Origin of the sequence: Klebsiella planticola (assembly GCF_000783935.2) — a bacterium.
GTDB lineage: Bacteria > Pseudomonadota > Gammaproteobacteria > Enterobacterales > Enterobacteriaceae > Klebsiella > Klebsiella planticola.
On the sequence record NZ_CP026047.1, the window covers coordinates 3966345 to 4197030 of the forward strand.

198 protein-coding genes, 5 pseudogenes and 1 other annotated feature (1 of these 204 running past the window's edge) are annotated in these 230686 nt (G+C 54.7%); of the genes and pseudogenes, 103 read left to right on the plus strand and 100 right to left on the minus strand.

Annotated features, from left to right (window positions below; genetic code table 11):
• Positions 1–63 precede the first annotated feature (63 nt).
• The gene (locus MC50_RS19135) at positions 64–966 is read left to right on the plus strand and encodes a LysR family transcriptional regulator (protein WP_102990893.1); all 903 of its coding nucleotides are present in this window, start codon (positions 64–66) and stop codon (positions 964–966) included.
• Between the two features lie 162 nt (positions 967–1128).
• Here the strand turns inward: MC50_RS19135 and MC50_RS19140 are convergent, their stop codons facing one another.
• Positions 1129–2076: a quinone oxidoreductase family protein gene (locus MC50_RS19140; protein WP_047664730.1), complete on the minus strand. Its 948-nt coding sequence runs from the start codon at positions 2074–2076 to the stop codon at positions 1129–1131.
• 75 nt (positions 2077–2151) lie between these two features.
• Here MC50_RS19140 and MC50_RS19145 point away from each other — a divergent pair, with 75 nt between their 5' ends.
• The 5 genes from MC50_RS19145 to MC50_RS19165 all read left to right on the plus strand — a co-directional run bounded on the left by MC50_RS19145 (position 2152) and on the right by MC50_RS19165 (position 11711).
• Complete coding sequence (locus MC50_RS19145) at positions 2152–2607, plus strand: MarR family winged helix-turn-helix transcriptional regulator (RefSeq protein ID WP_047664732.1); 456 nt, start codon at positions 2152–2154, stop codon at positions 2605–2607.
• A gap of 534 nt (positions 2608–3141) precedes the next feature.
• On the plus strand, positions 3142–3768 hold the full coding sequence (locus MC50_RS19150) for a hypothetical protein (protein ID WP_047664734.1): 627 nt from the start codon (positions 3142–3144) through the stop codon (positions 3766–3768).
• Between the two features lie 252 nt (positions 3769–4020).
• Positions 4021–8271 (plus strand): calcium-binding protein, encoded by a 4251-nt coding sequence (locus tag MC50_RS19155; protein ID WP_047664735.1) that lies wholly within the window; start codon positions 4021–4023, stop codon positions 8269–8271.
• Between the two features lie 12 nt (positions 8272–8283).
• On the plus strand, positions 8284–10389 hold the full coding sequence (locus tag MC50_RS19160; RefSeq protein WP_052135793.1) for a type I secretion system permease/ATPase: 2106 nt from the start codon (positions 8284–8286) through the stop codon (positions 10387–10389).
• Complete coding sequence (locus MC50_RS19165) at positions 10386–11711, plus strand: HlyD family type I secretion periplasmic adaptor subunit (protein ID WP_047664736.1); 1326 nt, start codon at positions 10386–10388, stop codon at positions 11709–11711. Before MC50_RS19160 ends, MC50_RS19165 begins: the two co-directional genes overlap by 4 nt.
• A gap of 43 nt (positions 11712–11754) precedes the next feature.
• Here MC50_RS19165 and trpA read toward each other — a convergent pair whose 3' ends face one another.
• From trpA to MC50_RS19190, 5 genes are read right to left on the minus strand one after another with little or no spacing between them, the layout of a single operon-like run.
• Entirely contained in the window at positions 11755–12558 is an 804-nt protein-coding gene (trpA, locus tag MC50_RS19170; protein ID WP_047664738.1) for a tryptophan synthase subunit alpha, read from the minus strand.
• Positions 12558–13751 (minus strand): tryptophan synthase subunit beta, encoded by a 1194-nt coding sequence (gene trpB / locus MC50_RS19175; RefSeq protein ID WP_004860995.1) that lies wholly within the window; start codon positions 13749–13751, stop codon positions 12558–12560. Before trpB ends, trpA begins: the two co-directional genes overlap by 1 nt.
• 9 nt (positions 13752–13760) lie before the next feature.
• A complete protein-coding gene (trpCF, locus tag MC50_RS19180) occupies positions 13761–15119 on the minus strand; it encodes a bifunctional indole-3-glycerol-phosphate synthase TrpC/phosphoribosylanthranilate isomerase TrpF (RefSeq protein ID WP_047664740.1) in 1359 nt (452 codons plus the stop codon).
• Between the two features lie 3 nt (positions 15120–15122).
• Positions 15123–16718 carry a bifunctional anthranilate synthase glutamate amidotransferase component TrpG/anthranilate phosphoribosyltransferase TrpD gene (gene trpD / locus MC50_RS19185; RefSeq protein ID WP_032688128.1) on the minus strand — a complete coding sequence of 532 codons (1596 nt, stop codon included), beginning with the start codon at positions 16716–16718 and terminating at the stop codon, positions 15123–15125.
• Positions 16718–18280: an anthranilate synthase component 1 gene (locus tag MC50_RS19190; RefSeq protein WP_032688127.1), complete on the minus strand. Its 1563-nt coding sequence runs from the start codon at positions 18278–18280 to the stop codon at positions 16718–16720. Before MC50_RS19190 ends, trpD begins: the two co-directional genes overlap by 1 nt.
• 34 nt (positions 18281–18314) lie before the next feature.
• Positions 18315–18410: a sequence feature (Trp leader region), on the minus strand.
• 159 nt (positions 18411–18569) lie between these two features.
• On the opposite strand from MC50_RS19190, the gene rnm reads away from it, so the two are divergent.
• Together rnm and MC50_RS19200 are read left to right on the plus strand one after the other, a co-directional pair.
• Positions 18570–19433, plus strand: coding sequence for an RNase RNM (rnm, locus tag MC50_RS19195; RefSeq protein WP_032695872.1), 864 nt, complete (start codon positions 18570–18572; stop codon positions 19431–19433).
• Positions 19434–19448: 15 nt separating this feature from the next.
• The gene (locus MC50_RS19200) at positions 19449–20069 is read left to right on the plus strand and encodes an L-threonylcarbamoyladenylate synthase (protein ID WP_032695873.1); all 621 of its coding nucleotides are present in this window, start codon (positions 19449–19451) and stop codon (positions 20067–20069) included.
• A gap of 86 nt (positions 20070–20155) precedes the next feature.
• Here the strand turns inward: MC50_RS19200 and MC50_RS19205 are convergent, their stop codons facing one another.
• The 3 genes from MC50_RS19205 to MC50_RS19215 form a co-directional block, all read right to left on the minus strand.
• Complete coding sequence (locus MC50_RS19205; RefSeq protein WP_047664741.1) at positions 20156–21037, minus strand: ABC transporter permease; 882 nt, start codon at positions 21035–21037, stop codon at positions 20156–20158.
• The gene (locus MC50_RS19210; protein ID WP_223306618.1) at positions 21034–21777 is read right to left on the minus strand and encodes an ATP-binding cassette domain-containing protein; all 744 of its coding nucleotides are present in this window, start codon (positions 21775–21777) and stop codon (positions 21034–21036) included. Before MC50_RS19210 ends, MC50_RS19205 begins: the two co-directional genes overlap by 4 nt.
• Positions 21778–21983: 206 nt before the next feature.
• The gene (locus MC50_RS19215) at positions 21984–22916 is read right to left on the minus strand and encodes a LysR substrate-binding domain-containing protein (protein ID WP_046852694.1); all 933 of its coding nucleotides are present in this window, start codon (positions 22914–22916) and stop codon (positions 21984–21986) included.
• A 106-nt stretch (positions 22917–23022) separates the two neighbouring features.
• On the opposite strand from MC50_RS19215, the gene betC reads away from it, so the two are divergent.
• From betC to MC50_RS19250, 7 genes are all read left to right on the plus strand, one after another.
• Positions 23023–24558: a choline-sulfatase gene (betC, locus tag MC50_RS19220; protein ID WP_032695876.1), complete on the plus strand. Its 1536-nt coding sequence runs from the start codon at positions 23023–23025 to the stop codon at positions 24556–24558.
• A gap of 2 nt (positions 24559–24560) precedes the next feature.
• Entirely contained in the window at positions 24561–25508 is a 948-nt protein-coding gene (gene choX, locus MC50_RS19225) for a choline ABC transporter substrate-binding protein (protein WP_223306619.1), read from the plus strand.
• The gene (locus tag MC50_RS19230; protein ID WP_047664743.1) at positions 25505–26743 is read left to right on the plus strand and encodes an anaerobic sulfatase maturase; all 1239 of its coding nucleotides are present in this window, start codon (positions 25505–25507) and stop codon (positions 26741–26743) included. Before choX ends, MC50_RS19230 begins: the two co-directional genes overlap by 4 nt.
• Positions 26744–27161: 418 nt before the next feature.
• Positions 27162–28043 (plus strand): 23S rRNA pseudouridine(2605) synthase RluB, encoded by an 882-nt coding sequence (gene rluB / locus MC50_RS19235; protein WP_004861010.1) that lies wholly within the window; start codon positions 27162–27164, stop codon positions 28041–28043.
• Positions 28044–28223: 180 nt separating this feature from the next.
• Complete coding sequence (locus MC50_RS19240; protein ID WP_032695878.1) at positions 28224–29585, plus strand: MFS transporter; 1362 nt, start codon at positions 28224–28226, stop codon at positions 29583–29585.
• Between the two features lie 16 nt (positions 29586–29601).
• Positions 29602–31953, plus strand: a complete 2352-nt coding sequence (locus MC50_RS19245; protein ID WP_047664745.1) for a beta-glucosidase — start codon at positions 29602–29604, stop codon at positions 31951–31953.
• A gap of 24 nt (positions 31954–31977) precedes the next feature.
• Positions 31978–32952 carry a helix-turn-helix transcriptional regulator gene (locus MC50_RS19250; RefSeq protein WP_032688114.1) on the plus strand — a complete coding sequence of 325 codons (975 nt, stop codon included), beginning with the start codon at positions 31978–31980 and terminating at the stop codon, positions 32950–32952.
• On the opposite strand, the gene cobO is transcribed toward MC50_RS19250, so the two are convergent.
• Both cobO and MC50_RS19260 read right to left on the minus strand, forming a co-directional pair.
• Positions 32924–33514 carry a cob(I)yrinic acid a,c-diamide adenosyltransferase gene (gene cobO, locus MC50_RS19255; RefSeq protein WP_032688113.1) on the minus strand — a complete coding sequence of 197 codons (591 nt, stop codon included), beginning with the start codon at positions 33512–33514 and terminating at the stop codon, positions 32924–32926. The genes MC50_RS19250 and cobO overlap by 29 nt on opposite strands.
• Positions 33511–34272: a YciK family oxidoreductase gene (locus MC50_RS19260; protein ID WP_032688112.1), complete on the minus strand. Its 762-nt coding sequence runs from the start codon at positions 34270–34272 to the stop codon at positions 33511–33513. The genes cobO and MC50_RS19260 overlap by 4 nt, the downstream gene beginning before the upstream one ends.
• Before the next feature lie 254 nt (positions 34273–34526).
• On the opposite strand from MC50_RS19260, the gene sohB reads away from it, so the two are divergent.
• A complete protein-coding gene (gene sohB, locus MC50_RS19270) occupies positions 34527–35573 on the plus strand; it encodes a protease SohB (RefSeq protein WP_047664746.1) in 1047 nt (348 codons plus the stop codon).
• Positions 35574–35648: 75 nt separating this feature from the next.
• Here sohB and MC50_RS19275 read toward each other — a convergent pair whose 3' ends face one another.
• On the minus strand, positions 35649–35900 hold the full coding sequence (locus MC50_RS19275) for a YciN family protein (RefSeq protein ID WP_004861030.1): 252 nt from the start codon (positions 35898–35900) through the stop codon (positions 35649–35651).
• 413 nt (positions 35901–36313) lie between these two features.
• Here MC50_RS19275 and topA point away from each other — a divergent pair, with 413 nt between their 5' ends.
• The 4 genes from topA (at position 36314) to acnA (ending at position 43689) form a co-directional block, all read left to right on the plus strand.
• A complete protein-coding gene (gene topA / locus MC50_RS19285; protein ID WP_032688111.1) occupies positions 36314–38911 on the plus strand; it encodes a type I DNA topoisomerase in 2598 nt (865 codons plus the stop codon).
• A gap of 327 nt (positions 38912–39238) precedes the next feature.
• Positions 39239–40213: an HTH-type transcriptional regulator CysB gene (gene cysB, locus MC50_RS19290; protein ID WP_004861036.1), complete on the plus strand. Its 975-nt coding sequence runs from the start codon at positions 39239–39241 to the stop codon at positions 40211–40213.
• Positions 40214–40457: 244 nt separating this feature from the next.
• Positions 40458–40625: a YmiA family putative membrane protein gene (locus MC50_RS19295; RefSeq protein ID WP_071999999.1), complete on the plus strand. Its 168-nt coding sequence runs from the start codon at positions 40458–40460 to the stop codon at positions 40623–40625.
• A 391-nt stretch (positions 40626–41016) separates the two neighbouring features.
• Positions 41017–43689, plus strand: coding sequence for an aconitate hydratase AcnA (gene acnA, locus MC50_RS19305; protein ID WP_032700165.1), 2673 nt, complete (start codon positions 41017–41019; stop codon positions 43687–43689).
• A 43-nt stretch (positions 43690–43732) separates the two neighbouring features.
• On the opposite strand, the gene ribA is transcribed toward acnA, so the two are convergent.
• Positions 43733–44323, minus strand: a complete 591-nt coding sequence (gene ribA, locus MC50_RS19310; RefSeq protein ID WP_004861045.1) for a GTP cyclohydrolase II — start codon at positions 44321–44323, stop codon at positions 43733–43735.
• Positions 44324–44486: 163 nt separating this feature from the next.
• Here ribA and pgpB point away from each other — a divergent pair, with 163 nt between their 5' ends.
• From pgpB to yciH, 5 genes are all read left to right on the plus strand, one after another.
• Complete coding sequence (gene pgpB / locus MC50_RS19315; RefSeq protein WP_047664750.1) at positions 44487–45254, plus strand: phosphatidylglycerophosphatase B; 768 nt, start codon at positions 44487–44489, stop codon at positions 45252–45254.
• 135 nt (positions 45255–45389) lie between these two features.
• Entirely contained in the window at positions 45390–45698 is a 309-nt protein-coding gene (locus MC50_RS19320) for a LapA family protein (protein ID WP_032688107.1), read from the plus strand.
• Positions 45699–45704: 6 nt separating this feature from the next.
• Complete coding sequence (gene lapB, locus MC50_RS19325) at positions 45705–46874, plus strand: lipopolysaccharide assembly protein LapB (protein WP_032688106.1); 1170 nt, start codon at positions 45705–45707, stop codon at positions 46872–46874.
• Between the two features lie 192 nt (positions 46875–47066).
• A complete protein-coding gene (gene pyrF / locus MC50_RS19330) occupies positions 47067–47804 on the plus strand; it encodes an orotidine-5'-phosphate decarboxylase (RefSeq protein WP_032695883.1) in 738 nt (245 codons plus the stop codon).
• Complete coding sequence (yciH, locus tag MC50_RS19335; RefSeq protein ID WP_032688103.1) at positions 47804–48130, plus strand: stress response translation initiation inhibitor YciH; 327 nt, start codon at positions 47804–47806, stop codon at positions 48128–48130. Before pyrF ends, yciH begins: the two co-directional genes overlap by 1 nt.
• Positions 48131–48236: 106 nt before the next feature.
• Here the strand turns inward: yciH and osmB are convergent, their stop codons facing one another.
• From osmB to MC50_RS19370, 7 genes are all read right to left on the minus strand, one after another.
• Complete coding sequence (osmB, locus tag MC50_RS19340) at positions 48237–48455, minus strand: osmotically-inducible lipoprotein OsmB (RefSeq protein WP_032688354.1); 219 nt, start codon at positions 48453–48455, stop codon at positions 48237–48239.
• A 304-nt stretch (positions 48456–48759) separates the two neighbouring features.
• Complete coding sequence (gene yciT, locus MC50_RS19345; protein ID WP_032688102.1) at positions 48760–49509, minus strand: DNA-binding transcriptional regulator YciT; 750 nt, start codon at positions 49507–49509, stop codon at positions 48760–48762.
• 72 nt (positions 49510–49581) lie between these two features.
• Positions 49582–49764 carry a YciZ family protein gene (locus tag MC50_RS19350; RefSeq protein ID WP_004861074.1) on the minus strand — a complete coding sequence of 61 codons (183 nt, stop codon included), beginning with the start codon at positions 49762–49764 and terminating at the stop codon, positions 49582–49584.
• A gap of 192 nt (positions 49765–49956) precedes the next feature.
• Positions 49957–51891: an exoribonuclease II gene (locus tag MC50_RS19355; protein WP_047664755.1), complete on the minus strand. Its 1935-nt coding sequence runs from the start codon at positions 51889–51891 to the stop codon at positions 49957–49959.
• An 80-nt stretch (positions 51892–51971) separates the two neighbouring features.
• Positions 51972–53129 carry a carboxymuconolactone decarboxylase family protein gene (locus MC50_RS19360; protein ID WP_047664756.1) on the minus strand — a complete coding sequence of 386 codons (1158 nt, stop codon included), beginning with the start codon at positions 53127–53129 and terminating at the stop codon, positions 51972–51974.
• A gap of 258 nt (positions 53130–53387) precedes the next feature.
• Complete coding sequence (gene fabI, locus MC50_RS19365) at positions 53388–54176, minus strand: enoyl-ACP reductase FabI (protein ID WP_004861084.1); 789 nt, start codon at positions 54174–54176, stop codon at positions 53388–53390.
• Between the two features lie 220 nt (positions 54177–54396).
• On the minus strand, positions 54397–54945 hold the full coding sequence (locus tag MC50_RS19370) for a HutD/Ves family protein (RefSeq protein ID WP_032688100.1): 549 nt from the start codon (positions 54943–54945) through the stop codon (positions 54397–54399).
• Positions 54946–55161: 216 nt separating this feature from the next.
• Here MC50_RS19370 and MC50_RS19375 point away from each other — a divergent pair, with 216 nt between their 5' ends.
• The 6 genes from MC50_RS19375 to MC50_RS19400 all read left to right on the plus strand — a co-directional run bounded on the left by MC50_RS19375 (position 55162) and on the right by MC50_RS19400 (position 61288).
• Positions 55162–56019, plus strand: a complete 858-nt coding sequence (locus tag MC50_RS19375; RefSeq protein ID WP_032700162.1) for a transporter substrate-binding domain-containing protein — start codon at positions 55162–55164, stop codon at positions 56017–56019.
• 12 nt (positions 56020–56031) lie between these two features.
• A complete protein-coding gene (locus MC50_RS19380; RefSeq protein ID WP_032695885.1) occupies positions 56032–56751 on the plus strand; it encodes an ABC transporter permease in 720 nt (239 codons plus the stop codon).
• Between the two features lie 9 nt (positions 56752–56760).
• On the plus strand, positions 56761–57492 hold the full coding sequence (locus MC50_RS19385; RefSeq protein ID WP_032688096.1) for an ABC transporter permease: 732 nt from the start codon (positions 56761–56763) through the stop codon (positions 57490–57492).
• Position 57493: 1 nt separating this feature from the next.
• Positions 57494–58288 (plus strand): ABC transporter ATP-binding protein, encoded by a 795-nt coding sequence (locus MC50_RS19390; protein ID WP_032688094.1) that lies wholly within the window; start codon positions 57494–57496, stop codon positions 58286–58288.
• Positions 58285–59787 (plus strand): HAL/PAL/TAL family ammonia-lyase, encoded by a 1503-nt coding sequence (locus MC50_RS19395; protein WP_032700161.1) that lies wholly within the window; start codon positions 58285–58287, stop codon positions 59785–59787. Before MC50_RS19390 ends, MC50_RS19395 begins: the two co-directional genes overlap by 4 nt.
• A 124-nt stretch (positions 59788–59911) precedes the next feature.
• Complete coding sequence (locus tag MC50_RS19400; protein ID WP_047665524.1) at positions 59912–61288, plus strand: purine-cytosine permease family protein; 1377 nt, start codon at positions 59912–59914, stop codon at positions 61286–61288.
• A 30-nt stretch (positions 61289–61318) separates the two neighbouring features.
• Here the strand turns inward: MC50_RS19400 and sapF are convergent, their stop codons facing one another.
• The 8 genes from sapF to MC50_RS19440 all read right to left on the minus strand — a co-directional run bounded on the left by sapF (position 61319) and on the right by MC50_RS19440 (position 68825).
• A complete protein-coding gene (gene sapF, locus MC50_RS19405; protein WP_032688092.1) occupies positions 61319–62128 on the minus strand; it encodes a peptide ABC transporter ATP-binding protein SapF in 810 nt (269 codons plus the stop codon).
• A gap of 1 nt (position 62129) precedes the next feature.
• Entirely contained in the window at positions 62130–63122 is a 993-nt protein-coding gene (gene sapD / locus MC50_RS19410) for a putrescine export ABC transporter ATP-binding protein SapD (protein WP_004861115.1), read from the minus strand.
• Positions 63122–64012, minus strand: a complete 891-nt coding sequence (gene sapC, locus MC50_RS19415; protein WP_004861118.1) for a putrescine export ABC transporter permease SapC — start codon at positions 64010–64012, stop codon at positions 63122–63124. The genes sapD and sapC overlap by 1 nt, the downstream gene beginning before the upstream one ends.
• Positions 63999–64964: a putrescine export ABC transporter permease SapB gene (sapB, locus tag MC50_RS19420; protein ID WP_004861121.1), complete on the minus strand. Its 966-nt coding sequence runs from the start codon at positions 64962–64964 to the stop codon at positions 63999–64001. Before sapB ends, sapC begins: the two co-directional genes overlap by 14 nt.
• Positions 64961–66604, minus strand: a complete 1644-nt coding sequence (gene sapA / locus MC50_RS19425; protein ID WP_032700159.1) for an ABC transporter substrate-binding protein SapA — start codon at positions 66602–66604, stop codon at positions 64961–64963. The genes sapB and sapA overlap by 4 nt, the downstream gene beginning before the upstream one ends.
• A 399-nt stretch (positions 66605–67003) precedes the next feature.
• Positions 67004–67288: a hypothetical protein gene (locus MC50_RS19430; protein ID WP_032688090.1), complete on the minus strand. Its 285-nt coding sequence runs from the start codon at positions 67286–67288 to the stop codon at positions 67004–67006.
• Positions 67289–67460: 172 nt separating this feature from the next.
• Entirely contained in the window at positions 67461–67775 is a 315-nt protein-coding gene (locus MC50_RS19435; protein ID WP_032695995.1) for a PTS sugar transporter subunit IIB, read from the minus strand.
• 159 nt (positions 67776–67934) lie between these two features.
• A complete protein-coding gene (locus MC50_RS19440) occupies positions 67935–68825 on the minus strand; it encodes an SDR family oxidoreductase (RefSeq protein WP_047664758.1) in 891 nt (296 codons plus the stop codon).
• Between the two features lie 97 nt (positions 68826–68922).
• Between MC50_RS19440 and MC50_RS19445 the strand changes: the two genes are divergently transcribed.
• Entirely contained in the window at positions 68923–69786 is an 864-nt protein-coding gene (locus tag MC50_RS19445) for a helix-turn-helix transcriptional regulator (RefSeq protein WP_047664760.1), read from the plus strand.
• On the opposite strand, the gene MC50_RS19450 is transcribed toward MC50_RS19445, so the two are convergent.
• Complete coding sequence (locus tag MC50_RS19450) at positions 69767–72073, minus strand: helix-turn-helix domain-containing protein (RefSeq protein ID WP_047664761.1); 2307 nt, start codon at positions 72071–72073, stop codon at positions 69767–69769. The genes MC50_RS19445 and MC50_RS19450 overlap by 20 nt on opposite strands.
• Positions 72074–72245: 172 nt before the next feature.
• Here MC50_RS19450 and MC50_RS19455 point away from each other — a divergent pair, with 172 nt between their 5' ends.
• Together MC50_RS19455 and MC50_RS19460 are read left to right on the plus strand one after the other, a co-directional pair.
• Positions 72246–73415 (plus strand): M20 aminoacylase family protein, encoded by a 1170-nt coding sequence (locus MC50_RS19455; RefSeq protein ID WP_047664762.1) that lies wholly within the window; start codon positions 72246–72248, stop codon positions 73413–73415.
• Positions 73416–73441: 26 nt separating this feature from the next.
• A complete protein-coding gene (locus tag MC50_RS19460; protein ID WP_032695892.1) occupies positions 73442–74833 on the plus strand; it encodes an MFS transporter in 1392 nt (463 codons plus the stop codon).
• Here MC50_RS19460 and pspF read toward each other — a convergent pair.
• Complete coding sequence (pspF, locus tag MC50_RS19465; protein ID WP_164887143.1) at positions 74824–75822, minus strand: phage shock protein operon transcriptional activator; 999 nt, start codon at positions 75820–75822, stop codon at positions 74824–74826. The two genes, MC50_RS19460 and pspF, sit on opposite strands and share 10 nt — an antisense overlap.
• A gap of 162 nt (positions 75823–75984) precedes the next feature.
• On the opposite strand from pspF, the gene pspA reads away from it, so the two are divergent.
• From pspA to MC50_RS19505, 8 genes are all read left to right on the plus strand, one after another.
• A complete protein-coding gene (gene pspA, locus MC50_RS19470) occupies positions 75985–76650 on the plus strand; it encodes a phage shock protein PspA (RefSeq protein ID WP_004861156.1) in 666 nt (221 codons plus the stop codon).
• Positions 76651–76796: 146 nt separating this feature from the next.
• The gene (gene pspB, locus MC50_RS19475) at positions 76797–77021 is read left to right on the plus strand and encodes an envelope stress response membrane protein PspB (protein ID WP_004861160.1); all 225 of its coding nucleotides are present in this window, start codon (positions 76797–76799) and stop codon (positions 77019–77021) included.
• A complete protein-coding gene (gene pspC, locus MC50_RS19480) occupies positions 77021–77380 on the plus strand; it encodes an envelope stress response membrane protein PspC (protein ID WP_004861164.1) in 360 nt (119 codons plus the stop codon). Before pspB ends, pspC begins: the two co-directional genes overlap by 1 nt.
• A gap of 19 nt (positions 77381–77399) precedes the next feature.
• The gene (pspD, locus tag MC50_RS19485; protein ID WP_004861166.1) at positions 77400–77618 is read left to right on the plus strand and encodes a phage shock protein PspD; all 219 of its coding nucleotides are present in this window, start codon (positions 77400–77402) and stop codon (positions 77616–77618) included.
• 214 nt (positions 77619–77832) lie between these two features.
• Entirely contained in the window at positions 77833–79230 is a 1398-nt protein-coding gene (locus MC50_RS19490) for a YcjX family GTP-binding protein (RefSeq protein WP_015584552.1), read from the plus strand.
• Positions 79227–80288: a YcjF family protein gene (locus MC50_RS19495; RefSeq protein WP_032688072.1), complete on the plus strand. Its 1062-nt coding sequence runs from the start codon at positions 79227–79229 to the stop codon at positions 80286–80288. The genes MC50_RS19490 and MC50_RS19495 overlap by 4 nt, the downstream gene beginning before the upstream one ends.
• 197 nt (positions 80289–80485) lie before the next feature.
• Entirely contained in the window at positions 80486–82027 is a 1542-nt protein-coding gene (gene tyrR / locus MC50_RS19500; RefSeq protein ID WP_032688071.1) for a transcriptional regulator TyrR, read from the plus strand.
• Positions 82028–82140: 113 nt separating this feature from the next.
• On the plus strand, positions 82141–83196 hold the full coding sequence (locus tag MC50_RS19505) for an AbrB family transcriptional regulator (RefSeq protein WP_032688070.1): 1056 nt from the start codon (positions 82141–82143) through the stop codon (positions 83194–83196).
• Between the two features lie 77 nt (positions 83197–83273).
• On the opposite strand, the gene tpx is transcribed toward MC50_RS19505, so the two are convergent.
• Complete coding sequence (gene tpx, locus MC50_RS19510) at positions 83274–83780, minus strand: thiol peroxidase (RefSeq protein ID WP_032688069.1); 507 nt, start codon at positions 83778–83780, stop codon at positions 83274–83276.
• Between the two features lie 103 nt (positions 83781–83883).
• Between tpx and ycjG the strand changes: the two genes are divergently transcribed.
• Positions 83884–84849, plus strand: a complete 966-nt coding sequence (ycjG, locus tag MC50_RS19515; RefSeq protein WP_032688068.1) for an L-Ala-D/L-Glu epimerase — start codon at positions 83884–83886, stop codon at positions 84847–84849.
• Here ycjG and mpaA read toward each other — a convergent pair.
• Positions 84840–85553 carry a murein tripeptide amidase MpaA gene (mpaA, locus tag MC50_RS19520; RefSeq protein WP_032688064.1) on the minus strand — a complete coding sequence of 238 codons (714 nt, stop codon included), beginning with the start codon at positions 85551–85553 and terminating at the stop codon, positions 84840–84842. The genes ycjG and mpaA overlap by 10 nt on opposite strands.
• Before the next feature lie 96 nt (positions 85554–85649).
• On the opposite strand from mpaA, the gene MC50_RS28680 reads away from it, so the two are divergent.
• Both MC50_RS28680 and MC50_RS19525 read left to right on the plus strand, forming a co-directional pair.
• Positions 85650–85745, plus strand: a complete 96-nt coding sequence (locus MC50_RS28680) for a hypothetical protein (protein ID WP_163922497.1) — start codon at positions 85650–85652, stop codon at positions 85743–85745.
• On the plus strand, positions 85742–87361 hold the full coding sequence (locus MC50_RS19525) for a peptide ABC transporter substrate-binding protein (RefSeq protein WP_032695894.1): 1620 nt from the start codon (positions 85742–85744) through the stop codon (positions 87359–87361). Before MC50_RS28680 ends, MC50_RS19525 begins: the two co-directional genes overlap by 4 nt.
• A 310-nt stretch (positions 87362–87671) precedes the next feature.
• Here MC50_RS19525 and MC50_RS19530 read toward each other — a convergent pair whose 3' ends face one another.
• The 3 genes from MC50_RS19530 to MC50_RS19535 form a co-directional block, all read right to left on the minus strand.
• Complete coding sequence (locus MC50_RS19530; protein ID WP_180888554.1) at positions 87672–88220, minus strand: helix-turn-helix transcriptional regulator; 549 nt, start codon at positions 88218–88220, stop codon at positions 87672–87674.
• A gap of 1105 nt (positions 88221–89325) precedes the next feature.
• Positions 89326–89445 carry a small membrane protein gene (locus tag MC50_RS28560; protein ID WP_137056547.1) on the minus strand — a complete coding sequence of 40 codons (120 nt, stop codon included), beginning with the start codon at positions 89443–89445 and terminating at the stop codon, positions 89326–89328.
• A gap of 522 nt (positions 89446–89967) precedes the next feature.
• Entirely contained in the window at positions 89968–90162 is a 195-nt protein-coding gene (locus MC50_RS19535) for a hypothetical protein (RefSeq protein WP_015584548.1), read from the minus strand.
• A gap of 423 nt (positions 90163–90585) precedes the next feature.
• On the opposite strand from MC50_RS19535, the gene MC50_RS19540 reads away from it, so the two are divergent.
• Complete coding sequence (locus MC50_RS19540; RefSeq protein ID WP_032688060.1) at positions 90586–91005, plus strand: translesion error-prone DNA polymerase V autoproteolytic subunit; 420 nt, start codon at positions 90586–90588, stop codon at positions 91003–91005.
• 2 nt (positions 91006–91007) lie between these two features.
• Positions 91008–92273 carry a Y-family DNA polymerase gene (locus MC50_RS19545; protein WP_032688059.1) on the plus strand — a complete coding sequence of 422 codons (1266 nt, stop codon included), beginning with the start codon at positions 91008–91010 and terminating at the stop codon, positions 92271–92273.
• Between the two features lie 112 nt (positions 92274–92385).
• On the opposite strand, the gene MC50_RS19550 is transcribed toward MC50_RS19545, so the two are convergent.
• Both MC50_RS19550 and MC50_RS19555 read right to left on the minus strand, forming a co-directional pair.
• Positions 92386–92697, minus strand: coding sequence for a hypothetical protein (locus MC50_RS19550; RefSeq protein WP_047665530.1), 312 nt, complete (start codon positions 92695–92697; stop codon positions 92386–92388).
• A 217-nt stretch (positions 92698–92914) separates the two neighbouring features.
• A complete protein-coding gene (locus tag MC50_RS19555) occupies positions 92915–93898 on the minus strand; it encodes an NAD-dependent epimerase/dehydratase family protein (protein WP_032695897.1) in 984 nt (327 codons plus the stop codon).
• 94 nt (positions 93899–93992) lie between these two features.
• Here MC50_RS19555 and MC50_RS19560 point away from each other — a divergent pair, with 94 nt between their 5' ends.
• The gene (locus MC50_RS19560; protein WP_032688056.1) at positions 93993–94901 is read left to right on the plus strand and encodes a LysR family transcriptional regulator; all 909 of its coding nucleotides are present in this window, start codon (positions 93993–93995) and stop codon (positions 94899–94901) included.
• A 342-nt stretch (positions 94902–95243) separates the two neighbouring features.
• Here the strand turns inward: MC50_RS19560 and MC50_RS19565 are convergent, their stop codons facing one another.
• The 3 genes from MC50_RS19565 to MC50_RS19575 all read right to left on the minus strand — a co-directional run bounded on the left by MC50_RS19565 (position 95244) and on the right by MC50_RS19575 (position 96805).
• Positions 95244–95579: a helix-turn-helix domain-containing protein gene (locus MC50_RS19565; RefSeq protein ID WP_032688054.1), complete on the minus strand. Its 336-nt coding sequence runs from the start codon at positions 95577–95579 to the stop codon at positions 95244–95246.
• A gap of 56 nt (positions 95580–95635) precedes the next feature.
• Positions 95636–95887 (minus strand): YdgH/BhsA/McbA family protein, encoded by a 252-nt coding sequence (locus MC50_RS19570; RefSeq protein WP_032688052.1) that lies wholly within the window; start codon positions 95885–95887, stop codon positions 95636–95638.
• A 138-nt stretch (positions 95888–96025) separates the two neighbouring features.
• Entirely contained in the window at positions 96026–96805 is a 780-nt protein-coding gene (locus MC50_RS19575) for an SDR family oxidoreductase (protein WP_032688050.1), read from the minus strand.
• Between the two features lie 148 nt (positions 96806–96953).
• Between MC50_RS19575 and MC50_RS19580 the strand changes: the two genes are divergently transcribed.
• The gene (locus tag MC50_RS19580) at positions 96954–97847 is read left to right on the plus strand and encodes a LysR family transcriptional regulator (protein WP_032688049.1); all 894 of its coding nucleotides are present in this window, start codon (positions 96954–96956) and stop codon (positions 97845–97847) included.
• A gap of 24 nt (positions 97848–97871) precedes the next feature.
• Here the strand turns inward: MC50_RS19580 and MC50_RS19585 are convergent, their stop codons facing one another.
• The 4 genes from MC50_RS19585 to MC50_RS19600 all read right to left on the minus strand — a co-directional run bounded on the left by MC50_RS19585 (position 97872) and on the right by MC50_RS19600 (position 101252).
• Positions 97872–98861, minus strand: coding sequence for an aldo/keto reductase (locus MC50_RS19585; RefSeq protein WP_047664767.1), 990 nt, complete (start codon positions 98859–98861; stop codon positions 97872–97874).
• Positions 98862–98888: 27 nt separating this feature from the next.
• The gene (locus MC50_RS19590) at positions 98889–99740 is read right to left on the minus strand and encodes an aldo/keto reductase (protein WP_032695902.1); all 852 of its coding nucleotides are present in this window, start codon (positions 99738–99740) and stop codon (positions 98889–98891) included.
• 371 nt (positions 99741–100111) lie between these two features.
• Positions 100112–100573 (minus strand): GNAT family N-acetyltransferase, encoded by a 462-nt coding sequence (locus MC50_RS19595; RefSeq protein WP_047664769.1) that lies wholly within the window; start codon positions 100571–100573, stop codon positions 100112–100114.
• Between the two features lie 76 nt (positions 100574–100649).
• Positions 100650–101252, minus strand: a complete 603-nt coding sequence (locus MC50_RS19600) for a helix-turn-helix domain-containing protein (protein WP_032688045.1) — start codon at positions 101250–101252, stop codon at positions 100650–100652.
• A 43-nt stretch (positions 101253–101295) separates the two neighbouring features.
• On the opposite strand from MC50_RS19600, the gene MC50_RS19605 reads away from it, so the two are divergent.
• Positions 101296–101991, plus strand: a complete 696-nt coding sequence (locus MC50_RS19605; protein ID WP_032688044.1) for a B3/B4 domain-containing protein — start codon at positions 101296–101298, stop codon at positions 101989–101991.
• Between the two features lie 20 nt (positions 101992–102011).
• On the plus strand, positions 102012–102905 hold the full coding sequence (locus MC50_RS19610; protein ID WP_047664771.1) for a dihydrodipicolinate synthase family protein: 894 nt from the start codon (positions 102012–102014) through the stop codon (positions 102903–102905).
• Positions 102906–103159: 254 nt separating this feature from the next.
• On the opposite strand, the gene MC50_RS19615 is transcribed toward MC50_RS19610, so the two are convergent.
• The gene (locus MC50_RS19615) at positions 103160–104062 is read right to left on the minus strand and encodes a LysR family transcriptional regulator (protein ID WP_032700147.1); all 903 of its coding nucleotides are present in this window, start codon (positions 104060–104062) and stop codon (positions 103160–103162) included.
• Between the two features lie 137 nt (positions 104063–104199).
• On the opposite strand from MC50_RS19615, the gene MC50_RS19620 reads away from it, so the two are divergent.
• Together MC50_RS19620 and MC50_RS19625 are read left to right on the plus strand one after the other, a co-directional pair.
• Positions 104200–104946: an SDR family oxidoreductase gene (locus MC50_RS19620; protein ID WP_032700146.1), complete on the plus strand. Its 747-nt coding sequence runs from the start codon at positions 104200–104202 to the stop codon at positions 104944–104946.
• Between the two features lie 161 nt (positions 104947–105107).
• Positions 105108–105629, plus strand: coding sequence for a glutathione S-transferase family protein (locus MC50_RS19625; RefSeq protein WP_064385421.1), 522 nt, complete (start codon positions 105108–105110; stop codon positions 105627–105629).
• 51 nt (positions 105630–105680) lie between these two features.
• Here the strand turns inward: MC50_RS19625 and MC50_RS19630 are convergent, their stop codons facing one another.
• Positions 105681–106592: a LysR family transcriptional regulator gene (locus tag MC50_RS19630; protein ID WP_046852817.1), complete on the minus strand. Its 912-nt coding sequence runs from the start codon at positions 106590–106592 to the stop codon at positions 105681–105683.
• A 147-nt stretch (positions 106593–106739) separates the two neighbouring features.
• Between MC50_RS19630 and MC50_RS19635 the strand changes: the two genes are divergently transcribed.
• Positions 106740–107489, plus strand: coding sequence for an SDR family NAD(P)-dependent oxidoreductase (locus tag MC50_RS19635; RefSeq protein ID WP_032700145.1), 750 nt, complete (start codon positions 106740–106742; stop codon positions 107487–107489).
• A gap of 299 nt (positions 107490–107788) precedes the next feature.
• On the opposite strand, the gene MC50_RS19640 is transcribed toward MC50_RS19635, so the two are convergent.
• Positions 107789–108337, minus strand: coding sequence for a TetR/AcrR family transcriptional regulator (locus MC50_RS19640; RefSeq protein ID WP_032700143.1), 549 nt, complete (start codon positions 108335–108337; stop codon positions 107789–107791).
• A 133-nt stretch (positions 108338–108470) separates the two neighbouring features.
• On the opposite strand from MC50_RS19640, the gene MC50_RS19645 reads away from it, so the two are divergent.
• From MC50_RS19645 to MC50_RS19665, 5 genes are all read left to right on the plus strand, one after another.
• Complete coding sequence (locus tag MC50_RS19645; protein WP_047664773.1) at positions 108471–109556, plus strand: alkene reductase; 1086 nt, start codon at positions 108471–108473, stop codon at positions 109554–109556.
• 72 nt (positions 109557–109628) lie between these two features.
• Entirely contained in the window at positions 109629–110411 is a 783-nt protein-coding gene (locus tag MC50_RS19650) for an SDR family NAD(P)-dependent oxidoreductase (protein WP_032700139.1), read from the plus strand.
• A gap of 132 nt (positions 110412–110543) precedes the next feature.
• Positions 110544–111362 carry an oxidoreductase gene (locus MC50_RS19655; RefSeq protein WP_046852816.1) on the plus strand — a complete coding sequence of 273 codons (819 nt, stop codon included), beginning with the start codon at positions 110544–110546 and terminating at the stop codon, positions 111360–111362.
• A gap of 2 nt (positions 111363–111364) precedes the next feature.
• Positions 111365–111775, plus strand: coding sequence for a hypothetical protein (locus MC50_RS19660; protein ID WP_032700137.1), 411 nt, complete (start codon positions 111365–111367; stop codon positions 111773–111775).
• Positions 111772–112791, plus strand: coding sequence for an NADP-dependent oxidoreductase (locus MC50_RS19665; RefSeq protein ID WP_032700136.1), 1020 nt, complete (start codon positions 111772–111774; stop codon positions 112789–112791). The genes MC50_RS19660 and MC50_RS19665 overlap by 4 nt, the downstream gene beginning before the upstream one ends.
• A gap of 196 nt (positions 112792–112987) precedes the next feature.
• Here the strand turns inward: MC50_RS19665 and MC50_RS19670 are convergent, their stop codons facing one another.
• Positions 112988–113782 (minus strand): AraC family transcriptional regulator, encoded by a 795-nt coding sequence (locus tag MC50_RS19670; protein WP_032688040.1) that lies wholly within the window; start codon positions 113780–113782, stop codon positions 112988–112990.
• 77 nt (positions 113783–113859) lie between these two features.
• On the opposite strand from MC50_RS19670, the gene MC50_RS19675 reads away from it, so the two are divergent.
• From MC50_RS19675 to MC50_RS19690, 4 genes are all read left to right on the plus strand, one after another.
• On the plus strand, positions 113860–115899 hold the full coding sequence (locus tag MC50_RS19675) for an FUSC family protein (protein WP_047664775.1): 2040 nt from the start codon (positions 113860–113862) through the stop codon (positions 115897–115899).
• On the plus strand, positions 115889–116104 hold the full coding sequence (locus MC50_RS19680; RefSeq protein WP_004850424.1) for a DUF1656 domain-containing protein: 216 nt from the start codon (positions 115889–115891) through the stop codon (positions 116102–116104). Before MC50_RS19675 ends, MC50_RS19680 begins: the two co-directional genes overlap by 11 nt.
• Positions 116101–116964, plus strand: coding sequence for an efflux RND transporter periplasmic adaptor subunit (locus MC50_RS19685; protein ID WP_047664777.1), 864 nt, complete (start codon positions 116101–116103; stop codon positions 116962–116964). The genes MC50_RS19680 and MC50_RS19685 overlap by 4 nt, the downstream gene beginning before the upstream one ends.
• Positions 116965–117206: 242 nt before the next feature.
• Complete coding sequence (locus tag MC50_RS19690; protein WP_032688037.1) at positions 117207–118034, plus strand: aminoglycoside phosphotransferase family protein; 828 nt, start codon at positions 117207–117209, stop codon at positions 118032–118034.
• Between the two features lie 189 nt (positions 118035–118223).
• On the opposite strand, the gene MC50_RS19695 is transcribed toward MC50_RS19690, so the two are convergent.
• From MC50_RS19695 to MC50_RS19735, 9 genes are all read right to left on the minus strand, one after another.
• Positions 118224–119288, minus strand: a complete 1065-nt coding sequence (locus MC50_RS19695) for an alpha/beta hydrolase (RefSeq protein WP_032688034.1) — start codon at positions 119286–119288, stop codon at positions 118224–118226.
• Positions 119289–119395: 107 nt separating this feature from the next.
• A complete protein-coding gene (locus MC50_RS19700; RefSeq protein ID WP_047664778.1) occupies positions 119396–119980 on the minus strand; it encodes a flavodoxin in 585 nt (194 codons plus the stop codon).
• Positions 119981–119989: 9 nt separating this feature from the next.
• Positions 119990–120751, minus strand: coding sequence for a carboxymuconolactone decarboxylase family protein (locus MC50_RS19705; RefSeq protein ID WP_032688031.1), 762 nt, complete (start codon positions 120749–120751; stop codon positions 119990–119992).
• Positions 120729–121208: a (R)-mandelonitrile lyase gene (locus MC50_RS19710; protein WP_032688029.1), complete on the minus strand. Its 480-nt coding sequence runs from the start codon at positions 121206–121208 to the stop codon at positions 120729–120731. Before MC50_RS19710 ends, MC50_RS19705 begins: the two co-directional genes overlap by 23 nt.
• Before the next feature lie 107 nt (positions 121209–121315).
• Positions 121316–121963 (minus strand): DUF4405 domain-containing protein, encoded by a 648-nt coding sequence (locus MC50_RS19715; RefSeq protein WP_052135820.1) that lies wholly within the window; start codon positions 121961–121963, stop codon positions 121316–121318.
• Positions 121964–122014: 51 nt separating this feature from the next.
• On the minus strand, positions 122015–122671 hold the full coding sequence (locus tag MC50_RS19720) for a flavodoxin (protein ID WP_080748449.1): 657 nt from the start codon (positions 122669–122671) through the stop codon (positions 122015–122017).
• A 64-nt stretch (positions 122672–122735) separates the two neighbouring features.
• Positions 122736–124205 carry a heavy metal sensor histidine kinase gene (locus MC50_RS19725; RefSeq protein ID WP_032695914.1) on the minus strand — a complete coding sequence of 490 codons (1470 nt, stop codon included), beginning with the start codon at positions 124203–124205 and terminating at the stop codon, positions 122736–122738.
• Between the two features lie 15 nt (positions 124206–124220).
• Positions 124221–124901 (minus strand): heavy metal response regulator transcription factor, encoded by a 681-nt coding sequence (locus tag MC50_RS19730; RefSeq protein WP_032695915.1) that lies wholly within the window; start codon positions 124899–124901, stop codon positions 124221–124223.
• A gap of 14 nt (positions 124902–124915) precedes the next feature.
• Entirely contained in the window at positions 124916–126082 is a 1167-nt protein-coding gene (locus tag MC50_RS19735) for an aldo/keto reductase (protein WP_190306308.1), read from the minus strand.
• Positions 126083–126355: 273 nt separating this feature from the next.
• On the opposite strand from MC50_RS19735, the gene MC50_RS19740 reads away from it, so the two are divergent.
• Positions 126356–127381 carry an alpha/beta hydrolase gene (locus MC50_RS19740; RefSeq protein WP_223306670.1) on the plus strand — a complete coding sequence of 342 codons (1026 nt, stop codon included), beginning with the start codon at positions 126356–126358 and terminating at the stop codon, positions 127379–127381.
• 579 nt (positions 127382–127960) lie between these two features.
• The gene (locus MC50_RS19745) at positions 127961–129016 is read left to right on the plus strand and encodes an NAD(P)-dependent alcohol dehydrogenase (protein WP_047664782.1); all 1056 of its coding nucleotides are present in this window, start codon (positions 127961–127963) and stop codon (positions 129014–129016) included.
• Between the two features lie 48 nt (positions 129017–129064).
• Here the strand turns inward: MC50_RS19745 and MC50_RS19750 are convergent, their stop codons facing one another.
• A complete protein-coding gene (locus MC50_RS19750; protein WP_032695918.1) occupies positions 129065–130015 on the minus strand; it encodes an AraC family transcriptional regulator in 951 nt (316 codons plus the stop codon).
• Positions 130016–130223: 208 nt separating this feature from the next.
• Here MC50_RS19750 and MC50_RS29260 point away from each other — a divergent pair, with 208 nt between their 5' ends.
• Entirely contained in the window at positions 130224–130400 is a 177-nt protein-coding gene (locus MC50_RS29260) for a hypothetical protein (RefSeq protein WP_164673304.1), read from the plus strand.
• Positions 130401–130494: 94 nt separating this feature from the next.
• Here the strand turns inward: MC50_RS29260 and fabF are convergent, their stop codons facing one another.
• The 5 genes from fabF to MC50_RS19775 all read right to left on the minus strand — a co-directional run bounded on the left by fabF (position 130495) and on the right by MC50_RS19775 (position 136587).
• Positions 130495–131769 carry a beta-ketoacyl-ACP synthase II gene (gene fabF, locus MC50_RS19755; RefSeq protein ID WP_047664784.1) on the minus strand — a complete coding sequence of 425 codons (1275 nt, stop codon included), beginning with the start codon at positions 131767–131769 and terminating at the stop codon, positions 130495–130497.
• Positions 131770–131788: 19 nt separating this feature from the next.
• Entirely contained in the window at positions 131789–133351 is a 1563-nt protein-coding gene (locus MC50_RS19760; RefSeq protein WP_047664786.1) for a DHA2 family efflux MFS transporter permease subunit, read from the minus strand.
• Positions 133348–134391 (minus strand): HlyD family secretion protein, encoded by a 1044-nt coding sequence (locus tag MC50_RS19765; RefSeq protein WP_047664788.1) that lies wholly within the window; start codon positions 134389–134391, stop codon positions 133348–133350. Before MC50_RS19765 ends, MC50_RS19760 begins: the two co-directional genes overlap by 4 nt.
• Entirely contained in the window at positions 134375–134932 is a 558-nt protein-coding gene (locus tag MC50_RS19770) for a winged helix-turn-helix transcriptional regulator (protein WP_047664790.1), read from the minus strand. The genes MC50_RS19765 and MC50_RS19770 overlap by 17 nt, the downstream gene beginning before the upstream one ends.
• A gap of 446 nt (positions 134933–135378) precedes the next feature.
• Positions 135379–136587 (minus strand): MFS transporter, encoded by a 1209-nt coding sequence (locus tag MC50_RS19775; protein WP_047664791.1) that lies wholly within the window; start codon positions 136585–136587, stop codon positions 135379–135381.
• Positions 136588–136690: 103 nt separating this feature from the next.
• Between MC50_RS19775 and MC50_RS19780 the strand changes: the two genes are divergently transcribed.
• A complete protein-coding gene (locus tag MC50_RS19780) occupies positions 136691–137608 on the plus strand; it encodes a LysR family transcriptional regulator (RefSeq protein ID WP_047664792.1) in 918 nt (305 codons plus the stop codon).
• 285 nt (positions 137609–137893) lie between these two features.
• A complete protein-coding gene (locus MC50_RS19785; protein WP_032695925.1) occupies positions 137894–138511 on the plus strand; it encodes a LysE family translocator in 618 nt (205 codons plus the stop codon).
• A 417-nt stretch (positions 138512–138928) separates the two neighbouring features.
• Here the strand turns inward: MC50_RS19785 and MC50_RS19790 are convergent, their stop codons facing one another.
• The 3 genes from MC50_RS19790 to MC50_RS19800 form a co-directional block, all read right to left on the minus strand.
• Positions 138929–139984, minus strand: a complete 1056-nt coding sequence (locus tag MC50_RS19790) for an alkene reductase (RefSeq protein WP_032695926.1) — start codon at positions 139982–139984, stop codon at positions 138929–138931.
• Between the two features lie 278 nt (positions 139985–140262).
• Positions 140263–141015, minus strand: a complete 753-nt coding sequence (locus tag MC50_RS19795; protein ID WP_046852655.1) for a pirin family protein — start codon at positions 141013–141015, stop codon at positions 140263–140265.
• An 80-nt stretch (positions 141016–141095) separates the two neighbouring features.
• The gene (locus tag MC50_RS19800; protein ID WP_047664793.1) at positions 141096–141677 is read right to left on the minus strand and encodes an isochorismatase family protein; all 582 of its coding nucleotides are present in this window, start codon (positions 141675–141677) and stop codon (positions 141096–141098) included.
• A gap of 159 nt (positions 141678–141836) precedes the next feature.
• Here MC50_RS19800 and MC50_RS19805 point away from each other — a divergent pair, with 159 nt between their 5' ends.
• From MC50_RS19805 to MC50_RS19825, 3 genes are all read left to right on the plus strand, one after another.
• Positions 141837–142724 carry a LysR family transcriptional regulator gene (locus tag MC50_RS19805; protein ID WP_047664794.1) on the plus strand — a complete coding sequence of 296 codons (888 nt, stop codon included), beginning with the start codon at positions 141837–141839 and terminating at the stop codon, positions 142722–142724.
• 660 nt (positions 142725–143384) lie between these two features.
• Entirely contained in the window at positions 143385–143726 is a 342-nt protein-coding gene (locus MC50_RS19820; RefSeq protein WP_047664795.1) for a TonB family protein, read from the plus strand.
• A 247-nt stretch (positions 143727–143973) separates the two neighbouring features.
• Entirely contained in the window at positions 143974–145029 is a 1056-nt protein-coding gene (locus tag MC50_RS19825) for an alpha/beta hydrolase family protein (RefSeq protein ID WP_072025006.1), read from the plus strand.
• Here the strand turns inward: MC50_RS19825 and MC50_RS19830 are convergent.
• Together MC50_RS19830 and MC50_RS19835 are read right to left on the minus strand one after the other, a co-directional pair.
• The gene (locus tag MC50_RS19830; RefSeq protein WP_223306620.1) at positions 144971–146062 is read right to left on the minus strand and encodes a helix-turn-helix domain-containing protein; all 1092 of its coding nucleotides are present in this window, start codon (positions 146060–146062) and stop codon (positions 144971–144973) included. The genes MC50_RS19825 and MC50_RS19830 overlap by 59 nt on opposite strands.
• Positions 146063–146099: 37 nt before the next feature.
• Entirely contained in the window at positions 146100–146552 is a 453-nt protein-coding gene (locus MC50_RS19835) for a GNAT family N-acetyltransferase (protein ID WP_102047545.1), read from the minus strand.
• Positions 146553–146928: 376 nt separating this feature from the next.
• On the opposite strand from MC50_RS19835, the gene MC50_RS19840 reads away from it, so the two are divergent.
• The 4 genes from MC50_RS19840 (at position 146929) to brnQ (ending at position 150007) form a co-directional block, all read left to right on the plus strand.
• Entirely contained in the window at positions 146929–147291 is a 363-nt protein-coding gene (locus tag MC50_RS19840) for a RidA family protein (RefSeq protein WP_032700102.1), read from the plus strand.
• Between the two features lie 13 nt (positions 147292–147304).
• On the plus strand, positions 147305–147961 hold the full coding sequence (locus MC50_RS19845) for a helix-turn-helix transcriptional regulator (RefSeq protein ID WP_032695935.1): 657 nt from the start codon (positions 147305–147307) through the stop codon (positions 147959–147961).
• Positions 147948–148754: a PhzF family phenazine biosynthesis protein gene (locus MC50_RS19850; protein ID WP_047664797.1), complete on the plus strand. Its 807-nt coding sequence runs from the start codon at positions 147948–147950 to the stop codon at positions 148752–148754. Before MC50_RS19845 ends, MC50_RS19850 begins: the two co-directional genes overlap by 14 nt.
• A gap of 83 nt (positions 148755–148837) precedes the next feature.
• Positions 148838–150007: a branched-chain amino acid transport system II carrier protein gene (gene brnQ / locus MC50_RS19855; RefSeq protein WP_032695937.1), complete on the plus strand. Its 1170-nt coding sequence runs from the start codon at positions 148838–148840 to the stop codon at positions 150005–150007.
• Between the two features lie 156 nt (positions 150008–150163).
• Here brnQ and MC50_RS19860 read toward each other — a convergent pair whose 3' ends face one another.
• Positions 150164–151075: a LysR family transcriptional regulator gene (locus MC50_RS19860; RefSeq protein ID WP_032695938.1), complete on the minus strand. Its 912-nt coding sequence runs from the start codon at positions 151073–151075 to the stop codon at positions 150164–150166.
• A gap of 100 nt (positions 151076–151175) precedes the next feature.
• Here MC50_RS19860 and MC50_RS19865 point away from each other — a divergent pair, with 100 nt between their 5' ends.
• From MC50_RS19865 to MC50_RS19875, 3 genes are all read left to right on the plus strand, one after another.
• Entirely contained in the window at positions 151176–152285 is a 1110-nt protein-coding gene (locus MC50_RS19865) for an alkene reductase (RefSeq protein WP_047664798.1), read from the plus strand.
• A 4-nt stretch (positions 152286–152289) separates the two neighbouring features.
• Positions 152290–153009 (plus strand): SDR family oxidoreductase, encoded by a 720-nt coding sequence (locus MC50_RS19870; protein WP_047664799.1) that lies wholly within the window; start codon positions 152290–152292, stop codon positions 153007–153009.
• Positions 153010–153085: 76 nt separating this feature from the next.
• The gene (locus tag MC50_RS19875; RefSeq protein ID WP_047664800.1) at positions 153086–153625 is read left to right on the plus strand and encodes an ester cyclase; all 540 of its coding nucleotides are present in this window, start codon (positions 153086–153088) and stop codon (positions 153623–153625) included.
• Between the two features lie 145 nt (positions 153626–153770).
• Here MC50_RS19875 and MC50_RS29125 read toward each other — a convergent pair.
• Together MC50_RS29125 and MC50_RS19885 are read right to left on the minus strand one after the other, a co-directional pair.
• Positions 153771–153947: pseudogene (locus tag MC50_RS29125) on the minus strand (LysR substrate-binding domain-containing protein); the annotation flags it as partial.
• A gap of 23 nt (positions 153948–153970) precedes the next feature.
• Positions 153971–154429, minus strand: coding sequence for a winged helix-turn-helix transcriptional regulator (locus tag MC50_RS19885; RefSeq protein WP_032695942.1), 459 nt, complete (start codon positions 154427–154429; stop codon positions 153971–153973).
• Between the two features lie 61 nt (positions 154430–154490).
• Here MC50_RS19885 and MC50_RS19890 point away from each other — a divergent pair, with 61 nt between their 5' ends.
• The 8 genes and pseudogenes from MC50_RS19890 (at position 154491) to MC50_RS19925 (ending at position 165918) form a co-directional block, all read left to right on the plus strand.
• The gene (locus tag MC50_RS19890; RefSeq protein WP_032695943.1) at positions 154491–154727 is read left to right on the plus strand and encodes a tautomerase family protein; all 237 of its coding nucleotides are present in this window, start codon (positions 154491–154493) and stop codon (positions 154725–154727) included.
• A 234-nt stretch (positions 154728–154961) separates the two neighbouring features.
• Positions 154962–155266 (plus strand): annotated as a pseudogene (gene tnpA, locus MC50_RS29265) (IS200/IS605 family transposase); the annotation flags it as partial.
• Positions 155267–155858: 592 nt separating this feature from the next.
• The gene (glgB, locus tag MC50_RS19900; protein WP_047664801.1) at positions 155859–158051 is read left to right on the plus strand and encodes a 1,4-alpha-glucan branching enzyme; all 2193 of its coding nucleotides are present in this window, start codon (positions 155859–155861) and stop codon (positions 158049–158051) included.
• A 129-nt stretch (positions 158052–158180) separates the two neighbouring features.
• Complete coding sequence (gene glgC / locus MC50_RS19905) at positions 158181–159464, plus strand: glucose-1-phosphate adenylyltransferase (protein ID WP_032690514.1); 1284 nt, start codon at positions 158181–158183, stop codon at positions 159462–159464.
• Between the two features lie 89 nt (positions 159465–159553).
• A complete protein-coding gene (glgA, locus tag MC50_RS19910) occupies positions 159554–160987 on the plus strand; it encodes a glycogen synthase GlgA (protein WP_004197677.1) in 1434 nt (477 codons plus the stop codon).
• An 18-nt stretch (positions 160988–161005) separates the two neighbouring features.
• On the plus strand, positions 161006–163453 hold the full coding sequence (gene glgP, locus MC50_RS19915; RefSeq protein WP_032690516.1) for a glycogen phosphorylase: 2448 nt from the start codon (positions 161006–161008) through the stop codon (positions 163451–163453).
• Positions 163454–163558: 105 nt separating this feature from the next.
• Complete coding sequence (gene pgm / locus MC50_RS19920) at positions 163559–165202, plus strand: phosphoglucomutase (alpha-D-glucose-1,6-bisphosphate-dependent) (protein WP_047664802.1); 1644 nt, start codon at positions 163559–163561, stop codon at positions 165200–165202.
• Positions 165203–165348: 146 nt separating this feature from the next.
• A complete protein-coding gene (locus tag MC50_RS19925) occupies positions 165349–165918 on the plus strand; it encodes a helix-turn-helix domain-containing protein (RefSeq protein WP_032690518.1) in 570 nt (189 codons plus the stop codon).
• Between the two features lie 83 nt (positions 165919–166001).
• On the opposite strand, the gene MC50_RS19930 is transcribed toward MC50_RS19925, so the two are convergent.
• The 8 genes and pseudogenes from MC50_RS19930 to MC50_RS19965 all read right to left on the minus strand — a co-directional run.
• Positions 166002–167252 (minus strand): oligosaccharide MFS transporter, encoded by a 1251-nt coding sequence (locus MC50_RS19930; RefSeq protein WP_047664803.1) that lies wholly within the window; start codon positions 167250–167252, stop codon positions 166002–166004.
• A gap of 745 nt (positions 167253–167997) precedes the next feature.
• A complete protein-coding gene (locus MC50_RS19935) occupies positions 167998–168978 on the minus strand; it encodes a DUF4238 domain-containing protein (RefSeq protein ID WP_047664804.1) in 981 nt (326 codons plus the stop codon).
• Between the two features lie 464 nt (positions 168979–169442).
• Positions 169443–170189: an SDR family NAD(P)-dependent oxidoreductase gene (locus MC50_RS19940; RefSeq protein ID WP_032695949.1), complete on the minus strand. Its 747-nt coding sequence runs from the start codon at positions 170187–170189 to the stop codon at positions 169443–169445.
• A 70-nt stretch (positions 170190–170259) separates the two neighbouring features.
• A complete protein-coding gene (locus MC50_RS19945; protein WP_046852642.1) occupies positions 170260–170949 on the minus strand; it encodes a helix-turn-helix transcriptional regulator in 690 nt (229 codons plus the stop codon).
• A 710-nt stretch (positions 170950–171659) separates the two neighbouring features.
• Positions 171660–172205, minus strand: coding sequence for a cysteine hydrolase family protein (locus tag MC50_RS19950; RefSeq protein ID WP_047664805.1), 546 nt, complete (start codon positions 172203–172205; stop codon positions 171660–171662).
• A 778-nt stretch (positions 172206–172983) separates the two neighbouring features.
• Entirely contained in the window at positions 172984–173568 is a 585-nt protein-coding gene (locus MC50_RS19955) for a dihydrofolate reductase family protein (protein ID WP_046852641.1), read from the minus strand.
• An 865-nt stretch (positions 173569–174433) separates the two neighbouring features.
• The gene (locus MC50_RS28890) at positions 174434–175090 is read right to left on the minus strand and encodes a hypothetical protein (RefSeq protein WP_047665541.1); all 657 of its coding nucleotides are present in this window, start codon (positions 175088–175090) and stop codon (positions 174434–174436) included.
• A 3-nt stretch (positions 175091–175093) separates the two neighbouring features.
• Positions 175094–178529 (minus strand): annotated as a pseudogene (locus tag MC50_RS19965) (hemagglutinin repeat-containing protein); the annotation flags it as partial.
• A gap of 386 nt (positions 178530–178915) precedes the next feature.
• Here MC50_RS19965 and MC50_RS19970 point away from each other — a divergent pair.
• A complete protein-coding gene (locus tag MC50_RS19970) occupies positions 178916–179812 on the plus strand; it encodes an alpha/beta hydrolase (RefSeq protein ID WP_072025007.1) in 897 nt (298 codons plus the stop codon).
• Between the two features lie 130 nt (positions 179813–179942).
• Here the strand turns inward: MC50_RS19970 and MC50_RS19975 are convergent, their stop codons facing one another.
• The 4 genes and pseudogenes from MC50_RS19975 to MC50_RS19990 form a co-directional block, all read right to left on the minus strand.
• A complete protein-coding gene (locus MC50_RS19975; protein ID WP_047664807.1) occupies positions 179943–180242 on the minus strand; it encodes a putative quinol monooxygenase in 300 nt (99 codons plus the stop codon).
• Between the two features lie 139 nt (positions 180243–180381).
• On the minus strand, positions 180382–180555 hold the full coding sequence (locus MC50_RS29270; protein ID WP_165457294.1) for a hypothetical protein: 174 nt from the start codon (positions 180553–180555) through the stop codon (positions 180382–180384).
• Between the two features lie 72 nt (positions 180556–180627).
• Positions 180628–180702 (minus strand): annotated as a pseudogene (locus MC50_RS29275) (hypothetical protein); the annotation flags it as partial.
• A gap of 379 nt (positions 180703–181081) precedes the next feature.
• Positions 181082–185146: pseudogene (locus MC50_RS19990) on the minus strand (hemagglutinin repeat-containing protein); the annotation flags it as partial.
• A 636-nt stretch (positions 185147–185782) separates the two neighbouring features.
• Between MC50_RS19990 and MC50_RS19995 the strand changes: the two are divergent.
• The 3 genes from MC50_RS19995 to MC50_RS20005 are packed head-to-tail and all read left to right on the plus strand — an operon-like array spanning position 185783 to position 188575.
• A complete protein-coding gene (locus MC50_RS19995) occupies positions 185783–186034 on the plus strand; it encodes a hypothetical protein (protein ID WP_223306621.1) in 252 nt (83 codons plus the stop codon).
• On the plus strand, positions 186015–187730 hold the full coding sequence (locus tag MC50_RS20000) for an AAA family ATPase (RefSeq protein ID WP_052135796.1): 1716 nt from the start codon (positions 186015–186017) through the stop codon (positions 187728–187730). Before MC50_RS19995 ends, MC50_RS20000 begins: the two co-directional genes overlap by 20 nt.
• A gap of 2 nt (positions 187731–187732) precedes the next feature.
• Positions 187733–188575, plus strand: coding sequence for a hypothetical protein (locus MC50_RS20005; protein WP_052135797.1), 843 nt, complete (start codon positions 187733–187735; stop codon positions 188573–188575).
• Between the two features lie 490 nt (positions 188576–189065).
• Here the strand turns inward: MC50_RS20005 and MC50_RS20010 are convergent, their stop codons facing one another.
• The 6 genes from MC50_RS20010 to MC50_RS20035 all read right to left on the minus strand — a co-directional run bounded on the left by MC50_RS20010 (position 189066) and on the right by MC50_RS20035 (position 202205).
• Positions 189066–189284, minus strand: a complete 219-nt coding sequence (locus MC50_RS20010; RefSeq protein ID WP_072025008.1) for a hypothetical protein — start codon at positions 189282–189284, stop codon at positions 189066–189068.
• The gene (locus tag MC50_RS20015; protein WP_052135798.1) at positions 189281–197701 is read right to left on the minus strand and encodes a hemagglutinin repeat-containing protein; all 8421 of its coding nucleotides are present in this window, start codon (positions 197699–197701) and stop codon (positions 189281–189283) included. Before MC50_RS20015 ends, MC50_RS20010 begins: the two co-directional genes overlap by 4 nt.
• Positions 197694–198242, minus strand: coding sequence for a toxin-activating lysine-acyltransferase (locus MC50_RS20020; RefSeq protein ID WP_047664810.1), 549 nt, complete (start codon positions 198240–198242; stop codon positions 197694–197696). Before MC50_RS20020 ends, MC50_RS20015 begins: the two co-directional genes overlap by 8 nt.
• Positions 198242–199921, minus strand: coding sequence for a ShlB/FhaC/HecB family hemolysin secretion/activation protein (locus tag MC50_RS20025; protein WP_080748452.1), 1680 nt, complete (start codon positions 199919–199921; stop codon positions 198242–198244). The genes MC50_RS20020 and MC50_RS20025 overlap by 1 nt, the downstream gene beginning before the upstream one ends.
• Before the next feature lie 441 nt (positions 199922–200362).
• Positions 200363–201445, minus strand: coding sequence for an oxidoreductase (locus tag MC50_RS20030; RefSeq protein WP_047664811.1), 1083 nt, complete (start codon positions 201443–201445; stop codon positions 200363–200365).
• Positions 201446–201458: 13 nt separating this feature from the next.
• Positions 201459–202205, minus strand: coding sequence for a DeoR/GlpR family DNA-binding transcription regulator (locus MC50_RS20035; protein ID WP_047664812.1), 747 nt, complete (start codon positions 202203–202205; stop codon positions 201459–201461).
• Between MC50_RS20035 and MC50_RS20040 the strand changes: the two genes are divergently transcribed.
• The 4 genes from MC50_RS20040 (at position 202200) to dbpA (ending at position 205518) form a co-directional block, all read left to right on the plus strand.
• Complete coding sequence (locus MC50_RS20040) at positions 202200–202499, plus strand: hypothetical protein (RefSeq protein WP_047664813.1); 300 nt, start codon at positions 202200–202202, stop codon at positions 202497–202499. The genes MC50_RS20035 and MC50_RS20040 overlap by 6 nt on opposite strands.
• Positions 202500–202681: 182 nt before the next feature.
• On the plus strand, positions 202682–203665 hold the full coding sequence (zntB, locus tag MC50_RS20045; RefSeq protein WP_032688003.1) for a zinc transporter ZntB: 984 nt from the start codon (positions 202682–202684) through the stop codon (positions 203663–203665).
• Positions 203666–203944: 279 nt separating this feature from the next.
• Entirely contained in the window at positions 203945–204130 is a 186-nt protein-coding gene (gene ynaL, locus MC50_RS29130; RefSeq protein ID WP_071824622.1) for a proline-rich small protein YnaL, read from the plus strand.
• Positions 204131–204144: 14 nt separating this feature from the next.
• Positions 204145–205518 carry an ATP-dependent RNA helicase DbpA gene (gene dbpA, locus MC50_RS20055; protein ID WP_047665558.1) on the plus strand — a complete coding sequence of 458 codons (1374 nt, stop codon included), beginning with the start codon at positions 204145–204147 and terminating at the stop codon, positions 205516–205518.
• Positions 205519–205562: 44 nt separating this feature from the next.
• Here the strand turns inward: dbpA and ttcA are convergent, their stop codons facing one another.
• The 4 genes from ttcA to nifJ form a co-directional block, all read right to left on the minus strand.
• The gene (gene ttcA / locus MC50_RS20060) at positions 205563–206498 is read right to left on the minus strand and encodes a tRNA 2-thiocytidine(32) synthetase TtcA (RefSeq protein ID WP_004861225.1); all 936 of its coding nucleotides are present in this window, start codon (positions 206496–206498) and stop codon (positions 205563–205565) included.
• Positions 206499–206703: 205 nt separating this feature from the next.
• Positions 206704–207138, minus strand: a complete 435-nt coding sequence (gene uspF, locus MC50_RS20065) for a universal stress protein UspF (protein ID WP_032687993.1) — start codon at positions 207136–207138, stop codon at positions 206704–206706.
• Between the two features lie 73 nt (positions 207139–207211).
• Entirely contained in the window at positions 207212–207430 is a 219-nt protein-coding gene (locus tag MC50_RS20070) for a KTSC domain-containing protein (protein ID WP_047664814.1), read from the minus strand.
• Between the two features lie 724 nt (positions 207431–208154).
• Positions 208155–211682: a pyruvate:ferredoxin (flavodoxin) oxidoreductase gene (gene nifJ / locus MC50_RS20075; protein WP_047664815.1), complete on the minus strand. Its 3528-nt coding sequence runs from the start codon at positions 211680–211682 to the stop codon at positions 208155–208157.
• 1369 nt (positions 211683–213051) lie between these two features.
• Between nifJ and MC50_RS20080 the strand changes: the two genes are divergently transcribed.
• On the plus strand, positions 213052–213318 hold the full coding sequence (locus MC50_RS20080) for a putative hemolysin (RefSeq protein ID WP_004861238.1): 267 nt from the start codon (positions 213052–213054) through the stop codon (positions 213316–213318).
• On the opposite strand, the gene hslJ is transcribed toward MC50_RS20080, so the two are convergent.
• The 3 genes from hslJ to MC50_RS20095 form a co-directional block, all read right to left on the minus strand.
• The gene (gene hslJ / locus MC50_RS20085; protein ID WP_032687989.1) at positions 213315–213737 is read right to left on the minus strand and encodes a heat shock protein HslJ; all 423 of its coding nucleotides are present in this window, start codon (positions 213735–213737) and stop codon (positions 213315–213317) included. The genes MC50_RS20080 and hslJ overlap by 4 nt on opposite strands.
• Positions 213738–213862: 125 nt before the next feature.
• On the minus strand, positions 213863–214852 hold the full coding sequence (locus MC50_RS20090) for a 2-hydroxyacid dehydrogenase (RefSeq protein ID WP_032687988.1): 990 nt from the start codon (positions 214850–214852) through the stop codon (positions 213863–213865).
• A 146-nt stretch (positions 214853–214998) separates the two neighbouring features.
• Positions 214999–215499, minus strand: a complete 501-nt coding sequence (locus MC50_RS20095; RefSeq protein ID WP_032687987.1) for a DedA family protein — start codon at positions 215497–215499, stop codon at positions 214999–215001.
• 416 nt (positions 215500–215915) lie between these two features.
• Here MC50_RS20095 and MC50_RS20100 point away from each other — a divergent pair, with 416 nt between their 5' ends.
• Genes MC50_RS20100 through MC50_RS20110 form a run of 3 tightly spaced genes read left to right on the plus strand, consistent with a single transcriptional unit; the run spans position 215916 to position 219068 of the window.
• Positions 215916–218555 (plus strand): YdbH family protein, encoded by a 2640-nt coding sequence (locus MC50_RS20100; RefSeq protein ID WP_047664816.1) that lies wholly within the window; start codon positions 215916–215918, stop codon positions 218553–218555.
• Positions 218552–218737, plus strand: a complete 186-nt coding sequence (locus MC50_RS20105; RefSeq protein ID WP_102047547.1) for a YnbE family lipoprotein — start codon at positions 218552–218554, stop codon at positions 218735–218737. The genes MC50_RS20100 and MC50_RS20105 overlap by 4 nt, the downstream gene beginning before the upstream one ends.
• A 7-nt stretch (positions 218738–218744) precedes the next feature.
• Positions 218745–219068: a YdbL family protein gene (locus tag MC50_RS20110; RefSeq protein ID WP_032687984.1), complete on the plus strand. Its 324-nt coding sequence runs from the start codon at positions 218745–218747 to the stop codon at positions 219066–219068.
• 88 nt (positions 219069–219156) lie between these two features.
• On the opposite strand, the gene MC50_RS20115 is transcribed toward MC50_RS20110, so the two are convergent.
• The 3 genes from MC50_RS20115 to feaR form a co-directional block, all read right to left on the minus strand.
• The gene (locus MC50_RS20115) at positions 219157–219591 is read right to left on the minus strand and encodes a PTS sugar transporter subunit IIA (protein WP_032687982.1); all 435 of its coding nucleotides are present in this window, start codon (positions 219589–219591) and stop codon (positions 219157–219159) included.
• Positions 219581–221026, minus strand: coding sequence for a sugar porter family MFS transporter (locus MC50_RS20120; protein ID WP_032688017.1), 1446 nt, complete (start codon positions 221024–221026; stop codon positions 219581–219583). The genes MC50_RS20115 and MC50_RS20120 overlap by 11 nt, the downstream gene beginning before the upstream one ends.
• A gap of 1010 nt (positions 221027–222036) precedes the next feature.
• Positions 222037–222945 carry a transcriptional regulator FeaR gene (gene feaR / locus MC50_RS20125; protein ID WP_032687981.1) on the minus strand — a complete coding sequence of 303 codons (909 nt, stop codon included), beginning with the start codon at positions 222943–222945 and terminating at the stop codon, positions 222037–222039.
• Between the two features lie 234 nt (positions 222946–223179).
• Between feaR and MC50_RS20130 the strand changes: the two genes are divergently transcribed.
• Positions 223180–224679, plus strand: coding sequence for an aldehyde dehydrogenase family protein (locus MC50_RS20130; protein ID WP_047664817.1), 1500 nt, complete (start codon positions 223180–223182; stop codon positions 224677–224679).
• A gap of 8 nt (positions 224680–224687) precedes the next feature.
• Here the strand turns inward: MC50_RS20130 and MC50_RS20135 are convergent, their stop codons facing one another.
• Complete coding sequence (locus tag MC50_RS20135; protein ID WP_047664818.1) at positions 224688–225338, minus strand: SLATT domain-containing protein; 651 nt, start codon at positions 225336–225338, stop codon at positions 224688–224690.
• A 187-nt stretch (positions 225339–225525) separates the two neighbouring features.
• Here MC50_RS20135 and MC50_RS20140 point away from each other — a divergent pair, with 187 nt between their 5' ends.
• From MC50_RS20140 to MC50_RS20155, 4 genes are all read left to right on the plus strand, one after another.
• Entirely contained in the window at positions 225526–227055 is a 1530-nt protein-coding gene (locus tag MC50_RS20140) for a DUF2235 domain-containing protein (protein ID WP_047664819.1), read from the plus strand.
• A 122-nt stretch (positions 227056–227177) separates the two neighbouring features.
• Positions 227178–228068: an oxidoreductase gene (locus tag MC50_RS20145; protein ID WP_047665564.1), complete on the plus strand. Its 891-nt coding sequence runs from the start codon at positions 227178–227180 to the stop codon at positions 228066–228068.
• A gap of 596 nt (positions 228069–228664) precedes the next feature.
• A complete protein-coding gene (locus tag MC50_RS20150) occupies positions 228665–229444 on the plus strand; it encodes an NlpC/P60 family protein (protein ID WP_052135799.1) in 780 nt (259 codons plus the stop codon).
• Positions 229445–229472: 28 nt separating this feature from the next.
• Positions 229473–230686 carry the 5' portion of an esterase/lipase family protein gene (locus MC50_RS20155; protein WP_047664820.1) on the plus strand. The gene runs 418 nt beyond the window's last position, so the window shows 1214 of its 1632 coding nt (coding positions 1–1214); the start codon lies at positions 229473–229475; its stop codon lies beyond the right edge, outside the window.

Below are 230686 nucleotides of genomic sequence, written 5' to 3' on the forward strand. Positions count from 1 at the left end.
GGAAGGCGCAGCATTTGCAGTAATAAGATGCAGCAGACGCCATGACTGAACCCAGGAACGCAAATGACCGATCCCGATTTTAATTTACTTGTGGCGCTGGATATTTTACTGGCGGAAGAGAGCGTGGCGGGGGCGGCGCGACGCGCAGGGCTTAGCGCCTCGGCGATGAGCCGCACCCTGACCCGTCTACGTGAGGTCACCGGTGACCCGTTACTGGTGAGAGCCGGGCGCAAAATGGTCTTAACGCCGCATGCGCAAAACTTAAAAGCGCGAACGCAAAACGTAGTTTCTGAGATGCGTTCGGTGCTCAACAACTCCGCTGCGCCGCTTCATCTTCCGACGCTGGAGCAAACCTTTACTCTGCGTACCAACGAGGGGTTTGTCGAAGCTTTTGGCCCGGCATTAATTTGTGCCTGTGCGGCGCAGGCGCCGGGAGTGAAGCTTAATTTCGTCGCCAAAAGTGAAAAAGGACCGCAGTTTCTGCGCGACGGGAGCGTGGATCTGGAGATTGGGGTGCTGAAAAATATGGGGCCGGAAATTCGGCTGCAGGCACTGTTTCGCGATCGTTTTGTTGGCGTACTGGCTCCAACACATCCCCTGGCGCAGGGCGGACAAATTACTCCCGAGCGCTATGCCGCCTGCGAGCATGTGATTGTTTCCCGCCATGGGATGGTCCGTGGGCCCGTGGATGACGCGCTGGCGGAATTGGGTCTGAGCCGCAAAATTGCGGCGGTGGTGCCGGGGTTTACCGCTGCGCTGGCGGTTGCCCGAGACTCGCAGCTGGTGGCGCTGGTCCCGGCTTCTTGTCTGTGTCATGGCATGCAGGAGGGCATCGTCGCGTTTGAACTGCCGGTCAGCACACCGGAGATTACCGTCTCGCAGATGTGGCATCCGCGTCAGGAGCTTGCCCCCGGTCATGGCTGGCTGCGCCAGCAGGTGTTGAGCGTTTGTCGGCAGGTGGCATGATGGCAAAAAAAAGCCCGCACAAGTGCGGGCGAAAAATACTGGAAGCAATGTGAGCAATGTCGTACCGAATACCTGAGTGTTTTTCTCAACTATTCGGTAATGAGAAAGATAATAGTTCTCATCTAAGATATCAACCCCATCTTTTGTGCGGAAGCGATTTTTTTAATTAATCACAAAAACGGTACGTTTCTGGCTGTTGTCGCGCGGCCATGCGTTCGCCACTTCGCTGAGCGCAAGCGGGGTGGTGGCGATGGTAAAACCGCCAGCAACGGCGGCCTGCAGCATTTCGCCGGTCGCCGCCAGGAGCTGCGGCATCGACAGGCTACCGATACCACTGCCCATCAGTTGTAGCGGGGCCGCTCTCAGCACCGCGCCGTTGAGCGCAATTTCCGCGCCGGAAAGCGACCCCACCTGCACGTAGCGCACCGGTGCGTTGCCTGGACTGTGTTTCGCCAGCGCGGGCAGCATCAGTTCGGCGCTGCGGCCCCATAGATAATCCACCACCACATCAACCTGCTGTGCCGCCTGCTCGCTGAATTGTGCCTGTAGCGTTGGATCGTCTGCCGTTAAGTCGATACAGACGTCGGCACCGAGGGCGGCCAGCATCTGCGTATTCCGACCGGTGGCGATGATCTTTCTTGCGCCGAGGAAGCGGGCAATCTGCACAGCAAGCTGACCGGCGCTGCCGGTTGCGCCGTTGATCAGTACGCTCTCTCCGGCGGCCAGTCCGGCACGCTTTACGAGCGCGGCCCAGGCGGACATTCCGGGATTTGCCATCGCGGCGGCGGTGATATCATCCAGGTCATCTGGTAAAGGCAGGCAGTTTTCGACGGCGACCGGCGCCCACTGCGCCATACTGCCCCAGGGCGCAGTGGGAAAGGCAAAATAGACCCGCTGCCCATCGGCCAGCGTTCCGACGCCATCAATGCCGACCACAAACGGCAGCCGGCCGTCGAAACTGTAATGCTTACCGGAGGCGCGAGCTTTCACCACATGGCTGATGGCGGCGGCATTCACTTTTACCAGGGGGTGATGGGCATCGGCCTGCGGATCGGTAAAATCGGCCCAGACAGGGCCCTGCTGCAGATCGAAAACTACGGCTGCTTTCATAATGTTATCTCCTGAAGGCAATTATGTGTAAAATGCACATAATAGATAACGGCACTATACCCGGTTAAAAAATATATGCAAGATGCACATAATAATTACGACATTACCGATTTCCACGGCGCGTTGCTCGATATCATTAGCGTGATGAACCAGTCCGTTCGTGATGAGCAGCTGCTTCAGGCCGCAGATGTCCAAATCGATCAAATTCTGTTTCCGCTGCTGGTGGCCATCGGACGTTACGGGCCGGTAGGGGTCGTGGAACTGGCGGATAGCCTGGGGCGCGATTACACCACCGTCAGTCGTCAGGTAAAAAAACTGGAGGTGCAGGGACTGGCGCTCAAACAACCTAATGCCCAGGATCGGCGGATCAGCGAAGTCACCTTGAGCGAGCAGGGAAAAACTGTGATTGAACGCATCGCGGTAGCGAGGACACGGCTGATGAATCAGGTACTGGCAGAGTGGGCTGAGGAAGAGGTAGAGGCGCTGTTTCGCCTGACGCGCAAATACGCTGACAGCTTGCAGAGGAAGTAGTCCTCTGGTGTCGATATTGACGGCAGAGAAGATTCTGCCGTCAGATGGCCGCTTGCAACATCTGGACAAATGTCTGTAACCGATCTGCGGTTTTGTAGATTGTTGGCATTGCAGTCCCCATCTTGTTGCGGCGTATTCCTCAGCCGTAATAATAATCCGTTGGTGAAAAAACAGCGGGGATTGTGGCTGAGCATTTTGTCGGATTAGATGATAAAGGCAAGGCTTGTGATGAAATCCAGAAACAGAGGTTTTGATTTATCAAGGTGGCGAATGGAAAAGATAAAAACATAAGGTTTTTATATTATTTATGATGAAATAAAAGCGTGGTTTTCGTTCATTGGTTTATTTAGTGAATGCCATTCTTTATTTTATAGATGTAATGAATGGATATATTCTCGTCGTTGTATTGCGTCAGTGATTTAATATCTTGAATTTTATAGAAATAAAATTATCGTCTAATTTTGTTTGATCTCATTGAAGATCTGGAGTAAATAAAACCCATTAAATTAACATTGGCAAACATAAGGGTTTTATATGCAGCACCCGCTCTTTTTCATCTCTCTGCAAAGGCCGTTTGATTATCACCAGAAAATATTTCCCACAAAACAATGCTGGCGTATTGTTGCTGTTCTGGCCGGATTATTTCTCCTGGCCATATCGCCATATACCCGCGCGGATCAATCCAGTGCGGCAGTGGCGCAATCCACAGCAGAGGGGGACGCTGGTAACAAGCCATTAAGAAAACTGTCTCCTAATCAGCTTTATGTTACGGTGGAAAAGTCTGGGGATTATATCGTGGGGATTTACTTTGATACAGGTAGTCCACGGAAAAGAAGAACTAAGTTTACGTTGGAGGACGTCAAGGTAGTAGATGTTGTTTTTAATAGGGCCTTTAAGAGGATCAGATCTTACTTAGAAAATGAATTGACTGGGACGATCCGTATTTATGACGCTCATACCGGGGAACTCTTGCATGAAATATTGGTACCGAAGGTTGATGCTTATCCCGACATTGAGCCATTATTAGAGAATAGCGGTGTAGGTTATGATTACTTACGCAAGATGGACACTGGGTCCTACATTATAATTCCGGAGCTTTATAGTTCTGGCGCGGATTTTTCCAGCTATACGTTACTTTTTAGACGTCATTATGGTAAGTAATAAAATTAGGATGATTTTATGTCATACACTGTAACTATTAAAAATGACTCCCTGTTTACTAATGGGCAGGGTGCGGTTCATACATGGCTGGAACTCAGTGATGGAAGTAGTAAAGTGGTTTATTTTGGATTTACGCCTACTGATCTTGGTTATTTCAATAACAAAGGTTCGTTGGATGGCGATGATTATCTTAAACAAAGAGTTTCCTCTGAACAGTTAACTATTGGAATAACGGCAGAGCAATACGGCAGTATGGCCGAAGCTATCAGCAAGTTTAAAACATCCCCTCCGCTCTACGATCTTATTCCGGACGGTGATGGTAGTGATTTTAACTGTACTACTGCTGCCAGTTTTATCCTTAAAAGCGCGGGCATTGATTTTCTGGATTCAGTTCAGTCGCCTTTCGGCGTCGCTGCAAAAATTAATGGCAATAATGATTACACGATGAATGACCTGGTGGAAGATGTCCTCGATGCAAAAGACGTGATTGATAATGCCGTCAGCCATACCTATAACAGCATCCGCGACAAAATCACAGAGCTCTTCGGGAGCACAGCTGAATCAATACCTGGAGAACAGGCCGCGCTGGCGAACGAATTACTTAATCTTACGGAAAGCTGGTTGAATACCACCCGTGAATCGGTTTATTCGCTCTTTGGTGAGGTCGCCGGGAGCGATAATTATCCGGGGAGCTATTTTGGCGAGATCATCGGGCATTATAAAAGTTTGCTGGATACGCTGATGAGCAGTATCGAACAGCTACTTCAGGGCTGCCCTGTCCCCATCAATATCGGTGGGGTGAATTTATTTACGCCAGGTTTTATGGATCCGGTGATGGGGCCTGGCCTGGTTTGTGCGGAAAACCAGGCCAGTCCCATTATTATTGACCTCGACGGCGATGGCATCGAAACCTTATCCGTCAGCAGCGGTGTTTTCTTCGATCATGATGGCAACCAGTTTGCGGAAAACACCGGCTGGGTGGCTCCGGACGATGGGTTGCTGATATTCGATCGTGATGGCAACGGGCAGATTGATAGCGGCAGTGAACTCTTTGGCAATAATACGCTGCTAAAAAGTGGCAAACTGGCGGCCAATGGCTATCAGGCTTTGCAGGAGCTGGATGAAAATAAAGACGGGCAGTTGAACAGTGATGACGCTATCTGGGCGTCATTGCGCATCTGGCAGGATGGGAACAGTAACGGCCGGGTTGACGAAGGAGAGTTACTTTCCCTTGAAGAGGCCGGTGTGGCCGCCATTGGCACCGGCTACAGCACGTCACAATATGTTGATGAACAGGGGAATGCCCACCGGCAAACCAGCACCATTACGCGTTCAGATGGCGCTGTCGGCCAATCGGCGGACGTCTGGTTTGCGGCCAACAAAGGATACTCACGCTACACAGGCGATGTGACCCTGTCCGCTGAAATTCAGGCTCTACCGTATATCCGCGGGTTTGGCAATATGGCCGACCTGCATACGGCAATGAGTCTTAATCCGCAACTTATCGCACTGGTTCAGCAGTTTGTGGCCGATCCCATGGCCGCTAAAGCGTCTGGCCTCATCGAAAAGCTCCTTTTTACCTGGGCAGGCGTAGCGGATATCGCTGAAAACAGTCGCGGGAGCTATATCGATGCCCGACAGCTTGCGGTTCTCGAAACCGCTGCTGGTAGGGGATACCGGAACACGGTTAACGGTACGGTTAACCCTCTGAGCAGCGCTGCGGCCTTATTACAGGATGAATACCGCCGTTTTGCTGCCTATACCGAAGCCTGCCTGTTGGCCACAACAGTATATGCCAGCGATTTTGATTTTATTCATCTGCAGCTAAGCCCCGATCTCAGCGGTCTGACGCTGAACTTTGAGGCATTTGAGGCGCATCTGAATACTCTGATGCAGACGGACATGGGGCGCTATCTGCAGGTGAGTAATGTCCTGTATGCCTGGATGGAATACCTGCCATCCTTTGCAGATGTCCGGGTGAGATTAGGTATTCCTGAGGCGTTGACATTTACCGGCAGTGACAATGCGGATGTCGTAACGGGCAAAAACACGAACGATGTGCTGTGGGGAGGAAAAGGAAATGACCAGCTGAAGGGCGGATACGGGGATGACACCTACCTCTTTAACGCCGGAGACGGGCAGGACACGATTATTGAGAGCAGCGGAGCGGACACGCTGCGGCTCGGGGAGGGGCTGATGGCGGAGCAGGCGGTACTTTCCCGGCAGCGGGTGCAGGGCTATGACAGCCTGGTGCTCGGCTTCCGCGACCGGGCGGACAGCGTAATCATCCAGGGGTACTTCAGTCTGGACAGCTATCAGGTGGAGCAGATTGTCTTCGCCGACGGCACGGTATGGGATGTGGCCGCCGTGAAGGCGATGCTGCTGGCGGGAACGGAGGCGGCGCAGAGCCTGCAGGCCTACCGGGAGGGGAGCGAGATCCACGCCGGGGGCGGAAATGACGTGCTGACCGGGGACAACGGCAATGATGCGCTGTACGGCGAGGCGGGGGATGACACCCTTGACGGCAGCTTCGGCAACGACCTGCTGAGCGGCGGCACGGGGAACGATCTGCTGAAGGGCGGATACGGGGATGACACCTACCTCTTTAACGCCGGAGACGGGCAGGACACGATTATTGAGAGCAGCGGAGCGGACACGCTGCGGCTCGGGGAGGGGCTGATGGCGGAGCAGGCGGTACTTTCCCGGCAGCGGGTGCAGGGCTATGACAGCCTGGTGCTCGGCTTCCGCGACCGGGCGGACAGCGTAATCATCCAGGGATACTTCAGTCTGGACAGCTATCAGGTGGAGCAGATTGTCTTCGCCGACGGCACGGTATGGGACGTGGCCACCGTGAAGGCGATGCTGCTGGCGGGAACGGAGGCGGCGCAGAGCCTGCAGGCCTACCGGGAGGGGAGCGAGATCCACGCCGGGGGCGGAAATGACGTGCTGACCGGAGACAGCGGCAACGATGCGCTGTACGGCGAGGCGGGGGACGACACCCTTGACGGCAGCTTCGGCAACGACCTGCTGAGCGGCGGCACGGGGAACGATCTGCTGAAGGGCGGATACGGGGATGACACCTACCTCTTTAACGCCGGAGACGGGCAGGACACGATTATTGAGAGCAGCGGGACGGACACGCTGCGGCTCGGGGAGGGGCTGCTGGCGGAGCAGGCGGTGCTCTCCCGGCAGCGGGTGCAGGGCTATGACAGCCTGGTGCTCGGCTTCCGCGACCGGGCGGACAGCGTGATTATCCAGGGGTACTTCAGCCTGGACAGCTATCAGGTGGAGCAGATTGTCTTTGCCGACGGCACGGTATGGGATGTGGCCGCCGTGAAGGCGATGCTGCTGGCGGGAACGGCGGCGGCGCAGAGCCTGCAGGCCTACCGGGAGGGGAGCGAGATCCACGCCGGGGGCGGGAATGACGTGCTGACCGGAGACAGCGGCAACGATGCGCTGTACGGCGAGGCGGGGGACGACACCCTTGACGGCAGCTTCGGCAACGACCTGCTGAGCGGCGGCACGGGGAACGATCTGCTGAAGGGCGGATACGGGGATGACACCTACCTCTTTAACGCCGGAGACGGGCAGGACACGATTATTGAGAGCAGCGGAGCGGACACGTTGCGGATGGGAGAAGGGCTGCTGGCGGAGCAGGCGGTGCTCTCCCGGCAGCGGGTGCAGGGCTATGACAGCCTGGTGCTCGGTTTCCGCGACCGGGCGGACAGCGTGATTATCCAGGGGTACTTCAGCCTGGACAGCTATCAGGTGGAGCAGATCGCCTTCGCCGACGGTACGGTATGGGACGTGGCCGCCGTGAAGGCGATGCTGCTGGCGGGAACGGAGGCGGCGCAGAGCCTGCAGGCCTACCGGGAGGGGAGCGAGATCCACGCCGGGGGCGGAAATGACATGCTGACCGGGGACAACGGCAATGATGCGCTGTACGGCGAGGCCGGGGACGACACCCTTGACGGCAGCTTCGGCAACGACCTGCTGAGCGGCGGCACGGGGAATGACACCCTGAAAGGCGGCAGCGGTAACGATATTTACCTCTTTAACGCCGGAGACGGGCAGGACACGATTATCGAGAGCAGCGGGACGGACACGCTGCGGCTCGGGGAGGGGCTGCTGTCGGAGCAGGCGGTGCTCTCCCGGCAGCGGGTACAGGGCTATGACAGTCTGGTGCTCAACTTCCGCGACCGGGCGGACAGCGTGATTATCCGGGGTTACTTCAGTCTGGACTACTATCAGGTGGAGCAGATTGTCTTCGCCGACGACACGCTATGGCTGCCGGAGGATGTGCTGAATTATATCGAACACAATATTCCTTTACCGGTCATGGACACCGCGGAAAGCACGGCAGACATCGCGCTGTTGAAGCAGGAGATCTGCCAGTTTCTGGCCTCGGGCGACGTTGATGATGCGGACGATGCCGGGGTGGCTATACCGCTGGCTACCGCGCAAACGACGGCGGAAAACTGGCGAACAGCCGTTGGCTATTAGTGGAGCTGCGTTATGTCATCGGATGATAATCTATGGCAGGGGCTGCGGCTGATTGCCCGCTACCACGGTACGGCGGTGAATATCCGCGCCCTGCGTGAGCAATTTTTTGTCGATGCGGAACATCACATCACCCTGCAACTGGTGCGTGCGGCCCGCCATTGTGGCTTTCGTTGTCGCTACTATCCCCGCCTGCACGTCACCTCTCGCTTACCTCTGCCGGCGCTGGTTCATTTACCCGATCGGGGATATAGCGTGTTGTTGGCGGTTAAGGACGGGCAATGGCTGGTTCAGGAGATCGATCGGCCGCAATCCTCCGTGTACTCGCCTGTGGAGGGGGCCAGGGTCGGCGGTTTTTTATTTAGCCAACGCTTCTCTGTGGAAAAGCTGGCCAACGAGTTCAATCTGCGCTGGTTCTGGCAGGCATTTATGCAGTATCGCAGGCTGGTTGGTGAAGTCTTGCTGGCTTCATTTTTTATTCAATTGCTGGCATTAATCACCCCCCTTTTTTTCCAGGTTGTGGTCGACAAGGTTTTGGCCCATCAGAGTCTGACGACGCTGGACGTCCTGGCGCTGGGAATGCTCTGTATTACCGTTGCTGAAGTCGTGCTGGATGGACTCCGAACTTACCAGCTGGCACATACCGCGCAAAGAATTGATGTCACCTTGAGCTCATTGCTCTTTCGTCATCTTCTGGCGCTGCCGCTGGCGTGGTTTAAGGAACGGCAGGCAGGCGTTACCGTAGCACGGGTTCACGAACTCAAAACGGTACGGGAATTTCTCACCGGCAGCGCTCTGACGCTTTGTACCGATCTGCTCTTTATGGTGATTTTTTTCGTCGTCATGGCGTTCTACAGTATCCCATTGACTCTTATCGTCATCATTTCGCTGGTTTTTTACGCCATTTTATCGGCGGTTATCACGCCATCTCTGCGCCGTCGTCTCAACGAACAGTTTCGTCAGGGAGCGCAGAATCAGGCTTTTCTGGTGGAGAGCATCACGGCGATTGAGCCGCTGAAAGCGATGGCGGTTGAGCATCATATGGTCCGTCGCTGGGATACCCGAATCGCCGCTTTTGTCAGTAGCAGCTTCAGAACGCAGAATTTGGGGAATATAGCCGGGCAGATTTCCCGCTTTATTAGCCGGGCAACCAGCGTGGCGATCCTGTGGTACGGCGCGCAGCAGGTTATTCAGGGCGACATGACGGTCGGCGCGCTGATTGCCTTTAACATGTTTGCCGGCCAGGTTACCGCGCCGGTGCTGCGCTTCGTACAGCTATGGCAGGACATACAGCAGGTCTCGGTTTCCATCAAACGGCTGGGGGATATTCTGAATATGCCTACCGAGCAACAGCCTGCGAGCGGCATCGCTCTCGCCCAAATGCAGGGGGCGGTAAGGTTCGCCGGGATCAGCTTTGCCTACCATCCCGGCGGCGCTCAGGTGCTGAACAGCGTGACGCTATCCGTGCGGCCAGGCGAGGTTATTGGCATCGTAGGGCGCTCGGGCTCGGGTAAGAGTACGCTGGCGAGACTGATGCAAAGGCTGTATTTACCCTCGGTAGGCCAGATATTTATCGATGGCACGGATATCGCTCATACCGATCCGCAATGGTTGCGCCGTCAGGTTGGCGTCGTGTTACAGGAAACTCAGCTTTTCTCCGGCACCCTGCGGGAAAATATCGCCCTTGCCGTACCCGATGCCTCGCAGGAGCAGGTGATGGCCGCTGCCGCGCTGGCCGGCGCCCATGAGTTTATCAGTGAACTGCCGATGGGCTATGACACACCGGTTGGCGAACACGGCGGGCAACTTTCCGGCGGGCAGAAACAACGTATCGGCCTTGCCCGTGCGCTGATAACTGACCCGAAAGTATTGATTCTCGATGAAGCCACCAGCGCGCTGGACTACGAATCTGAACGGATTATTCACCACAATATGGCGGAAATCTGTCGGGGGAGGACGGTATTTATTATCGCCCACCGCTTGTCCACCGTGCGGCTGGCCGACCGTATTATCGTGATGGAAAGGGGCGGTATCGGCGAGCAGGGAACGCATGCTGCGCTGCTTGCCGGGAATGGTCTGTACGCGCGTTTATATGCGCTACAGCAGGGGATGACCGGATGAAGCGTTACCGGGAATTTCTCCCCGCGGTGCTGGAGGTTCAGGATTCGCCGCCTTCGCCTGCGGGCAGGGGCATCATCTGGTGCGTGATGTTGACGATGTCAGCGGCGCTCTTATGGGCAGCCTGGGGTAAGGTTGATATTGTTGCCGTGACGCAGGGGAAAATCGTGGTGAGCGAACTGTCGCGCCCGGTGAATGCCGCGGTCACCGCTGAAGTCGCGGCGGTGATGGTGCGGGAGGGGATGCACGTGGCCCAGGGCCAGCCGCTGATCAAATTTAACGACGGTCATTTGCAGGCGCAAATCAAAGAGAACCGGCTGCGCCAGCGTATTAACCGGTATCATATTGCGCGTCTGACATTGCTTAACCGTTATTATCATCAGGGGAGCGTTACCGCCCAGCTTCCTCCCGCCTATCTACAAGAGGATGTTGCGCTGGCTGAACAGGCGGCGTTACGGCTAACGGCGGAAATCGAGGCGGATCGCCGTGAAAAAGCAGTGTTTGACAGCCGAAGAGCGGTTCTGCTGGCGCAGCTGGCCGAGGGACAGGTGGAAAAAGCGCTGGCTGAAAATTTGCTGCCGCTTTTCAGAGAACAATATCAGGCGCTGGAAGCGCTGTATCAGAAGAAGCTCACCAGTCGGGACAGCCTGCTGGAGAGCGGGAAAAAATATACCGAGTCCCGCCATCGGGTGGTGGCCGCAGAAACCCGCGCACAGGAGGTGCGTGACAGCCTCCATCAGATAGATGAAGAAGCGCAGGCCAGAACGGCCGATAAAACCCATGCCCTTGCCAAAGAGAGCGCGGAGCGCAGCGATGAAAACCGGGTGCTGGAAACCCAGCTCAATCAGCTCCAGTCCCTGAGCGCACAATACCTGTTGCGCGCGCCGGTTAGCGGAACGGTGGAGTCTTTGGTCTTCAGGGATGCCGGCGGCGCCGTGGAGCCGGCGCAGGAGCTGCTGAAGATCGTTCCCGATAGCGGTGAACGGGTAGCGGAAGTCATGGTCAGGAACCAGGACGTCGGTTTTCTACGGCCCGGGCAAAAGGCGGCGGTGAAAATCAGTACCTTTGACTTCACCCGCTATGGGTGGGTGACGGGTGAACTTCGGCAGGTCTCGGCCGATGCCGTTGAAGATCGGGAGCTGGGGTTGGTTTATCGGGCGGTGATTTCCCTGAAACAGCGAACGTTGATGGTGGAGGGAGAGGAAAAACTTCTTGAACCGGGGATGCAGGTTACCGGTGAAATAAAAACGGGACGCAGAACAATCCTGAGTTACCTGCTGAGTCCCGTGATGGAAGCGCTGAATGGAGTGGGTAAACAGCGCTAGTAACGGCTTTTCGCTTAAAGCCGTTACCGTATGCCGCGTTCGATTAGCGTGTCGCCGCCTTCAGGCTCTGCACGAATGCTTTGAGCTCAGCCAGCATGGTCTGCGGATCGTTAACGTTGCGCTCGATAATTTTCACGATCGCCGAACCGGAAATCGCCCCGGCCGCACCGGCTTCAAGCGCGGCGGTCACCTGTTCCGGCGCGGAGATGCCAAAGCCCTGCAGCGGCGGAGCGGCGTTATATTCGGCCAGTTTTTCCACCAGGTGGTGCAGCGGCAGCGCGGCGCGGTTTTCCGCTCCGGTAACGCCAGCGCGTGACAGCAGGTAGGTATAGCCGCGGCCCCAGGAGGCAATCTGGCGCAGCAGGTCATCATCGGCGTTCGGCGGGCAGATGAAGATCGGCGCGATATTATGGCGCAGCGCCGCCTGACGGAACGGGGCGGACTCTTCAATCGGGACATCGGCGACCAGCACCGAATCGACGCCGACGCGTGCGCACTCGGCATAGAACTCGTCAATACCCGGGCTGAATACCAGGTTGGCATACATCAGCAGGCCAATCGGGATAGTCGGGTGCTTGTGGCGAATCGCCGCCAGCATTTCAAAGCATTGCGCCGGGTTAACGCCAGCGGCAAAGGCGCGCAGGGTTGCGCCCTGAATCGTCGGGCCATCCGCCAGCGGATCGGAGAACGGAATCCCCAGCTCCAGGGCGTCGGCGCCGGCTTCAATCAGCGTATCGATGATCTTTAGCGACAGCTCAGGGTTCGGATCGCCGAGGGTGACGAAGGGAACAAACGCGCCTTCCCGGCGGGTTTTCAGTTGTGCAAACAGCGTCTCATAACGTTCCATCAGATTTCCCCTCGCGCTTTCAGAATATCGTGTACGGTGAAGATGTCTTTGTCGCCGCGACCGGACAGATTAACCACCAGCAGCTGCTCTTTTTCCGGGTTTTCGCGCATCATTTTCAGCGCATGCGCCAGAGCGTGAGAGGACTCCAGAGCCGGAATAATCCCTTCATGGCGGGAGAGCGCTTTAAAAGCCTCCAGGGCCTCGTTATCGGTAATCGACACGTAATCCGCGCGGCCGGTGCTGTTGAGGAAAGCGTGCTGCGGGCCAACGGACGGGAAATCCAGACCGGCGGAAATGGAGTAGGACTCTTCAATCTGGCCGTCTGCGGTTTGCATCATCGGTGACTTCATACCGAAGTAGATGCCAACGCGACCATGCTTCAGCGGCGCGCCGTGTTCACCGGTTTCAATCCCGTGACCCGCAGGTTCGACGCCGATCAGACCGACGTTGGTTTCATCGATAAAGTCAGCAAACATCCCGATAGCGTTGGATCCGCCGCCGACGCAGGCGATAACCGCATCCGGCAGACGACCTTCTTTTTCGAGAATTTGCGCTTTGGTCTCTTCGCCAATCATGCGCTGGAATTCACGCACGATGGTCGGGAACGGATGCGGGCCCGCCGCGGTACCGAGCATATAGTGCGCGGTCTCGTAGCTACCAGACCAGTCGCGCAGCGCTTCGTTACAGGCATCTTTCAGCGTGGCGGAACCGCTGTGCACCGGAATCACTTCGGCACCCATTAAACGCATGCGGAACACGTTTGGCGACTGGCGTTCGACGTCTTTTGCGCCCATATAGATGCGGCACTTCAGACCGAGCAGAGCGCTGGCGAGTGCGGATGCTACGCCGTGCTGGCCGGCGCCGGTTTCGGCGATAATTTCGGTTTTACCCATTCGTTTAGCCAGCAGCGCCTGACCCAGCACCTGGTTGGTTTTGTGCGCGCCGCCGTGCAGCAGATCTTCGCGCTTCAGATACAGCGTGGTGCGGGTCCCTTCGGTCAGGTTACGGCATTTAGTCAGCGCCGTGGGACGACCGGCGTAGTTTTTCAGCAGATCGGTAAATTCCGCCTGAAACGCCGGATCTTTCTGCGCGCTGACGAACGCTTCTTCCAGCTGGCGCAGGGCAGGCATCAGAATCTGCGGGACATACATACCGCCAAATTCGCCAAAATAGGGATTAAGTAAAGTGCTCATTATTGCTCCTTAATATGCGCGCAGTGTTTGAAACGCCGAAGCCAGTTTGCTGGGATCTTTAATACCCGGCTGCGACTCTACGCCTGAATTGAAATCGAGTCCGGCACAGCCGCTTTTCGCAGCTTCTACACAGTTATCGGCACCCAGGCCGCCTGCCAGAATGACATTACGCAGGTCCTGGCCCTGCAGCAGCGTCCAGTCGAAACGCTGGCCGCTACCGCCCTGGCCATTATCGAAAACATACTTATCGACATGGGTGAAGTGACGTGAGGGTAGCGTGTCGCTGACGCTGAGGGCTTTCCAGATTTGCACCGACTCCGGAAGGGCCGCACGCAGCGCGTCAATATAGGTCTGATCTTCGCTACCGTGCAGTTGAATCGCCGCCAGCGGAAGCTGTTCTGCCCGGGCGGCGACCACCTCGATGGGCGCGTCACGGAAGACGCCAACGTAGCGCAGCGGAGCGGACTGAATAATCTCTTTCGCCTGGGCATCGTTCACGGCACGCGGCGAGGAGGGAACAAAAATCAGCCCGCCATAAATTGCGCCGGATTCACAGGCGATCTGTGCATCCTGAGGCCGGGTCAGGCCGCAGACTTTATTCTCGCCGAGCAGCACGCGCTTCACGGCGGCATCGAGATCCGCCTGTTCCATCAAGGCGGAACCGATCAGGAAACCGTTGGCAAAATGGCTGAGTTCACGCACTTCGGCGTAAGTATGAATACCGGATTCGCTGATAACCGTCACATCATGATCCAGGCGCGGCGCCAGCTGGCGGGTGCGGTTCAGATCAATCGACATATCGCGCAGGTCGCGGTTGTTAATCCCGACCACTTTGGCCTTCAGCGCAATGGCGCGCTCCAGCTCCTCTTCATTGCTGACCTCGGTCAGCACGCCCATGTTCAGGCTATGGGCCACGGCGGCAAGCTGGCGATACTGGTCGTCGTCAAGCACCGACAGCATCAGCAGGCAGGCGTCGGCCTGGTAGTAGCGCGCCAGGTAGATCTGGTAAGGATCGATGGTGAAATCCTTGCACAGAATCGGCTGCGGCGCGATGGCGCTGACGATCGGCAGAAAGTCGAAGCTGCCCTGGAAATATTTCTCGTCGCACAGGACGGAGATGGCCGAGGCATAATTTTTATAGACGCCGGCGATGGTCGCCGGGTCAAAATCCTGGCGAATCAGTCCTTTCGACGGAGACGCTTTTTTGCATTCCAGAATAAACGCGGTGCGTGTACCGGCGAGCGCATCGTAAAAATTACGCTGAGTCGGGACGACGTCATTCTGAAAACTGGCTAACGGTTGCTGTTGTTTGCGGTCTTCTACCCAAATCGCTTTGTCGGCAACGATTTTTGCTAAAACGGTCTGCATTATTTACCCTCTTGCCGCTAATGCGGTCACTCTGTCATAGGCCGCTCCGCTGCGCAGCACGTCGATCACCTGCTGAGCGTTGGCCTTCAGGTCTTCGTGCCCGTACAGGCGCATCAGCATAGCGACGTTGGCGGCGACGGCGGCTTCGTGAGCGGCTTCACCTTTACCTTGTAGCAAGCGCGTAAGAATGTCACGGTTTTCTTCCGGCGTGCCGCCAGCCAGCTGTTCCTGATGGTAAGGTGTGAGACCGAAGTCATTGGCCGTCAGCTGATAGCTTTTGATTTCCCCGTTATTCAACTCAGCGACCACCGTCGGCGCATGCAGCGACACTTCATCCATACCGCCGCTGTGGACTACCGCAGCCCGCTGGTAGCCCAACACGCGCAGGGTTTCGGCAATCGGCAGCACCAGTTCCGGGCTGTAGACGCCAATCAGCGCCAGCGGCGGATGTGCCGGGTTAATCAGCGGCCCGAGCACGTTGAACAGCGTGCGGGTTTTCAGCTGCTGGCGAACCGGCATCGCATGGCGGAAACCGGTGTGATACTTCGGCGCAAACAGGAAGCAGACGCCCAGTTCATCCAGCGCGGTGCGGGACTTGTCGGCATTCATATCCAGGTTGATACCGAACGCGGCCAGCAGATCGGAAGAGCCCGACTTGCTCGATACGCTGCGGTTGCCGTGTTTGGCGACTTTCAGGCCGCAGGCCGCCGCCACAAAGGCGCTGGCGGTTGAAATATTGATACTGTTGCTGCCGTCGCCGCCGGTACCGACGATATCGGCGAACAGGTAGTCCGGACGCGGGAACGGCGCGGCGTTTTCCAGCAGGGCGGTGGCGGCGCCGGCAATCTCTTGCGGCTGTTCACCGCGCACCTTCATGCTCACCAGCGCGGCAGCCAGCTGCTCGGGTTTCACTTCTCCCCGCACCACCGCAGAGAACAGCAGGTGACTTTCCTGCTGGCTCAGGGTTTCGGCCTGATACAGCTTCTCGAGGATCGGCTGAATCACGTTGGTCTGCTCGAGTTTCTGCAGCGCCCATGCCAGGGTCTGCTCCAGCAGACGTGCGCCCTGGGTGGTGAGAATCGACTCAGGATGGAACTGGAAGCCGCAGACGCGGTCGGCATCATGACGCACCGCCATGACCATCCCGTTAAAGTTGGCGTTAATGGTCAGCCCGGCCGGAATATTGCTGCCCACCAGCGAGTGATAACGCGCTACCGGCAGCGGATTGGTCAGCCCGGCAAACATCGCCTGGCCGTCATGTTCGATGCTGGAGGCTTTGCCGTGCAGGATTTCGCCAGCCTGGCCGACGTAGCCGCCGTAAGCTTCAACAATGGCCTGATGACCGAGGCAGATACCGATGATCGGCAGTTTGCCGCGCATCCGGGTCAGCAGCTCCGGCATGCAGCCCGCTTCGCTGGGGGTCCCCGGGCCCGGAGAGAGCATCAGCACCGGATTATCCATGGTACCAATGCGCTCAATTAAGGTCTGCGCCGGCACCGAGTTACGGTAAATCACCACGTTATGGCCGTTCGCGCGCAGCTGGTCTGCGAGGTTATAGGTAAAAGAGTCGATATTATCGAGCAGCAGGATGTCGGCCATCAGAAAGTCTCCTTAGCGTGGTGGGCCTGAGCGATTGCGCGCAGCACCGCGCGAGCTTTATTGCGGGTTTCATCCGCTTCGGACTGAGGCACTGAATCCAGAACGATACCGGCGCCAGCCTGGACGGTGGCGATGCCGTCCTGCACATAGGCAGAACGAATCACGATGCAGGTATCGAGGTCGCCGTGGGCGGTAAAGTAGCCCACCGCGCCGCCGTAGCTGCCGCGGCGTTTGCCTTCGGCGGCGGCGATAAGCTGCATGGCGCGAACCTTCGGCGCGCCGCTCAGGGTGCCCATGTTCATACAGGCGCGGTAGGCATGCAGGACGTCGAGGTCGCTACGCAGTTCGCCAACCACGCGGGACACCAGGTGCATCACAAAGGAGTAGCGGTCAACTTTGGTCAGGTCGGCGACGTAGCGGCTGCCCGGCGTACAGATTCGCGCGAGGTCGTTACGCGCCAGGTCAACCAGCATCAGATGCTCGGAAAGCTCTTTATGGTCAGTGCGCATTTCCAGTTCGATACGGCTGTCGAGGTCGCGATCCAGCGATCCGTCGGCGCGGCGGCCGCGTGGGCGGGTACCGGCAATCGGGTAGATCTCAATCTGGCGGCTGAGGGCGTCATATTTCAGCGAGCTCTCTGGCGATGCGCCAAATAAAGAGAAGTCGTTATCCTGCATAAAGAACATGTACGGGCTTGGGTTGCTCTTTTTCAGGACGTCGTAGGCCGCCAGCGCCGACGGGCAGGGCAGAGAGAAGCGGCGGGACGGCACCACCTGGAAGATTTCACCGGCGCGAATGGCGCGCTGCATTTTGCGTACCACCGCGCCGTACTCTTCATCACTCTGATCGCAGTCGCAGGTCATCGATTCAACTTTAGTCACCGGCAGCGGCGCAGGCGGCTCGTTAAGCTGCTGGCGAAGCTGGGCGATACGCTGGGTCAGACGCTGTTTTTCACTCTCCAGCGGGGTGAACAGGCTCGACTGGATACGGGTATTTTTGGTCTGGTGGTCGATAACCAGCAGGGTTTCGGCCAGGTAGAAACAGTAGTCCGGGCAGGCGGTGTCGCTTTCCAGCGGCGGCAGATTTTCAAAACCGGCTACCAGGTCATAGGCAAACAGGCCGCCAAAGAACATCGCTTCGCGCTCGTCCGGCGGAACGGTGACCAGTTCCTGCAGCAGACGGAAGGCGTCAAAGACGGATAAAGAGCACAGGCGGGCATCTTCATCCAGCAGCGCGCTGACAGGCGGGAAGGTCAGGATCCGGCTATTGGGCTGGCGCTGATTGTCGATGCCCGAAGGCAGAGTATTATCCAGTAAATCCAGCAGGGCCGCGCCGTTAGCAGAAAGCGCCTGCAGAGTGACAGTGTCACCTAGCGCGGTGATGCGCAGCGCGCTGTCTACCAGCAGCAGGCTTTTTAAATCGTCTTTGCTGTCGATATCCGCCGATTCCAGCAGCAGCGTGGCCGGGCGAGCGCCGCACAGCTGGTGAAACAGCGCCGTGGGGTTTTCGCGATAGATGGCGTCGCTGGTGAGAAGCTCGAGTGCCGGTTTTGATGTTTGCATTATTGTTCTCGCCTTTCGGTATAATAATTTGTCCAATAAAAAGCCCGCTCATTGGCGGGCCGGGTATCTGTATGCTGAGTGCAAAACGCGATCACGCCGCCCGATATCAGGAGGTGCGCCACCAGCCGTGCAGAGTGATAAATTGCGTTTTCATCGTGATACCCCTTCATGTGAACTTGCGTACTAGTTAACTAGTCCAGAGGAATAAAGTCAACCCCTGTTTGCAGATTTTCTCCGCGAGTCGTTATGATAATGCGCTAATTTAAGTCCATGTCCAGCAGGAGTCTCTTTGAGCGACACCCATTACGCAGTGATTTACGATCTGCACAGCCACACCACCGCCTCTGACGGGCGGCTGACTCCGCAAGAACTGGTTCATCGCGCTCACCAGATGCGCGTCGGGACCCTGGCGATTACCGACCACGATACCGTTGCGGCGATTCCCGCCGCGCGTGCCGAAATCGCCCGCGCCGGTTTACCGCTCACGCTGGTGACCGGGGTGGAAATTTCAACATTGTGGGAAAACCACGAGATTCATATTGTCGGTTTGAATATTGATATTGCGCACCCGGCACTGAGCGCGCTTCTGGAAGAGCAGAAGGCGCGTCGCCAGCTGCGCGCACAGATGATCGCCGAGCGGCTGGAGAAAGCGCGGATTCCAGGCGCCTGGGAGGGGGCCATGAAGCTTGCTGACGGCGGCGCGGTAACCCGCGGACACTTCGCGCGCTTCCTGGTGGAAGCCGGTTATGCCAGCAATATTGCCGATGTTTTTAAAAAATATCTCGCCCGCGGGAAAACCGGATACGTTCCGCCGCAGTGGTGTACAATAAAACAAGCGATTGATGTCATTCATCATTCTGGCGGCAAAGCGGTTATCGCCCATCCCGGGCGTTACGACCTCTCCGCCAAGTGGCTGAAACGGCTGTTGGCCCACTTCAGCGAGCAGGGTGGCGATGCGATGGAACTGGCGCAATGCCAGCAGGCGCCCCATGAACGTACGCAGCTTGCCGCGTACGCCGTGCAGTTTGGTCTTCTGGGTTCACAAGGATCTGATTTTCATCAGCCTTGTCCGTGGATCGAACTGGGCCGCAAACTTTGGCTACCCGCTGGCGTAGAAGGGATCTGGCACAGCTGGGAAACGGCCGCAGAATAAAATTGAGAGGGAAGTATGAGCCAGTTTTTTTATATCCATCCGGACAACCCGCAGGCACGGTTGATTAACCAGGCGGTGGAGATTGTGCGTAAGGGTGGGGTGATCGTTTATCCCACCGATTCCGGTTACGCGCTGGGCTGTAAGATTGAAGATAAAGGCGCGATGGAGCGTATTTGCCGCATTCGTCAGTTGCCTGATGGCCACAACTTTACGCTGATGTGCCGCGACCTGTCTGAGCTGTCGACCTACGCGTTTGTCGATAACGTGGCGTTTCGCCTGATAAAAAATAACACCCCGGGTAACTACACCTTTATCCTCAAGGGGACCAAAGAGGTACCGCGTCGCCTGCTGCAGGAGAAGCGTAAGACCATCGGGATGCGCGTGCCGTCGAACCCGATAGCCCAGGCGCTGCTGGAGACGCTCGGCGAACCGATGCTGTCGACCTCGTTGATGCTGCCCGGTAGCGAATTCACCGAATCCGACCCGGAAGAGATCAAAGACCGGCTGGAGAAGCTGGTGGATTTGATTATCCACGGCGGCTATCTTGGCCAGCAGCCTACCACCGTCATCGACCTGACCGAAGACGCGCCGGTCGTGCTGCGTGAAGGCGTCGGCGACGTTAAACCGTTCCAGTAACGGACTACGTATTCCCCGGCAGCATCGCGACCCCGGCTGCCGGGGTCGCGATGAGCTTGCCCCATTCCTGATGCAGGACTGCCGCGCTATTTCGCTCTGAGTCGAAACAGCCCGTGAAGCATCGTCTTTCTGGCGCCAGGGGGGCCGTCGCGTCTTGCAAAGCTTGCCGACAGCCGATCCAGCAGGATGGCAATCAGCACCACCACGAAACCACTCTGTAGGCCAGTGCCAATTTCCAGCTGTTGGATACTGCTCAAAATATCGTTACCCAGCCCGCCGGCCCCGACCATCGACGCGATAATCACCATCGACATAGCCATCATGATCGATTGGTTTATGCCGGCCATAATCGAGGGCTGCGCAGCGGGCAACTGCACTTTCCACAGCAACTGCCACGGCGTGCAGCCAAAGGCGATGCCCGCTTCGATGCGCGAAGCGTTGACCTGGCGAATACCTAAATCGGTCAGACGCACCACCGGCGGCATAGAAAACAGAATCGTCGCGAAGATCCCTGGCGGGCGGCCAAGCCCGAACAAAATCGTCGCGGGTATCAGGTACACAAAGGCGGGCATGGTCTGCATAAAATCAAGCACCGTGCGAATGATCCTGCCGGTAGCCGCGCGTCGCGCGCTGCAGATCCCGAGTGGAATGCCGATCAGCAGGCTGAAAAACGTTGATGACAGGGTCAGCGCCAGCGTCACCGCAGCGTGCTCGCTGTAGCCGCTGTAAATGATATACAGCGAAGCAAGCAGGGCAAACAGCGCAAAACCTTTGCCAATCCGCCATGCGCCCAGCCAGACCGCGATGATCACCAGCCCCCACGGCGAAAGCGCATTTATCACGCTCTCAAGGCCCCCGGCAAAGCGGTCGATAGCCCCGGCAAAACCGTCAAATCCGCCGCCGGCGTGTGCCAGCAGGCGTTGTACTGCATCGTCAATCTGACGACTAAAATCGAGGGGGTAGCTCATGATGGCTCCTGACGCGTTGTCCAGATATCGGCATAGCTTTCGGCCAGCTGCCAGCGCGAAACGTCGACCCCGGAGAAAAAGTGTTGCACATACGCGGTCGCCGGCGCGTTTATCAGCTCTTCCGCGGTGCCAACCTGCACCAGCCTGCCTTTTTCCATAATCGCAATCCGCGTTCCGAGGCGCAGCGCCTCTTCCATATCGTGGGTGACAAAGACGATGGTGCGCCGGGAATGTGCCTGTAGCGACAGCAGCAGCGTCTGCATTTCACGGCGAATAATCGGATCGAGCGCGGAAAATGCTTCATCCATTAACAGCACGGTGGGGTCCATGACCAGCGCGCGCGCAAGCCCGACCCGCTGTTGCATGCCACCGGAGAGCTGAGGCGGGTACTGTTCGGCAACGTCGGCAAGCCCGACTTTTGCCAGCATCTCGTTCGCTTTTCGGTAGCGCAGATCCCGGGATTCGCCGGCTACTTCAAGGCCGAACGCGACGTTATCCAGTACGCTGCGTTCATCAAACAGCGCGAACGACTGGAAAACCATGGCGATATGGCGGCGGCGCAGGGCGATCAGCTCGGATTCCCGCAGCGCGGAAAGCGTTTTACCCTGGAAAATCACCGAGCCGGAACTGGCCGGGAGCAGGTGGTTAAGCGTGCGCAGCAATGTCGACTTACCGGAGCCGGAAAGACCGACAATGACAAAAATCTCTCCGCGATATATTTCTAAATTGATATCGCTCAAGGCATTAATCGCCGCGCTTTTTGGCGCTGTTAAGAAAAAACGTGTATTATCGCTGGAATAATAATTTTTATTAACGGATTGTAACTCAAATATAGGTTGTAACATGGCATCGTGTTTATTTTAGGGTGGCGTTAAAAAACTAACATATAAAACCGTCGAGCGCGCTAATCTATTTCGTCAAATCAATATGCCTTTTCTGTCTTAGCTTATTTATTTTCTGGTATTAGATGACCGGAAGCGTGAAAACTCCAGGCTTCATCCAATAACCATGCTTTGACTTTTTCCTGCTGCGCCGAGACCGGTTTAGCATTGGCGGAAATCAGATAATATCCCCGTTCGGTACGGTGCATCGGCCCGCATTGCACCAGCTGTTTACTGGCAAGAAACGGCGCGATCAGCGGCTGCCAGCCGAGGGCGATCCCCTGGCCTTCCAGCGCCGCCTGGATCACCAGGGAATAGGCGTTGAAGGTCCGGGAGGCGGCATGATTTTGCCCGGATACCTGATGCTGGCGGAACCAGTCGTCCCACGTCATCCAGCGCTGGGGCCGGGATTCCGGCAGCTTCAGCAGGGGATAATCCAGCAGAGATTCGGGGGTGGAGACCGGCGCCATTTCTTGCTTAATCTTTTGATTGCAAACAGGAATGACAATCTCAGGGAACAGCCGCTGGCTCTGCGTTCCGGCCCAGTTTCCGTGGCCAAAATAGATCGCCAGATCCGCGTTACTATCGCGAAAGTTATAGTCGTTGGGCGAAGTGGTTATCTGTACCTCCACCCCCGGAATTAACGCTTGCAGCCTCTCCATGCGGGGTAAGAGCCAGTAGCTGGCAAACCCCATATCGGTGTCGATACGCAGGACATTACGCTGCAGACGCGTGCGTTCGAACTGCTCGCTGATTTCCAGCAGGCTATTGCGGACGATCAGATACAGACTATTGCCGGATTCGGTGAGCTGGACGCCGCGATGACGGCGTTCAAATAGCGGTGAATTAATCAGATTCTCCAGCATCTGAATACGCTGACTGACCGCCGGCTGCGATAGTCCGAGTTCATTTCCGGCGGCGGTAAAATTACCTAAACGCGCCGCCGCTTCAAATACCACTAGCGCCTGTAAAGGCGGAAGCTGTAATTTTCCTGCCATAAATTCACCTTATGTCATGATAAAAAAATAGCCCCTTCACAGGGCCTGTTGATACATGAGATAAGGCTAACACGTTTTATTAATTATTTTACTGTGCGGAAAGGTCATGCTTATAAATAAACCGAATATCGTTATTCTGATGGCCGATCAGTTAACGGCCAGCGCCTTAAGAGCGTATGGCAATAACGTTAGTCTGACGCCAAATATAGATAAATTAGCTCGCGAAGGGGTGGTATTTGATTCCGCCTATTGCAACAGTCCGCTGTGCGCGCCATCGCGTGCATCGTTGATGACCGGGCAGTATATTTCCCGTAATCAGGTGTATGACAACGCCGCCGAGTTCCATGCCGACTCGCCAACCTTTTGCCACTATCTGCGCGAACAGGGCTACCGCACCTGGCTGTCGGGGAAAATGCACTTTTGCGGCCCCGATCAGCTGCACGGTTTTGACGAACGGCTGACGACGGACATTTACCCCGCCGATTTTGGCTGGACGCCGGACTGGAAACATCCTGAACGCCGACTCGACTGGTATCACAACATGAGTTCGGTGCTGGAAGCAGGCGAGTGCGTGCGTACCAACCAGCTTGATTTTGATGATGAGGCCTTATTCCTCGCCCGCCAGCGCTTGTATGACGCCGCCCGTCGCCCCGATGAACAGCCGTTTATGCTGCTCCTGTCGCTCACGCATCCCCACGATCCTTTCGCGATCCCCAAACGCTACCTCGATCGTTTTTCGCCAGATGACATCGATATGCCGGTTACGCGCGGCAACGATATTGCAGACGATGCGCATTCGGCGCGGATGCGCGCCATGTATCAGCTGGAACCGGGCTTAATCCACGATGAGCATATTCGGCGCGCCCGTCATGCCTACTACGGCGCTCTGGCCTACGTTGATGATTGCTTTGGCGAAATGGTGCGCACCCTCGAAGAAACGGGGCTGGCCGAAAATACCGTGGTTATGGTGATTGCCGACCATGGCGAAATGCTCGGCGAACGTGACCTGTGGTACAAGATGAACTTCTTCGAGAACGCCGTACGCGTGCCGTTTATCGTGCATAACCCCACGCGCTTCGCGCCCCGTCGGGTCAGCGAAAGCGTCTCGCTGGTGGATCTGTTGCCTACGCTTGTCGAGCTTGCCAGCGGCGAAGATCGCAAAGCGCAGGCTATCGCTCCGCTGGATGGCAACAGTCTGGTGCCGCATTTACAGGGGCTACCCGGGCCGGACGGGGCGGTGAGCGAATACCTGGCCGAAGGCGCGCTTGGGCCGATGCTGATGTTTCGCCGGGGGGAGTGGAAATATATTCATTCAGTCAGTGAGACGCCGCAGCTGTTCAATTTACGCGACGATCCCCACGAGCGGGTGAATCTGGCGACGAATAACAATTATCAAGCGGTCGCGCAGGCGTTCGTCGATGAAATCGCGGCGCGCTGGGATCTTGATGCCCTCTATCACCAGGTGCTCGCCAGTCAGCAAAAACGCCTGTTTTTAACCCAGGTCGCCGGACGGGATGCCATTCCAGACTGGGACTATCAGCCGTTTCAGCGCGCATCGACACGCTATATCCGTAACCATCAAACGCTGGATGAACAAGAGGCGTTCGCTCGCTATCCTTCTCCCGCGAAACACCAGGAATGATAATGAAAATGAAACGCATGACTCGACTGATGCTGTTGGCGGCCGCCGGCTGGTTGCCGCTGAGTGGCTTCGCCGCCGATGACGCGCGTTGCGCCACCGTCACACAGTCCGATCCGGGCTGGACCGATATTGCGGCGACCAATGCCCTTTCCGGGACGATACTGAATGCGCTGGGCTATCGGCAAAAAGTACAAAACCTGTCGGTGGCGCTGGCGTTTCAGGGGCTGAAAACCGGCCAGGTTGACGTATTCCTCGGCAACTGGATGCCCGCGCAGGCGCCGGTGATCGGTAAGTTCACCGCCGATGGCGCGATTAAGGTGCTCGGCAGCAATCTCCCGGCCGCGCGCTTCACGCTCGCCGTACCGGATTACGTCGCCGCCGCAGGGGTAAAAGACTTCTCCGACCTGCAAAAATTTGCTGATAAGTTCGGCCATAAAATTTACGGCATTGCCCCCGGGGCGCCGGCTAACCTCAGTCTGAAGAAGATGATCGACGCGCATGATTTCGCCCTGCAAAACTGGACGTTGGTGGAGTCCAGCGAAAGCGGCATGCTGGCGCAGGTGGCGCGCGCGGTGGAACGTCAACAGTGGATCGCGTTCCTGGGCTGGGAGCCGCACGCTATGAATACACGCTTCAGGCTGGTCTACCTGAGCGGCGGCGACAAGTACTTTGGCGCCCACTATGGCAGCGCTACGGTGAATACGGTGACGCGCAAGAATTTTGCTGCTGAATGTCCGAATCTGAATCGCTTTTATAGTCAGCTGACCTTTGACGTCGGGCTGGAAAACGCGGTGATTGCCCGTATGCTGGACCAGCAGCAAACGGCGCAGGAGGCGGCGCGCGAAGAGTTAAAACGCCGTCCGCAGCTGCTGGATAGCTGGCTGGATGGGGTGACGACGCGCAGCGGCGAACCGGCGAAACCCGCGGTTATCAGTTATCTCGGGCTATGAGTCATCATATCAATCGCTTCCAGCTGATGGCGAAACCGTCAGGAGCGGTGTGCAATATCGACTGCACCTACTGCTACTACCTGGAAAAGCAGCGGCTCTATCCGCAGCGGCAGGCCCACTGGAAAATGGACGGCGCGACGCTCGAAAACTACGTGCGGAAAAATATCGCCAGCCAACCTGCGCCAACGGTTGATTTCCACTGGCAGGGCGGCGAGCCGACCCTGCTCGGGATTGACTTTTTCCGCGAGGCGCTGCGATTACAGGAGCGCTACCGCGGCGGGAAGCGCATCAGCAATGTTTTTCAGACCAACGGAATTAACCTTGATGATGACTGGGCCCGGTTCCTGAAACAGCACGGTTTTCTCGTTGGTCTCTCCCTCGACGGCGATCGTCTCAGCAACGATGCGTATCGCCGGACGCGCGCCGGGAAAAGCACCTTTGACGCCGTTATCCGCGGCCTGGAGGCGCTGAAGCGGCACCATGTGGAGTTCAATACTTTGACGGTGGTGAATGCGGAAAACGTCAAACGGCCGTTGGCAATCTACCGCTTTCTTAAGCAGATCGGCAGTCGCTATATGCAGTTTATTCCGCTGGTGGAACGGCGAGCCGCACAGCCCGATGCCAACGGTTTGACGCTGATTTCCCCTGATTTTTCCGCGCAGTGCCGGGTGACAGAATGGTCGGTCGCGGCCAACGCGTACGGGCGCTTCCTCAACGCTATCTTCGATAGCTGGGTACAAGACGATATGGGAAGCGTTTTCGTGATGAACTTCGAGCAGACGTTGGCAAAAATGGCTGGCAGATCCGGCTCCTGCGTGATGAACGAAACCTGTGGCGACAATCTGATTGTGGAGTCCAATGGCGATATCTATTCCTGCGACCATTTCGTTTATCCCGAGCATAAGCTGGGCAACATCAACCACAATAGTCTCTCCGCGCTGGTTAACTCGGCGCAGAATATCGCCTTTGCCCAACGTAAGCGGACCCACCTCGGCCGCGAATGCCTTAGCTGTTCGTTCCGTCCGCTTTGCAACGGCGGCTGTCCGAAACACCGTTTCACACTTTCCGACGATGGACGACCCAATAAGAATTATTTCTGCGACGGCTACATGCTGCATCTGCGCCACGTTTTACCGATCATGCAGACGCTGTTGACATTGATGCGTCAGGGAGACGCGCCGGAAAGGATCAGGCAAACGCTCGCGCAGCATTATTACCGGCAGCGGGAGCGTTGAGGCGGTGACCGGGCGCCGCAGTCTCAGAGGGGAGATTGCCATGATGCTGGTCGAGTGGTCCGGCGGACAGAATTGACGGGCGACGAACTTGCGCCATTTTATTTCTGCATTGCGCAGGATTTCGATGTGGGACAGGGATAAATGGCTGCGTGTGGTGCATAATAAATGCAGCCCATCTGTGACCGCTAATACCCGCAGTCGGGGCGAATATAACCTGAAGAAGCATTCATTTCGAAGTTAGTGTAATATGTGCGACCACGTTTGCAGGCGTGTCTCAGTCGTGACGGTTATCAGGCGTCGGCTGTGGTGCCCCTTCGGGACAAAAGTATTGACCCAACAACAGGTGATGGAATTTATTAACCTGTTGTTTTATAAAGTATACCAGACGCCTGGGAAGGCGACACCTTAAGGAAGCTCAATGAGCGAGAAATTACAGAAAGTGCTGGCCCGCGCTGGCCACGGCTCCCGCCGTGAAATTGAATCTAAAATCGAAGCTGGCCGCGTCAGCGTCGATGGTAAAGTCGCCACCCTCGGCGATCGTGTAGAAGTGGTTCCTGGTTTAAAAATTCGTATCGATGGTCATCTGATTTCGGTGAAAGAGTCCGCTGAGCAGATTTGCCGCGTCCTGGCCTATTACAAACCGGAAGGCGAACTCTGTACGCGTAACGATCCGGAAGGCCGCCCGACGGTGTTTGACCGTTTGCCGAAACTGCGCGGCGCGCGCTGGATTGCGGTGGGGCGTCTGGACGTCAACACCTGCGGTCTGCTGCTGTTCACGACCGATGGCGAACTGGCAAACCGTCTGATGCACCCGAGCCGCGAAGTGGAACGTGAGTATGCCGTGCGTGTGTTCGGTCAGGTTGATGACGACAAACTGCGTCAGCTGTCTCGCGGCGTGCAGCTGGAAGACGGCCCGGCGGCGTTTAAAACGATTAAGTTTGCCGGTGGTGAAGGGATTAACCAGTGGTACAACGTCACGCTGACCGAAGGGCGCAACCGTGAAGTACGCCGCCTTTGGGAAGCGGTTGGCGTGCAGGTCAGCCGCCTGATTCGCGTTCGCTACGGCGATATTCCGCTGCCGAAAGGCCTGCCACGCGGCGGTTATACCGAGCTGGATCTGGCGCAAACCAACTACCTGCGTGAGCTGGTTGAACTGCCTGCGGAAACCACCTCGAAAGTCGCGGTAGAGAAAGATCGCCGCCGCATGAAGGCGAATCAAATTCGTCGCGCGGTGAAACGCCATTCCCAGGTGGGGAACAGCAACAACCGCCGTTCGGGCGGCAGCCGTAGCAACGGCTAATCTGAATAAATCCGGCGGGCACCCGCCGGATTTCTCTGCGCTACCCTCCTTGCATGTGATTCCTTTCACACTTCTGCATAAAGACAAAAAACAGGAAACGCCCGGACAAATAACGCAAAGTACGGTTTCTGCTATCACCATATACTGTCGACACTGATTACAATAACAGGTAGCCAAAAAATGGATACAGCAGGAAAGTTATCGGCAAGCTATGTGGTTATCGGCGTGAAAGAGAAAATAGGTTACGGCTTTGGTGACTTTGCTTCCAATTTATCTTTCGGCTTTGTCTCTCTGTTCTTACTGTTTTTTTATACCAATATTTACGGCATCAGCGCGGTGCAGGCCAGTCTGATATTTGTTATAGCCCGGGTCATTGATGCCATCTTTAATATTTTGATCGGTTTTGCGATTGATAAAACGCACAGCCGATATGGCAAACTGCGTCCCTGGTTATTATATGGGGCGATACCGTTAGGGTTTTTAACGGTGTTGTGCTTTGTCCCCTTCGGTGGTGAGGCGAAATTTTATTTTGCGCTGATCTCTTATACGCTGTATTGCCTGGCATATACCTCGGTCAACACCCCCTATTCGGCGCTAACCAATCGTCTGACGCAACATGAAGCATCTCGTTCATCGCTGTCGGTATATCGGTTTGTGCTGGCGATTGTCGGTTATCTCATTGTTTCAACCACCGCTGATATGCTGATCTCGCCCTTCACCGATAAGCAATCAGGGTATGTCTTCGCGGTCTCTTGCTTTGCGCTGCTGGCAACCTTTTTGTTCCTCGCCTGTTTCGGCATGACCCGTGAACGGGTGGGTGAAGAGGAAGAGACTCCGGCGCCATCGCTGCGGGAAATGCTGCGGGCGGTGATGGGGAATGCGCCGCTGCTTAATTTATCGCTGTTTACGGTATTCTTCTATATTGCCTATACCGTGTGGATGGCGATTGCGATCTATTTTATTAAGTACATTATCGGCAGTGAAGGCTATACCGCCACCTTTTTCCTGATTCAGTCTGGCGCCTATATTGTCGGCACCGTTATTTCAGAAAAAGCGATAGCGCTGATGGGCAAAAAGAAAATGGCGTTGGTGGCGCTGCTAATCGGCATTTTTGGGGTGCTGATGCAGTATTTTGTTGCCGGGCATAACCTGTGGCTGATTATGACCGGGGTGTGTCTCTACAGTATTACGCTGGGGATGGGTTTTGTAGCCATGTGGTCAATGATTGCGGATACCGTGGAATATGCCGAGTGGCATCATGGTGTACGTACCGAAGGCGCAATTTATGGTTTCTTTAACTTTATTACCAAAATTGCGATGGCGATCGGCGGCGGCTGCGCGGGCTGGATGCTGGACTACTATCAATATGATGCCGGCAATATTAGTGCCAGCGCAATTAACGGGATTAATATTTTGATGACGTTATTCCCCGGGGCAATGTTTGCCATCAGCGCGATATTTGTCGCATGTTACTCGCTGGATGAAAAAACGTATCGCGAGATTGTTCACAAAATTAGCCTGCGTAAACAGAATGCGCTTTAACCTCAGGGAGCCAGAGATGAATACCGAATTGAATACCCTTATCGCGGCGATGACCGCAGAAGAGAAAGTTGCGCTGTTGACCGGGAGCGGGCTGTGGCGGACGGCATCCCTGCCACAGCATGGCATCGATGATATCGTGATGACCGACGGCACCTACGGCGTGCGCTACAGCAGCGCGCAGATCGACGGCGACGAAAAATGGAGTATGGACGACTTTATCTCGGTGATCACGCAGACCGCTGACCGGGTCAACGGGGAAGAGCCTGCGGCAAAGGGCGGTAGCGAAGCGCTGTTCAGTCCTTCGTTGCCGGCGACCTGTTTCCCCAACGGATCCAGCCTGGCCTGCTGCTGGGACGTAGACCTGGTGTATCAGATGGGGCAGGCGCTGGGACGCGAATGTCAGCAAATGGGCGTAGGGATTTTGCTGGGACCGGGGATCAATATTCGCCGTACGCCGCTGGCCGGACGAGGCTACGAATACTATGCCGAGGACCCGGTAGTCAGCGGGGATATCGCCGCAGCGTTAATCAACGGTCTGCAGCAGGAAGGGGTTGGCGCCAGTCTGAAACACTTTGCGGCGAATAATTCTGAATACCGGCGTACCGAAATGGATTCGATCATCGACGAACGGGCGCTACGCGAAATCTATCTGGCCGGTTTTCAGCGGGCCATCGCCAAATCCCGCCCGTGGACGGTGATGTCCTCCTATAACCGGCTTAATGGCGTGCAGACATCGCAGGATCCTTTTTTACTCACCCAGGTATTACGCGATGAGTGGGGCTACGATGGGCTGGTGATGTCCGACTGGTATGGCATTAAAGACCGGCCGGCATCTCTGCTGGCGGGGAACGATCTGGCGATGCCGGAAACCCGCCGCGACAAGCAGACGCTGCTGGCGGCCATTCATGCCGGTGAAGTGCCGATGGCGGTTGTCGATCGCGCCTGTCTGCGGATGTTGACGCTGTTGGATAAGGTTCAGCGCCATCGTCGCCCGCAAACGCAGGCCGATTTCCCGGCGCATCATGCGCTGGCGCAGCAGCTGGCGGCAGAATCTATCGTCCTGCTGAAGAATGACGATAACCTGCTGCCGCTGCGGGCGGAATGCACCCGCCGGATTGCCGTTCTCGGCAAACCGGCGCAGGAACCGGTGATTCAGGGATCGGGTTGCGCGACCACGGTGCCCTGGATGCTGGATCGCCCGCTCGATGAAATTTTTGACCTCGCCGGGGATGATTTTAGCGTCTCCTGGGCCATTGGCGCCCCGGACGACCTGCGTAGCGACCCGCAGGCGCTGGCAGAAGCGCGAGCGGTAGCTCAGGCGGCGGACGTGGCGATTATCTTTGTCAGTACCGCCGTCGGCGAAGACGGTGAAAACGGCGATCGTCAGGATCTGAACATTCTGGCGGTACATGAGCAGCTGATTCGGGAAGTGGCAACGGTTCAGCCCAATATCGTGGTGGTGCTAGCGAACAGCGATGCGGTGGTGATGCCGTGGATCTCTGAGTGCAAAGCGCTGTTGGAAACCTTCTTCGCCGGGCAGGGGATGGGCCGGGCGGTGGCCGAGATTCTGTTCGGTAAACGTAATCCCTGCGGCAAACTCACGGTCACAGTACCTGACACCCTTGAAGAGACGCCCGCCTGGCTGCATTATCCCGGGGAAAACCTGCGTCATCATTATGGCGAAGGACTGTTTGTCGGCTATCGCTATTATGATAAACGCCGCATGACGCCGCGGTTTCCGTTTGGCTTCGGCCTGAGCTACACCCGCTTTGCCTATCGCGATATCCGGCTTTCGGCGTCGCGCGTCGGGGCTGATGAGACCCTCACCGTCTCTTTCGATCTGACCAACTGCGGCGAGTGCGAAGGCAAAGAGATCGTGCAGCTGTACGTCAGCGCGCCGGTCGGGGAGTTGATTCGTGAAGAGCAGGCGCTGAAAGGGTTCTGTAAGGTGTCGCTCGCTGCCGGAGAAACTCGCCGCGTCACGCTGCAGCTGCCGGTCGCTGAGCTTGCCTGCTATCATCCAGGGCTGGCGGATTGGGTGGTGACGCCGGGGCGCTGGCAGATTCGGCTGGGTAGCTCCTCTCGCGATCAGGCGCTGAGTGCGGAAGTCGAGGTAGATTGTCCGCCGCGCTATGTCCCGCTACGTGATGATAATTCGTTGCAGCAGTTAATCCAGCAGCCGGAGGCGTTCGCGCGGGTGGTGGCGCTGATTGCCCGTAAGAGTCAGCGGCCGCCGGCGCAAATCCGCGAACGACTGATCCAACTGGCACCGGACCTGTTCTGCGGGCTGCTGATCGCGCTGACGGAGTTTTTAGCGCTTGATATTGACCGCGATGAGCTGAATGCCGCGCTTAAAGGGACGGAATAATCGTCCCGTGACAGGAGATGATGCGTGTTTCCATTTTCCGTGACACATCCACGTTCGGCGACAGAGACCGGGCGCCATACGGCGAACAGTGGCTATGAGCTGATTGCCTTTGATGCTGAAAAGCTAAATGTCTTTGCGGCCGAGGTGCGCTACTGCGAACCTCACTGGCACCCGGCGCCAGAGCTTATCACCGTTCTGAGCGGGCGGTTCTCTATTGTCGTCGGCCAGCAAAGCGTGGAGATGGTTGAGGGGGACATGCTCTACATCAACGCCGAGGCGGTGCACTCGCTGCGTGCGGAAGCGGCGGGGAGTTCGCTGGTGACCGTCCAGTTTTCCCCCGGTCTGTTCGATGAGCTGCACCCGGCGCCGGTTCTGACCTGGTGTACTCGAGGGCGCCGCCAGAGCGCGGCAGACCGACAGGTACAGCAGTGCCTTTGCGACCTGCTGGCTCAACTGATTGATAATCGCGCGCCGTTCCAGCGTATCGCGATGACCTATCTGTTGCTCGATGCGCTGGTACAGGCCGGAGAACCGGCCACCCAGGTGGAGAGTTCACTGCGCGAAGAGGCGATGATCAAGAAAGGGATCGATTTTATTAATCAGCACTTCGACCAGCCGCTGACCCTGAGCGAGGTGGCGAATCATAGCGGTATGAGCTATTCATGGTTTTCGCGTCTGTTCAAAAAGGTCAGCCGGCATAATTTCAAAGAGTATCTCACCCTGGTCCGGCTGAATAAGGCGAGAACGCTGCTGCGCGATACCCGTACGCCAATTACCGAAATCAGCCACAGCTGCGGCTTTCAGGAGCATAAGTACCTGATTGCCGCCTTCAATAAATACTGTGGTCTGACGCCTACGGAATACCGTAAGCGCTTTGTTTCGCGGCAGAACATGATTGAAAGCGCGCTGGCGTTGGGGGAGGATTGCCTGTGTCTACCGCTGAATCATGCGCTGCTGGAGCGGCTGACGCTTAGTAATCAATCCCCATCTGGGCTTTGATACCGGCATCGAATGCGTGTTTAACCGGCCGCAGTTCGCTGACGGTATCGGCCAGCTCGATAATCTCCCGATGGCAGCCGCGTCCGGTGATAATCACCGTCTGCTGTACCGGGCGATTGCGCAGCGCGGTGAGTACCGTCTCAAGCGGCAAATAGTCGTACGCCACCATGTAAGTCAGCTCATCCAGCAGCACCATATCCAGGGATTCGTCGGCCAGCATCCGCTGCGCGTGTTCCCAGACGGCAAGGCAGGCCGCCGTATCGCTTTCACGATCCTGGGTATTCCAGGTAAACCCGGTGGCCATCACCTGAAACTCTACGCCGTGCGGTTCCAGCAGGTTACGCTCGCCGTTGGGCCAGGTGCCTTTGATAAACTGGATGACGCCCGCTTTTTTTCCGTGCCCGATAGCGCGGGTGACGGTACCAAAACCGGCCGTCGTTTTGCCTTTTCCGTTACCGGTGAACACGATAACAATGCCGCGTTCTTCCTGTGCTGCCGCCACGCGGGCATCAACTTTGTCTTTTACCCGCTGCTGGCGTTCACGGTAGCGTTCATCACTCATTGTGCAATTCCTGGTTTACGCCCTGGCTGGGCATCGAAGGTCATTCCCGTCTTGCGACGGCTGTCATCGCCCATTAGCCATAAATAAACCGGCATAATATCGGCGGGGGTTTTGAGCTTTTGCGGATCTTCCGTCGGGAAAGCGTTGGCGCGCATTTTGGTGCGCGTTCCGCCGGGATTGATACAGTTAACCCGCAGATGACGGCTCTGGTACTCTTCGGCCAGCACCTGCATCATCCCTTCTGTGGCAAACTTGGAGGCCGCATAGGCGCCCCAGTTAGCGCGTCCCTGGCGGCCGACGCTGGAAGAGGTGAAGACCAGTGAACCCGACTCCGACTTGAGTAATAAAGGAAGCAGTGCCTGGGTCAGCATAAAGGTGCCGTTGACGTTGACCTGCATCACCTGCTGCCAGACTTCCGGTTTTTGCTGATCCATCGGGCAGACATCGCCCAGCAAACCGGCATTGTGCAGTACGCCATCGAGGCGCGGGTAGTGGACGGCGATCTGCTGTGCCAGCTGCTGGCACTCCTGCGGCGTGCAGGTTAACAGATCCAACGTGAACCAACGTGCCGGAAGCCCGCCGGCCTGGTCTATTTCCTGCGCCACGCTGCGCAGTTTCTCTTCGTTACGTCCGACCAGCACAACGCTTGCGCTGTAGCGGGAATAGGTCAATGCGGCTTCGCGGCCGATACCGTCGCTGGCGCCGGTAACCAGGATAATGCGATCTTTTAATAAATGATGCTGCGGTTGATAGTGCACGGCGACTCCTTAGGCAATCTGCTGACGATCGCGCGTTGTATTCGGTCTCATACTTTTGCGTTTTATGCCTGAAACAGCCGGGCATTGCAATCAGCGAAAGGGAAACTCTTTGCGGAATGAACATCTTGCAACGATTTCATCGTCGCTGAAAAAAACGGGAAGGGGCCTCGCGCACCACACAAAGCGCAGAGACTTCGTCACGCGGGCTGATGTACACTGTGCTTCAACGTCAGTGGTTTGCACAAGGTGAATACGTGGAATTACTTGCTCAATATGGCCTGTTTTTGGCCAAAATCGCGACCGTTGTCGTCGCCATTGCGGTTATTACCGCCCTCATCGTTAACCTGACCCAGCGGAAGAAACAGCGCGGGGAACTGCGGGTAACCAATCTCAGCGAGCAATACAAAGAGATGCGGGAAGAGCTGGCGGTCGCGCTGCTTGATGGTCCGCAGCAAAAAGTGTGGCACAAAGCGCAAAAGAAAAAGCACAAGCAGGAGGCGAAAGCGGCCAGGGCGCGGGCTAAGCTCGGGTCGACGGAGCCAAACAGCAAGCCGCGTGCCTGGGTGCTGGATTTCAAAGGCAGTATGGACGCCCACGAAGTCGCCAGCCTGCGCGAAGAGATCACCGCAATCCTGGCGGCGGTGAAACCGCGCGATCAGGTGATCCTCCGTCTGGAAAGCCCCGGTGGAGTGGTCCACGGTTATGGCCTCGCCGCATCACAGCTGCAGCGTCTGCGAGATAAGCAAATACCCTTAACCGTAGCGGTGGATAAAGTCGCGGCCAGCGGTGGTTACATGATGGCCTGTGTGGCGAACAAAATCGTGGCTGCGCCGTTCGCCATTCTGGGCTCTATCGGCGTGGTTGCGCAGATCCCTAACCTGCATCGCTTCCTGAAGAACAAAGATATCGATATTGAACTGCATACCGCCGGGCAGTACAAACGGACCTTAACGATGCTGGGTGAGAATACTGACGAAGGTCGGCGTAAGTTCCGTGAAGACCTGAATGAGACTCATCAGTTGTTCAAAGATTTTGTCCACCAAATGCGGCCTTCGCTGGATATTGAGGCCGTTGCTACCGGTGAACACTGGTACGGCGTTCAGGCGCTGGAGAAAGGGCTGGTGGACCTGGTCGAAACCAGTGACGAACTGCTTCTGGGGCTGATCGACAATCATGATGTCATCGGCGTTCGTTACCAGCAACGTAAAAAAATGCTCGACCGTTTTACCGGTAGCGCCGCCGAAAGCGCCGACCGTCTGCTGCTACGCTGGTGGCAGCGAGGGGAAAAGCCGCTGATGTAATCAGCGCAGGTGAACAAAACAACGCGAGGCAACTGCCTCGCGTTGGCGTTTTATGCCCGCTAAATATAAGAGGGCTTAATCGGTCAGATGGTATTTTTCTGACAGCGCGTGCGCGAGGTATTTGAACATATTGAATACCGCCGTGCTCTTCGCCGTCGGCAGGCCTTGCTCATCAAGATAAAACTCGCCGCTGAATACCAGAACGCCGTTACGCTGAGCGACGTCAGTAGCTTCGATCCCGGCTAGCGTATCTTCATGTTCACGAATGAGTTTGTTGGCTATTTCAAGCAGCGACTGGCGATCGATAGGTTGGGTTGTACCTTGCATAAGTGACTCCTGTAATTCTTCGTCCGGTAGTTTACGCCGCGCGGCGAGATGGGGCAAATTTTCCATTCAGAGTACAGGGTTAATGGCAAAGCTCTAAGAAACAGGACTTTACTGGCAGGATTTGCTTTTGCATGCTAATAAAGTTGCGTAACGAATTTTATCAGGTACAGTGTGACGCTTTCGGCGATCTGGCAACAGATTTGCTTGACATTCGGCCAAAAATTCTTCGTGCTATGTCACCTGACGAGCAAAAGTCAGTAAACTCAGCTATCTGGTTTTATGGATGTGAAACTGGACGTGCAGAGGGTTGATATCCATCGACGGCGTCGCAACATTTGACGTACGTCGTCAGTGGATGGTGAATCAAAATGTGCGATGTATTCCTGGATGAATCAAATTAGGTAAAGGTGAATATGGGTAAAGCTCTCGTTATCGTTGAGTCCCCGGCAAAAGCCAAAACGATCAATAAGTATCTGGGTAATGACTACGTGGTGAAATCCAGCGTGGGTCATATCCGCGATTTGCCGACCAGTGGCTCAGCTTCCAAAAAGAGCGCCGACTCTACCTCCACCAAAGGGGCTAAAAAGCCTAAAAAGGATGAACGTAGCGCTCTGGTCAATCGTATGGGTGTAGACCCATGGCATGACTGGGATGCTCAGTATGAAGTACTTCCGGGTAAAGAAAAGGTAGTTTCAGAACTCAAGCAGTTGGCGGAAAAAGCCGACCACATCTATCTCGCAACCGACCTTGACCGCGAAGGGGAAGCCATTGCATGGCACCTGCGGGAAGTGATCGGTGGAGATGAAAAACGCTATAGCCGCGTGGTGTTCAACGAAATCACCAAAAATGCGATTCGTCAGGCTTTTGAGAAGCCGGGCGAGCTGAATATCGATCGCGTTAACGCCCAGCAGGCGCGTCGCTTTATGGACCGCGTCGTGGGCTATATGGTTTCCCCGCTGCTGTGGAAAAAAATTGCCCGCGGTCTGTCCGCAGGTCGCGTCCAGTCGGTTGCTGTACGCCTGGTCGTGGAGCGTGAACGCGAAATTAAAGCGTTCGTGCCGGAAGAGTTCTGGGAAATCGACGCCAGCACCACCACGCCGGGTGGCGATGCTCTGCCGCTGCAGGTGACGCATCAGCACGACAAGCCGTTCCGTCCGGTTAACCGCGATGAAACCATGGCTGCCGTTGCGCTGCTGGAGAAAGCCAGCTACAGCGTGCTGGAGCGTGAAGACAAACCGACCAGCAGCAAGCCTGGCGCGCCGTTTATTACCTCGACCTTGCAGCAGGCAGCCAGCACCCGCCTGGGCTTCGGGGTGAAGAAAACCATGATGATGGCGCAACGCCTCTATGAGGCCGGCTACATCACCTATATGCGTACCGATTCAACGAACCTGAGCCAGGATGCGCTGAGTATGGTTCGCGGCTATATCGGCGATAACTTCGGCAAAAAATATCTGCCAGAGAACGCCAACCAGTACGCCAGCAAAGAAAACTCACAGGAAGCGCACGAAGCGATTCGTCCTTCTGACGTGAACGTGATGGCCGAAGACCTTAAAGGGATGGAAGCCGACGCGCTGAAACTGTATCAGCTGATCTGGCGCCAGTTTGTTGCCTGTCAGATGACGCCGGCGCAGTACGATTCCACCACGCTGACCGTGAAAGCCGGCGACTTTAAACTCAAAGCGCGCGGTCGTACCCTGCGTTTTGACGGCTGGACCAAAGTGATGCCGGCGCTGCGTAAAGGCGATGAAGATCGGACCTTACCGGTCGTCAACCAGGGCGAGAGCCTGAGCCTGGTCGAACTGACTCCGGCACAGCACTTTACCAAACCGCCTGCGCGCTTTAGCGAAGCATCGCTGGTCAAAGAGCTGGAAAAACGCGGTATCGGCCGGCCGTCTACCTATGCGTCGATCATTTCGACCATTCAGGATCGCGGCTACGTGCGGGTGGAAAACCGCCGCTTCTACGCCGAGAAAATGGGTGAGATTGTCACCGATCGTCTGGAAGAGAACTTCCGCGATCTGATGAACTACGATTTTACCGCGCAAATGGAAGACCGCCTCGATCAGGTGGCGAATCACCAGGCCGAGTGGCGTCAGGTACTGGACCACTTCTTCGGTGACTTCACGACTCAGCTGGAAACGGCGGAGAAGGATCCGGAAGAGGGTGGCATGCAGCCGAACCCGATGGTGCTGACCAGCATCGACTGTCCGACCTGCGGTCGTCAGATGGGGATTCGCACGGCCAGCACCGGGGTGTTCCTTGGCTGTTCAGGCTATGCGCTGCCGCCGAAAGAACGTTGCAAGACCACCATTAACCTGGTGCCGGAAAACGAAGTGCTCAACGTGCTGGAAGGCGACGATGCCGAAACCAACGCGCTGCGTGCCAAGCGTCGTTGCCAGAAGTGCGGTACGGCGATGGACAGCTACCTTATCGATCCTAAGCGCAAGCTGCACGTATGTGGTAACAACCCAACCTGCGATGGCTATGAGATCGAAGAGGGCGAGTTCCGCATCAAGGGTTATGACGGCCCGGTGGTTGAGTGTGAAAAATGTGGCTCTGAAATGCACCTGAAAATGGGGCGTTTTGGTAAGTACATGGCCTGCACCAACGACGAATGTAAGAATACGCGCAAAATTCTGCGTAACGGCGAAGTCGCTCCGCCGAAGGAAGATCCGGTTCCGTTACCGGAGCTGCCGTGTGAGAAGTCGGACGCCTGGTTTGTTCTGCGTGATGGTGCGGCAGGTGTTTTCCTTGCGGCAAACACCTTCCCGAAATCGCGTGAAACGCGTGCGCCGCTGGTGGAAGAGCTGTATCGCTTCCGCGATCGTTTGCCGGAGAAACTGCGTTATCTGGCCGACGCGCCGCAGCAGGATCCCGACGGTAACAAAACGCTGGTGCGTTTTAGCCGTAAAACTAAGCAGCAGTACGTAGCGTCAGAGAAAGAGGGCAAAGCGACCGGTTGGTCCGCCTTCTATATCGACGGTAAATGGACTGAAGCGAAGAAGTAAGCGTAGTTCTCTCCGTGAAGGGCCGCGATGCGGCCCTTTTTCTCACTGATTTTCCTGCCTTATTCGCCATCCTCTGACGCCGGACGGCGGCCTTATAACCAGCTTATTATTTTTCGTTAGTATCTATACACTGTAGATATAAATGATATAGTGGTTATAGCTAATCTCTTTTTTATTATTAAATCGTCTTATACATCATCGTGTTCAGGATGCTTTGTGGCGCCATAACGGCGAGTCGCAGGGACGGCAAACGTGCAGCTTGCCGGCAGGCGGCCTGAACGTAAAGTGTATGAACGAATTCATTTTACGCGTTAACGGATATCAGCCATGAAACTACAGCAGCTCCGCTACATCGTTGAGGTTGTTAACCATAATCTGAATGTCTCCTCGACTGCCGAAGGCCTGTATACCTCACAGCCCGGTATCAGCAAGCAGGTACGCATGCTGGAAGATGAGCTCGGTATTCAGATTTTCGCCCGTAGCGGCAAACATTTAACTCAGGTGACGCCGGCAGGTCAGGAGATCATCCGCATCGCCCGCGAAGTTCTGTCGAAGGTCGATGCGATTAAGTCGGTTGCCGGCGAACATACCTGGCCCGACAAAGGCTCGCTGTATGTGGCCACCACCCATACTCAGGCCCGCTATGCGTTACCCGGGGTGATAAAAGGCTTTATTGAGCGCTACCCGCGCGTCTCTTTGCATATGCATCAGGGATCGCCGACGCAAATTGCGGAAGCGGTGTCAAAGGGGAATGCTGATTTCGCGATCGCCACCGAAGCGCTGCATCTCTATGATGATCTGGTCATGCTGCCGTGCTATCACTGGAACCGTTCGATTGTCGTGACGCCTGAACATCCGCTGGCCTCCCGGGGTTCGGTGACGATTGAAGAGCTGGCCCAGTACCCGCTGGTCACCTATACCTTTGGGTTTACCGGCCGCTCCGAGCTGGATACCGCCTTTAACCGCGCCGGGCTGACGCCGCGTATCGTCTTCACCGCCACCGATGCTGACGTTATCAAAACCTACGTCCGTCTTGGCCTTGGCGTCGGGGTGATTGCCAGCATGGCGGTGGATCCGGTCTCCGATCCCGACCTGGTGAAGCTTGATGCTAACGGTATTTTCAGCCACAGCACCACGAAGATAGGTTTCCGCCGCAGCACCTTCCTTCGCAGCTATATGTATGATTTTATTCAGCGTTTTGCGCCGCATTTGACGCGAGATGTGGTGGATACCGCGGTGGCTCTGCGCTCGAATGAAGATATCGAGGCGATGTTCAAAGATATTAAACTGCCAGAAAAGTAGACTTATAAATAATAATGGCATCCTTGCGGGGATGCCAAAACCTATTATGGCCGATAATCGAAGCGCTAAACCTCGTATAAATCACAATTTTCGTTAACTCCTCGTACCACAATTTCAAATATACCTATCGCGATCAAAATAATGGTCAAAGATATCCATTTCTAAGAGAATTAACTGGATTAATCGAACAGCCATAATTAAGATTTAATCGTACCTGATAATTTTAGCGATTGGTGGTGATAAAATGATTAGTGATATCGATTATATGAAGTTTGCGATGTCACAGGAAAGTGACAAAACGGAGATTGATCCTGTGTTAAGGAGTAGGGCCTGGAGTGCCGTCATTCTTGGGCTGGCGATGTTCTGGAGTATCATCGCGCTCGTCGTCTGTAACGTTTGGATCATCAGCTGAGTCTGCATTTTCTGAATATGAATATATGTCATTTTTATGACGGAGAAATCGCAACGAATTATTCACTTTAATATACTAACGGCAACAAGGAGGAGTTATTTCGCCACGGTTTTTTTTCATCAATAATCCATTCTGTTGAACTAATCGTCAATCCACCGGCGATTAGTTCTTTTTCTTTTGCTCTCTCGTATAAATTTCATCCGCTCTCTATCCGATCCATCAATCTCTTTCAACATTCTCCCCTGTTGTTATTCAGCTTTTCTGTCCCTGGTGATTTTACCGATTTTAGCAATTTGGGTTGTTATCAAAGTGTTATGCCTGGTATGTGTTATCTTTAATATTAACCCTGAGGAGGATCAGGGCATGCCATCCCTGTGATAAAGGAGGAGCTATGTCGTCAACCCTACGAGCAGCCAGTAAGGATACGCTACAGGTCAAAGATAAAACCTACCATTACTACAGCTTGCCGCTGGCCGCTAAAGAACTGGGCGATCTGACCCGTTTGCCCAAATCGCTTAAAGTTCTGCTGGAGAATCTGCTGCGCTGGCAGGACGGTGACTCGGTCACCGCCGAAGATATTCATGCGCTGGCAGGCTGGCTTGAACACGCTCATGCTGACCGGGAAATTGCCTATCGTCCGGCGCGCGTGCTGATGCAGGATTTTACCGGCGTACCCGCGGTGGTGGATCTTGCGGCAATGCGTGAGGCGGTCAAACGCCTGGGAGGCGATACGGCGAAGGTCAACCCGCTGTCGCCGGTGGACCTGGTTATCGACCACTCGGTCACCGTCGATCGCTTCGGTAATGACGATGCGTTTGAAGAAAACGTCCGTCTTGAGATGGAACGCAACCACGAGCGTTATGTTTTCCTGCGCTGGGGACAGCAGGCGTTCAGCCGCTTCAGCGTCGTGCCGCCGGGTACCGGCATTTGCCACCAGGTTAACCTCGAATACCTTGGCAAAGCGGTCTGGAGTGAAGAGCAAAACGGCGAATGGGTTGCCTGGCCCGACACGCTGGTCGGTACCGATTCGCATACCACGATGATCAACGGCCTGGGCGTGCTGGGCTGGGGCGTCGGCGGTATTGAAGCGGAAGCCGCAATGCTGGGTCAGCCGGTCTCGATGCTGATCCCGGATGTGGTGGGCTTTAAACTGAGCGGTAAGCTCCGTGAAGGCATTACCGCCACCGATCTCGTGCTCACCGTCACCCAGATGCTGCGTCAGCACGGCGTCGTGGGTAAGTTTGTTGAGTTTTACGGCGATGGCCTGGATTCGCTCCCGCTGGCCGACCGCGCGACCATCGCCAATATGTCGCCTGAGTACGGTGCCACCTGCGGCTTCTTCCCGATTGATGCGGTAACCCTCAGCTACATGCGTCTGAGCGGGCGCAGCGATGAACAGGTGGCGCTGGTGGAAGCCTATGCCAAAGCGCAGGGAATGTGGCGTCAGACGGGCGATGAGCCGGTCTTCACCAGTACCCTGGCGTTGGATATGGGAACTGTCGAAGCGAGTCTCGCCGGGCCAAAACGGCCGCAGGACCGCGTGGCGCTTGGCGACGTGCCGAAAGCCTTCGCCGCCAGCAGCGAGCTGGAGGTTAACCTGACGCAAAAACAGCGCCAGCCGGTCGACTATACGCTGAACGGACAGCAATATTCGCTGCCCGACGGCGCGGTGGCGATTGCCGCCATCACTTCCTGCACCAACACCTCCAACCCCAGCGTGCTAATGGCCGCCGGCCTGCTGGCCAAAAAAGCCGTTGAGCTGGGTCTGAAGCCGCAACCGTGGGTTAAAGCCTCTCTGGCGCCAGGATCTAAAGTGGTGTCCGATTATCTGGCCCACGCCGGGCTGACGCCGTATCTCGATGCGCTGGGTTTCAACCTGGTCGGGTACGGGTGTACCACGTGTATCGGTAACTCCGGCCCGCTGCCGGAACCGATCGAAGAGGCGATCAAAAAAGGGGATTTAACCGTCGGCGCGGTGCTGTCCGGTAACCGTAACTTCGAAGGGCGTATTCATCCGCTGGTGAAAACCAACTGGCTGGCATCACCGCCGCTGGTGGTGGCCTACGCCCTGGCCGGGAATATGAACGTCAATCTGACCCGCGATCCGCTTGGCACCGGCAAAAATGGTCAGCCGGTCTATCTGAAGGATATCTGGCCGAGCGGCCTTGAGATCGCCCAGGCGGTTGAGCAGGTCACAACCGACATGTTCCACAAAGAGTACGCGGAGGTGTTTGAAGGAACGCCAGAATGGAAAGCCATTCACGTCGATCGCTCGGATACTTACGACTGGCAGGAGGATTCGACCTATATTCGCCTGTCGCCATTCTTTGACGAGATGGGGGTTCAGCCTGAGCCGGTGGAAGATATTCACGGCGCGCGTATTCTGGCGATGCTCGGCGATTCGGTCACCACGGACCACATTTCTCCTGCCGGGAGTATCAAGCAGGACAGCCCGGCCGGACGCTATTTGCAGGAACACGGCGTCGCGCGCGCTGACTTTAACTCCTACGGTTCCCGCCGCGGCAACCATGAGGTGATGATGCGCGGCACCTTTGCCAACATCCGTATTCGCAACGAAATGGTGCCGGGCGTGGAAGGGGGGATGACCCGACATCTGCCGGGCAGCGAGCCGATGGCGATTTATGACGCGGCAATGCGCTATAAAAATGAGGGGATCCCGCTGGCGGTGGTGGCCGGGAAAGAGTACGGCTCAGGATCCAGCCGCGACTGGGCGGCGAAAGGCCCGCGGTTGCTGGGCGTGCGGGTGGTGATCGCCGAATCATTCGAGCGTATTCACCGTTCCAACCTGATCGGGATGGGGATCCTGCCGCTGGAGTTCCCGCAGGGCGTCACGCGTAAAACGCTGGGGCTGAACGGCGAGGAGCGGATAGATATCAGCAATCTGCAGGCCTTGCAGCCTGGCGCGACGGTTCCGGTGACCCTGACGCGGACGGACGGTACACAAGAGGTGATCCACTGCCGTTGCCGCATCGATACTGCCACCGAACTGACCTACTATCAGAATGACGGTATTCTGCATTATGTGATCCGCAACATGCTGTAAAAAAAAAGGGCCAGCAAGCGCTGGCCCTTCATTTTCTGCCGATTTATTTATTCAACAGATGCCCCATTTTGGCGGCCTTGGTGTCCAGATAGTGGGCGTTTTTCGGGTTGCGCCCGACAATCAGCGGCACGCGTTCAACGATATTAATCCCGGCTTCGCTGAGAATTTCCACTTTTTTCGGGTTGTTGGTCAGCAGACGCACCTGGTCGACGTGGAGCAGTTTGAACATATCTGCGCACAGCGTAAAGTCGCGCTCGTCTGCCGCGAAGCCCAGCTGATGGTTGGCTTCCACGGTGTCATAGCCCTGATCCTGCAACGCGTAGGCGCGAATTTTATTCAGCAGGCCAATGTTGCGGCCTTCCTGACGATGGTACAGCAGGATACCGCGCCCCTCTTCGGCAATATGCGACAGCGCCGCTTCGAGCTGAAAACCGCAATCACAACGCAGACTAAAAAGGGCGTCGCCCGTTAAGCACTCAGAATGTACGCGAGCAAGGACGGGGGACTGGCCCGAAATATCGCCGAAGACCAGCGCGACATGATCCTGCCCGGTTGCCAGTTCTTCAAATCCCACCATCAGGAAATCGCCCCAGGGGGTTGGCAGTTTGGCTTCTGCCACACGTTTAAGCTGCATGTGATTCTCCAGATTCTGTCAGCACCTGAATGTGCTTTCTGTTTGGCGCTATTTTGCCACAGTGGCGCGACGTTCTCCTAATTACGCACGGCTGCCTGCGCGTAAAGCGCACAAACGCACCACTTTCCGTTATGATAGTCGGAAGAAGAGATAAGGAGATAAGATGCTGTCGATCGCCAGACGAACCGCCATCGGTGCGGCATTGCTTATGATTATGCCCGGCATGGTGTGGGTATCCGGCTGGAAGTGGCAGCCAGACCTTCCGCAAGCGTGGTTAAAACTGCTCTATTGGGTGACCGAAAGCGTGACCCAGCCGTGGGGCATCATCACCCATACGGTTTTATGCGGCTGGTTTCTGTGGTGTCTGCGTTTTCGTCTGCGCGCCGCGGTGATGCTGTTTGTGATTCTGGGGGCGGCGATTCTGCTGGGGCAGGGCATAAAATCCTGGATCAAAGAGCAGGTTCAGGAGCCGCGTCCTTTTGTGGTTTGGCTGGAAAAGACCCGTCAGATGCCGGTCGATCAATTCTACGCGTTAAAACGCAAAGAACGCGCTAAACTGGTGCATGAGCAGCTGGCGCAAGAGCAGGATATTCCTCGATTCCTGCGCAAGCACTGGCAGAAAGAGACCGGTTTTGCTTTTCCGTCCGGGCATACGATGTTTGCAGCCAGCTGGGCATTGTTGGGTGTCGGACTGCTGTGGCCGCGGCGACGCTGGGTGACCATCGCCGCGCTGCTGACGTGGGCGACGGCCGTAATGGGCAGCCGCCTGGCGCTTGGCATGCACTGGCCGCAAGATTTGCTGGTCGCCACGCTTATTTCCGGGCTGCTGGTGACGCTGGCCACCTGGCTCACCCAGCGGCTGTGCGGTCCGCTTACGCCGCCGGGAGAAGAGGCGCAGGAGATTAAGACACGGACGATAAATCAGGGATAACGTTGATTTTCGCGCCAGACGGACGCATATCCTGACAGGGTGTCATGCTTTTCCATTTCACCGCTGCAGCGAAAATGATACTTTATAGGGCTGAACGCGGGATTTTTTCGCTCAACCCACAAAACGGGAAGTAGTGTGAAATATTTACTGATTTTCTTACTGGTATTAGCCATCTTCGTCATCTCCGTGACGTTAGGTGCACAGAATGATCAACTGGTCACGTTCAACTATTTGCTCGCGCAGGGTGAATTCCGTATTTCGACGTTGCTGGCAGTACTCTTTGCCGCAGGGTTTGCTATTGGCTGGCTGATTTGCGGCCTTTTCTGGCTGCGGGTTCGCGTTTCTCTGGTTCGCGCTGAACGTAAAATCAAGCGTCTTGAACATCAGATTGCGCCCACCAACGCCGTGCCGGCCGACGCAGGTGTTCCTGCGGTGAAGGAATAATCATTTATGCTGGAGTTGTTGTTTCTGCTTTTGCCCGTTGCCGCTGCTTACGGATGGTATATGGGGCGCAGAAGTGCACAACAGTCCAAACAGGACGACGCTAACCGCCTGTCGCGTGACTACGTGACCGGGGTAAACTTCCTGCTGAGCAACCAGCAGGATAAAGCGGTGGATCTGTTCCTCGACATGCTGAAAGAGGATACCGGTACCGTTGAGGCCCACCTGACGCTGGGTAACCTGTTCCGCTCCCGCGGTGAGGTTGACCGGGCTATCCGTATTCACCAGAGCCTGATGGAAAGCGCCTCGCTGACCTACGATCAGCGGCTGCTGGCCGTTCAGCAACTGGGGCGCGACTACATGGCCGCCGGTCTTTACGACCGCGCGGAAGATATGTTCAAGCAACTGGTGGATGAGACCGATTTTCGCCTCAGCGCGCTGCAGCAGCTGCTGCAAATCTATCAGGCCACCAGCGACTGGCAGTCGGCTATTGATGTTGCCGAGCGGTTAGTGAAGCTGGGTAAAGAAAAACACCGGGGTGATATTGCCAACTTCTGGTGCGAGCTCGCGCTGCAGCAGATGGCGAACAGCGATATGGATAAAGCGATGTCGCTGCTGAAAAAAGGGGCCGCGGCTGACCGCAACAGCGCCCGCGTGTCGATTATGATGGGCCGGGTATGGATGGAGAAGGGCGATTACGCAAAAGCGGTAGAGAGCCTGGAGCGGGTCATCAATCAGGATAAAGAGCTGGTGGGCGAAACGCTCGACATGCTGCAGACCTGCTATCAGCAGCTGGGTAAACCCGATGAATGGGAGCTCTTCCTGCGCCGCTGCGTTGATGAAAACACCGGGGCAACCGCGGAGCTGATGCTGGCGCAAATTCTCGAACAGCGCGAAGGCGTGGAGGCTGCGCAGAGCTATGTTACTCGTCAGCTGGAGCGACATCCGACGATGCGGGTCTTCCATAAGCTGATGGACTACCACCTCAATGAAGCCGAAGAGGGGCGCGCGAAGGAGAGCCTTGGCGTGCTGCGCAATATGGTGGGGGAGCAGGTCCGCAGTAAACCGCGCTACCGCTGTCAAAAGTGCGGCTTCACCGCTCATACCCTGTACTGGCACTGCCCGTCCTGCCGTTCGTGGTCAACGATTAAACCGATTCGCGGTCTCGACGGACAATAGTTTTTTAAAAAACCGCACTTTAGTTACAACATACTTATCGGTTTTTAACGCTTGCTCCCTGTAACGCCAGCGCTGCCATCGCCCGGCAGGCGGCAAAAAGCAGCCTGTCAATTTCCCTTCATCGCAGGTAGAATGCTGCCCGTTTACCTTTTTTGCGCCAAAACGGCGCCCATCAACAATTAAGGTCTGGTCATGACGTCTACTGCTTCATCTTCGCCTCGCGTTGTCACATCCTCTCCCGTTGTTGTTGCGCTCGATTATGATAACCGCGACAAAGCGCTGGCCTTTGTTGACCGCATTGATCCACGCGACTGCCGCCTGAAGGTGGGCAAGGAGATGTTTACGCTGCTGGGGCCACAGTTTGTTCGCGACTTGCATCAGCGTGGTTTTGAGGTCTTCCTCGACCTGAAATTTCATGATATCCCGAACACCACTGCGCGCGCGGTAGCCGCTGCGGCAGAGCTGGGCGTCTGGATGGTCAATGTTCATGCCTCTGGCGGTGCGCGAATGATGACCGCAGCACGCGAAGCGCTGCTCCCGTTTGGCCAGGATGCGCCGCTGTTGATTGCCGTGACCGTCCTGACCAGCATGGAAGCCAGCGATCTCCAGGATCTTGGTATCACGCTTTCTCCGGCCGATCATGCGGCAAAACTGGCGGCGTTAACGCAGCGCTGTGGACTGGACGGCGTGGTCTGTTCTGCGCAGGAAGCGGCGCGCTTCAAGCAGGAGCTGGGGCAGGCCTTTAAGCTGGTGACGCCCGGAATTCGCCCGCAGGGCAGCGATGCCGGAGACCAGCGCCGCATCATGACGCCGGAACAGGCGCAGGCAGCCGGCGTAGACTATATGGTGATTGGTCGTCCGGTGACTCAGTCTGCGGACCCGGCGGCGACCTTACGCAGTATCAATGCGTCACTGACTAAGGGGGCATAATGACCGATTCCAATAGTCGCCTGGTGTATTCGACGGAAAGCGGCCGTATTGACGAACCCAGGGCGGTGGTTGAGCGCCCTAAAGGCGATGGCGTGGTGCGCATTCAGCGTCAGACCAGCGGCCGTAAGGGGAAGGGCGTATGCCTGATCGTCGGTATTGACCTGGATGATGATGCGCTGGCAAAACTGGCCGCTGAGCTGAAAAAGAAGTGCGGCTGCGGCGGGTCGGTGAAAGATGGCGTAATTGAAATTCAGGGCGATAAGCGTGATTTGCTTAAATCACTGCTGGAAGCCAAAGGCATGAAAGTTAAGCTGGCCGGCGGTTAATGAACAACAAGGCCACGGTAAATACCGTGGCCTTGATTTTTAGCCGGTGCGTAAGTCTGTAAGTCTACCGATGCGGATTATTTTTATCGTTGATCCGGTTCAGGCCTTATTTACCAACCTGGTGACCGATAATCCCGCCAACCGCTGCGCCGCCCAGGGTGCCCAGGGTGCTGCCATCGGTTAATACTGCGCCGCCGAGTGCGCCTGCGCCGGCACCGATTGCGGTATTACGATCGCGTTTGGACCAGTTGGAACATGCGCTCAGAGACATTACTACGGTAACGGCCAGAACAGCTGCAGCCATTTTTTTGCTCATTGAAGTCATCATAATTTTCTCCTGAATAATCTATTCATGGATACAACTTCCTTAAAGCATAGCGTGATGCCAGATTTTAAGGGCTATTCCATGAAACTTAAGTTGCGCAGGTGTTACTTTAATCACGCGGGTGATAGTCACTTCCTGTTATATCGCTAACATTAATTCTACTTTTTTTTAATTTTACCGGCAGGTAAAAACTCTTAATTGCGGTCTCGGAAAACTCTCAGACAGGGCTTCATGCGGCCTGCGCCCACGCGAGTGGGCGGCGGGGTAGAAAAAACGCCGGGTGAAAAAGAAAGTCGGGATGAATTCAGGAAAAACTGACAATATCGACGGTGAGCCCGCTTTCTGTCAGCTGTTGGCGGGCATCATCGTGCAGACTGCTGTCGGTAATAATGCGGCTAAAACGCGCCACCGGACCGAGCGGATAAGGGTGCACGACGCTGAACTTCGAACTGTCGCTCAGGACAATCGCCTCACAGCCCTTTTCAAGGACCGCATTGACCACATCCGCGCGCATCATATCCCTGCCGGTAAACCCGGTTTCCGGCTGCCAGCCATCGATGCCAATAAATGCTTTGCTGAAGTGGACCTGCTGAATAAACTGCCGCGTGAGCGGGCCGACCATACTTTCGCTGCGCTTCTGGTAGATTCCGCCGAGCAGAATGACCTCCCCAGGCGTCTCTTTAAGCAGATGCGCAATATAGCTGCTGACGGTGATGATGGTAATGTCGCCGCGCTCGGCAAGCGTACGGGCGAGGAGGGCGTTACAGCTGCCGTTTTCGATAAATACCGTCTCACCGGCGTTGACCAGCTCAGCGGCGCGCGTAGCCAGTTCACGTTTGATCGAGAAATGGGTCATCATACGGGTTTCGACATCTTCGCTATCCAGCGGTACGGCGAAACCATGCGTCCGGCGCAGATAGCTCTGCTTTTCCAGTAAATTCAAATCCTGACGAATCGTCACTTCAGAGACACCGGTCATTTTCGCGAGATCGGCCACGCTCATGCGGCCTTTATCGATGACCATTTGTAAAATACTTTGTTGTCGGGCGTTCATAGCAACATCACAGTTAGGGGGCTATTTTGGCTGACAATCGACATCATTGATCGATTGTGGCGATATGGGCAATCAGATTTCCCAGGGCGCTTTGGGTTGGCCGGGTTTCGCTTCCGGCTCATCGGCAGAAAGCGCCTGAAGTTCCGCTTTGAGGATCTCCAGATTATGAATCGCAGAGTGATAATCGCCGGCAACCAGAATATCCAGCACGGTATCGATACGTTGGGCGAGCAGGCGGGCATTCAGATCAGACATAGCATTATCCTGGTTACAAAAACGAATGAAATCAATGATGCAAAAAACAGATGAAAAAGAGAAGAGAAAAAAACGCACAACGTAAATCATCTGCGATAGATAGTCAGGAAAACGAGGAAAAACGGGACAATATCAGACCACGCGGGAGAAAAATAAGCGGCCCCCGATAACGGGAGCCGCTGAAGACGGCTATCAGGCGAACGGACGCGCGATGACGCTGCGGGTTTCCATCCGGACTTCGGCAATCTTGACGTCGATGACGTCGGTAACTTTGTAGACGGTCTCGCCTTTGATCTGCACGGTACCGTTTTCCTGGCTACAGACCAGCTCATCACGAACGGCGTGCAGGAACGGCGCCGGGATAAAGGCTACGGCGCCGTTATCCACCAGGCGAACGCGCATTCCGCCCCGGCTGATATCGATAATTTCCGCGGCATAGCGCGTATCGGTACCTGCCTGCGGGCTCAGATAGCGGGCGTACAGCCAGTCACCAACATCGCGTTCGGCCATGCGGTTCAGGCGACGGCGCTCGGCCATCTGTACGGCAATCTCATCTTGCGGACGCGTTGCCGTTTCACCTTTGATGATCGCTTTCAGCAGACGATGGTTAATCATGTCGCCATATTTACGAATCGGTGAGGTCCAGGTGGCATAGGCTTCAAGGCCAAGGCCGAAGTGCGGACCCGGTTCGGTGCTGATTTCCGCGTAGGACTGGAAGCGACGAATGCGGCTGTCGAGGAAACCCGACGGCTGGGCATCAAGCTCGCGACGCAGTTTGCAGAAACCGTCGAGCGTCAGCACTTCAACCGGATCAACGTGGACGTCGTGGGTCTTCAGCAACGTGGCCAGCTGTTCGGTGTTGGCCGGATCAAAGCCGGTATGCACGTTATAGACACCAAAGCCCAGCTTGTCGCGCAGAACGCGGGCCGCGCAGATGTTTGCCGCAATCATTGACTCTTCGACGATGCGGTTGGCGATGCGGCGCGGTTCGGCAACGATATCCAGCACCTCGCCTTTCTCACCCAGCACGAAACGGTAGTCCGGACGGTCCTTGAACACCAGCGCATGGGTTTTACGCCATTCGCTGCGGCGCAGACAGACATCCTGCAGCAGTGTGATCTGCTGAGCGATAGACTCGCTCTCAGGCTGCCAGCTGCCGGTGTTTTCCAGCCAGTCAGAGACGTTGTCGTAGGCCAGTCTGGCTTTTGACTCAATGGTCGCGGCGAAGAATTCGATATCGTCTTCAATCGTACCGTCAGCCGTCAGGATCATGCGGCAGGCGAGGACCGGTCGCACTTCGTTGGCGCGCAGAGAGCACAGGTCGTCAGACAGCTCGCGCGGCAACATCGGGATGTTAAAGCCCGGCAGATAGTTGGTGAAGGCGCGAATTTTTGCCGCTTTGTCCAGTTTGCTACCTTCGGCAATCCAGGCGGTCGGATCGGCAATCGCTACGGTCAAATGCAGCGTGCCGTCGGCGGCGGCTTCGACATACAGCGCATCGTCCATATCTTCGGTGCTGGCGCTGTCGATGGTAACGAAGTCCAGCGCCGTTAAGTCACGACGTTCCAGACCCTCATCCAGCATCTCGGTCGCAACGCCGTCCGGGGCTTCTTTTTCCAGATTGTGGCGAGCCAGGGTAACCCACCACGGAACGAAATGATCGTCGCTGAAGGTAATAAACTGGGTTAATTCGGCATAAAAGCCGCGGTCGCCTTTCAGCGGATGACGGCGCATTTCAGCAACGGCCCAGTCACCCTCTTTAAAATCATGGCTCACGCTACGATCGGCGCGGCAGGGTATGGCGTCTTTCAGCAGCGGATGATCGGGAACGATCGACAGTCGGTCATCTTTCTTATGCACTTTACCGACGAAACGGGTCAGGAAAGGTTCAATCAACTCTTCCGGCTCGGCGCTTTCACGTTCTTTTTCAGTGTGGATCACGGCGCTGATGCGGTCGCCATGCATCACTTTTTTCATTTGCGGCGGCGGAATAAAGTAGCTTTTCTGCGCATCAACTTCGAGGAAGCCAAAACCTTTTTCCGTCCCCTTAACGACCCCTTCAACACGAGGAGTCTGGGAATGCAGTTGCTGTTTAAGCTGCGCTAGCAGCGGGTTGTCCTGAAACATAATTAGGTATTTTCGTGGCTAAAAGAGCGGCTGACATTTTTACGCGATAATGCCTGTTGCAGCAAGCGATGTTTGGCATTTTACGTCTGTTGACGAACCATCCCGAGGGCGATTTTCAGACGATTCATCCAGCCACACACGCCGCTCCACGCCAGAATATCGATAATCTGCGCATGGGAAAGCCCATGTTCAGCGAGGGGCGTTAATTGCGCCGCGCTGAAACGGTCGGGCGCCCGGGTTAAAAGCTGTACCGCCTGCAGGATGATGCGCTCGGTGGGATGGCTTTGTTCCCAGGCTTCTGGCGCGCGCTCATCGTTGCGTAACGTCTCAGTAAGCAGCGGGGAAACTGACCCGGTTTCAGCCCAGGCGTTAAAACAGCTGGCGCTACCGTTGATGCGCGCGGTCATCAGCGCCACCAGCGAAGCAAAAGGCTGATTCACGCTCAACTGGGCGAGTAATTGGTGCTGGGCTTTGAGTATGGTTTCGTGGGCTGCAAGCAGCGGCGCCAGCTCAGACAGACCTGGATGCGGTAGCCAGTCGGCCAGCAGCGCCTGGCGCTCGTCATTGGCATAGCGGAGATCGGTATCGTTGATATCAGGTGTCCAGGTCAACTGACCGATCGCAAAATCGTCTGCCGGCGCATCTTCCTGCTGCGGCATGCCGGGCATCCAGCGCACCGGAAAGCCGAGGCTGGCGTGAAACGCGGCAATTGCGCGCGCCTGGAAACCGACAAAGCCCACAATTTGATTAATGAGAATCATATCGCGGCTGGTTAATCCGACCTCATCCAGCTGGCTGCGGGAAAGGGTGTTAATGACCGAAGGCGAACCGGCCAACTGGCGGGCATATTGGGTCATTTGCGCCAGCCGGCGGTTGCTCTCACGTGAAGAGTCCGGTCCCGGCAGCGGCGCCAGTCGGGCGGCATAGTGATTACACAGCCGCTGCACGCCATACACCTGAGCGACGGTCAGCGCCGTGCTCAGACGGTCATAAGCGCTAACGGTTTGTAGGCGATTGACGACGACGGAGGCAGGGAAGAGCGCATCGGCCAGACATCGCGCTGGGGCCAGCCAGCCCGCATGCGCGCGCAGCCACTCTTCCGGTAACGTCAGATCGAGTAAAAAGCGATCTTCGACATGGGCGGCTTCAGGGACGAGCGGCAGCACATCCACCGGGCAGATTGTTGACTGGGTTTCATGATACCAGTGGTTTTTGCCATAAACGCGGCGTTGCTCCATGGGCGTTCCTTGATCGGTATGTGGCGAGCCGCACTTCCGTGGGCCATATATGCATAACTATCCTGGCGTAACCCTGAAGCGGGAGAAAATATTGATACGTGCTAACAAATAGCTGTTTGGAATAACAGGGGTGAATGTAGGTCTCTGGAATGCAGGGAATGCAGGGAATGCAGGGAATGCAGGGAATGCAGGGAATGCAGGGAAGAGCGGGATGCCGCGATGGCAATCCCTCCTCACGGGGTGAGGAGGGAACGGAACTTATTTCAGTTCCAGCTCGTTCATTGCCGCGATGCTGAAACCGCCATCGACGTGAACGACTTCACCGGAGATACCGGCAGACAGGTCGGAGCACAGGAAGGCTGCGCTGTTACCCACGTCTTCGATAGTCACGGTACGGCGAATCGGGGTAACCGCTTCGCAATGCGCCAGCATTTTACGGAAATCTTTAATGCCGGAAGCTGCCAGCGTACGGATTGGACCCGCAGAGATGGCGTTGACGCGCACGCCTTCCGGACCCATCGCGTTCGCCATGTAGCGCACGTTCGCTTCCAGAGAGGCTTTTGCCAGACCCATAACGTTGTAGTTAGGAATCGCACGCTCTGCGCCCAGGTAGGAGAGCGTCAGCAGGGCGGAACCCGGGTTCAGCATACCGCGGCAGGCTTTCGCCATCGCCACAAAGCTGTAGGCGCTGATATCGTGAGCGATTTTGAAACCTTCGCGGGTGACCGCGTTGACGTAGTCGCCGTCCAGCTGATCAGCCGGCGCGAAGCCGATTGAGTGAACAAAGCCGTCAAATTTCGGCCAGACTTTAGTCAGTTCAGCGAACAGAGAGTCGATGCTCTCATCTTCAGCCACGTCGCACGGCAGTACGATGTCAGAACCCAGTGCCGCAGCAAATTCTTCCACACGACCTTTCAGTTTTTCGTTCTGATAGGTGAACGCCAGTTCAGCCCCTTCACGGTGCATTGCTTGCGCAATACCGTAGGCGATGGACAGTTTGCTGGCAACGCCAGTGACCAGAATGCGCTTACCGGAAAGAAAACCCATAGCTTTAATCCTTATCGTTATTGCTTATTTTTACTTTAACAATCATGGGGTTAAGGTTGTTATTTCAAAATAACTCAAATTTAGCCGAGAATTATATCCCACTGACGACCCCTTGTGTCACGATATTTTCGTGCCTTAACGCGTAATGACGGCTGGACACACTCCAGTATATCACCGGATATCAGGCTCGTTTTACGCCTCTTGCCCGGCGTTGAGTCGGCTAACGACGGGTTATGCCGGCCAGCAGAAGCCGGGCATCAGGCGAGAGCGGAATCAGGGCGCCGGGCGACTGACTCTGCCACCAGAGCCCTGAGCGCGCGTCATAGCGTTCGCCGGCAAGCTGCCAGCATCCCTGAAGTACCCAGGCAATGCCTTCGCTGCCGGGATGCTGTTCGCCGGAGACTACGCTGACCTGCGCCGCCGCGCGGGTACGTTGCGTCATAATGTTAAAATCCAGCCCCGGCGCGGCAATGCCTTCGCTGCCCAGCGCCCATTCGCCGGAAAATGCCCACGGCTCCCAGCGTCTCAGATGATGATGAATCCCGTCACCGCGCAGCCAGAGCGGCTGTCCCTCAATTAAGGTAATGACCCGGTCAATACCGCTGAACCGGGAAAACGGTCCGTCGTTCTCCAGCGTGGCCACGCTGGCTCGCCAAAGAAACGGGGCATCGGAGTCAGGCGAGGGCACGCTGACAATTTCACGCGTTTCGCCGCCGCCGTTTTTCCACGGAGTCCTCGGCAGGGAAGAGAAGTTAAAGGGAGTTATCATCGCAGTTTCACCATCGCCTTGTCGCTTTGTGTAAATTTTTAGCTACACCTGGTTTTCAATTCGATTACAAATTATTTACAGTGCAGCTCACAAATCCATCATCAGGAGGGTGTGCTGATTTGTCAATGCTTGTATATACATGCTCTGTCATCTGAATTTTACGCCCGGCTGGCACCGCCAGAGCGGCATGACTTAAATGAAATCAGGAGAATTATCATGAAGCAGAGCATCACTTTTCGCCAGGTCTGTCTGACAACCCTGTTTTCAGGACTCTTGCTCTGCGGCAGTTCGGCCAATGCCAAAGAGTGGAAGTCCATCACCATCGCAACGGAAGGGGGTTATGAACCCTGGAACCTGACGCTGCCGGGCGGCAAGCTCAGCGGCTTCGAACCGGAACTGATGGCCAATCTCTGCCAGCGCATGGGCATGGAGTGCAAGCTGGTCGTGCAAAACTGGGACGGAATGATCGCCGGACTCAACGCCGGAAAATACGATGTGATTATGGATGCCATCGTCATTACGCCGGAAAGAAAACAGGTGGTCTCCTTCACGATCCCCTACGCCGCAACACCGGCGTCATTTATCGCGGTAAAAGGCACGTTGCTGCCGCCGGCGAGCGGGGCCAACCACACCATCAAGCTTAACGATGATGAAAAAGAGATTCAGGCGGCGATTGCGCCATTAAAAGCGGCCCTGAAAGGGAAAACGATCGGTATCGCTTCCGGCACCGTGTATACCCCGTTCATCGACAAATACTTCAAAGATGTGGCCGATATTCGGGAATACAGCAATTCAGCGGACGCTATTTTGGATCTCCAGGCCGAACGTATTGATGCCGTCTTCGACGATATTACCTTCGCCAACACCACGCTTGCGCGTCCGGAAAACAGCAACCTTAACTTCAGCGGCCCGCAGCTGAGTGGCCCCATCTGGGGCGAGGGCGAAGCGATGGGCGTTCGTCACGCCGATGCCGATTTAAAAGCGAAGCTGGATACCGCGATTCAGGCCGCGCTGGCGGACGGAACGGTGAAAAAGCTGAGCGAAAAATGGTTTAAAAGCGATGTCACGCCATAAGTGAGGTTGAAGATGCTTAGTCTGCTGAGTTTTGGTGAGAACGGTTGGGGCACGCTCATTCTGAGCGCGACGCTGACCACGCTGCTGCTGTCTCTCGCCGCGTTAGCGGTCGGCGCGGTGGTCGGCGGCATGATTGCCGCAGCAAAGCTGTCGCCACACGCCCCCGTGCGTTGGTTCGGCTCCGCCTATTCGGTTGTCTTCCGCGGCATTCCTGAACTGCTGGTCATTTACCTGTTCTATTTTGGTGGTTCTGGACTGGTTTCGGCGATTGGTCAGCTGTTTGGCGCCGATGGCTTTATTGAGGTGCCGCCGTTTCTGATTGGCTCGCTGGCTATCGGCTTAATTTCCGCCTCTTATCAGGCTGAAGTTTACCGCGCGGCGCGCCTGGCGCTGATGCCCGGTGAAGTCGAGGCGGCGTCGGCAATCGGCATGCCGCGCTGGCGGATTTTTCAGCGCATCATGCTACCGCAGATTGCCCGCTATTCGCTGCCTGGGCTGTCAAATGTCTGGCAGATGAGCCTCAAAGATTCGGCGCTGGTCTCGGTGACGGGGATTGCGGAGTTAATGCGCGCCAGCCAGATTGCCGCCGGCTCCACCCGCGAATACTTCCTGTTCTATGTGATTGGCGGCGGCTGCTACCTGATACTCACCCTGGTGTCCAACCGGGCGTTTATTCGGGCGGAACTTCGCCTGAATCGCGCCTGGCTGCGTCGCGCCGCGGCTCAGGCTTAAGGAGAGTTTATGTTTATCGACGTTGCCTTTCTCAGCGATACGTTCCTGAAGCTCTGCGCCGCGCTGCCGGTTACGCTGGGGCTGTTTATCTGTTCTTTTCTCTGCGGCGGTGTACTGGCGGTGGGGGTTCTGGCGCTGCGCATGAGCCGCTGGCCGCTACTCAGCAGTTTTGCTAAAGGCTATATTCTGCTGTTTCGCGGTTCGCCGCTGCTGATCCAGCTGTTTCTTATCTATTACGGACTGGGACAGTTTGGCGTGATTCGCCACAGTTTTCTGTGGCCGCTGCTGCGCGAGCCGTTTATCTGCGCGGTGCTGGCGCTGGCGCTGTGCACCGCCGCCTACACCGCTGAAATCCTGCGCGGCGCGCTGCTGGCGGTGCCCTCTGGTCAGATTGAAGCCGGACAGGCCTGCGGGATGTCCCGTTTTCTGCTGCTGCGACGCATCATCGCCCCGGTGATGCTGCGCTATGCGCTGCCGGCCTATTCGACCGAGGCGATTCTGCTGGTGAAATCCACCGCGCTGGCCAGTCTGGTGACGGTGTGGGATGTGACCGGCGTGGCGCAGCAAATTATCCAGAGAACCTACCGGACGATGGAGGTCTTTCTCTGCGCCGCGGTTATCTATTTGCTGCTCAACTTTATCATCGTGCAGCTTTATGCGTTGCTTGAGCGTCGTCTGACGCCGCATACCCGGCAAACCCCTGCCACCGTAGCACTCAAACCGGCCACCAAAGGAGAATAGTATGCACGATCCTCGTCCCGTGACGCTGTCCGTCAGCGATATCCATAAATCCTTTGGTTCACTTGATGTGCTGAAGGGGATTTCTATCCAGGCGCAAAAAGGCGATGTGATCTCGATTCTGGGCGCCAGCGGTTCAGGTAAGAGTACGCTTTTGCGCTGCATCAACCTGCTGGAAACACCCGATGCGGGCGTGGTCAGCGTGGGGGGTGAAACCATTGAGATGAAGCACCATGCGCGCGGCCACCGGTTAGCGGCCAATCCTAAGCAGATAGAACGTCTGCGTTCGCGGCTGGGGATGGTGTTTCAAAGCTTTAACCTGTGGTCGCATATGACGGTGCTGCAAAACGTGATTGAAGGGCCGCATTATGTCCTGAAGCGCAGCAAGCAGGAGTGTATTGAACAGGCAGAACAGCTGCTTGACCGCGTCGGCATGCTGAACCGCAAGGATTTTTACCCGGCCCAGCTTTCTGGCGGTCAGCAACAGCGCGTAGCGATAGCCCGGGCGCTGGCGATGGATCCGGAGGTCATGCTCTTTGATGAGCCGACTTCGGCGTTAGATCCGGAACTGGTGGGGGAAGTATTGAAAGTGATGCGTAGCCTGGCGGAAGAGGGGCGCACGATGCTGGTGGTCACGCATGAGCTGGGGTTTGCCCGCCATGTCTCCAACCGCGTGGTGTTTATGCATCAAGGCACTATTGACTGCGACGGTCCGCCGGAGGCGCTTTTCGGCGCGCATGGGTCGCCGCGTTTTCAACAGTTTATCTCCAGCCATCATCAACCAGGACAATCCGTATGAATCAACAGGTGCTGTGGGGCGACGCCCCGTTATGCTGGCAGGATGTCGTGCAGGTCGCCAGAGGCCAGGCGCAACTGGCGCTCAGCGCCGGCGCCTGGGAGCGCATCGCACAGGGGCGGGCGATTGTTCAGCATATTATCGACGCGGGGCAGATAGCCTACGGGATTAATACCGGCCTCGGGGCCTTGTGCAATATCACTCTGCCCGAAGAGCAGCTGAGCCAGCTATCGCGCAATACGCTGCTGAGCCACGCCTGCGGCGTCGGTCCTCTGCTGGACGACGCGCAGACGCGGGCCATTATGTGCGCCGCCGTCGCCAACTACAGCCATGGCAAATCCGGGATTTCCTGCGCCATCGTGCACCAGCTGCTCGCCTTTCTGAACCAGCAAATCACGCCGCAGGTGCCCTCGCAAGGTTCGGTGGGCTATCTGACGCATATGGCGCATATCGGTCTGGCGCTGATGGGGATCGGCGAGGTGAGCTGGCAGGGGCGGGTGGTACCGGCTGCCGACGCGTTGGCACAGGCGGGACTTGCCCCCATTTCGCCAGGGGCGAAAGAGGGATTAAGCCTGGTCAACGGGACGCCGTGTATGACCGGGATGGCCTGTCTGGCCCTCGACGATGCCAGCCAACTGCTGGACTGGGCCGATGTCACCGGCGCAATGAGTTTTGAAGCTCTGCGTGGACAAATCGTGGCGTTTGACGCCGAGATCCTGGCATTGAAGGCCAGTCCTGGAATGCAGCAGAGCGGAGCCCGATTACGTCAGCTGCTGGCCGACAGCCCGCTGTTGAGCGCCAGCCAGGGGATACGCACCCAGGATGCGCTCAGTCTGCGTTCTATGCCGCAGGTGCACGGCGCCTGCCGCGATCAGTTCGCTCATGCCGAGCGGCAAATTAACACCGAGCTGAACGCCTGCACGGATAATCCCTTGATTCTCGGCACCCTCGAGAACTGGCGAGTGGTGTCGCAGGCGCATCCGCATGGGGAATCAGTCGCCATGGCCTGTGATGTGCTGGCGATTGCGATGGCTGAACTGGGCGCTATCGCCGAGCGGCGTCTGGATCGTCTGGTTAACCCGCTAATCAGCGGCCTGCCGGCATTCCTGGTGGCCAAACCCGGGGTGAACTCCGGCATGATGATCGCCCAGTACGTAGCGGCCTCGCTTTGTGCGGAGAACAAGCAGCTGGCGCAGCCGGCGGTGCTCGATAATTTTGTGACCTCGGCGCTGCAGGAAGATCACCTGAGCCTGGGGACCGGCGCTTCGCTAAAGCTACAGCGCCTGCTGGCTAACCTGTATCAAATTATGGCAATCGAGTATCTGCTGGCCGCTCAAGGGCTGGAGTTTCATGCTCAGGACATGCTGGCAGCCGGCACGCGTCACGCGCTGGCGCTGCTGCGACAGAGCGTGGCGACATGGGAAGACGATCGCTGGCTGGCGCCAGAAATAGGCAAAGCGGTCGCGACCATCAAGCGCCATCGGGCAGACTGGCTGGCATAGCGGCTGAACGGTCAATAACAGCAGAATATAAAAATAAAATACATCAATAACAATAAGCTATAGCGGGGAAACGATGTCTTCTTTTTCACCAGCCGACCGCCAGTCAGCCCATCGCGAGCAGGGGATAACGGAATCGCGGTCGATCGATTATATTCCCGATCATGAACGCCATGGACATCCCTTTAGCCAGTTTACGCTGTGGTTTGGCGGTAATCTGCAGATTACCGCCATCGTCACCGGTGCGCTGGCGGTGGTGCTGGGAGGCGATGTTGTCTGGTCGCTGATTGGGCTGTTGGTGGGGCAGGTGCTCGGCGCGGCGGTGATGTCGCTGCATGCGCTGCAGGGGCCGCGCCTGGGGTTGCCGCAGATGATCATCAGCCGGGCGCAGTTTGGCGTGTTTGGCGCCGTGGTGCCGCTGGTACTGGTGTGCGTGATGTATGTCGGCTTTTCGGCCAGCGGTACCGTGCTGGCCGGTCAGGCGATGGCAAGGTTGCTGTCGATCTCTGACGTGGCCGGTATGCTGCTGTTCAGCACGATCATTATTGTGATTGCCGTGCTGGGCTATCGCGTCATTCATAAGCTGGGCAAAGTGGCGAGCGTGGTCGGGGTGCTGGCGTTTGTCTATCTGTTTGTGACGCTGCTGCTGTCTGCCAATCTGCCGGCGATCGCGCAGAATAACCATTTCTCACTGCCGATGTTTTTACTGGCCGTGTCGTTATCGTCGTCATGGCAGATTGCATTCTGCCCCTACGTTTCGGATTACTCTCGCTATCTGCCGCGTAATGTCTCGGGCGCGAAAACGTTTTTGTGCGTCTTTAGCGGGACGGTGCTGGGCACGCAGGCATCGATGACGCTAGGCGTTCTGACAGCGGCCATCGCCGGCAGCGCGTTTTCCGGTCATGAAGTGAGCTTTATCGTCGGGTTAGGCAAAAGCCAGCTGATGGCGATGGTGATCTACTTTGCGATCTGCTTTGGCAAAATCACCTTCACCACCCTGAATGCCTACGGCAGCTTTATGTCGCTGAGCACCATCGTTTCCGGATTTCGTCGTCAGGCTGCGCTGTCGAAGAGGGTGCGCATTCTCTTCGTGGTGCTGATGGTGGCCATCTCATGCGTGATTGCGTTGTTGAGCGAGCCCGCGTTCTTAAAGAACTTCACCCATTTCCTGCTCTTCCTGCTGGCGTTTTTTGTCCCGTGGAGCGCGATCGGTCTGACCGACTACTATCTGATCTCCGCGGGCGCCGTGGATATTCCCGCACTGTCCGATCCGCAACAGCGTTACGGATACTGGAATCTCTACGCGATCGCGGTCTATATCGTCGGCGTGCTTATCCAGCTGCCGTTTATTGAGAACCCGCTGTATCACGGCTCGCTGACGTGGCTGTTTGCCGGCAACGATGTCTCCTGGATTATCGGCTGGTTCGGGACCGGGGTTCTTTACTACGCGCTGCGTCGTTTTGATCGTCGCGTGCTGCCGACGCAGAGCGTGTTCCCGGACTAGAGCCGACTGAGCCGCTGCCGGCGCCGATGATTATTTACCGTCTTTGCGCCAGGCATCGGCGGTCAGCGCCTCGCCAAAGTGGCCGGCAATCAGGCGTCGGGTGAGGTCGTGCAGCGGTGACGCCAGCACATCGGCGGTGCTGCCGCGCTCGACGACCTCGCCCTGATGCATCACCAGGACCTGATCGCTGATATGCTTCATCATCCCCAGATGCTGGGTCACGTAGATATACGAAATCCCCTGTTTCTCCTGTAGCTCCAGCATCAGGTTGATCAGCTGCGAACGCATCGACATGTCCAGCGACGCCAGGGCTTCATCACAGACGATCACTTTCGGACGCAGAATCAGCGCGCGCGCGAGGCCCAGACGCTGCTTCTGGCCGGGAGCCAGCATATGCGGATAGTAGCTCACGTGGTCCGGCAGCAGGCCGACCATTCGCAGCGTCTCAATAATCTGCTTCTCCCGTGCCTCCGGTTCGAGGTCGGTATTCAGGCGCAGCGGGAAGTCGAGGATTTGCGAAATACGCTGCCGCGGGTTCAGCGAGGTCGAAGGGTCCTGAAAGATCATGCGGATACGCTGACTGCGGAAAGAGTAGTCGCCAAACGTCAGCGGATGATCGTCAATCAACAGCTCGCCGGATGTTGGCTCGATCATGCCCGCCAGCATTTTCGCCAGCGTCGATTTTCCTGAGCCGTTCTCGCCGATAATCGCCAGCGTCTGGCGCTCGCGCAGCGTAAAACTGAGCGGTTTCACCGCTTCCACCATCTGACGACGAAACCAGCCGGTACGGTAGCGAAAGGTCTTACTCAGATTACGGACTTCGAGCAATGTTTCGACCATTTCACTCTTTCTCCATGTTTAGCGGGAAATGACAGGCATACAGATGAGTTCTGGCTCCGGTCAGGCGCGGCGTTTCAATGCATTCACGCTGCGCGTAGGGGCAGCGCGGCCCGAGACGACAGCCGATCGGCAGCTGCTCGAGCAGGGGGATGGCTCCCGGCAGCGTATTCAGGCGGCTTTTATGCGGAAGCGCGCTGCCAAAATCCGGGATCGCGCGGATCAATGCCTGGGTATACGGATGATGAGGCGTTGTCACCAGCTCTTCGCTGGGCGCCGTTTCTACCGTTTGTCCGCAGTACATCACATTGATTTTATCCGCCCACTTGCTGAGCATCTGCATATCGTGGCTGATCAGCAAAATGGTGGTGTTATTGTTCTGGTTCAGACGCGTAAGCAGGCGGATAATTTGCGCCTGGGTCGTCGGCTCCATGGCGTTGGTCGGCTCATCGGCGATCAGCAGACGCGGCTGGTTGGCGAGGGCGATGGCAATCATCACCTTCTGACACTCCCCGTCGGTTAATTCGTAGGGGAAACTGCGCATGGCGTCTTTGTGATCTTTAATCCCGACGCGGTGCAGCAGTTCGATGGCCCGGCGTTTTCGCCAGCCGATGCGCTGCCACCAGCGGCCTTTAAAGGTCCAGCCGGGGATATTCTGCATTAACTGCAGGCCGATACGCTCCGACGGATCGAGACAGGACTGCGGCTCCTGAAAAATCATCGACACGTTGTGGCCAATCAGCTTGCGGCGTTCGCGGCTGGAAAGGCGTAAGAGATCGATATCATCGAAACGCATACGGTCGGCGGTCACCCGCCAGTTGTCTTTGGTGACGCCGCAGATCGCTTTGGCAATCAAGCTTTTACCGGATCCGGATTCGCCCACCAGGCCGCGAATCTCACCTTCCGCAAGGGTCAGGCTGACGCGGTCGACGGCTTTGACCCAGCCCTCGTTGGTTTTGAACTCAATGGTCAGGTTGCGAATATCAAGTAACGGCATTATTCCACCCCGGCGATAATGGCGCGGCGGATCCCGTCGCCCAGCAGGTTGACCAACAGGACGCTAATCATAATCGCCGCGCCGGGCAGCATCACCGTCCATGGCGCGACGTAAATCAGCTCCAGCGCGTCGCCCAGCATCGCGCCCCATTCCGGGGAAGGAAGCTGGGCGCCGAGGTCGAGAAAGCCCAGGGCAGCGATATCGAGAATCGCCATCGATAATGCGCGGGTGATCTCCGTGACCAGCCCGGAGGCGATATTCGGCAGCACCGCAAACCAGAGAATATTTAAGGTCGATGCGCCGTCGAGACGGGCGGCAATGACGTACTCTTTTTCCAGCTCATCATGCACCATGCTGTAGACCGAGCGTACGATGCGCGGCAGCAGCGCCAGCCAGACGGCGAACATCGCGTGGCTCAGATGCGGCCCGGCGAAAGCCACGACAATAATGGCCAGCAGCAGCGACGGAATCGACAGCAGGGTATCGAGGATATGGTTCAACATCGCCGACAGCAGGCCATGGGTTGAGCCGGCAACGACGCCGAGCACCAGGCCGAACAGCGTCGCCGCGAAGGTGACGACAAAAGCGCCGCCGACGGTCGGTGCCGCACCGCTCAGCAGACGGCTCAACACATCGCGACCGAGATCGTCGGTCCCGAGGAAGAACGAGACTTCGCCATAACGCGACCATGACGGCGGCAACAGCTGGTAGCCAAGAAACTGCTGATCGATACCATAAGGGGCAAACCAGCCGCCGAAGACGCACAGCAGCACCAGACCGGCGCAGCCGTACAGGCCGATCATCGCAGTCGTGTCGCCGTAGAATTTTCGCCAGACGGTACGCAGCGCCCCAGGCGGACGCTTTTCCAGATACACGCTATCGTAGGGCATACCATTCCTTATGTTTCAGCGGGTTAGCCATCGCACCCAGAATATCTGATATCACGTTGACGGTAATCACCAGGGCGCCAATGACCATGACGCCGGCCGAAATGGCGGCGTAATCCTGCTGGCGAATCGCATTTATCAACCAGCGACCGAGCCCCGGCCAACTGAAGACCATTTCAGTGATCATCGCCAGGGTCAGCATGGTGGAAAACTGAAGCCCAAGACGTGGGATCACCGGCGGCAGAGCGTTGTGCAGAACGTGGCGGTGTAAAATCGTCCGCCGCGACACGCCGCGGGTGGCCGCCGCCTTCACGTAGTTGGTGTCATACACTTCGCTGGTGCTGATGCGCATCAGGCGGATCACTTCGGTGGTGGGGGCGACCGCCAGCGTCAGCACCGGCAGCACCATATGGCGTACGGCGCTGACGATCATCTCATGGCGCCACGGCGAGTCAGACAGCCAGGCGTCGATCAGCGCAAAACCGGTCACCGTTTTCACCTCGTACAGCAGGTCGAAGCGCCCGGAGACCGGGAACCAGCCGAGGGTCAGAGAGAAAAAGAGCGTCAGCAGCAGCGCCAGCCAGAACACGGGAATCGAGAAGCCGAGCAGCGCGAGGGCGCTGATCAGCGTATCGGGCCACTTGTTGCGCATTATCCCCGCCAGCATACCGACGGGGATACCCACCAGCAGCGCGAAGCCAAATGCGAGGATACACAGCTCCATGGTGGCCGGAAAAACCTCTTTCAGCTGTTCAGAAATCAGCTGGCCGTTAATGCTGGAGACACCGAAGTCCCAGTGCAACAGTCCGCTGAACCAGAACTGCCAGGCGTTCCACAGCGAGGCGCCCTGCAGCGGGGCGTGGGGCGTAAAGTAGCTCAGGCTGAAGCCGACGAAGGTCAGGAAAAAGAGGGTGACCAGCAGCAGCAGCAGGCGGCGCAGGGTAAAAATAATCATGGTTTTTTCACCTCCTCTTTTTTCTCCCGCGAGACGCCCGCAAAGGAGGCGTTGCCAAACGGACTCAGTATCAGACCTTTCATATCATAGCGGTAGGCCTGCAGACGCAGCGATGAAGCCAGCGGCAGCACCGGCAGGTCGCGGGCCAGGATATGCTGTGCCTCTTTATAGGCTTCAATGCGCGACGCCAGCTGCTGCGAGCGCAGGGCCTTTTGCAACACCTCGTCAAATTCGCGATTGCACCAGTGGGCGAAGTTAGTCTGTGAGGCAATGGCCGCACAGCTCAGCAGCGGTCGGAAAAAACTATCCGGGTCGTTGCTGTCCGTGGCCCAGCCGGAGAGCGTCAGATCGTGGTTCATGTCCATCAGTCTGGCCTCCTGGAAACGGCCTTCGACCGGCACAATAATGACCTTCACGCCAATTTGCGCCATGTCCGCCTGAATCAGCTCGGCGGTTTTGAGCGGGCTGGGGTTCCAGGCCTGCGAGCTGGTGGGCACCCAGAGCTTGAGCGTCAGCTTTTCCAGCCCCAGTGCTTTGAGCCGCTCGCGAGCTTCTTTCGGGTTGTATTCGGTAATTTTAGCGTCGTTATCGTAGGCCCACGAGGCGCGCGGCAACATTGACGCGGCGGTTTCCGCCGTACCGTAATAAATAGACTGCATCAGGCGTTGGTTGTTGATAGCCAGCGCCAGCGCATGGCGAACTTCCGGTTTATCCAGCGGCGGTCGGGCGGTATTGAACGCCAGCCAGGCGATATTCATTCCCGGACGTAGGGTCAGACGCAGACGGGGATCGTCGCGTAAAATGGTCAACTGGCTGGCGGCAGGCCAGGCCAGAACGTCGCACTCCCCGGTGAGCAGTTTCGACAAGCGGCCGGTGCCGCCGGAACCGAGGTCGACGACCACCTGCGGCATCAGCGGTTTGCCACGCCAGTAGTCCGGATGGCGCTGCAGGCGCACGTACTGCCCGGCGCGGTACTCTTCAAGCTGGAACGGACCGGTACCAACCGGTTGACGGTCAAGCTGTTCCGGACGATCGGCTTTGATCAACTGCGCGCCGTATTCTGCAGACATGACCGACGCATAGTGGGTCGCCAGGTGCCAGAGGAATGAGGCATCCGGGCGCTTCAGGCGAAATTCGACGGTTTGGTTGTCCAGCTTGCGCACGCTTTCAACGCTGTCGGCAAACTGTAAGCTGTCGAAATAAGGGAAGCTGCTGCCGTTGACGCTGTGCCACGGATCGTCGCGGTTAAAAATACGACTGAAGGTGAAAATCACATCGTCGGCGTTAAAGGCGCGGGTGGGTTTAAACCACGATGTCGACTGGAAAGGGACGTGGCTACGCAGATGGAAGCGGTACGTCGCGCCGTTATCCAATACTTCCCAGCTTTCGGCCAGCTCAGGAACCAGACGGTAGGTATAAGGATCGACATCCAGCAGGCGATCGTACAGCTGGGCGGCTAAGGTGTCGACAATCAGACCGCTGCTGACTTTTTGCGGGTTAAAGGTATTAACCTGCCCGCTGACGCAGTAAACAAAGCCGCTATCGCGAATATCGGCATTCGCGGGCAACGTGGGCGCGGCAAGAGCCTGCCCGCACAGCAGCGACGCTACCGCCAGGAGAGAAGATATTTTCAGGCGCATAATGTTTTTATGATGATAGAGCGGTGCTCTATCTTATTAATATTGAATGACATATTCCATCACCTTCAACGCTCACAGGGACAATATCACGACGGCTGCGCCGTTGTGCTGTTCCGCAGGTTCGAATGCATACCACACCGCTACTTCGAGTATACCTCGTAAAACCACCAGGCGTTTTTATCCTCCATCTCCCTGAATAAACGGACAAAGCGTACGAGAGCACGGGTCGCGCCGATCGTGATGCTGCAAAGGGGACTATGGATTGATATTCATCAAAAACCTGAGGGTATGGTGCTCTTTTAGGCGCTTCTCAGCATATTCATGCGGTGTATGGCGGATAATGAAACATGGTATCTTTTTATTGCCACTTTCTCCAGTTAGCTGTTAATTCACCGGCGCTTACAGTGGAAGCAAGCGGTTATATCGACCGATATAATCCTTCGGCGTGATTTCGATCGCCGTCCCACCGCGATGGGTGGCGACAAAGCTGCGCAGAACCAGCCCGCTGCGCTTCTCGCTAATTTCCCAGCCCTGTTCGCTGTAGGAGTCCAGGGTTGAACGGATACATAAATCGGAGAAGATCATCATTACGGAGAGGGCGGGCGACCGATGGTTTTTCATCGTGTGGGTCAAGCTGACATGGGCCGCATAGCGACTAAGAGTATGAATATTAACCGGAATCATGTGCGTTTTCAGTCCATTGAACGATGATGCGCAGACTATAATTCACATTGGCACATCTTACCAGTTACAAATAATTAACTCGGGGCGGGCGCGCCGGTTGTCATGCAATGCTGGCGAGGCGGGATAATGCGGGCCGGCCATCTGCGACCTGCCCGCATAGTTTCATGCTCTGTCAGGTGAGCGATTGGGACAGATTGACCAGCGCAAATTTAAGCACGCTGTCGCCGTTGAATGCGGCGTAGGGCAGGCTTTCAATAACCGCAATCTCCTGCTTGTCTTGCAGCACGTTAGCGATTTCATCCCGTTTATATTGAACATGCGGCGCCACTAAAACGGCGTCATAGGCCGGGGCAACGCTAAATACATTCTCCAGGCCTACGGCGCTAATTAACAGATTCAGACCCTGCGCATCCGCTATTTTTTGCATTTTCTTCGCTAAGATGTTCGCTGTCTCGCCAGACAGGCAACATATCAGTAATTTTTTCACGGTTTTATCCTCGATGGAGTACCGCAACTACCTTATTCCGCTCCCGGCGGAGAAAATGCGTGGCCCATCAATTTTGTCTGACAAATATATCCGGGCGCGAGATAAAAGGGCGGCCGGGCCAGGCGCGCTGAGCATACGGTCATCGTTTTAGTGACGTTGTCACTTGTCGTGATTCAGGTGACGCAGATCGTCCAGCAGGCCCGGACCGGTGGGTTGCCAGTTCAGCTGCTGGCGGGTCCAGACGGACGTGGCGCGTAAATCCATTCCGGCAAAGGCGGCAAACCAGCCAAAGTGGGCCGCCGCGCGATCGGCGCTCAGGGACTGCAACGGCAGGTGCAATTTCTCCGCCACCACCTCGGCGATGCGCAGAGAGGGGATGGCCTCTTCAGCAACGGCATGATAGCGCCTGCCGGCCAGACCTTGCTCCAGCACCCGCAGGTACAGCGCGGTAACATCGCTGATGTGTGCGGCCGACCAGCAGTTATTCCCGTCGCCGACTACGGCCACGACCCCTTTTTCTGCCGCATGCGCGATGTAATAGGTCAATAAGCCCTGGCGGGTGGTGTCATGCACCTGCGGCAGTCGCACCACCCGGACATCCACCCCGGCATCCAGCAGCCGGTTTCCCGCACGCTCTGAGGCGGCGCGAGGGTTCGGGTGCGCGGAATTGAAGTGCATTTCACTGGCGGGTAGTCCGTTACCGATGTCACCCATGGCGGTACCGGAAGTGATGATGAGCGGCCGCCGGCTCCCCTGCAACGCCGCGCCGATGGCGAGAATAATGCGCTGGTCTTTTTCGCAGTTTTCCACAAAGCGGCTGAAATCATGATCGAAAGCGGTGTGGATCACCGCATCGCAGCGGGTGACCGCTTCCAGCAGCGAGCGCGGCTCTTCCAGTGTTCCGTACTGCACGTCTGCGCCTGCCGTCTGCAGCGCTAGGGCGCTGGCCTCTGAACGCGCCAGGCCGGTGACCTGGTGTCCGGCGGCCAGCAGTTCGTTGAGAATACGCGAGCCGATAAATCCGGTCGCGCCGGTGAGAAAAATTCGCATAACCTGCCTCCAGAATGAGTATCCAGGCTATGGTAGTCTTAACGCGATACGATAAAAGTAGAGACATTATCAGGGTATAAAGACTAACAGGCTGAGCATGAGCGACTCTTCAACGTATGCATTGGGTGAATTTCTGCGGGCGCGGCGTTTACGGCTCGATCCGGCAACATTTGGCTTTACGCCAGGCCGTCGGCGCACGCCTGGGCTCCGGCGCGAAGAGGTTGCTCAGTTGGCCAATATCAGCCCCACCTGGTACACCTGGCTGGAGCAGGGGCGCGGCGGAGCGCCATCCCGCGAAGTGCTGGGCCGTATTGCCGGTGGCCTGAGACTGACCACGCCGGAGCGTGAACACCTGTTTATTCTGGCATTTGGTCATCCGCCGGAAACCCGGCTGATTGTCTCCGACGACATTACCCCGCGTTTACAGCGGGTGCTGGATGCGCTCCCCGTTCCGGCAATCGTTAAAACCGTCGCCTGGGACGTGATTGCTTGGAATGATGCCGCCGCCCGCGTCCTGACCGACTACGGTCGGCTACCGCCCGCCGAACGCAATATTCTCCGGCGCCTGTTTACCAATCACTCTGCGCGCAGCGCGCTGGAAGACTGGTCATCCGTAGCCCGCCTTATCGTCAGCGCCTTTCGTGCTGATGTTGCCCGGGCAGGAGCATCGACGGAAAACGAACGACTCATTGCCGAGCTCAGTCGTCAGAGCCCGGAATTTGACGCCTTCTGGCGTAGCAATGATGTGGCCGGGCAGGGCGAAGGCTTTAAGCGCATGCATCATCCGCAGCTTGGTATGATTGAGCTGGAGTTTTCCACCTTTACCGTTGACGGTCGCCCGGACCTCAACATGATGGTGTTTAACCCGGCTAGCGAGGCGAGCCGGGTGAAAGTCGATGCCTGGGTCAAACAGGGCAAGCCGTCATCTGATGGTGGCGAGGTTAGTCACTTATCGGGGTAAATTCGTAGAGAACCAGGGCGTTGCTCTCCAGCGAGTCGACGACATGCCAGCCGTTTTCTGGCCGCTCCTCTGAGACGCTCAGCGCCGGGCGGGCTTTGTGCATTATCCAGTGATAATCCTCTTCGTCCGGCCCGCTCTGGCTACGAAAGGCGTCAAAAAGCGGGAATAACGCCCCGTGATGGCGATCGAAAAGATGTTGTTTAACCCGCCAGCGGCCCTCCAGCCCCGATAGCTGCACGCTATAGGGCTGACTGAAGCGTTGGATAAAAGCCTCTTCGCTGGAGAGCCAGGGGTTGAACACCACCGTATTACGTAACAGCAGCTGATAGTGTTCCCCGTGGCGTAACAGCAGCAGGTTTTTGTCATTCACCAGCACCTCACCACGCAGCCGTCGCCAGAGCCACAGCACCCAGTAAACCGGGCGCGGGAGGCCGTGCAGATAGTGCAGCGCCAGGCTCGAGGTATCCAGCTTACCGTTCGCCCGCGCTTCGCCCTGCAGGCCTGAGTTGAGCCAGAACCCGGCCAGCCATACCTGATCCGCCAGCCCCAGCAGATTATCCATCAACAGCGCGCCGCGAAAGAAACGGCCGTTGGTGTCGCGGGTGTTGCCGGTCAATGTATTCCAGGAGAGCAGCCAGACGGGAAGCGACAGCTGGCGCTGGCGCAGGGCGCTGTGGATCTGGCGCAGTTTATGTACCGGGTAGTTTTCGCTGGCGGCCAGTCTGCTGCTATCGAGCTGGGCCAGATCCAGCAGTTCGTTTGCATCAGCCTGACAGGCGAGAAAGCTGGCTTCGCTCAACAGCGGCGAACGGAGCAGTGCGTCTTTGCCAATGGCGCTCTCCGGGAAGCGATGCCAGATCCCCAGCTGCGGCTGCGGCAGTATCGCCCGCAGCGTATCGCGCTGCTGCTGCCAGGCGTGCTGGCGCGCCTCTTCGCTGGCCTGGGGTGACCAGTGCCAGACAAATCGCCAGCTGGCGAGCGTCGCCGGGGGGAAATGATTGGCCGCGAGGCGTAAAAAACGCTGTAGCAGATCGCAGCGGGTGGTCAGCCCGGTATGCAAAATCAACCCCCAGCCCATATTGGCCAGCCAGCTGAAAATTTGCTGCAGCTGGTACCAGCAGGCATAGCCTGCCATCTGCGGGTCATCCCAACCGGTGGCGAACAGTCTGCTGCTGAGAAACGGGTCATTAATATCAATCGCATAGACTGGCAGGGTATCGTGCAGCCGCTCCAGCTCGCGGCGGACATCTTCACGTAATAAATCATCCAGCTCGCGTACGGTGACCACGATTCGGGTATGGCGTAATGGCGCGGCCCGGCCCGGCAGCTGACGCAGATCAATCTGGCGGGTCTGCTGCGGATTCAGCCGCGGCGGAGGATTATCCCAGCCGTTTTTCTCCGGCTCACTCAGCCGGGCATAGAGGCGCTCCACGGCGACCGGCTGCCAGATATCGGCCTGACCGATGCGTGAGCGGGTGGATTCCGGGTGGCTCTGCGGATGCTGCTGGCGAAACTGACGCGGCGTCAGTTCATGCAGTCGTTTAAACAGGTCGCTCATGATGCGGGTGCTGGCGAACCCTTGCTCCTGGGCAATCTGCTGCACCGACTTGCGGGTGGTGAGGAGCTGTTCGGCCGCCTTGTTGAGACGCAGTGCGGTAATGTACTGCACAAAGCTTACGCCGACCTCCTTGCGAAACAGCCTTGATAGCCAGGCTTCGGAGACAAATTCCGCTGCGGCGACATCGTGTAGCGAAAGCCGCTGCTGATAGTTGGCCTCGATCCGCGCCACCACCCGGGCAATGCGGCGGCTCCACTTCTCCGCCCCGCGCTGTGTCCTGGCGATGACGGGCCGGGTATAGCGAGTGGCCAGCAGCAGGGCAATTTCACTGAGCCAGCGATTGGCTTCCAGGCGGTAGCGGGACTGGTGATTTACCAGTTCAATGACCAACAGCTGGCGCATCAGATGGCGCAGGTTATCATCGGCATCGCGGGTTGCGTCCGCGACCTGGTAGTCGACGGCGAAAAAATCACCGTCAAGACGCGTCAGCCAGCCGTAAGGCAGGGTCAGCAGCATCACCGCATTGGCGGCGGATGCGGTCAGGCTCCAGCGCTGATGACGGTTCACTATCGCCAGGTCGTCAGTATCCAACTGCTGGCGGAGTTCGCCGTCATGCAGCCCGACGCGGCCTTCCAGCACCCACAGCAACGTTAAGGCATCGCTATCCTGTTGACTGTACTGACGAACATCGCGAACCACGACGCTAAAATCGCCTGAATGGTGTTCCACCGTAACGCCCCCGCAAAGACAAAAAATAACAGGTTATTTTTTGTCATAACCGATTTGTATGAAAAGTACTCATGAATAATCCGTCAATATAAAACAAAAAACAGCGCATCGTGGGCTTTTTAACCGCATAAACTCGGAAGTGTCGCGCAAACCCAATGAAGGAATAACAAAAATGACACATCCACTTATTGAGGCATTACAGGTTAATGAAGCGCAGTTTATCGCCCTGCGTCGCCGTTTCCATCAGCAGCCGGAGATCGGCTTCGAAGAACATCAAACCAGCGATGAAGTCGCACGCCTGCTGGCCTCATGGGGCTATGAGGTGCATCGTGGTCTGGCGGGAACCGGCGTGGTCGGGACGTTAACCGTCGGCAGCGGCCAGCGTCGCCTTGGTCTGCGCGCCGACATGGACGCGCTGCCGATGCAGGAGGCGAGCGGTAAAGCCTGGGCCAGTCAGGTCGATGGCCGTTTTCACGGCTGCGGCCATGACGGGCACACCACCACGCTTCTCTACGCCGCCGAGTATCTGGCGCGCACCCGGCAGTTTAATGGCACGCTACAGCTGATTTTTCAGCCCGCCGAAGAGCTGCTGTACGGTGGGCGGGTCATGGTGGAAGACGGCCTGTTCGACAAATTCCCCTGCGACCGGATCTTTGGTCTGCACAATATGCCGGGGCAGGCGGTGGGTAAAATTGGTCTGCGCGACGGCGCGATGATGGCCTCCTCCGATACCCTGCATATTGAGGTCAAGGGGGTGGGCGGGCACGGGGCGGTACCGGAGCATACCGTTGACGCCACGCTGGTTGCCTGTCACATCACGCTGGCGCTGCAATCCATCGTTTCGCGTAATATCACGCCATTTGAACCGGCGGTGGTGACCGTCGGCAGTATTCAGGCGGGGCATGCGCCAAACATTATCAACGATAAGGTACTGATGAAGCTGACGGTCCGTACTCTGAACGAGCAGGTACGTGAAACGGTCCTGCAGCGCATCCATGATATTGCCGTTGCCCAGGCGGAAAGCTTTAACGCCACGGCCACCTTAACCCATGTCAACGGCAGCCCGGTGCTGAAAAACGATCCCGCCGCGAATCAGATGGTGCGCGAGGTGGCGACATCGCTGTTTGGCGCAGCGCAGGTCGGGGAGGTGAAACCGTTTATGGGCAGCGAAGATTTTGCCTTTATGCTCGAACATAATCCGAACGGGTGTTATTTCACTATCGGCGCCGGAGACGAAGCCGATCGCTGCATGGTGCATAATCCCGGATATGATTTTAACGACGAGATCCTGCTCAAGGGCGCGGCGCTGTGGTGCGGCCTGACGGAACATTATCTGCGCTAACGACCCGCGACCGGGAGGACCCTATTATGAGCTCCGTATCTCTGACCGACACCCCGTTTGTCGGCACCGATCGTTTGCTGGCGGGCATCGTGCTGAGCGTGCTGACCTTCTGGCTGTTTGCCCAGTCGGTCATCAACGTCGTGCCGGCAATGAAAAGCAGTCTGGATATTTCCCTTGAGACGCTGACGCTCGCCGTCAGCCTCAGCGCACTTTTCAGCGGTTGTTTTGTTGTCGCCAGCGGCGGGCTGGCGGATAAATTTGGCCGGATGCGCATGACCCATATCGGCTTAGGATTGAGTATTGCCGGTAGTGCGCTGCTGATCGTGGCCCAGGGACCATGGCTGTTTCTCGCCGGGCGGGTTTTACAGGGGCTGTCGGCGGCCTGCATCATGCCCGCGACCCTGGCATTGATCAAAACCTGGTATGAAGGCAAGGCCCGCCAGCGCGCAGTAAGCTTCTGGGTTATCGGTTCATGGGGCGGTAGCGGGCTGTGTTCATTCGTCGGCGGCGCCATCGCTACCGGTCTCGGCTGGCGCTGGATCTTCGTCTTTTCCATTGCCGTCGCGCTGGTGGCGCTGATGCTGCTGCGCGGCACGCCGGAAAGCCGTAGCGCCGGCGCGCAGCAGCAAAAGCTGGATATCAGCGGTCTGTTGAGCCTGATCGCCTCGCTGGTACTGTTGAATCTGTTTATCAGCAAAGGGCACGGCTGGGGCTGGAGCAGCGGCCTGTCGCTGACGATGTTTGCCGGTTCGCTGCTGGCGGCAGGGTTTTTCATCCGCAGCGGCCTGCGCAAAGGGGATGCCGCGCTGATTGATTTTGCGCTGTTTCGCAACCGGGCCTACAGCGCCGCCGTACTGTCAAACTTTCTGCTTAACGGCGCGATTGGCACGATGATGATCACCAGTATCTGGCTGCAAAAAGGGCACAATATGACCCCGCTGGAGACCGGCGGCATGACCCTGGGCTATCTGGTGACCGTTCTGGCGATGATCCGCGTGGGGGAAAAGCTGCTGCAGCGCTACGGCGCCAGGCTGCCTATGATGACCGGGCCGCTGTTAACCGCGGTGGCGATTGTGCTTATCTCCTGCACCTTTCTCGATAAGTCGCTCTATATCGTCACCGTCTTTCTCAGCAACGTGCTGTTTGGCCTCGGGCTGGGGTGCTATGCGACACCGTCTACCGATACGGCGGTAGTGAACGCGCCGGAAAACAAAGTGGGCGTCGCCTCGGGGATTTACAAAATGGGCAGCTCGCTCGGCGGGGCGATGGGCATTGCGGTGACAGCGTCACTTTTTGCGCTGTTTTTACCGCTCGGTATGGCCAGCGCCGCGCAGTATGCGCTGTGGTTTAACGCGGCGATGTGCCTGGGAGCTACGGTGGTCAGCGCCCTGATGCTGCCGCATAGCTCTCACAGCTGATGTTTTTTGAGCAGTGCCCGCAGCTGGTGGTAGGTTAACCCGAGCAGCGCCGCCGCCTGTTTCTGATTGTACTTCGCCTGCTGCAGACTCGTCTGCAGCAGGTTTTTTTCTTGTTCCTGCTGAAAGGCCCGCAGATCCACAGGCAGCGTTGGTCCGGTGGGATGCGCGGCAACGTCTGCGGCGGGCGACTGAAGCGGCTGATGTTGATGGAAAGGATTAATGATGATGTTATCCAGTTCGCTGTCGCTGGTCCCGTGGCGATACACCGAGCGCTCCACCACGTTTTTCAGCTCGCGAATATTCCCCGGCCAGCGGTAGCCGAGCAGCGTTTCGCGGGCGCGGTCGCTGAAGCCGGGAAACAGCGGCAGCCCCAGTTCGCGACACATCTGGATAGCGAACTGATTCGCCAGCAGCATAATGTCGCTCTGTCTGTCGCGTAGCGGCGGCAACTGCACCACATCGAAGGCGAGGCGGTCGAGGAGGTCGGCGCGGAAATGGCCGTCCTCAACCCTCTGCGGCAGATCGGCGTTGGTCGCGCAAACCAGACGCACGTTAACCTGCAGCGGCTGACTGCCGCCCACGCGCTCCAGTTCGCCATATTCAATCACCCGCAGCAGCTTTTCCTGGACCAGCATCGGCGCTGTCGCCAGTTCATCCAGAAACAGGGTTCCACCGTCGGCGCGCTCAAAGCGCCCCGGATGACGCTTGCTGGCGCCGGTAAAGGCGCCGGCTTCATGGCCAAACAGTTCGCTATCCAGCAGATTTTCATTCAGCGCCGCGCAGTTGAGGGAGATGAACGGTCCCTGCCAGCGCGAAGAGAGAAAGTGCAGGCGGTTGGCGATAAGCTCTTTACCAGTACCGCGTTCACCAATAACCAGCACCGGTTTGTCCAGTGGCGCCAGCCGCGACACTTGTTCCAGCACCTCGAGAAAGCTGTTCGCTTCGCCGAGCAGGTTGTCCTTGTATTCCGCCATGATGAAATTCGCCATTTATTCGTGTGATTCACCAGGCTACTGTAGCAACCCGTTGTGCAGATAACAACCACCCCTTTTAAAATCAATAAGATAAAAAGTTGGCACAGGATTTGTATTAATCAGCGTAAGTATCATCGCAGGCCACGGCCTGAAATCAGAACTATGAGGATCAACGTTATGGGTATTTTTTCTCGTTTTGCCGACATCGTGAACGCCAACATCAACTCCCTGCTGGAGAAAGCGGAAGATCCGCAGAAGCTGGTGCGTCTGATGATCCAGGAGATGGAGGATACGCTGGTCGAAGTCCGTTCAACTTCGGCGCGTGCGCTGGCGGAAAAGAAACAGCTGAGCCGCCGAATTGAACAAGCGCTTGCCCAGCAGGCCGAGTGGCAGGAAAAAGCTGAACTGGCGCTGCGTAAAGATAAAGAAGATCTGGCGCGTGCCGCGCTTATCGAAAAACAAAAGCTGACCGACCTTATCGGCAGTCTGGAAAATGAAGCGCAGATGGTTGACGAAACGCTGACGCGGATGAAAAAAGAGATTGGTGAGCTGGAGAATAAACTGAGCGAAACCCGCGCTCGCCAGCAGGCGCTGACACTGCGTCATCAGGCGGCCAGCTCTTCCCGCGATGTACGTCGTCAGCTGGATAGCGGTAAAATTGATGAAGCGATGGCGCGTTTTGAATCCTTTGAACGCCGCATCGATCATATGGAAGCCGAAGCGGAAAGCCATGGCTTTGGTAAACAGAAAACGCTGGATCAGCAGTTTGCCGACCTGAAAGCGGATGATGAAATCAGCGCCCAGCTGGCGGCGTTGAAAAGCAAAATGAACCAAAACAACTAATGGCAGAGGCCAGCGCCTTCAGAACTGGCGGGCCGGATAGGGCGGGCGCAGCTAAAGCCGGTCGTGAGCCGATGCCCCGACGTTCTGAAGGATAATGCGTTGCGGCGCTGCTATGCGCCGCCGTTCACTCACCGTAAGGAGTACACATGAGTACGCTTTTTATTGCCATACCTCTGACGCTGTTTGTGCTGTTCGTTTTACCGGTCTGGCTTTGGCTGCACTACAACAACCGCACCGCGAGCGGCAGCTTATCGCAGAATGAACAGCAGCGTTTGCTGCAGCTGACCGACGATGCAAAGCGCATGCGCGAACGTATTCAGACGCTGGAAGACATTCTTGATGCCGAACATCCGAACTGGAGAGACAAATAATGGGCGGACTGGATCTGAATAAAAAACTGTGGCGCGTGCCGCAGCACGGCATGGTAAAAGGCGTCTGCGCCGGTATCGCGCAGTATCTGGATGTGCCGGTCAAGCTGGTACGACTGATTACCGTACTGGCGATGATCTTTGGCCTGTTTTTCTTTGTGGTGGTGGCGTACATCATCCTGACGTTCGCTCTTGACCCGATGCCGGAAAGTGAATTGTACGGCGAGAAAATGCCGACCAGCGGTGAGCTGCTGGCCGCGGCGGATCAAGAACTGGCGGCCAGCGAACGCCGCCTGCGCGAAATGGAACGCTATGTCACGTCGGATACCTTTACGTTACGCAGCCGTTTTCGCCAGCTCTAACTGAAATCTGAGGTCACGCATGAACATAAAATGGCAGCAGGCAGGGCAAAAAGTGAAACCCGGCCTGAAAATCGCGGGTAAGCTGGTTCTGCTGACCGCGTTACGTTATGGCCCGGCGGGCGTTGCCGGCTGGGCGGTGAAATCGGTGGCGCGTCGGCCGTTAAAAATGTTGCTGGCGGTGGCGCTGGAGCCGTTGCTCAGCCGTCTGGCCAACCGTTTTGCCCGCGGGATGAAATGATTTATCGAGGCGATGCGCCAGGCGTATCGTTGCGACGTCCACGGGGTGGACGGGTGAGGTCGCGCAGGCACTCCTGCGCGCGCCTGGCGCGCAGCGACTGAGGTGAATGCCATCAGCCGTCAATCTCCCGCAGCACTGGCGGGAATCTTTCTACTTATCCTCACCTAATAGCTTATAATCAAAGCACTTTCCTTCAGAGCATAACAGGATGGCAATGAAGCGATTCAAAACTGAATTCAATGCGCTGGTGAACCGTGGCGTTGACCGCCATTTGCGTCTGGCGGTCACCGGCCTGAGCCGCAGCGGTAAAACCGCCTTTATCACCGCGCTGGTCAATCAACTGCTGAATATTCACTCCGGGGCACGCCTGCCGCTGCTTAGCGCGGTGAGAGAAGAGCGCCTGCTTGGCGTCAAACGGGTTCCGCAGCGTGATTTCGGCATTCCGCGTTTTACCTATGACGAAGGGCTGGCGCAGCTGTACGGTTCGCCGCCGGTCTGGCCGACGCCGACCCGCGGGGTAAGCGAAATTCGCCTGGCGCTACGCTACCGCTCCAGCGAATCGCTGCTCCGCCATTTTAAAGAGACCTCCACGCTGTACCTGGAGATCGTCGATTATCCGGGCGAGTGGCTGCTTGATTTACCGATGCTGGCGCAGGATTACCTCAGCTGGTCGCGGCAGATGACCGGCCTGCTGCAAGGGCAGCGTGAGGCGTGGTCCGCTCGCTGGCGTCAGCTCTGCGACGGGCTGGATCCGCTGGCGCCGGCGGATGAAAACCGTCTGGCGGAGATTGCCGCCGCGTGGACGGAGTATCTGCATGCCTGCAAACGAGAAGGACTGCACTTTATTCAGCCGGGGCGCTTTGTGCTGCCGGGAGATATGGCCGGGGCGCCGGCCCTGCAGTTTTTCCCCTGGCCGGATGTCGACGCCATCGGCGAAGCGAAGCTGGCCCAGGCGGATAAACACAGCAACGCCGGAATGCTGCGCGAACGCTTTAAATATTACTGCGAAAAAGTGGTGAAGGGCTTTTACAAAGACCACTTCCTGCGCTTTGACCGCCAGATCGTGCTGGTGGATTGCCTGCAGCCGCTGAACAGCGGCCCGCAGGCTTTCAACGATATGCGCCTGGCGCTGACTCAGCTGATGCAGAGCTTCCATTATGGCCAGCGAACCCTGTTCCGCCGTCTGTTTTCCCCGGTGATCGACAAGCTGCTGTTTGCCGCCACCAAAGCCGATCACGTCACCGTCGATCAGCACGGCAATATGGTTTCTCTGCTGCAGCAGCTGATTCAGGACGCCTGGCAGAACGCCGCGTTCGAAGGCATCAGTATGGATTGTCTGGGGCTGGCATCGATCCAGGCGACGCAGAGCGGGTTGATTGAGGTTAACGGCGAGAAGATTCCCGCGCTGCGCGGAAATCGCCTGAGCGACGGTCAGCCGCTGACCGTCTACCCCGGAGAGGTTCCGGCGCGGCTGCCGGGTCAGGCGTTCTGGCAACAGCAGGGGTTTCAGTTTGAGAATTTCCGTCCGCAGGTGATGGACGTCGATAAGCCGCTGCCGCATATTCGCCTGGATGCCGCGCTTGAATTTTTGATCGGAGATAAATTGCGATGAGCGAACCCTTAAAACCGCGTATCGATTTCGACGGTCCGCTGGAAGCGGAGAAAATGGAAGCGCTGAAATCGGCCCGCGCCTTTGACGGCGCAGAGGCGGCGAAATTTGCCCCGGCGCGAGTCGACGCGCTGGAGGAAGACGAGGGGGCGGCAGAAGCGGTAGTCGAATCGGTTCTGCGGCCGAAACGGAGTTTATGGCGACGCATGGTCAGCGCCGGTCTGGCTATTTTTGGCGTCAGCGTCGTGGCGCAGGGCGTACAGTGGACAATGACCGCCTGGCAAACCCAGGACTGGATTGCGCTGGGCGGCTGTGCGGCGGGAGCGCTGATTGTCGGCGCCGGTGTCGGGTCGGTCGCCACCGAATGGCGGCGGCTGTGGCGTCTGCGCCAGCGGGCCCACGAGCGCGATGAGGCGCGGGATTTGATGCACAGTCACGCGGTCGGAAAAGGGCGTGCGTTTTGCGAGAAACTGGCGCAGCAGGCCGGGCTGGATCAGGCGCATCCCGCGCTGCAGCGCTGGTATGCGGCGATTCATGAAACGCAAAACGACCGGGAAGTGGTCAGCCTGTATGCGCAGCTGGTGCAGCCAGTGCTGGATGCCCAGGCGCGGCGGGAAATCAGCCGTTCGGCGGCGGAGTCCACGCTGATGATTGCCGTCAGCCCGCTGGCGCTGGTGGATATGGCCTTTATCGCCTGGCGTAATTTACGCCTGATCAACCGCATCGCCACGCTGTATGGCATTGAGCTGGGTTATTACAGCCGCCTGCGTCTGTTCCGCCTGGTGCTGCTGAATATTGCCTTTGCCGGCGCCAGCGAACTGGTGCGGGAAGTGGGCATGGACTGGATGTCGCAGGACCTGGCGGCCAGACTTTCGGCACGTGCGGCGCAGGGGATTGGCGCCGGACTGCTCACGGCGCGTCTGGGGATTAAGGCAATGGAGCTGTGCCGCCCGCTACCGTGGATCGCTGACGATAAACCGCGGCTGGGCGATTTCCGTCGTGAACTGATTGGTCAGCTGAAAGAGACGCTGCAAAAAAGTAAAAGCGGCCCGCAGCCCTGATCGCCTTCTGATAACCGCCGGGCGACCGGCGGTTTTAACGTCGCTCCCCCGACTGCCGGGGCTTTGAACGGATATCTTTACGCCATAACGGCCGTTTTTCCGCCATGCTGTCAATAATTGTTGACAGCTATCTTCACGCCAGCAAATAACTGTCCTATTATTCATCCGTCATTGGCCTTTTTAGGGTGAATACTCCCATGCGTCTTGAAGTCTTTTGTGAAGACCGTCTTGGTCTGACTCGTGAATTGCTTGATTTGCTGGTGCTCCGCGGTATCGATCTGCGCGGCATCGACATTGATCCCATTGGCCGAATTTATCTTAATTTTGCCGAGCTGGAGTTCGCCAGCTTCAGCAGCCTGATGGCGGAAATCCGTCGGATCGCCGGCGTGACCGACGTGCGTACCGTGCCGTGGATGCCGTCGGAACGTGAACACCTGGCGCTTAGCGCGCTGCTGGTGGCGATGCCGGAACCGGTGCTGTCGCTGGACACCAAAGGTAAGGTTGAACTGGCGAACCCCGCCAGCTGCCAGCTGTTTGCGCAGAGCCAGGAGCGGCTGCGCAATCATCCGGTCGCTCAGTTAATTACCGATTTTAACGTCCAGCGCTGGCTGGAGAGCAGCCCGCAGGAGTCGCATAGCGAGCATGTGGTGGTTAACGGTCAGAATTTCGTGCTGGAAATCACCCCGGTCTACCTTGAAGGCGAACACGGCGAACGGGTCCTGACCGGCGCGGTGGCGATGCTGCGTTCCACCGTCCGTATGGGGCGTCAGCTGCAAACTATGACGACGCAGGACACCAGTGCCTTCAGTCAAATCCTCGCCGTCGGCCCGAAAATGCGCCATGTCGTCGAGCAGGCCCGTAAGCTGGCGATGCTCAGCGCGCCGCTGCTGATCGTCGGCGATACCGGAACCGGCAAAGATTTATTCGCCCACGCCTGCCATCTGGCCAGTCCGCGGGCGAACAAACCCTATCTGGCGCTGAACTGTGGCTCCATCCCGGAAGATGCGGTGGAAAGCGAGCTGTTTGGCGACGCCATTCAGGGTAAAAAAGGCTTCTTTGAGCAGGCGAACGGCGGTTCGGTCCTGCTGGATGAAATCGGCGAAATGTCGCCGCGGATGCAGACCAAGCTACTGCGTTTTCTCAATGACGGCACCTTCCGGCGCGTCGGGGAGGATCATGAAGTTCACGTCGACGTGCGGGTCATCTGCGCGACGCAGAAAAATCTGCTGGAGCTGGTGCAGAAGGGATTATTCCGCGAGGATCTCTACTACCGCCTCAACGTGCTCACCCTCTACCTGCCGCCGCTGCGCGACTGTCCGCAGGATATCATTCCGCTGACGGAGCTGTTTGTTTCACGGTTTGCCGACGAGCAGGGGATCCCGCGACCGAAGCTTTCCGCCGACCTCAGCACGGTGTTGACCCGCTATAGCTGGCCCGGCAACGTTCGCCAGCTGAAGAATGCGGTTTATCGCGCGCTGACCCAGCTCGAAGGCTATGAGATGCGCCCGCAGGATATTTTGTTGCCGGATCACGATGTGGCTTCGCTACCGGTTGGCGAAGAGGCGATGGAAGGGTCGCTGGATGATATAACGCGTCGCTTTGAACGCTCGGTACTTACCCAGCTTTATCGCAGCTTCCCGAGCACGCGTAAGCTGGCGAAGCGCCTCGGCGTATCGCATACCGCGATCGCCAACAAGCTGCGTGAATACGGTCTGAGCCAGAAGAAAGGCGAAGAGTAGGCGCAATCACCGGCGGCTCAGGCGGCCGGTGACAACCGGGTGCCATAGAGGCTTCTGCCTGTCGCCGGCTTCTGTATATACTCAGTTTTCTTCATCTTTTTCCAGGAATACGGATGTCAACTTCACCGGGTCATCTGCTTCAGTGGATGAAACTGCTGGGACTCTCTGCCGGACTCTCTGGGGTCCTGTTTGGTCTGCACCTGCCTGCGGCATTGCTGCTGGGGCCGATGATCGCCGGGATAACGTTGAGTCTGCGCGGGGCGAACATTCGCGTTCCGCGCCCGTTTTTTATTGCCGCTCAGGCCATTATCGGCTGCATGATCGCCCGCACGCTGACCCCCTCTATTTTTAGTGTCCTGATCGGGCACTGGCCGCTGGTGCTGCTTATCCTCTTCTCCACGCTTGCCGTCAGCGCGCTGACGGGATGGCTGCTGGTGCGTTATAGCGCGCTACCGGGCGCGACCGGCGCGTGGGGCAGTTCGCCTGGCGGAGCGTCGGCCATGGTGGTGATGGCGCAGGAGTACGGCGCCGACGTGCGGCTGGTGGCTCTGATGCAGTATCTGCGGGTACTGTTTGTCGCGGGTGCGGCGGCGCTGGTGGTACGTTTTGCCCTGGGCGGCGATGCGCAGGCGCTGACCCAGCAGATCGTCTGGTTTCCGCCATTGACGTGGCAGCTGCCGTGGACGCTGCTGCTGACGATGGTTGCGGGATGGCTGGGGCTGAGGATGCGTTTCCCGTCCGGCGCGATGTTATTCCCGATGCTGGCGGGCGCGGTGGTGCAGGGGGAGGGCTGGTGGATGCTGGAACTGCCTGAATGGCTGCTGGCGCTGGCGTATGCTGCCATTGGCTGGAGCGTTGGGCTAAAGTTTAATAAAGAGATCTTCCTGCTGGCCCTGAAGACGCTGCCGCAGATTATCGCCTCCATTATCGGCCTGATTGTGGTTTGTGCGCTGTTGGCGCTGGGCGTGACCCAGGTGCTGCCGCTCGATTTTATGACCGCTTATCTGGCGACAAGCCCCGGCGGGCTGGATACGGTGGCGATTATTGCCGCAGGTACGCGGGCGGATATGTCGTTTATCATGGCGATGCAGACGCTGCGTCTGTTTACCATTTTGCTGACCGGCCCGATGATGGCGCGTTTTATTTCACGTTATGCGCCGCAGAAATAAATAAGCCTCCGCATAGCGGAGGCTTAACGTAGCCGGAAGGCTGGCGGTGACGCCATTTTCCGGGATAGCTTATGGTCTTAGCCTTTCAGCGAAGCCAGGGCCGCATCGTAGTCCGGCTCTTCGGTGATTTCGTTCACCAGCTGGCTGTAAACAACCTGGTCATTTTCATCAACAACGACCACCGCACGCGCGGCCAGACCGGCCAGCGGGCCGGCTGCAATGGCGACACCGTAATCGGCCAGGAACTGCGGTGCGCGCAGCGTGGACAGCGTGACGACATTGTTCAGACCTTCCGCGCCGCAGAAGCGAGACTGAGCGAACGGCAGGTCGGCAGAGATGCACAGTACAACGGTGTTATCCAGCTCGGAGGCCAGTTGGTTAAATTTACGAACCGATGCCGCGCAAACGCCGGTATCGATGCTCGGGAAAATATTCAGTACTTTACGTTTGCCGGCGAACTGGCTCAGCGCGACGTCAGAGAGATCTTTGGCGACCAGCGTAAACGGCTGCGCGGTAGCGCCAGCCTGCGGAATGGTGCCCTGAACAGAAACGGGGTTGCCCTGGAAATGCACGGTTTGTGACATGTTTATCTTCCTGTTTACATATAGTTAACGTCACGGATAGTGTATGACATCCGTTATCGGCACGGCAAATCCTATTTAATGTTTCCCCTGGAGGAACCTGGGAATGCGAAACCTGCGAGTGTACGAAGAAGCCTGGCCGTTACATACGCCTTTTGTGATTGCCCGCGGCAGTCGCAGCGAGGCGAAGGTGGTGGTGGTGGAAATTGAAGAGGACGGCGTAAAAGGCGTTGGAGAGTGCACGCCGTACCCGCGCTATGGGGAGAGCATTGCGTCAGTCATGGCGCAGATCCTCACCATTGGCGAGCAGCTGGAAAGCGGCATAACCCGCGAACAGCTCCAGCATCTGCTGCCGGCAGGGGCAGCGCGCAACGCCGTAGATTGCGCACTGTGGGATCTGCAGGCCCGTCGCGTCGGGAAGACGATTCCGCAACTGCTGGGGATCGGACTCCCCAATCGGGTGGTGACGGCGCAGACGGTGGTGATCGGTACCCCTGAACAGATGGCGGCCAGCGCCGCCGCGCTGTGGGAGAAGGGGGCCAGGCTACTGAAGGTGAAACTGGATAATCATCTGATCAGCGAACGGCTGATTGCCATTCGCAACGTGGTGCCAGAGGCGACGCTGATAGTGGATGCCAATGAATCCTGGTCCGGCGATGGCCTGGCGGCGCGCTGTCAGCTGCTGGCGGATATCGGCGTGGCCATGCTCGAACAGCCGCTTCCGGCGGACGCCGATGACGCGCTGGAAAACTTTATTCACCCGCTGCCTGTCTGTGCCGACGAGAGCTGCCACACCCGTGATAGCCTGCCGCAGCTGCGCGGGCGCTATGAGATGGTGAATATTAAGCTGGATAAAACCGGCGGCTTGACCGAAGCGCTGTTTCTGGCGCAGGAGGCCGGGGAGCTGGGGTTTGAACGTATGCTGGGCTGCATGCTTTGCACGTCGCGGGCCATTTCCGCGGCGCTCCCGCTCGCGCCGCTGGCGCGTTTCGCCGATCTGGATGGCCCGACCTGGCTGGCGGTGGATGTTGAGCCGGCGCTGCATTTCAGCACCGGAGTGCTTCATCTCTGAGCGTGCCAGCGCAGCAGATCCATCATCGCCGACAGATGCTTTTCCGTCGCTTCGTCGGCCGAGACGGGCGGAAACTCGGCGGTGATGCAGGGCAGGCCGATATCGGCGCACCAGCTGCCAAAAGAGCCGGGGGTTTCGTAACCGACGCTGCCGACCAGCGGCAGGGCAAAAGCCTCGGCCAGCCACTGTCCCAGCTCGCTGTGGCCGGGATCTTCAATGCAGGCCAGCGGATCGTGGAAGGAGACAACCCATGCCGGGTGGATCTGATGGATCAGCTGGCACAGTGCCTGCGTTTCCGGTTCTGAACCGGGCTTTTCGCCGGTCAGCAGTACCACGTCGCGCTGTTCTGCCGCGCTATTCCAGCGATACACCGTTTCCCCTTCTTTCCAGTTTGCTGCGGGGAAGTTGCGGTTCAGATCGACGCCGCGGGCGTTGGCCCGTAGCCCCAGTTGACAGCCATCGGGATTCACCGCCAGCACGACGTGATGGCGGCGTAATTCCGGCTTCAGGGTACGCAGCGCACAGGAGAGCGTCACGATCGATGAGTTTTCATCGCCGTGGGTACCGGCAAGAATCAGGCCGCTGCGGCTGTCCGCCAGCGGGGCGGGAAACCAGAGCAGCGGCGCGCCAAGATGTGACTGACCATAGCGCTGCGTACCGGGCGGAAAGGCGCCGCGTAGGGGGCGAGGACGGGAAACGGGCATAGGGCATCCTGTTAGCAGGTTATTTTCTGCAGTGTTGTGTAAAAGCCTCCCGGAATCAAATAGTTTCCTGAGGCGGCTAAATCAGTAGACAGGTCAATTTTCTATCACAAGCCGTTTGCAATTTCAGGTGATGAAACAAATAATTATCGCTCTGCCAGCTCTGGTTTTTTTATTTTAAAGGGGATCTCATGAAGTATCCTGTCACATTGACATGCGGCGCGCTGTGGTTAGCCAGCGTTTCTTCTCTTGCCTGGGCGGCGGATGTCCCCCAGGGAACCGTATTAGCCGAAAAGCAGATGCTGGTACGGCATATTAAAGATGAACCCGCATCCTTAGATCCCGCCAAAGCCGTTGGTCTGCCGGAAATTCAGGTGATTCGCGATCTTTTTGAAGGTTTAGTCAACCAGGATGCGAAAGGCAATATTATCCCTGGCGTGGCGACCCGCTGGCAGAGTAATGATAACCGCGTCTGGACGTTTACGCTGCGCGATAACGCGCGCTGGTCCGATGGCTCACCGGTGACGGCAGAGGATTTTGTTTATAGCTGGCAGCGTCTGGTCGACCCGAAAACCACCTCGCCTTTCGCCTGGTTCGCCGCGCTGGCGGGGATCAGCAACGCGCAAAATATTATCGACGGTAAAGCTGCGCCGCAGACGCTGGGCGTCACCGCCGTTGATGCGCGTACCCTGCGCGTGCAGCTGGATAAACCGCTGCCGTGGTTCAGTAACCTGACGGCCAGCTTCGCGTTTTATCCGGTACAGAAAGCCAACGTGGAGAGCGGTGCCAACTGGACGCGTCCGGGCAATCTTATCGGCAACGGCGCTTACGTTTTAAAAGATCGCGTGGTTAACGAAAAACTGGTGGTCGTCCCAAACAGTCACTATTGGGATAATGCGAAAACGGTCATTCAGCAGGTGACGTTTGTCCCGATCAATCAGGAATCCTCGGCAACGAAACGCTATCTGGCCGGCGATATTGATATCACCGAGTCTTTCCCGAAGAATCTGTATCAGAAATTGCTGAAGGATATTCCGGGTCAGGTGTATACGCCGCCGCAGCTGGGAACCTATTACTACGCCTTTAATACCCAGAAAGGTCCTACCGCCGATGAGCGCGTGCGTCTGGCGCTGAGCATGACTATCGACCGTCGTCTGATGGCGGAGAAGGTACTGGGAACCGGCGAAAAACCGGCCTGGCACTTTACGCCGGACGTGACCGCCGGGTTTACACCGCAGCCGTCGCAGATGGAAAGCATGAGCCAGGCCGAGCTGAATGCTCAGGCCAAAGCGTTATTGCAGGCGGCAGGCTACGGTCCCGGTCGTCCGCTGCAGCTGACGCTGCTGTATAACACTTCGGAAAACCACCAGAAAATCGCGATTGCGGTTGCTTCGATGTGGAAGAAGAATCTCGGCGTGGATGTGAAGCTGCAGAATCAAGAGTGGAAAACTTATATCGATAGCCGCAATACCGGCAATTTTGATGTGATTCGCGCTTCATGGGTAGGGGATTATAATGAGCCTTCCACTTTCCTGTCGCTGCTGACCTCGACCCACAGCGGGAATATCTCCCGTTTTAACGACCCGGCTTATGACAAGATTCTGAGCCAGGCGGCGCTGGAAACCTCGGAGAAAGCGCGCAATGATGATTACAATGCGGCGGAAAAAATCATCATGAGTAAAGCGCCTATCGCCCCGATTTACCAGTATACCAACGGGCGGTTGATTAAGCCGTGGCTGAAAGGGTATCCGATTAATAACCCGGAAGATGTTGCCTATAGCCGTACGATGTATATCGAAAAGCACCCGTAATTGTTACCTCAGCACCGTTTAACAGGGCGCGGTTATCCGCGCCCTGTTTTTGATGGACTGACGGCACGTGCTGACGTTGTGTCAGAGGGGGGAGACATCTCCCTTTTGCGCAGGCCCATGCTGATCTTGTCGCAGCAACAGTATAAATATCAACATATAGGGGGCTCATTACCGCTATGTTAGCGTCGCGCAGGGGACAGGAGCGGAAGACTATGACTTTTTTAGAGTGTAACCGATATATATTATTAATATGATGTAAAAGCCAGATGCGTCTCTGATTCATCGTTTATTAGCACGGACGCAGGCCATATTATGACTCACTTCTTTTTCTGGCAAACAGATTGGCAAATTTTTGCAGTTCCTGCTTGTTGGCGAGGTTAAATTTATTCATTACATTTCTTTTGTGTGAAAATACTGTTTTATAGTTCATGCTTAATTTTTTGGCAATATCGGAAGTATTTAATCCGATACTGGTGGCATAGAGAATTTTTAGTTGTATCGCGGTGACTGATTTACACTGGCAGTCAAGACACCTTCTGAGGCTACATGATGCTGATTCATCTGTGGTTTTTATACTGTTAACATCCAGTGCTTTTGCAATGGTCTTTTTGATATTGATAAGCAAATCTTTTTCGTAAATAAAAACAGAACCTTTAATACAGTTGGGGAGCGGATTTTTTATAATGGGTCCCTTTTGTGGATGAATGATGAAAATTCTCGCGGCATCGCCTCTGTTATTTAGCGTGTCATGACATAAGGAAAACTCGCCCGCGACCATTTCTGTAATGATGATATCGGCGGCGCTGATATTTTTTATATTGTAGGTGAAATCATAAGTGATGTTTTCATTCTCGGCCATGATATCTTCAATTAATTTTATCATAGCAAGTCTGAAATAAATGTTTTTTATATTAAGTAAAATTTTAGTCATTAGTATTCACAGTCAATAGTCAGGGCAGGATATGATAATGTTGTGTTTTTTATAACTTTTCTTTTGTTAATGCATTGCAGCTAAGATATTTCACTAAGATTATCTTTGCAAGAGGTGTGGCAAAAATGAGATACAGGCTTGCTTTGATAAGAAAAATCCTATTAAACAATGAATTAATACGTTGTAATAGTTTGTTTTGGTTTATTTTAAACAAAATGTCTGCCGCTAGTCAGAGAGCAGTGTTGAGGAAAATAATATTTCTGGGGTTGATAAAAAATGGGGAGTGAGCGTTATCTTGATTTTATGATTTGTTTTATGAATCGACGGTCAGGCTTAGTCAATACCGGTAAAGATAATGTGCAAGGGCATTGCTGTGGGTAACAATTGTGTCGGAGTGTGAAATAGCATGGGTGATAAATATGCCTGAACTCACTCTGGTCGATGCGACAGGGGAGAATTGATTGCGCCTGTGCCTGGAATACACCGGGATTCTCTTATGACATCGCGAATGGTGTCGCGAGTACCATGCTCTTTCTCATGACGAAAGGAGATAGAAATGGGCACGTTAATGACATCATATAAGACCGGCGATACGGCGTTGACCACTCTGCGGTAAGGTCAGACCGACCTGACTGGATTTGGCCGGCTCTGTCTTGCTAATGTCTCGGGAAGGGGGCGGAGGGATGACACCGGCGGGTGAACTCAGGTGGCCAGCAGCAGACCACCGTGAGGACAAACAGCATTTTAATTTCGCGGCACGGCCTGTCAGCACCAATCATACCGTCGGTGTTGATAAGGTCGCTAAATAACTATCTTGCTTAACCCACGAGAAATTAAAATCTTATTAATGCAATATTATTAATTGGATTTGCTTATGCGTAATTTTGCTAAAACTCATGACCTGTGCGTTTAAAGCGACGTCAATCTTTGACGCGATATCGCGTTAAACTAGCCATGTCAGACTCTCGATCATTAAGTTAAATTCACTTTAGAAAGTTCACAGATGCGTGCCTCTCCTGTTGTGGCTTTGTTATTAACGCCTTTTTTTGAACGTAAACTGCTGCTTTTTTCTGTCTTTGATATAGGAAACGAGAGAAAAAACAGCAACCAGAAGCAGTACTATAGCTAATACTAAAAAGAATAAGTTTGCCATGTGGTTTAGTCCCCGAGAAGTTCATGGATATTCTTGCTTTTATGAAAGCGAATCTACTCCAGGATTAAGAAAAATCCTAACTAAATATTTTAATGGAATGTGAAAAAAGTTTTTTTAATTCTGTTTGCTCTGTTGGTGCGAGATTTTATGCCAATTGCGCCCCGATGGCGTAGCATTATATGGTCATTGATAATGGATTTTTCGCTCAAAAACATCGGATACACCGTGGTTGGTCTGTGAGGCAGATAAGCAGAAAAAGAGGCCGCTAGCAGGTGATATCTGATTAATAACTCACTGGAAATGGCAATCGTGCGGCGTGGCGGAAGCTTTAGTCAAAAATGCGGCTGCAGGCCTCGTGGGAGACCTGCTGAAGTGGACTGTTTAGCACAATACGCGCGTGGATCGCGCGCGACAGCCCTCCGCGAGCGGGTAATGGCGGGCTGTTGATTGGTAAACGCTCACCGGGGGGCTGTGCCCGAATGAGAAATAAAGACGTATGACGTATGCGGATTCCGACCGGCGTCAATCCACGTTATTGAAGTAGTCCCGCGCAACGGCTTCGACGCGCTTAGAATCAATACCGGTTTTTTCGGTAATCAACTCAATGAACTGCTTGAACTTATCGCTCATGACATTGCCGCCGTCCCAATGGGCGACGTAGAAGCGGCACTGATAGCGATAAAAGTGGAGGGTGGTATCTCCTAACGTGTAATACATAAGAATCTCCAGTTCAGTATCTCGGGTACATCGCCGGTATGATGGGGATAGCGATGGCCCATAACGGTCGGTTGCACAAAGACTATCCTCCTCCCAATCGGCGGAAATTTCCAGAGATGCGACTTACTCTTTGCCAATTTTCTGGTCACTTCGTCTGCCGGTGCTCTTGTTTGTGGTGGGCAGGCAGAGGCCATCTGACGAGTGATATATCTTCGCGCGCTGGCCGGTGACCGTCGCTTTGCTTTATCGTCCGGTTTTTCTCACGGTTGCCCTGTAAACCAGAGCTTTCCCTTAAGCAGAAAGAGTCGTTATTAAATCAGAGGGATACGCGGCCAGTACTCCGTTATCACGCCAGCAGCCCTTGATTTCTCTCATCGATTGATAATACTGTATATGTATACAGTATTTTTAATGGTGGTTATCATGCCGTTTTTCACACCTGCCGACCTACGCCAGATAGTGGCGTTGCCTTTGTTCAGCGATCTTGTGCCATGCGGCTTTCCGAGCCCGGCACAGGATTATGTCGAGCGGCGCATTGACCTGAATGAACTGATGATTCAGCACCCTAGCGCGACCTATTTTGTGAAATCCACCGGCGATTCAATGATCGACGCCGGAATTGGCGAAGGGGATTTGCTGGTGGTGGATAGCTCCCGTAAGGCTGAGCATGGCCATATCGTTATTGCCGCGGTCGATGGCGAATTTACCGTTAAGCGCCTGCAGCTGCATCCCGTGGCGATGCTTAAGCCTGAAAACAGCGCCTATTCCCCGATCGTGATTGGCCGCGAAGATCGGCTGGACATTTTCGGGGTGGTGACCTACATCGTGAAGTCGGTGAGCTGATCATGTTTGCGCTGTGCGATGTGAATTCGTTTTATGCCTCTTGTGAAACCGTTTTTCGCCCGGACCTGAAGGGGCGGCCCGTGGTGGTGTTATCCAATAACGACGGATGCGTTATTGCGCGTTCTGCCGAAGCGCAATCGCTGGTGAAAACCGGCGAACCGTACTTCAAACTGAAGGATCTTTTCAGGCGTCACCGGGTGGTTTGCTTCAGTAGCAACTATGAACTCTACGCGGACATGTCCAATCGGGTGATGACCACGATCGAGGAGATGTCTCCCCGCTGCGAAATATACTCTATTGATGAGATTTTTTGTGACCTTACCGGCGTGCGCCACTGTCGCGATCTGACAGAGTTTGGCCGCGAAATCAGAGCCACGGTTCTGCAACGCACGCATCTGACGGTTGGGGTGGGTATCGCCCAGACCAAAACCCTGGCCAAACTGGCGAACCATGCGGCAAAAAAATGGCAACGGCAGACCGGAGGGGTGGTCGATCTGTCAAATATTGAGCGTCAGAGGAGGCTCATGGCGGCATTATGTGTCGGTGACGTCTGGGGCGTAGGCCGGCGGATTGCGAAAAAACTGGAAGGGCTGGGCATCAAGACCGTCCTGCAGCTGGCAGACACCGATATTCGCTTTATCAGAAAGCATTTCAACGTTGTGCTGGAGAGAACCGTGCGCGAACTACGCGGCGAGCCATGTCTTGAACTGGAAGAGTTCGCCCCGATCAAACAGGAGATTATCTGCTCCCGTTCCTTCAGCCACTACATCATGGAATATGAGGAGATGCGGCAGGCGATTTGCAGCTATGCCGCTCGGGCTGCGGAGAAACTGCGTAGCGAGCATCAATATTGCCGCTTTATCTCCGCGTTTGTTAAAACCTCGCCATTTGCGCGCAACGAGCCGTATTACAGCAACAGCGCATCCTTTAAACTGCTGACGCCGACCCAGGACAGCCGGGATATTATCGGTGCGGCGATACGCTGTCTGGATGCCATCTGGAAAGATGGCCTGCGCTATCAGAAAGGGGGGGTTATGCTGGGTGACTTTTATAGCCAGGGGGTGGCGCAGCTTAACCTGTTCGATGAAAATGCGCCGCGACACAACAGCCAGAAGCTGATGGCGGTGTTGGATCGTCTTAATGCGAAAGAGGGGCGCGAAACGCTTTATTTCGCCGGGCAGGGTATTCAGCCGCAGTGGCGGATGAAACGGGAAATGCTTTCGCCGAGATACACCACGCGATATGCCGATCTGCTCACGGTTAAGTGATAATCCTCAGGGCAGTACCTGTCGCTTGTGCCAAAAGTGAACGCTGAGAAGTCGAATTTTTGCAAGATGATGACCATTCCGGGTTACCGATAAGGTTGCCCCGGAAATGGAGCTAAAGCGGTGAAATGGCTTCTACAACATGCTGAAAGACGTAGGGGTCGGAAAGTAGCTCAAATTCTTCATCATCTGGATAAGTAACCGCGACTTGATAGTTTTCTCCAGCAAAGGCTTTCACCGACGGTAAATCCTGCCAGTAAGTTGCCAGAAAGAAGTGCTCCCGATCGCCCTGGGTTTCCCTGCGCACAAATGCACCTCTGTTCCCCTCGATACTCCTTGAGTGCTCCACGCCCGTCCTCTGAAGATGATTCGCAAAACCTTCTGCGTGTTTAAGCGGAACACAACCGTGCCAGGTCCTTACAATCATAAGCTTTCCCTCATTTAACCACAGAATATCACCATACCACCTAAAGAGAGCTGGATGGGCAATTTGCGGCGCATGTTCGCGCAATCCGTACAATATTTATCCGGATTAAGCCGTGCGTCTCTCCTGCCGGTCCGCGCCTCGATCCAGGAAAACGGCATGTTCTCTGGCGCTGCCTGTCTCGGGCCAGGAGAGAACTCAAAATACTGCGCTGACCCGTTCACGAAGGCGTTTCTGGCGCATGATTAAGGCAGCCCAGACCAATTAAGGTCTGGTGTACGGCCTCAATAAGTGGGGTATGCGGTTCGTGGCCCAGAAAATCGATCAGTTTTGTATTGTCCAGCCGTATTGGCTGTTGCCACAAATATCGCATCTCCAGCATTTCATGCAGCGTGGTATTGAAAGGGGACATCGCAAAGATGAGCCACCAGGGAAACGAGGTTACCTTCGCTTTAACCCCGGCAAGTTGCGCGACATGCTGTATGGCTGCGGCCATCGCCGTGCCATCGGGATCCCAGTGTCCACGCATATGAAAACAGGCAAACGGTTCGAGTTGATCCCGACGCGCTAACAGCGCTGCCAGGGTCCTGGCAACGTCCGGCAGCCAGGCCCACTGATGGCCTGTCCCGGCTTTGCCCGGGTTTTTAATTATCTGCGGGCGTTGTCCCGGTTTGATCCATCCCTGTGAAAACCAGTTATTGCCTGCGTCAGGGCCAAAGAAGTCACCTGCCCGCAAAATCAGCACCTTCCCGCCACGCTGCGCGTAGGCTAACAGCGCCTTCTCCATTTGCACCCGTATAGCCCCTTTTCGGGTGACGGGATTTTGGGGCGCGTCTTCCCGCAAGAGAGGAAAGGCGTCCGGACCGTAGTTGTAAACGGTGCCCGGGAGAACGATTAATGCACCATTTCGCTCCGCTGCATGGATGGTGTTATGTAACATTGGCAAAACCAGTTGTTCCCAGTTTCGATAACCCGGCGGATTAACGGCGTGGACAATCACACTACACGCTGACGCGGCAGACGCGACCTGCTCTGCATTCAGCGCATCACCGCTTATCCACGTTATACTTCCGTGCTCTTCATTCTGCGGGGCGTGGCGGCGCAATGCATGAACATCCCATTGATCGCGGACGAGCTGACGGGCGATTTCTCCACCGATCCCGCCTGTGGCGCCGAGTATGAGTACCTTGTTTTTGCTTTTCATCGTCTTACCTCTGCCGGATGCCTGCTTGACAGCGTAGTGCTTGCGCGAGCTAAATGTAATTGCATGACATCAGAGAGCAGGTATGCATTTTTGTATGAAGCTAAACATTCCATGGGAATGGTATCGAACCTTCCTGGCGGTGATGAAAGAAGGCTCCCTGTCGGGGGCCGCCCGTATGCTTGCCATTACCCAGCCCACCGCGGGACGCCACGTGGCGGCGCTGGAATCAGCACTGGGTCTGGTATTGTTTACACGCTCTCAGACGGGCCTGCAGCCCACGGATGCAGCCGTCGCGCTGCAAGGCCATGCGCAAGCAATGGAAAACACGGCCAGTATGATTGAGCGATCGGCCGCCAGCTTCAGCACCCGCACCGCCGGATTGCGTGGCGTGGTGCGTGTTTCGGCGAGCGAAATTATCGGCACAGAAGTTCTGCCTCCCCTCATTGCGCAAATTAAAGAGGCTTACCCGCAGGTTACAATTGAACTGGTTTTATCTAACCGGATTCAGGATTTATTGAACCGGGAAGCGGATATTGCAGTACGCATGACCACGCCGGTGCAGGAGCAACTGATTGCACGGCGGATGGGCAGTATCGAAATTGGTCTGCATGCCGCACCTTCCTATCTGGCACGGCATGCCGCACCGGAAAGTATGGAGGCGTTGTTCACGCATACGCTGGTGGGTTTTGATAAAACAACGCCATTTATTTTACAGGCCCTGAAACACTATCCTCAGCTGCATCGTGAACTATTTACCGTGCGCACTGACAGCGATGTGGCGCAGTTGAACCTGATTCGCGCAGGTGCTGGCATCGGTATATGTCAGGTTCAACTGGCCGATTTTCCTGTGCAGTTACAGAGATTGCTGCCTGATTTCTTTGCCTTTCATCTCGATACCTGGCTGGTAATGCATGAGGATCTTCGCCACAGCAAGGCCTGTAAAACGGTATTCGATATTCTTGCTGAGGGGTTACGGGCTTATATCGCAAAGGCGAAAGCGTGATATCCCCCATACCTCCCGGGCCACAGAAACGCACTCTTTTATTTTCGCAGAGTTACCGACAGAACCGCATTCTGCAATCAGCAGCACAAGGCCGGGGAGGAGGGGGCTCACATGCCGGGGGGCCCACTCAGATTCTGCATTTCAATATCCGCAGCCTGAAGGCGACTGCTGAAAAGGGGGATTATCTGGCGACGTTGGCAGCCCCGGGGCGTTATGTGCGGATCGGTAGCGATCGGCTTCTGGTCTGTTTTCTGCTGATGTGCAATGGCTGAAGACGCAGACGCTGGAATAAATTTCTATTCGCGTGATATGAAGAAAATTGGAATGGTTCACGTCGTGCTATTATTTTGTCCTGTTGGCGTGTCGATACCTTAATGGTGGCAGCTTATAATTTTTAGAAAAAATTCGCGTAAAGGTCTGCTGTGAGTCAAATCCATATTTACAGGCGATGCTGATCACGGGCTCATTAGTCTCGATAAGATCTTTTGCCGCCAGTCTAAGTTTCTTATCTCTGATATATTTCCCCAGACTCACTTCTTTTACCTGTACAAAAATCCGCTGAAGATGCCATTTGGAATATCCTGCCCGGGCAGCAACATCCTCAATCCTCAGCGGTTTGTGTAAGTTTGAATCAATCCATTGGGTTATCTCATCGATGATGTCTTCTGTTCTGAACATAAATCGATGCTCATAATAAAAGGTTTATGACACATCCTTTACAGAATGCTAATGATTCATTTATAGATTTCGGCAACTCCGTGTAGCCTGTTATTTCCCGTCGCGGACAGGATTTTGAATGATGTTGCACCTTGCTCGTCAGCCTTACGAGAAAGCGCACTCGATAACTCATCAAGCGTATAAGCATTGCTGGCCGAGACTACACCTATCTTTTCTTTCCCATCTGCATGACTAATTTCCTGAGCTGCAGAGGCGGCATTCACTGAAATAAATACCATGAACAATGTCGTAATCAGTCGTGCTTTCATATTTAACACCTCTTTTAAACGATATGGTTAAAACGGGACTTCTGTCAGAAGGAACGTCCTCCGTCTTGATATTTAAATATACAGATCTAAGCTGTCATCAGGCTGACCGCTATATGACAAAATTGTCAGGGTTTTAGCTTAGTTAAGCTTGTGTGCATACTGGTTCAGCTCGTTAATAATGCACTCAGGTTCTTCACTGAGGGGCATATTGTCCATATCTAAAATCCCATCATTTTTTTGGCGATTATCCGTTTGCAGCTCGGCAAACAGAGGGGTGAGATCCTGCTGTGCTTCCCCTCGTTCAGCCACCAGTTCGAACGTTTTATTTTTTGCCGCATCGTTACTCAGGGCGCTGACCAGAACCCGGGCGATTTGCTCTCGGGATATCACGCCATCTTCCGGCGTTCCCGCATGGCGTCGATCGCCCTGCAGCATAACGATTTTGTGCTCATCATCATTGTTGTAGTCAAACCAGCCGGGCCTGACGATGGTGTAGGGATGGCCACTCGCCCTGACCAGACGTTCGGCGCGTCTTTTCCAGTCATGAACCTCAGTCCGTTGATTCCAGGTGCTGAGTCGTTCAGTCACGCCAATCGTGGTCATTAAGCTGATGCGAACAGGGGTATCCCTGAACATTCGCAAAAGGTTACGTACACCGCCGTAATCTATCGCTCTGGCCCCAATACGCCCCTGGCCATCGGAACCGAGAGTGAAGATGACGGCATCAATATCTTTCGGCAAATCGCTGAGGGTTTCGGGCATGGAAACGTCGCCATAGAAAATATCCGTGCCACGAGGAAGCCGTTTTACTTTGCGTCGATTTCTGACCAGAGCCACGGGGTGATGGCCCATATCAATAGCGGTATTTACGACATGCAGACCTATACTTCCTGTCGCTCCGGCAACGAGTATTTTCATGATAAACCTTCTGATAATTCAGATTTATTTTCGATACGGCCAGAATATCAATTATCATTATTGTCAGTAATGGGGCTAAAATAATTGCGTCTATGAACACCCTTCATGAGTGCGCTGCGAAGGGAATGCATCCATAAGGAAATCGCCAATGCTCAAAGAAAACTTCAATGAACTGCAAATCTTTCTTGTCGTCGCAAGAGAGCGGAGTTTTACCAAAGCAGCGGGTAAACTGGGTGTTTCTCAGTCGGCACTCAGCCATGCGATGAAAGCGCTGGAGGAAAGGCTAAATATCCGTCTTCTGACCCGTACGACCCGAAGCGTTGCCCCTACAGAAGCCGGTGAGAGAATTATTGCCTGCCTTGAACCCCGTATTGCCGATCTTGAGCAGGAGCTGGAATCGCTTGTGCAACTTAATGGCACCGCCTCCGGTAATATCCGTTTATCCGCCGGGGAGCATGCCGCGCGAAGTCTGGTATGGCCGAAGTTAAAACCCTTCCTCAGGGAATATCCGGAAATTAATCTCGAACTGGTGGTTGATAACGGCTTTGTCGATATTGTTGAAGGGCGTTTTGATGCCGGGATCCGTCTGGGCGAAAGCGTGGATAAAGACATGATCGCCGTGAGGATTGGGCCGGATATGCGCATGGCTGTGGTGGGCGCGCCGTCATATTTTGCCGCTAATCCCGTGCCTGACACGCCTCACGAGCTACAAAATCATCGCTGTATCAATATGCGCCTGCCGACGGCCGGTGGACTTTATCATTGGGAGTTTGAGAAGGAAGGGAAACCGTTGCGGGTCAGAGTGGAAGGGCAGGTAACCTTTAATCTGCAGGCGGAAAGGATTGATGCGGCTTTATCCGGTTTTGGCATCGCCTGTATACCTGAAGACAGGGTGCAGGATTATATAAAGTCAGGAGAGCTTATTCAGGTTCTGCAGGACTGGTGTCCGTCTTTCCCCGGATATTATCTTTACTACCCCAGTCGTAAGCAGCATCCGCCCGCTTTTGCGCTGATGATCGATGCCCTTCGCTACCAGGAATAACGGGTCCGTAGACCCGTCCGGGTATTAACGGCCCACGCGAGCCTGATGCTCAGGGGAGTAACGTTCGCCGACGATTTTAATCGTTTCCAGCGCCTGGGTTATCTGCCGTGAGTCATCCTGCGAAAGAACGATGTTGGCAGCGCCGAGGTTTTCCTCCAGCCGGTGCAGTTTAGTGGTGCCCGGGATGGGGACAATCCACGGCTTTTGTGCCAGCAACCATGCCAGTGCAATTTGCGCAGACGTTACGCCTTTCCCGGCTGCCAGTTCACCCAACAACGAAACCAGCTTTTCATTGGCTGCCATCGCTTGTTCGGCGAAACGCGGCACGGTACTGCGGTAATCATCCTTCCCGAAAGTGGTTCCTGGCTTAATCGATCCCGTCAGGAAGCCTTTGCCTAATGGACTGAAGGGCACGAAACCAATGCCCAACTCCTCCAGCAACGGCAGGATCTCCTGCTCAGGCTCGCGCCACCACATGGAATACTCACTTTGCAGGGCAGTGACAGGCTGTACAGCATGCGCACGACGAATGGTCTGCGCCCCCGCTTCGGAGAGACCGAAATGTTTGACTTTACCTTCAGCTATCAGGTCTTTCACCGTTCCCGCAACATCTTCAATGGGGACATCCGGGTCGACACGGTGTTGATACAGCAGATCAATGACATCAGTCTTAAGACGGCGTAATGATCCTTCAACAGCTTCACGGATATGCTCCGGGCGGCTGTTTAAAATCTGCTGCTTGTTGTCCGCACCGAAGGTAAAACCAAATTTGGTGGCGATGACCAGACGATCACGAAACGGTTTTAAGGCTTCACCGACAACCTCTTCATTAAGATATGGGCCATACACTTCGGCGGTATCAAAGAACGTGACGCCACGTTCAACCGCTGCGCGAATAAGCTCGATCGCCTGACGCGTATCTGTCGCCGGGCCGTAGCCGTGGCTTAAGCCCATGCAACCGAGTCCAAGGGCGGAGACTTCGAGTCCGGATTTACCCAGATAACGTTTTTGCATTGAATAAATACCTCTTTTTATTGCGGCTTAAACATCCAGCTTGCGACCGGTCAGCCATTCCACCATCGCCGGATCGCGGTGAGAGAAGAAGGCGCTGGTTGCGGTATCAAGGGCGGCAATTTGCAGCATATCTTCAGAACTGAGTTCAAAATCGAGAATGTTGATGTTCTCTTCCATGCGCTCTTTGCGTACTGATTTCGCCAGCGAAACGACGCCTCGCTGGAAGATCCACCGCAGCACAACCTGGCCTACGCTCTTGCCGTACTTCTGACCCATCGCCGTTAACACCGGATGCTGGAACAGACCATTTTTACCTTCTGCAAACGGTGCCCAGGCTTCCGGCTGGATACCACGGCTTTGATTCCATGGAACCGCATGCAGCTGCTGGTTGAAGGGGTTAACTTCAATCTGGTTTACCGCTGGGACAACGTTGTTGAAGGCGATAAGGTCGGCCAGTCTGTCAGGGTGGAAATTGCTGACGCCAATGGCGCGAATTTTGCCTGCCTGCTGCAGTTCTTCCATGGCACGCCAGGCCCCATGGACATCACCGTAAGGCTGGTGAATCAGGTACAGGTCAACGTAATCAAGTTGCAGTCGATTCAGCGAGCGTTCGAACTGTGCTTTAGCGCCTTCGTAATGGGTGTCCTGCAACCACAGTTTGGTTGTGACAAAGAGTTCGTTACGTGCAATACCGGTCTGTTTCAGTGCGTTCCCGACCTGGGTTTCATTCTGGTAAGACGCGGCGGTATCGATCAGACGGTATCCCGTATCAATGGCGTCAATAACGGCTCTTTCGCACTCAGCGGCATCAGACATCTGAAACACACCAAAGCCCAGCAGGGGCATTTCAATCCCGTTGTTCAGTTTTACAGTTTGCATGACGTTATCCTTCAGCTGTTGTGTAGGAAAAGCATAACGCAATGCGATTTATTCGATTAGATGGGGTAATTAGCTAGGGTTTATTAGATTTGTTCATTAATTTAGAGGGGGAGCAATCGGTTTTTTATCAAAAGTGGACGGCGCAATGTGTGTTCAGCTAACGCAAATTCAGCAAAGCACTTCCGCATAAGTTGTTGTGCAACTCCTTTACCAGGGGAGGGATTATGGCAAGTTCTTCTGCGGCAGAGGGACTTGCCCTACGGATTAACAGTGGTCATTACTCTCGGAAAAGCATTTTTTAACAGGGCTAACATGTGACGATAATATGCATGGCTGCCGCTGTATCGGGTAAATAGAGTGGGTACCGCCGCTTATTTTTGCCCGGGTTTACGATAAATGTCTGGTCGATTGATCTGCCAGACAAAATCTTGCCGGTTCAACGGGCTATACCCCAACTTCTGGTATAGCCAGGGCGCACTGTCGGTTACCAGCATTATCCGCCGCAGACGTGACATCACCGGATGGGCGTGACAGCATTCAATCAGCCAACGGCCAAGACCACTTTTCTGATAATCGTTCAGCACGTAGACGTCGCACAAATAACCAAAAGTGGCATAGTCGGTGACCAGACGGGCGAAGCCGATTTGTCTTGTTCCATCCAGAAGCGCAAAACAAAGGCTGTTCTGGATGGATAACCTGACCGTTTCGATATCAATACCAGGAGCCCAGGACGATTGTGAGAGGTAATCGTGAATGGCGTCCAGCTGAAAAAAAGCGGGATCGGTTGTGACAGTAAATTTATCTTTGGTAAAACTCAGATGCTGATTATTCACTGAACGTATCCTTCTGCACTTATTTGTGATGAGACAAGCCTTACTGGCGAGGGTTGGCTTCTGTACCGGGCAACACTCAGGATGCTTTTTCATGTACTGTCATGATGAAAACCAATGGGCTCTCTCCCCGGTTTTCATAGAAATGAGGAACGTCCGTTCTGGCCGTTGCCGAACAACCGGTCTTCACCAGATACAGGTGGTCCTGTACGCCAAGGGTGAGCGTACCCGTCTGGACATAAAACAACTCAAGCGTCCCTGCCGGGTGGCCGGGTGAAGCAAACTTTTCTCCCGCCTGCATTTCCCACATCCAGAGTTCTGTCATCTCAGGGCCACCAGATCCTGCCAGCAACCTTGCTCTGCCGCCTTTTTCACCTTCCCACAATTCTGGGATCTCATCTTCAGCAATGAGATGAACCGTCGGTTTTGCACTGACATCCACAAAGTCAGCCACCGAAACTCCCATCGCGGCAGCCAGCCGGCATAACAGGGCAATGCTGGGATTCGCCCGGCATCCCTCAATCTCAACCAGCGCCCCCTTACTGACGCCCGCCCGACGGGACAGTTCATCGAGTGATATTTTCTTTTGTTTACGATACAGCTTAATCCGCTGAGATACGGCTTCATTCACGGTGCTGACGATAGCATTTGCGTCGGTCATTAAATTGACTTTTTTGGTCATCGGTCATTATTATGGATTAAATTGGTCATTACAGGATTATCACGTGTTAACAGTCTCTCCGTCAATTGCCCCTGAAATTTATCGTATTGCTCCCGGCTTTCGGGCGCTCAGTATCTACGTAAAAGCGGCGCCGGTGCTGAACCCTGATATTGGAGAAACGGCGCTGCGGGAGGCATGTGAAGCGGTTCTGGCCGGTGAGCCTGAATGGGCGGAATCTCATCTGGCCGCATGGGCCGAGGTTTTCCAGAAGTTTGGTGCCAAACCCAAACGCACCCCTTGTTCAGCTGACGCGTTACGTAAGCGCGTATTACGTGACGGTACGATGCCAGCGCTCGATCCCATCGTTGATCTTTATAACGCCGTTAGTCTCCGCTACGCCATTCCGGTTGGTGGCGAAAACATTGCTGCCTATCAGGGGTCGCCACGTCTGGTTGTGGCAGAAGGCACTGAGCCTTTTGATACGGTAAAAGAGGGGGACACCGCCGTTGAATATCCTTCACAACATGAAGTTATCTGGCGCGATGATTCAGGCGTAACCTGCCGCCGCTGGAACTGGCGACAGGGGGTAAGAACCCGCTTAAGCGTGGAGGCTCAACACATGTGGTTTATTCTGGAAAATCTGCCGCAGATGCCGCTGGAGAAGCTTTACGACGCCGGGAAAATGCTGACTGACGGTCTTGAAAAAATGATGCCAGGTCTGTGGTTTGCTGTTGCTCTCATCGAAGAGCAACGCCAGTAATATCATTCAGGAGAAACACTATGTTTACCGGCTTGTCTGCGTTCCCGTTAACCCCAATCACCGCCAGCGGCGTGGACGAAAAGGGCTTCAGTCATATTCTTTCCCGCCTTACAGAAGCTCGGGTTGATTCTATGGGGATCCTGGGGTCAACCGGTAGCTATGCGTATCTGACCCGAGAGCAACGCCAGCGCGTAGCGACTCTGGCAAAACAGCATGCCGGGGATATCCCTGTCATGGTCTGTGTGGGGGCTGTCAGCACGGATGCCATCCTGCATCTGTCAGACGATGCGCAAGCGGCAGGCGCAGATGCCTTGCTGCTCCCGGCGGTTAGCTACCAGTCGCTCCGTGACGAAGAAGTCTTCGCACTCTTTGAGACCGTTACCCGGCATGTGTCTGTACCGGTATGCATCTATGATAATCCGGGCACCACGCATTTTACCTTTACGGATGAACTGCATGGCCTTCTCTCATCACTGGAGGGTGTGCGTTCGCTTAAGATCCCGGGCGTCCCTGATAGCCCGGCAGCAGCGGCTGAGCGGGTAGGGACGTTGCGTCAACATTTGCGCCCTGGCGTAACCATCGGTATCAGTGGAGATGCTTATGCCGGGCTGGGATTAAACGCCGGCTGCGAAGTCTGGTACTCCGTGAGCGGCGGTTTGTTCCCGGAGACGGCGAAACAAATCACTGAAGCCGCGGCGGCGAACGAGCATGAGCGCGTCACGGCCCTGATAACCCGCCTTGAGCCTTTGTGGGCGCTTTTCCGTAAACATAGAGGAAGTATCCGGGTTATTGCCGCCGCCGCAGGCGTGCTTGGGCTGACTGACACGGATTGTTTGCCTCGACCTCTTCAGCCACTGTCGGCGGGGGATATTGCGGATATTGCCGGGGTGATAAGAGCACTGGAACTGAAATAATCCCTCTATTGGACCGGCAGTCTGCCGGGCCTGTAGAAAACCGAACGTGCAAAACTTTTCATGACAACCCTCAGAAAGAGGTATTGCTATCATCTGACCACGTGGCGAATTTTACGCCAGAATGACAAAGGTCCGTTTCTTGCTCGAAGCGGACCTTTATCTCAGTTAGCTCGTCCGCTGTGTGCCAAAAGCAGACATTGCTAGCGCTACACTGCATTAATTATTGGGGAACATGTCAGTTCGTTATCTCAGGTTCATTTCATTGAATTCTGAACTTTGAAGTCGGGATTTTTTTCAAAAATCTCAGCAACAAAATCCATGAACACAATCGCCCGTTTTGGTAAAAGTCGACTAGCAACATAAACGGCCTGAATGGGAACGGGCGATGCAGTGTAATCAGTCAGTAATAATTGTAAGTTGCCATTTTCCAGTCCCTCCTTGAACAGCCATTCCGGGCCCTGTGCGATCCCAATCCCTGCATTGACAAATTTCTGTACTGCTTGCGGTGAATTGACCCTGAGCCGACCAGAAACAGGAACATTGATATCCTGAAATCTCCAGGTAGCTCCTGTTGTTAGCAAGGTATAGATCAAACAATCATGTTTTTTTAAATCTTCGGGGGTATGAGGAGTTCCATGTTTTGCTAAGTACTTGTTACTGGCAACACAGACTCGCTCAAACATGCCAAGTCTGCGGACACGCATAGCACTGTCCTCCAGGTGTCCAATGCGGATTGCCAGCTCAGCTCCTTCATCAACAAGATTGATATAGCGGTCATTAATCTGTAGATCGAGTGTTAGCTCAGGGTAGCGTTCTAAAAAATCTGAGATGTGCGGGACTAAGAATGTATGAGCCAGTGCTGTGGGGCAGGCAACACGTAATAGCCCTGTGGGTGTAACATTTCCTCTGAAAGAAGACTCTGACTCTTCGACGGCTTCCAGAATACGCCTTGCTTCCAGATAATAACGTTCTCCTTCAGGAGTCAGGGAAAGCTTGCGGGTTGATCTGTGAAGTAATCTGGTCTGCAAATGCTCTTCGAGGGTTGCAACATGACGACTTACGTTCGGTTGCCCTAAGCCTAAATCCCTGCCGGCTGCGGAAAAGCTGCCTGTTTCAGCTGTACGGACAAAGCATGTCATCAAAAGTAATCTATCCATTCTATGGCCCACTTATGCATTTAATGCATGAAACATATTTAAAAATACAATCTTATCACTCTAAAAGCATGAGCATATAGTGGCTATCAAATCGGTCATTCGCCGATCGGTTGTTAAAGCCAACAGGAGATTTTCAGATGTCCAGATTACAAGGTAAACGCGCACTGATTACGGGTGGAACAAGTGGTATTGGTCTTGAAACAGCGAAGCTGTTTGTTGCAGAAGGTGCACGCGTAATTGTTACTGGTGTTAACCCTGATTCTATCGCAAAGGCTAAAGTAGAACTGGGTAATGATGTGTTAGTCGTGAGCGCTGATTCCGCTGATGTTAACGCACAGAAAGCTCTGGCTCAGACAGTTCAGGAACACTTTGGACAACTGGATATTGCTTTCCTGAATGCGGGTATATCACTGTATATGCCAATTGAGGTATGGACAGAAGAGCAGTTCGACCTCATTTATGCTATCAATGTTAAAGGTCCTTACTTCCTGATGCAGGCGCTGCTGCCAGTGTTCACGAGCTCTGCATCAGTGGTATTTAATACCTCTATTAATGCTCACACGGGACCAGTGAACTCATCAGTTTATGGCTCCACCAAAGCAGCATTACTGAACATGTCGAAAACGCTTTCCAACGAGTTACTTTCTCGTGGGATCCGTATCAACGCAGTGAGCCCTGGCCCTGTTAATACTCCGCTTTACGATAAGGCGGGGATCCCAGAGGAATATCATGATCAAGTGATGAAAAATATCGTTGCAACCATCCCTGCCGGCCGTTTTGGAAAGCCTCAGGAAGTCGCACAAGCGGTTCTTTATTTTGCATCTGATGCGTCTGCATGGACTGTGGGTTCAGAAATCATCATCGACGGCGGCGTTTCAATCTAAGCCACCAGAATGAAATTTCCAATTCATCAAGCCCGTCACCTTTTACAGCGGCGGGCTATCTTTTTATCTGGAGTCTGAGATGTCTACCTGTGACCTGACACTTATTAGCCACCCACTGTGTCCCTTTGTGCAGCGTTCAGCGATCGTTCTTCTCGAGAAAAATGTGCTATTTGAACGCGTCAATAGGCTTATCGGCAAAACCTGACTGGTTTCTTGCTCTGTTACCCACTGGCAAGGTGCCGCTACTTAAAGTGCGTCAGGAAAATGGTGACGGTGCTCTTATTTTCGAGAGCATGGTGATCTGCGAGTACCTTAATGAAACACAGGACGGTGATTCGATGTATGCTGACGATGCATTAGTAAGAGCCAGACAGCGCGCATGGATCGAGTTCTCTACATCAATGCCTGGAAATGCGTGGCAATTTTTAAATGCGACGGATCAGGCCATTGCAGACAGCAAACGCGCGGTGTTACGTGAGCAGCTTGAACGTATTGAATCTGAATTGAGCCTCGGACCTTATTTCTCTGGTGCAGAATTCAGTATGGTTGATGCGGTCCAGACTCCTGTTTTCCGTTACTTCTCCATCATCGATGCATCAGTCTCTGAGGCGATTTTTGAGGGGCTTCAGCGTGGAAAGCTGCACTTGCGAAAAGGGAAAGTGTACAAGCCGCTGTATCAATAGAAGAGCAATTGGTGTATCTTTTGCGCCCCCTCTGGATCGTCAGAGGTATGTTTATCGGTAACCGCGCAGTGCCGCTGGGAATACCTCGGTTAGCCAGTCAATAAACACTCGTAACCGGTGCGTCATGTACCTGTTCTGCGGATAGACGACATAAAAAGGATAACTCGCGGGACGCCATGCCTGTAGGATCTCAACAAGTGTGCCGTTGTTCAGTTCATCTTTCGCCGCATAGCAAAAGGTCTGGATAATTCCCATCCCGGCCACGGCTGCAGCCAAATGCGCATTACTTTCGTTAACCCCGATGTAATGCTGCGTCTCCATCTCCCGCATTTCACCTTCTACAATAAAGCGAAAAGGAAAGGCTCTGCCCGTCAGCGGAGACAAATAGCTCACCAGCTTATGTCCATTTCTTAATTCATCCGGATGCGCAGGTACGCCAGCGGCTTTCAGGTATCCCGACGTAGCGCAGGTCACCATCGCGGCATCACCAATATGACGGGCGATCAACGATGAGTCATCGAGAGAGCCACCACGGATTACACAGTCCACATTTCCGCTAATAAGATCCACCGGCCTGTCGGACACGCCTAAATCGATTTTGATTTCCGGATAGCGCTGCAAAAAATCCGGTAACGCCGGGATCAGGACTTCACGTGCGGTAGAACCGCCGACATCAATACGCAGATACCCTTTAGGTTTGATCTGCGAGGTGCTAAACGAAGTGTCTATCTCCTCAATATCAATGAGTACCCGCGAGGCTTTTTCATAATAGTCCTGACCCTCTGGCGTTGCGACGACGCGCCGGGTCGTACGATGTAAAAGACGCACGCCGAGGTGGGCCTCCAGTGATTTAACCAGCTTACTTAATGTGGCATTCGGCAGGTTCAGTGAATCCGCTGCCCGCGTAAAGTTGCCGGTTTCCACCACCCGAGTAAACGCACGCATAGCCATTAACTGATCCACATTCTGTTTCTCCATGAGGCATGTGATTATTCACCTGTAGAAAGAGTGTTTTCCATCTTTGCTAATTTATCAATAATTTCTCTGCGGCTAGAGTGTGTTCACAGGCTGAATGACGGCCAATTCGAAACAACGCCGAGGATATGAATAATGAGTAAACCACTTTCAGACAAAATTGCCCTGGTCACGGGCGGCAGCACAGGAATCGGTCTTGCCAGTGCTCAGGAACTGGCGGCGCAGGGGGCAAAAGTCTACATCACCGGACGTCGTCAGCAGGAACTTGATGCGGCCATCGCGTTGATCGGCACGTCGGCTAAGGGGATTCGGGCCGATGTCTCCCGTCTTGAGGACCTGGATAAGGTTTACGCACAGATAGCAGAAGAGTCGGGGCGTCTGGACATTTTGTTTGCTAACGCCGGTGGCGGAGATATGCTGGCACTGGGCGCCATAACCGAAGAACATTTTGACCGGATTTTCGGGACGAATGTTCGCGGAGTATTATTCACCGTCCAGAAAGCACTGCCACTGCTTGGTGCCGGTTCATCCATTATCCTCACCGCTTCCACCGTTTCGGTAAAAGGGACGGCTAACTTTAGCGTGTATAGCGCCAGCAAAGCCGCAGTGCGAAACTTTGCTCGCTCATGGGCGCTGGACTTGCAGGGGCGTGGTATTCGGGTGAATGTCGTGAGTCCGGGTCCGGTCAAAACGCCTGGATTAGGGGGGCTGGTTGCCGAGGAACAGCGTCAGGGCCTGTTTGATGCACTGGCGGCGCAGGTTCCGTTAGGCCGGATTGGTGAGCCAGCGGAAGTCGGCAAAGTCGTTGCGTTTCTGGCCTCTGATGCCGCCAGTTTTATCAATGCTATAGAACTGTTTGTTGACGGCGGTATGGCGCAGATTTAAAGCTGATATCACACCGTCAAATCCCCCGAGGCGGCGGGTTTTCAATGGACGGCTGGCGTCACGCAGTTTTAACGTCACAGTGTGACAGCGCACAATACGGCACCAGCCATTCTTGATGGGTTTTATTATTTCGCAAAGCATAGCGACCGTTCGCAAATCACTTCACCATCGCCAACAAAATTTGCGCATAACTTCGTTCTTATGACCACGTTCGGTCAGAACGGCTGCTCTGTGCCAGGAGTAGACGTTGGCGATTTATTTAAATTCACACCACAGGAAAATTTTCCGTAACAGCAAGTTCAATCCTTACGGGCGTCATGGCTGATAAGACGTGTGCGGCACACATCCAGAATTTCATCAGCCAGAGCGGAATTATCCGGGCATGCACGAGACAGTACCAGAGCGCCGACAAGATGCGCGATGGTATCTATCAGGTCTGCGCGCGTTTCATGTTCATTTTCTAAAACTGCCAACTGACGTTCAATTCCGGCCGCAAACGTCTCCCTGATTGATTCAGACTGCCGGGCTGTATCAGCACCAAGTGCCGACATCACGCAGCCCTTTCCCATATCATCGCGATGGGGTCGGGAGAGGTAGTATTCAATAAATTTTTCCCGGTCCACACCTGCCGTGCTTTCTGCAGAACGCGTAAAACCGCAGTGCATTGCCTCCGCCATCAGATCAGCCTTAGAGCCAAAGTGCTTATAGAAACCGCCGTGGGTTAACCCTGCCGCTGACATCAGTTCTGCAACGCCCACGCCGTCAAAACCGCGTTCACGAAAAAGTTTTGAAGCCGTTTCAACAATGCGTGTCCGGTTTTCCCGAACCTGCTCTTTTGACACTTTCATGCTTTGCTACCTCTCTCAAAAATAGGGTCTAAGTATACATTGATGATGATCATAATCAAACCAGTTGACTTTATAGATTATGATCATCATCATTAAATTGACCTTTGACTCACCACTTAGCAAGAGAATAAACATGACGACATTATTTCAACCTTATGATCTCGGGCCAATAACACTTGCCAATCATATCGTGATGGCACCGCTGACGCGTAACCGGGCCGGAGCCGGTTTGGTTCCCAACGAACTGGCGGCGACCTACTATGCCCAGCGCGCAACAGCAGGCTTGTTGATTACTGAAGCCACGCAGATCTCCGCACAGGCGCAGGGCTATCAGGATACGCCGGGTATCTATACACAGGCTCAAATCGATGGCTGGCGCAAAGTGACTGATGCGGTGCATGCCAAAGGTGGGCGCATATTTGTACAGTTATGGCACGTAGGACGAATTTCGCATGTCGATTTACAGCCGGGTGGCGCGGCGCCGGTCGCCCCGTCCGCCATCCGTGCCGGGAGCAAGACCTTTGTGAACAACGGTTTTACGGACGTCTCTGAACCACGTGCGCTCGAGCTGCAGGAAATACCGGGGATTATCGACGATTTCAGAAAAGCTGCCGCCAATGCCATTGCCGCCGGGTTTGACGGCGTTGAGATCCACGGTGCAAATGGTTATCTGCTGGAACAATTCCTGAAAGATGGCGCAAACCAGCGTAATGATGAATACGGCGGCTCTGTCGAAAATCGTGCGCGCCTGCTGCTGGAAGTCACGGCGGCCGTAAAGGATGAGATCGGCGCAGAACGCACTGGCGTACGCATTTCACCGGTTTCACCTGCTAATGCGATTTCGTGCAGTGATCCGCAGCCACAATATGACTACCTCGCTGAACAACTCGATGCATTAGGTATTGTGTACCTCCATGTGGTTGAAGGTGCTACGGGCGGCTCGCGAGATGTATCACCGTTCGATTACGACGCACTACGCCGGCGCTTTAAAAACACCTGGATCGGCAACAATGGCTATGACCTGGCACTGGCGTCCACTCAACTTGCGCAAGGCAAAGCCGATCTGTTCGCGTTTGGTCGCCCGTTCATCTCCAATCCGGATCTGGTCGAAAGACTGAAGACGGGCGCGCCTCTGGCCCCACTCAATCCTGAAACACTTTATGGCGGTGGCGCGCAAGGCTACACCGATTATCCGTCGCTTGCCGAGACCAGCAAGTAGATCTGTGGTGTCACGGTTCTACATACATCGCGCAGTGCGAATTCTGTTTACACATTATTAAAGAAGATCAACATGACTAAAGTTTCAGTTCTCATTACAGGTGCCTCCACGGGTATTGGTGCTGTCTACGCTGAACGGTTTGCCCGCCGGGGTCACGACCTTGTTCTGGTTGCACGTGACAAAGCGAAGTTAGAAATACTGGCCGATCGTCTGCGACAGGAAAATGGCATTTCTGTCGATGTTTTGCCTGCCGACCTCACGCAAGCGAGTGATTTAGCCCAGGTCGAAGCCCGCCTGCGTGAAGACACGCAGATTGGCATTCTTATCAATAACGCGGGTATCGCGCAGTCTGGCAGTTTTACAGAGCAGACGCCTGAATCGATAGAAAGCCTTATCGCGCTTAACGTCACTGCCCTGACCAGACTGGCCAGTGCCGTGGCGCCACGGTTTGTGCAGGCGGGTGAAGGCTCGATCGTTAATATCAGTTCCGTCGTAGGCCTGGCCCCGGAATTTGCCATGACGGTTTACGGCGCAACCAAAGCCTTTGTGCTTTTCCTGTCCCAGGGAATGAATGTAGAGCTGTCGTCTAAGGGCATTTATATCCAGGCGGTGCTCCCTGCCGGCACTTACACAGAAATTTGGGACCGTGCGGGTATCGATATCAGTAACTCGGCAAAATTCATGGAAGTGGGCGAGTTGGTGGATGCCGCACTGGTTGGCTTTGATCGCCGTGAGCTCGTCACCATCCCGCCGTTACATAATGCTTCACGCTGGGACACCCTCGATGCTTCGCGTCAGGCTCTGCTTTCTGACATCAAGCAAGATGAAGCTGCCGCACGATATAAAGCACTTTAGTCGATGAGGTGCACTCTGCAGAACGGTCTTCCGGCTGTTCTGCAGAGAAGTAAACCCGATATAAATCCCTTATAGCGTTTCCTCTCAGCAGCGATGAGAAACCTCAAACAAATCATGAAGGCCTTATTCAGCATGACAAAAAAACGAGTAGCGTTGGTTACCGGCGCGTCCTCAGGTATTGGCGAAGCGTCGGCAATTAAACTTTTAGCGGCGGGGTATACGGTATATGGCACAAGCCGGCGTGGCGCCCTGGCGGGAAAGCATCCGTTTCCGTTACTGGCGCTTGATGTGACGGACGACGCTTCTGTCGGGGCCGCCATTGAGGAGTTGCTGCGTCTGGAGGGGCGGATAGATCTTCTGGTGAATAATGCAGGCTTTGGGATCGCTCCGGCGGCGGCGGAAGAAAGTTCTGTCGAACAGGCCAGGCATATGTTCGACACCAACTTTTTGGGCATCGTCAGGTTGACCCGGGCGGTGATCCCTCACATGCGCCGCCAGGGCAGTGGGCGCATTATTAACATCGGCTCGATACTTGGGGTCGTTCCGTTTCCGTATGTGGCACTTTATGCTGCCAGTAAGTATGCGGTTGAGGGGTATACGGGGGCACTGGATCATGAATTACGCACGCAGGGTATCCGGGTTTCTGTCATCGAACCTGCTTACATGAAAACACAGTTTGAAGCCAATACTATAGAGCCGGACGCCAGGCTTGAAGAGTATGACCTGATCCGGGCTAAGCTGGCGAAAGTGCTTAGCAAGGCAATGGCCGAAGCGGAAAGCCCTGAGATAGTAGGTGACGTGGTGGTTAAAGCCGCTCAGGCTTTACATCCAAAAGTGCGCTACACGGCGGGAACGCTGGCCGGTAAATTGAATTTTCTCCTCAGGTTCGCGCCTGCTTCATTCCTGGATAAGGTCGTGCGTAAAAGTCTTCAGCTGGATGCAAAGGAGTAAAAATGAAATTTTCTCAACTGGCTGTTCTGACTGCAGTGTTGTTTTTCATCCTGGCCACGGTATGGATGTTTTTCCCGGAGCAGCTTTTAACGCAATGGGGCATTGAGCCAACACCGGGTACCGACGTTATTTGTCGCCGCGCGGCCGCATTCTTTGCAGGAATAAGCGTTATGTGTTTCCTGGCCAGAAATGCCGGGCCTTCCCCGACCCGTTATGCTCTGGCCGCGGGTATCAGCACGATAGCGATTATTTCAGCCGTGCTGGGCATCGCTGAATGGCGCGAAGGGCATGTCAGCGGGCAGATCCTTTTTGCCGTGTTAATCGAGCTGTTGCTGGGCGCCGCCTTTTTACTCAGCAACAGGGCCCCTGCGAAAAATGTTACTGGCAAATACCAAAGGATAAAGAACAAATGAAAAGCAGAACGATGGAAGCCTTTACGTTTAAACGTTATGGTAAATCCCCTGAGCTGGGATTCGATGTCGTGGATTTTCCTTCCCCCGGCGCTGATGAAATCCTGGTGAAGGTACACGCGGTTGGCCTTAATCCGATTGACAACATGATCCCAACCGGAATGTTTAAGCCGGTATTGCATTTTAAACTCCCTGCGACGCTGGGCAGTGATTTGGCCGGGGTCGTCGTTGCAGTGGGGGCTCGTGTAACCCGTTTTATCCCGGGTGACGAAATTTTTGCCAGTATTTTCGATACGGGAACAGGCTCCCTTGCCGAATTTGCACGAGTCCCTGAAAACGCTGCGGCCCTGAAACCCGCAAATCTGAGTTTCGTAGAAGCGGCTTCGTTACCGATGGTGAGCCTCACGTCCTGGCAGGCGCTGACAGAACGTGCCGGGCTCAGGCCTGGTCAGAACGTTTTTATACCCGCTGGTTCCGGAGGCATTGGCAGCTTTGCCATCCAGCTGGCGAAGCACCTGGGCGCAAACGTGGGAACGACAACGAGTACAGAGAATGTTGACTGGGTAAGCCGTCTTGGGGCCGATGAGGTGATTGATTATAAAAAGCAGGCGTTCGATAACGTGCTGAGTGGCTACGATATTGTTCTGGGTACCCTCAGGGGGGATGTGATTGAAAAGTCCACTCAAATTCTTAAACCTGGCGGAAAGATTATTTCTCTCATCGGGCCGTTAGATGCCGCGTTCGCACAGGCCCGGGGATTGAACTTCTTACTGCGTTTTGTGTTCGGGCTGATGAGCCGTAAGATTATACGTCTTACGAAAAAACGGGGCCTGACCTATTCATTTCTCTTCGTTCGACCTGATGGCGCTCAATTAACTCAAATAAGCAAACTCACAGAAGCGGAACACATCATCCCTGTGATCGACAAGGTTTTTCCCTTTGCAGCGACAAAGGATGCTCTTGACTATCTTGCTGGGGGACATGCGAAGGGCAAAGTTGTCGTTAAGATACAAGAATAACAACAACTGCTGTTTGCGTCTGCCCACGATAAATAGACAATTGCTGAAGTCTGTTGCCTCAGGAACTAAATCCGCTGCCTCATGGAAGAGGGGCGGCATATCCGCTCCTCGCTCATAGCGGACCTTCAGCCCAGCCTGCTCGTCCGCTCCGTGCCAGACGCGGACATGGCACCGCCGTATCCAGCCTGCGCGTCACTCAGGGAGCTGCCGTTCTTCGACCGGCAAAATAGTGCGCGGGCGTGCTACCCATCGTTTTTCTGAACATGGTGATAAACGCATTTACCGACTCATACCCCAGATTAGCCGCGACATTTTGCACCGATACCCCACTTGCCAGCTCCCGAAGGGCAATAATCAAATGCAGTTGCTGACGCCAGCGCCCGAAGGTCAGCCCGGTTTCGCGCAGCATCAGGCGTGCTAATGAACGCTCGCTGAGCGCCAGCCGTTTCGCCCAGGCTTTAAACGTGCTGCGATCCTCCGGGTGGCTGACCAGCGCATCAGCCATGGCGCGGATCTTAGGGTGTGCCGAAACCGGCAGACTCAATTGCTGCTGCGGCATGGTGGCCAGTTCATCGAGCGTCACTCTGATCAGCCTGCCAGCATGGCTCTCCGCTACGTAATCAACCCCCTCATTCGTTAAGCGGTCAACTAACTGTTTAATCAGCGGAGAAATTGCCAGCGTGCAACATTTTTCCGGCAGCGCGGCGGCGCCGGGTTCAATAAACAAATAGTTGAGATGCGCATTCCAGGTCGCTTTGGCGCTATGGGGGATCCCGCCGGGGATCCACACCGCGCAATCCGGCGGCACTATCCAGATATCGTTTTCCGCGCGACAAATCACTGCCCCATACAGGGCAACAATCAGTTGCCCCTTGCGGTGCGTATGAACCGGCACTTCTGCTGCATAATCAACGAAATCAATATGCCGCGCGACGGCCGGGCTCGGCGTGCTATCGGGATCAAACAGGGTATGGGCAAGTCTGGATGGCATCTCATTGGCAACATTTAGGTATTTTTTGACAGAATAGAGTATTTAAGGACAAGCGCAAAGCGGGAATAATTCCCGGCATGAGCAAATTCACTCCCCATCATAGTCGTGCTTTGCACGCGATAAGCCGTTGGTCAGGCCGCATAGCCTCACCCGCGCTGCTGAGCGACGCCCATGCGCTGCTCTATTCCGTCAGGAGTTTTGTCGCCGCGATGCTCGCGTATTACATTGCCCTGGCGATTGGCCTTGAACGGCCCTCATGGGCCATCATCACCGTCTATATCGTTTCGCAAACCTCGGTGGGCGCGTCTTTGAGCAGGAGTCTATATCGCCTGGCAGGGACCGTGGCCGGCGCGGGGGCCACGGTGTTGATTGTGCCCACGTTTGTGAATACGCCGATTTTATGCAGCGTGATTCTGGCAGGCTGGATCAGCTTCTGCCTCTATTTATCCCTGCTTGAACGCACGCCCCGCGCCTATGCCTTTGTACTGGCCGGTTATACCGCAAGCCTGATTGGTTTTCCTGCCGTCTCTGACCCCGGCACGGTGTTTAACATCGCCATCATTCGGCTACAGGAGATAACCATCGGCATCGTCTGCGCCGCGCTGATTCACCGGTATATTTTGCCTACCCGGATATCAGGGCTGTTTAACAGCAAATTAGCGCAGACGCTGCAGGCCACGCGTCAGCGGATTGCCGACACTCTGGCGGGCAAGTCCAACGCGCAGTCAGAACCGCTGCATCTGGCGCTGGCGCTACAGTTCCTGCAGGGCGTCAGCCACCACATCCCGTATGATTTTGCGCTTTCGGTTCCGGTCCGCCAGGCCAGGAAAGCGCTCCATGACAGGCTGGCGCGGTTAGTTATTGTCAACGGCGAATTATGCGATCGTTTACAGGCGATCGCGGAGATGCCCGCCGATATACAGACGCTGCTGGATGATGTTCAGGCCTGGTTGACCTGTGACGATACCGGGAAACGCAAAAAAACAGCGGATGCGCTTCAACAACGCAGCGCGCAGTTAGCACAGCGGCACGCTGCGCAGGCGCTGACGTTTGAGGAGGCGCTGCGGGTGAATTTCTTACGCTATATCGTTGAGTTGATGACCCTCCTGCAACAGTGTGAGCGTCTTTCGGATGCCATCCATCACGCCAAATCCGCCCCCATTCAGGCAGAAGATCATGCGGCGAAAGGGTATGTTTTCCATCGCGATGCCCTCAGTGCCGCCCGAACGGCGCTGGGCGCTTTTGTCATCATTCTGGGCGGCTGTCTGCTATGGATTTACTCCGCCTGGCCCGACGGCGGCACGGCGGTCTCGATTCTTGGGGTTTGCTGCACGCTGTTTGGCAGTTTCGATACGCCGGCCCCGCATATTGTCAAATACATTATCGGCTCCATCTGGGGCGTATTGATAAGCCTTATCTACAGCTTCGCGCTGCTTCCCCCGCTCAGCGATTTCCCGGTGCTGGTGGCGGCGCTTGCCCCGGTCTATCTGCTTGCCGGGTCACTGCAGGCGCGGCCGCCCACGACTTTTATGGCGATGGGGATTACCCTGACGCTGCCTGTGCTATGCGAACTGGGCGCACGCTACAGCGGCGACTTCGCCGATGCGGCCAACACCGCTATCGCTCTGTTTTTCGCGACCGGCTTTGCGGTTATCGGCATGAGTCTGCTGCAAACCGTGCAGGCGGACGCGGCAATAAACCGCCTGCTAAAACTTTGCCAACGCGATATTCGCCGCAGCGTGAACGGCGTGTTTAAAGGCGATGAAACGCACTGGACCAATCTGATGATCGACCGGGCCGCGCTGTTGCTGCCACGCTTGCCGCGCAGCGGGCCGTCATCCGCACGGGCGCTTGAGAGCCTGGTACACTTTCTGCGCATTGGTCTCTGTGTGATGCGCTTGCGCCGTTGCGATACGCCCGCAGGCAGCGAGATCAACGAGGTGCTTTATCATCTGACCGGTACAACGGAAACCGCCGTCTTACGCGAGCGTCTTGCCGTAATGGCAGCTCTCTGCTTGCCCGCGACAAATGAACAGTCATGCCAGTTTGTCGACCGGCTGGTTGATCTGCACTGCGCGCTACGGACACAGAACAAGGAACCTACTCATGATAAATGACATCAATATCGGCGGTGTTTTTATCCCCGGGCTGCTGCTGACCGCGCTTATCGCTCTGGTCTGTACGCTGTTACTCGTGCCGCTTTTTTCGTTCAGCAGACTTTACCGGCGTTTGCCCTTACGCCCGTTGCTTGATGTCTCAACCTATATCGTGACCTTTTTCCTGCTTTTGCAGGGCCTGACCACACTGGGGTTATTCGCATGAAACCTTTACTCTGTTTGCTCGGTCGTTACGCGCTGACGTTAATCGCAGTGGCGGTGGCGACTTGCGTGGCGTTTATTTTCTGGAAACAGTATGCGCAGACGCCCTGGACTCGCGATGGACGGGTTAGGGCAGATGTGGTGCAGATTGCGCCGGATGTTTCCGGGCCGGTGAGCCGCGTGGCTGTCCGGGATAATCAGTGGGTTAACCAGGGCGACGTGCTTTATGCTATCGACCCGCGCTGGCTGACGCTGGCCGTGCTCAGCGCGCAGGCCGACGTTGAAGCAAAACGTCATGAGATGCTGATGCGCCAGGATGCGGCCAGGCGACGAGCGCTCATTAAAGGGGTCATCTCCGGCGAGGACATCCAGCAAACAGGCAGTGCAGCACGCGTCGCGGCGGCCAATTATCAGGGGGCGATGGCTGCGCTGGAACTGGCGCAGCTTAATTTATCTCATGCTACCGTGCGCGCACCGGTTGCCGGCTACGTCACGCATCTTCGACTTCGCCCAGGCGACTACGCCACGGTGGGAGAGACAAAGGTCGCCGTTGTCGATGCGCACAGTTTCTGGGTGGTGGGTTATTTTGAAGAGACCAAACTGCGTCATATTCGTATCGGGAACGCCGCACAAATTTCGCTGATGGGGTTCGAGCCGCCCATCACGGGGCATGTGGAGAGTATCGGCCGGGGAATCGATGATAGCAATGACGAGACGGGCGGGCTTGGGCTGCCGGATGTCAATCCCACCTTCAGCTGGGTACGACTTGCGCAGCGAGTACCTGTACGTATCCAGTTAGATAAGATACCGGAGGGAATTGAACTGGTTGCAGGGTTATCCGCCAGCGTTTCTATTATGCCTTAAAAGTTTTTAACCGTCCTGACGGCGGGCATTGTGGAAGAGCGGTTTGCGTGACTCCAGCCGCGATAAATAGAGCGTGAGCAACCGTTCTGATACAGCAGCTTGCCAGGTCCCTGCTTTGTGCCAGAAATGGACGTTCTCAATCCACAGTACAACTTCAGGGAATATCGGGATCCATAGGTTAATATAGTTCGGATGTATGCCTCAGCACGCCCGGCGGCAATAAGGATTTTAAAGGAATATCGATGGATACAGACACGTTAAGTTTTTGGTTAAATCGTTGGTTACTCATTCCGGATGGCGAGAAATTTATAACGCATACATCAACCTTGCTCCCGGTAAAAACAGCAACGCAGGGTATTAAGGCTATGCTGAAAGTGACTGATGATGCGGATGAGCAAACCGGGAACTCACTGATGGCATGGTGGGAAGGTAACGGTGCAGCGCAGGTTCTTGCTTATGAAAAAGAAGCTATTCTACTCGCTCGCGCTACGGGAACGGCAGCACTGTCAATGATGTCCAGAAATGGTCAAGACAATGAAGCCTGTCATATTTTGTGTGCAACTGCGAACAGGCTTCACCGCAAGTCAGATAAACCCTTGCCAAACCTTACACCTCTCCATCGCTGGTTTTCTTCGCTAAAACCCGCAGCCCTTGCGCATGGAGGTATTCTGGCGCAGTGCGCAGAGATCTCCCAGGAACTGCTCTCCTCTGCGCAAGACGTCGTTGTATTACATGGTGACTTGCATCACGATAACGTGCTTGATTTCGCATCATCTGGTTGGCTGGCCATTGATCCCAAAGGGCTACAAGGCGAACGAGGATTCGACTTTGCTAATATTTTCACCAATCCGGATCTTGGTAATCCTGAGCATTATGTTGCAAGAGTACCGGGTATTTTTAAACAGCGACTTGAGATCGTCACAGAGATGTCGGGAATCAATAGAGAGCGACTTCTGCAGTGGATAATTGCATGGTGCGGGCTCTCAGCGGCATGGTCGCTCGAATGCAATGATCGTATTTCAGTCCAGGTTGAAATTGCTGAGTTGGCTATTGCTGAACTGAGCGTATGAGATGCTGGCAACGCCGGGCAGCTGAGTCACCATCCCACTTCTCATTTGCTGTTCAATGACAATCTGAAAGCCCGCTCTTTGCTCAAGGTCGGCCGTCACGTTCAACACCTTTCCACCAAAAGTTGTCCATTTTTTAATTCTGATGTGTGTATTGAGCCCTCAATAATAAAGGCTCAATACCCCCTCTTGTTATTGCAGATCTTTTTCCTTCAGGAACTGACTCACTAAATCAGCAATCTGCACATTGTTGAGGTCAGAGAACGGGAAGTGGGTATTACCTTTGATACCTGTCTCAGGCAGATGCGTCACAGTGACATCCCCGCCATGCTTGTTCACCACGTCACGCCACTCACGAGCCATCGCCAGGCGTACGCGCCAGCTGTCCTGCGCGGGCATGGCGACAGGTTTATCCGGGATGTTATCGCCGTAAATAATCAGAATCGGGATTTTAGTCAGCGCCATAAACTGTTGCATCGGCACAGGCTCACCCTTCAGCGTGTCGAACGCACTTGGCATAGGGACAGGGAGTTCTTTTTCCGGGAAGACAAAGCTGCTGCCAGGCTCGAAGGCGACAATAGCTTTGACCTTGTCGTTTTTCATCGCCGTGTACCAGCCCGGCCCGCCACCCTGAGAGTGGGTGAAGAGGATAGCCGGGCCGGATTTATCCACGACGGCGGACATTGCATCAGAGATAACGTTGATATCAAACGGCCCGGTATTCGGGGTCATCTGACGGAAATACTGATTCAGGGCTTCTTTGTCGTGAGAGAACTGAACGCCTTTAAAATACTCTGGCCACACGCCAACGCGGAACTGATTAAACCACATCTGTTCATCCGGTTTTGGCGTAACCGTACCTTCTACAGTCGTGCGCCCGGCGCTGCCCCGACGCGGCTGATCGACAAGATAAGTTGAGAATCCACGACGCAGGAATATGTTCTGGAACCCTTCACGACCATCCGGGGTGCTTTCCCAGGTGCGGGAGAACTGACCTGCGCCGTGCAGCATGACAATAGGGTATTTATGCGGATTCTCCGGAATTTGGTAGAACACGGAGGCATGATCGCCATGATAGGTTTGGCCAGCTGAATCCAGCGGCTTTTTCGCGTCAAATGTTCCTGGAGCGGTGATGATAGTGCCACCAGCAGAAAAGCTTCCCTGTTCCTGAATGACCAGCGGCCCGGCGTATACCGACTGAGCCACCAGGCCACTCGCCATCACGCAGATGGCCAGCGTTTTTACTATTGTCTTCAAAATGACATCCTCGGTTATGTTTGCCGTTCAATCATATCTGAATGGCCGGAGTGAATTATTTAGCAGCCTTGATTGCCCCTATTTGTCCGACTCATAAATGCGGACGATTAGCCGCGTAGGGTTTCTAACCAGCTGTTGACCGTTTCTGTGGTTCTTCGCTCCTGGTCGCATTCAATGACCAGCGGTTTTTCCCGACGGGCTGTTGGGGCCAGGCTGGTAAGGATGTCGTCGCTGTCTCCTTTACCGTAGCCGCCGTGAGTAATGAAGGGGATCAGTAATTTGCCCGCAAGGTTATGGCTGCTGAGAAATGCCTGCACTACAGGCGGCACGCTGGTCCCCCAGATGGGAAAACCTAAATACACGGTCTCGTAGCGTGAGATATCTGCGACGCGATTTTTTAAGGCGGGTTTTACGCCTCGCTCACGCTCATTTTTCGCCTGTTCCACGGTCTGGAAATAGTCTTCCGGATAAGGCGTAGCCGGTTCAATTTCAAACAGATCGGTATTCAGGTTGCGGTGAATGACGCCGGCAATCACCCGTGTATTTCCGCTGCGGGAAAAGTACGCCACCAGAACACGGCTTTTACCCTGCACGTTCGCGTTTCCGGTGGCTGCCGATGCCAGGGAGACGTTCGCCAGCGTCAGCCCGGCAAGTGCGGTGATTAACATTCTGCGGTGGGGATCATGCTCCATAGCCAACTCCTAATGGTTTGCGAGCGCCTGTTGCAGCGCCTTTTCCGCTCGCGTAGCCGCATCACTTTCGCCATGCTCACGCAGAACCTGTGCCAGCTGGCGCAGCTGCGCGGCGGTCAGGCCGACCCGCATGCTGGCTCGCGTATGCGATAGCAGCTGGGCTTCAACGCCCGGCGTGGCCGCTAATGCGCCAACCGTTGCCAGCTCGCGGCTCTGCCAGTCGAGGTTATCGCGGGCGAAAATGTCGCCGAACAGATGCGTTTGCAGAAACTGATTAATGACCGGCGCAAAATCAAACAGCGGCCCCTGGACGGGCGCGCCTGAGATTTTGGTCTGGTTCGCGGTCCCGACCCGGCGAAGTTCCTCCCCGGTGGGGACGGGGGCGACAGGCTCTTTACCCTCAACGTCTTCGATGCCACGTTGTTTGCGTGCTTCGATGACCTTCATCAGTTCGCTAAGTGCATTCAGGCTACGAGGGAAGCCGGTGTAGGCATAGAGCTGGACGAGAATCTCTTTGGCTTCGTTTATCGTGAGCCCGGCGTCAAGCCCCTGATTCAGTGCCGCATTCAGCTTGTCCATCTGACTGCTGGCCATCGATGCCGCGATCAACGGGATGGCCTGCTGGCGAGCTGACAGCGTATCTGAAACGGTTGATGGCTGGTTCATTTCTGAGGCTCCTTTATTGACGGGCGCAGCATGTGCCGTGAGACCAAAACCAAAGGTCAGCAGTAGCGCTGCCGTTAATGTCTTAATGGGCGTGGTATTGTTCATCTGTCACTTTCTCCATCCAGTTAACGCTTTTGCCATCCACAATCCCGGTAATCGCCAGATGCGTCATTGCGCTACCGGGGGCAGCCCCGTGCCAGTGTTTGACGCCCGCCGGGCAAGAGACAACGTCACCCGTGCGGATGACCTGCACCGGCTGACCTGCTTGTTGGGTGAGCCCAACACCCGAGGTCACGATCAGCCGCTGACCTGCCGGATGCGTATGCCAGGCGGAGCGGGCTCCCGGTTCAAAGGTGACATAAGCCCCGGAAACGCTAATTTCGTTATCAGGTTTGAAAAGAGGATCAACCCTGACGCGACCGGTAAAATTCTCCGCTGGCCCATACACCGCATTCTGGCTTCCGGCGGGGGCGATTTGGACAGCGGGATTTTGCTCCGCTGCCGAGGATGAAAAGGTGAAGAGGGGCAGTAACAGCCCGAGGTAACGTAAATGTCCGATCATGCAAAGCGTCCTTATCTACAATGAGGGGGATGGCCTGCAATGATTGTAATAAGGGTGACATGTCGTCAGGCTGACGACCCCCTGACAATTCTGTCAGTTAACCCCAATTATGGTGACAGCGCTTTGTACTGTCTAAAAATAAGGCACCAAAGCAAAAAGCGTGTCATTAATGAAAATAAAATAATAATAGCCAGATAGCGTAAATAAAACAGAAGGGGGGATTCGTCGTAATCGAAAAAGGAGAAATCAACCTTCATCAACAAATAGTTGAGATAGTTCAGATTCAGAAGCCAGTATAAACCCAGTAGTGCGATGAGCGAAAAAATCCCCGGCATAATGACATTTGCAAAGCGTGAGTCGTCGGCGATGTTCAGGAGCCGACAGAAAAAGGTTGCCAGCATTTTCCAGTGCAACCCGATATGCAGCGCCAGAATGAGCATTCCCCAGTGGACCGACGTCATGTGTACTTTTCTGACCCAGCTTGCCGGGTTGTGGAACGGCAGGTCCAGAAGGATATGTCGGGACAGCATCATGCCAGAGACAATAGCGGTCAGGATAACAGCGAATGTCACAGCATTAATGACTCTGTTAATTATCCGCATGGTTAAAGGCATTTTCGCCGACAATGACCACAAGCGATGTCTGTTAAGATATAAATGCAACATGATGAGCAGTGAAAAAATAATCCCCGCCCATTCATGCACGATTTCATCCTGAAGATGAAACCCCATCAGCACCAGCAGAAGTAACGTCATTAGCGTATCCTGCATCACCTGAAAAATATAAATTTTCTTCATGTCGATGGCTTAACGCTGCGGCTGGACTTGTTTTACCCATTGCTCAACTTGCGCGGGTACGTCAGGATCTGAAATATCGTTGCGCGAGATCGAGAGCGCGCGAGTGACTAATTTGGCCTGCGGCTGCATGCGGGCAATTTCTCGTAGGGAGTCGGCTAACCGGCTGCCACCATGGGTGGTAAAGGGGATGACCGTTTTACCGGCAAAGTTATTTTGCTCAAAAAGGCTATATATCACCATTGGCATGGTATACCACCAGATGGGATAGCCGACGTAAATGGTGTCGTAATCGCTGAGAGCGGGGAGCGGCGTTTTTAGCGCGGGCCTGGCTTGAGTTTGCTGCTCCTTTTCGGCAATGCGTAAAAGCGCATCATGTTGGCGAGGGTAGGCGCTGGTTGTTTCAAGGCGAAACAGGTCGCCGTGAGTCTGTTTCTGAACCAGCTGCGCAATAAACTGCGTGCTGCCGGTCTCTGGGGTATTTTTTTGTAATACGCTGGCCCCGGAAAAACCATCCGCCGCATCAGGTTTCATTTCCTCGGGTTGTGAAAAGTAGATAATCAGCGTGCGGGACTGAGCGGATGAATTCTCTGCTGCGAACGCGGGCTGTCCCAGAAGCCCCGTGACAATTATCGCCAGAAACCCGCTAAATAACTTGTTTATTCTCACTGTTTCCTTCCTTCAATCAGCAGTGGTGAGTCTGAGCGGTGATTCTGGCGCAAGTAGCCTGACATCAGACTGACGGCTCTCTGACAATTTCGTCAGCAGGTTTAGCGCGTTGGCGTCCCGATTTTGTCTCTGAAATCAGTCCCTCTGTTCGGATAGCGTCAGGCTGTTTAGCAAACGTCAGCCCAAAGGTATTGATGCCACCTTCACTGCGGGCAAAGACATCTCCCCGGTGCATAATGGCAACGGCACGCACGATCGACAGGCCCAGCCCATGATGGGTATCACTCCTGGCCCGGGAGGTGTCGACACGATAAAACCGTTCAAAAAGCCGATGTAAGTGCTCTGGTGCTATCGCATCGCCAGGGTTAGAAACTGCCACACAGGCTTGATTGTTTTTTTCGCTTAGGCGCACCGTAACCGTGCTAGTGGAGGGGGAGTGTCTTGCGCTGTTTTCCAGTAAATTGGCCAGCGAGCGGTGGAACAGCCGCCGGTCGATGTGCGCGGTGACATCGCCCTCAACATCCAGAGAAAGCTGTTTTTCTGCAAAAGAGGGCTCAACATACTCCGCGGTTTTCAGGGTTTCTTCCCGCAGGGACACCTGCGTAAGCTGGGAAGCATGTTCACCCGCATGGGCATGGGACAGGAACAGCATGTCGTTCACGATAGACGTCATTCGCTCCAGCTCCTCGAGATTTGAACCCAGTAACTCTTCCAGCTCATCAGGCGAGCGTCGGCGTGAGAGACCCAGTTGCGTCTGACCAATCAGGTTCGTCAGCGGTGTGCGGAGTTCATGGGCGACATCGGCGTTAAAGCTTTCAAGCTGTCGCCAGGCGACTTCCTGACGCGCTAATACGCCGTTAAAAGATGAGGCTAACTGCTGTAGCTCTTCGGGCAATGCGCGGGTATTCAGGCGTTGGCCATGGTCCACCGGCGCGAGATGTTGTGCCTGTTTACTGAGCATCCCCACCGGGCGCAGACCAATCCTTGAAACGACATATCCCAGCAGGGCGACGATCGCTACGCCCAGGGCGGCAATAATCAGCAGCGTACGCGTGAAGGCATTCAGAGTGCCCATATACGGCGTGGAGTCGATGGCAACCACGTAGCGCAGCTCCGGCCTTTCACCGTTGGCGGGGATGGTTTTGACTAACAGGAACAGTGAACATGCGCCTTCCGATGCGCCGGGCACGCGATTAAACCCCTCTTGTAAAACGGGCCACTGCACTCCCAGCGGCGGCGTTCCCCCTATACTAAAGCGCGGGTCATCGCTCACTATCCAGTAGCGAACGCGCTCACCTTCAGAATTGGTTAACAGAGTAAATTTACTGGCCAGCGTCGACCAGCCGTCAGCCGAGGTGCGGGCGGTGATCCATGGACTCATCAATGATTCCCGGAACAACAGCTCATTGTGCATCTGCTTTTGCAGAGAGTCATGCAGGGAGCTTCTTAGCAGGATACCGATAACGGAAACAATCAGCAGCGCGGACAGGGCAAACATCAGCGCCAGGTGGACTGAGATGGAGCGCTTAAGCATGCTTATCCCCTTCATTTATTCAGCGCGGACTTCAAGGACGTACCCCATGCCACGGACGGTATGAAGCAGCTTAATGTCGAACGGGGCATCCACTTTGGCGCGCAGACGTTTAATGGCGACTTCAACCACGTTGGCATCGCTGTCAAAATTCATGTCCCATATCTGCTCAGCAATCATCATCTTTGACAGAATTTCTCCCTGATGGCGGGAGAGAAGGCTCAACAGGGAAAACTCTTTCGCGGTCAGTTCCAGTCGCGTTCCGGCGCGAAATACCCGGCGAGCCAGTAAGTCGAGATGCAGATCGTGAATGTGCAGCTGGGTGATGTCTGCGCCATCCACAGCCCGGCGCCGCACCAGGGCCTGAATACGCGCCACCAGTTCAATAAGCGAAAAGGGTTTCGGGAGATAATCATCAGCGCCAAGGCGAAGCCCTTTGACCCGTTCGTCGACCGATCCCCGTGCCGAGAGCATCAGCACCGGCGTCTGTTTGACGGCTCGCACCCCCTCGAGTACCCGGTAGCCATCCATCCCCGGCAGCATCACATCAAGAATGATGGCGTCATAATCGAACTCCAGCGCGTAATGAAGGCCTTCCGCGCCATCGGCGGAGATATCGACCGTAAATCCGGACTCACCCAGCGCACGGTTGAGATAGGTTGACGTTTTTTCTTCATCTTCGACTAACAACAGGCGCATAACGGGATTTCCTCTTAACTTTGCAACGGTGCTTCAACATCGGAATAAACCTGCACGGCATCCGGCAGACGTTGACCCTGAATAGTGATGGTATCCAGTGAGCGAGTGAGCTCGGTCATCTCCGTGGCGGTCAGCGACACGCCGCTAGCCGCTGTGTTTTGCCGCATATGGTCTTTATTGGTGGTGCCAGGGATGGGAACTATCCAGGGTTTACGGGCCAGGAGCCATGCCAGCGCAATCTGTCCCGGCGCGGCATTTTTTCTTATTGCCCAGGATTTCAGTAGTTCAACCAGCGGTAAGTTGTGTGGCAGGTTATCAGGCGAGAAGCGCGTTTCTGTCGCGCGGAAATCACCGGTAGCGAACCGGGTATTCTCATCAATCCAGCCGGTTAAAAATTGCACGCCGAGTGGACTCCATGGCACGAACCCAATGCCCAGCTCTTCACACACCGGAAGCACCTGTTTCTCAGGGCCGCGCCAGAGCATGGAGTATTCACTTTGTACGGCGGTCACGGGTAATGCTGCGTGGGCGCGTCTCAACGTGTTGATACCCATTTCAGACAGACCCCAGTGCAGGACTTTTCCTTGATCCATTAAATCTTTCACCACACCGGCGACATCTTCGATCGGGATCTGCGGATCAACACGGTGTTGATACAGTAAGTCGATGCGATCGGTACGCAGGCGTTTGAGCATATTGTCGACGACCTGCCTGATATGCTCCGGCCTGCTGTTAAGGCCCGGCAGACGCTTACCCGTCTGCTGGTCAATGTTCCAGCCAAACTTGGTGGCGATAACGATTTTGTCCCTGAACGGGGCGACGCCTTCTCCGAGAATTTTTTCGACTTCAAACGGGCCGTAGGCTTCGGCGGCATCGAAGAACGTCACACCTTCATCAAATGCCCGGTGGATAACATTGATCATCTCGGGACGCCAGGGAACGGACGTGTCGTATTTGCGACTCATGTTCTGCACGCCCAGACCGACGGCAGAAACTTCCAGCTTCCCGAGTTTACGCTTACCCGGAGCAGCATTGCGTTGGCTGGATTGTCTGGATGAATCGACCTGAGAGGATTGGCTCGCCGCCGATACGTGGGGAATCAGCGAGGCGGCGGCAATACCCGCCCCGGCGACTAATAGCTTGCGCCGCTCTGGCATTGTTGGGGCATTCTGGCTTTTCATTGATCGCTCCGTTTCTCAGAAAATTGAACATGAATCTCCTTTAAGCGAGATCATTCTGCTCCTTGCTAGCCAACATAAAGCTGACGCTTACCTGACAGCGCTGTCAGGAACACTTCCCCATCCCGGCCGCTTCCTGACAAAAATGTTATTTCTCGGTCACGCAGCTGACAGCCTGTTCTCCCTAACCTGAGGCTGCATATTTAATTTCGCGAGCCTGTATAACCAGGCCGACACTCATCGGGAGAGACCATGAAATTCACGCTTATCAGTGCCATGCTACTCACGGCAATGGCCGGAGTGACCTCAGTCAATGCGGCTGATTACAAGAAAAATCCATTCACACTGGCCTATGACGGTGCCATTACTGAGAACGTCAAAGGCAAGGTCAATATTCATCCGGTGAAATACGATCTGCACGGCATCCAGATTGCTGCCAACGTCTATACGCCAGCTAACTACGATCCCGCCAAAAAATACCCTGCCGTGGTAGTCGCACATCCTAATGGCGGTGTAAAAGAACAGGTCGCCGGGTTGTATGCCCAGCGTCTCGCTGAGCAGGGCTACATCACGATTACCGCCGACGCCGCGTATCAGGGCGCCAGCGGTGGGATGCCTCGCAGCGTGGATAAACCGGCAAATCGTATCGAGGATATCCACGGTATGGCGGATTACATCAGCCAGTATCCCGGGGTTGATACTTCCCGCCTTGGCCTGCTTGGCATTTGCGGTGGCGGCGGGTATTCACTGGTTGCCGCCGAGACGGACAAACGGTTCAAATCGATTGCAACTATCAGCATGTTTAATTCAGGTCTTGTGCGCCGCAACGGTATGCAGGATTCACAGCTGGAGACTATCCAGCAGCGGCTTCAGCAGGCTTCTGACGCTCGCGCTCAGGAAGCAGCCGGAGGCGAAGTGCTTTACTCCGGCGATGCCAACCTGACTGATGAACAGATTGCTAAATTACCTTTTGCCTTGTATCGCCAGGGCTACGAGTACTACTGGAAAACCCACGCGCACCCGAACTCCACGTTTAAATACACCACCAGCAGCCTTCTGGATTTGATGAGCTTTGACGTAACGGACCATATCAATCTCATCAATAAACCGCTGCTGATGATTGCCGGTACAAAAGCCGATACGCTCTATATGACTGAAGATGCGTTTGCGAAAGCCAGCGGTACGAAGGATAAAGAACTGTTCTTGATCGATGGCGCTACCCATATTGAAACGTATTGGGTGCCTAAATACGTTGACCAGGCAATGCAAAAATTAGACGTCTTCTTCGATAAGCATATTTAGTTAGCCTCCGATGACGCCCCAGCCGCGCAGGCTGGGGTACTCTCATCAGCGGTAGCTACTTTCCTGCTGTATTTCATATTGTGTCTTCAGCCGATATCCCCAGATTAACGAAGATGCGGTTAAAGATAATTACGCTGATTAAATAGGCGCTATGAATGGAATTCATAGACCTGATCCGGAGCAGGGAATGAAAACGATGAACCTGAGGTGACAGGCTGGTTCTCGAGCGAGTGAATCATTCACTTCGGATGGCTTTCAGGCGGAGGATCAAATCAGTTCACAACTCCGTCACCATTGACTGGGGTTAAAAAAAGCCACTCGGCCAGCGCCTTTCTTCCCGCTCTTATTTCCTGCGATGTTCCCGGCTACATTGCGCGTGAAGCGCCATACGCGCCCGCCATCGGCGCTACTCAGCCAGGTCCCTGCATATCGTCGCAGGAGATAAGCCCGGCGATATCTTCCCGCGAACGGATATTCACGGCTCAAGAGTAATAGGCAGTCATCAGGCAGGATCGGGCTCACCGGGTTGTGCATCTGGCCGCTACAGTTCAGCAAGGTTAATGCACAACAGGAGCAGCTATGAAAACGATGGGTTATGCCGCACTTAATGCCACCACTCCGCTGGTTCCCTTCAGCTTTGAACGACGCGCCTTGCGCAGGAATGATGTGGCGATTGAGATCCTGTGGTCCGGGGTGTGCCACAGCGATCTGCATCAAACCCGGGATGACTGGAAAGAGTGGGGGGCGACCGTTTACCCCTGCGTTCCCGGGCACGAAATTATTGGCCGGGTGACTGAGGTTGGCAGTGAAGTGAACCGCTATCAGGTCGGGCAAATGGTGGCCGTCGGGACGATAGTCGACAGCTGCCAGGAGTGCGATCAGTGCCGTCGACACGAAGAGCAGATGTGCCGCGAATTTCCGACGGTGACCTACAACGGCCGCGATCGCATTTCAGGTGAGATAACCTATGGCGGCTATGCGAAACATATCGTGGTACGAGAAGAGTTTGTCTTAAATCTACCGGAAGCGCTCGATCCTTCCCGCGCCGCGCCGCTCTTGTGCGCCGGTATTACCGTTTACTCCCCGCTGCGCACCTGGAATGTGGGGCCGGGCTCACGCGTCGGGGTGATTGGCATCGGTGGCCTGGGGCATCTTGCCGTACGTCTGGCAGAGGCGCTGGGCGCTACGGTCACCGTGATTACCCGTAGTGCGGCAAAAGCTCAGGAGGCGCATGAGCTGGGGGCGAAACATGTTTTACTGTCGACATCAGCAGAGGATATGCAGCGGGCAGGCTCCTCGTTCGACGTGATTATTGACACGATCCCCACCCGGCACGATCTCTCTGCGTACGTGCCATTGCTGGATATCGAAGGGGCGCTGGTGATTGTTGGCAATCTGGGGAATATGGAGGGTTTCAGCACCTTACCGCTAATCCTGGGGCGCCGCCGCATTACCGGCTCACCTTCCGGCGGCATTGCGCAAACCCAGGAGATGCTGAATTTCTGCGCGCAGAAAGGGGTTTACCCGGAGTGCGAGATCATCCCGATACAGCAGATTAACCAGGCATTTGAACGCATGGAGCGGGGAGAGGTGAAGTACCGTTTCGTGATTGATATGGCCTCGCTGTCGGCCTGATAAGGACGGCTGACATCGGCGAACCGGTGTCAGCCTGTACGCTGATCTTCAGTAGGGGCGCCCTGTCCAGGCCGCCAGCGACAGGGCTTTATCGCCGATCGGCGTGATACCAAACTGACGCTTGTACTCACGGTGGAACTGGCTGACGCTTTCATACCCTACGCTTATCGCCGCCGTCGAGGCATCCGCATCTTGCGACAATAACAACCGTCTGGCTGCAAGAAGCCGTAGCTGCTTCTGGTACTGCAGTGGGCTCATGTTCGTCATGCGGCGAAAATGGTGGTGCAGCGTGGAGACGCCCATACCGGCAATCCGCGCCAGCGCTTCGACCTTTAACGGCTGCGCATAGTTATCGCGTAGCCAGTCCATGGCCACGGATATCCGTTGCCCGCTGGAGCCGGTCAATACGGTTTCTCTTAAGGTCCTGCCCGCCGGGCTGGTGAGAATGCGATACAGTATTTCGCGCTGAATGAGGTTACCCATGTAGCCTTTATCCTGAGGATGTTCGTTGACGTTCAGATAGCGTAGCAGCGCATCAAGCAGCGGGCCGTCTGCCGGCCCGAGCGACATTCCCTCATCTCTGTATTCCGCGTCATTGCCGTACTGTTTCATGTCGATCATCACTTCCCGGGCGAGAGATAAGTCCAGCTGGAGCAGCAGCGAGATAAACGGTTGTTCAGCGCTGGCTTGCATCACTTCGGCGACGGTCGGCAAATTGACGGCGGTCAGAAGAAAGTGGGATTCATTATAGGCATAGGTTTTTTCGCCCAGACTGACGCGCTTCTCCCCCTGAAGAATCAGCGACACGCTGGGCTGGTAGAGACAAGCGTAGGGGGGCATCGGGCGGTGTAATTCCACAACGCTCACGCCGGGAAAGGGGCAAAGAATCTGTTCACGCCGTCCGGTATAGGCTCTGATTTTCTCCCTGATCTCACCACGTCGTGACGCCATTTCCTGTTGCCAGCGTATATGCTGTGAGTCCGGATGATTATCAGGCATGGTCTGGCTCCTCAACTGAGTGATGGATGCTTTAATCGGCAGCAAGGCAGATGAACAATTGGTTGCGTCGGCACCCACGATATTATTTACCAACAGGCTGCGCAAACGGACTGTGTTCCCTGCGTTGAGATTCACACTAAAGGTTAAAACCGCGCTGGCCCATCTGGGGATCCGGGGGCGACGGTCATCATCTGCAGCAGGGCATGAAGTGTGGTGGCGCCCGCCGACATCGGCGTGGAAGAGGGCGCCACGGCGGCTATGGCGACGTGCTTCCTGCCATAGCCGTACCCGCCGCTACCCGCCAAAACCGGCGACGGCCCGCCGCCAGTCGACGCCGATGCTACGCGGCGGTAACGCCCTCGAGAAAGACGCGGGGAAAACTTAAGCATCAACAAGCCGAAATAGACCGTGAGTATCAATGCGCGTTTTGCCTTGATGGAACTCCCCCGCCGGCGATTGCCAGAAGGGGAGCGGAACCATTATTCCCAGCGTTTCAGCAGCAGGCTGGCGTTGACGCCGCCAAAGCCAAAACCGTTCGACAGCGCATAACGCATCTTCTGCGGGCGGGCCACCCGCGCCACCAGGTTCAGGCCTTCCGCGTCTTCATCGGGGTGATGCAGGTTCAGCGTCGGCGGTACCACCTGGTCACGCAGCGCCTGAATGGTGAAGATGGCCTCAATCCCGCCGGCCGCGCCTAACAGATGGCCGGTTGCTGATTTCGTTGACGTAATGGCGACGGGATGCGTGGTGAACAGGCTTTTTATCGCCGCCAGTTCGCCTTTGTCTCCGACCTGAGTCGAGGTGGCGTGGGCGTTGATATGGTCAATCTCTTCTGCTGCCACCCCCGCCTGACGAATGGCCATTTCCATGGCCCGACGCGCGCCGTTACCGTCTTCCGGGCCAGCGGTCAGGTGATAAGCATCGGCGCTGGTGCCGTAGCCGACCAGCTCTGCCAGCGGGGTGGCGCCGCGCGCCAGCGCGTGTTCCAGCGATTCAATCACGATAAGCCCGGCGCCTTCTCCCATCACAAAACCATCGCGGTCGCGGTCAAAGGGGCGGGAAGCCGCTTCCGGCTGGTCATTGGATGCGCTGGAGAGCGCTCTTGCTGCGGCAAACCCGGCAAGGCTAACGCGATGAATTGCCGCTTCTGCGCCGCCGCAGAGGGCGATATCCGCCTCGCCGCTGCGGATCATCCGTGCAGCATCGCCAATGGCCTGTGCGCCTGCCGCGCAGGCGGTGACCGGCGCGCCGATGGGGCCACGGAAACCGTGGGCGATAGACACATGTCCGGCGGCCAGGTTGGCAAGAAAAGAGGGGATAGTGAACGGAGACAGGCGACGCGGCCCGCGTTGGTCCGTTGTATGTACCGCATGGGCGATCTCGCTGAACCCGCCGATCCCGGTGGCGATTACCGTTGCGGTGCGATCTTGTTCTGCCGCTGATGCAGGCGACCACCCGGCCTGCGTTAGCGCCTCACGCGCGGCAACCAGCGCAAATTCGATAAAGCGATCCATCTTTTTGCGTTCCTTGGCCGGGATGGTCGCCTGCGGATCGAAACCGTGCAGCGGATCGCGTTCGATGGACGGAACCTGCCCGGCCACTTTGCAGGGAATGTCTTCGACCATCTGCTCGCTAAGCCTGGTAATACCTGACTTACCTGCTAGCAGCGACTGCCAGACGTGCTGTACGCCGCAGCCCAGAGGGCTGACAATCCCCATTCCGGTCACGACAATGCGTTTAGCTGAAACGCCCATAATCAACTCTCCTGTAATATCAGTGTGCCGGCGGCTTTTTCATTAAGGGAACCAGCAGCGCGGCAATCAAAAAACCGATCATGATGAGGTAAAAAGCATCGGAAAATGCCTGTGTTCGTGCCTCCCGCAGCGTCAGTGCGGAAAGATTTTTCAGCGCCGCCGTATGAGCGGCATCCGGGGAGATCCCCTGAGCGACAAGGTTTGCCGCGCTGCGCTGAACAAAATCGCTCATTGCCAGGTTGGCGTTATTCAGATGATCCGCCAGGCGGCTGTAATGCAAATTGGTCCTGTCGTTAAGCACCGTTCCGCACAGGGCGATGCCGATGGCGCCGCCGAGATTGCGCATTAAATTAAACAGCCCGGAGGCCAGCTTAAGGCGCGCGGGAGGCAAGCTGCCCAGCGTCAGGGTTACGGTAGGCGCGACGGCAAACTGCTGCGCCAGTCCGCGAAAAGCCTGTGGCAGCAGCAGCTGGTCGGCACCCCAGTCGTGGGTTATCGGCACAAAGCTGTACATCGACATCGCAAAGCCGATCAGCCCGGCCATCAGCAGCCAGCGCAGGTCGACGCGGTTGGCGAGCCACGAATAAAACGGGATCGACATCACCTGGAACAGGCCGGTGGAAAATACCGCCAGGCCAATTTCCAGGGCGCTGAAACCGCGCACGCTACCGAGGTACAGTGGGGTTAAATAGATGGTGGCGAAGATGCCGACGCCGGCCATAAACGAGAAATAGCAGCCGAGGCTGAAGGTTCGGTCCTGCAGGGCCCGGAGATCCATGACCGGCTGCGGATGGCGCAGGGTGCGGATAATAAACGCCACGCCGCACAGCAGGGCGACCCAGGCGGTCGTCGTCAGGGTGGCGTCGTCAAACCAGCCCCAGCGCGGGCCTTCTTCGAGGGTATATTCCAGGCAGCCGAGCGATAACGCCAGCAGCAGAATACTGAGGTAGTCGGCACCGCGCAGCAGCGAGGGGTCAGCGCTATCGACTTTCACCAGCAGCGGTACGGCAACCGCGATGTAAATCCCCGGAATAACGTTGATAAAGAACAGCCAGTGCCAGTTGAAGTTTTCGGTGATCCAGCCGCCCACCGTCGGGCCAAGCGTGGGGGCCAGGGAGGCCAGGCCGCCGATCGTCGCGGCGGCGATGACCCGCTGTTTACCCTGGAAAAAGGCGAAGGCGGTGGTGAAAACCAGCGGGATCATCGATCCGCCCGCCAGCCCCTGCAGAGCGCGGAAGGCGATCATACTCTGAATGTTCCACGCCCAGCCGCACAGCAGACTCATCAGCGTGAAGCCCGCCGCGGAAGCGGCAAACAGCCAGCGCGTCGACATGACCCGCGCCAGCCAGCCGGAAAGCGGGATAATAATGATCTCGGCGATCAGGTAGCTGGTTTGTACCCAGACGGTTTCATCGTCGCCCGCCGAGAGGCCGCCGCCGATATCCCGCAGCGAGGCGGACACGATCTGGATATCGATCAGCGCGATAAACATGCCCACGCACATGCTGGCGAAAGCGAAGATTTTCTGCGTCATCGGCATCGACAGACCCTGCGGGACGGACAGCGCCTGAGCGGTGCTCATCGGCGGCTCTTTTCGTTCACGGTGACGACTACCGATAGCCCTGGGCGCAGTACGTCAAGTTTTGCCCCTTCTCCTTCCAGCGCAATGCGAACCGGTACGCGCTGAACGATTTTAGTAAAATTCCCCGTCGCGTTCTCCGCAGGAAGAATGCTGAAGCGTGAGCCGGTCGCCGGTGCCAGGCTGGTGACATGGCCCTTAAAGGTGCGGTTCGGCAGCACATCGGCCACGATGGTTACCGGTTGGCCGGCACGCATATGCGCCAACTGGTTTTCCTTGAAGTTGGCGTCAATCCACAGGCCGTGCGCGGGAACCAGCGACAGCAGCTGCGTGCCGCTGCTGACGAACGAACCGGACCACGCGCGGCGGTTGCCAATCACGCCATCGAACGGCGCGCGAATTTCGGTATAGCTGAGGTTCAGCGTGGCCATCTCGAGGTTAGCCTGGGCCTGGGTCAGGGCGGCCAGGGTTTGTTGCTGGCGGGCATCCAGCACCGCCAGCTGGCGTTCGGCGGCGGTTTTATCCGCTTTTGCTTTATCCTGCTCGGCGCGCGCCCGGCGGTAATCGGCGGAGGCGTTATCGCGGATTTGTGCGGAAATCGCGCTCGACGCGGCCAGGGCGTTATAGCGCCGGTTGTCGTTAGCCAATTTTTCGGCCGCCGCGGCGGCGGCCTGTAACGAGGCCGCAGAAGCGGCAATCGTCGCCTGCTGTAGCTGGCGGGTGGCAATGATATCGGCCAGCGCGGCCTGCTGCGCCGCCACTTCTCCGACGGCTTTTGCCCGTGCGGCGCGGTAATCGCGGTCGTCGATGCGAATCAGCAGATCGCCTTTTTTCACCGCCATATTGTCCTGCACCGCCAGCTGCTGGATATAACCAGAGATTTTGCTGGAGATGGCGCTAATATCACCGCCAACATAGGCATCATCGGTGGTCTGGATAAAGCGCCCGGTATGCCACCAGTAAGCGCCGTAACTCGCTGCCGCCAGTGCGGCGACGGCGAGTGCCGCCAGGACGAAGGCGCTTTTCTTACTGGCCGGGTTCATTGCTGGCATCCCGGTAGGGTTCGGGTTGGAATTTTTGCCCGCTATCGCCTTCGCGTTTGCGCAACAGATAGTCGTGACGGTATTTCATCATCGGCGAAGCGGCGGGTCCCGGCACCATGGTGTATTTACCCGGAATAATCTCTTCGCCGGTCGCTTTATCGACCAGGATCGGTTCCACGCGCCGCTGGGTTTCACTTTCCACCAATTGCATCTGACGGCCTTCGGGTGAGAAGTGGCGGTTACCCCATTCCGCCAGCGCCAGCAGTACCATGCGAAAGTCGCGGCCGCTTTGTGTGAGGTGGTATTCGTAGCGCGGCGGTGTGCTGCTGTAGCAAACCTTCTCCAGCAGGCCGTCGTCTACCATCGCCTTCAGGCGGCGTGAAAGAATATTCGGCGCGACGTTGCTGCTTTTCTGGAACTCGTCAAAGCGGGTAAAGCCGGCGAAGGCGTCGCGCAGGATCATTATGCTCCAGCTGTCACCGATGCGGCCAAGGCTACGGGCGATGGGGCAGGGAGCGTGGCAAAGCGGTTCATTTTTCATGGACTGGCCCGGATAGATAGGTGGCTTTCGGGAGCAAATTGACATAGTAACTATCAAAATGCAAGTTACTTAAAAAACGATCTCTCAGCAGATTCATGGCGCAGGCGTTAGGGTACACAGGCGATAGACCAATATGGGGTGACACGGCTTAGCGCAAAACGGTGGTGCAGGGGCCGGGGTGGGTAAGAGCGTGACGGAAGCGAATTGAGCGGGCGCTAAGGGGGTTGATTGCCGGAGCGCCATACGTTATGCCAATAAACAATCGCATTGTGCCTGGTCCCTTCATTCTGTCGTATTTTTATTATTTATTAGCGTGTTAGTTAATGACTCGTGTCATAAAAGGCAGGGGAAGCCGGGATGTCGTCTATGGGGAAGGGGGGCAGACAGCCTGAAACCGAACGGAGCAGAGTCTGACGGTCCGCTCCGCGGCAGGAGCGGACGTTATGCTAATCAATGATGAAGTGGTCAGACGGGATAGTGCGTTTAGCCAGTTTCTTTTGAAGTATTATGACCATTACGGGAAATACAGAGGCGGCTAATGCACTGACAACCAGCAGTCTGTTCAGATTTTGCGTTGTTATTCCTTGGTCCGGTAGTAATAAGGAAGACAGAAAGAATGCGAGAGTTGTTATCAGGTACATCATGGCTGTCTGTAGTGAAGTAAAGCTGGCTCGTTGTTCATCCTCAGGATACTGGACAGCAACCGACGACGCGCAAACCAGCCGACTGTATGAAGCGCCAAGAAATAAGGTTATAAATAGAAATACATTATGATAACCCATCGCCGGAATCAGCAAACTTGCCACCAGGAACAGAGTTGAAATTGTTGCCAGCATCAGAGCAGATAAACGCGATGTCAGCATGCCTGTTATTTTTGTAGACAGATAACCGGCTATCCCGCCACTTAAGAACAATAAAGGTAATAGGTTTTGTTGTGCGCCCATATACTGCGTCATTAAGGGCGCCAAAATGGGAATGATCAGCATTGGACTGAATTGTACAAGGGCAGTACAAGAGGCGAAAAGTAAGGTTTGAGCATCAATAGATAGATTCCTCTTCACGCCTGATGGGGCCGTATCCTTAGGGATAATAAATATTATCAACGGTAAAGATAACAGACAAAGCGAACTGATTAACCCTGGCGCAGTATGCCAACCATAGTGCGTGCATAAAAATAATATCGCTGGCATGCCGACGATACTGACCAGCGAAAATGACGCAATTACCGTTGCCAGCATTTTTCCACGTAAGTTTGCCGGGGCATAATTTATTAAAATACTCATACCCACACCCATTGTCGTACCACCAACCGCTCCTGCGCAAAATCGCAGTGCCAGAAGAATGTCAAAATGAGTAGTGAGGGTGGGCAAAAATGTTAGTGCTCCCAATAGCACCATATTCGTGAGCAAGAATTGTTTTTTATTAAACAGATCGATGCAATAAAAAGCAACGATCCCAGAAAGCACTGCACCCAGCGTATACATACCAGAGACATAGCCAGAAAATGATACAGGAACCGAAAACCCCTCGGCCATAAAAGCAAAAACGGGTGTTAACGCCATATATTCCAATGCATTAGTGAACTGGACAAAAGCCATTACAATGGCTATCCGCATGAGGGTTTTATGATTAAACGTCTGTGTGACCAGTGTCATAGTAAGCAACCTGTGGCTGAAAGATATCCGAGTTTAACCACTATCAATGATGTTCATTAGATGGTAAAAATGGCACTTATTATTATCAAATATGGGATAGTTGATGCGTTCAGCGCTTGATTTTAATACACTGAAAGTGTTTATCGCGGTGGTTGAAAGAGAAAGTTTCGTTGGGGCAGCAAGAGTCCTTGCAATGCCGGCATCAAACGTGAGTCGCTGTATTTCTCAGTTAGAAGAAAAACTGAATCTTCAGCTTATTGAGCGTAGCACCCGACATATGAAACTCACCCAGGCGGGGCACCTGCTCTATATCCGCGCGAAGCCACTACTGGAGGCGCTTGAACAAACTGAGACCGAGCTAACGTTGCGGCAAATGCAGCTCAAGGGGCCACTACGCATCTGTATTCCCAATGAAATAGGTCCTGCATTGCTGGGTTCTGTTATTGCCGATTTCGCCTGTCAGTACCCGGACCTGGAGATCAGCTGTGTTACAAATTTGTCAGGCCTCGAATCCCTGAGAGATGATCTGGATTTAGCTATTATTATTACCCGTGGTCAGATGGATGACAGTGACTACATAGCCCGGCATCTGGTGACTATCCCTTGCACCATTGTTGCAGCCCCCTCCGTCATTCAGCGCTATGGCACCCCTTCTCATATTCGGCAATTTGAAGAATTACCCTGCATTACAACGGTAAGTGCGCTGAAAGGTGCCCCCTGGCAGTTTGTCAATATGAAGGGGGGATTCGAGACAATTAAGGTTAAAGGGCATTATCGGGTAAACAGCGGAGAGATGGCAGGACGCGCTGCGGTAGCAGGCGTGGGTTTTGCAATCCTATCGAAACAAGCCTGCCAACCCTACATTAGCGATGGACGGTTAATCGAGATTGAGTTTGAACAATCGCCAGCCCCATTGCAATTGTTCGCCCTTTATTCCGATCGGCGTTACTTGCCCGCTAAAACAAGAGCGCTCATTGACTTCATGCATCAGAAATTGAGCAATATCTCCTTAGCAACATAAGGCGGCATTGAGTCGCGACAGTGGGTCCCGTTGGTAAAATGAATTTCCAGCGCCTGTATTTCGCTGTGAGCTCAACGGCTCGATGCCACGCTATTGTTCAAGAAGAGGGGACGTTGCCATGAAACGAAAACCCACATTGACTACACGCCAGAACTAAACGCCATGTCCAGTCCGCTCTTTGCCAGAGGCGGAAGTTGCTGACGTTGTGCTATGGTGACAATTGGGAGCGATTCATGAGATGTGTGGTTCGACACTGGCTGACGTTTAGTATGAGGGAGAAGATGAATGACAAATGATTTGATTGCGCTTTCTGCGATTGGCGTTGCTATCCTTTTTGGCGCTATGAGCCCGGGAGTCAGCTTTCTTCTTGTTGCCCGCACGGCCATGTCCAGTTCAAGACGGACGGCGTTATCTGTGGCGGCCGGAATGGGTTTTGGTGCGCTTATTTTTGCCGCCATCGCGTTAGCGGGCCTTCACACTCTGCTGACATTGGTTCCATCGCTTTACACAGGCCTGAAGATTGCCGGTGGTTTATATCTGTTATGGCTTGCGTTAAAAATCTTTCGGCGTCCTGCAAACAAGTTTATCGATTCTGCCGTGACAGAGGAAGTCAGCGCCTCAAAAGCTTTTCTCACTGGCGTATTCACGCAAATTAGTAATCCGCATACCGCTCTGGTATTTGCCAGTATTTTTTCCGCCGCGCTTAGTAAAAACATTCAGCCTGCCATGTATATTATCCTGCCCTTAATGGCTTTCGCTATTGATGTACTGTGGTATGCAGTCGTAGCATGCGTATTATCAACGGACGGGCCGCGTCAGACTTACATTAAATACCGTAAGTTCATCGATAAATTAAGCGGGGGAGTCATGGCCTTTCTGGGAATACGGCTTCTGTTAAAGTAATTCAAACGATTACAAACTAGCCTATGGATGTGCAACATTAAGGTCGGCCCCTCGCACAAAGCAGACAGTAAGTCCTACTTCTGTCCGCTTTGTGCCGTGGGTTCAACGGCCGGACTCGTCAATATTCGAGTGACTCATTGAGTGAGTATAAGTGTGGGTAACTGGAAACAGTTTAAGTAGTGGGGCTAATGAAGACCATCACCCCGCAAGACAAGCGCGATATCGTTGGACGGTGATAGTAAAAAATATGCCTAAAGACATATCCTTTTTTATTGCCAACTGAAAACCACGCCCTGTGGGCGTGGTTTTCATCTGGTTTTGGTTCTGTCTTATTGTGTTTGGCTTTCAATCTCCCACGACTGGCAGAGACTTCTTTTTAAGGGGCTTGCTACGCCCTTTCAGGGCATAATAAATTGACTACATTTTGGCATAATCAGTATATCCTTTGACACCACCGCCATAGTAGGTCGTCGGATCTGCGCTGTTCAACGGCGCCTCTGTTTTCACCCGCTCTGGAAAGTCCGGGTTAGCCAGAATCATCTGGCCGTAAGATTCCAGTTCGGCAAGACCGGACTGGATATCATCACCGATGTTTTCTCTGCTTTTCCCGGGGCGATTCAGGATCAGCGGTTGCGTCCATAACGCCCGCAGTTCACCCAGCAGTTCCTCATTGCCCATGTGCATAATGTGCAGGTAGCTCAGTCCGAGCTTATTCAATTCAGCAACCAGGTAACGATAAAGCGCCGGGCCTTCCTCACCTTCATTAATACCCCAAATCTGGCTGCCCGGGGAAAGACGGATCGCGGTTTTGTCTGCACCAATCTCTTCTGCAATGGCTGCCGCCACCTCCAGCGCAAAACGGGCACGGTTCTCAATGGAGCCGCCATATTCATCGATGCGCTGGTTGGCGCTTGGTGCTAAAAACTGGTGTATCAGATAGGCATTAGCGCCGTGGATTTCCACGCCGTCGGCACCAGCCTCAACAGCACGCCGTGCCGCATAACGGAAATCAGCAACCGTGCTGCGGATTTCTTCCGTTGTCAGTTCGCGTGGCACCGGAATATCCTGCATGCCGGTTGCAGTAAACATCTGTACGCCGGGGGCAATAGCGGAAGGCGCCACGCCCTGACGATGGTGCGGCGTATTGTCAGGATGGTTCATGCGGCCGGTATGCATAAGCTGGATGAACAGATGACCGCCCTTATTGTGAACGGCTGACGTGATTTGTTTCCAGCCCGCCACGTGTGCGTCGGTGTAAATACCGGGCGTCATTAAGTAACCCTGTCCGTCATCGCTGGGCTGCGTCCCTTCTGCAACGATAAGGCCCACCCCGGCGCGCTGTGCGTAGTATTCAACCGCAATGTCAGCCGGCGTACCGTCATATTCAGCACGGCTACGGGTCATGGGGGCCATCACCAGACGGTTATTCAGCGTTAACTGCCCGAGTTTGAACGGGGTAAATATTTTATCCATTTTTCTTTTCCTGTAGCCTGATAAAAAGTCAGGTCGGTAAAACAGCGCGGTATTAATAAAGAACAAAAAATTAATGCAGGTGTTCAGTATGCTGACTGGAGACATAAAAATTTCAGTAATACATGATGTTTTTAATATTGAATTAAAATTAAAAAGTAATATCCGGATTCCGGGTGATAAACATCACTCAACGTCGGTGAGTGAAAAATTCAAAGTGCTGTATTCTGCTTGTCAATTGAAAAGAATGACTGAGCTGCTGTGAAATTTTATAAATACCTTTACCGGTGCGGGCGCATATTGCCACTGAACATACCGCCACGGAATACTTTTGCCGCGGGATCAGTGGTGAAGAGCACCAGATCAGTGGTATCCAGCGCGATGACGGTGTGAACGTCGCCGTCTTCGATAATCATGCTCTCTCCAGTATTTAGGGCGATTTCACCAACCCGGGCTGCGCCCTCAAAGACATATAACAGGCGCACCGCGCTACTGACCGGTACCGCCGGCAGCGTCAGCTCGCTACCTTCAGCAAGCCGCGCGTCCTGTACCCACGTCTGAGAACGAAAAGTTAACGGTGCGTTTTCAGGGCCGGCAATCAGCCGCCAGTTATTGTCACTGTAAGGCGTGCCGAAATCATGAAACTGAACCTGAGGTGTCAGGTTGGTTTCTGAGGGGCGAATGAAAATCTGCAGACACTGCATTGATTCACCTTTTTCACCCAGAATGCGTTCCTCATGCTGGAAGGTATGTCCGGCGTTCATGAGCATCAGTCGGGTATCAGTAATCTCTTCCTCATTACCGACCGTGTCCAGATGCAGCATTCTGCCTTTACGCATGTAAGTGAGAATTTCATCATCTTTATGCGGATGCATGGGAATGACCGTTCCCGCTTTTACGTTTGCCTGGTCAATACGGCCAATTGCCCCAATACCACTGTCATCTGAATTCTGTACCATTCCCGGCCAGAGGATATCGATACCGAACCCGCCAGAGCCATGCGATTGTTTTCTGCTGTTTTCAATTTTAAGCATTGTTGTGATTCTCTTATCCGGGAAGGCAGACCCGCACGGAAGGCGTAAAGCGCTGCCGCACGAGGCTGCTGGCTTATTCATTACTGAAAGGATTCCATTAATACCTGGACTAATTTCTCCCCCTGAGGTGTTGCCCAGCTTCCTGCCAGCTCAGCAATTAGCTGGTTAGTTGTCGTCAGGGTAATGCCATTTTTGTCCATACGGCGTAGCGCAATGTCATCAGCCATTTTGGTTGGTGAGGCACCGGCGTCCGCAACAACCTGTACGTCAAACCCGGCTGCAACCAGCGACAGCGCCGGGTAGACCGTACAGACATCGTTAGTTACGCCTGCAATAATCAGTTTCTTTCTGCCGGTAGAGTTAACCGCGGCGGCAAAGTTCTCATCGTCCATGGCATTAACAATGCCCATGCGTTTGATTCGTGCTTCAAATTCTTCTGGCAGAATAGTTTTCAGTTCTGCAAGCAGCGGCCCCTGCGCATATTCTTCCATGCTTGAGGTAAGAACCACCGGCATATCCAGAATGGCGGCAGATTTAGCCAGCATTAGCGCATTGCGTTTAAGTTCGTCAAACGCCATGGATTTAGCCCAGCCCATGGTGCCGACCTGATGGTCAATCAACAGCATGGCGGCATTGTCAGAGGTGAATTTTTCAAAGCTCATAAAATTAATCCTGTGGGTTTTGGTTAACTGACTGACGTATATAGTATTTGTCAGGGGTTATGCAGGTTTTCCCCTGCGAATATTTAAAGTATATCCTGTTAATTTTTGGGATAAATAGCTAAAATCAGAATTGAATATTCCATTCATGGCACAATAAACATGGAACTTCTTAACCACATGTCCTACTTTGTCGAAGTTGTCAAAGCGCGCAGTTTTCGTGGCGCAGCTCAGGCTCTGGGCATGCCAAATTCCACGCTGTCGCGTAAAATAAATGAGCTTGAAAAGTTTATCGGCCTCAGGCTGTTACACCGGACGACGCGCAAGATTGAACTGACCGAAGCCGGTCAGATTTATTACGAACGAAGCCGGCGCATCATTGATGAAGCACGTCTGGCGTATGAGCAGCTGGGTTCTCTCCTGGCTCAGCCGCAGGGTATGCTGCGAGTCTCTTTGCCGGCCGATTTTGCGGTGGTGATTCTCGCGCCGCTGATTAAAGCGTTCTCGGACTGCTATCCGGGTATCAGCTTCGATTTTGATTTAACGCCGAGAAATGTTGATTTGGTGTCGGAGCCCTATGATCTGGCAGTTCGCATGGGGAGTCTGCCCGATTCCGGCCTCATTGCACGCAAGCTCGGGTCGCTTTCACGCAGCCTTTACGCATCCCCCGACTATTTAGTTCAGAATGGCAATCCCGGTAACCCTGATGAGCTGACGGATCATGAATGTATTGGTATGCGGCAGGATAAGTCCGGTCACTGGCACTTATATCGCGAAGAAAGCCGGATTAGCATCAGAACTTCCGGGCGCTTTCAGATGAACAGCATTGGTATGATGCGTCGTTTTGCCTCAATGGGAGCAGGTATTGCGATTTTGCCTGACAAAATTGTCGGGGAAGACGTTGCGGATAATAAACTGACCCGGGTATTGCCTGACTGGAAGGCTGAAGCGGTCACGGTTTATGCTCTGACTGAAACGCGACTGCTCCCTGCGAAAACGCAGGTTTTTATTGAGTTTATGCGTGAGAAGCTGAGCGAGAAGGCGGACTGACGCGCGTTGTGTTGCTCCCGGTCATACTCGTTACAGTGGGTGATTTACCGCTGATTGAACCCACCATCACCGCTTTCGCATTCAGCTTGACCTGGAAGCAGACCAAACCTATCTGCCAGAGCCGATATCGCTGGCAGATCGGTTTCGCAGCCTGAGCCAGACCTTTTTCAGCAGAACTGAATGTTGTTGTAACAAGGGCAGGTACAGGAAGTTCCAGCCTGGACCAAAGAAGATAAGCGCGCCAGCAAAGGAGTAAAAGCCAGTGCCGGTGAGAGCCAGACCCATGTGACAAATATAGCACGATCCCCGCACCGATCGGATCCTGAAGAATCCCATTGGCTTCATTTTCAAAGAGTAAGGGTAAGTGTGGCGCTATCTCATTTGCTGCGGTATCAGTCATGCAAAGAGTTCTTCGCAATTTTTTAAGCCTGATGTTAGCAGCGAAACGGATAGCGGTATGGGGTGAAGAACACTATGACTGATGAGTCAGCAGCAAATCCTGCAGGTTGCCCTTAAAAGCAAGGCGAATTGCGTCGATACAGCTATGCAGGCGCTGACTATCTCGCTGCCTCTTTGTGCCATCTTCATTGGGTTGTTTGGCTGTGTACTTAACCATTAAGGATATCTATCATATGGTTAATTTTAAGACATGGACGCTTTATGAAATCTATCAGACTACTCACTCTCATCCTGCCATTTCTTCTGGCTGTCTGCTTTGGTACACAGGCCAGCGACAGCACACCCTCTGGCAGCACTTCCTCTGCAACTACAGCTATCACCGCTCACGATAAGAACGGAAAGCTACTGCCGGGTGCCCTGCGGGTACAGTTTGATGTTGATGCAAACGGAAGAGTTCAGAATACACAAATCCTTGAATCGACAACTACTCCGGAGTTTGAACATAAAGTCATCAGTATCATGAAAAATGAATGGCGCTATGAAAAAGGGAAACCGGGAAAAGATCACAGAATAGTAGTCATGATTCGCCCCACCAGACGTTAGCACCTGTTGCTGACAACATAACCCGTCCAGGAAAACGTCCGCATCCCCAAGACGGATATCTCAATTTAGCGACTACATAGCAACAACGCTTAATGCATTGGGAGTGACACTCAGACACTCTGATGTAAGAGATGTACATGTAAAATGCTGAAAAAAACCAAATTCACGACCTCAATCGTGTTCCAGGACGCCCGGATACCGAACCTGATATATACAAGTTGCACAAATTCATCTCCACAGGAATATTATGATGTGCATACGCGTTTTTTGTTTATTGTCTGTCTTCTTTTACGTCATACAAGTACAGGCATCTCCAGGCTTTCGTCAGATAAAGTTATCAGACCCAAAGTCGGAAACTCTAAATGTGACGGTGTGGTATCCAGCCTCTTCTGAGGGAAGAACAGTGAATACAGGAAGTAATCCCGCTTTTGTTGGCGTTATGGTGAACCCCGATGCGCCACCATTACCTGGAGCACATCCTCTCCTGGTTATTTCGCACGGATACAACGGCAACTGGCGGAATCTGTCCTGGATTGCTGCGGCGATGGCCGCAGAGGGATATATTGTTGCCGCCCCGGATCATCCAGGCACGACTACATTTGATCAGAATCCTCCAGAGGCTAAAAAGCTGTGGCGACGTCCGCACGATATTTCCCGGGTTATTGATTTCGTCATCGACTCCCCGGCACTTTTCGGGGCAACGGACAAGGAGCGTATTGCGGCTTTAGGGCATTCTCTGGGCGGATGGACAGTCATGTCGCTAGCGGGTGCGCGATTTAACCCTTCCTTGTTTATCAACGATTGTCAAAACCATCCCAAACGCGGCGACTGCCGGTTAACAGAAAAGCTGGGCATTAATGACGCGCTTTCCGTGGAAAAAATATCCGCAAATAACAGGGATGCAAGGATCCGGGCTGTTGTCTCTCTTGACTCAGGATTAGCGCCGGGGTTTACCCCTCAGAGTCTGAATGCTATTAACATTCCAGTCCTGATTTTAGCCGCACAGGCGGACAGATTGGCAGAATTACCTGCAGGACAGGAGTCTGGGTATCTGGCTGCCAAAATGAACCCAGGCTGGAGGCAATATGAGATCGTCGAAGGCGCAACACATTTCAGTTTTATGCAGCTTTGTAAACCCGGTGCTGAAAATCTCCTGAACGAAGAATCACCTGGCGATGAAGTTGTTTGCCAGGATGGCCCCCATGCAAAGAGATCGAGTATTCATCAAAATCTGGTTCGTAAGATCAGTGAGTTCCTGAATTCTTCGCTTGATTACACTGCATCTTCTGCCGGAACAAAGTAGGTGACACACCACAAACGCGCAGAAATTCACGATTAAAATTTGATTTAGTGGTGAATCCCGACTCCAACATTATATCCGTCACGGGCAGCAGGGGGTTTAACAGCAGCTCCTTTGCCCGTTCAATCCTGAAGCCATTGATCCACTGCGATACATTGCACTGACTCACAGAATTAACTGCGCTTGAAAGATGTCGCGCGGGTATGCCTGTTTTTCTGGCCAGAACACTCAGCGTCAGATCGGGATTAAGATAAATCTGTGTTTCACGGACTTGTTTCTCGAGTCTGCGATAAATCGCCTCAAACTCTCCTGAGGATCTCACAACACTTTCGGGGGGCGTTTCTTCCCGGTTATCATTTCCTGATACCGTTGTCCTTCCCGCGCTGACAATCGCCGCGGCGATGAGAGGAAGCAGCGTCATCTGGAAAATGACAATCATACCCGGGGCCTGTTTTCCACCGGTGATGTTGAAGTCAAATATAATCGCAAGATCTGTCAGCGCAGATAGACACAGAAAGCTGCCGGCGAAAAAAGCCATCTTTACCGTATGTGCTGACTCCGCCAGTCGGTTCAGCGTGAAGTGATGCTCCCCCTGCCATGCAATACGAAAGAGACCATATCCGTATCCCATAAACAGGATAAACAGGATGAAGTCAGTCGCAACCGGCCAAACTATCCTGATCAAAAATGCAATGGTCGGGGGTAAAAGCAGCACTAGCCAGCGACGTTGCTTACTGGTTTCAGTCATTGAGATGAAACTATGCCATGCGAGAGGGGGCAGAAGTATTGCCAGGACGGATTGAATATTCCTGAGCATGGATGACTCGTATTCCCAGCGCAGCGTGCTTACAGAAAGAAGGACTGTGCAGGCGATAAGAAAACGCAGGGTACCGCTGTGGCGATTTTTTTCAGGAAATAGCGCAACGACTATTAAAAACAATAGTGCAAACAAAGTAATAACAGGGAAGGGAACAGAAAACATAACCACAGTACCATCATAAAAATTCACGAGGAATATTTGCACCCATGAAGGCAATCTGTCTCCTTCAACCATAAGCGGACATAGGACGCCATTAATGCAATGCCTTTGAGAAACAAACGGCCTCTTTCCTGCCTATGTAGGGACCATAATTTTCAATACGGACATATCCATTTTTTTCGTAAAAACGGACAGCTTTATGATTGATGAGCCGGGTTTCTAGCCAGAGTTCGCTGTATCCCATCTCCCTTGCCGATGTTTCCAGAAAACGGAGTAAAGCATGGCCAACACCAGGCTCGCTTCGGTCTGAAAACATCCTCTTAAGCTCAGCTATATGTTGTGTTACTGGCCTGATAGCGCCACATCCTATCGCATTGCCACGAGTATTCCTTGCCAGGACCCATAATGAATTGTCGCCATTTATTGCGTCAATGGCAAAATGGCTTTTGCCATTATCACCGGTAATAGCGGCAAGTTCTGATGACAGCATTTCGATTAACCGATGAGATTCTGCATCTAACGGGTCTGCTTTCTCTACTATTATCATGGTCATACCCTGTACAGGAGTTTGGCACAGCATAAAGGATTTTGACGGCAAAAGCTGCAGTCCCACTCCAGCGACTTAACATCCGGGAGCGAAATCTCCCGTTGCGGCAACGTCTGATCTGCCCCTCGCTCAGAGCGCACCTTCCACTCAGTTAACTCGTCCGCTTCGTGCCAGAGGCGGGCATGCCCGGACTTAGAGTACTCAAACAGGGTTCAGGGCATGTCCAGTCCCGTCAACAAAATATCTGTCGATGCTCAGCGAGGGGAGATAAATGACCGTGATAAAATCAACAAATGTTTAAAATGATAATTTTGTTTAATTGCAAATGAAGTCATGCTACCGTGCTACTCAACTTTCTTTAGGGCAAATCTGACACATGTCTATCGTACGCTACCCCACGACCAAACCGTTTCCCTTTTCAGACGCCGTGAGGGTGAACGGGTTTGTTTTTCTTTCCGGGCACGTCGCCATGAGCCCCGAAGGTGAGCCGTTGTATGGCTCTGTCGCCCAGCAGACCCGGCATATCATGCATGCCATCCGGGAAACTCTGGCGCGAGCGCATACCACGCTGAACAACATTGTGAAAGTCCAGGTTTGGCTAAGCAGCATGGAGCACTTTAGCGAATTCAATGCCGCTTACAGCGCGTTCTTCCCGGAAGGTTTCCCCGCAAGGAGCGTTGTCACCAGCCGCCTTGCTTTTGATTTAGACGTCGAAATAGAAGTCCAGGCCGTAGTCTGATGGGGAGAGCAAAATGAAAGACGAACGTGAACGTTTAATCACTATTCTGACGGCTTCGCTTGAAGCATTGAGAACCACGCTTCCCTTAAACACAGAAGCGGTGCTGCATGACCTTACCCGTCCCGAAGCGTCCGTGATAAACATCATTAATGGACACGTCAGCGGCAGGAAAGCCGGTGATGCGCTGTTGTCCGGCCCGGAAAATGACACGGGATTCTTAGGCTTACTGGATGCCTCGAAGCGTGTTCCCAGTCAGGTATTCAGTGGATATACCACCACCACACTCTCTGGCACCACGTTGAATAGCGCATCGACGATTTATTACAGCGATGACGGCGTGCCGTTAGTCGCTTTCTGCATTAACGTCGATATGGACGTGGTGTTAAAACTCAAACGCGATCTGGACTATTTACTCCATCCGGCCGCCGCGGCTGAAACACCAGAAAATCCGCTGGGTGATATTCAGGATAAATCCCTGGATGAGGTTATTTCGAAATTCAGACCTACGGGTTCAGAAAGTAAAATCGATTTCAGAAAGCGGGTTATTTCTGAAATACATGCTCAGGGCTTTTTCAAGATTAAAGGCAGCGTTAATCACGTCGCTAAAGCGCTGGGTGTCACCCGGTACACCGTTTACAACTATCTGGATAAATTAAATGACAAAGCCTGACACCGCAGTAATTCCTTTTTATCAGGTTGATGCTTTCACCACTCAACCTTTTGGCGGCAACCCGGCGGGCGTTTGCCCGTTAACTGAGTGGCTGCCTGATGATGTTCTGCAAGCCATCGCCACGGAGAATAATCTTTCTGAAACCGCTTTTTTTGTGCCGGTCGAGGAGGGGTATCAACTGCGCTGGTGTACGCCTGCGGTTGAAGTGGATTTGTGCGGTCATGCCACTCTCGCAGCATCCTGGGTGCTGTTCAACAAGCTTGGCTACCAACAAGAGACTATCGGCTTCCACACCCGTAGCGGCCTGTTGACGGTGAGTAAGAACGGGGATGAGCTGTGCATGGACTTCCCGGCTAAATCGGTCACGAAGATTGATACGCCTGACGGACTTCTGGAAGCCCTTGGCATTACCGGCGGCGTTACAGGGGTGTGGAAATCGGACGATCTGATTGTACTGGTCGATGACAAAACCATCATCGACGGGCTTAATCCTGACTTCAACAAGCTGGCTGTATTCGACACCCGCGGCGTGATCGTGACCGCCGCTGATAACCAGTTTGATTTTGTGTCCCGTTGGTTCGGCCCGCAGGTCGGCGTGAACGAAGATCCGGTCACGGGATCGGCACACACCTTCCTCGCTCCGTTCTGGGCGGCGCGTACGGGGAAAAATGTTCTGACCGCTCAACAAGGCGGGAAGCGTAAAGGGGCGTTGCGCTGTGTGGTTCGCGATGACGGGCGCGTGGAACTGCACGGTTTCGCACGCATGACCATCGAAGGGATATTCCAGTTGTAATGACGATGTATGACCGGAACGGTGACCGGGCAGATAATGACCACGCCTTCCAGAGTATGATATTTATATAATAAGAGTTAATAATGACAGCAAACACCAGACTTTCATTGCCAGAGACAATGGCTCTTGGCGGGATGACACTTGCGCTTTTTTTGGGCGCAGGCAATATTATTTTCCCGCCGCTGGTCGGCATGCAGGCGGGCGCAAACGCCTTTAATGCAGGCTTTGGCTTTATTATCACAGCGGTTTTATTCCCGGCGCTGGCGATTATTTCCCTTGCCATTAATGGCGGTGATATTGCGGAATTAACGAAACCCTTAGGCAAATGGCCGGGCTTGATTTTTATTGGCATTTGCTTTTTAACACTGGGGGTGTTCTTTGGCACGCCGCGCACCGCGACGATTAGCTACGAAGTCATCACCGACGGCACGGGTAGCTCCCTGATGCAGAAGATGATATTTTCCGCCGCTTTCTTTGGCCTTGCTGGCGCGACGCTGGCAAAACCGGGAAAACTACTGGAAATTGTCGGTTTCTTCCTTTCGCCGATTAAAATAAGTGCCCTGATTTTTATCGGCGTGTGTGCCTGGTTACACCCTATTGGCGAACTCACAACAGCAACAGCCGCGTATGAAACTCGCGCGTTCGGTACAGGATTCGTCAACGGTTATCAAACCCTGGATGTGATCAGTGCGCTATGCTTCGGTGCCATTATCACTCATACGCTCAAGGAGCGGGGGGTCAACCATCCGCGGGGTATCTTCACTCATTCCACCGCCGCAGCCTTTATCGCTGCCGCAGGTCTGGCTGTGATTTATATCTGCTATCTGTCGATGGGGTCCCATAGTCCGGTGCAGGGCGCAATGAACGGTATGCAGGTGATGAGCGCCTATGTCGAAACTGTTTTTGGCGTTTATGGTCAGGTGCTGTTGGCGGCGATCATTACCCTGGCCTGTCTGGTCACGGCTATTGGTCTGACGACCGGAACGGCGCGCTATTTCAACCAGACGACCGGCGCGTCTTATGGGCTGCTGGTGACGCTATCCCTGATGGTGTCAGCAGCACTTGCCGTGCTGGGACTGAACTCTCTCACCGAAATGGCGGTTCCCGTGCTGTGCGCCATTTATCCTGCTGCGCTGGTCGTGGTTGCGCTGGGCATCGTTCGAAAATGGATAGAAGTGCCGACTAATCTGTATCAGTTGCTTTTCTATAGCGCCCTGGGAGTGGGGATAATGAGTCTGTTCGTAAAATCCTAAATGAACAGCCGCGACTTCGGAAGTTGTCCTTCAGTTAGCACGTGAACTTCAGCTTCCGCTCCTCGCTCATAGCGGATCTTATGGCCTTGCTTTCTCTGCGCTTCGAGCCAGGTAACGTAACGGTGAATTAAAATACGGGGAGCAGGCCGTCGATTTCTACTCATTTTCCAGCCAGTCGATAAAGAACTGGGTGAAGGCGGTAACCGGCAGCGGCTGCAGCCGTCGCTGCGGGTAGACAAATTGCAGCCCGACATTTTTTTTATCAAGGCGGCTAAACCCAATAAAACTTTCAGCAAACAACAGTTGCAGTCTGCCTTGCTCCACATCACGCTTTACATCCCACCATGACTTACTGGCAATACCCGCATCCGCCAGCACCCACTGGCGGAGTAGCGCGCCATCGTCGCATACCATGGCTGGGGTAAAGCGCAATGTGCTCTGTTTACCGTCGTGCTCAAAACGCCATTCGTTCATGACCCTTCCGCGCAGTTCCAGCGCCAGGCATCGGTGGTTGTGTAAATCCTCAATGGAACCTGGTGTGCCTGCCGCCCGGAGATAGTGGGCTGAGGCGACCAGAACCCTATGATTCGGGCGGATATTTCTGACGACCAGGCTGCTGTCGGGCAGGTTTCCGAAACGAATGCTCATGTCCAGACGATTGGCTACCAGATCTTTGACGCTTTCGCCCAGGTATACCGAGCTTTTCACTGCCGGATGCAGCCGGGAAAAATCGAGCAGGGCCGGGCTGAGATACTGTCGGCCAAAATCGGAGGGGGCCGAAATGCGGATATTACCGCTGAGCACCCCTTCTTTTTGCGTAAGTAGCGACTCAGCATGGTTCATTTCATCCAGTACGCGCAGTGCAGCGTGATAGAACTCCTCACCGGCACGAGTCATGGTAATGGCGCGAGTGGAGCGGTGGAATAGACGGGTCTGATAACGCTCTTCAATCGCCTTCAGCCTGGCGGTCATGGTGGCCGGCGAGAGTCCCATATGGCGACCAGCGGCTGAAAGCCCGCCTGCCTCCACCACTGCAACCAGCAGAGCCATATCTTCAAGCTTTCCCATTATTCAGTAATCCTGAAAAGACAATCATATTTTAATGCCATTATCAAAATATCTCTCACCACGTAAAGTATTTTCAACAATTCATTACGGGGGATAGAAAATGGAAAATCGTACACTTTTTGATAGCTACCAGCTGAAGACTCTCAGCCTGAAAAACCGGATCGTGATGGCGCCAATGACCCGGGCGCGGGCGTTACAGCCGGGAAACGTGCCTTCAGCACTTATGGCGGCGTACTACCAGCAGCGCGCCAGCGCGGGTTTGATCATTACGGAAGCTACGCAGATTTCACCTCAGGGGCAGGGGTACTCCTGGACACCCGGTCTGCACTCCGCTGAACAGGTTGCAGGATGGCGGCTGAGCACAGAAGCCGTTCACCACGCAGGAGGCATTATCTTTTCCCAGCTCTGGCATGTTGGGCGCATGTCATATGCGGGTTTCCATGCAGATGGCAAACCTGTCGCGCCCTCTGCGCTCGCGCCGGATGCTCAGGTATGGGTTGTTGATGAGCAGGGGGAAGGACATATGGTCGACTGTCCGGAGCCGCGGGCACTTGAGCATGCCGATATTCAGCAGATAATTGCTGATTACCGGCAGGCCGCGTTAAACGCCATTAGCGCCGGTTTTGATGGTATTGAGGTGCACGGCGGTAACGGTTATCTGATCGATCAGTTTCTTCGCCGGACATCGAACCAACGTACCGATGAGTATGGCGGCAGCCTGGCTAACCGGATCCGTTTTGCGCAGGAGGTGCTGGAAGCCATCAGCGACGCCATCGGCGCGACGCGCACGGGCATACGCCTTTCCCCGTTCATCACCCAGCGCGGAATGAACGACCCGCAGGTGATTGACGCGATCCTCGCGCTGGCTGCATGGTGCGAAAAGAAAGGTATCGCTTATATCCATCTGGCAGAGGCTGACTGGGACGATGCGCCTCAGGTTCCTGCTGATTTTCGTGAAGCATTACGCGCCACCTTTAGCGGCACTCTCATTGTCGCCGGAAATTATACCCAGGACAAAGTGGACAAACTACTGAAGGCGGGGCTGGCCGACTTGTTTGCCTTTGGCCGCCCGTTCATCGCCAACCCTGACCTGCAGTACCGGCTCAGGAATAACCTTCCATTAACGACGGTAAGCAATCCCGCCACGCTTTTTGGCGGAAGCAGCGCAGGCTATACCGATTATCCGTGCTACAAAACCGACGAGGCATAAAGTGATGGTGAAAAAAACATTAATTATTGGCGGGACTTCCGGCATTGGCTTTGCTGTGGCTAGTGCTCTGGCTGAACAGGGAGAAAGCCTGATCCTTGCCGGACGGGACAGTGAAAAGCTGGCGCGGGCCAGACAGTTACTGAGCCAGAAAAGCGCATCTGTGGATACTGTCGTCCTTGATATCAGCAAAGAGGAGGAGGTGATCCAGCTTAGCCAGACGCTCGGAGAGGTAGATAACATTATTGTGACGGCGGGATCGCAGGCACCCGGCGGGGCGCTCGCTTCACTGAATCTTAACGAGGCCCGACTGGCTTTCGATACCAAATTCTGGGGCAGTATCCATGTCGCGAGGCATCTGAGTAAAAATATTAAGGCCCGGGGTACCCTGACGCTGACCAGCGGCTTTGTTTCCCGCCGCACTGTCGCGGGCGCTATCGTCAAGACCACTATGAACGCGGCCCTGGAGTCAGCCGTTAAGGTGCTGGCGAAGGAGCTTTCTCCGCTGCGGGTCAACGCGGTGAGTCCGGGGCTGACGGATACCGAGGCTTACGCAGGCATGGATCCTGCTGCCCGCGAAAAATTGCTTGCGTCTGCCGCTGAAAATTTGCCGGCAAAAGCCTTCGGGCGGGCAGAGGACATCGCAAAAGGCTATCTGTTCGTGATGGACAATCCCTTTGTCACCGGAACCCTGCTGGATATCGAAGGCGGCGCGCTGATTCACTAATCCTCACGTTTTACCCGCAAGCGGTTGAATGTGCCCGGGTCACCTGTTTCTTTGAGGCAACACACAGGACTTTTTTATGAAAAAGTTGACGATTTATCCTTCCCGGCTGGTGGCGCTTATGCTGCTATCCGTGGCCAGCGCTGCGTTTTCTGCACCGCTTGAGCTGGTGAAACCCCATGAATTGATTGCGGAAAACAACCTGTTATCAGCTCGCGAGGCTGCGCTTGAAACCGTCGCGAGACGTTACGCGACATTCTGGAATACGGGTGATGAAGCTCTGGCCCGTGAGGCGTTGGCCGATAATTTTGTCGATAAGACGCCGCCTGAGGGCCGCAAACAGGGACCGGAAGGCGCACTTCTGGCCTCTCGCGCCTTCCGTACCGCTGTCCCGGATCTGAGTTGCGAGGTTGAGCAGATGATTGTTGCAGGCGATCGAGTCGTATCACATCTGCATTTCCGCGGACATTTCACGGGAACCTTCGGCAAACTGAAAGGTAAGGGCCAGCAGGTTGATTTTATCGCAACGGATATCTATCAGGTCAGAAATAATAAAATCATCGCCAACTGGCATCTTGAAGATAACCTGGCTCTGATGAAACAACTGGGTGTGTTATAAAATGACGGCTCAGGAAGGAGCATGCTGCCCGGGAGCCAGGCAGACTGACTGATAAAGTTGATGAACTGAACGGGGCCGAATCTGATAGTCGGCTCCGTGCCAGGAGCGGTCGTTTAGCAAGGCGAAATGATTAACTCTTGATGGTTCATCCTCGTTTACGTAGTGCATTAAGTAGCGCCTGCGTTGCATCAGAAGAGGTTCCGGATGACGAACAAACCAGCCCAAATTCACGGTGTATAGCGGGTGTCACAGGCACTACGCAGAGGTTGCGCAACGTTTCCGGCAGGGCGGATTCAGGTACAAGGGCGACGCCCATCTCTTCCTAAAAAAGGTTCTTAGTGGCAATTAACGTCTAAAAGGAACTATCTGGATATTTTTAGCATCAACAACTGCCCCCGTTGCTGAGATAAAAGCGCTGTATACTAATTCCCCTTTCTCCTTATCAACTAAAGAAATATGCGGCTCATCGTGCAATAGGTTTTTATGCCCCCATTCCATTATGGAAAAAAGGATCGGCGCCAAACTGCGGCTTTTTGGCGTGAGTACATACTCATAGCGCTCACGTGAGCCTTCTTCTTGATAGGGGATTTTGCAAAGTAAATCGAGCTCAGTCATTTTTTTTAATCGGTTTGCCAATGTCTGCTTCGTCATTTTTGTATGAGAACGCATCGCTTCAAAGCGAGTAACCCCGTAAAAAACCTCCCTTAGGATCAACAACACCCATTGATCTCCAAGTAGTTCCGCCGCCGCTGCTAGCCCGCAAAGCTCAGGTGACAAGTAGGGTAATGAATTATCTTTTGACATGTGTTCTTTTGCCTTCTACCATAAGTATGATTTTTAGACCCAGATATTTAAGGAGAATAATATGCCTTTCGTAAATGTGCAAACCATTAAAGGAATTATGAGTTCGGAACAAAAAAATGAGCTGTTACGTCGTATGACTGACCTCATTGTTGAAATTGAGGGGAAAGGTGATCCGGAGTTTCGGCGTTCGGTATGGATCCGGATTGATGAGCATGAGCCTGAGCAGTGGAGTCTGGGGGGAATGCAACCCACATCTCAAATGATTGCTGCAAAATTTGCACCACCACAGCAGTCCTGACTCACATGTCGTCGTTTTTACTAAAATCACCACTGCGACATTCAATATAAAGATTTAAATTGCGATCAATTCGCGGACTATATCCATGTCCGCTCCTTTTTTACTTTCTTTCGGTTGACGGTTTCAGCTATTAATAAAACCAACAGGCCAAATGCATAAAAAAAAAAGCGCATAAACCCAGTGCAAAAAAAACGCCATACTGCTCCCTGATTCTTTACATTCCCGACCGCGCGGTTTGTTAGCCAATATCGACGGAATATATTTAATCTGGATGCCATCGAAAAGCTATGCAAATACTTTGCCAGTGTGGGCGCTGATTTTGATGTTGAGCTGGTTGAAATGGACGGCGAGCGAGATCACGCGCATCTGCTGATTAACTCCTCCCCAAAAGCGGCTATCAGCAAGCTAACAGCTTGAAAGGGGGTTAGCCGTCGCAAGATCAAATGACACGACCCGAATGGCATAAACCCGTGTGGAAATCAGAAGCGCTCTGGCCACCGCCTTACTGCGTTGGAAGTGATGAGCAAATAATAAATTGAAGAGCCAAATCGCCTTCACTGGCGTCCTGTCGGAGGCTCCGCTTTGCATCCCGTGCTTAAAAGGAAGGGGCTTTCCGCGAACTGCCTGAGTACTGAGTATACTGAGAGGCCGTCAAAAAAATCCGAAAAAATTCTAGCATAGAGTTCTTGCCGTTTCCAGAGTATCCGCACGCCCCATCAACCAGTTATAAATGCTATTGAATGCGCGGTTAAAAGGTTTTTTATTCTACTCAGGCGGCCTGTTTTCATTTTTTTGTATGAGATTCGAGTGGTGTTGCCATTAAGGGTGCTGCCCCTCTGATAATAACTTAAAAATAAGTTTTTCAATTCATAAAGAAATGAGTACTTACTCACAGAAAGAAAATCAGGAGTAATTATTCTGGAGTCAGATAATACAAAAAGCGTACGGCCCATTTAATTCACTTTTCAGGAGGTTAATCACTCTATATTTGTGGACGACCGACATGTCTTAAGGCTCTGGAATAACGTGTTGATATTTCGATGCGCAGCATTGCAGCGGAATATTACCGGATCAATAAAGCAGAAAGAGGCGTTTTAATTCTTTCCGCAGGATGATAGTAGGGTGACTGACATGTCTGATTATAATGAAAAAAGTGCGATTTCAGCACTGCTCGCAGGTCATTGTTCCGATCCATTCTCTGTGCTTGGCATGCACTCAACCGCTGCTGGTCTGGAAGTGCGCGCATTATTACCCGATGCCACCGAGGTATGGGTGATTGAGCCGAAAACCGGGCGTAAAGCTGGCAAGCTCGAATGCCTCGATTCACGCGGATTCTTTAGCGGCGTTCTGCCGCGGCGAAAAAATGCTTTTCGTTACCAGCTGGCGGTCACCTGGCACGGCCAGCAAAACCTGATTGACGACCCTTATCGCTTTGGCCCGCTGCTGCAGGAGCTTGATGCCTGGCTGCTCGCCGAAGGAACCCATCTACGGCCCTACGAAACCCTGGGCGCCCATGCCGACACCATGGACGGGGTGACCGGGACGCGCTTTTCCGTCTGGGCGCCGAACGCCCGTCGGGTGTCGGTGGTCGGTCAGTTTAACTACTGGGACGGCCGTCGCCACCCGATGCGCCTGCGCAAAGAGTCTGGCATCTGGGAGCTGTTTGTTCCCGGCGCGCACAACGGCCAGCTGTATAAGTTCGAGCTGATTGACGCCCACGGGCACCTGCGGGTGAAATCCGACCCTTATGCTTTTGAAGCGCAGATGCGCCCGGAAACCGCCTCGCTTATCTGCGGCCTGCCGGAGAAAGTGGAGCAACCGCCGGCCCGTAAGCAGGCCAACCAGTTTGATGCACCGATTTCGATTTATGAAGTCCACCTCGGCTCCTGGCGTCGTCATACCGATAACCATTTCTGGCTGAGCTACCGCGAACTGGCCGATCGGCTGGTGCCCTACTTGAAGTGGATGGGCTTCACCCATCTCGAGCTGCTGCCGGTTAACGAACATCCGTTCGACGGCAGCTGGGGCTATCAGCCCACCGGGCTGTACGCGCCGACCCGCCGCTTTGGTACCCGGGAAGATTTCCGCTATTTCCTCCATGCCGCGCACGCCGCGGGCCTGAACGTGATCCTCGACTGGGTGCCGGGCCACTTCCCGGCCGATGACTTCGCCCTGGCGTTGTTTGACGGCACCGCGCTGTATGAACACAGCGACCCGCGCGAAGGCTATCACCAGGACTGGAACACGCTGATCTATAACTACGGCCGCCGTGAAGTCAGCAACTTCCTGGTAGGGAACGCGCTGTACTGGATCGAGCGCTTCGGCATCGATGCGCTGCGGGTGGATGCGGTGGCGTCGATGATCTACCGCGACTACAGCCGCAAGCAGGGTGAGTGGGTGCCCAACGAGTACGGCGGCCGGGAAAATCTCGAAGCGATCGAGTTCCTGCGCAATACCAACCGGGTGCTGGGCGAGCAGACGCCAGGGGCAGTGACGATGGCGGAGGAGTCCACCGATTTTGCCGGTGTCTCGCGCCCTGCGTCGACGGGCGGCCTCGGCTTCTGGTTCAAATGGAACCTCGGCTGGATGCATGACACCCTCGACTATATGCAACTCGACCCGGTCCATCGTCGGCATCATCACGACAAGATGACCTTCGGGATACTCTACAACTACACCGAAAACTTCGTCCTGCCGCTGTCGCATGATGAAGTGGTCCACGGTAAAAAATCGCTTCTTGACCGCATGCCCGGCGATGCCTGGCAGAAGTTCGCCAACCTGCGCGCCTACTACGGCTGGATGTTCGCCTTCCCGGGGAAAAAACTGCTGTTTATGGGCAATGAATTTGCCCAGGGACGGGAGTGGAACCACGACGCCAGCCTCGACTGGCATCTGCTGGAAGGGGACGACAACTGGCATCACGGGGTGCAGCGTCTGGTGCGCGATCTGAACCATACCTATCGTCATCATAAGGCGCTGCACGAGCTGGATTTTGACCCGTACGGCTTTGAGTGGCTGGTTGTCGATGATCACGAACGGTCGGTATTTATCTTTGTCCGTCGCGATAAAGCCGGGAACGAGATAATCGTGGCGAGCAACTTCACGCCGGTGCCGCGTCACGGCTATCGCTTCGGGGTTAATCAGCCGGGGCGCTGGCGTGAAGAGCTGAACACCGACTCGATGCACTACCACGGGAGCAATACCGGCAACGGCGGCGGCGTGGCAAGCGAGGCAATCGCCAGCCACGGGCGGGAGCATTCGCTGTCGGTGACGCTGCCGCCGCTGGCGACAATCTGGCTGGTGCGGGAGTCTGCTGGTCAATAAAACACGCAGTCGATCTATTGCAGTTTACTTATTACCGGAGGTGATCACTTCTGAATTCATTTGCAGAAGAGTGAGGCTTTTTCTTCATTATTTTCTTTTATGGCTTTTATTAAATAGCAGGACATAATTATGAGTAAAATTGAATATACTGACAACGTAATGCTGTCGCGCCAGTTACCGCTTAAATCCGTGGCCCTGATCCTCGCCGGCGGGCGCGGAACCCGATTAAAAGACCTGACCACTATTCGCGCAAAACCTGCGGTGCATTTTGGCGGTAAATTCAGAATTATTGATTTTGCCTTATCAAATTGTATTAACTCAGGAATAAGACGTATTGGGGTTATTACACAATATCAGTCGCATTCACTGGTGCAGCATATTCAACGCGGTTGGGCATTCTTTAACGAAGAAATGAATGAGTTCGTGGATTTATTACCGGCGCAGCAGCGGGTGCATGGGGAGAACTGGTATCGGGGGACGGCGGATGCTGTGACCCAGAACCTGGATATTATCCGCCGCTATGATGCGGAATATGTCGTTATTCTGGCCGGGGACCATATCTATAAACAAGATTATTCGCGGATGCTGCTCGATCACGTTGAAAAAGGGGCGCGCTGCACCGTGGCCTGCATGCCGGTCCCGGTTGAAGAGGCAAACGCGTTTGGCGTCATGGCCGTGGATGAGAATGACAAAATCATTGAATTTGTTGAAAAACCGGCTAATCCACCCACCATGCCTGGCGATGAAACCCGCTCGCTTGCCAGTATGGGCATTTATGTGTTTGATGCGGAATATCTCTACCAGCTGCTGGCAGAAGACGATCGGGATGAAGGCTCCAGCCATGATTTTGGCAAAGATATTATTCCCAAAATAACGGCGGCAGGTGAAGCGTATGCGCATCCGTTCCCGCGCTCCTGCGTACAGTCCGATAATAATGCCGAGCCATACTGGCGCGATGTCGGAACACTGGAGGCGTACTGGAAAGCGAATCTGGATTTAGCCTCTGTGGTACCTGAACTGGATGTTTATGATCGTAACTGGCCTATCCGGACTTATGTCGAGTCGCTACCCAGCGCTAAATTTGTTCAGGACCGTTCCGGCAGTCATGGTATGACCATGAATTCTCTGGTCTCCGGTGGCTGTATTATTTCTGGCTCGGTGGTGGTGCAGTCGGTTTTATTCTCCAAAGTTCGCATTAACTCGTTTTGTAATATTGATTCGTCGGTTTTATTACCGGGCGTCTGGGTCGGTCGCTCCTGCCGGATAAGACGCTGCGTGATCGACAGGGGATGTGTTATTCCGGAGGGAATGGTGATTGGCGAAAATGCCGTTGAGGATGCGCAGCGTTTTTATCGTTCGGAAGAGGGGATCATCCTCGTTACCCAGGAAATGCTGAACCGACTTGAACTATGAAGCCGTTGGCGGAAATAAAAGCTGCCGCAGCTGTGATTGCCGTCATTGGCATCGCGTCGCCTTCATGCCTGAATAATTAAGGAGCATCCATGCGAGTTTTACATGTAGGAGCGGAGATGTTCCCTCTGTTGAAAACGGGGGGGCTGGCTGATGTGACCGGTGCTCTCCCGGCGGCGCAAATAGCCGAGGGCGTGGATACCCGCGTGCTGCTGCCGGGGTTTCCCGCGATCCGCGACGGAGTCGGGGAACCGCAGGTGGTGGCCAGCAGGGAGACCTTCGCCGGGCCGATGACGCTGTTGTTTGGCGACTTTAACGGCGTGGGCATCTATCTGATTGATGCCCCGCATCTCTATGACCGACCGGGTAATCCTTATCATGACCCGCAGATGCAGGACTATCCCGATAACGTCCTGCGTTTCGCGCTGCTGAGTTGGGTCGCGGCCGAGCTTGCTGGCGGTCTGGATCCGTTCTGGCGGCCTGAAATCGTCCACGCCCATGACTGGCATGCGGGCCTCACGCCGGCTTATCTGGCCGCCCGCGGCAACCCCGCCAGGTCAGTGTTTACGGTGCACAACATTGCCTATCAGGGGTTGTTCCTCGCCCGGCATATGGCGGAGATCGCTTTACCGTGGTCATTCTTCCAGATGCATGGGGTGGAGTTTAAAGGACAGATCTCCTTCCTTAAGGCGGGCCTCTATTTCGCTGACCATATCACCACCGTCAGCCCGACGTATGCCCGTGAAATTACCGAACCGCAGTACGCGTTCGGTCTGGAAGAGTTGCTGCGGCAACGTCAGCGGGAAGGGCGACTGTCGGGGATCCTTAACGGCGTCGACGAAAGCATCTGGGATCCGCGCCGCGATCCGCTGCTGGCTGCGCCTTACGACCGGAACTCGCTGGCTGAGAAAGCGAAGAACAAGCAGCAGCTGCAGACGACGCTGGGGCTGAAGGAGGACGGCCGGGCGCTGTTGTTCACCGTCGTGAGCCGGCTCACCAGCCAGAAGGGGCTGGATCTGCTCCTTGGCGCACTGCCGGGAATCATTGCGCAGGGAGGGCAGCTGGCGCTACTGGGATCCGGCGACCCGGATTTGCAGGCCCGTTTTCTTGCCGCTGCGGCGCAATACTCCGGGCAGGTGAGTATCCGGATCGGTTACGACGAGGCGCTGTCGCATCAGATGATTGGCGGCGCCGACGTCATCCTGGTGCCCAGCCGTTTTGAACCCTGCGGTCTGACCCAGCTCTATGGCCTTCGCTACGGCACATTGCCGCTGGTTCGTCGCACCGGCGGACTGGCGGATACCGTCGCCGACTGTTCGCTCGAAAACCTTGCTGACGGGATCGCGAGCGGATTTGTGTTTACCGACAGCGAGACTGAATCACTATTACATGCCATCCACCGGGCCTTTGTCCTGTGGTCCCGTCCATCGCTGTGGCGGTACGTGCAACGTCAGGCAATGAGCATGGATTTTAGCTGGCAGATTGCCGCTAAGTCTTTCCACCAGTTGTATCAGCGTATTATTTAATTGCTACGGATAAGAAAAATGGAACCACGCTTAAGTTATATTTCACCCAGTCTGAATGAAGAAGCGCTACAGCATGCTATCGCTTATAAGCTCATGTTTATTCTTGGTAAAGATCCCTCACTTGCCAATAAGCATGAATGGCTCAACGCCACGCTGTTCGCCGTGCGCGATCGGCTGGTAGAACGTTGGCTGCGGGCGCATCGGGCGCGGATCTCGCAGCAGGCCCGGCAGGTTTATTATCTGTCGATGGAGTTTCTCATCGGCCGAACCCTCTCTAATGCCTTACTGTCGCTGGGCATCTATGAGGATGTGAAAACGGCTCTGGCAGGGATGGGGCTGGATCTGGAAGAGCTGATTGATGAGGAGAACGATCCGGGGCTGGGCAACGGCGGTCTCGGTCGTCTGGCGGCCTGTTTTCTCGATTCCCTGGCCACACTGGGGCTGCCAGGCCGCGGCTATGGTATCCGCTACGACTACGGTATGTTCAAGCAAAACATCATCGACGGCCGGCAGATGGAGTCACCGGACTACTGGCTGGAGTACGGTAACCCGTGGGAATTCGAGCGCCATAAAACCCGCTATACCGTGCGCTTTGGCGGACGTGTTCAACATGAGGGCAAAAACTCACGCTGGCTGGAAACCGAAGAAATTATTGCCGTGGCCTACGATCAGATTATCCCGGGTTATGACACCGATGCCACCAACACCCTGCGTTTGTGGAGTGCCCAGGCCAGCAGTGAAATTAATCTCGGTAAATTTAACCAGGGGGACTATTTCGCCGCCGTGGAGGATAAGAACCACTCTGAGAACGTTTCCCGCGTGCTTTACCCGGACGACTCGACCTATTCCGGGCGTGAATTGCGCCTGCGTCAGGAGTATTTCCTTGTTTCGGCGACGGTACAGGACATCCTCACCCGTCATTACCAGCTGTATCAAACCTATGACAACCTGGCGGATAAAATTGCTATCCACCTCAACGACACCCATCCGGTGCTGTCGATCCCGGAGCTGATGCGTCTGCTGATTGACGAACACCGCTTCAGCTGGGATGACGCGTTTGAGGTGACCTGTCGGGTCTTCTCCTACACCAACCATACCCTGATGAGCGAAGCGCTGGAGACCTGGCCGGTCGATATGCTGGGGAAAATCCTGCCGCGTCATTTGCAGATTATCTTCGAGATTAATGACTATTTTCTGAAAACGATGCAGGAGCACTATCCCGATGATATGGCGTTGCTGAGCCGGACCTCGATTATCGATGAGTCCAACGGTCGCCGCGTGCGGATGGCCTGGCTGGCGGTAGTGGTCAGTCACAAGGTTAACGGCGTGTCGGAACTGCACTCCCGGCTGATGGTGGAGTCGCTATTTGCCGATTTCGCCAAAATCTTTCCGCGACGCTTCACCAACGTCACCAACGGTGTCACGCCCCGCCGCTGGCTGGCGGCCGCTAATCCGTCCCTTTCCGGGGTTCTGGACCGTTATATTGGCCAGACCTGGCGCACAGATTTAAGCCAGCTGAGTGAACTGGGGGAATATCAGGATTATCCGCTGGTTAACCAGGCCGTCAGCGAAGCCAAACTGGCGAATAAACAGCGGCTGGCCGATTATATTGCCCGCCAGCTGGGGGTGGTGGTTAATCCGAAGGCGCTGTTTGATGTGCAAATTAAGCGCATTCACGAATACAAACGCCAGCTGATGAATGTGCTGCACGTGATCACCCGCTATAACCGTATCAAGGCTGACCCGCAGGCCGACTGGGTGCCGCGAGTGGTGATTTTCGCCGGCAAAGCCGCATCCGCTTACCACACGGCAAAACAGATAATCCATCTGATTAACGATGTAGCCAAAGTCATCAACAGCGATCCGCAGATCGGCGACAAGTTAAAGGTGGTGTTCATTCCCAACTACAGCGTCAGTCTGGCGCAGACCATCATTCCGGCCGCGGATCTTTCTGAGCAGATTTCGCTGGCAGGGACCGAAGCCTCCGGGACCAGTAACATGAAATTCGCCCTCAACGGCGCGCTGACTATTGGCACGCTGGACGGCGCCAACGTTGAAATGCTGGAGCACGTGGGGGAGGAGAATATCTTTATCTTCGGTAATACCGCCGAACAGGTTGAGGCGCTGCGCAGCAACGGCTACCAGCCGCATGATTACTACGACCATGATGAAGAGTTGCGCCAGGCGCTGACCCAGATGGGGACCGGGGTGTTCAGCCCACAGGAGCCGGACCGCTATCGCGGTCTGCTGGATTCGCTGATTAACTTTGGCGACCACTATCAGGTTCTGGCCGATTACCGCAGCTATGTTGACTGTCAGGACAGGGTGGATGCGCTCTACCGAACCCCGGAAGAGTGGACCGCCAAAACAATGCACAACATTACCAACATGGGCTATTTCTCATCGGACCGTACGGTGCGGGAGTATGCGCAAAAGATCTGGTATATCGACAAAACGCAGCTCTAGGCCACATTCACGCCTCCGGGAGCGCCGGGGGAAAGGGGGGCACCATCGGTGAGCGACCCAGCAGAAACACATTAATAAGCCTGACGGATATGACAGGAGAGAAAAATGACGGACAGTAAACGCGCAGGGGAGCCTGCGCAACAGAGTGATTTGATTAACGTCGCTCAGCTGACCGCGCAGTACTACGTACTGAAGCCGGAAGCGGGCAACGCGGAGCATGCGGTGAAGTTTGGCACCTCTGGCCATCGTGGCAGCGCAGGGCGCCATAACTTCAATGAGCAGCATATTCTGGCGATCGCTCAGGCGATTGCGGAAGACCGCGCGAAGAACGGGATTACCGGTCCCTGCTACGTAGGTAAAGATACCCACGCGCTCTCCGAACCGGCCTTTATTTCGGTTCTTGAAGTGCTGGCAGCCAACGGCGTTGATGTTATCGTGCAGGAAAACAACGGTTTCACCCCGACGCCGGCCATTTCCAATGCCATCCTGGTGAACAACAAAAAAGGCGGTCCGCTGGCGGACGGCATCGTGATTACGCCGTCGCATAACCCGCCGGAAGATGGCGGTATCAAGTACAACCCGCCGAACGGCGGCCCGGCGGATACCAACGTCACCAAAGTGGTCGAGAATCGCGCTAACGAACTGCTGGCCTCGGGTCTGCAGGGCGTCAGGCGCCTCTCCCTCGACGCGGCACTGGCATCCGGTCATGTCAAAGAGCAGGATCTGGTGCAGCCGTTTATTGAAGGACTGGCGGATATCGTCGATATGGCGGCGATTCAGAAAGCCGGCCTCAGGCTCGGGGTCGATCCGCTGGGCGGGTCCGGTATCGAATACTGGAAGCGTATCGCCGGGCACTACAAGCTGGATCTGACCATCGTCAACGATCACGTCGATCAAACCTTCCGCTTTATGCACCTTGATAAAGACGGCGCCATTCGCATGGACTGCTCTTCGGAGTGCGCGATGGCAGGGCTGCTGGCGCTGCGCGATAAGTTCGATCTGGCTTTCGCTAACGATCCGGATTATGACCGTCACGGCATCGTCACGCCGGCAGGTCTGATGAACCCGAACCACTATCTGGCGGTGGCGATTAACTACCTGTTCCGGCATCGTCCGCAGTGGGGCCAGGATGTCGCCGTCGGTAAGACGCTGGTCTCCTCGGCGATGATCGATCGCGTGGTGAACGACCTCGGCCGTAAGCTGGTGGAAGTGCCGGTGGGCTTTAAATGGTTTGTTGACGGTCTGTTCGACGGCAGCTTCGGCTTCGGCGGCGAAGAGAGCGCGGGCGCCTCGTTCCTGCGTTTTGACGGAACCCCGTGGTCGACCGACAAAGACGGGATCATCATGTGCCTGCTGGCGGCAGAAATCACCGCCGTCACCGGTAAAAACCCGCAGGAGCACTACGACGAACTGGCCGCCCGCTTCGGCGCGCCGAGCTATAACCGTCTGCAGGCTTCGGCCACTTCCGCACAGAAAGCGGCGCTGTCGAAGCTGTCGCCGGAAATGGTCAGCGCCAGCCAGCTGGCCGGTGACCCGATCACCGCACGTCTGACCGCCGCGCCGGGCAACGGCGCATCGATTGGCGGTCTGAAAGTGATGACCGACAACGGCTGGTTCGCCGCACGTCCGTCAGGTACGGAAGACGCTTACAAGATCTACTGCGAGAGCTTCCTCGGTGAAGCACATCGTAAGCAGATCGAGAAAGAAGCGGTGGAAATCGTAAATAGCGTGCTAGCAGCGCACCACTAGAGCAACTGACGTACTCCGGGGAGCCGGGGTACGTCACAGTTAACCGGCGATGAAATTCACTTCTACGCCGACACCAGTCCAGGCGTCACTTTGTCAGAACGTAAGGATCGGTACGATTCGCAAAAGGTTATTGCTGCGGGGACTCTATGAATATCTATGTTGTTACCAATAATAATTTCATGCTTGAAGGTCTGAAATGTATGTTTAGCGACAACAGCCTCTCCGTCAACAGGGTTTTATTTTCCCGGATCACCGAAATTGCTTTCAGCAACAGCGATGTGGTGATTGTGGAGTCAGAGCTGAAAACCTGCGATGCCGGGCGTCTCAAACATCTGCACATTTCACCAGTCAATATCATCTTTTTATTAAAACCGCGGTCAGGAATGAGGGGGACAGGTCGCGAAGCGGTATTCATTGATACCGAATTAACAGGTAATGAATATCTGATGATAAGGCAGGTTTTTAAAAAAATGCGGATTCATCTGAAGAGGGAAAAATTGGCGTTTACCAAAAGAGAAGCGCATATCATCCATCTGATTTTAAATGGCTACTCGCTGGTGGAAATTTCCCGCCGCCTGCTAATCTCCATAAAAACGGTTCAGTCTTATGTCAATATTATTTTACATAAACTGAATGCCACAAAAATAAGTGAAATATACCGTTGTAAAAGCCTCATTATTGACAGCTTTGCCAGGAAAAATTTGCATCTTCAATGAGATACGGATTTTTCCTGATACACTATCCATCGATAAACGACAAAGAAAAAGGCAATGTCTGCGGCGACATCGCCTCGCGAATATTATAAGGTTTCGTTTTGCACCACAGCACTGCGTGGGCCTGTATTACGTCCATTGCTCAGGAAGACCACGCCAAACAGAAGAATCACCGAGACGATGGCGGAGAACAGATAGAATACAAAATGGTAGCCAAACGCATCAAACAACATCCCCACCGGGATCGATAACAACACGATACCCAGCGAGCTGGCGATCTGGAATCCCACGAGGAAGATGGTGGAAGATAAGCGAGAATCAAAGTTGGACACGCTGTATTTGAATACCGAGATCACAAACAGCGGTACTTCAATCGCATGAAATAGCTTAATCAGCGAGATGATGTAAGGGCTTTCTGAGGTTGCTGACACCAGAATGCGACAGATCATGATCATGCCTCCTGCAATCAGCGCTTTTTTCGCTCCCACCTTGTTTACAAAGAAGGGGATGACGGCCATTCCGATGGCTTCCAGCACCACCTGGAAGGAGTTCAGATAGCCGTAGACTCGGGTCCCGGTCTCGACGGATGAGAACAACCCGGCATAGAACACGGGAAACATCTGCTGATCGTAGATATTATAGAATGACCAGGTCCCGGTGATGAACAGCACGAAAATCCAGAATTTAATATCTTTAAAGACGGCGATAAAATCGTCTTTGTGCACCTTTTCAAGGTGGTGAGTACCGCTGGCCGTTTGTTCGCTTTTAAATAACATATTGATAATAATAAAGCACACACCAAACAGCGATACCAGCCAGAAGTTAATGTGCGGATTGATGGCGAAAAAGATCCCGGCGAGTAAGGCTCCAATCGCATAGCCAAACGAGCCCCACGCCCGGGCGGTACCGTATTCAAAGCAAAATGCCCGTGCCATTTTCTCAGTGAAACTATCCAGTAACCCGCAACCGGCGAGGTAGCCAATACCAAAGAACAATGAGCCGATCGCTAAACCTAACGAGAAGTTGTGCCGCAGCAGCGGTTCATATATATAAATCAGGAACGGACCAGTGAGAACTAAAATGACACTCAGGAGCCAGATCAGATGCTTTTTGAGGCCGAGTTTATCCTGGATTATTCCGTAGCCAATCATAAAAATCATACTGGTAAACTGATTGACGGAGTACAGGGTTCCAAGCTGCGTGCCGGTGAGACCGATTGTCCCTTTAAGCCAGATGGCATACAGAGACCACCATAGCGACCAGGCGATAAAAAACAGAAATGAATAACCGGAGGCATAGCGGTAATATTCATTTTTTAAAAATGAAAAATCCTTCATGTTTATTACCTTGTCACAATATTTTTATTTTAGTAAACAGAATCCTGTAACGCTATCATCGTCTTCAAGGCCCGCTAGTGATATGGCAGGGCGGCCAGATTCAATATAATAATCGGCTCTGATAGAGACAGCGGTATGATTTCTATTATTTAATTTACGGCTTCAGGTACATTTCTTTTCTTGATGATAAAAACCTCAGCATAGATATCATATTGACGCTGACTGAACGGCATGGATAAATAACTACGGGTTTATTATTACTATTAAGTTCGCCGCAATACAACCTGTCGAACGTGATGTTAATCACAATGGTTAACGTTAACATTAATCCAGGGGAAGGAGCCTGATAGAGACCAGGTGTCATAAGAGGTTAAGAGGTTAACGCCGCGGGTTGCGTAAATACGTCCTGCGGATGTTGTCCACTTTTCGGACAGAAAAGGATGGGGGGGAGGTCATTTCACTTATGTTGCGTGAGTATCGGCTGCTTTCACACGTCACCAGAGGGTGTCTGGACGTTTTCCCGTCAGTTTGACTAGAAATTCAACGTCCGCTCCTCGCTCATTGCTGCCACTGGCCGTTACTGTAGACGGCTCTGTGCCAGGAGCAGACGTTGTTACATCACAATATGTTAATCAGCCGCAAACAGCTCAGTCAGGCGATGACGGGAGTGAGTTATCAAAAGTTGTCGCCCGCCATCATCACCAGCGGGGATGCTTGACTGTACGCCCTCTCAGTTACAATTTGTTCAGTCTGCAATCTGTAATGTAAAAGCTAAATAATTTCGTTGATTGAAGTCCTTCTTATATAACCTAACGGTTTCTTTGTTTCTCGAAAATATAGTTTTGCAAGAGGAATGTGCTACTTTAGTATTGAGCATGTGTACTTCATCGTAACTTAGATGATTGCTCGAAAAATATTTAACCCCACTGGTATTTATTAATAGCGCTTTACTAGGAGATAATGGGTAATAATAATCAACAAATTCACCTTCACTTCCTTCTGGATTCAGATTTATCACTGGTTGATCAGATGTAATGAAGTCAATACTGGATTTGTTCTCAAGCAGAATGACTTTTCTGCTGCTGTTCAAGGACATGTCATAAGAAAGGTTTGTTGCCATAAATGAACACATAAACCACCAGTTTCTATTGTAAAAATCCCTTAGACGATCCCGGATGTGTGCTTGGCCAGGAATCTTATCCAGTGACAGAATTAATAATTGCTTCATTTTCTGTGTCCTAGAAAATTGATGCCCTAAGAAATAACAAAACCCATAGTAAGTGCCTTTATCATCCAAAGGAAGCAAGTTTCCTGTTTTTAATTCACTTAAAATTTTTATGGCGCTCGATTCTTGCTCGGACAAATAATTTTCGAAAACATTGCTCTGTATAATATCTTGTAAGTTTATTCCAAGTTTTGCATTATAAGCAGGTGATAATAAGGAGACCATTTTCTGTGTCTCGAATATCATATTCACAAAATTCCAATGAAGTTCTTTTAATGTCTCATTACATTTGTTTGTGAAGAGAGCTATGAGTTCTTTGTCGCTTTCCTTCAACATACCCATTTTGTAGAAATCTTTTTCAAGTCCCAGACCTCTGACACTGTCAGATGCAATGTTAGATTTCTTTGTGATGTAGTAAATGTTGGTTCCATCAACTGTCCAATCCTGAAGGTAATGAGCCCATACATAATGATGTTTGGTTTTCTTCTCAAGAATTTTCATTGGATTCCTTTCGATGATAACGATAGTGAGTGATTTATAAACCATGTTACTGCTCTTGTCTTCGGTAACTTAGAGGTTTACTGGATTAACTTTTTGTTTTTTCCAATCACTAAGCCACGCGCAGTATGACCCCATACCTTAGGGGGGGGAAGTTTCCTGCTCATCCCAACCATTTCCTTTTAGAGATCTTCAGCGGTATGGCTGAGGGCGAACTTCTGCTCCTCGCTCACAGCGGACCTTCACCTCAGTTAACTCATCCGCTCCGTGCCTGAAGCGGACGTTGTTAATGGCATGATGTATGAACCAATGGAGAGTCAATCATCTATACTCCTGTTAATCCATACTGGGAATATTGTTATCAATAGCCCCGCAACGGAAGCGTTAACTATATATTCTAACGCTCCCATTGATCCTGCCACTTTATTAAGGAAATTCTTACAGTTTAAAAAGGCTGTAGGGGGATTTTACTCGGCTAAATAACCACCATCGATTGGATAAACTCCTCCGGTACAGAACGCTGAATTGTCTGAAAGCAAAAACAATATGAAGTCTGCTATTTCTTGCATTTTTGCCATCCTTTTCATAGGGTGGCTATTTGCGAAACTACGTACGATATTTTCAGGAAATTCAGTCATTCGTGGGGTCTGGACATAGCCGGGAGCGACTGCATTGATTCGAATGCCTTGACTTGCAAACTCTAACGCTGCGGTTTGGGTTAAACCGATTATACCATGTTTAGCCACGGTGTAAGGTGCTAATCCTGGAATGCCAACCAGACCATTTACTGCAGATAAATTAACGATAGAACCACCAAATTTCATCATCTCAGGTATTTCATATTTTAGGCAGTAAAAAACGCCGCTCAATGAGGTGGCAATAACCTTATCCCAGTTTTCAACTGTCTGCTCTGTTATGTTTTTACCATGTTCACCTGTTAGGCCTGCATTATTTACAGCATAATCAAGTCTGCCGAAATGTTTGATAACCTCATCTATCATTTTCTGTACTTGTTCGGGTTGTGACACATCACATCCGATCCCCAGCGCCTGCTGTCCCTGTGAGGTTAATCGTTTCGCTTGTTGTTTAGCCTGCTCTGACGAGCGGGATACAATAACGACCTTAGCTCCATATTTGTGTAATTGCTCTGCGACTGCCTGACCTATACCTGCAGTACTTCCTGTTATGACAGCAACTTTATTCTGGAAATTCATAATTCCCCCTGTGAAGTAGAATTGAGTCTTTCATCTGGGGTAGTATACAAATTAGCTGTGACAGTTTTTGTCAGTACTCTTTCTCCTCGCTGATTCCTTCTTTTATTCTCCATTTTTTCAATAAAACCGTCCTGCTTTCACTATATATGGAATCCAGTTGTACCATCTCTTCAATTTTGTCAGTTCTAAAATGACGAAAATCATTTCTCATCTCACACCATGCAACCAAAAGCCAGCAGGACTCCATATATACCAATCCGATGGGCCATATGATTCGAGAAGAGTAAGTATCTTTCTTGTCACAATACTTTATTTTGATTCTCTTTCGCTTTTTAATAGCATTGCGGATATCTTCAAAAAACATCTCATTATTTTCTGAAGGACCGATCAGATAGGATTGACTCTCAATAAGATTCTTTAATTCACCAGGAATGACGGCGTGTATTTTGGCAAGTGCATTCCTTGCGGTATTCTTGAAATCATAATCCGTATTATGAGATACCCAATTTAACCCAAGTGTAATAGCATTGATTTCTTCATGAGTAAGGTTTAAGGGTGGCAAATGAAAGTCAGACTTAACGATATAACCAATTCCAGCACCACCTTCAATACACACTCCTTGATGCTGTAGCGTTTTTATATCTCTGTAAAGAGAGCGCACACTTACTCCTAATCTTATAGAGAGAGTGGATGCAGTGATCGGATATCTTTGCGCCCTTAATATCTGTAGTAATTCGAGAAGCCTTTCTGTTCTGGTCATGCTGATAAATCCATCTTAATCCTGAGACGATATCTTAAAGCATCTGTTGGATAAGCATTTTAGTACAAAGTAAGCGTACATGCTTAAGTTGAACTGCTCCCATTGGTTAATACAGCGCATCTGACTCGCCACAGTGCCCAGAAGATGGGCGGAGGTGTTCGACAGCCTGCCGTTCGTTCGGAGGGCAGGGGATACGTATCATTAATGCCGCGACTACTGGCAGAAAAACGGTGTGTTCTTATGAATAAGGCAACGTTACATGAAATTATATTATTTCCTGAATCCACTTAGCAATAATCAACAATGGCTATGCAATATATACTGTAATTTTATTCAGTGCGATATAATGAAGCTGGATAAAATTTCATTTTTCATAACGGAAGGGTGAAAATAGGTAGAAAGAGTTTTAAAGAGCGCGGTAAGAAGGTGGTTCGCAAATATAAATTGCAGCTATCAGTGTTGATGTGACTGCCAGGCTTATCTGCGCATGAGAAGAGGTATAGATAATGATATTGTTTTAGCGCAGGTCCGCAGGAACAGTAGGTTCTTAGATGCTAACTTAAACATAACCCTACGCCTGCCAAATATAAGCGAAGGTCCGCTTCTCTCTCGCTCATAGCTGAACTGTACGGGCCTTCAGCCTGGCGGTTAAGCGCCAGGAGGGGACGTTGGACATTTTAGCCACCGCGGGGGTGGCTCCAGGTTCAGGCTCATTTCTCAGAATGAAAACTCCAGCAAGCCGCGGTTGCGAGTGTCACAAACGGTCCAGCCAGCGTAACGTTGTGATGGGCAATGATTTCACTCGCTGACAAATATTTGTTATCCATTGTCGTATGCGCATCTGAAATCAGCACAGTCCTGAATCCATGCTCTGGCGCTGCGCGACAGGTAGTATCCACACAGAATTCTGTTTTCATACCGGCGATAACCAGTTGCTTAACACCTCGCAGACTGAGCTGAAGCTGAAGCTCTGTATCACGGAAGCAGCTGGGATACTTTTTAATAAACACGATATCCTGTTCAGCGTTTACGTTCAGCTCGGGTATCAGTTGTGTTAACGGACTTTGCTCTGAGAATGGGGAATCATCGGGTCCGATGTGGCGGGCAAAAAAAACGGGCACCTGAGCCTGCCTCGCATTTTCAATCAGCAGACGGATATTCAACAGAACGGTGTCTGAGGAGTGTGGGGAAGCCGGGCCACGGAAAAGCCCCTGCTGCATATCGATAACTAAAAGTGCATTTTCGGATAAAAGCATGATGTGTCTCCATTCAGAACGTTATGAACGGAGATATTTTCTTCCCCGTCCGGTTTGGCGGGGATTCAGAATCTGTTTTGTCAGGAGCCTGTCACAGATACGCCCACACCGCCGAAGGTGCCGGTGGTAGTAACTGTGGTTGTTGGCTGAAGTGACTTAAGCATTTTCTGACCTTCTTGTATTCGTTGAACATCTGGAGCAGTAATTATAAAAACTGCTCTGTTCTTGTAGCACTGAGTAAATACCGATTTCAATAAATATTTATCCTGCAGAAAGTCGGGCCTTAGATACTACATACTGAGTGGGCAAAAACCGTTAAACTCGCTTCCGCACCTCGCTCATAGCAGAATGGACGTTTTTCCAGCCTACATGGAAGGGGAAGGTTCCTTCATAGCCCTTGTCTACGTTTCCACTTATCTACCACGTCACCCTAATTTATTTTTGGTATCATCGCGGATCCAATCCATGAACTTGCGATCGAGTAAGGCGCTATACCAGTCCAGTCAATTTTCAACGTCTTAATCCCTTGATTGTTTACACGTTAAAAGTAGCGGCTTTGGCTGGTATATTTAAACTATTCAGGGGCCGTTTCTTGCTCACAGTTGATCTGACAGCCCGCTAGTCTGTTCGCTCTGTGCCAGAAGCGGGTGTTGCTGACCCTTAGGTGAAATTGCCAGTTAGGGTAGATCGCAAACCGCAAAACATCGATTGGCTGCACATTCGCAGAAATGCAGCCGTTCGGCGTTGTTTCCTCTTGCAGAACTATCAGAACCTTGCATTATTGATTTCGTTTCACCTCATATCGCAGGCACACTACGCCCGACGGGAAAATTTTACTATTCACCAGCATGAGTGAGGTTCTGTCTTTTATGTTTTTGAACAAGGGAATGCCTTGCCCCAGCAGAATCGGATTGACGAATAGCCAATACTCATCAATAAGGTTTTCCGACATTAGCGCGTGAGTCGCTGAGGGACTGCCAAACATTAAGATTTCGCTGCCCGCGTTGTGCTTGAGCTTGTGGATTTCGTCGCTTAAATGGCTGCTGATAATTTGCGTATCAGGATGATTTTTTTGCAACAGGGTTTTCGACAACACCACTTTGTGGGCAGATTTATACCAACGCGAATGCGCATGGTCATGCGGGCTGGCGTCAGGATTATCGGCAGCAGTTGGCCAGTACGACTCCATCATCTGGTAGGTGGTGCGCCCATATAAGGCGGTGTCGGTCTGCTGAATCCGCTGCTCCACGTATTCAAACAAGTCGGGGCTCAGGCTTATCCAGGCCAGACCCGCCGGGCCCTCAGCGGTAGAAGCGACAAAACCATCCAGCGACACATGAACAAACGAAACTATTTTTCTCATGATTTTCTCTTTGATTAAGTTTTGATTACATAGCCTGCGAGGCACGCCAGGGTTTGGTTCCCGTCTTAAATAGCACCCATTTTCTCCAACGCCATCTTGCGTGCTTTCGCATCCGGAAAACACAGATGTATCGTCACTTTGGTTTATCAATCCACCACTGATCATGCCGGAGTTGGTGACGACGGTGTTCCTGAGCACACTTAAGTTGTATCGGATCAAGATGAACAATAGAACGAAGCAGTGAGAAATACAGGTTGTTCCCCATGGTAAGCTCCTAATCCCGGAATATCTGGAATTAAGTATAAATCTTGTTACCCATACGGTTCTGGAATATCGCCTATTGGATACATGACCCTGATTTGTGTGATAAGTACTAACTTCCGCTTCTCGCTCATAGCAGCCACTGGCCGTTACCGTAAACGGCTTTGTGCCATAAGAGGGGACATCTCGGACATTACGATACGTTAGATATCTAAAAGTGCATGGTTCGATTTACAGGGATACTTACACAGATATTCCGGACATTTGGCGGGATAAACCCCGTTATGATTGCCTGAAACGAAGCAGTGACTGACTTTTAAAGTAAAATCCCGGCTCGGCGGCCGGGATTTTTGTGAAGATCAATCCGGATCTGAAGGTGGCTTTTTACGACAGTTAAATTTATCTATCAGATTAAAAACTATTGTGGCCAGTGTAATCGCAGAGCCAGCTATACACCCAAACACAACTATCCTTTCCACATGGTAAACAGGAAAAAAGAAGTATCCTTTTATTATATAAATAAATAATGCCCCCCCACCTATAAGCAAGAAGCCAAGTACAATGCAAAAGACACATGAATATATGAATAACTTAATATAAGGAATCATTCCTTTATCTCCTTTTGCCTTTCGGAAGAAGGCTGGCTGCCATTTACTGCATCTTTTACATATCCACCCAAAATTTCACTACCGAAGGAACCTGTCGCGTCAAATATAAAACCAGGGATTTCTTTTCCTGATACTGAACTCACAAACCCTGGAGCTAACTCACCAAACTTCCCGCCGGCCCAGGAACCTATAGCTGCCCCTCCAATAGAACCAACATCCGGACCATCGGTAAAGAAAGCACCTCCTGCAGCAATTCCGACATTTTGTCCGACAGCTCTTCCTGGTGCGAGCATACCTGTAATGCCTGCACTGACACTGCCCTTCCAGTCCCAGTTTTTGTTTTCATTGCCCGGTTGATTCAGGTCGAACCACTGGTAGCTTCCGTTGGCTATCTCTGCAATAACTCCACCACCTACAACTTTACCGATCGACGCCGCAGGTCCTAAATACGCGGCTCCCGCAATCAGTACCCCATCCTTATAGCCATCCACAATCACTTTTGTGATGTTAGCACCTTCAGGCAGGTCACCTTTAGCCAGTTTATCCAGTCCAGACTGTGTCTGTTCCGGCGTCAGGTTTTTATCTACTGCATACTGATACCAGGAAGCTGCTGCAGCGCCATAGTCATTCAGCCCGGATGGCAGGCTGAACATATCATTGTTCTCTGATGTGTTCTTACCGGCCTGGCCGCCTGCCACTGCACCGCTTGTATCTCCCCCCGGCGAGCCCGCCCGCCAGACCGCTTGCCAGCGTGCTTAGCGCAGACACCGTTTGTTTTTGTGTTTCGCTCAGTTTGCTGAAATCATCTGTACCATACAGCGCTTTCGCTATCACTGATGTTCCGATAGCCGCCGTTGCGGCGCCCGCAGCGCCTGCTGCTGCACTGTTTCCCTGTAATTCAGCCGCAACCCCGGCCATGACGGCATGAGCCATTACCCGGCTGGTTTCATTCGGTGAGTATTGCTTAATAACCTCCGCCACATACGGTGCCGCGCCGCCTGCCAGCGCCGCCTTCAGGTCGCTGCCCGCCAGGCCCTGCACGGCGGCGGTCGCCGCCTGAATCGCCTGCTGGACGCTGCTGCCGGTGCCCCATTGTTGCTGCGCCGCCTTATAGCCGTCGGTGGCGGCCAGCTGAGCATTATATCGTTCCCAGGCCTCCTTGCTGGCGCCTTTCTCCGGCTCGGTGATCCCTTTCTTCGCCAGCTCCGCCTTGCCAGCGTTGATGGCGCTAATCTGTCCCTCGGTGCGCGCAATATCCGCCACCTGGTTGCCAATTTCGCCAATCAGCTGGGTCTGCTGCAGGCGCTGCTGCTCTTTCTCTTTATCGAAGATCGGCGACAGGGTCTGGTTGGCGTGCTCCACGTCACGGCTGAGGTTCGCCACGTCCTGCTGTTGCCTGTCCTTATCCCGTACGATGATGTCACCCTCACTGATTGCCGCGTGGGTGGTGCTGCTGTCATGGCCTTCGTTGTTCCCGCCGGTCAGCAGGCCGTTGGCCATGTTCCCGGCAAACTGGCTGCCGATACTGCCGCCGCTGCTGAAGCCGACGCTCTGGTGCTCAGTTTTAAAATCGGCGCGGTTGTCGATATCGCCCCAGCCCAGCGTGCCGGTGTCGAGGCGGTTCTTGTCCGCCGTCGCCGTCGAGCCAATCACTGCGCCATTCAGCTGCGTATGCTCGCCCACGGTGATGTCATACCCGCCTTTGCCGGCAAAGATGCCGGTCTGCTCCACCACCGAGTCGTAGTTGCTGTGCATCTTGTCCTTGCTGAGGTTGACGCTGGCGGAGCCGGACATCGAGCCAAAGGTGAAGCTGCCTCCGGCGCTGGCGTTCTGCTGTTTTGAGTCGTAGCGGTCGCTGTCCTGCTCCGAGGTGAGCGTCAGGTTGCGACCGATATCGGCGATAACCGTGTCCCCGCTGACCTGGGCGCCTGTGAGGGTGGTGTCGCGCCCGCTGTTGAGGGTGAGCCGGTTACCGGCATCGACGGTGGTTTCGCTGTGGGTGGTACCGTTGCCGCTTTCGCTGCCTTTGCCCTTGTTGGCGCTGGCGGAGACGCTGATCCCCCAGCCGCCGGAGCCCACGCCAATCCCGACGCCGACCGTGCCGCCGTGGCTGTCGTTTTTGCCTTCCAGCAGCGAAGTGTTTTCAGCAGAGACCAGGTTGATATCGCGGCTGGCCGACAGCGCCACGTCGTTACCGGCCTTCAGCTGGCTGCCGACCGCGTTCAGGTCGCCTTCGCGGGCGGTGATGCTGAGGTCGCGTCCCGCCGTCAGGCTGCTGCCCTGGGCGGTGGTCTGCTCGCTGCGCTGGGTCGATTTCGACGACTGGCTGCCGTAAGAGAGACTGACGCCAACGGTATTGTTGTTGGCCGGATCGTTGCCCTGCGCCGCATCCAGACGCGCGGCCTGGCTGGCCTGCACGCCGGAGAGCGCTGCTTTCACGCCCTGCAGGGCCTGCAACCGGCTGCTGCCGGCGGACCTGGCGTCCTGGGTGGCCTGCACCACGCTGTTGAGGGCGCTGCCGGCCGTGCCGGAGAGGGCGAGGGTCAGGCCGGAGGTTTTCTGCTCCACCTCGTGGGTCTGCCGGCTCTGGTTTTCGGCGGCGGTGATGGCGACGTTTTTGCCGCTGAGGGCCATGTCCCGGCCGGCGATCAGATCCGAGCCGGTGACCGTCAGGTTGTCGCCCGCGCGCACGGTCAGGTCGCCGTTGACGCTGCCGACGGTGCTGCCCGCCTGAGTGGCGTCCGCGCCGGTGTCGGTGGTTTTCACGCTCTGGGTGCCGTAGCTGAAGCCGATCCCGCCGGAGCTCATCAGCCCCGATTTTTTCTCCTGCTTCAGGTGCAGTTCGCTGTTGTACTCATTCTGAGTCCCGATCAGCAGATCGTTGCCCGCCAGCAGAGCCACGTCGCCGCTGCCGGCCACGCTGCTGCCGCGCAGGGTGAGATCGTGCCCGGCGGTGAGGCTGACGCTGTCGCCGTTGAGCTCGCTGCCCCGGGATGTCTGCCGCGACACGCTGTCCTCGGTGCGGGTGGTGGTTTTGGACAGCCAGCCGCTGCTGCCGGTGACCTTGTGGCGCTCGTTCAGCGTCTGGCTGTTTTCGCCCGCCTCCAGAGTGAGGTTATTGCCTGCGCCGAGATTCAGCGCTGCGCCGGAGGAGAGGAGGGCGCCACGGGCGCTGAGGTCGTGCCCGGCGCTCAGCGTGACGTTGCCTTTGCCGGTCACCTCGCTGCCGGTGCTGCGGCTCTGGCTCTGGCTGAGGGCGTTGTCGGTATCCCACACCAGATTATCCTGCCAGGCGGTGGTGACGTCGTTGAGCCGGATATCGCGCCCGGCGACCAGCTGCACCTCGCCGCGTTCGCTGCTGGCGACCACCTGGGCGCCGCTGAGAGTGATATCGCGGCCGGAGTGCAGGGTCAGCCTGCCGTCGTCGCCCTGGACATAGATGCCGGAGACGCTGTCGATAGTGGTGCGGCTGAAGCGGTTCTCGCCGCTGACGCTCTGGGCGTCGGCGAGGGTGGTGGTGGCGTTGATGTCCCGCCCGGCCACCGCCTGCAGGCTGCTGCCGCCCTGGATGATGCCGCCGATGTTATTGATGTCGTTGCGGGCGTTCAGGCGCACATCGTCGCCGCTCAGGGTGCCCGTCTGGTTGGTGATAGTGTCGGCGTCAAGCTGCAGGACGCGGCGGCCGTTGAGGGTGCCGCTGTTGAAGAGGTCGCCGTCGAGTTTAATGTTGACGTTATTCCCGGCGATCAGCGCGCCGGAGCCGTCGAGGTCGCCGGGTTTGACTTTGGCGTAGACCTGCGGCACCAGCACGGTCTGCTGTGAGCCGTCCGGCATCTTCACAGTGGTGTTCACCAGCCAGACGATGTCGCCGGTCAGCAGCGCCATCTGCTCGGGGGTCAGCGCCACGCCGCTCTTCAGGGCATACTGTTTGCCGAAGGTAATCCCCTGATCCATCAAGGCCTTAAACTGCTGTTCGTCGCTGGTGTAGCCGTCAAGGTAGCGCTGGCCGGTCAGGGCAACCACCTGCTCGCGGATCAGCCGCTGCTCATAGTAGCCGTCGCCCAGCCGTTTCGCTGTAGTTGGTGAACGCTGATAAATGACATATCGTTGAGTGACAGCAGACAAGGCTACCGCTCACCCTGATCCGCAGATCTGTCCCACATGGAGTTTAGCGAAAAATGGCACCTCAGTTTTGTAGTATTTTTATTATTTATTAGTGTGTTAGTTAATAGATCGTGTAATAAGAGAGAGGGGAAGGGAGTTAAGACCGACTGACAAAGCTGATGAACTGAGCGGAGCCGAGCCTGATAGTCCGCTACGTGCCAAGAGCGGAAGTTGAAGATCAGGACCAAGAAAGAAGTTAGGAGGTATTTTTTTGAAGAAAATCCGCTCAGTATGAGTTCTGAAGAAAAAAACAGTGCATACTTTGGGCAATACATTCTTAGGATACCGATCTTCATCTGCATGGATTTTTTGACGTGATTGATTTCATAAATTTTAACGACCGCTATAAACAACTCAGAACTTTATTACCACATGCTAAAAATGTGGCTGAATATTTGATAGCAGGACTAAACATTCGCATCTTTGAACCCGCAAGCACAGTTGAGGATATTCTTATCGTTTACCACGGTGGTGGAGTCAACTCAGATGCTGGTTACGATATGCTTGCTCATCAGATAAGTCATCATGGAGCTATTTGTACATGCCTCATAGATATCCGTGGACACGGGCGCTCATTGGGTAACAAAGGTAGCGTTTCTAATCCGGAGCAGGTCTGGCAGGATATCGACACTGTTCTTGAACATGTTCGCGTAAAGTTCCCCTGGGCAAGAGTTCACTTGCTTGGCCATTCAAGCGGAGGGGGGATGTTGATCAATTATTTTACTCGCTTCACCCCCTCTCAACAAAGTGACAGCCTGATTTTACTTGCGCCTGAGTTTGGGCCTTTTGCACCAGCTAAAATTTGCAGAAAAACAATGGTTCCATTCGCGTCGGTGAGCAAGTGGCCTTTCGTACTAAATGCGCTCAGTATGGGATTACTATGCGGTAACCGTAATGCAGTTACTCTTAATTTTCCCAATGAGGTTATGCTATTAAGACCTGAATTTGTTCAGCGATACAGCGTGAATATGGCGAATGCTTTGACGCCGCGTCAACCTGCAAGGCAAATTGCAGCATTGCCATTACCTGTAACTGTTCTGATAGCTGAAAAGGATGAGCTATTTGATGCAAGACAAATGTCAGAGTTTGTAGAAGGATGTGGTAACCCGAATTTACATAGTAGAATTATTGAGCACAGTAAGCATTTAGACTGCATCTTTGATATTAGTGAAGAAATTCTTCAGCATTTGAATAGATGTCCGTCAAATTAAAGCATATCGTGAGCATTTAGTTCTGCTCAATACGTACTGATCATTATTGAAAACTATTCCCGTGTCCGCTCCTCGCTCACAGCGGACCTTAAGCTCTTTTAGTTTGTCCTTCCTGCGTCAGAAAAGGGCTTTATCTCTCAGGATCCACCAAACTATTCATTAGGATGTACTGCGCAGCTTTACGCGCATATTGGTCAATCAAAGGTACTAGCCGAGTGAAATGCTCGCTGGCGCAGTGCGCATCAAGTGCCGTATGGTCAGGCCACTCTTCAATGAAAATAAAATGCCCCGGATCCTTTTCATCCCGGTACAAATCATAAGCAATACACAGAGGCTCTCGCTTCGTTGCCGCGATGAGCTCGCGGTATAAAGGGAGAACCGTGTCGACGCACTCGGTTTTGATAAAATCTTCGGCGATGACCTTTAGCATGTGAACTCCTTCATTAAAAATGGCTAGGGCTTTTGAGAGATAGTGCCAGTCTGAATAGCTATTTCAAACAAAAGGTCCGCTGTTCGCTCATAGCTGCCCTTTAGTGTTGCAGTTCACTTCGCTGCCTGCACCATCTGACTCACCACGGTGTCCAGGGGATGGGAGGTGGTGTTCGACTGCCTGCCGTTCTTGCGGAGGGCAGGGGATACATACCATCAATGCCACTACTGCTGGCGGAAAAACAGTGTGCCTTTATGAATAATCTTGCGTCTCCCCCGGCCAGACCGCTTGTCAGCGCACTTATCGAAGACACTGTTTGCTTTTGTATTTTGCTGAGTTTGCTGGAATCATCTGTGCCATCGATGGCTTTAGCGATGACGGACGTTCAGATAGCTGCTGGGGCGACATCCGCAGTGGCGGCTCTGTACTTCTCGCTCAAATAATTATTCTCCACCGTCGTTTTCCCGGCCTGTGCGCCGAAACCGCAGAGGTGCTGCTGCCACCAGCCAGCCCCGCCGCCAGCGTTGCCAGTGTCAAGACGTTAACTGGCAGGCGTATAAAGTAAAATCCCGCCGGTAAAGGGCGGGATTCATCCTCTTATCTATTATTTTTTTTATTATTTCGATATAAGACCCAGCTCACTAAGCTACATAGCAGAGAGCAATACACAGCTATTTTTAACGCTCTAACAATATCAACATAAGAGAATAAAAAATCACCACCGATCCAATAAAATGCAAATACTCTGATGGAGAAAAATATTGCTAATGCCATGATAAATATAGCGAAAAACCATATCAGCACCGTCATTAAAAAACGCTGAAGGAGGGATTGATACTTCATTTTTTCTTCTCTTGTTGGTTTTTTATCTGATCCTGAATTATAGCTCCTGATCCTTCGGAACCAATTGAAGAGCCTATATTTCCAGCAATTCCAGGCGTTGGGTTTAGTGGTAGAGGCTTGCTGATCCCCATGCCAACATCAGTCCATTCCCAGTTTTTCCAGTTAGGATTAATTACTTTCTCAAGTGGCCCTTGAATAACCTTTCCTACACCATAACCTATTGCCGATGTACCTCCACTCATCGCAGCACCAGATAATGGATCTTTCCCATCCAGCCAGTTTCCAAACGCGCCACCTGCAGCATTCCAGCCCACGGTACCCGCCAGGCCATTACCCATACTGATAACATTCACCCAGCCAGCAATAGCAGCATTTGCCGGGTCTATTGTACCATCCGCCAGATAACTGATACCTGCATTCGCACCTGCACCCAGTCCCCACATTGCCTGAGCACCACCCGGTAGCAGTGCTGCGCTACCCGTAGCCAGTGCCAGCCCTACGGCATCACGTTCGTTTATCGCCTTCTGACAGCTCGCTGAGGATGGTGCAGTGCTACAGGTCGCCATATCTATTCCGTGCTGGCGTATCCACTCAGCCTGTGACTCTTCATTACCGCCAAATAAATTATTCTCCACCGTCGTCTTCCCGGCCTGCGCCCCGGAAATCGCAGAGGCGCTGCTGTCACCAGCCAACCCACCCGCCAGTCCTGCCGCCAGGGTTGCCAGCGTCGAGACGGTCTGTTTCTGCGTTTCGTCCAGTTCGTTGACCGGTTTACCGTACATCTGCGTGGCAATGATGCCGATGATTTCCGCCGTGGCTGCGCCAGCGGCACCGGCTAGGGCGCTCTGGTTCTGTGCGGCGGCAAGGGCGGCGTTGACCACCGCATGCGCAGCGACCTTACCCGCATCGTCCAGATTGCTGTAGTGGCCGATAACCTCCGCCACATACGGCGCGGCACCACCGGCCAGAGCCGCCTTCAGGTCGCTGCCCGCCAGCCCCTGCACGGTGGCGGTCGCCGCCTGAATCGCCTGCTGGACGCTGCTGCCGGTGCCCCATTGTTGCTGCGCCGCCTTATAGCCATCGGTGGCGGCCAGCTGAGCATTATATCGTTCCCAGGCCTCCTTGCTGGCGCCTTTCTCCGGCTCGTTCACGCCTCGGGCCGCCAGCTCCGCCTTGCCAGCGTTGATGGCGCTAATCTGTCCCTCGGTGCGCGCGATATCCGCCACCTGGTTGCCAATCTCTCCAATCAGCTGGGTCTGCTGCAGGCGCTGCTGCTCTTTCTCTTTCTCTTTATCGAAGATTGGCGACAGGGTCTGGTTGGCGTGCTCCACGTCACGGCTGAGGTTCGCCACGTCCTGCCGTTGCCTGTCCTTATCCCGTACGATGATGTCACCCTCACTGATTGCTGCGTAGGTGGTGCTGCTGTCATGTCCTTCGTTGTTCCCGCCGGTCAGCAGGCCGTTGGCCATGTTCCCCGCAAACTGGCTGCCGATGCTGCCGCCGCTGCTGAAGCCGACGCTCTGGTGTTCGGTTTTAAAATCGGCGCGGTTGTCGATGTCGCCCCAGCCCAGCGTGCCGGTGTCGAGTCGGTTTTTATCTGCGGTGGCAGTGCTGCCAATCACCGCGCCATCCAGCCGGGTATGCTCGCCGACGGTGATGTCATAGCCGCCTTTGCCGGCAAAGATGCCGGTCTGCTCCGCCACCGAATCGTAATTGCTGTGCATCTTGTCCTTGCTGAGGTTGACGCTGGCGGAGCCGCTCATGGAGCCAAAGGTGAAGCTGCCTCCGGCGCTGGCGTTCTGCTGTTTTGAGTCGTAGCGGTCGCTGTCCTGCTCGGAGGTGAGCGTCAGGTTGCGGCCGATATCGGCGATAACCGTGTCCCCGCTGACCTGGGCGCCGGTGAGGGTGGTGTCGCGTCCGCTGTTGAGGATGAGATTGTTGCCGGCATCGACAGTGGTTTCGCTGTGGGTGGTGCCGTTGCCGCTTTCGCTGCCTTTGCCCTTGTTGGCGCTGGCGGAGACGCTGATCCCCCAGCCGCCGGAGCCGACGCCAATCCCGACGCCGACCGTGCCGCCGTGGCTGTCGTTTTTGCCTTCCAGCAGCGAGGTGTTTTCAGCAGAGACCAGGTTGATATCGCGGCTGGCCGACAGCGCCACGTCGTTACCGGCCTTCAGCTGGCTGCCGACCGCGTTCAGGTCGCCTTCGCGGGCGGTGATGCTGAGGTCGCGTCCCGCCGTCAGGCTGCTGCCCTGGGCGGTGGTCTGCTCGCTGCGCTGGGTCGATTTCGACGACTGGCTGCCGTAAGAGAGACTGACGCCAACGGTATTGTTGTTGGCCGGATCGTTGCCCTGCGCCGCATCCAGACGCGCGGCCTGGCTGGCCTGCACGCCGGAGAGCGCTGCTTTCACGCCCTGCAGGGCCTGCAACCGGCTGCTGCCGGCGGACCTGGCGTCCTGGGTGGCCTGCACCACGCTGTTGAGGGCGCTGCCGGCCGTGCCGGAGAGGGCGAGGGTCAGGCCGGAGGTTTTCTGCTCCACCTCGTGGGTCTGCCGGCTCTGGTTTTCGGCGGCGGTGATGGCGACGTTTTTGCCGCTGAGGGCCATGTCCCGGCCGGCGATCAGGTCGGAACCGGTGACCGTCAGGTTTTCGCCCGCGCTCAGGGTCAGGTCGCCGTTGACGCTGCCGACGGTGCTACCCGCCTGAGTGGCGTCCGCGCCGGTGTCGGTGGTTTTCACGCTCTGGGTGCCGTAGCTGAAGCCGATCCCGCCGGAGCTCATCAGCCCCGATTTTTTCTCCTGCTTCAGGTGCAGTTCGCTGCTGTACTCATTCTGAGTCCCGATCAGCAGATCGTTGCCCGCCAGCAGGGCCACGTCGCCGCTGCCGGCCACGCTGCTGCCGCGCAGGGTGAGATCATGCCCGGCGGTGAGGCTGACGCTGTCGCCGTTGAGCTCGCTGCCCCGGGACGTCTGCCGCGACACGCTGTCCTCGGTGCGGGTGGTGGTTTTGGACAGCCAGCCGCTGCTGCCGGTGACCTTGTGGCGTTCGTCCAGCGTCTGGCTGTTTTCGCCCGCCTCCAGAGTGAGGTCATTGCCTGCGCCGAGATTCAGCGCTGCGCCGGAGGAGAGGAGGGCGCCGCGGGCGCTGAGGTCGTGCCCGGCGCTCAGCGTGACGTTGCCTTTGCCGGTCACCTCGCTGCCGGTGCTGCGGCTCTGGCTCTGGCTGAGGGCGTTGTCGGTATCCCACACCAGATTATCCTGCCAGGCGGTGGTGACGTCGTTGAGGCGGATATCGCGCCCGGCGACCAGCTGCACCTCGCCGCGTTCGCCGCTGGCGACCACCTGGGCGCCGCTGAGAGTGATATCGCGCCCGGAGTGCAGGGTCAGCCTGCCGTCGTCGCCCTGGACATAAATGCCGGAGACGCTGTCGATGGTGGTGCGGCTGAAGCGGTTCTCGCCGCTGACGCTCTGGGCGTCGGCGAGGGTGGTGGTGGCGTTGATGTCCCGCCCGGCCACCGCCTGCAGGCTGCTGCCGCCCTGGATGATACCGCCGATGTTATTGATGTCGTTGCGGGCGTTCAGGCGCACGTCGTCGCCGCTCAGGGTGCCCGCCCGGTTGGTGATAGTGTCGGCGTCAAGCTGCAGGACGCGGCGGCCGTTGAGGGTGCCGCTGTTGAAGAGGTCGCCGTCGAGTTTAATGTTGACGTTATTCCCGGCGATCAGCGCGCCGGAGCCGTCGAGGTCGCCGGGTTTGACTTTGGCGTAGACCTGCGGCACCAGCACGGTCTGCTGTGAGCCGTCCGGCATCTTCACAGTGGTGTTCACCAGCCAGACGATGTCGCCGGTCAGCAGCGCCATCTGCTCGGGGGTCAGTGCCACGCCGCTCTTCAGGGCATACTGTTTGCCGGAGGTAATGCCCTGATCCATCAACGCCTTAAACTGCTGTTCGTCGCTGGTGTAGCCGTCAAGGTAGCGCTGGCCGGTCAGGGCAACCACCTGCTCGCGGATCAGCCGCTGCTCGTAGTAGCCGTCGCCCAGCCGTTTCGCTGTAGTTGGTGAACGCTGATAAATGACATATCGTTGAGTGACAGCAGACAAGGCTACCGCTCACCCTGATCCGCAGATCTGTCCCACATGGAGTTTAGCGAAAAATGGCACCTCATTTTTGTAGTATTTTTATTATTTATTAGTGTGTTAGTTAATAGATCGTGTAATAAGAGAGAGGGGAAGGGAGTTAAGACCGACTGACAAAGCTGATGAACTGAGCGGAGCCGAGCCTGATAGTCCGCTACGTGCCAAAAGTGGACTTTTCTAACGCCGCTGATGTATTAATCTTTGGAGAGCAGTCCTTATCTATAAGATAAATTTACAGGTAAGCTGAGTTTTACAGGGGCCAATTTGGATATCGGAAATTGTTGTATGGCAAGCCTGTCTTTCGAACAGGATTATATATAGCAATGAGGTTTACTCCCGCGCAATTAACAGTTAACAGTTTTCCATCGATTTTGTCTAATCGGATAACTTATGTAAGAGCGAGAACCTAAAAGCGATAGCCACTGGCGTTAAATCAATCGTTTACGCACCGCCATTGGTTAAATAATGCGCTTAACGTACAAAAATTTCCGATATCCAAACTGACCCCTAAAGGAGTTGCATGATGAAAACCATTAAGATCACTCCCCCTAACGGTCTGGAGGGTAAGTGGAACCGGATAACGGTCTGGTCCTCAATGTTACCGACGACGTCAAGCTGGATGTGGTAGCGGAAACTATACGTAGTTTGCGCCAAGATTCAGCAACCGGAACCGTTAACACCGTCGAAGCAGACAGCTATTTTGTTCTTCGCAGTGCCGAGCTTGCCGGGTGGTATGTGAAATGGCCATCTATTGAGGGCGGTGACGAAGACGATGATAATTTTGGTTATGAGCTGAGCGATGATTTTATGGTCAACTAACGAGAAAGCCCGCTTTGTAGTCAAAAAATTAAAAATTTTAACCCTACATAAACTGTTGGTAGCGGAAAATCATGTATTTTTGTATAATTTATTTTTTCAAAATATATTGATGGGGGGTAAAAAATTGAAATTTGTAAAAGCTGATATACTACCTCAAGTTGGTCTTGATAATACAGTTTATTTAATGAAAAGTAGTTGGAATGATTGGTATTATTGGGAAACTAAATACCTTCTTCTTTATAGTGATAATCAAGGGCGTTATAACACAATAGGAGAGGTGAAAATTGGCCAAGATCGAATGAAGCCAGAATCAGAGTGTGTATCGAGCGAAGAAAAAATTTCGTATTGTAAACCGATAGTTGATGATGTTTCTGAAGGGTTCTCTGATGATTATTTTTCATTAGGTCAAACTGAAAACTATTATGAAACTCTAAACTTATTATCTCCCGGTGTTAAAAAGGCCATTCTCAAGGGGATGAGAGATGTTTCTTATGACTTGAATATTTATCGTAAGTTCAGAACCCACCCTGCTATGATTCATTCTGTTCTTAGAGAAATAAGCGAAAGACATATATTTGATAGTTTGCATAATCTTGCAAAAGGGCACGAAAATAATAACGAATTCAGATTTTCATACTTATTCCCCTTTACTGACCATGAAGACAAAGAAGTTCGTTTAAGTTTTGGTGTGGTCCCGAATACAATGCCACCGAGCAATATACATGCAATAATAGGAAGAAATGGAGTTGGTAAAACAACTTTATTTTCTGGATTTATAAAAGGCGTTATAAGAAGTAAGGCGCTGGAGGATAAATACGTCGGACTTCTGCAAGTGCCTAACGATATTGGTGAATGGATTAGTAAACCGGAATATTTTACATCACTAACTCTTCTTTCCTATAGTCCCTTCGATAAATTTGGTCCTGTGGCTCCGAGCGAAATACCCAGCGGCTTAAAGTATGAATATATTGGTTTGATGGAACGAGTTAATGGAAAACTAATACCAAAATCGTTCGATACCTTACATAAAGATTTCTGTGAAAGTATGCGAGAATGTCTCGTAGGCGCGAGAAGAAAAAGATGGAAGGACTGTCTTGTAATTTTAGAAAATGATCCTCTTTTTAAGGAAATTGGAATATCTAACCTCGCAGAGCTTATCATAGATGATACAGCTCAGGATTGGAGCGATAAGGTACGTGGATTTCTAAATAAATTTAGCTCTGGACATTTAGTAACATTAATCAGTATCACTAAGTTAATCGAAGTTACCGAAGATCGTTCTTTAACTCTTATTGATGAACTTGAAGCTCACTTGCACCCACCTCTTATATCTGCATATATTCGTGCAATTTCACATTTGATGAGTGAAAGGAATGGTGTAGCGATTGTAGCGACACACTCACCCGTTGTACTTCAGGAGGTTCGTTCAGATTGCGCCTGGATTTTAAACAGGACGGGTAAGTATGTAAGCGCAAATAGACCACAGATTGAAACTTTCGGAGAGAATGTTGGTACCTTAACAAGGGAAGTATTCAGTCACGAAGTAGTAAATACAGGTTTTTATAAGATGATTACTGATGCATCTGAGGTTTATAGTGATTTCGGTGCGTTGAATAAGCATTTTGATGAGAAGTTAGGCGGAGAAGCAAGGGCCCTAGCTCGCTCACTGATTCGTATTAAAAAGAGTGAGAGTTAACAATGATACATTTAACTCTTCCAGCATTTGATGATCTGGATATATTTAAAAAATGCGCAATTGCACATGAAAAAATTACATTATATGACTACAACGCGGTAATGCCATTAATAAAGGATTTGTATAATGACTATCATACTCTTCTTCAAAGTGGTGACATTGTAAAACTTCAAAGATCGAATACTTTGGGTAAATTCAATGATGCGTTAATGAAGTCGTTATACTCTGAGCATTTGGTAGGTAAAGGTGCTATTTGTAGAGATTATTACGATAAACTGCTAGCATCTTCACCATATAAAAAATGCCCTATGTGCTCCGAAAGCATAGTGACAGCGATTGACCATCACGCCCCAAAGCAAACTTATTATGCTTTTTCTGTGTTTACAAAAAATCTTGTCCCAATTTGCTCTAGGTGTAATGAAGCTAAAAAAAATACGATGCCTAACTCGCTTAAAAAGCAATTTATACATCCATATTATGACGACTTCTCGAAAGAAACATGGTTTGAAATGATATTTCTAAGTAAAGACCCAATAGAAATAGATTTTGTTTGCCTACCAAATAAACAATATGATGAAAAAGTAAGGCTAAAGCTTCATAGCCATTTTACAAAGCTAAAACTGAATGAGCTTTACTCTTCCAACGCATTGGTAAAATTGGGTGATTTAAAAAATACATTCTCCAGTTTCCTGACAACTAAAGATTGGGTTTCTGTTAAAGAAGAAGTTGAACATATGTTTGAAACTGTTCATCGTAGACCAGATTCGTGGGAATATGCTCTTTACAAAAAAATCTTGGCAGAAAAATGGTATATCGAAGGTGGGTTCGATAATATAGAAGAGTGAAAGTTGAGGCTCGCCGGTATAACTTATGGGTGAGTCTTCGATTAGTCAAGTACAGTAAATAGTATGATTGGGGTGGTAGGAGAGGCCGACCGGCACAAAATTAATATCATCATCTAAATCCATTGGGGCTCACTTTGCTGCTGAGTCGGACCTCTGCCGCTAAACTGAATCGCCACTGATCTTCAAGGCACTCTAATAATAGTATTTTCACGCATCACTATTGCATGCAGTCATAGTGTCCGCTCATCGCTCATAGCAGCCACTGGCCGTTACCGTAGACGGCTTTGTGCCATAAGAGGGGACATCTCGGACATTACGACACGTTAGGTTAGATATCTAAAAGTGCATGGTTCGATTTACAGGGATGCTTACAGAAGGGTTTCCGGGGGCGCTGAACGATACCGGCGATCTGCCGGTGATTAGGCGTAGGGACGGTGGCTGTTTGTAACGGATGATAAACAGATCCCGGCGCTGGGGCCGGGATTGATCATTACATTACATTTTTTTCTGCTTGCTCAACAAGAGACTGGAACTCTTTAAAATTAAAACTCCAAAACCCTCCATCAGGACAATTAAAAATATCAATCCGAAGGCCAATATCCGGTTCATTTGAGATTTCTGCGACTTGATGAGAGCCATAATAGATCTCATAAACAACATTTTCTCGATCTGGCAGACTGGCAATTTGTGCAATCAATTTATTCGTCATTTAGGTGGCTCCAAAAATCCTATAAGTTTACCTTGTGCATCGTAACGTAACCCTCGACCACTCGAAGATATTATGTCAGTTACTTGTCCATAACGCCCTGTGTTACTTTGAACCACTGATTTATTAGGGTCATTCAAAATACTATCTACAATTTTCTGGCCTTGTTCGTTTATCGCTGATGGATTGCCTTTAGCTGATGGGAAAGCACTTCCTTCACGGCTCCCATGCTTTTGAAGAGCACGGCCAGCGAGTGTTAAATCACCTTTCTTCGAAGCTGGATCAATGTGCTTTGCTCCATCAGAAAGTTCGTCGATAGACCATTTCCCAATTTGCTCTCTTGTTGCTGGTTTTTGGCCTGCCTCACTACCCCGTGCTTTCTCCTCATCCTGCGGTTCCCAGCCTCCCGGCGTGCCTGAGCCCGCGCCGCCTAACTCTGCCTTCTCAGCATCCGTGAGGTTTTTACCCATGTTTGGTCCAGATTCGCTACCGGAGCCATATTTATCCTGAAGAGAACTCAGATATTTTCCGGTGATCTCATCGTTACCCATCATTTCCAGGGTAATCAGGTGATCCAGTTCATCTGACGTCATCTTATCGGCAACATCCTTGATGGCTGCTCCGGCAAGACCCACGATTCCAGCTTTTGCACCTATCTCCAGTAGCTGCTCTGCAACCTTATTACGGCACGGCGAGAGAGCGGCGCAACCACGTGCAATCAGAGCCAGATTATTATTCTCCACCGTCGTCTTCCCGGCCTGCGCCCCGGAAACCGCAGAGGCGCTGCTGTCACCAGCCAGCCCACCGGCCAGTCCAGCCGCCAGGGTTGCCAGTGTCGAGATGGTCTGTTTCTGCGTTTCGTCCAGCTCGCTGACCGGTTTACCGTACATCTGCGTGGCGATGATGCCGACGATTTCCGCCGTGGCAGCGCCAGCGGCACCGGCGAGGGCGCTCTGGTTCTGTGCGGCGGCAAGGGCGGCGTTGACCACCGCATGCGCGGCGACCTTACCCGCATCGTCCAGATTGCTGTAGTGGCCGATAACCTCCGCCACATACGGCGCGGCACCACCGGCCAGAGCCGCCTTCAGGTCGCTGCCCGCCAGCCCCTGCACGGTGGCGGTCGCCGCCTGAATCGCCTGCTGGACGCTGCTGCCGGTGCCCCATTGTTGCTGCGCCGCCTTATAGCCATCGGTGGCGGCCAGCTGAGCATTATATCGTTCCCAGGCCTCCTTGCTGGCGCCTTTCTCCGGCTCGTTCACGCCTCGGGCCGCCAGCTCCGCCTTGCCAGCGTTGATGGCGCTAATCTGTCCCTCGGTGCGCGCGATATCCGCCACCTGGTTGCCAATCTCTCCAATCAGCTGGGTCTGCTGCAGGCGCTGCTGCTCTTTCTCTTTCTCTTTATCGAAGATTGGCGACAGGGTCTGGTTGGCGTGCTCCACGTCACGGCTGAGGTTCGCCACGTCCTGCCGTTGCCTGTCCTTATCCCGTACGATGATGTCACCCTCACTGATTGCTGCGTAGGTGGTGCTGCTGTCATGTCCTTCGTTGTTCCCGCCGGTCAGCAGGCCGTTGGCCATGTTCCCCGCAAACTGGCTGCCGATGCTGCCGCCGCTGCTGAAGCCGACGCTCTGGTGTTCGGTTTTAAAATCGGCGCGGTTGTCGATGTCGCCCCAGCCCAGCGTGCCGGTGTCGAGTCGGTTTTTATCTGCGGTGGCAGTGCTGCCAATCACCGCGCCATCCAGCCGGGTATGCTCGCCGACGGTGATGTCATAGCCGCCTTTGCCGGCAAAGATGCCGGTCTGCTCCGCCACCGAATCGTAGTTGCTGTGCATCTTGTCCTTGCTGAGGTTGACGCTGGCGGAGCCGCTCATGGAGCCAAAGGTGAAGCTGCCTCCGGCGCTGGCGTTCTGCTGTTTTGAGTCGTAGCGGTCGCTGTCCTGCTCGGAGGTGAGGGTCAGGTTGCGGCCGATATCGGCGATAACCGTGTCGCCGCTGACCTGGGCGCCGGTGAGGGTGGTGTCGCGTCCGCTGTTGAGGATGAGATTGTTGCCGGCATCGACAGTGGTTTCGCTGTGGGTGGTGCCGTTGCCGCTTTCGCTGCCTTTGCCCTTGTTGGCGCTGGCGGAGACGCTGATCCCCCAGCCGCCGGAGCCCACGCCAATCCCGACGCCGACCGTGCCGCCGTGGCTGTCGTTTTTGCCTTCCAGCAGTTGGGTGTTCTGCGCCGATTGTAAGGTGATATCGCGGCTGGCCGACAGCGCCACGTCGTTACCTGCCTTCAGCTGGCTGCCGACCGCATTCAGATCGCCTTCGCGGGCGGTGATGCTGAGGTCGCGCCCCGCCGTCAGGCTGCTGCCCTGGGCGGTGGTCTGCTCGCTGCGCTGGGTCGATTTCGACGACTGGCTGCCGTAGGAGAGACTGACGCCAACGGTATTGTTGTTGGCCGGATCGTTGCCCTGCGCCGCATCCAGACGCGCGGCCTGGCTGGCCTGCACGCCGGAGAGCGCTGCTTTCACGCCCTGCAGGGCCTGCAACCGGCTGCTGCCGGCGGACCTGGCGTCCTGGGTGGCCTGCACCACGCTGTTGAGGGCGCTGCCCGCTGTGCCGGAGAGGGCGAGGGTCAGGCCGGAGGTTTTCTGCTCCACCTCGTGGGTCTGCCGGCTCTGGTTTTCGGCGGCGGTGATGGCGACGTTTTTGCCGCTGAGGGCCATGTCCCGGCCGGCGATCAGGTCGGAACCGGTGACCGTCAGGTTTTCGCCCGCGCGCAGGGTCAGGTCGCCGTTGACGCTGCCGACGGTGCTGCCCGCCTGTGTGGCGTCCGCGCCGGTGTCGGTGGTTTTCACGCTCTGGGTGCCGTAGCTGAAGCCGATCCCGCCGGAACTCATCAGCCCCGATTTTTTCTCCTGCTTCAGGTGCAGTTCGCTGCTGTACTCATTCTGAGTCCCGATCAGCAGATCGTTGCCCGCCAGCAGGGCCACGTCGCCGCTGCCGGCCACGCTGCTGCCGCGCAGGGTGAGATCGTGCCCGGCGGTGAGGCTGACGCTGTCGCCGTTGAGCTCGCTGCCCCGGGCCGTCTGCCGCGACACGCTGTCCTCGGTGCGGGTGGTGGTTTTGGACAGCCAGCCGCTGCTGCCGGTGACCTTGTGGCGTTCGTCCAGCGTCTGGCTGTTTTCGCCCGCCTCCAGAGTGAGGTCATTGCCTGCGCCGAGATTCAGCGCCGCGCCGGAAGAGAGGAGGGCGCCGCGGGCGCTGAGGTCGTGCCCGGCGCTCAGCGTGACGTTGCCTTTGCCGGTCACCTCGCTGCCGGTGCTGCGGCTCTGGCTCTGGCTGAGGGCGTTGTCGGTATCCCACACCAGATTATCCTGCCAGGCGGTGGTGACGTCGTTGAGCCGGATATCGCGCCCGGCGACCAGCTGCACCTCGCCGCGTTCGCCGCTGGCGACCACCTGGGCGCCGCTGAGAGTGATATCGCGCCCGGAGTGCAGGGTCAGCCTGCCGTCGTCGCCCTGGACATAGATGCCGGAGACGCTGTCGATAGTGGTGCGGCTGAAGCGGTTCTCGCCGCTGACGCTCTGGGCGTCGGCGAGGGTGGTGGTGGCGTTGATGTCCCGCCCGGCCACCGCCTGCAGGCTGCTGCCGCCCTGGATGATGCCGCCGATGTTATTGATGTCGTTGCGGGCGTTCAGGCGCACGTCGTCGCCGCTCAGGGTGCCCGCCCGGTTGGTGATAGTGTCGGCGTCAAGCTGCAGGACGCGGCGGCCGTTGAGGGTGCCGCTGTTGAAGAGGTCGCCGTCGAGTTTAATGTTGACGTTATTCCCGGCGATCAGCGCGCCGGAGCCGTCGAGGTCGCCGGGTTTGACTTTGGCGTAGACCTGAGGCACCAGCACGGTCTGCTGTGAGCCGTCCGGCATCTTCACCGTGGTGTTCACCAGCCAGACGATGTCGCCGGTCAGCAGCGCCATCTGCTCGGGGGTCAGCGCCACGCCGCTCTTCAGGGCATACTGTTTGCCGAAGGTAATCCCCTGATCCATCAACGCCTTAAACTGCTGTTCGTCGCTGGTGTAGCCGTCAAGGTAGCGCTGGCCGGTCAGGGCAACCACCTGCTCGCGGATCAGCCGCTGTTCATAGTAGCCGTCGCCCAGCCGTTTCAGCGTCGTGTCGCCGTCACCGGCTAACGCGTGCTGCATGTAGTCGCTACCGAGCCACTGCTTCTGGTTGGTGAAGCGCGGATCGGTCTCCACCAGATACGGTACGTCGCTGGCGGGATTGACCGTAAACAGGCTGTTATCCGGCAGGGTGGTATTCGGGCCGACGATGCGAATCGCCCCTTCCGCGGGCGTCACCTCAAACTGCTGGCCCGTCGGCGGCGTGACCGGCTCGCCAGGCGAGACGGTGTGCTGCCCGGCGACGGCGCCCGCGACGCCGATAGCCGCCGCCGTGCCCTGTGGGGTCAGCGGGTCAATGGTGAGCGGCGTGCCCTCGATGCTACCGCCGCTGATCAGCTGCCCCGGCTTCAGGGAGATGCTCTGAATTTCGCTCGGCGGCGTATAGGCGGTACGGTCGCGGCCCTGCTCATCGCCCCCTTTGTGGCGAATGCGGTAGTAATGGGTGGCGCTACCAACGTCGGTGGTCCGCCGTTCGCCCGCCACATCGTCGTTTTTGACCTCCTGCAGACCGGCTATCGCCAGGGTGCCGCCGGCGATGACCTGACTTTTATCGTTCAACAGGCGGTCGCCGGTGAGGATCATATTGCCGCCGGCGAGGATCTTCGCCGGGTCGGATTCGAGGATCCGCGTCTCTTCCACCGTGCGGGTATAATCGAACTGGTTGAAGTTATCGTTGTTACTCCCGGTGTCGTCCGGGGTGTTCAGATTGCGCAGACCGTCGGCGGAGTTGCGGTCGACAAACACGCCATCGTCCGTGGCGTTCCAGCGGTTGGGGGAGCCGGTGTGCTGATATTCGGTCACCTGCTCCTGAGAAACGGTCACCACCCCGGTGGTGAAGCGATCGTTGATGTTGTTGATCTGCCCGGCGGCGAGGGTCATATCACCCGCGGACTCAATCGTCGCGCTGTGGTTGTTGATGGTTCCCGCCTGGCCGCTGGCCGCGCCGTTATCCGCCAGCGCACCGCCAATCAGCAGATCGCCGCCGCTGTAGATCAGCCCGTGATCGCGGTTGTTCAGCGTCTGCACGCCAAGGTCGACGCGCTCGCGCCCGGCGAGGGTCGCCGCCGTGCCGTTTTCCGCCAGGTTATTGAAGGTGAGGGCATTGACGCCAACTGCGTTGCCGTAGATGCGCCCGCTGCCGCTGTTGGTGAGGGTCCCGGCGTTAATCCGCGTATAGCCGCCGTCAATCAGCCCGGCGTTGAACAGCGTGTCGCTGACGTTAAGGGTGTTTTGCCCGGCGTTAATTTCGCCGTTTACCCCGTTGCTCAGGTTGCGGCTGGTGATGTCGAGGCTGCTGCCCGCCAGCAGCTTACCGCCGTTGACGATATCCCCTGTAGAGGTGAGGGTGAAGCGGCCGTTGGCGACCATCGTGCCGCGGTTATTCAGCGACTGCCGGCTGCTCAGCGCCATGTTGCCGAGCGACAGCAGCTGGCCGCTGCCGTCCAGACTGTCCGCGTCGATGCGCAGCCACTCGCCGGCTTTCACCGTGCCATCCTGGTTAAACAGCGCCAGTTTATCGCCGCCGATATCCACCGTCCCGGAGGCCGCCAGCCCGCCGTTGCGGTTGTTGAGTTCGCCGCTGTTGCGCACCGTCAGCGACCGATCGGCCAGAATGATTCCGTCCTGGTTATCGAGGGCGCCGGTGGTGAGCCCGATGGTTTGCGCCTCCAGTCCCAGATTGTCGCCGGAGGTATTCTGGTTGATAAGCCTGGCGGCCGCGAGCGTTAACGTCGCGCCGCTGCGTATCAGCCCGGCAACGTTGTCCACGATGCCATGGGCGCTGTCGATCAGCAGATCGCCGACGCTCTGAATCTCTCCGCCGCCGTTTTGCAACTGTTGGCTGCGCAGGGTGGCGTTTGCGCTGCTGATAATGCTGCCGCTGCGGTTGCTGATGTCGTCGGCGGTTAGCGTCAGGCTATCGCCGCTCTGGATCAGGCCGCTGTTATCGTTGATCAGCTGCCCGCCGTTAAAGGTCAGCGCCCGCTGCGCCGCCAGTTGGCCGCCCTGGTTGTCCAGTCGGTCGGCGTGGAGCAGGGCGTCTGCGCTGCTGAACAGGGTACCCTGGCGGTTGTCGAGGGTAGTGACGCCGATATTGAGCGCACCGCCCGCGCCGACGACCCCGCGTGCGTTGTCCAGCGTGCCGCCGTTCAGCGTCATCGCGCTCAGCGCTTTCAGGCTGCCCTCCTGGTTGAGGAAGGCGCTGAAGCTGGCGTCCAGCGTCTGCTCCGTGGCGAACTGGCCCGCGCGGTTATCAACATCGCCCCCTTTGAAGGTGAGCGTGCCGCTGCTGGCGAGATAACCATGCTGGTTGTTGAGCGCGCCGCTGTAAATAGCCAGCGCGCTGTGCGAGTACAGCGAGCCGGACTGGTTGTTGAAGGCGCCGTCGGCGAGCGCCAGCGTGGCCCCGTCGGCGACGATAACCCCCTGCTGGTTATTCAGCCCGGCGGCGCTGATTGCCTGCGTTTTGGCCGCTTCGATACGGCCCTTATTGTTGCTGACCGCCTGCGCGCTGCGGATGTCGCCGCGGCCGGTGGCGGCGGAGATCAGCCCCTCGTTATTGTTGAGGATCCCGGCGTCGATCCGGGTATCGCCTGCTGCGGCGAGGGTGCCTTTGCGGTTATCCAGCGTCGTCCGGGCGTGCGCCGTCAGGCTGCCGTTTTGCGCCGCCAGCACTTTCCCGCCCTGGTTATTAACAGACTGTGCGGCGAGCTGAATATCGCCATTGGCGGCAATCTCCCCCTCGCGGTTATCGATGTCACCCGGCAGTTTGACCACCAGGGCGCCGCTGCCGGTCTGCACCAGTTTGCCTTTGTGGTTCGAAAGATGCTGAGCGGAGAGGGTGATCGCGTCGGCGCTGAGCGTGCCGCCGTCGTTGTTAAGCGTTTGACCGCTGCGCAGAGTCAACTCCCGGGCGTTGACCTCGGCGTTTTGGCTGAGGAGGTTACCCGCGCCGCTGTCCAGCTCGACCCGCTGGCCCTGGGTCTGGCTGCCGCTGACGTCCACCCCCTGGCCGCTGGCGCGCAGGCTCCCGCCCGCCAGCGTCTGGCCGTGGGCGCTCAGCTGGCCGTCGGCATGCAGCCGCAGGTCGCCGCTCTCCGCCAGCTTACCGTCATTTTGTACCCCGGCGGCCAGCACGCTGCTGTGGCTGCTGGTGAGGCTTGCCGCCTGAATGTCAACATGTCGGCCGGCGGTCAGCGCGCCGCTGTTGCTGAACTCGCCGGCGGTGCGAACGGTGGCGTCTTCGCTGGCGCGCAGCGTGCCGCTGTTTTCAATGCGGCCGTCGGCGGTCAGGGTCACGCTCCCGGCCTGGGCGCCAAGCGCGCCGGCGTTACGCACCCCGACGCCGCTCTCGGTGCCGACCATGCGGATTTTACCCGCGTACATGCCGCCGAGGCTGGCGACATCCACCGCCAGCTGCGGACGGGTTGCCGGGTCATCGCCGGTTTTTTCGATGCGTTCGTGGGCGGCATCCACCCGGTTGCGCCCGGTGGTGACCTTCAGATCCTTGGCCCACAGCCCGGCGTTAACCTTCACCGAGCGGGCGATAATATCGGTGTAATCAGCGGCCGAGCTGTCCATCCCGGCGCCCTCGATGGTCACCTCGCCGCGTTCGACCTGATAGCCGGTGAGACTGCCGTTATTGAGCTGCGCCTGGCCGGTGGTCAGCGTGGCGCGATTGGCATTGATGAAGCCGCAGCCGTTACAGGTAATGCCGGATGGGTTGGCGATGACGACCTGGGCTTTTTTCCCTGCCACTTCAATCATCCCGTTCAGCCGGCTGGGGTCGCGCGAGTTGACCTCGTTAAGAATGACCTTCGCTTCGCCTTTCGCCAGCCAGGGATTTCCCGCCACCATGCCGCCCAGCTGGCTCTGCACGTTTTTATGCGAGTTATTGAGGATCGCCCCCTGCTGGTTAACGTCGAACTGGCTGTAGGTATTGCGTGACACCCCGGCGGCCGACGGGGTCTGAATATTGACCTGCGGCGTACCGTTGGCGCTCTGCATCACCGTCGGCTGCTGGTTTTTCGGCGCCCCGGCGTCGGCGACGATGTTGGCCTGCGCCGGGTGAATCACGCCCATCGCCAGCCACAGGCTAAAGCTAATGGCGCTGACTTTGCCGTGCAGCTGGCGCGGAAGCCGTCCCGGAGCAGAAGCGCGCGCGGAGCCCGCGCGGCCGGAACGGGCGATGTCCGCCACCACCATCAGCATGCCGCGCGCTTTGTTGAAGACAATACGATAGAGGTTCTTATTCATGGTTTAGTCCTTTAAACGCTTCCGGCAGATCGACGGCGAGCGGATGCGCCTGCTGCCAGGCTCTGGCTTGTACGCGGCTGACGCGGCGGCCATGGAACATCACCACCCGCTTGCCGCGTTGTTCGCCGCGGTGATACAGCGCTCGCGCGCAGTGGTCGGCAAAAATGTCCTGCCGCATCAGGGCGTTCATGGCGGCGGTATGGCCGAATGGCGCGATCCAGTCGCAAAACCACATCCGGTCGCCGCTGTTCCAGTCGGCTTCTGGCATTTCAATCGCCGGGCGGGTGAGATAGCGGGCTTCGGACTCCGGGTTGAGCCACGCCCAGCTAAGAAAAAAGACCGGCCGTTCGTTTTCCATAATCAGCACATACTGACGACGCTTGATAATCGGCAACAGCAGCGTGGGGAGGGCGTGCAGCGGGGCGTCCCGGTGCATCGGCGAATGCATCCATAGCCACACGCTGGCCCCCAGCACTTCGGCTTCGTTGTCCGCGCCGCCGAATATCAGCGGCGCTTTTATCTCGTATTGTCCTACGCGCATCACCAGCTCCAGTTCAGGTTGAAGCCAAGAGTCACGGCGCTGGTGTGGAACCCATCCGGCTTCGAGAATGGCGTTCCGGCAAACAGGTCATACCCGGTGCGGAAGGCGTTGCCGCGCACGCCGATAACGCCGCCCGCCAGGTGTTGGCCGATCAGGTAATCAGAGCTGTAGCCGCCGACTTCACCGTAGTCCGCGCCGAGGTAGAGTTCCTGGTTCTCCAGCGGCGTGCGCCAGGCCAGATCGTTGCGGACATACCAGCCGTGGCTGGCATTGAGAGTACGTTCGCCGTCGAATCCGCGTACCGTCCAGCGGTTGCCAATGGCGAACTGATCCTGCGGGGTGAGCGGGGTGTTGCTGATCTGGCGCAGGTACTGCACGTTGTAGCGGAAATTCTGGCTACCGAGGGTGAAAGGCAGGTCGAGCTGGGCGTTGAGCTGAGTGATTTTGCTCAGCGCGGTGGCATCGCCGACGTACTCTTCCGGCGCCGGCTGCGCGCCAAACCAGCGGGTGCCGCGCTGGTAGCTGGCGCCGAGGTCGAGAGTGGCCTGGCCGATATAATGACGATGCTGTAGCCCCACGCGCCAGGCCGCCGTCTGGCGACGCTGTACGCCAACTTCGGTGTCGTCGATGTAGTTGCGGCTCTCGCGCGCCAGTACGTCATAGGTGAAGGTCGTCTTCTGCGTTCCGCTGCGGTGCAGGACCCGGCTGAGCTGTACGTCGAGATTTTTACTTTTGCCGCTGTAGCGATAATCGCCGTTCAGACCTGCGACCGTCTGGTGATAGTCGTAGTCGCTGCCGGTGATCCCCAGCATCCAGTAGCCGTACGGTACCGAGTAGTGGGCGATGTAGTTGCGGCTTTTCTTGCCGCCGTTGTCGTCGAGATCGTGGCTGGCGGAGAAATAGAGTAAATCGCTGAGCGAGAAGGGGTTATCCAGAGACAGCGTCACACCGCCCTGATAGCGGCCGGTGGTTTCCGTGCCCGAGTCGTCCAGAGACAGCCCCAGGCGCCACATCTTCTCCTGCTTGCGGGTAATGACGATATCGCTCTCGCCGGGATTGTCGCCGGGGACAATTTCCATACTGGCCTCAACGCCAGGCAGCCGCTGGAGGTTTTCCAGCCCCTGTTCGATATCGCGCAGGTCGAGCAAATTGCCCTCGTGCGCCGGAAAGGCGCTATACAGCTGAATATAGCGGTCGCTCTGTTCCGTCAGGCGTACGTGGCGCACGTAACCCGGCACAATCGTCAGTTTCAGCGTGCCGCTTTTTAAATCCTGCGAGGGGGCCAGCACGCGGGTGGTGATCCAGCCATGATCGACCAGCCGGTTTTGCAGGGTGCTCATCAGCAGGTTAATCCCTTTGCCCCCCAGACAATGCCCCTGCGCCTGGTCGGCGATGCGCTGCAGCGGCAGCCAGCGGGGGAGCGCTTGCTGGCCGCTCAACGCCACGCGCTGGATGGGAAAGCAGGGGGATTCCGTCGGGAAAGGGATACGTCCGAAGCTGGAAGAGGGCTCAGAAAGGCGCACGTCCGGCGTCGGCGGCGTCAGCTGCTGTTCCAGCGCCTTCTGACGCTGCTGCTGAATAATAAACTGATCGTCAGGGCTCGCGGCGTGGGCCGGGAGCAGAAAAAACAGGCCTGACGCTGAGGCGATCGCTTTGCAAATAGTATCTTTGCGGCTCATTGGCATCCTTGCAATGTTAATAAATGAACAACTGTGAATTTATGTAAAATTGTTCAGTTATCGTCAAGGAAAGGAAATCAGGTTTATTCCGAAAAAGAGAACGTTCCCGCCGGGGGGTGTGAGAAATAATATGAATATAACTTATTGTATTTTATTAAATAATGTTGGTCGTTCGCGCTTTTTTAGCGATACAGGCGGGGGAAAAACTACCAGAAAAGGTACCGCTGGCTTCAGGGAGCGTCGTCAGCAGGAGAATAAAGATAAGAATTTACCCGAAAACGATACCTGGCTGTGGGCGAGGGTATCCGCCTGACATCACTGTCGCTGAACGGTGGGCAAGCTGAGCTATCAGATGAGTGGGCTGGCACGGTGCGTGCCGCGACCAGCCGCGGGCGGCGGGGCGTGACCTGCGCAAAACCGCAGGTCACGGGGGAACGCGAATTATTGCAATGCCGCCAGCTCATCTGCGGTCAGCGCAACGCTTTGCACCGTCCCCGATTCCGCCGACTGTACCGCCGCTTCTAATACTGCCATCACCGCCAGCGCTTGTAACGGCTGGACCGGGTTCTCAATCTTGCCGGTTAACGCATCGCGCACGTTAATATAGTACTGGCGCTGGTCGCCCTGTGGGGAAGGGATTTCGTGCGGCTGAGAGCTGGCATCAAACACCACGAGGCTATCGTCATCATGCCCCCAGCTTTCGCTGCCGGGAACCACTCCGGCCAGCAGCTGACTTTCCTGCCGATCGGCTTTCTGTTTCACCACGCTGCCTTTATCTCCGTGAACGGTAAAGCGCGATACGCCGCCGGCCACCAGCATGCTACAGTGCAAAATCACCTTATGCTGCGGGTAGTTTAAGACCACATGCGCCCAGTCATTAATCTCCGCGCCCTGACGCAGGGTGGCGATATTGCCCTGCACCGACTGCGGCAGGCCGAACAGCTGTAGCGCCTGATCGATCAGGTGCGGCCCCAAATCGAACCATAATCCGCTGCCGGGGACATTTTGTTCTCTCCAGCGCACGCGAACTTCCGGGCGGAAACGGTCAAAATGCGACTCAAAGTGCTTAACATTGCCGATAAGCCCTTGTTCGATAACCTGTTTAATGCCGAGGAAATCGCTGTCCCAGCGGCGGTTGTGGAAGACCGAAAGCAGCAGCTGCTTCTCTTCCGCCAGCGCAATCAGCTCGCGGGCTTCCTGCATATCCAGCGTAAAGGGCTTATCCACTACCACATGTTTCCCGGCATTCAGCGCCAGTTTGGCTAACGGGGCGTGCGTGGCGTTGGGGGAGGCGATCACCACCAGGTCAATATCCGGGTGTTGAACGGCCTGTTCGGGTGAGCCGATGACGGTGACATCCGGCAGATCGCGCTTCACCTTCTCTTCGTCGCCGGACGCAACGACCGCCAGCGTGAGGCCTTCCACTGACTGAATCAGCGGGGCGTGAAACGTTTTGCCGACGAACCCATAGCCGATCAGCGCAATATTAATGTTTTTACCTTCACGAGCGATGACTTTATTCATTACCCTCTCCACGTTATTGAGCGTCAGCAATGTTGACCTGCAGCGCGCTAATATCCCCGAGCTCTTCCCAGGGCTTGTCTAAAAATAACTGATGTATGTCTGTTAATTCGGCCACCAGATGCGGCTCGCAGTGGTTCAGCTTCATATGATCGGCGACCAGCCAGTGCTCGGTGCTTGCCGCCAGCATGGCGCGTTTGATTTCGGCATCGGCCTCCTGGCTGGCGCTTAAACCGAGTTGCGCATGGATAGCGCAGGCGCCGAGGATGGCGATATCGGCGCGATAGCGCGCCAGCAATGCCAGGGTGGTGCTGCCGGCAAACAGCCGCTGCCGCACATCCCATGTTCCTCCCAGCATGATCAGCTGGATATCCGGGCGGGTGCTGAAATGCGCGGCAATATCTAAGGAAGTGGTGATGACCGTCATCGGGCCTTGAATCTGGGTAGCGACGGCCAGAACGGTACTGCCGGCATCTAAAAAGAGGGTCGAACCGGCGGGTATTTTGCTGGCGACCATGCGGCCTAAACGCTGTTTAGTCTGCGGCAGCAGGGCGTTTCTGCCCAGGCGATTCATCGCGGAAATGTCGAGTGCGATTGCGCCGCCGTGGTTCTTCTGCGCCAGCCCCTGCTTTTCAAGATCGGCCAGATCGCGACGCAGGGTGTCTGCAGAAACCTGCAGCTTTTCAACCAGTTCACTGATGCTGACTTGCCCATTCTCACTAATAAGATCAACCAGGTACTTTTGTCTGGCGGTTTTATGCATGATGATGAAATCCTGCAAAATGCTGCAATAACTCGCATAATACAGCATTTTGCAGGAAAAGAAATCTTCCTTGCACCCGGTTCAGGAGGGAAGCAGAGGCGGGGCGATACTTTTTTACGCGGCGGGTTTGCAAAACGGCAACAGCGGTCTACCCTTATCCTGCTCATAACCATGAAGGAGATAACAACATGTGTACAAATTTGCACGATAACGCTCGTCAGTACGCAGAAGAGAAAAAATGAACGGCTCCTGCTAGCCTGCCGTCCCGCCGGTATTCATTCTGGCGGTGGTTAATTCAGCGGGCTGGACATACTCTTATGAAACGCACTCATAACCCGCCGCCGGCGGGTTCTTTTTTTATTCTCCTCCTCGCCCGCTTTTCATCAGTGAATTCAGCACCCTGCTGACTTTACCCCTTGATTAACCGATGTGTCAGGCTAGACTAGCAAAAATAAGTACTGACTGACGGAGGTCTGGTGGACGCCATTAAGGGATCGGAATTGAACGTGCCGGATGCGGTTTTTGCATGGCAATTCGACGGGCAGGGCGGAGTGAAGCCGCTGACTGACAGTGACGCTATCGATAAGGATCGCCCCTGTTGGTTGCATCTGAACTATACCCACGCGGATAGCGCCGAATGGCTGGCATCCACTCCGCTGTTACCCAACAGCGTCCGCGATGCTTTAGCCGGGGAAAGTACCCGTCCCCGGGTCACCCGGGTGGGGGACGGGACGTTAATTACGCTGCGCTGCATCAACGGCAGTACCGATGAGCGCCCGGACCAGCTGGTGGCGATGCGCCTGTATATGGACGAGCGCTTAATCGTCTCCACCCGCCAGCGTCGGGTGCTGGCGCTGGATGATGTGCTCGGCGATCTGCGCGAGGGAACCGGGCCGGTGGACTGCGGCGGCTGGCTGGTGGATATTTGCGATGCGCTGACCGACCACGCCAGCGAATTTATCGAGCAGCTGCATGACCGGATTATCGACCTCGAAGATAACCTGCTGGATCAGCAGGTACCGCCGCGTGGTTTTCTGGCGCTGCTGCGCAAACAGCTGATTGTCATGCGCCGCTATATGTCGCCGCAGCGCGATGTTTACTCCCGCCTTGCCAGCGAGCGCCTGCCGTGGATGAATGACGATCACCGCCGCAGAATGCAGGATATTGCCGACCGGTTGGGGCGGGGCCTGGATGAGATTGACAGCTGTATTTCCCGGACGGCGATTATGAGCGATGAGATTGCCCAGATTATGCAAGAGGGGCTGTCGCGCCGGACCTATACGATGTCGCTGATGGCGATGGTGTTTCTGCCCAGCACCTTTTTGACCGGTCTGTTTGGCGTCAACCTGGGCGGGATCCCCGGCAATGAGTGGCATTTAGGCTTTTCTATCTTCTGCATAATGTTAGTCGTTCTCATTGGCGGTGTTACATGGTGGTTACATCGTAGTAAATGGCTGTAAATAATCGCTTTTCATCGCCGTCCATCGGGCGAAAACCCGGTAATGTTTGAGCGAAATCAATAAACCGTCCACCCATTCGGGGCAATATCTCTCTCGCAGGTGAATGCAACGTCAAGCGATGGGCGTTGCGCTCCATATTGTCTTACTTCCTTTTTTGAATTACTGCATAGCACAATTGATTCGTACGACGCCGACTTGATTAAGTCGGCTTTTTTTTGCTCTCTGGTTAGCAGCTTCTACGCTTAATGGGTGTACCCGCTCATTCCCGGGAGAACCAACATGCGCTATCAACCCCTGACATCCATCCCTGTCTCGCCAGAACCTAACGATCCCATACCGGTGCCCGATCCCCGGCCGCGCCCGCATCCACTGCCCGATCCGCCGCCGGATGATGAGCCGATTAAATTGTCGCATCGCAGGCGCAGATCTGCGAGGATACGCGCCTGCCCTTTGTGTGCCTGTTAATTCGAGAAAAAATTGTGACCGCTTTTTCAACACTGAACGTTTTACCCGCTGCCCAGCTCGCCAATCTCAATGAGCTGGGTTATCTCACGATGACCCCTGTGCAGGCCGCCGCCTTGCCCGCGATTCTGGCGGGTAAAGATGTGCGCGTGCAGGCCAAAACCGGTAGCGGTAAAACTGCGGCATTTGGTCTGGGGCTGCTTCAACACGTCGATGCTACCCTGTTCCAGACACAATCTTTGGTCTTGTGCCCGACCCGCGAACTGGCCGATCAGGTCGCGGGCGAGCTGCGTCGTCTGGCGCGCTTTTTACCAAATATTAAAATTTTGACCCTTTGCGGCGGGCAGCCTTTCGGTGCGCAGCGCGATTCGCTGCAGCATGCGCCGCATATCATCGTCGCCACGCCGGGTCGTTTGCTGGATCACCTGCAGAAGGGCACCGTGTCGCTGGATGCGCTGCAGACGCTGGTGATGGATGAAGCCGATCGGATGCTGGATATGGGCTTCAGCGAGGCCATCGATGAGGTGATCCGCTTTGCCCCGGCCGAACGTCAGACGCTGCTGTTCTCCGCCACCTGGCCGGAAGCGATCGCGGCGATCAGCGGGCGGGTGCAAAACCATCCGTTAACCATTGAGACCGATTCCGTCGACGCGTTGCCGGCAATCGAGCAGCAGTTTTTCGAAACCTCCCAGCGCGGAAAAATCCCGCTGCTGCAAACGCTGCTCAGCCAGCATCAGCCGGCCTCCTGCGTGGTGTTTTGCAACACCAAAAAAGATTGTCAGGCGGTTTGCGATTCGCTGAATGCCGCAGGGCAGAGCGCGCTGTCGCTGCACGGCGATCTTGAACAACGCGATCGCGATCAGACGCTGGTGCGTTTTGCCAACGGGAGCTCTCGCGTGCTGGTCGCCACCGACGTCGCCGCGCGCGGCCTCGATATTAAATCGCTGGAGCTGGTGGTTAACTACGAGCTGGCCTGGGATCCGGAAGTTCACGTGCATCGCATCGGCCGTACCGCCCGCGCCGGCGAGAGCGGTCTGGCTATCAGCCTCTGCGCGCCGGAAGAGGCGCAGCGCGCCAACATCCTGGCCGAGATGCTGCAGCTGAAGCTGAACTGGGTGAGCGCGCCAACGAACGGCAATGTCAAACCGCTTCACGCAGAGATGGCGACGCTGTGCATCGATGGCGGGAAGAAAGCAAAAATGCGCGCTGGCGATGTGCTCGGCGCGTTGACCGGAGATATGGGCTTTGACGGCGCCGACATCGGCAAGATTAACGTCCATCCTGCGCATGTCTATGTGGCCATTCGCCAGAGCGTGGCGCAGAAAGCCTATAAGCAGCTGCAGAACGGCAAGATTAAAGGCAAAAACTGCCGCGTCCGCCTGCTGAAATAAGCGATGATAACGCGTCTCAGAGGTGACTCTGAGACGCCGGTCGGTTACTTCACTTCTACCACGTTCAGACGCAGTTCATCCAGCTGCGCGGCATCGTCTTCCGGCTGCCAGCCGGCAGGCTGCAGCGGAATCTCTTCCCGGTCAAACGCCAGATCGCCGCCATCAACCACTTCTGAGTTGTGGTTAATCCCTTTAAAGTCAAACAGGTTGATGTCGCTCAGATGAGACGGCACCACGTTCTGCATGGCGCTGAACATGGTCTCGATACGGCCAGGATAGCGTTTATCCCAGTCGCGTAGCATATCGGCAATCACCTGGCGCTGCAGGTTAGGCTGCGAACCGCACAGGTTGCACGGAATGATCGGGAAACCTTTCGCCTGCGAAAAACGCTCAATGTCTTTTTCACGGCAGTATGCCAGCGGGCGAATCACGATGTGTTTACCGTCATCGCTCATCAGCTTCGGCGGCATGCCTTTCATTTTGCCGCCGTAGAACATGTTCAGGAACAGCGTCTGTAAAATATCGTCGCGGTGATGGCCGAGAGCAATCTTCGTCGCGCCCAGTTCACTCGCGGTACGGTACAGGATACCGCGACGCAGGCGTGAACAGAGCGAACAGGTGGTTTTGCCTTCAGGAATCTTCTCTTTGACGATCCCGTAGGTATTTTCTTCGACAATTTTATACTCGACGCCAAGCTGCTCCAGATATTCCGGCAGGATGTGCGCGGGGAAACCCGGCTGCTTCTGATCGAGGTTGACCGCGACCAGCGAGAATGAAATCGGCGCACTTTTCTGCAGGCTGCGCAGGATTTCCAGCATGGTGTAGCTATCTTTACCGCCGGACAGGCAAACCATAATCCGGTCGCCGTCTTCGATCATGTTGAAATCGGCAATGGCTTCGCCGACGTTGCGGCGCAGGCGCTTTTGCAATTTATCGAGGTTGTACTTTTCTTTTTTGCTAATTTCTTGATTTTGCAGCATTTAATAATAGCTCAATTCATAGTGTGGCACACGCACTCTGCCCACGGCACGGCGGGTGGTCGCAATTAATGACGTCGGACGTTGCTCAGTCTAAGTCTGTGGCGTGTATGGTACGGATTCGCGGTGGGGATGTCAGCACATTTCAGGTAGTTTAGCCTGGCAGATGTTGAGATAAAAAGCCCGCCCAGAGGGCGGGCTGAAGGGGTTAACGCACAACCAGTACGGAACAGTCGGCATGACGAACGACGGCCGCAGCGTTGGAGCCGAGCAGATAGGTCGTAATATCCGGGCGGTGAGAGGCGATAATCACCAGATCGGCCGGCAGCGTTTTCGCCAGCTCCAGAATGTTATCCTTCGGCGAACCTTCCTTAACATGGAAATGCACCCGGTCTTCAGGAATGGCGAACTGAGCGACGATCTCTTTCAGACGCGTCTCCGATTCCGCTTTAAACTCATCCATCGGCGGTAGTTCGGTGGTATAGGCCATCCCCAGCGAGGCGTAATAGGGAAGGGATGGAATCACGGTCAGAAAGTGTACTTCGGCATCGTCAATGCGCGCTTCCGCCTCAACGTGACAGACAACGCGTTGAGTTAATTCTTTATCAGAAATATCAATAGGTACAAGAATTATTCTGGCCATAAAACCTCCTGTTTAAGTAACCGCTTAAAGTGTACGCCATTTGGCGGCGCGATGTACCATGACGGGTCACATTTTAGCGTGAGTGACTCCGGAGTTCGGTAAATTTCCCTTTGATGACGCCATCATAAAAACGTCCCTTGGACACCACCTGCAAAAAAAGGCGGTAGATGCGTTCGGGCACCTTCTCATAGCGAAGCGTGCTATCGTCGTGAAACCGGATTTCGAGGATGCCAGAGGCCTCGTCATAGGCGATGGAGGCGATTCGGGATGACTTTACGGGGTGATGATCCATGGCTGGCGTCCTTTACGGCAGGCTTTACCGGCAATATATCATTTATCGGGTAACGGTTTTAATACTCCAGGGATATTGTTTTGATTTGATTGACGGTTGCTGGTGAACCCGGTATCGGCACGGGTCGGTCCGGTCAAGGCGATAAGTAATGCCAGAGGCGCAGTGACTTTATATCAATGTTGTCATCTTCGCGCTGCAAACTGGCTTGCGCACAGACGCCGGGAATACTATTCGGCGTGAGCGAATAAATCAGAGCGATGCCCGTCTATTTAATGCAACGATTATCGTCATCGCTCGCGCTGAGAATTTTATTGCTGGCGGTCGTGGGGAATTGTCGACGGTTATTATGATGATTGCCGGGGTAATGGGCCGGGGGCTAATGGTGGGGGCGTCACACCAACGGCGTTTATTATGCCGATATTTTTAACTTAGCGCATTGAGGATGTAAAAGAAGGCAATACGGGCGAATCGGTGTGGAGTAATAAATTCTTCCGTGATGGTTATAGTCTTTATGAATGTATTAAGCGGAAGTATGTTAAATAAAAATTATACTTCGTGACGCGGTGGGCGTATTCTGTGGGCGTTACATGCCCTTTATTATTGTCAGGTTTTATTATGATCGTCACATATTATATTCACGCATGATATTATTTTGACGATAAAAATGACAAGCCCGAATGAATATTCGGGCTTTTTTTATGGTGAAACTTAAAAACAGAGCCGATTAACTCTCGGTGGCCGGTTTCTCCGCTTTGCCGGCCATCTGGGCCAGGAAGTCATAGCGTTTTTGCAAATCCGCCGCCGCATCTTTCCACAGCTGCTCCGCCACTTCGGGCTGCTGGGCATTGAGGCGACGGAAACGTTGCTCATTAAGCAGCGTTTCGGCCAGCGCGTCTGAAGGTGGGCGAGAGTCCAGCGCCAGCGCCAGTTTACCTTCATCCGCACGACGAGGATCGAAGCGGTACAGCGGCCAGAAGCCGGTGGCGGTCAGCTGACGCATCTGATCGTGGCTGAGCGCCAGATCGTAACCGTGCTCTTCGCAGGGGCTGTAGGCGATAATCAGCGACGGGCCAGGGTAGGCCTCCGCTTCCTGAATCGCTTTCACCGTCTGATTCAGCTGCGCGCCCAGCGAAATTTGCGCGACGTAAACATGCCCGTACATCATCATGCTGACGCCGAGGTCCTTACGCGCTTTGCGCTTGCCGTGCTCACCAAACTTGGTGACCGCGCCGAGCGGGGTCGCCTTCGACGCCTGGCCGCCGGTATTGGAGTAACACTGCGTGTCGAGAACCAGAATGTTGACGTTTTCTGTCAGGCTCAGGACGTGGTCGAGACCGCCAAAGCCAATGTCATAGGCCCAGCCATCGCCGCCGATAAGCCAGATGGATTTCTCAACCAGCGCATCGGCATCGGTTAAGAGCTCCTTCGCGCCTGTTTCATTAGCCAGAACCTGGCGTAGCTCAGCCACCTGTTCACGCCGCACCTCCGGCGTGGCGTCGGCCTGCAGCGCGTCGTACAACGCTGCTGGCAGTTTGTCGGCAAACGTTGACAGCAGGCGCATTACGCGCTGACGGTGCTGGTCGACGGTTAAGCGGAAGCCGAGGCCAAATTCGGCGTTGTCTTCGAACAGCGAGTTTGCCCACGCCGGGCCGCGGCCGTTGGCGTCGGTGGTATACGGGGTGGATGGCAGATTACCGCCGTAAATCGACGAGCAGCCGGTGGCGTTAGCGATCAGCATCCGATCCCCGTACAGCTGGGTCAGCAGTTTGATATACGGCGTTTCGCCGCAGCCGGAGCAGGCGCCGGAATATTCAAACAGCGGGCTGATCAGCTGCGAGGTGCGGATATCAATACGTTCCAGAGTGCTGCGGTCGATTTCCGGCAGGTTGAGGAAGAAGTCGTAGTTCACTTTCTCTTCTTCCACATGTTCAAGGCGCGACATCATGTTGATGGCCTTGATTTCAGGATTCTGTCGGTCTTTTGCCGGACACACTTCCACGCACAGGTTACAGCCGGTGCAATCTTCCGGCGCCACCTGCAGTACATATTTCTGCCCGCGCATATCGCGCGATTTCACATCCAGGGAGTGCAGGCTGGCCGGTGCCGCGTCCATTGCCTGCGGAGGGACCACTTTGGCGCGAATCGCTGAATGCGGGCAGGCGGCCACGCAGTGGTTACACTGGGTGCACAGCTCCTCCTTCCAGATGGGGATCTCTTCGGCGATATTGCGTTTTTCCCAACGGGTGGTGCCCATTGGCCAGGTGCCATCCGGCGGCAGAGCGGAGACCGGTAGCGCATCGCCGAGCCCGGCCAGCATGGCGGCGGTGACGGTTTTAACAAAATCCGGCGCGGCGTCGGAGACCACCGGCGGGCGGTTCGGGCTGGAGGCATCAACCGGGCGCAGCGGCACTTCGGCCAACGATTCGCGCGCCAGCGCCAGCGCCTGCCAGTTGCGTTCAACCAGGTCCTGACCTTTGCTGCTGTAGCTTTTAGCAATGGCGCCCTGCAGTTCGGCCAGCGCGCTGTCGCCCGGCAGAATTTGTGTTAAATGGAAGAATGCCATCTGCATGACGGTGTTGATACGGGCGCCAAGGCTGCACTCGCGGGCGATCTTCGCGGCGTTGACAATATAAAAGCGCGCTTTTTTCTGGTTCAGTGTCGCCTGCACTTCCTGCGGCAGGCGCGACCACACTTCATCGACGCCATAAGGCGTATTGAGCAAGAAGATTCCGCCGGGTTTTAACCGCTCAACCATTTGATATTTGTCGATAAACTGTAGCTGATGGCAGCCAACAAAATCGGCCTGTGAGATCAAATAGGAGGAGCGAATCGGTTTTTCACTGACCCGTAAATGCGAAACGGTCAACCCGCCGGCTTTTTTCGAGTCATAGACAAAATAGCCCTGCGAGAACCACGGTGTGGAGTTGCCGATAATTTTGATATTGTTTTTAGTTGCCGAGACGCTGCCATCGCTGCCGAGGCCGTAGAACAGCGCCTCCAGTTTGGCTTCTGATGGCAGGGTGTTCTCCCCCAGAGGCAGGGAGAGATTGGTTACATCATCATAAATGCCGACGGTGAATCGAGGTTTGGGCCGGGCTTCGCGTAATTCATTGAAGATAGCCAGCACGCACTCCGGGCCGAACTCTTTCGACGACAGGCCGTAGCGACCGCCGATGGTGCGGGGCAGGGTTTCACGCTCGCCGCGGTTAAAGGCTTCCGCCAGCGCGGTCATGATATCGAGGTACAGCGGCTCGGCATGGGCGCCCGGTTCTTTGGTGCGGTCGAGAACGGCGATAGCGCGGGCGCTTTCCGGCAGCGCCTCCAGCAGATGGGCGGCCGAGAAGGGACGATAGAGGCGAACTTTCAGGACACCGACTTTTTCGCCACGGCTCAGCAGCTCGTCCACGACTTCTTCACAGGTGCCGATCGCCGAGCCCATAATCACAATCACCCGTTCTGCCTGCGGATGGCCATAAAACTCGAACGGTTTATACTGACGCCCGGTCGCGGCGGCGAAATCGTTCATCGCCGTTTCAACGTGGTCATAAACCGCGTCGTACCAGGGGTTCGTGGCTTCGCGAGACTGGAAATAAGTATCCGGGTTCGCCGAAGTACCGCGGATCACCGGATGTTCCGGATTCAGCGCGCGTAGACGGTGCGCGTCAATCTCGTCCTGAGGCAGCAGGCTGCGAATGGTGTCGTCCGCAAGCGGGGTGATTTTATTGATTTCATGCGAAGTTCGGAAACCGTCGAAGAAATGAATAAACGGCACCCGGCTCTTAAGCGTGGCGATATGGGAAATCAGCGCAAAGTCCTGGGCTTCCTGGACGCTGCTGGCGCACAGCATGGCGCAACCGGTCTGGCGCACGGCCATGACGTCGGAATGGTCGCCGAAGATTGAGAGCGCGTGGGTAGCGACGGTACGAGCGGCAACGTGCAGGACAAACGGCATCAGCTGACCGGCCAGTTTGTACAGCGTGGGGATCATCAGCAGCAACCCCTGCGATGAGGTAAAGGAGGTCGAGAGCGCCCCGGTTTGCAGCGCGCCGTGTACGGCACCGATGGCCCCGGCTTCCGACTGCATTTCGACGACGCGAGGCACATCCCCCCACACGTTTTTTAGCCCGTTACCCGCCCAGGCATCCGCCTGTTCCGCCATCGTTGAACTGGGCGTAATCGGGTAGATGGCGATAACCTCACTGGTGCGAAACGCGACTGAAGCGGCCGCGCCATTACCGTCGATAGTAATCATAAGAAGACACCCTAACATTGCGCAAAAGAAGAGACCCGACAAACGGCTACAGGTCCTGTAATTATAGTGGCTAGTATAAGGGCATTATCTATACCCTTGAAGTTGTGAGGCTTTCGAGTGCACAAATTGATCCACGAATTCTCCCCCGAGAGGCAGATTTTACCAACGAAATCGAACTTATCTTACTGATTATTATAAATTTATATGGGGCGGGAGGCGTCATAACGGTCAGGCTCCCCGCGGTGACAGCCCATCTGCTGAAGGGATTGCAGATGAGAACGGTCATTCTGTTTTTGAGATCTCTGAACGGGTTAGAGTCTGTTCAGGTTGGGGTAAATTAGTGCAGCCAGTCTGGACACGGACCGCGCGGAACAACCGAAGCGTACAGGTTGTGCGCGAGGATTGTGCGCACTGCCCAGGTCTGAAATGGTAAATATGATTTTAATATTCTGCCTTTACAAAGATAAACAAAGGTTGAAATAAACTCTCTTCTGATGATGCTAATATCAGCTCAGCTTGCTGGATTAACTACGGAATGGTTAGCAAAAGTCAACCTGGAGAGTTTTTATGCAAAAATCTACCCGAAAAGCCCTTTGTACAAAGCGATGGTCACGGACGCCTGAATCACAGGACCTGCAAAAAGATCGGTTTGATCAAATTTGGTCAGAGCATAAAGACAGCCGTTGCCGTAAAAAAGAGTGGAAAAAAGCGGGCTCAACTTTGTGCGGTAAAAACTCCCCCCTGAGCTGTGAGTGATATTTGATTAGGTTCCTGCCTCCTGTATCAAAATTAAGGAGGCAGTCTCCCCCGGGACTTAAATTATACGTTCCCTTTGATGGCTGAAAATAGACTTTAAGGTATATCTAAAAACGCCGGATTTTAAATGAAAAAAGGTTACCCGATCGCGGGATTGCGATCTGTTAATAGCCTTAACACTATGACGGCGTCGGCGGGTGGACAAATAGCCGATCGGGATAACCTTCATCGCAGACCCGCGCTCCGGAGATAAGTGCCGGGAAAATGGATGCCATTACAACCCTGCCACCAGGCGGGGTTTTAACGTTATGGATGGTATCAGCCTGGTCGTGAGAGCGACGGGCGTATTAGCAGATGCTCTTCCCTCATCAGACGTACAACCCTGTGACGGCGAAAGTGACAATCCGCCATAGCGGCCAACGGCGCTCGTCGCGGGTATGGATGGCCCGCTGAATGTCCATCATTTTCCTTGCCAGGATAACGATCGGCGGAAAATTTGCTAAGAAATGTTAATGGAGCGCATAAATACGGTTTTCGCCTCTCGACGTCAGGCGCTGCGCTGCCTATTATTCTGGGGTTTGTTTATTTTGGGAAGTTTCTGAGGGGAGAGACGATGCGAGCAGCGTTTTTAGTAGGGTGTGCCGCGTTATTATTGTCGGCCTGTAGTAGCGAACCTGTTCAACAGGCGACAGCGGCACACGTGTCGCCGGGAATGCGTGCCGCGATGAGCAGCTCAGGGCAGGCAAACTGCGCGATGATCGGTGGCTCATTGTCCGTGGCACGACAGCTTGATGGTTCGGCGATCGGCATGTGCGCGTTACCTAACGGCAAGCGCTGCAGCGAGCAGGCGTTAGCGGGCGGAAGCTGCGGTAACTACTAGTTGACCAGGTCGGCGAGTTTATAGACCAGGGTCTGATCGGCCGTGGCCAGCGTCAGCTGATTTTCCGTCAGGTCAACCTGTGCGCCATCACGCAGCATTTTGCTCAGCGTATTATCCAGCGTATTCAGCTGAGGATCGGTGCACAGCATACGGGTCATCGCCAGCGTTTTGACCTTCAGCTCGCCGCCGCTGATTTTGCCTTTACCGCTAAAGCGGTTGCACATATTTCCTGAAACATACATCTCTTCGCCAAAACTCAGCTCCAGCGGTTTGGCTCCTGCCGCCAGCGCCTGGCCATTCACGCTGGTCAGGACGAAACGATGGTGCTGAAGTTGCTCCGCGCCGGTGGAAACTTTGCTGTTGTAGACACAGCCGGATAACAGCATTCCTGCCGCCAGCAGTGCAGCAAACTTGTTCATTTTTCCTCCAAAAACATTTATCACATCTGTTAAATACGCACAGTTTAACTTTACTGCAGGCAATTTCTGTGGGGGTTATCTGAATGTGCCCCCCGCGCAAGGAGGGCACAAAAGGGAAAGGACTTTCAGACCAGCGCGTTCGGGCAGGTTTCGCCAGCATCGACCTGGCGCAGGTTATCCAGGGTCGTTTGTGAAATGCTGATCAGTGCTTCGGCGGTCAGGAAAGCCTGATGCCCGGTGAACAACACGTTATGACAGGCAGACAGGCGACGGAAGACGTCATCCTGAATCACGTCATTGGACTTATCTTCGAAGAACAGGTCGCGTTCGTTCTCATACACGTCCATGCCCAGCGCCCCGATTTTCTGGTGTTTCAGCGCATCGATCGCCGCCTGAGAATCAATCAGCGCCCCGCGGCTGGTGTTGATCACCATCACGCCGTCTTTCATTTGCTCAAACGCCGCATGATTCAGCAGATGGTAGTTCTCTTCCGTCAGCGGACAGTGCAGGGAGATCACATCGGACTGTGCATACAGCGTCGGCAAATCAACATACTCGACGCCGAGATCCAGCGCTGCGGCGCTTGGATAGGGATCGAACGCCAGCAGGCGCATGCCAAACCCTTTCAGAATACGCAGCGTGGCGACGCCGATTTTGCCGGTCCCGATCACCCCGGCGGTTTTACCGTGCATGGTAAAGCCGGTTAAGCCTTCAAGCGAGAAGTTAGCATCGCGGGTACGCTGGTAAGCGCGGTGGATGCGGCGGTTCAACGACATCATCATGCCGACGGCATGTTCAGCCACGGCTTCCGGCGAATAGGCGGGAACGCGGACAACGCGCAGACCCAGCTCTTTTGCCGCATCCAGATCGACGTTGTTAAACCCGGCGCAGCGCAGGGCGATGTACTTCACCCCGTATGCTTTCAGCTCTTCCAGCACCGGACGGCTGCCGTCATCGTTGACAAATATGCACACGGCTTCACAGCCGTTGGCCGTTTTCGCGGTTTTTTCGGTTAACAGGAAGTCGAAAAATTCGAGTTCAAAGCCATATGTATCATTAACATGCTGAAGGTACTTTTTATCGTACTGCTTCGTACTATACACAGCGATTTTCATAAGACTTTTCTCCAGTGATTATACCGTCACGGTAGCATATTTAAAATAATCGTACAAATATTAAAAATTAGTTTAGCCTGGCGGATATAATATTAATTCTAGAGCATATCACTGAGTTGAGGTATCTCTTTAAAACACAATGTATTTTACCAAAAACTGAAGCTGAAGGCACCGGGAGCCAGCAGGAGCAGCGGCCAGAGAAGTCCCGAGCTGACATTGGCCAGTTGAAAACGCCAGAACGGAGTGCCGCTGACGCCGCTGGCCAGCGGCAGGGTGGCGCGAAGCGGAGAGAGAAAACGGCCGAAAAACACCGCCCATTCGCCGTGGCGATGGAGAAAGGTCAGGCTACGGGCCAGCCGATCGCCGCGCAACCAACGCAGCCGTAGCAGACGATGCTGATGCCGCCGTCCCAGCCACCAGGAGATCCAGAATCCGCCGATTGCCCCCAGACTGGCGCTGAGCCACATAAATAAGAAGTGATTCAGGCTGCCGGAGGCGAGCGGGCCGAGCAGCAGCAGCCCGGAGGTGCCCGGCACCAGCAGAGAAATCAGGGCACAGGATTTGCTGAACGTCAGCAGAAAGACCAGCAGCAGCAGGAATGAATAGTGGCGCTGCGCATACTCAATTAGCGAAACAAAAAACTCCACGGGATCCACCCACTTATTTGAACGATTCCCGCGAGTGTGACAGGCGCTGGCTAAATGGCGGTTAAATAAGCGAATGGCAACAATTCACCATAACGATGATGTCACAGCAACTATTCTTAGAATCTATCCCGGCAGGGCTATCGGCACAGGCAATTTGCGCGCAAAACAGCGCGGAGAAAGCGGAGTGTAAAGGGTGTCGGTGAGAATTTGATTCGCTTCTCTCACCCTGCGGGCCGCTCTGAAGGGCGCTCAAAGATAAATCGTTGCGCGCCCTGCCCGGGGCAAAATGACAAGCAAAATAGTCCTGATGAGATAGGCTCTTAAGCGGGACAGAAACTTTAACTCATTGGTCGAACGTGCCACAATACGCGCTACTTTCGGCTTTTACTTTTGTTTAATCAGGATATTAACTGCCCATGAAGGGTAAATATAAAGCCGCCATCGCGCTATTGTTAGCACTTATTCTGCTACCGCTGGCCTTGTTGTCGACGCTTACCCATTGGGTACCTACGCTGGCAGGGATCTGGCTGCCAGAGGGAACCCGCATTTCGCTGCATGACAGTCCGCGCCTGACGCGTTCTGCGCTGCGTATACCCGATTTACGTTATCTGGTCGGCGACTGCGAACTGGCGCGGATAACCGATGCCCGACTCTCACATCCCAGCCGCTGGCGGCTGCAGGTTGACGAACTTGATATCAACAGCGCCTGCCTGAGCAAGCTGCCGGAAAGTGAGCCGGCATCCGGTGCGCCGCGTACGCTGGCGGAATGGCAGTCCATGCTTCCCTATAGCTGGTTGACGATTGAGAACCTGCGTCTCTCTCCGTGGGAAAAGTGGCAGGGACGACTGGTTATGTCATTGACTCCGCAGCAGCAGGATATTGGCTACAGCGGTAAAGAGGTGACGCTGCAGGCGCGCCTGCGCGGGCAGGCGCTGACGGTGAGCGACTTCTCCGCGCAACTGGTCGAAGGACAGGCGCCGGTGAAGCTGGTGGGCGAATTTCATATGCCGCTGGTGCCGGATGGTTTGCCGGTAGATGGGCATCTGATCGCCATGCTCGCGTTCCCGCAGACGGCAGGACTGGTTGATGCGGAGCTGGAGTGGCAGAAAAACCGTGGGCAGCTGCTGGTGACGCCGCGCGGCGATGTGCAGCCGATGCTCGACTTACCCTGGGAGATCACCCCGGAGCGAATTGCCATCAGCGATGGTCGCTGGAGTACCGAGTATGCCGGGTATCCGCTGAGCGGCCGCGTGGCCTTGTCGGTTGGCAACTGGCAACAGGGCACCGAGCAGATGCGGGTCAGCGGTCGTCTCAACGTTCTCACCCACGGGGAAGGCGGGAAGGGGAACGCCGTACTGACGATAGGTCCTGGCAAACTGAGCATGGACAACAGCGACATGCCGTTGCAGTTAACCGGCGAGGCCAAGCTCGGCGATCTGATCGTTTATGCCGTGCTGCCGGCGAACCTGACTGGCCCGCTGACCGCGCCGGCGCTGACGTTCCATCCCGGCGCGCTGCTGCGTTCCCGCGGCCGGGTCATTGACTCGCTCAATATAGATGAAGTCCGTCTGCCGCTGGCTGGCGTGAAGGTGACTCAGCAGGGCGTGGACGGCCGTCTGCAGGCTATTTTGCGCGCGCACGAACAGCAAATGGGCGACTTCTCGCTGCATCTTGACGGCCAGGCCGACAACTTTATGCCCGACAGCGGCCGTTGGCAGTGGCGTTACTGGGGCGAGGGCCGCTTCACGCCGATGCAGGCGAAGTGGGACGTCAAAGGGGCGGGGGCGTGGATAGACAATTCGATTGTGCTGAACAGCCTGTCGACGGGCTTCGATAAGCTGCAGTACGGCACGATGCTGGTCAGCACGCCGCGGTTAACCCTGGACGAACCGGTGCACTGGCTGCGCGGCGAACAGCACCCTAAACTGACCGGCGCACTGTCGCTGGACGCGGGTAAAACCAGCTTTAGCAGCGGCAGCGAACTTCCCCCCTCCACGTTAAAGTTCAAGATCGACGGACGGGATCCCACCTGGTTTCAGTTCAGCGGGGCGCTCCACGCCAGGAAGATCGGTCCCGTGCGGGTCACCGGGCGTTGGGATGGTGAACGTCTGCGGGGCCAGGCCTGGTGGCCGAAACAGTCGTTAACCGTGTTTCAGCCGCTGGTGCCGCCAGACTGGAAAATGAATCTGCGTGAAGGAATGCTGTATGCGCAGGTCGCCTTCTCCGCGGCGGCAGATCAGGGGTTTGAAGCCGGCGGCCACGGCGTCTTAAAAGGCGGCAGCGCCTGGATGCCTGACAATCAGATTAATGGCGTAGATTTTGTTCTGCCTTTCCGTTTTAGTCAGGGGACCTGGCAGCTGGGAACCCGCCGACCGGTGTCGCTGCGTATTGGCGAAGTCGTCAACCAGGTGACGGCGAAAAACCTCTCGGCGGATCTGCAGGGCTCCTGGCCGTGGAGCGAGAGCGAACCGCTTCAGCTGAGCAACGTCAGCGTGGATATTCTCGGTGGTAAGGTGACCATGCAGCAGCTGCGGATGCCGCAGCATGACCCGGCGCTACTGCGTCTGCAGCAAATTTCCAGCAGCGAGCTGGTGAGCGCGATAAATATTAAGCAGTTTGCCATGTCCGGCGCATTCAACGGCGCGCTGCCGCTGTGGCTGAACAATGACAAATGGATCATTAAAGATGGCTGGCTGGGTAACCCGGGGCCGATGACCTTACGTCTTGATAAGGATATGGCGGATGCGATGGTCAACGACAATATTTCCGCCGGTGCGGCGATTAACTGGCTGCGCTATATGGAGATCTCCCGTTCATGGACGCGCATCGATCTCGATAATCTGGGCATGCTGACGCTGAAGGCGACCATCAGCGGAACCAGCCGCGTCGGGGAGCAGAGTAATACGGTGCATTTAAACTATTCTCATGAAGAGAATATTTTTGACCTGTGGCGCAGTTTACGTTTTGGCGACAATTTGCAGGCATGGTTTGAGCAAAATGCGGTGCTCCCCGTGCGCAGCTGTACGGACAGTAAAAAGTGTAAGGAACAACAATGATGAAATTGCTAACGCCGGTGCTGATAACGATGCTGCTGGCGGGCTGTACGCCACGAATTGAAATCGCGGCGTCAAAAGAGCCGATCACCATCAATATGAATGTCAAAATTGAGCATGAGATTCATATCAAAGTGGATAAAGATGTTGAAGAGTTACTGAAGTCGCGTAGCGATCTATTCTGAGGTGGCGATGAGAAAACGACTGTTAACGGCGGCGTTAGCGCTTGGCCTCTTCAGCTCATCGGCGCTGGCGCTGACGCTGGGGGAGGCCCGGGAGCAAGGGCGGGTCGGGGAAACGCTGAATGGCTATCTGGCGCCGCTGCGTCAGGACAAAGAAACGCTGGAGCTGGTCAAACAGATCAACGCGGCCAGGAGCGAAAGCTATCAGCAGCTGGCGGATGATAATAACCTGCCGGTGGATGAGGTGGCGAAAATGGCCGGGCAAAAACTGGTCTCCCGGGCGCAGCCGGGGGAGTATGTTCAGGGACTGAATGGCAAATGGCTGCGGAAATAGCGCCGCCGCTTTTGCCTGGCAGAAACGGCCGCTGATGAGACTCACTTTCATCAGCGGCGGCGGGGCCGGACGGCGATTAGCGTCAGGGTTAGCGGTGTTGTTGTAAAATCGTCAAAAAGTCCTGTTTACTGGAGATCAATGACAGCGCATTGGCAATGATTTCATCGCTGAAAATAGAGGCGATGTCCTTCAGAACATCAATATGCTCCTTCTCTTTGGCAATCACGCCAATGGCGATAAACATGACGTTGCTTCTGTCCCAGATGACACCGTCCGGGAACTGAAATATTTCTATCCCGGTTTTCAGAATGATATTGGTCGCGGATTTCGGCAGGTGTGGAAGCGTAATGCCATTGCCTAAAAAGGTGGACACCTGACGCTCCCTTTCAGCAAGAAAAGCGATGCAGTCTTCGCTAACGTAGCCTTTCTTTTTAAATTCCTCACCAAGCAGGGTCAAGACTTCGGTCTTATTTTTCGCCTTGTAACCAAGGTGAAGATTCTCTTGCGTAATATTAGCGATCATTGTGAGCGACCTCCGCGCCGTTATTCACCCGCGCATCATATTTATTCGACGATAACTCTTCTTCTAATTGTTCCAGCGATTTGTTCGAGGTTTCCGGGAGCGCCGTGACCACAAAGATAATCGCGATATAGTTGATAGCCGCAAAAATCAGGAATACGGGGCCAAGGCCGAGCTTGGCCTGGAGCAGCGGAAACAGGTAGCTGACAACGGCATTCATGATCCACATGAAAAACACGGAAATCCCCATGGACAGGCCGCGGAATTTCAGCGGGAACAGTTCGGCCAGCACCACCCAGGTAATAAAGCCCATCGTCCCCTGCATGACCCCGACAAACAGCGCGCCGAGTAGCCAGATGGCCGTCGCTTTGATATCGCCAACCAGCGTGTAATCGACGCCGGCAATGATCAGGTGCAGCGTCGCCATAATGGCAAAACCGTAAATAATGATGGTTTTGCGTTTAAAGCGATCAACAAGGAAGAACACCCCAACCAGCATCCCCCCCACGGAGAAGACCCCGTTGAGCACATTGCATATTAAGGAGGTTCTTTCAGAGAAGCCGGCCGTACTCAGGATTTCGGTGCCATAGTACATAATGACATTGACCCCGGTGGTCTGCTGTAACGCGGCCCAGATGATGCCCACCAGCAGTAATTTAAAAATCCACGGCGTACTGAGAATGGTGACAAACGCGTTTTGCGTACTGAATTTACGATCGGCTTCGACTTTGATGAGGGTGGAAATATCGGCGAACTCTTGCGCCGCACGTTCCGGGGAGCGGATCTGCTTTAATACTTCCAGCGCTTCCTGATGTCGGTTTTTGCTCACCAGCCAGCGCGGGCTTTCCGGAGAGCGCAACATCCCGACAAATAAACAGATGGCCGGGAGAGCCTGGACCATTAACATATATCGCCAGACATCGGGGAGATGGCCCCAGATGATGCCTATCACGGCGTTGACGGCGAATGCGGCAAGCTGCCCGATAACAATGGCGACTTCATTCAACCCCGTGAGTTTACCGCGCATTTCAGTGGGGGCGACTTCGGAAATGAACGTTGGTGCTGTGACGGAAGCGCCGCCAACGGCGTATCCGAGCAGAAAACGGGATATCAGTAATACGGTGATATCCGGCGCGAGGGCTGACATTAATGCCCCGACAAGGAAAATAAATGACAGGCAGAGCAGATATTTTCGTCTGCCAAAATAATCGGCGAGGGTTCCGCCAAAAACGCTGCCAATAGCGGCGCCCACCAGCAATACGCTCATGACCAGACCTTCCGTCGTCGGCGTCAGGCCCATATATTGCTTCAGTGAAGAAAATGCACCATTAATAACCCCAGTGTCATAGCCGAATAGCAGGCCGCCAAATGTTGCCACCAGCGTTATTTGGTGAAGCCGCTTTCTTTGCTGTACGTTCAGTTTCATGATAGCTGACATTTTCATACCTTTTATTTTCATTAACAGCACCGGTCATTCTGTTTCTCTTCGCCCGCGGCGACAGGTTTATCCTGTCGAACGATGACGGAGGGAGACGAGATGGGTGGTGCGATTATTCGTCTTCATCACACTATGCTGAGGAGCAGCGGGCGATGAGGCGTGTTTTTGATTGACGGTGTGTTATCAGTGTCTCTGGATTGTGTGTGGCATCTGTGATGCTTGCTGTCGACATTCACACGCTTACCCGACAGCGCTTTTGCACAGAACAGACTGTGCGGATCCGCCACCGCGTGTGGCCGTCGTTTATGCAGCGATGAAAGCCAATCTGCGGTACGAGGTGTTTTGCCGACGCCCCGTTGTTCTTTGTCACCGGCGTTCCTTTCAATGGGAAAACCATCGCGACCAGTACGTAGTCAATGGCATGACAACGCTCCCTGCCGTCCGACGAGGTCAATCTTCTTGCTGTTTCCTTCATGGTCTCCTCCGTGCTTGCGGGTTTGCATACCGCCGAGAGTGGACAGATTGCGTTTTATCGAAGGGTAATATGACATTCGCTAATGAAATAAAATCACAAATAGATCACAAATTGAAAATTTCATTTCATTTAATTTTGTTTGAGACGAAACAAATTTCTCTTTGTGAGAAAAGATAATGTTTTTATATCATTGATAATTAAGGTTAAATTTTGATGGGGTTTGTGAGGGTGTTAAAAATAAGCTATTGAATTAAAAGTTAAATTTTTGATACGAGTCACGCTTTTAAATCCATACGATTATTAGTGAAATTAAAATTCCATTTTATATTTTTTATACGCTTTTGTTTTTTTTCCGGGTCACAGCCTGGTCAGGCGGGAACCGGGGCGAAACGCGTGGGACGAGGCCAGCCGGGGGAACATAGCGGACGTCAGGCGGGCACCCGGCGACGGATAGACGAACCAGAGAGCAACTGGGAGAGCGGCGGCCGGATAGCGCCGGGGGGGAACGCAAGTCTACGGCACATTGGCGTATAAATCAGCGGCAGCGCTTGCGGTATTCCCCAGGCGACACGCCAAAACGCTGTTTGAAAGCGGTCGAGAAGTGGCTGTGGTCGCTGAATCCCCAGCTATAGCCAATTCCCGCCAGCTTTTCGTCATCACGGGCACTGTGCAGCGCCTGCGCGCAGAGATCGAGACGCCGGTTCTTAATATATTGCGCGACCACCAGCCCCTTGTCGGCAAACAACCGGTACAGGCTGCGAACCGACATCCCGGTCTCGCTGGCCAGCCACTCCGGACGCAGATGTTCCGCCTGAATGGACTCATCAATTAAATCCATAATCTTCTGAAACTGCTTCTCCCTGCGCGATGGCCGGGGGTCGTGATGATGCAGCATCGGACGCAGCAGACAGACGATGGCCTCCAGCGCCGCGGCGCTCTCACTTTCCGATAGCTCCGGGCTGCACATGCTCTCCTGCAACAGCCGCTGGCTGAGCTGGACCATCGGTAGCGATTTTTCCAGCCGTGTGGCGATGCTTATCTCACTGCCGCGCAGCTGTTGTTCAAGCAGCTGTCGGGGGAGTAGCAGGGAGGCCTGGCGCGATGTCTGCTGCCAGAAAATAGAGCAGGGGCGTGATGCGTCAATCAGGGTGATGTCGCCGGCGTCGAGGACCACCTGGCGATCGTCCTGCTCGATAGCCGCCTGGCCGGAGAGCTGGAAAACGGTATAAAACCAGTCGTCATTGCTGCGCTTAATTTCGTTGCGGGTGCGGAACAGATTGACGCCGCTGGCGGTGACGGTGCTGACTTTCAGAGTGCCGGCATAGCTGGCGTCAATCTCCCCATGAAAGCGACCTTCCAGCGGACGAGCGGCAAAATGGCCGCAGACCTGATTGATTTTCGCCAACCAGCGCTGGTAGTCCTGTCCGTGCTCCGCCGTCGCCATAGTCTGTCTCATGTAAACATAATGTTTTTGCATTGTTGCATTTACACGGTGGCATACAAGAGCGAGGCGCGGAGTATATGAAAGAACTATTACCTGAGGCACATTTCTGCGTCCGCAATATGTTGAATTGCGGCGGCTGTCACAGCGGCACAAACGAATGTCACAGAGAAAAAAGCGCGATCGTCAGCCTCGTCGTAGACTGAATTCACGATCCGTGAGCAATAAGGAAGCGATATGTCCACAGCACAGGTAGCGCTGCTTGCCAGCGTTCAACAGTTTTTAGACCGCCAGCATGGCTTATATATCGACGGCACCCAGCAGGCGTCGCAGAGCGAACAGCGCCTGACCGTCTGGAACCCGGCAACCGGGCAGGCCATCGCCAGTACCGCGGATGCCAACGCGGCCGATGTCGATCGCGCGGTGATGTCGGCGTGGCGCGACTTCGTCGCCCGCAGCTGGGCAGGGCGCACGCCGGCCGACCGCGAACGTATCCTGCTGCGTTTTGCCGATCTGGTCGAACAGCACGGCGAAGAACTGGCGCAGCTGGAAACGCTGGAGCAGGGGAAATCCATCCAGATTTCTCGCGCATTTGAAGTGGGCTGTACGCTGAACTGGATGCGTTATACCGCCGGACTGACGACCAAAATCAGCGGACGTACGCTCGATGTGTCGATTCCGTTCCCGCAGGGAGCACGCTACCAGGCGTGGACGCGAAAAGAGCCGGTCGGCGTTGTCGCCGGGATCGTGCCGTGGAATTTCCCGCTGATGATCGGGATGTGGAAAGTGATGCCGGCGCTGGCGGCAGGGTGCTCTATCGTCATCAAGCCGTCGGAGACCACGCCGCTGACCCTGCTGCGGGTTGCCGAGCTGGCTACCGAGGCCGGGATCCCGGACGGAGTATTTAACGTCGTGACCGGCAGCGGCGCCGGATGCGGTTTGGCGTTAACCTCTCATCCGCAGGTGGCGAAGGTCAGCTTCACCGGTTCCACCGCAACCGGTAAGCATATCGCCAGGACGGCCGCCGACCGCCTGACCCGCGTAACGCTGGAGCTGGGGGGGAAAAACCCGGCGATCGTGCTGAAAGACGCCAACCCGGAGTGGGTAATCGAAGGGCTGATGACCGGCAGTTTCCTCAATCAGGGCCAGGTCTGCGCCGCCAGCTCGCGTATCTATATTGAAGCCCCGCTGTTCGATAACCTGGTGAGCGGTTTTGAACAGGCGGTGAAGTCGCTGCAGGTGGGACCGGGGATGCTGGAAACGACTCAGATTAACCCGGTTGTGTCAAAAGGGCACTGCGAGAAAGTGGCGGCTTACCTCGATGAGGCGCGCAAGCAGCATGCGGAACTGATTAGCGGACAGGCCGGGCCGGATACGCACGGCTATTATATCGCGCCGACGCTGGTGATTAATCCGGACGCCGGGCTGCGACTCAGCCGGGAAGAGGTCTTTGGTCCGGTGGTCAACCTGGTGCGCGTCGCCGATGGCGAAGAGGCGCTGCGTCTGGCTAACGACAGTGATTTTGGTCTGACCGCCAGCGTCTGGACCAGCGATTTGACACAGGCACTGAGCTACACCGAGCGCCTGCAGGCCGGGACGGTGTGGGTCAACAGCCATACGCTTATCGATGCCAACCTGCCGTTTGGCGGTATGAAGCAGTCCGGAACCGGGCGCGACTTTGGCCCGGACTGGCTGGACGACTGGTGCGAAACGAAATCGGTCTGCGTGCGTTACTGACTCTCGCCTCAGCGCCTGACGCCCGGAGTTCGAACTCCGGGCCGGGCGCTGAAACCTGTTTTTTTATCCTGCTGTTGCTTATTGATTAAAGAGTCTAATTGCTTGATGGTTTCCGTTAACTGGGTTGACCATGAGTGTGTCTCCTGTTGTTGCGCAAGGTGAATAGTATTAATAAACGCAGCGGCAATGACTGCCGCTTGACTATAATGTTTATTTTTTTGCGTAAGGTAAGTGGCATCATTTTTGATCCATTCGGTAATAAATTCAGCATAGCGTGTCTCGATGGCCATAATAGTATTGATATAATTTATCCATCCAGCGGTGAGACGAAATGCCCGATCGGCTATAAATAGCAGCACGGCAAGCGTTAATAGTGCGAGGGATAATTGAGTTAACTGCAGTTTCTCAGTTGCATCAGCAGCAAACGGAAGTCTAAGGGTCTGAATGCTACCGATGATTAGCATGATGATTAAGATTACCGAGAGCAATAATAAAGAGAGTAAGCGTTTTTTTCTGACCTCTTTTTTATACCAACCGGTAATGCTTTCTTTGTACATGGTGCAAATTTTAAAAACTGTATCCAGTTTTTGTTCTGCCGGTACTAAATGTAATTTAGCTAACTCGTTGACAGCGAGGAGGTAGTGAGTTTCTGTTCCCATGATTATCCCCGTAATAACATTATGTTAATTATGCTGTTAGCCAACAATCCCCACGAATGCCTGCCAGCGACTGTCGATGCCGGATATCACGGGTATTTTATCGATTGAACTCTTACTTCGAGTACAGTCTGCTATTTTTACTTTGTCAATCCTGACCGCTTTTCACGCAGCCTGCGATGAGGTTCCTATGAACTTACTGGTGTTTTGCGACGGTACCTGGAATACGCCCCAACAGCTTGATGATGGAAAACCCGCGCCGACCAATGTGGTCAAACTCAGGAATGCCGTGGCGGAAAACACCCAGCAGCGAGTCTATTACCACTCCGGCGTCGGTACCGATGGCGGGGTGGTCGATCGCTATATCGGCGGCGGCATCGGCGAAGGCCTTGATAAGAATATTATCAGCGCCTATTACTGGCTGGCGACCCGCTATCAGCCCGGCGATAAAATATGGCTGTTTGGCTTTAGTCGCGGAGCTTATACCGTCAGGAGTCTAGGCGGAATGATTTCGCGCTGCGAATTATTGAATGCCAGCCAGGCAGGAACCGGCGACGATAAAGTCTGGGAGGATATCAACGATCTCTTCAGCGATTACCGCCAGCCTGCAGGCAGCGCGCCGGCGATCGTTGCCAGCGTGGGTAGACCTTTTTATTCGGTAGCGACGGGGCATCCGACCAGGGAGAGCGTCCCTATATATTTTATTGGCGTCTGGGAAACGGTGGGGGCGCTGGGTATTCCCGATGATATGGCGTTAGCCAATCTGCTGGATGATCCCAAAAAGTATGCCTTCCACGATACGTCACTCAGCCCGATTGTCGAACATGCCCGCCATGCGCTGGCGCTGGACGAGCAGCGGCAAAGTTTCATTCCCACGCTGTGGGACAATGTGGCGGATAACCCGCAGGTGAAACAGCGCTGGTTTGCCGGCGTGCATGCTGATGTCGGCGGCGGCTACGCGCAGTGCGGATTATCGGATATCACCCTGCAATGGATGATGGCAGAGGCAGCCGGACTGGGACTGACGCTGCTGCCGGGTATCGACGCCCAGCTGGCCCCCGATCCCCATGGACTGCTGCATGATTCGGTCACCGGCATTTTTAAACTGCTGCATACCTGCCCGCGCAGCGTACCGCGGATTGTCGCCGGAAGCCCCGATGTTGATGCCAGCGTGATACAGCGGCAAAGTCAGCCGATGCTGCTCCACGGTCGCTACCGACCGGTCACCGATGTGACGGCAGAACACCCGGCGACCTTTGACGTTTTTGCGCGCGAGCGCTGGAATGCAACGGGGATCTGGCTGGAAGCGGGAGTGGAGTATCGCTTTACGGCCACGGGGAAATGGCTGGATGGCTCGGTGCCCTGCGAGGCGGGCGGGACTGATGACGGTAAGTTTTATCCCGGCGAGGCCGCGCAGATTATGGCCTCCGTTTCCGACAAACTGGAAGCGTTATGGAAGGGGGCGACTAAAAACCAGGATGTGGATTTTTGGCTGAGTCGACGCGTCGGTACGGCACCGTGGTTCGCTCTGATTGGTGTAGTTGCCAATCACGCAGATCCCGCACCCGACGCGCCTGAGCCGCGGCATGAGATTGTGGTTATCGGCAGCGGATGCCGGTTCACACCGGCTAAAAGCGGCTATTTTTACGCTTACGCCAACGATGCGTGGCAAATGTATGATAACAATCGTGGCAGCGTCTCCCTGACGATTTCCCGCTAAGCGCCATTGAACGCCGTGCCTGTCGTTATCCACGAACAGGACTTGCTGAATCACAGTATTTATCGCTACTGTTAATGCCTTCCCGCCATCGTGGCGGAGCTTATCATCAGGAGGCGGATATGATGTCGGAGGAGCCTACCGTTGCCCTTATCGGGCCCGGCGCGATTGGGACCACGATAGCCGCGGCGCTGCATGAAGTGGGGCGCACGCCGGTGGTGTGCGGGCGAACGTCTCATGCACAGCTGTTGCTCAGATTCGATGGCGGAGAGATTACGCTTCCCGGACCGGTACTGACCGACCCGGCGGCCATTGTGCGGCCATTTTCGCTGGTTTTCGTCGCGGTCAAGGCCACCCAGAACCCTACGATTTCCGCGTGGCTGAGCGCATTGTGCGATGAAAAAACGGTGGTGTGTGTGTTGCAGAACGGCGTCGAACAGCAGGCGCAGTTTGCCGACCGCGTTGCCGGGGCGACGGTGTTGCCTGCGGTGGTGTGGTTCCCGGCGCAGCGCGAACCCGATGCCTCCGTCTGGCTGCGAGCGACACCCCGGTTGACCTTGCCGGATCTGCCGCAGGCCCGGCTGGTACAGCAAACGCTGCAAGGGACCCGCTGCGCCGTGGATCTCGCCGATGATTTCACCACCGTCGCCTGGCGCAAGCTGCTGCAAAATGCGGTGGCTGGCCTGATGGTGCTGACGGGCCGCCGTGCCGGTATGTTCTCCCGTGGCGATATCAACGACATCGCGCTGGCCTATTTACGTGAATGCCTGCTTGTCGCGCGCGCGGAAGGCGCAAGGCTGAGCGACAGCGTACCGCAGGGAATTATCGACGGATTTCATCGTGCGCCACCCGATCTCAGTACCTCGATTCAGATTGACCGCGAAAACGGGCGGCCGCTGGAGTGGGAGATTCGTAACGGCGTGGTACAGCGCCGCGGCCGTCTGCACGGCATTCCGACGCCGCTGAGCGATCTTATCGTTCCGCTGCTGGCAGCCGCCAGCGACGGGCCGGGCTGACGGGATAAAGCGGCGGCGCTTGCAGCCGCCGGATAGCAGGCGGCATTCCGCGAGGTCTGGCCGCTGTGACTGGCAACGCGGTTGCCGTCTGTGTATGTTATCCCCTTGAGCGCTGGCAAGCGGAGATCTGCTTGCTCACTGTCCCACCGTCACACCAAAATTGTGTTTGATCTCAGCCTGCTATGTGCAAGCTGCCAATATATTTGGCGAAGAGAAGCATAGAAACTTGATCTCTTGTTAGAGCTGTCTACCATAAAAAGTAGCGCTGCGTTTAAATGCAATTCTTGCGTAGCACCATTCTTATGCTGGATATTCATTTCATTCTCTGACCTGGTTGTTGCCCGGGATATTTATGCCTGTAACTCATCGTGTCGTTGAGCGAGGTATCACATGACAAGACCTGCCTCTTATTTTAAAGATAACCTGTTTATATTTATTAAAAATGACTCCGGGCAAACATTGTAAATAACAGTCTGACTCAGCAGGTAATCGAGAGGCCAGATTTTATTTTTGGTGAGTATTAATGTTGCTGCTAATTATTGTATGCGTTGTACAAACCTGAATTTATTAAATCACCTGAATGCTACGGGGGCTCTATGTTAAAAATCGGTGATGAAGGTAAGGCGGTAGCACAATTGGTTGACGATCTCCGCAAGCTATCATTCGGTCTTGCGCCAACGGATAAATTTGATCAGGTAGTAAAAAAGTCAGTAGAAGCTTTCCAGGTGGCCAACGTGGATGCCTCAGGCCAACCGTTAATTGTCGATGGTAAAGTAGGACCACACACCCGTTGGGCTCTCGATGCTGCTTTGGGTAAACACAGCGTTGTGCTTCAACACCCGACTCTCCCGACGTTCACCCCGTCAGGGGGAAGCCATGCGGGCCTGGCCGCGCTGAAAGTCGCTCAGGCGGAGATCGGCCATGGTGAAGAAGGTTCGGATAATCACGGTCCTGATATTAAAAAATATTTCGCCGGGTACGGAAACCAGGGGCAAAGCTGGTGCGCGGCCTTTGTCAGTTACTGTTTTAACCAGGGAGCAACTGCGGTATTCGGCTATCAAACATCAGCTCAGGCATTGCATAATAAAATGAAGTCATTAGGCTATTCTTACACTCCTTCATTGAGCAATCCACCACAGCCGGGTGATATTATTTGTTGGTTGAGAGTCGATCCTAAAAAGCAGCAAGAGACTGCCTGGATGGGGCATGTTGGTATTGTTCAAGGCTATGCCGATGGCATTTTGTGGGCTATTGAAGGTAATCGTGGAGCTTACCCCTCAAAAGTGAATATCTTCCATTATTCATGGTCAGTTTTAGTTGCTTCAGCAACTAATGATAAGTTTAAGGGACTGTATGGGCTCTCGCGCCATCCCTGATAATATTTAAATTCTACAGGATAATAAAATGGCCAATAAGAAAATGCCTTTTTACCCTATTATTTATGTTCGTGGTTATGCGATGACTGATCACGATATTAATGAGACTACCGCCGATCCTTTTAATGGTTTTAATCTTGGCTCAACGATGCTGCGAGCCTCTGCGAGCCAGAAAGATCGCCCGAAGAAATTTTATTTTGAATCGCCCGTTATTCGTCTGGCCTCGGAGTTTGGTTATAGCGATGTTTTTGAGCAGGGACTGGATATCACGGACGCTGGTTGGGCGCTGGATCCGGAGGGTAAACCTACCGGAAACATCCTGGATGATAAATCGGTGATTGTGTATCGCTATTATGACGATGCGTCCACGCTACTGGGAAGGGGTAAAACGCCCGACATAGCAACGGCGGCAGTTGGACTGTCAAGCCTGCTGGCCACGATCAGGCAGCTTTTGCTGGCAAACCCCAACAGCGGCGTGCAGGAGCCCGACGACTTTCGCTGTTATCTGGTGGCCCACTCGATGGGAGGCCTTGTTTGCCGGGCTTTTCTACAAAATCAGGCGCTTGATCCGCAGCAGATGGCCAGAAGCGTCGATAAATTTTTCACCTACGCTACGCCACATAACGGGATTGAGTTTGCGGAGATTAATATCCCGAATCTTCCCTGGCAAAGTAGCGTCGCTAACTTTAATCGTGACCGTATGGCGCAGTATCTCGACCTCGAGAATGCGTACCAGCGTTATAAACGGGTCGATTTGATCCCTGAGTCCCGACTTCCCTCATCGCGCATTTTCACTATGGTAGGGACCAATCGCCTTGATTATGACGTTGCCGCCGGACTCTCGAGAACCTTTGTCGGGAACGGCAGCGATGGTCTGGTAAAAATTGAGAATGCTACGCTGAATGGTCTTAATGATGATGGCTCAATCGGCGCGCCTTGTGCGAAAGCCTTCACCTATCGCGCCCATTCCGGCTATTTCGGTATTGTGAATAGCGAAGAAGCTTTCCAGAATCTGGCACGCTTTCTTTTTGGCGATGTCCGCGTGGATATATGGTTGGAACTTAAGGACATTCGTCTTCCGGATGCGGCGCTAAAAGCGGCCGGTGGAGAGGCGAATAAGATTGACGCAATCTATCAGATAGAAGCTATTGCCTCTCCCCGGGGTAAACCCTGGTCGTTAACCCGACGTGTCGCCGAAGAAGATTCCGTTGCCTGTGTGACGCAAAAAGAGTGGAATACACA

Coding starts and splice junctions, on each gene's coding strand:
- MC50_RS19135 (WP_102990893.1), top strand. CDS start 64: ATGACCGATCCCGATTTTAATTTACTTGTGGCGCTGGATATTTTACTG.
- MC50_RS19140 (WP_047664730.1), bottom strand. CDS start 2,076: ATGAAAGCAGCCGTAGTTTTCGATCTGCAGCAGGGCCCTGTCTGGGCC.
- MC50_RS19145 (WP_047664732.1), top strand. CDS start 2,152: ATGCAAGATGCACATAATAATTACGACATTACCGATTTCCACGGCGCG.
- MC50_RS19150 (WP_047664734.1), top strand. CDS start 3,142: ATGCAGCACCCGCTCTTTTTCATCTCTCTGCAAAGGCCGTTTGATTAT.
- MC50_RS19155 (WP_047664735.1), top strand. CDS start 4,021: ATGGCCGAAGCTATCAGCAAGTTTAAAACATCCCCTCCGCTCTACGAT.
- MC50_RS19160 (WP_052135793.1), top strand. CDS start 8,284: ATGTCATCGGATGATAATCTATGGCAGGGGCTGCGGCTGATTGCCCGC.
- MC50_RS19165 (WP_047664736.1), top strand. CDS start 10,386: ATGAAGCGTTACCGGGAATTTCTCCCCGCGGTGCTGGAGGTTCAGGAT.
- trpA (WP_047664738.1), bottom strand. CDS start 12,558: ATGGAACGTTATGAGACGCTGTTTGCACAACTGAAAACCCGCCGGGAA.
- trpB (WP_004860995.1), bottom strand. CDS start 13,751: ATGAGCACTTTACTTAATCCCTATTTTGGCGAATTTGGCGGTATGTAT.
- trpCF (WP_047664740.1), bottom strand. CDS start 15,119: ATGCAGACCGTTTTAGCAAAAATCGTTGCCGACAAAGCGATTTGGGTA.
- trpD (WP_032688128.1), bottom strand. CDS start 16,718: ATGGCCGACATCCTGCTGCTCGATAATATCGACTCTTTTACCTATAAC.
- MC50_RS19190 (WP_032688127.1), bottom strand. CDS start 18,280: ATGCAAACATCAAAACCGGCACTCGAGCTTCTCACCAGCGACGCCATC.
- MC50_RS19200 (WP_032695873.1), top strand. CDS start 19,449: ATGAGCCAGTTTTTTTATATCCATCCGGACAACCCGCAGGCACGGTTG.
- MC50_RS19205 (WP_047664741.1), bottom strand. CDS start 21,037: ATGAGCTACCCCCTCGATTTTAGTCGTCAGATTGACGATGCAGTACAA.
- MC50_RS19215 (WP_046852694.1), bottom strand. CDS start 22,916: ATGGCAGGAAAATTACAGCTTCCGCCTTTACAGGCGCTAGTGGTATTT.
- betC (WP_032695876.1), top strand. CDS start 23,023: ATGCTTATAAATAAACCGAATATCGTTATTCTGATGGCCGATCAGTTA.
- choX (WP_223306619.1), top strand. CDS start 24,561: ATGAAAATGAAACGCATGACTCGACTGATGCTGTTGGCGGCCGCCGGC.
- MC50_RS19230 (WP_047664743.1), top strand. CDS start 25,505: ATGAGTCATCATATCAATCGCTTCCAGCTGATGGCGAAACCGTCAGGA.
- rluB (WP_004861010.1), top strand. CDS start 27,162: ATGAGCGAGAAATTACAGAAAGTGCTGGCCCGCGCTGGCCACGGCTCC.
- MC50_RS19240 (WP_032695878.1), top strand. CDS start 28,224: ATGGATACAGCAGGAAAGTTATCGGCAAGCTATGTGGTTATCGGCGTG.
- MC50_RS19245 (WP_047664745.1), top strand. CDS start 29,602: ATGAATACCGAATTGAATACCCTTATCGCGGCGATGACCGCAGAAGAG.
- cobO (WP_032688113.1), bottom strand. CDS start 33,514: ATGAGTGATGAACGCTACCGTGAACGCCAGCAGCGGGTAAAAGACAAA.
- MC50_RS19275 (WP_004861030.1), bottom strand. CDS start 35,900: ATGCAAGGTACAACCCAACCTATCGATCGCCAGTCGCTGCTTGAAATA.
- topA (WP_032688111.1), top strand. CDS start 36,314: ATGGGTAAAGCTCTCGTTATCGTTGAGTCCCCGGCAAAAGCCAAAACG.
- cysB (WP_004861036.1), top strand. CDS start 39,239: ATGAAACTACAGCAGCTCCGCTACATCGTTGAGGTTGTTAACCATAAT.
- MC50_RS19295 (WP_071999999.1), top strand. CDS start 40,458: ATGATTAGTGATATCGATTATATGAAGTTTGCGATGTCACAGGAAAGT.
- acnA (WP_032700165.1), top strand. CDS start 41,017: ATGTCGTCAACCCTACGAGCAGCCAGTAAGGATACGCTACAGGTCAAA.
- ribA (WP_004861045.1), bottom strand. CDS start 44,323: ATGCAGCTTAAACGTGTGGCAGAAGCCAAACTGCCAACCCCCTGGGGC.
- pgpB (WP_047664750.1), top strand. CDS start 44,487: ATGCTGTCGATCGCCAGACGAACCGCCATCGGTGCGGCATTGCTTATG.
- lapB (WP_032688106.1), top strand. CDS start 45,705: ATGCTGGAGTTGTTGTTTCTGCTTTTGCCCGTTGCCGCTGCTTACGGA.
- pyrF (WP_032695883.1), top strand. CDS start 47,067: ATGACGTCTACTGCTTCATCTTCGCCTCGCGTTGTCACATCCTCTCCC.
- yciH (WP_032688103.1), top strand. CDS start 47,804: ATGACCGATTCCAATAGTCGCCTGGTGTATTCGACGGAAAGCGGCCGT.
- osmB (WP_032688354.1), bottom strand. CDS start 48,455: ATGACTTCAATGAGCAAAAAAATGGCTGCAGCTGTTCTGGCCGTTACC.
- yciT (WP_032688102.1), bottom strand. CDS start 49,509: ATGAACGCCCGACAACAAAGTATTTTACAAATGGTCATCGATAAAGGC.
- MC50_RS19350 (WP_004861074.1), bottom strand. CDS start 49,764: ATGTCTGATCTGAATGCCCGCCTGCTCGCCCAACGTATCGATACCGTG.
- MC50_RS19355 (WP_047664755.1), bottom strand. CDS start 51,891: ATGTTTCAGGACAACCCGCTGCTAGCGCAGCTTAAACAGCAACTGCAT.
- MC50_RS19360 (WP_047664756.1), bottom strand. CDS start 53,129: ATGGAGCAACGCCGCGTTTATGGCAAAAACCACTGGTATCATGAAACC.
- fabI (WP_004861084.1), bottom strand. CDS start 54,176: ATGGGTTTTCTTTCCGGTAAGCGCATTCTGGTCACTGGCGTTGCCAGC.
- MC50_RS19370 (WP_032688100.1), bottom strand. CDS start 54,945: ATGATAACTCCCTTTAACTTCTCTTCCCTGCCGAGGACTCCGTGGAAA.
- MC50_RS19375 (WP_032700162.1), top strand. CDS start 55,162: ATGAAGCAGAGCATCACTTTTCGCCAGGTCTGTCTGACAACCCTGTTT.
- MC50_RS19380 (WP_032695885.1), top strand. CDS start 56,032: ATGCTTAGTCTGCTGAGTTTTGGTGAGAACGGTTGGGGCACGCTCATT.
- MC50_RS19385 (WP_032688096.1), top strand. CDS start 56,761: ATGTTTATCGACGTTGCCTTTCTCAGCGATACGTTCCTGAAGCTCTGC.
- MC50_RS19390 (WP_032688094.1), top strand. CDS start 57,494: ATGCACGATCCTCGTCCCGTGACGCTGTCCGTCAGCGATATCCATAAA.
- MC50_RS19395 (WP_032700161.1), top strand. CDS start 58,285: ATGAATCAACAGGTGCTGTGGGGCGACGCCCCGTTATGCTGGCAGGAT.
- sapF (WP_032688092.1), bottom strand. CDS start 62,128: ATGGTCGAAACATTGCTCGAAGTCCGTAATCTGAGTAAGACCTTTCGC.
- sapD (WP_004861115.1), bottom strand. CDS start 63,122: ATGCCGTTACTTGATATTCGCAACCTGACCATTGAGTTCAAAACCAAC.
- sapC (WP_004861118.1), bottom strand. CDS start 64,012: ATGCCCTACGATAGCGTGTATCTGGAAAAGCGTCCGCCTGGGGCGCTG.
- sapB (WP_004861121.1), bottom strand. CDS start 64,964: ATGATTATTTTTACCCTGCGCCGCCTGCTGCTGCTGCTGGTCACCCTC.
- sapA (WP_032700159.1), bottom strand. CDS start 66,604: ATGCGCCTGAAAATATCTTCTCTCCTGGCGGTAGCGTCGCTGCTGTGC.
- MC50_RS19430 (WP_032688090.1), bottom strand. CDS start 67,288: ATGATTCCGGTTAATATTCATACTCTTAGTCGCTATGCGGCCCATGTC.
- MC50_RS19440 (WP_047664758.1), bottom strand. CDS start 68,825: ATGCGAATTTTTCTCACCGGCGCGACCGGATTTATCGGCTCGCGTATT.
- MC50_RS19445 (WP_047664760.1), top strand. CDS start 68,923: ATGAGCGACTCTTCAACGTATGCATTGGGTGAATTTCTGCGGGCGCGG.
- MC50_RS19455 (WP_047664762.1), top strand. CDS start 72,246: ATGACACATCCACTTATTGAGGCATTACAGGTTAATGAAGCGCAGTTT.
- MC50_RS19460 (WP_032695892.1), top strand. CDS start 73,442: ATGAGCTCCGTATCTCTGACCGACACCCCGTTTGTCGGCACCGATCGT.
- pspF (WP_164887143.1), bottom strand. CDS start 75,822: ATGGCGAATTTCATCATGGCGGAATACAAGGACAACCTGCTCGGCGAA.
- pspA (WP_004861156.1), top strand. CDS start 75,985: ATGGGTATTTTTTCTCGTTTTGCCGACATCGTGAACGCCAACATCAAC.
- pspB (WP_004861160.1), top strand. CDS start 76,797: ATGAGTACGCTTTTTATTGCCATACCTCTGACGCTGTTTGTGCTGTTC.
- pspC (WP_004861164.1), top strand. CDS start 77,021: ATGGGCGGACTGGATCTGAATAAAAAACTGTGGCGCGTGCCGCAGCAC.
- pspD (WP_004861166.1), top strand. CDS start 77,400: ATGAACATAAAATGGCAGCAGGCAGGGCAAAAAGTGAAACCCGGCCTG.
- MC50_RS19490 (WP_015584552.1), top strand. CDS start 77,833: ATGAAGCGATTCAAAACTGAATTCAATGCGCTGGTGAACCGTGGCGTT.
- MC50_RS19495 (WP_032688072.1), top strand. CDS start 79,227: ATGAGCGAACCCTTAAAACCGCGTATCGATTTCGACGGTCCGCTGGAA.
- tyrR (WP_032688071.1), top strand. CDS start 80,486: ATGCGTCTTGAAGTCTTTTGTGAAGACCGTCTTGGTCTGACTCGTGAA.
- MC50_RS19505 (WP_032688070.1), top strand. CDS start 82,141: ATGTCAACTTCACCGGGTCATCTGCTTCAGTGGATGAAACTGCTGGGA.
- tpx (WP_032688069.1), bottom strand. CDS start 83,780: ATGTCACAAACCGTGCATTTCCAGGGCAACCCCGTTTCTGTTCAGGGC.
- ycjG (WP_032688068.1), top strand. CDS start 83,884: ATGCGAAACCTGCGAGTGTACGAAGAAGCCTGGCCGTTACATACGCCT.
- mpaA (WP_032688064.1), bottom strand. CDS start 85,553: ATGCCCGTTTCCCGTCCTCGCCCCCTACGCGGCGCCTTTCCGCCCGGT.
- MC50_RS19525 (WP_032695894.1), top strand. CDS start 85,742: ATGAAGTATCCTGTCACATTGACATGCGGCGCGCTGTGGTTAGCCAGC.
- MC50_RS19530 (WP_180888554.1), bottom strand. CDS start 88,220: ATGGCCGAGAATGAAAACATCACTTATGATTTCACCTACAATATAAAA.
- MC50_RS28560 (WP_137056547.1), bottom strand. CDS start 89,445: ATGGCAAACTTATTCTTTTTAGTATTAGCTATAGTACTGCTTCTGGTT.
- MC50_RS19535 (WP_015584548.1), bottom strand. CDS start 90,162: ATGTATTACACGTTAGGAGATACCACCCTCCACTTTTATCGCTATCAG.
- MC50_RS19540 (WP_032688060.1), top strand. CDS start 90,586: ATGCCGTTTTTCACACCTGCCGACCTACGCCAGATAGTGGCGTTGCCT.
- MC50_RS19545 (WP_032688059.1), top strand. CDS start 91,008: ATGTTTGCGCTGTGCGATGTGAATTCGTTTTATGCCTCTTGTGAAACC.
- MC50_RS19550 (WP_047665530.1), bottom strand. CDS start 92,697: ATGATTGTAAGGACCTGGCACGGTTGTGTTCCGCTTAAACACGCAGAA.
- MC50_RS19555 (WP_032695897.1), bottom strand. CDS start 93,898: ATGAAAAGCAAAAACAAGGTACTCATACTCGGCGCCACAGGCGGGATC.
- MC50_RS19560 (WP_032688056.1), top strand. CDS start 93,993: ATGAAGCTAAACATTCCATGGGAATGGTATCGAACCTTCCTGGCGGTG.
- MC50_RS19565 (WP_032688054.1), bottom strand. CDS start 95,579: ATGTTCAGAACAGAAGACATCATCGATGAGATAACCCAATGGATTGAT.
- MC50_RS19570 (WP_032688052.1), bottom strand. CDS start 95,887: ATGAAAGCACGACTGATTACGACATTGTTCATGGTATTTATTTCAGTG.
- MC50_RS19575 (WP_032688050.1), bottom strand. CDS start 96,805: ATGAAAATACTCGTTGCCGGAGCGACAGGAAGTATAGGTCTGCATGTC.
- MC50_RS19580 (WP_032688049.1), top strand. CDS start 96,954: ATGCTCAAAGAAAACTTCAATGAACTGCAAATCTTTCTTGTCGTCGCA.
- MC50_RS19585 (WP_047664767.1), bottom strand. CDS start 98,861: ATGCAAAAACGTTATCTGGGTAAATCCGGACTCGAAGTCTCCGCCCTT.
- MC50_RS19590 (WP_032695902.1), bottom strand. CDS start 99,740: ATGCAAACTGTAAAACTGAACAACGGGATTGAAATGCCCCTGCTGGGC.
- MC50_RS19600 (WP_032688045.1), bottom strand. CDS start 101,252: ATGACCAAAAAAGTCAATTTAATGACCGACGCAAATGCTATCGTCAGC.
- MC50_RS19610 (WP_047664771.1), top strand. CDS start 102,012: ATGTTTACCGGCTTGTCTGCGTTCCCGTTAACCCCAATCACCGCCAGC.
- MC50_RS19615 (WP_032700147.1), bottom strand. CDS start 104,062: ATGGATAGATTACTTTTGATGACATGCTTTGTCCGTACAGCTGAAACA.
- MC50_RS19620 (WP_032700146.1), top strand. CDS start 104,200: ATGTCCAGATTACAAGGTAAACGCGCACTGATTACGGGTGGAACAAGT.
- MC50_RS19625 (WP_064385421.1), top strand. CDS start 105,108: ATGTGCTATTTGAACGCGTCAATAGGCTTATCGGCAAAACCTGACTGG.
- MC50_RS19635 (WP_032700145.1), top strand. CDS start 106,740: ATGAGTAAACCACTTTCAGACAAAATTGCCCTGGTCACGGGCGGCAGC.
- MC50_RS19640 (WP_032700143.1), bottom strand. CDS start 108,337: ATGAAAGTGTCAAAAGAGCAGGTTCGGGAAAACCGGACACGCATTGTT.
- MC50_RS19645 (WP_047664773.1), top strand. CDS start 108,471: ATGACGACATTATTTCAACCTTATGATCTCGGGCCAATAACACTTGCC.
- MC50_RS19650 (WP_032700139.1), top strand. CDS start 109,629: ATGACTAAAGTTTCAGTTCTCATTACAGGTGCCTCCACGGGTATTGGT.
- MC50_RS19655 (WP_046852816.1), top strand. CDS start 110,544: ATGACAAAAAAACGAGTAGCGTTGGTTACCGGCGCGTCCTCAGGTATT.
- MC50_RS19660 (WP_032700137.1), top strand. CDS start 111,365: ATGAAATTTTCTCAACTGGCTGTTCTGACTGCAGTGTTGTTTTTCATC.
- MC50_RS19665 (WP_032700136.1), top strand. CDS start 111,772: ATGAAAAGCAGAACGATGGAAGCCTTTACGTTTAAACGTTATGGTAAA.
- MC50_RS19670 (WP_032688040.1), bottom strand. CDS start 113,782: ATGCCATCCAGACTTGCCCATACCCTGTTTGATCCCGATAGCACGCCG.
- MC50_RS19675 (WP_047664775.1), top strand. CDS start 113,860: ATGAGCAAATTCACTCCCCATCATAGTCGTGCTTTGCACGCGATAAGC.
- MC50_RS19680 (WP_004850424.1), top strand. CDS start 115,889: ATGATAAATGACATCAATATCGGCGGTGTTTTTATCCCCGGGCTGCTG.
- MC50_RS19685 (WP_047664777.1), top strand. CDS start 116,101: ATGAAACCTTTACTCTGTTTGCTCGGTCGTTACGCGCTGACGTTAATC.
- MC50_RS19690 (WP_032688037.1), top strand. CDS start 117,207: ATGGATACAGACACGTTAAGTTTTTGGTTAAATCGTTGGTTACTCATT.
- MC50_RS19700 (WP_047664778.1), bottom strand. CDS start 119,980: ATGGAGCATGATCCCCACCGCAGAATGTTAATCACCGCACTTGCCGGG.
- MC50_RS19705 (WP_032688031.1), bottom strand. CDS start 120,751: ATGAACAATACCACGCCCATTAAGACATTAACGGCAGCGCTACTGCTG.
- MC50_RS19710 (WP_032688029.1), bottom strand. CDS start 121,208: ATGATCGGACATTTACGTTACCTCGGGCTGTTACTGCCCCTCTTCACC.
- MC50_RS19715 (WP_052135820.1), bottom strand. CDS start 121,963: ATGACGTTACTTCTGCTGGTGCTGATGGGGTTTCATCTTCAGGATGAA.
- MC50_RS19725 (WP_032695914.1), bottom strand. CDS start 124,205: ATGCTTAAGCGCTCCATCTCAGTCCACCTGGCGCTGATGTTTGCCCTG.
- MC50_RS19730 (WP_032695915.1), bottom strand. CDS start 124,901: ATGCGCCTGTTGTTAGTCGAAGATGAAGAAAAAACGTCAACCTATCTC.
- MC50_RS19735 (WP_190306308.1), bottom strand. CDS start 126,082: ATGAAAAGCCAGAATGCCCCAACAATGCCAGAGCGGCGCAAGCTATTA.
- MC50_RS19740 (WP_223306670.1), top strand. CDS start 126,356: ATGCTACTCACGGCAATGGCCGGAGTGACCTCAGTCAATGCGGCTGAT.
- MC50_RS19745 (WP_047664782.1), top strand. CDS start 127,961: ATGAAAACGATGGGTTATGCCGCACTTAATGCCACCACTCCGCTGGTT.
- MC50_RS19750 (WP_032695918.1), bottom strand. CDS start 130,015: ATGCCTGATAATCATCCGGACTCACAGCATATACGCTGGCAACAGGAA.
- fabF (WP_047664784.1), bottom strand. CDS start 131,769: ATGGGCGTTTCAGCTAAACGCATTGTCGTGACCGGAATGGGGATTGTC.
- MC50_RS19760 (WP_047664786.1), bottom strand. CDS start 133,351: ATGAGCACCGCTCAGGCGCTGTCCGTCCCGCAGGGTCTGTCGATGCCG.
- MC50_RS19765 (WP_047664788.1), bottom strand. CDS start 134,391: ATGAACCCGGCCAGTAAGAAAAGCGCCTTCGTCCTGGCGGCACTCGCC.
- MC50_RS19770 (WP_047664790.1), bottom strand. CDS start 134,932: ATGAAAAATGAACCGCTTTGCCACGCTCCCTGCCCCATCGCCCGTAGC.
- MC50_RS19775 (WP_047664791.1), bottom strand. CDS start 136,587: ATGACACTGGTCACACAGACGTTTAATCATAAAACCCTCATGCGGATA.
- MC50_RS19780 (WP_047664792.1), top strand. CDS start 136,691: ATGCGTTCAGCGCTTGATTTTAATACACTGAAAGTGTTTATCGCGGTG.
- MC50_RS19785 (WP_032695925.1), top strand. CDS start 137,894: ATGACAAATGATTTGATTGCGCTTTCTGCGATTGGCGTTGCTATCCTT.
- MC50_RS19790 (WP_032695926.1), bottom strand. CDS start 139,984: ATGGATAAAATATTTACCCCGTTCAAACTCGGGCAGTTAACGCTGAAT.
- MC50_RS19795 (WP_046852655.1), bottom strand. CDS start 141,015: ATGCTTAAAATTGAAAACAGCAGAAAACAATCGCATGGCTCTGGCGGG.
- MC50_RS19800 (WP_047664793.1), bottom strand. CDS start 141,677: ATGAGCTTTGAAAAATTCACCTCTGACAATGCCGCCATGCTGTTGATT.
- MC50_RS19805 (WP_047664794.1), top strand. CDS start 141,837: ATGGAACTTCTTAACCACATGTCCTACTTTGTCGAAGTTGTCAAAGCG.
- MC50_RS19820 (WP_047664795.1), top strand. CDS start 143,385: ATGAAATCTATCAGACTACTCACTCTCATCCTGCCATTTCTTCTGGCT.
- MC50_RS19825 (WP_072025006.1), top strand. CDS start 143,974: ATGATGTGCATACGCGTTTTTTGTTTATTGTCTGTCTTCTTTTACGTC.
- MC50_RS19835 (WP_102047545.1), bottom strand. CDS start 146,552: ATGATAATAGTAGAGAAAGCAGACCCGTTAGATGCAGAATCTCATCGG.
- MC50_RS19840 (WP_032700102.1), top strand. CDS start 146,929: ATGTCTATCGTACGCTACCCCACGACCAAACCGTTTCCCTTTTCAGAC.
- MC50_RS19845 (WP_032695935.1), top strand. CDS start 147,305: ATGAAAGACGAACGTGAACGTTTAATCACTATTCTGACGGCTTCGCTT.
- MC50_RS19850 (WP_047664797.1), top strand. CDS start 147,948: ATGACAAAGCCTGACACCGCAGTAATTCCTTTTTATCAGGTTGATGCT.
- brnQ (WP_032695937.1), top strand. CDS start 148,838: ATGACAGCAAACACCAGACTTTCATTGCCAGAGACAATGGCTCTTGGC.
- MC50_RS19860 (WP_032695938.1), bottom strand. CDS start 151,075: ATGGGAAAGCTTGAAGATATGGCTCTGCTGGTTGCAGTGGTGGAGGCA.
- MC50_RS19865 (WP_047664798.1), top strand. CDS start 151,176: ATGGAAAATCGTACACTTTTTGATAGCTACCAGCTGAAGACTCTCAGC.
- MC50_RS19870 (WP_047664799.1), top strand. CDS start 152,290: ATGGTGAAAAAAACATTAATTATTGGCGGGACTTCCGGCATTGGCTTT.
- MC50_RS19875 (WP_047664800.1), top strand. CDS start 153,086: ATGAAAAAGTTGACGATTTATCCTTCCCGGCTGGTGGCGCTTATGCTG.
- MC50_RS19885 (WP_032695942.1), bottom strand. CDS start 154,429: ATGTCAAAAGATAATTCATTACCCTACTTGTCACCTGAGCTTTGCGGG.
- MC50_RS19890 (WP_032695943.1), top strand. CDS start 154,491: ATGCCTTTCGTAAATGTGCAAACCATTAAAGGAATTATGAGTTCGGAA.
- glgB (WP_047664801.1), top strand. CDS start 155,859: ATGTCTGATTATAATGAAAAAAGTGCGATTTCAGCACTGCTCGCAGGT.
- glgC (WP_032690514.1), top strand. CDS start 158,181: ATGAGTAAAATTGAATATACTGACAACGTAATGCTGTCGCGCCAGTTA.
- glgA (WP_004197677.1), top strand. CDS start 159,554: ATGCGAGTTTTACATGTAGGAGCGGAGATGTTCCCTCTGTTGAAAACG.
- glgP (WP_032690516.1), top strand. CDS start 161,006: ATGGAACCACGCTTAAGTTATATTTCACCCAGTCTGAATGAAGAAGCG.
- pgm (WP_047664802.1), top strand. CDS start 163,559: ATGACGGACAGTAAACGCGCAGGGGAGCCTGCGCAACAGAGTGATTTG.
- MC50_RS19925 (WP_032690518.1), top strand. CDS start 165,349: ATGAATATCTATGTTGTTACCAATAATAATTTCATGCTTGAAGGTCTG.
- MC50_RS19930 (WP_047664803.1), bottom strand. CDS start 167,252: ATGAAGGATTTTTCATTTTTAAAAAATGAATATTACCGCTATGCCTCC.
- MC50_RS19935 (WP_047664804.1), bottom strand. CDS start 168,978: ATGAAAATTCTTGAGAAGAAAACCAAACATCATTATGTATGGGCTCAT.
- MC50_RS19940 (WP_032695949.1), bottom strand. CDS start 170,189: ATGAATTTCCAGAATAAAGTTGCTGTCATAACAGGAAGTACTGCAGGT.
- MC50_RS19945 (WP_046852642.1), bottom strand. CDS start 170,949: ATGACCAGAACAGAAAGGCTTCTCGAATTACTACAGATATTAAGGGCG.
- MC50_RS19950 (WP_047664805.1), bottom strand. CDS start 172,205: ATGCTTTTATCCGAAAATGCACTTTTAGTTATCGATATGCAGCAGGGG.
- MC50_RS19955 (WP_046852641.1), bottom strand. CDS start 173,568: ATGAGAAAAATAGTTTCGTTTGTTCATGTGTCGCTGGATGGTTTTGTC.
- MC50_RS28890 (WP_047665541.1), bottom strand. CDS start 175,090: ATGTTCAGCCTGCCATCCGGGCTGAATGACTATGGCGCTGCAGCAGCT.
- MC50_RS19975 (WP_047664807.1), bottom strand. CDS start 180,242: ATGCTAAAGGTCATCGCCGAAGATTTTATCAAAACCGAGTGCGTCGAC.
- MC50_RS20000 (WP_052135796.1), top strand. CDS start 186,015: ATGATTTTATGGTCAACTAACGAGAAAGCCCGCTTTGTAGTCAAAAAA.
- MC50_RS20005 (WP_052135797.1), top strand. CDS start 187,733: ATGATACATTTAACTCTTCCAGCATTTGATGATCTGGATATATTTAAA.
- MC50_RS20010 (WP_072025008.1), bottom strand. CDS start 189,284: ATGACGAATAAATTGATTGCACAAATTGCCAGTCTGCCAGATCGAGAA.
- MC50_RS20015 (WP_052135798.1), bottom strand. CDS start 197,701: ATGAATAAGAACCTCTATCGTATTGTCTTCAACAAAGCGCGCGGCATG.
- MC50_RS20020 (WP_047664810.1), bottom strand. CDS start 198,242: ATGCGCGTAGGACAATACGAGATAAAAGCGCCGCTGATATTCGGCGGC.
- MC50_RS20025 (WP_080748452.1), bottom strand. CDS start 199,921: ATGAGCCGCAAAGATACTATTTGCAAAGCGATCGCCTCAGCGTCAGGC.
- MC50_RS20030 (WP_047664811.1), bottom strand. CDS start 201,445: ATGAATAAAGTCATCGCTCGTGAAGGTAAAAACATTAATATTGCGCTG.
- MC50_RS20040 (WP_047664813.1), top strand. CDS start 202,200: ATGCATGATGATGAAATCCTGCAAAATGCTGCAATAACTCGCATAATA.
- MC50_RS20035 (WP_047664812.1), bottom strand. CDS start 202,205: ATGCATAAAACCGCCAGACAAAAGTACCTGGTTGATCTTATTAGTGAG.
- ynaL (WP_071824622.1), top strand. CDS start 203,945: ATGCGCTATCAACCCCTGACATCCATCCCTGTCTCGCCAGAACCTAAC.
- ttcA (WP_004861225.1), bottom strand. CDS start 206,498: ATGCTGCAAAATCAAGAAATTAGCAAAAAAGAAAAGTACAACCTCGAT.
- uspF (WP_032687993.1), bottom strand. CDS start 207,138: ATGGCCAGAATAATTCTTGTACCTATTGATATTTCTGATAAAGAATTA.
- MC50_RS20070 (WP_047664814.1), bottom strand. CDS start 207,430: ATGGATCATCACCCCGTAAAGTCATCCCGAATCGCCTCCATCGCCTAT.
- nifJ (WP_047664815.1), bottom strand. CDS start 211,682: ATGATTACTATCGACGGTAATGGCGCGGCCGCTTCAGTCGCGTTTCGC.
- MC50_RS20080 (WP_004861238.1), top strand. CDS start 213,052: ATGCGAGCAGCGTTTTTAGTAGGGTGTGCCGCGTTATTATTGTCGGCC.
- hslJ (WP_032687989.1), bottom strand. CDS start 213,737: ATGAACAAGTTTGCTGCACTGCTGGCGGCAGGAATGCTGTTATCCGGC.
- MC50_RS20090 (WP_032687988.1), bottom strand. CDS start 214,852: ATGAAAATCGCTGTGTATAGTACGAAGCAGTACGATAAAAAGTACCTT.
- MC50_RS20100 (WP_047664816.1), top strand. CDS start 215,916: ATGAAGGGTAAATATAAAGCCGCCATCGCGCTATTGTTAGCACTTATT.
- MC50_RS20105 (WP_102047547.1), top strand. CDS start 218,552: ATGATGAAATTGCTAACGCCGGTGCTGATAACGATGCTGCTGGCGGGC.
- MC50_RS20110 (WP_032687984.1), top strand. CDS start 218,745: ATGAGAAAACGACTGTTAACGGCGGCGTTAGCGCTTGGCCTCTTCAGC.
- MC50_RS20115 (WP_032687982.1), bottom strand. CDS start 219,591: ATGATCGCTAATATTACGCAAGAGAATCTTCACCTTGGTTACAAGGCG.
- MC50_RS20120 (WP_032688017.1), bottom strand. CDS start 221,026: ATGTCAGCTATCATGAAACTGAACGTACAGCAAAGAAAGCGGCTTCAC.
- feaR (WP_032687981.1), bottom strand. CDS start 222,945: ATGGCGACGGCGGAGCACGGACAGGACTACCAGCGCTGGTTGGCGAAA.
- MC50_RS20130 (WP_047664817.1), top strand. CDS start 223,180: ATGTCCACAGCACAGGTAGCGCTGCTTGCCAGCGTTCAACAGTTTTTA.
- MC50_RS20135 (WP_047664818.1), bottom strand. CDS start 225,338: ATGGGAACAGAAACTCACTACCTCCTCGCTGTCAACGAGTTAGCTAAA.
- MC50_RS20140 (WP_047664819.1), top strand. CDS start 225,526: ATGAACTTACTGGTGTTTTGCGACGGTACCTGGAATACGCCCCAACAG.
- MC50_RS20145 (WP_047665564.1), top strand. CDS start 227,178: ATGTCGGAGGAGCCTACCGTTGCCCTTATCGGGCCCGGCGCGATTGGG.
- MC50_RS20150 (WP_052135799.1), top strand. CDS start 228,665: ATGTTAAAAATCGGTGATGAAGGTAAGGCGGTAGCACAATTGGTTGAC.